210 protein-coding genes, 5 tRNA genes, 2 pseudogenes and 1 riboswitch (1 of these 218 only partly in view) are annotated in these 221600 nt (G+C 33.6%); of the genes and pseudogenes, 94 read left to right on the forward strand and 123 right to left on the reverse strand.

What is annotated here, in order from left to right:
• Both DMB68_RS17055 and DMB68_RS17060 read left to right on the forward strand, forming a co-directional pair.
• Positions 1-1497, forward strand: the 3' portion of a protein-coding gene (locus DMB68_RS17055) for an ATP-binding protein (protein ID WP_110347843.1). It extends 240 nt beyond the left edge of the window; 1497 of the gene's 1737 nt are visible here — the last part of the coding sequence; its start codon lies off the left edge, out of view; the stop codon is at positions 1495-1497.
• Complete coding sequence (locus DMB68_RS17060; protein WP_110347844.1) at positions 1490-2236, forward strand: LytR/AlgR family response regulator transcription factor; 747 nt, start codon at positions 1490-1492, stop codon at positions 2234-2236. Before DMB68_RS17055 ends, DMB68_RS17060 begins: the two co-directional genes overlap by 8 nt.
• A gap of 73 nt (positions 2237-2309) precedes the next feature.
• Here DMB68_RS17060 and rluF read toward each other — a convergent pair whose 3' ends face one another.
• The 5 genes from rluF to DMB68_RS17085 form a co-directional block, all read right to left on the reverse strand.
• A complete protein-coding gene (gene rluF, locus DMB68_RS17065) occupies positions 2310-3122 on the reverse strand; it encodes a 23S rRNA pseudouridine(2604) synthase RluF (protein WP_110347845.1) in 813 nt (270 codons plus the stop codon).
• A 166-nt stretch (positions 3123-3288) separates the two neighbouring features.
• Positions 3289-3636, reverse strand: coding sequence for an antibiotic biosynthesis monooxygenase family protein (locus DMB68_RS17070; RefSeq protein WP_110347846.1), 348 nt, complete (start codon positions 3634-3636; stop codon positions 3289-3291).
• A gap of 82 nt (positions 3637-3718) precedes the next feature.
• Positions 3719-4570, reverse strand: coding sequence for an alpha/beta fold hydrolase (locus DMB68_RS17075; RefSeq protein ID WP_110347847.1), 852 nt, complete (start codon positions 4568-4570; stop codon positions 3719-3721).
• A gap of 54 nt (positions 4571-4624) precedes the next feature.
• Positions 4625-5404 (reverse strand): zinc ribbon domain-containing protein, encoded by a 780-nt coding sequence (locus DMB68_RS17080; protein WP_110347848.1) that lies wholly within the window; start codon positions 5402-5404, stop codon positions 4625-4627.
• 3 nt (positions 5405-5407) lie between these two features.
• Positions 5408-6502 (reverse strand): Nif3-like dinuclear metal center hexameric protein, encoded by a 1095-nt coding sequence (locus tag DMB68_RS17085; RefSeq protein WP_110347849.1) that lies wholly within the window; start codon positions 6500-6502, stop codon positions 5408-5410.
• 88 nt (positions 6503-6590) lie between these two features.
• On the opposite strand from DMB68_RS17085, the gene lpxK reads away from it, so the two are divergent.
• Positions 6591-7628 (forward strand): tetraacyldisaccharide 4'-kinase, encoded by a 1038-nt coding sequence (gene lpxK, locus DMB68_RS17090; RefSeq protein ID WP_110347850.1) that lies wholly within the window; start codon positions 6591-6593, stop codon positions 7626-7628.
• On the opposite strand, the gene DMB68_RS17095 is transcribed toward lpxK, so the two are convergent.
• From DMB68_RS17095 to lipA, 3 genes are all read right to left on the reverse strand, one after another.
• A complete protein-coding gene (locus DMB68_RS17095) occupies positions 7606-9492 on the reverse strand; it encodes a tetratricopeptide repeat-containing hybrid sensor histidine kinase/response regulator (protein ID WP_110347851.1) in 1887 nt (628 codons plus the stop codon). The genes lpxK and DMB68_RS17095 overlap by 23 nt on opposite strands.
• A 26-nt stretch (positions 9493-9518) precedes the next feature.
• Positions 9519-10517 carry a type I glyceraldehyde-3-phosphate dehydrogenase gene (gap, locus tag DMB68_RS17100; RefSeq protein WP_110347852.1) on the reverse strand — a complete coding sequence of 333 codons (999 nt, stop codon included), beginning with the start codon at positions 10515-10517 and terminating at the stop codon, positions 9519-9521.
• Positions 10518-10579: 62 nt separating this feature from the next.
• Complete coding sequence (gene lipA / locus DMB68_RS17105) at positions 10580-11446, reverse strand: lipoyl synthase (RefSeq protein WP_110347853.1); 867 nt, start codon at positions 11444-11446, stop codon at positions 10580-10582.
• Positions 11447-11676: 230 nt separating this feature from the next.
• Between lipA and DMB68_RS17110 the strand changes: the two genes are divergently transcribed.
• On the forward strand, positions 11677-12558 hold the full coding sequence (locus DMB68_RS17110; protein ID WP_110347854.1) for a M48 family metalloprotease: 882 nt from the start codon (positions 11677-11679) through the stop codon (positions 12556-12558).
• 61 nt (positions 12559-12619) lie between these two features.
• Here DMB68_RS17110 and DMB68_RS17115 read toward each other — a convergent pair whose 3' ends face one another.
• The 10 genes from DMB68_RS17115 to recF all read right to left on the reverse strand — a co-directional run bounded on the left by DMB68_RS17115 (position 12620) and on the right by recF (position 21241).
• Positions 12620-13000, reverse strand: coding sequence for a PH domain-containing protein (locus tag DMB68_RS17115; RefSeq protein WP_110347855.1), 381 nt, complete (start codon positions 12998-13000; stop codon positions 12620-12622).
• A 182-nt stretch (positions 13001-13182) separates the two neighbouring features.
• On the reverse strand, positions 13183-14025 hold the full coding sequence (locus DMB68_RS17120) for an energy transducer TonB (RefSeq protein ID WP_110347856.1): 843 nt from the start codon (positions 14023-14025) through the stop codon (positions 13183-13185).
• A 158-nt stretch (positions 14026-14183) separates the two neighbouring features.
• Positions 14184-14735 (reverse strand): RNA polymerase sigma factor, encoded by a 552-nt coding sequence (locus tag DMB68_RS17125; protein ID WP_110347857.1) that lies wholly within the window; start codon positions 14733-14735, stop codon positions 14184-14186.
• Complete coding sequence (locus DMB68_RS17130; RefSeq protein WP_110347858.1) at positions 14726-15832, reverse strand: glycosyltransferase; 1107 nt, start codon at positions 15830-15832, stop codon at positions 14726-14728. The genes DMB68_RS17125 and DMB68_RS17130 overlap by 10 nt, the downstream gene beginning before the upstream one ends.
• A gap of 82 nt (positions 15833-15914) precedes the next feature.
• A complete protein-coding gene (locus DMB68_RS17135; RefSeq protein ID WP_110347859.1) occupies positions 15915-16529 on the reverse strand; it encodes an FMN-binding negative transcriptional regulator in 615 nt (204 codons plus the stop codon).
• A 20-nt stretch (positions 16530-16549) separates the two neighbouring features.
• Complete coding sequence (locus DMB68_RS17140) at positions 16550-17047, reverse strand: hypothetical protein (protein WP_110347860.1); 498 nt, start codon at positions 17045-17047, stop codon at positions 16550-16552.
• A gap of 28 nt (positions 17048-17075) precedes the next feature.
• The gene (gene murB, locus DMB68_RS17145; protein WP_110347861.1) at positions 17076-18089 is read right to left on the reverse strand and encodes a UDP-N-acetylmuramate dehydrogenase; all 1014 of its coding nucleotides are present in this window, start codon (positions 18087-18089) and stop codon (positions 17076-17078) included.
• 132 nt (positions 18090-18221) lie between these two features.
• Complete coding sequence (locus DMB68_RS17150) at positions 18222-19280, reverse strand: glycosyltransferase (RefSeq protein ID WP_110347862.1); 1059 nt, start codon at positions 19278-19280, stop codon at positions 18222-18224.
• Between the two features lie 158 nt (positions 19281-19438).
• On the reverse strand, positions 19439-20116 hold the full coding sequence (locus tag DMB68_RS17155; RefSeq protein WP_110347863.1) for a DUF2461 domain-containing protein: 678 nt from the start codon (positions 20114-20116) through the stop codon (positions 19439-19441).
• Between the two features lie 45 nt (positions 20117-20161).
• Positions 20162-21241: a DNA replication/repair protein RecF gene (gene recF, locus DMB68_RS17160; protein ID WP_110347864.1), complete on the reverse strand. Its 1080-nt coding sequence runs from the start codon at positions 21239-21241 to the stop codon at positions 20162-20164.
• 241 nt (positions 21242-21482) lie between these two features.
• On the opposite strand from recF, the gene DMB68_RS17170 reads away from it, so the two are divergent.
• The 6 genes from DMB68_RS17170 to DMB68_RS17195 all read left to right on the forward strand — a co-directional run bounded on the left by DMB68_RS17170 (position 21483) and on the right by DMB68_RS17195 (position 27732).
• Positions 21483-22262, forward strand: coding sequence for a tetratricopeptide repeat protein (locus DMB68_RS17170; protein WP_110347866.1), 780 nt, complete (start codon positions 21483-21485; stop codon positions 22260-22262).
• A gap of 84 nt (positions 22263-22346) precedes the next feature.
• Positions 22347-22919, forward strand: a complete 573-nt coding sequence (ribH, locus tag DMB68_RS17175; RefSeq protein WP_110347867.1) for a 6,7-dimethyl-8-ribityllumazine synthase — start codon at positions 22347-22349, stop codon at positions 22917-22919.
• Positions 22920-23083: 164 nt separating this feature from the next.
• The gene (mutL, locus tag DMB68_RS17180) at positions 23084-25012 is read left to right on the forward strand and encodes a DNA mismatch repair endonuclease MutL (protein WP_110347868.1); all 1929 of its coding nucleotides are present in this window, start codon (positions 23084-23086) and stop codon (positions 25010-25012) included.
• Positions 25009-25758, forward strand: coding sequence for a rhomboid family intramembrane serine protease (locus DMB68_RS17185; RefSeq protein ID WP_110347869.1), 750 nt, complete (start codon positions 25009-25011; stop codon positions 25756-25758). The genes mutL and DMB68_RS17185 overlap by 4 nt, the downstream gene beginning before the upstream one ends.
• Positions 25759-25804: 46 nt before the next feature.
• A complete protein-coding gene (locus DMB68_RS17190; protein ID WP_110347870.1) occupies positions 25805-26668 on the forward strand; it encodes a rhomboid family intramembrane serine protease in 864 nt (287 codons plus the stop codon).
• Between the two features lie 17 nt (positions 26669-26685).
• Positions 26686-27732 (forward strand): endonuclease/exonuclease/phosphatase family protein, encoded by a 1047-nt coding sequence (locus DMB68_RS17195; RefSeq protein ID WP_165830160.1) that lies wholly within the window; start codon positions 26686-26688, stop codon positions 27730-27732.
• Between the two features lie 52 nt (positions 27733-27784).
• Here DMB68_RS17195 and DMB68_RS17200 read toward each other — a convergent pair whose 3' ends face one another.
• The 6 genes from DMB68_RS17200 to DMB68_RS17225 all read right to left on the reverse strand — a co-directional run bounded on the left by DMB68_RS17200 (position 27785) and on the right by DMB68_RS17225 (position 33120).
• Positions 27785-28399 (reverse strand): WbqC family protein, encoded by a 615-nt coding sequence (locus tag DMB68_RS17200; RefSeq protein ID WP_110347871.1) that lies wholly within the window; start codon positions 28397-28399, stop codon positions 27785-27787.
• A 121-nt stretch (positions 28400-28520) separates the two neighbouring features.
• Positions 28521-30083 carry a signal peptidase I gene (lepB, locus tag DMB68_RS17205; protein WP_110347872.1) on the reverse strand — a complete coding sequence of 521 codons (1563 nt, stop codon included), beginning with the start codon at positions 30081-30083 and terminating at the stop codon, positions 28521-28523.
• Between the two features lie 45 nt (positions 30084-30128).
• A complete protein-coding gene (gene dapB / locus DMB68_RS17210; RefSeq protein WP_110347873.1) occupies positions 30129-30836 on the reverse strand; it encodes a 4-hydroxy-tetrahydrodipicolinate reductase in 708 nt (235 codons plus the stop codon).
• Positions 30837-30878: 42 nt separating this feature from the next.
• Positions 30879-31445 (reverse strand): DUF5683 domain-containing protein, encoded by a 567-nt coding sequence (locus tag DMB68_RS17215; protein WP_110347874.1) that lies wholly within the window; start codon positions 31443-31445, stop codon positions 30879-30881.
• A complete protein-coding gene (locus tag DMB68_RS17220) occupies positions 31445-32347 on the reverse strand; it encodes a ParB/RepB/Spo0J family partition protein (protein WP_110347875.1) in 903 nt (300 codons plus the stop codon). The genes DMB68_RS17215 and DMB68_RS17220 overlap by 1 nt, the downstream gene beginning before the upstream one ends.
• A 5-nt stretch (positions 32348-32352) precedes the next feature.
• Positions 32353-33120 (reverse strand): ParA family protein, encoded by a 768-nt coding sequence (locus tag DMB68_RS17225; RefSeq protein WP_110347876.1) that lies wholly within the window; start codon positions 33118-33120, stop codon positions 32353-32355.
• A 299-nt stretch (positions 33121-33419) separates the two neighbouring features.
• Between DMB68_RS17225 and DMB68_RS17230 the strand changes: the two genes are divergently transcribed.
• Positions 33420-33494 (forward strand) — tRNA-Pro (locus DMB68_RS17230).
• Positions 33495-33647: 153 nt separating this feature from the next.
• Positions 33648-34595: a thioredoxin-disulfide reductase gene (trxB, locus tag DMB68_RS17235; protein ID WP_110347877.1), complete on the forward strand. Its 948-nt coding sequence runs from the start codon at positions 33648-33650 to the stop codon at positions 34593-34595.
• A 126-nt stretch (positions 34596-34721) separates the two neighbouring features.
• Here trxB and DMB68_RS17240 read toward each other — a convergent pair whose 3' ends face one another.
• From DMB68_RS17240 to DMB68_RS17260, 5 genes are all read right to left on the reverse strand, one after another.
• Complete coding sequence (locus tag DMB68_RS17240; protein ID WP_110347878.1) at positions 34722-35555, reverse strand: GIN domain-containing protein; 834 nt, start codon at positions 35553-35555, stop codon at positions 34722-34724.
• Positions 35556-35641: 86 nt separating this feature from the next.
• Positions 35642-36373 (reverse strand): head GIN domain-containing protein, encoded by a 732-nt coding sequence (locus tag DMB68_RS17245; RefSeq protein ID WP_110347879.1) that lies wholly within the window; start codon positions 36371-36373, stop codon positions 35642-35644.
• 5 nt (positions 36374-36378) lie between these two features.
• A complete protein-coding gene (locus DMB68_RS17250) occupies positions 36379-38097 on the reverse strand; it encodes a PspC domain-containing protein (protein WP_110347880.1) in 1719 nt (572 codons plus the stop codon).
• A gap of 2 nt (positions 38098-38099) precedes the next feature.
• Complete coding sequence (locus tag DMB68_RS17255; RefSeq protein ID WP_007804050.1) at positions 38100-38432, reverse strand: PadR family transcriptional regulator; 333 nt, start codon at positions 38430-38432, stop codon at positions 38100-38102.
• 191 nt (positions 38433-38623) lie between these two features.
• The gene (locus DMB68_RS17260; protein WP_110348050.1) at positions 38624-39079 is read right to left on the reverse strand and encodes a DUF4870 domain-containing protein; all 456 of its coding nucleotides are present in this window, start codon (positions 39077-39079) and stop codon (positions 38624-38626) included.
• 254 nt (positions 39080-39333) lie between these two features.
• Here DMB68_RS17260 and DMB68_RS17265 point away from each other — a divergent pair, with 254 nt between their 5' ends.
• Entirely contained in the window at positions 39334-39786 is a 453-nt protein-coding gene (locus DMB68_RS17265; protein WP_110347881.1) for a DUF4442 domain-containing protein, read from the forward strand.
• 66 nt (positions 39787-39852) lie between these two features.
• Here DMB68_RS17265 and DMB68_RS23405 read toward each other — a convergent pair whose 3' ends face one another.
• From DMB68_RS23405 to DMB68_RS17280, 4 genes are all read right to left on the reverse strand, one after another.
• Positions 39853-40011 (reverse strand): hypothetical protein, encoded by a 159-nt coding sequence (locus DMB68_RS23405; protein ID WP_165830161.1) that lies wholly within the window; start codon positions 40009-40011, stop codon positions 39853-39855.
• Between the two features lie 98 nt (positions 40012-40109).
• Positions 40110-40820: a heavy-metal-associated domain-containing protein gene (locus DMB68_RS17270; RefSeq protein WP_110347882.1), complete on the reverse strand. Its 711-nt coding sequence runs from the start codon at positions 40818-40820 to the stop codon at positions 40110-40112.
• Positions 40821-40903: 83 nt separating this feature from the next.
• On the reverse strand, positions 40904-41464 hold the full coding sequence (locus tag DMB68_RS17275; RefSeq protein ID WP_110347883.1) for a helix-turn-helix domain-containing protein: 561 nt from the start codon (positions 41462-41464) through the stop codon (positions 40904-40906).
• An 18-nt stretch (positions 41465-41482) separates the two neighbouring features.
• On the reverse strand, positions 41483-42316 hold the full coding sequence (locus tag DMB68_RS17280) for an AraC family transcriptional regulator (protein WP_110347884.1): 834 nt from the start codon (positions 42314-42316) through the stop codon (positions 41483-41485).
• Between the two features lie 101 nt (positions 42317-42417).
• On the opposite strand from DMB68_RS17280, the gene DMB68_RS17285 reads away from it, so the two are divergent.
• The 6 genes from DMB68_RS17285 to DMB68_RS17310 all read left to right on the forward strand — a co-directional run bounded on the left by DMB68_RS17285 (position 42418) and on the right by DMB68_RS17310 (position 56085).
• Positions 42418-43584: an MFS transporter gene (locus DMB68_RS17285; protein ID WP_110347885.1), complete on the forward strand. Its 1167-nt coding sequence runs from the start codon at positions 42418-42420 to the stop codon at positions 43582-43584.
• A 672-nt stretch (positions 43585-44256) separates the two neighbouring features.
• Complete coding sequence (locus DMB68_RS17290) at positions 44257-47544, forward strand: SusC/RagA family TonB-linked outer membrane protein (RefSeq protein WP_110347886.1); 3288 nt, start codon at positions 44257-44259, stop codon at positions 47542-47544.
• Positions 47545-47563: 19 nt separating this feature from the next.
• Complete coding sequence (locus tag DMB68_RS17295; RefSeq protein ID WP_110347887.1) at positions 47564-49399, forward strand: RagB/SusD family nutrient uptake outer membrane protein; 1836 nt, start codon at positions 47564-47566, stop codon at positions 49397-49399.
• Between the two features lie 37 nt (positions 49400-49436).
• Positions 49437-51038: a DUF5123 domain-containing protein gene (locus tag DMB68_RS17300; RefSeq protein WP_110347888.1), complete on the forward strand. Its 1602-nt coding sequence runs from the start codon at positions 49437-49439 to the stop codon at positions 51036-51038.
• 328 nt (positions 51039-51366) lie between these two features.
• Positions 51367-54615, forward strand: coding sequence for a pectinesterase family protein (locus DMB68_RS17305; RefSeq protein ID WP_110347889.1), 3249 nt, complete (start codon positions 51367-51369; stop codon positions 54613-54615).
• 234 nt (positions 54616-54849) lie between these two features.
• Positions 54850-56085, forward strand: a complete 1236-nt coding sequence (locus DMB68_RS17310; protein ID WP_110347890.1) for a T9SS sorting signal type C domain-containing protein — start codon at positions 54850-54852, stop codon at positions 56083-56085.
• A gap of 254 nt (positions 56086-56339) precedes the next feature.
• Here DMB68_RS17310 and DMB68_RS17315 read toward each other — a convergent pair whose 3' ends face one another.
• The 6 genes from DMB68_RS17315 to DMB68_RS17340 form a co-directional block, all read right to left on the reverse strand.
• A complete protein-coding gene (locus DMB68_RS17315) occupies positions 56340-57713 on the reverse strand; it encodes an MFS transporter (protein ID WP_110347891.1) in 1374 nt (457 codons plus the stop codon).
• Between the two features lie 21 nt (positions 57714-57734).
• Positions 57735-59174: a glucuronate isomerase gene (gene uxaC / locus DMB68_RS17320; RefSeq protein WP_110347892.1), complete on the reverse strand. Its 1440-nt coding sequence runs from the start codon at positions 59172-59174 to the stop codon at positions 57735-57737.
• A gap of 62 nt (positions 59175-59236) precedes the next feature.
• On the reverse strand, positions 59237-60394 hold the full coding sequence (gene uxuA, locus DMB68_RS17325) for a mannonate dehydratase (RefSeq protein WP_110347893.1): 1158 nt from the start codon (positions 60392-60394) through the stop codon (positions 59237-59239).
• A 22-nt stretch (positions 60395-60416) separates the two neighbouring features.
• Positions 60417-61229: an SDR family oxidoreductase gene (locus DMB68_RS17330; RefSeq protein ID WP_110347894.1), complete on the reverse strand. Its 813-nt coding sequence runs from the start codon at positions 61227-61229 to the stop codon at positions 60417-60419.
• Between the two features lie 11 nt (positions 61230-61240).
• Entirely contained in the window at positions 61241-61900 is a 660-nt protein-coding gene (locus tag DMB68_RS17335; RefSeq protein ID WP_110347895.1) for a beta/alpha barrel domain-containing protein, read from the reverse strand.
• A gap of 23 nt (positions 61901-61923) precedes the next feature.
• A complete protein-coding gene (locus DMB68_RS17340) occupies positions 61924-62931 on the reverse strand; it encodes a sugar kinase (protein WP_110347896.1) in 1008 nt (335 codons plus the stop codon).
• Positions 62932-63145: 214 nt separating this feature from the next.
• On the opposite strand from DMB68_RS17340, the gene DMB68_RS17345 reads away from it, so the two are divergent.
• A complete protein-coding gene (locus tag DMB68_RS17345; RefSeq protein ID WP_110347897.1) occupies positions 63146-64141 on the forward strand; it encodes a substrate-binding domain-containing protein in 996 nt (331 codons plus the stop codon).
• A 65-nt stretch (positions 64142-64206) separates the two neighbouring features.
• Here DMB68_RS17345 and DMB68_RS17350 read toward each other — a convergent pair whose 3' ends face one another.
• Entirely contained in the window at positions 64207-64464 is a 258-nt protein-coding gene (locus DMB68_RS17350; protein WP_110347898.1) for a hypothetical protein, read from the reverse strand.
• A 533-nt stretch (positions 64465-64997) separates the two neighbouring features.
• On the opposite strand from DMB68_RS17350, the gene DMB68_RS17355 reads away from it, so the two are divergent.
• The gene (locus tag DMB68_RS17355) at positions 64998-65345 is read left to right on the forward strand and encodes a ribonuclease E inhibitor RraB (RefSeq protein WP_165830162.1); all 348 of its coding nucleotides are present in this window, start codon (positions 64998-65000) and stop codon (positions 65343-65345) included.
• A gap of 426 nt (positions 65346-65771) precedes the next feature.
• Here DMB68_RS17355 and DMB68_RS17360 read toward each other — a convergent pair.
• Positions 65772-65845: transfer RNA gene (locus tag DMB68_RS17360), tRNA-Met, on the reverse strand.
• Positions 65846-65998: 153 nt separating this feature from the next.
• Between DMB68_RS17360 and DMB68_RS17365 the strand changes: the two genes are divergently transcribed.
• Both DMB68_RS17365 and DMB68_RS17370 read left to right on the forward strand, forming a co-directional pair.
• On the forward strand, positions 65999-66391 hold the full coding sequence (locus tag DMB68_RS17365) for an START-like domain-containing protein (RefSeq protein WP_110348051.1): 393 nt from the start codon (positions 65999-66001) through the stop codon (positions 66389-66391).
• 54 nt (positions 66392-66445) lie between these two features.
• Complete coding sequence (locus DMB68_RS17370) at positions 66446-67285, forward strand: aminotransferase class IV (RefSeq protein WP_110347900.1); 840 nt, start codon at positions 66446-66448, stop codon at positions 67283-67285.
• On the opposite strand, the gene DMB68_RS17375 is transcribed toward DMB68_RS17370, so the two are convergent.
• The 5 genes from DMB68_RS17375 to DMB68_RS17395 all read right to left on the reverse strand — a co-directional run bounded on the left by DMB68_RS17375 (position 67282) and on the right by DMB68_RS17395 (position 71866).
• The gene (locus DMB68_RS17375) at positions 67282-67842 is read right to left on the reverse strand and encodes a YqgE/AlgH family protein (RefSeq protein WP_110347901.1); all 561 of its coding nucleotides are present in this window, start codon (positions 67840-67842) and stop codon (positions 67282-67284) included. The genes DMB68_RS17370 and DMB68_RS17375 overlap by 4 nt on opposite strands.
• Before the next feature lie 128 nt (positions 67843-67970).
• Positions 67971-68243 carry an HU family DNA-binding protein gene (locus DMB68_RS17380; protein ID WP_012022249.1) on the reverse strand — a complete coding sequence of 91 codons (273 nt, stop codon included), beginning with the start codon at positions 68241-68243 and terminating at the stop codon, positions 67971-67973.
• Between the two features lie 181 nt (positions 68244-68424).
• Positions 68425-69372, reverse strand: coding sequence for a methionyl-tRNA formyltransferase (gene fmt, locus DMB68_RS17385; protein WP_110347902.1), 948 nt, complete (start codon positions 69370-69372; stop codon positions 68425-68427).
• Positions 69372-71267 carry a RecQ family ATP-dependent DNA helicase gene (locus tag DMB68_RS17390; RefSeq protein WP_110347903.1) on the reverse strand — a complete coding sequence of 632 codons (1896 nt, stop codon included), beginning with the start codon at positions 71265-71267 and terminating at the stop codon, positions 69372-69374. The genes fmt and DMB68_RS17390 overlap by 1 nt, the downstream gene beginning before the upstream one ends.
• A 65-nt stretch (positions 71268-71332) precedes the next feature.
• Positions 71333-71866, reverse strand: a complete 534-nt coding sequence (locus DMB68_RS17395) for an AAA family ATPase (protein WP_110347904.1) — start codon at positions 71864-71866, stop codon at positions 71333-71335.
• 387 nt (positions 71867-72253) lie between these two features.
• On the opposite strand from DMB68_RS17395, the gene DMB68_RS17400 reads away from it, so the two are divergent.
• The 4 genes from DMB68_RS17400 (at position 72254) to DMB68_RS17415 (ending at position 75587) form a co-directional block, all read left to right on the forward strand.
• Positions 72254-72550, forward strand: coding sequence for a DUF493 family protein (locus DMB68_RS17400; RefSeq protein WP_110347905.1), 297 nt, complete (start codon positions 72254-72256; stop codon positions 72548-72550).
• 2 nt (positions 72551-72552) lie between these two features.
• Complete coding sequence (locus tag DMB68_RS17405; RefSeq protein WP_110347906.1) at positions 72553-73281, forward strand: DUF4290 domain-containing protein; 729 nt, start codon at positions 72553-72555, stop codon at positions 73279-73281.
• 102 nt (positions 73282-73383) lie between these two features.
• Complete coding sequence (gene murA, locus DMB68_RS17410; protein ID WP_110347907.1) at positions 73384-74697, forward strand: UDP-N-acetylglucosamine 1-carboxyvinyltransferase; 1314 nt, start codon at positions 73384-73386, stop codon at positions 74695-74697.
• A 14-nt stretch (positions 74698-74711) separates the two neighbouring features.
• Positions 74712-75587 carry a cation diffusion facilitator family transporter gene (locus tag DMB68_RS17415; protein ID WP_110347908.1) on the forward strand — a complete coding sequence of 292 codons (876 nt, stop codon included), beginning with the start codon at positions 74712-74714 and terminating at the stop codon, positions 75585-75587.
• Between the two features lie 269 nt (positions 75588-75856).
• Here DMB68_RS17415 and DMB68_RS17420 read toward each other — a convergent pair whose 3' ends face one another.
• The 3 genes from DMB68_RS17420 to DMB68_RS17430 form a co-directional block, all read right to left on the reverse strand.
• Positions 75857-78346 (reverse strand): DUF5686 and carboxypeptidase regulatory-like domain-containing protein, encoded by a 2490-nt coding sequence (locus tag DMB68_RS17420; RefSeq protein WP_110347909.1) that lies wholly within the window; start codon positions 78344-78346, stop codon positions 75857-75859.
• Positions 78347-78416: 70 nt separating this feature from the next.
• On the reverse strand, positions 78417-78830 hold the full coding sequence (gene aroQ / locus DMB68_RS17425; RefSeq protein WP_110347910.1) for a type II 3-dehydroquinate dehydratase: 414 nt from the start codon (positions 78828-78830) through the stop codon (positions 78417-78419).
• A 128-nt stretch (positions 78831-78958) separates the two neighbouring features.
• Positions 78959-79516 carry a porin family protein gene (locus tag DMB68_RS17430; protein ID WP_110347911.1) on the reverse strand — a complete coding sequence of 186 codons (558 nt, stop codon included), beginning with the start codon at positions 79514-79516 and terminating at the stop codon, positions 78959-78961.
• A gap of 355 nt (positions 79517-79871) precedes the next feature.
• Here DMB68_RS17430 and DMB68_RS17435 point away from each other — a divergent pair, with 355 nt between their 5' ends.
• From DMB68_RS17435 to DMB68_RS17455, 5 genes are all read left to right on the forward strand, one after another.
• The gene (locus DMB68_RS17435) at positions 79872-80393 is read left to right on the forward strand and encodes a porin family protein (protein ID WP_110347912.1); all 522 of its coding nucleotides are present in this window, start codon (positions 79872-79874) and stop codon (positions 80391-80393) included.
• Positions 80394-80474: 81 nt separating this feature from the next.
• Positions 80475-81095 carry a porin family protein gene (locus tag DMB68_RS17440; RefSeq protein WP_110347913.1) on the forward strand — a complete coding sequence of 207 codons (621 nt, stop codon included), beginning with the start codon at positions 80475-80477 and terminating at the stop codon, positions 81093-81095.
• A gap of 199 nt (positions 81096-81294) precedes the next feature.
• On the forward strand, positions 81295-81882 hold the full coding sequence (locus DMB68_RS17445; protein ID WP_110347914.1) for an outer membrane beta-barrel protein: 588 nt from the start codon (positions 81295-81297) through the stop codon (positions 81880-81882).
• Between the two features lie 80 nt (positions 81883-81962).
• Positions 81963-82859 (forward strand): site-specific tyrosine recombinase XerD, encoded by an 897-nt coding sequence (xerD, locus tag DMB68_RS17450; protein WP_110347915.1) that lies wholly within the window; start codon positions 81963-81965, stop codon positions 82857-82859.
• 133 nt (positions 82860-82992) lie between these two features.
• A complete protein-coding gene (locus DMB68_RS17455) occupies positions 82993-84516 on the forward strand; it encodes a PAS domain-containing sensor histidine kinase (RefSeq protein ID WP_110347916.1) in 1524 nt (507 codons plus the stop codon).
• Positions 84517-84589: 73 nt separating this feature from the next.
• Here the strand turns inward: DMB68_RS17455 and rny are convergent, their stop codons facing one another.
• The 3 genes from rny to DMB68_RS17470 form a co-directional block, all read right to left on the reverse strand.
• The gene (rny, locus tag DMB68_RS17460; RefSeq protein WP_110347917.1) at positions 84590-86152 is read right to left on the reverse strand and encodes a ribonuclease Y; all 1563 of its coding nucleotides are present in this window, start codon (positions 86150-86152) and stop codon (positions 84590-84592) included.
• 207 nt (positions 86153-86359) lie between these two features.
• Positions 86360-86653: a cell division protein ZapA gene (locus DMB68_RS17465; protein WP_007804502.1), complete on the reverse strand. Its 294-nt coding sequence runs from the start codon at positions 86651-86653 to the stop codon at positions 86360-86362.
• 5 nt (positions 86654-86658) lie between these two features.
• Positions 86659-86949, reverse strand: a complete 291-nt coding sequence (locus tag DMB68_RS17470; RefSeq protein WP_110347918.1) for a hypothetical protein — start codon at positions 86947-86949, stop codon at positions 86659-86661.
• 179 nt (positions 86950-87128) lie between these two features.
• On the opposite strand from DMB68_RS17470, the gene DMB68_RS17475 reads away from it, so the two are divergent.
• From DMB68_RS17475 to DMB68_RS17485, 3 genes are all read left to right on the forward strand, one after another.
• Positions 87129-88823: a M23 family metallopeptidase gene (locus DMB68_RS17475; protein ID WP_110348052.1), complete on the forward strand. Its 1695-nt coding sequence runs from the start codon at positions 87129-87131 to the stop codon at positions 88821-88823.
• An 11-nt stretch (positions 88824-88834) separates the two neighbouring features.
• The gene (locus DMB68_RS17480) at positions 88835-91300 is read left to right on the forward strand and encodes a TonB-dependent receptor (protein WP_110347919.1); all 2466 of its coding nucleotides are present in this window, start codon (positions 88835-88837) and stop codon (positions 91298-91300) included.
• Positions 91301-91429: 129 nt separating this feature from the next.
• Positions 91430-92152: a CREC-EF hand family protein gene (locus DMB68_RS17485; RefSeq protein WP_110348053.1), complete on the forward strand. Its 723-nt coding sequence runs from the start codon at positions 91430-91432 to the stop codon at positions 92150-92152.
• 143 nt (positions 92153-92295) lie between these two features.
• Here the strand turns inward: DMB68_RS17485 and DMB68_RS17490 are convergent, their stop codons facing one another.
• The 5 genes from DMB68_RS17490 to DMB68_RS17510 all read right to left on the reverse strand — a co-directional run bounded on the left by DMB68_RS17490 (position 92296) and on the right by DMB68_RS17510 (position 98561).
• Positions 92296-92997 carry a DUF2971 domain-containing protein gene (locus DMB68_RS17490; protein ID WP_110347920.1) on the reverse strand — a complete coding sequence of 234 codons (702 nt, stop codon included), beginning with the start codon at positions 92995-92997 and terminating at the stop codon, positions 92296-92298.
• A gap of 131 nt (positions 92998-93128) precedes the next feature.
• Positions 93129-94958 carry an ABC transporter ATP-binding protein gene (locus DMB68_RS17495; RefSeq protein ID WP_110347921.1) on the reverse strand — a complete coding sequence of 610 codons (1830 nt, stop codon included), beginning with the start codon at positions 94956-94958 and terminating at the stop codon, positions 93129-93131.
• A 250-nt stretch (positions 94959-95208) separates the two neighbouring features.
• Complete coding sequence (locus DMB68_RS17500; protein ID WP_110347922.1) at positions 95209-96936, reverse strand: phospho-sugar mutase; 1728 nt, start codon at positions 96934-96936, stop codon at positions 95209-95211.
• 129 nt (positions 96937-97065) lie between these two features.
• Positions 97066-98022, reverse strand: coding sequence for a glycosyltransferase family 2 protein (locus DMB68_RS17505; protein WP_110347923.1), 957 nt, complete (start codon positions 98020-98022; stop codon positions 97066-97068).
• Positions 98023-98030: 8 nt separating this feature from the next.
• The gene (locus DMB68_RS17510; protein WP_110348054.1) at positions 98031-98561 is read right to left on the reverse strand and encodes a DUF4199 domain-containing protein; all 531 of its coding nucleotides are present in this window, start codon (positions 98559-98561) and stop codon (positions 98031-98033) included.
• A gap of 246 nt (positions 98562-98807) precedes the next feature.
• Between DMB68_RS17510 and DMB68_RS17515 the strand changes: the two genes are divergently transcribed.
• The 6 genes from DMB68_RS17515 to DMB68_RS17540 all read left to right on the forward strand — a co-directional run bounded on the left by DMB68_RS17515 (position 98808) and on the right by DMB68_RS17540 (position 103987).
• Positions 98808-99062: a type B 50S ribosomal protein L31 gene (locus tag DMB68_RS17515; protein ID WP_008464817.1), complete on the forward strand. Its 255-nt coding sequence runs from the start codon at positions 98808-98810 to the stop codon at positions 99060-99062.
• 142 nt (positions 99063-99204) lie between these two features.
• On the forward strand, positions 99205-99780 hold the full coding sequence (locus tag DMB68_RS17520; protein ID WP_110347924.1) for a Crp/Fnr family transcriptional regulator: 576 nt from the start codon (positions 99205-99207) through the stop codon (positions 99778-99780).
• Positions 99781-99832: 52 nt separating this feature from the next.
• Positions 99833-100204: a tautomerase family protein gene (locus DMB68_RS17525; protein WP_196783708.1), complete on the forward strand. Its 372-nt coding sequence runs from the start codon at positions 99833-99835 to the stop codon at positions 100202-100204.
• Between the two features lie 65 nt (positions 100205-100269).
• Positions 100270-100797: a Cif family virulence factor gene (locus DMB68_RS17530; RefSeq protein WP_110347925.1), complete on the forward strand. Its 528-nt coding sequence runs from the start codon at positions 100270-100272 to the stop codon at positions 100795-100797.
• Between the two features lie 136 nt (positions 100798-100933).
• Positions 100934-102109: a GlmU family protein gene (locus DMB68_RS17535; RefSeq protein ID WP_110347926.1), complete on the forward strand. Its 1176-nt coding sequence runs from the start codon at positions 100934-100936 to the stop codon at positions 102107-102109.
• Positions 102110-102352: 243 nt separating this feature from the next.
• Positions 102353-103987, forward strand: coding sequence for an ABC-F family ATP-binding cassette domain-containing protein (locus DMB68_RS17540; RefSeq protein WP_110347927.1), 1635 nt, complete (start codon positions 102353-102355; stop codon positions 103985-103987).
• An 85-nt stretch (positions 103988-104072) separates the two neighbouring features.
• On the opposite strand, the gene DMB68_RS17545 is transcribed toward DMB68_RS17540, so the two are convergent.
• On the reverse strand, positions 104073-105545 hold the full coding sequence (locus tag DMB68_RS17545; RefSeq protein ID WP_110347928.1) for a S41 family peptidase: 1473 nt from the start codon (positions 105543-105545) through the stop codon (positions 104073-104075).
• 251 nt (positions 105546-105796) lie between these two features.
• Here DMB68_RS17545 and DMB68_RS17550 point away from each other — a divergent pair, with 251 nt between their 5' ends.
• The 6 genes from DMB68_RS17550 to DMB68_RS17575 all read left to right on the forward strand — a co-directional run bounded on the left by DMB68_RS17550 (position 105797) and on the right by DMB68_RS17575 (position 109062).
• Positions 105797-106306: an RNA polymerase sigma factor gene (locus tag DMB68_RS17550; RefSeq protein WP_110347929.1), complete on the forward strand. Its 510-nt coding sequence runs from the start codon at positions 105797-105799 to the stop codon at positions 106304-106306.
• On the forward strand, positions 106293-106751 hold the full coding sequence (locus tag DMB68_RS17555; protein WP_110347930.1) for a hypothetical protein: 459 nt from the start codon (positions 106293-106295) through the stop codon (positions 106749-106751). Before DMB68_RS17550 ends, DMB68_RS17555 begins: the two co-directional genes overlap by 14 nt.
• A gap of 17 nt (positions 106752-106768) precedes the next feature.
• Positions 106769-107296, forward strand: coding sequence for a DUF4252 domain-containing protein (locus DMB68_RS17560; RefSeq protein WP_110347931.1), 528 nt, complete (start codon positions 106769-106771; stop codon positions 107294-107296).
• 1 nt (position 107297) lies between these two features.
• Positions 107298-107834: a DUF4252 domain-containing protein gene (locus tag DMB68_RS17565; RefSeq protein WP_110347932.1), complete on the forward strand. Its 537-nt coding sequence runs from the start codon at positions 107298-107300 to the stop codon at positions 107832-107834.
• Positions 107835-107977: 143 nt separating this feature from the next.
• Positions 107978-108373, forward strand: a complete 396-nt coding sequence (gene yiaA, locus DMB68_RS17570) for an inner membrane protein YiaA (RefSeq protein WP_110347933.1) — start codon at positions 107978-107980, stop codon at positions 108371-108373.
• Between the two features lie 158 nt (positions 108374-108531).
• Positions 108532-109062, forward strand: a complete 531-nt coding sequence (locus DMB68_RS17575) for a hypothetical protein (RefSeq protein WP_110347934.1) — start codon at positions 108532-108534, stop codon at positions 109060-109062.
• A gap of 92 nt (positions 109063-109154) precedes the next feature.
• Here the strand turns inward: DMB68_RS17575 and carB are convergent, their stop codons facing one another.
• Both carB and rpmH read right to left on the reverse strand, forming a co-directional pair.
• Positions 109155-112010 carry a carbamoyl-phosphate synthase large subunit gene (carB, locus tag DMB68_RS17580; RefSeq protein ID WP_110347935.1) on the reverse strand — a complete coding sequence of 952 codons (2856 nt, stop codon included), beginning with the start codon at positions 112008-112010 and terminating at the stop codon, positions 109155-109157.
• Between the two features lie 143 nt (positions 112011-112153).
• Positions 112154-112315 (reverse strand): 50S ribosomal protein L34, encoded by a 162-nt coding sequence (gene rpmH, locus DMB68_RS17585; RefSeq protein WP_008464848.1) that lies wholly within the window; start codon positions 112313-112315, stop codon positions 112154-112156.
• A 165-nt stretch (positions 112316-112480) separates the two neighbouring features.
• Between rpmH and DMB68_RS17590 the strand changes: the two genes are divergently transcribed.
• From DMB68_RS17590 to DMB68_RS17595, 3 genes are all read left to right on the forward strand, one after another.
• Positions 112481-112996: a DUF2892 domain-containing protein gene (locus DMB68_RS17590; RefSeq protein WP_110347936.1), complete on the forward strand. Its 516-nt coding sequence runs from the start codon at positions 112481-112483 to the stop codon at positions 112994-112996.
• Between the two features lie 378 nt (positions 112997-113374).
• Positions 113375-113584: a transposase gene (locus DMB68_RS23680; RefSeq protein WP_231131672.1), complete on the forward strand. Its 210-nt coding sequence runs from the start codon at positions 113375-113377 to the stop codon at positions 113582-113584.
• Between the two features lie 75 nt (positions 113585-113659).
• Positions 113660-114376: a transposase gene (locus tag DMB68_RS17595; RefSeq protein ID WP_231131674.1), complete on the forward strand. Its 717-nt coding sequence runs from the start codon at positions 113660-113662 to the stop codon at positions 114374-114376.
• 193 nt (positions 114377-114569) lie between these two features.
• Here DMB68_RS17595 and DMB68_RS17600 read toward each other — a convergent pair whose 3' ends face one another.
• On the reverse strand, positions 114570-114797 hold the full coding sequence (locus DMB68_RS17600; RefSeq protein ID WP_110347937.1) for a hypothetical protein: 228 nt from the start codon (positions 114795-114797) through the stop codon (positions 114570-114572).
• Positions 114798-115020: 223 nt separating this feature from the next.
• A complete protein-coding gene (locus DMB68_RS17610) occupies positions 115021-115680 on the reverse strand; it encodes an alpha/beta hydrolase family protein (RefSeq protein WP_110347939.1) in 660 nt (219 codons plus the stop codon).
• A 293-nt stretch (positions 115681-115973) separates the two neighbouring features.
• Here DMB68_RS17610 and DMB68_RS17615 point away from each other — a divergent pair, with 293 nt between their 5' ends.
• On the forward strand, positions 115974-116270 hold the full coding sequence (locus DMB68_RS17615; RefSeq protein WP_231131675.1) for a GNAT family N-acetyltransferase: 297 nt from the start codon (positions 115974-115976) through the stop codon (positions 116268-116270).
• Positions 116271-116397: 127 nt separating this feature from the next.
• Here the strand turns inward: DMB68_RS17615 and DMB68_RS17620 are convergent, their stop codons facing one another.
• The 9 genes and pseudogenes from DMB68_RS17620 to DMB68_RS17660 form a co-directional block, all read right to left on the reverse strand.
• A complete protein-coding gene (locus DMB68_RS17620) occupies positions 116398-117447 on the reverse strand; it encodes a YncE family protein (protein WP_110347940.1) in 1050 nt (349 codons plus the stop codon).
• 3 nt (positions 117448-117450) lie between these two features.
• On the reverse strand, positions 117451-119304 hold the full coding sequence (locus DMB68_RS17625; RefSeq protein WP_110348056.1) for a TonB-dependent receptor plug domain-containing protein: 1854 nt from the start codon (positions 119302-119304) through the stop codon (positions 117451-117453).
• A gap of 28 nt (positions 119305-119332) precedes the next feature.
• Positions 119333-119567, reverse strand: a riboswitch (cobalamin riboswitch).
• Positions 119568-119632: 65 nt separating this feature from the next.
• Entirely contained in the window at positions 119633-120169 is a 537-nt protein-coding gene (gene cobC / locus DMB68_RS17630) for an alpha-ribazole phosphatase (protein ID WP_110347941.1), read from the reverse strand.
• Entirely contained in the window at positions 120154-120939 is a 786-nt protein-coding gene (locus DMB68_RS17635; protein ID WP_110347942.1) for an adenosylcobinamide-GDP ribazoletransferase, read from the reverse strand. The genes cobC and DMB68_RS17635 overlap by 16 nt, the downstream gene beginning before the upstream one ends.
• 197 nt (positions 120940-121136) lie before the next feature.
• Positions 121137-121575 (reverse strand): annotated as a pseudogene (gene tnpA, locus DMB68_RS17640) (IS200/IS605 family transposase).
• Between the two features lie 28 nt (positions 121576-121603).
• On the reverse strand, positions 121604-123283 hold the full coding sequence (gene cobT / locus DMB68_RS17645) for a nicotinate-nucleotide--dimethylbenzimidazole phosphoribosyltransferase (RefSeq protein WP_110347943.1): 1680 nt from the start codon (positions 123281-123283) through the stop codon (positions 121604-121606).
• Positions 123284-123493: 210 nt separating this feature from the next.
• Positions 123494-124003 (reverse strand): bifunctional adenosylcobinamide kinase/adenosylcobinamide-phosphate guanylyltransferase, encoded by a 510-nt coding sequence (gene cobU, locus DMB68_RS17650; RefSeq protein WP_110347944.1) that lies wholly within the window; start codon positions 124001-124003, stop codon positions 123494-123496.
• Positions 124004-124039: 36 nt separating this feature from the next.
• Positions 124040-124413: pseudogene (locus tag DMB68_RS17655) on the reverse strand (four helix bundle protein).
• A gap of 27 nt (positions 124414-124440) precedes the next feature.
• Positions 124441-124803 (reverse strand): DUF5522 domain-containing protein, encoded by a 363-nt coding sequence (locus DMB68_RS17660; RefSeq protein ID WP_110347945.1) that lies wholly within the window; start codon positions 124801-124803, stop codon positions 124441-124443.
• A gap of 147 nt (positions 124804-124950) precedes the next feature.
• Between DMB68_RS17660 and DMB68_RS17665 the strand changes: the two genes are divergently transcribed.
• Genes DMB68_RS17665 through DMB68_RS17675 form a run of 3 tightly spaced genes read left to right on the forward strand, consistent with a single transcriptional unit; the run spans position 124951 to position 127936 of the window.
• A complete protein-coding gene (locus tag DMB68_RS17665; RefSeq protein WP_110347946.1) occupies positions 124951-126093 on the forward strand; it encodes an ABC transporter substrate-binding protein in 1143 nt (380 codons plus the stop codon).
• Position 126094: 1 nt separating this feature from the next.
• The gene (locus DMB68_RS17670; protein ID WP_110347947.1) at positions 126095-127123 is read left to right on the forward strand and encodes an iron ABC transporter permease; all 1029 of its coding nucleotides are present in this window, start codon (positions 126095-126097) and stop codon (positions 127121-127123) included.
• Positions 127124-127159: 36 nt separating this feature from the next.
• On the forward strand, positions 127160-127936 hold the full coding sequence (locus tag DMB68_RS17675) for an ABC transporter ATP-binding protein (RefSeq protein WP_110347948.1): 777 nt from the start codon (positions 127160-127162) through the stop codon (positions 127934-127936).
• Here the strand turns inward: DMB68_RS17675 and DMB68_RS17680 are convergent.
• The 3 genes from DMB68_RS17680 to DMB68_RS17690 all read right to left on the reverse strand — a co-directional run bounded on the left by DMB68_RS17680 (position 127933) and on the right by DMB68_RS17690 (position 129511).
• Entirely contained in the window at positions 127933-128409 is a 477-nt protein-coding gene (locus tag DMB68_RS17680) for a hypothetical protein (RefSeq protein ID WP_110347949.1), read from the reverse strand. The two genes, DMB68_RS17675 and DMB68_RS17680, sit on opposite strands and share 4 nt — an antisense overlap.
• A gap of 2 nt (positions 128410-128411) precedes the next feature.
• On the reverse strand, positions 128412-128867 hold the full coding sequence (locus DMB68_RS17685; protein WP_110347950.1) for a tRNA (cytidine(34)-2'-O)-methyltransferase: 456 nt from the start codon (positions 128865-128867) through the stop codon (positions 128412-128414).
• A gap of 77 nt (positions 128868-128944) precedes the next feature.
• A complete protein-coding gene (locus DMB68_RS17690) occupies positions 128945-129511 on the reverse strand; it encodes a pseudouridine synthase (protein ID WP_110347951.1) in 567 nt (188 codons plus the stop codon).
• A gap of 142 nt (positions 129512-129653) precedes the next feature.
• On the opposite strand from DMB68_RS17690, the gene DMB68_RS17695 reads away from it, so the two are divergent.
• From DMB68_RS17695 to DMB68_RS17705, 3 genes are all read left to right on the forward strand, one after another.
• Positions 129654-130031 carry a hypothetical protein gene (locus DMB68_RS17695; RefSeq protein ID WP_165830163.1) on the forward strand — a complete coding sequence of 126 codons (378 nt, stop codon included), beginning with the start codon at positions 129654-129656 and terminating at the stop codon, positions 130029-130031.
• A gap of 145 nt (positions 130032-130176) precedes the next feature.
• Positions 130177-130929, forward strand: a complete 753-nt coding sequence (locus tag DMB68_RS17700; protein ID WP_110347953.1) for an SDR family NAD(P)-dependent oxidoreductase — start codon at positions 130177-130179, stop codon at positions 130927-130929.
• 297 nt (positions 130930-131226) lie between these two features.
• Positions 131227-134658 carry a T9SS-dependent choice-of-anchor J family protein gene (locus DMB68_RS17705; RefSeq protein ID WP_110347954.1) on the forward strand — a complete coding sequence of 1144 codons (3432 nt, stop codon included), beginning with the start codon at positions 131227-131229 and terminating at the stop codon, positions 134656-134658.
• Between the two features lie 68 nt (positions 134659-134726).
• Here DMB68_RS17705 and DMB68_RS17710 read toward each other — a convergent pair whose 3' ends face one another.
• Genes DMB68_RS17710 through DMB68_RS17730 form a run of 5 tightly spaced genes read right to left on the reverse strand, consistent with a single transcriptional unit; the run spans position 134727 to position 139070 of the window.
• Positions 134727-135260, reverse strand: a complete 534-nt coding sequence (locus DMB68_RS17710; RefSeq protein WP_110347955.1) for a MepB family protein — start codon at positions 135258-135260, stop codon at positions 134727-134729.
• A 12-nt stretch (positions 135261-135272) separates the two neighbouring features.
• A complete protein-coding gene (locus DMB68_RS17715; RefSeq protein ID WP_110347956.1) occupies positions 135273-137204 on the reverse strand; it encodes a hypothetical protein in 1932 nt (643 codons plus the stop codon).
• Positions 137201-137752, reverse strand: a complete 552-nt coding sequence (locus DMB68_RS17720; protein ID WP_110347957.1) for an RNA polymerase sigma factor — start codon at positions 137750-137752, stop codon at positions 137201-137203. The genes DMB68_RS17715 and DMB68_RS17720 overlap by 4 nt, the downstream gene beginning before the upstream one ends.
• Positions 137753-137802: 50 nt before the next feature.
• Entirely contained in the window at positions 137803-138201 is a 399-nt protein-coding gene (locus DMB68_RS17725) for a hypothetical protein (RefSeq protein WP_110347958.1), read from the reverse strand.
• 8 nt (positions 138202-138209) lie between these two features.
• A complete protein-coding gene (locus DMB68_RS17730; protein WP_110348057.1) occupies positions 138210-139070 on the reverse strand; it encodes a protease complex subunit PrcB family protein in 861 nt (286 codons plus the stop codon).
• Positions 139071-139257: 187 nt separating this feature from the next.
• Between DMB68_RS17730 and rmuC the strand changes: the two genes are divergently transcribed.
• The 4 genes from rmuC to DMB68_RS17750 all read left to right on the forward strand — a co-directional run bounded on the left by rmuC (position 139258) and on the right by DMB68_RS17750 (position 142439).
• Positions 139258-140631 (forward strand): DNA recombination protein RmuC, encoded by a 1374-nt coding sequence (rmuC, locus tag DMB68_RS17735; protein ID WP_110347959.1) that lies wholly within the window; start codon positions 139258-139260, stop codon positions 140629-140631.
• Between the two features lie 48 nt (positions 140632-140679).
• On the forward strand, positions 140680-141228 hold the full coding sequence (locus DMB68_RS17740; protein ID WP_110347960.1) for an acyl-CoA thioesterase: 549 nt from the start codon (positions 140680-140682) through the stop codon (positions 141226-141228).
• 40 nt (positions 141229-141268) lie between these two features.
• Positions 141269-141664: a VOC family protein gene (locus DMB68_RS17745; protein ID WP_110347961.1), complete on the forward strand. Its 396-nt coding sequence runs from the start codon at positions 141269-141271 to the stop codon at positions 141662-141664.
• Between the two features lie 205 nt (positions 141665-141869).
• Positions 141870-142439 (forward strand): YceI family protein, encoded by a 570-nt coding sequence (locus DMB68_RS17750; RefSeq protein ID WP_110347962.1) that lies wholly within the window; start codon positions 141870-141872, stop codon positions 142437-142439.
• 8 nt (positions 142440-142447) lie between these two features.
• On the opposite strand, the gene DMB68_RS17755 is transcribed toward DMB68_RS17750, so the two are convergent.
• On the reverse strand, positions 142448-143359 hold the full coding sequence (locus DMB68_RS17755) for a TIGR01777 family oxidoreductase (protein WP_110347963.1): 912 nt from the start codon (positions 143357-143359) through the stop codon (positions 142448-142450).
• 97 nt (positions 143360-143456) lie between these two features.
• Between DMB68_RS17755 and DMB68_RS17760 the strand changes: the two genes are divergently transcribed.
• From DMB68_RS17760 to DMB68_RS17795, 8 genes are all read left to right on the forward strand, one after another.
• Positions 143457-144119 carry a TetR family transcriptional regulator C-terminal domain-containing protein gene (locus tag DMB68_RS17760; RefSeq protein ID WP_110347964.1) on the forward strand — a complete coding sequence of 221 codons (663 nt, stop codon included), beginning with the start codon at positions 143457-143459 and terminating at the stop codon, positions 144117-144119.
• A complete protein-coding gene (locus DMB68_RS17765) occupies positions 144116-145423 on the forward strand; it encodes an ABC1 kinase family protein (RefSeq protein ID WP_110347965.1) in 1308 nt (435 codons plus the stop codon). Before DMB68_RS17760 ends, DMB68_RS17765 begins: the two co-directional genes overlap by 4 nt.
• The gene (locus tag DMB68_RS17770) at positions 145420-145701 is read left to right on the forward strand and encodes a TIGR03643 family protein (protein WP_110347966.1); all 282 of its coding nucleotides are present in this window, start codon (positions 145420-145422) and stop codon (positions 145699-145701) included. The genes DMB68_RS17765 and DMB68_RS17770 overlap by 4 nt, the downstream gene beginning before the upstream one ends.
• Positions 145698-146381: an SDR family NAD(P)-dependent oxidoreductase gene (locus tag DMB68_RS17775; protein ID WP_110347967.1), complete on the forward strand. Its 684-nt coding sequence runs from the start codon at positions 145698-145700 to the stop codon at positions 146379-146381. The genes DMB68_RS17770 and DMB68_RS17775 overlap by 4 nt, the downstream gene beginning before the upstream one ends.
• A gap of 3 nt (positions 146382-146384) precedes the next feature.
• Positions 146385-147803, forward strand: a complete 1419-nt coding sequence (locus DMB68_RS17780; RefSeq protein WP_110347968.1) for an SDR family oxidoreductase — start codon at positions 146385-146387, stop codon at positions 147801-147803.
• A 306-nt stretch (positions 147804-148109) separates the two neighbouring features.
• Positions 148110-148832, forward strand: a complete 723-nt coding sequence (locus DMB68_RS17785) for a hypothetical protein (protein WP_124019447.1) — start codon at positions 148110-148112, stop codon at positions 148830-148832.
• A gap of 284 nt (positions 148833-149116) precedes the next feature.
• Positions 149117-150037: a S41 family peptidase gene (locus DMB68_RS17790; RefSeq protein ID WP_110347970.1), complete on the forward strand. Its 921-nt coding sequence runs from the start codon at positions 149117-149119 to the stop codon at positions 150035-150037.
• A 238-nt stretch (positions 150038-150275) separates the two neighbouring features.
• A complete protein-coding gene (locus tag DMB68_RS17795; RefSeq protein WP_124019448.1) occupies positions 150276-150566 on the forward strand; it encodes a hypothetical protein in 291 nt (96 codons plus the stop codon).
• 381 nt (positions 150567-150947) lie between these two features.
• On the opposite strand, the gene DMB68_RS17805 is transcribed toward DMB68_RS17795, so the two are convergent.
• Positions 150948-151502 (reverse strand): REP-associated tyrosine transposase, encoded by a 555-nt coding sequence (locus tag DMB68_RS17805; RefSeq protein ID WP_110347972.1) that lies wholly within the window; start codon positions 151500-151502, stop codon positions 150948-150950.
• Positions 151503-151746: 244 nt separating this feature from the next.
• On the opposite strand from DMB68_RS17805, the gene DMB68_RS17810 reads away from it, so the two are divergent.
• Entirely contained in the window at positions 151747-152439 is a 693-nt protein-coding gene (locus DMB68_RS17810) for a hypothetical protein (protein WP_110347973.1), read from the forward strand.
• A 192-nt stretch (positions 152440-152631) separates the two neighbouring features.
• Entirely contained in the window at positions 152632-154002 is a 1371-nt protein-coding gene (locus tag DMB68_RS17815; protein ID WP_110347974.1) for a KAP family P-loop NTPase fold protein, read from the forward strand.
• Positions 154003-154136: 134 nt separating this feature from the next.
• Here the strand turns inward: DMB68_RS17815 and DMB68_RS17820 are convergent, their stop codons facing one another.
• The 8 genes from DMB68_RS17820 to DMB68_RS17855 form a co-directional block, all read right to left on the reverse strand.
• Positions 154137-155432 carry a cryptochrome/photolyase family protein gene (locus tag DMB68_RS17820; RefSeq protein WP_110347975.1) on the reverse strand — a complete coding sequence of 432 codons (1296 nt, stop codon included), beginning with the start codon at positions 155430-155432 and terminating at the stop codon, positions 154137-154139.
• Positions 155429-155896, reverse strand: coding sequence for an SRPBCC family protein (locus tag DMB68_RS17825; protein WP_110347976.1), 468 nt, complete (start codon positions 155894-155896; stop codon positions 155429-155431). The genes DMB68_RS17820 and DMB68_RS17825 overlap by 4 nt, the downstream gene beginning before the upstream one ends.
• 170 nt (positions 155897-156066) lie before the next feature.
• A complete protein-coding gene (locus DMB68_RS17830) occupies positions 156067-156507 on the reverse strand; it encodes a sterol desaturase family protein (RefSeq protein ID WP_110347977.1) in 441 nt (146 codons plus the stop codon).
• 25 nt (positions 156508-156532) lie between these two features.
• Complete coding sequence (locus DMB68_RS17835) at positions 156533-157372, reverse strand: phytoene/squalene synthase family protein (RefSeq protein WP_110347978.1); 840 nt, start codon at positions 157370-157372, stop codon at positions 156533-156535.
• A gap of 3 nt (positions 157373-157375) precedes the next feature.
• On the reverse strand, positions 157376-158842 hold the full coding sequence (locus DMB68_RS17840) for a phytoene desaturase family protein (protein WP_110347979.1): 1467 nt from the start codon (positions 158840-158842) through the stop codon (positions 157376-157378).
• A 35-nt stretch (positions 158843-158877) separates the two neighbouring features.
• Positions 158878-159777: a MerR family transcriptional regulator gene (locus DMB68_RS17845; RefSeq protein ID WP_110347980.1), complete on the reverse strand. Its 900-nt coding sequence runs from the start codon at positions 159775-159777 to the stop codon at positions 158878-158880.
• Positions 159778-159850: 73 nt separating this feature from the next.
• Positions 159851-160810, reverse strand: a complete 960-nt coding sequence (locus DMB68_RS17850; RefSeq protein WP_110347981.1) for an ion channel — start codon at positions 160808-160810, stop codon at positions 159851-159853.
• A 122-nt stretch (positions 160811-160932) separates the two neighbouring features.
• Positions 160933-161433: a tetratricopeptide repeat protein gene (locus tag DMB68_RS17855; protein ID WP_110347982.1), complete on the reverse strand. Its 501-nt coding sequence runs from the start codon at positions 161431-161433 to the stop codon at positions 160933-160935.
• 324 nt (positions 161434-161757) lie between these two features.
• Between DMB68_RS17855 and DMB68_RS17860 the strand changes: the two genes are divergently transcribed.
• The 9 genes from DMB68_RS17860 to DMB68_RS17905 all read left to right on the forward strand — a co-directional run bounded on the left by DMB68_RS17860 (position 161758) and on the right by DMB68_RS17905 (position 171627).
• Positions 161758-162138: a hypothetical protein gene (locus DMB68_RS17860; protein WP_110347983.1), complete on the forward strand. Its 381-nt coding sequence runs from the start codon at positions 161758-161760 to the stop codon at positions 162136-162138.
• A 172-nt stretch (positions 162139-162310) separates the two neighbouring features.
• On the forward strand, positions 162311-163390 hold the full coding sequence (locus DMB68_RS17865) for an efflux RND transporter periplasmic adaptor subunit (protein ID WP_196783709.1): 1080 nt from the start codon (positions 162311-162313) through the stop codon (positions 163388-163390).
• A gap of 147 nt (positions 163391-163537) precedes the next feature.
• A complete protein-coding gene (locus DMB68_RS17870) occupies positions 163538-166705 on the forward strand; it encodes an efflux RND transporter permease subunit (protein ID WP_110347985.1) in 3168 nt (1055 codons plus the stop codon).
• The gene (locus DMB68_RS17875) at positions 166698-168137 is read left to right on the forward strand and encodes a TolC family protein (protein ID WP_110347986.1); all 1440 of its coding nucleotides are present in this window, start codon (positions 166698-166700) and stop codon (positions 168135-168137) included. The genes DMB68_RS17870 and DMB68_RS17875 overlap by 8 nt, the downstream gene beginning before the upstream one ends.
• 172 nt (positions 168138-168309) lie before the next feature.
• On the forward strand, positions 168310-169005 hold the full coding sequence (locus DMB68_RS17880; RefSeq protein WP_110347987.1) for a hypothetical protein: 696 nt from the start codon (positions 168310-168312) through the stop codon (positions 169003-169005).
• A gap of 128 nt (positions 169006-169133) precedes the next feature.
• Positions 169134-169574, forward strand: coding sequence for a hypothetical protein (locus DMB68_RS17885; RefSeq protein WP_110347988.1), 441 nt, complete (start codon positions 169134-169136; stop codon positions 169572-169574).
• A gap of 193 nt (positions 169575-169767) precedes the next feature.
• Complete coding sequence (locus DMB68_RS17895) at positions 169768-170538, forward strand: T9SS type A sorting domain-containing protein (RefSeq protein ID WP_110347989.1); 771 nt, start codon at positions 169768-169770, stop codon at positions 170536-170538.
• A 225-nt stretch (positions 170539-170763) separates the two neighbouring features.
• Positions 170764-171117, forward strand: a complete 354-nt coding sequence (locus tag DMB68_RS17900) for a nuclear transport factor 2 family protein (RefSeq protein ID WP_110347990.1) — start codon at positions 170764-170766, stop codon at positions 171115-171117.
• Between the two features lie 54 nt (positions 171118-171171).
• On the forward strand, positions 171172-171627 hold the full coding sequence (locus DMB68_RS17905) for a hypothetical protein (RefSeq protein ID WP_110347991.1): 456 nt from the start codon (positions 171172-171174) through the stop codon (positions 171625-171627).
• A 79-nt stretch (positions 171628-171706) separates the two neighbouring features.
• Here the strand turns inward: DMB68_RS17905 and DMB68_RS17910 are convergent, their stop codons facing one another.
• The 12 genes from DMB68_RS17910 to DMB68_RS23410 form a co-directional block, all read right to left on the reverse strand.
• The gene (locus DMB68_RS17910; RefSeq protein ID WP_110347992.1) at positions 171707-171922 is read right to left on the reverse strand and encodes a hypothetical protein; all 216 of its coding nucleotides are present in this window, start codon (positions 171920-171922) and stop codon (positions 171707-171709) included.
• 12 nt (positions 171923-171934) lie between these two features.
• Positions 171935-172345, reverse strand: a complete 411-nt coding sequence (locus DMB68_RS17915) for a single stranded DNA-binding domain-containing protein (protein WP_110347993.1) — start codon at positions 172343-172345, stop codon at positions 171935-171937.
• A 57-nt stretch (positions 172346-172402) separates the two neighbouring features.
• Entirely contained in the window at positions 172403-173458 is a 1056-nt protein-coding gene (locus tag DMB68_RS17920) for a type I restriction endonuclease (protein ID WP_110347994.1), read from the reverse strand.
• Positions 173459-173559: 101 nt separating this feature from the next.
• Positions 173560-174459 carry a hypothetical protein gene (locus DMB68_RS17925; protein ID WP_110347995.1) on the reverse strand — a complete coding sequence of 300 codons (900 nt, stop codon included), beginning with the start codon at positions 174457-174459 and terminating at the stop codon, positions 173560-173562.
• Positions 174460-174463: 4 nt separating this feature from the next.
• The gene (locus DMB68_RS17930) at positions 174464-175732 is read right to left on the reverse strand and encodes an ABC transporter permease (protein WP_110347996.1); all 1269 of its coding nucleotides are present in this window, start codon (positions 175730-175732) and stop codon (positions 174464-174466) included.
• A 3-nt stretch (positions 175733-175735) separates the two neighbouring features.
• A complete protein-coding gene (locus DMB68_RS17935; RefSeq protein WP_110347997.1) occupies positions 175736-176131 on the reverse strand; it encodes a tellurite resistance TerB family protein in 396 nt (131 codons plus the stop codon).
• A 2-nt stretch (positions 176132-176133) separates the two neighbouring features.
• Complete coding sequence (locus DMB68_RS17940) at positions 176134-176355, reverse strand: excalibur calcium-binding domain-containing protein (protein ID WP_031457373.1); 222 nt, start codon at positions 176353-176355, stop codon at positions 176134-176136.
• Positions 176352-176576 (reverse strand): DUF4236 domain-containing protein, encoded by a 225-nt coding sequence (locus DMB68_RS23805; RefSeq protein ID WP_110347998.1) that lies wholly within the window; start codon positions 176574-176576, stop codon positions 176352-176354. The genes DMB68_RS17940 and DMB68_RS23805 overlap by 4 nt, the downstream gene beginning before the upstream one ends.
• Positions 176577-176582: 6 nt before the next feature.
• Complete coding sequence (locus tag DMB68_RS17950; protein WP_110347999.1) at positions 176583-176783, reverse strand: hypothetical protein; 201 nt, start codon at positions 176781-176783, stop codon at positions 176583-176585.
• A gap of 143 nt (positions 176784-176926) precedes the next feature.
• Positions 176927-177595 carry a response regulator gene (locus tag DMB68_RS17955; protein ID WP_110348000.1) on the reverse strand — a complete coding sequence of 223 codons (669 nt, stop codon included), beginning with the start codon at positions 177593-177595 and terminating at the stop codon, positions 176927-176929.
• Positions 177596-177601: 6 nt separating this feature from the next.
• Positions 177602-179071, reverse strand: coding sequence for a tetratricopeptide repeat-containing sensor histidine kinase (locus tag DMB68_RS17960; RefSeq protein WP_110348001.1), 1470 nt, complete (start codon positions 179069-179071; stop codon positions 177602-177604).
• 296 nt (positions 179072-179367) lie between these two features.
• The gene (locus tag DMB68_RS23410) at positions 179368-179526 is read right to left on the reverse strand and encodes a hypothetical protein (RefSeq protein ID WP_165830165.1); all 159 of its coding nucleotides are present in this window, start codon (positions 179524-179526) and stop codon (positions 179368-179370) included.
• 364 nt (positions 179527-179890) lie between these two features.
• Between DMB68_RS23410 and DMB68_RS17970 the strand changes: the two genes are divergently transcribed.
• The 3 genes from DMB68_RS17970 (at position 179891) to DMB68_RS17980 (ending at position 182050) form a co-directional block, all read left to right on the forward strand.
• On the forward strand, positions 179891-180844 hold the full coding sequence (locus DMB68_RS17970; RefSeq protein WP_124019449.1) for a hypothetical protein: 954 nt from the start codon (positions 179891-179893) through the stop codon (positions 180842-180844).
• Between the two features lie 160 nt (positions 180845-181004).
• Positions 181005-181430: a lipocalin family protein gene (locus DMB68_RS17975; RefSeq protein WP_110348004.1), complete on the forward strand. Its 426-nt coding sequence runs from the start codon at positions 181005-181007 to the stop codon at positions 181428-181430.
• 209 nt (positions 181431-181639) lie between these two features.
• A complete protein-coding gene (locus DMB68_RS17980) occupies positions 181640-182050 on the forward strand; it encodes a VOC family protein (protein ID WP_110348005.1) in 411 nt (136 codons plus the stop codon).
• Between the two features lie 110 nt (positions 182051-182160).
• Here the strand turns inward: DMB68_RS17980 and DMB68_RS17985 are convergent, their stop codons facing one another.
• Positions 182161-183162 (reverse strand): PorP/SprF family type IX secretion system membrane protein, encoded by a 1002-nt coding sequence (locus tag DMB68_RS17985; protein WP_110348006.1) that lies wholly within the window; start codon positions 183160-183162, stop codon positions 182161-182163.
• A gap of 17 nt (positions 183163-183179) precedes the next feature.
• The gene (locus DMB68_RS17990) at positions 183180-187574 is read right to left on the reverse strand and encodes a PKD domain-containing protein (protein ID WP_110348007.1); all 4395 of its coding nucleotides are present in this window, start codon (positions 187572-187574) and stop codon (positions 183180-183182) included.
• A gap of 298 nt (positions 187575-187872) precedes the next feature.
• Between DMB68_RS17990 and DMB68_RS17995 the strand changes: the two genes are divergently transcribed.
• From DMB68_RS17995 to DMB68_RS18005, 3 genes are read left to right on the forward strand one after another with little or no spacing between them, the layout of a single operon-like run.
• A complete protein-coding gene (locus DMB68_RS17995) occupies positions 187873-189804 on the forward strand; it encodes a tetratricopeptide repeat-containing sensor histidine kinase (RefSeq protein WP_165830166.1) in 1932 nt (643 codons plus the stop codon).
• Between the two features lie 10 nt (positions 189805-189814).
• Positions 189815-190576, forward strand: coding sequence for a LytR/AlgR family response regulator transcription factor (locus tag DMB68_RS18000; RefSeq protein WP_110348009.1), 762 nt, complete (start codon positions 189815-189817; stop codon positions 190574-190576).
• A 46-nt stretch (positions 190577-190622) separates the two neighbouring features.
• A complete protein-coding gene (locus tag DMB68_RS18005) occupies positions 190623-194612 on the forward strand; it encodes a T9SS type A sorting domain-containing protein (RefSeq protein ID WP_110348010.1) in 3990 nt (1329 codons plus the stop codon).
• Between the two features lie 144 nt (positions 194613-194756).
• Here the strand turns inward: DMB68_RS18005 and DMB68_RS18010 are convergent, their stop codons facing one another.
• From DMB68_RS18010 to DMB68_RS18060, 11 genes are all read right to left on the reverse strand, one after another.
• Complete coding sequence (locus DMB68_RS18010; RefSeq protein WP_110348011.1) at positions 194757-195905, reverse strand: DUF6438 domain-containing protein; 1149 nt, start codon at positions 195903-195905, stop codon at positions 194757-194759.
• Between the two features lie 184 nt (positions 195906-196089).
• Positions 196090-196962, reverse strand: coding sequence for a sugar phosphate isomerase/epimerase family protein (locus DMB68_RS18015; protein ID WP_110348012.1), 873 nt, complete (start codon positions 196960-196962; stop codon positions 196090-196092).
• 17 nt (positions 196963-196979) lie between these two features.
• A complete protein-coding gene (locus DMB68_RS18020) occupies positions 196980-197870 on the reverse strand; it encodes a hydroxypyruvate isomerase family protein (RefSeq protein ID WP_110348013.1) in 891 nt (296 codons plus the stop codon).
• Positions 197871-197893: 23 nt separating this feature from the next.
• Positions 197894-199123, reverse strand: coding sequence for a nucleoside permease (locus tag DMB68_RS18025; RefSeq protein ID WP_110348014.1), 1230 nt, complete (start codon positions 199121-199123; stop codon positions 197894-197896).
• A 40-nt stretch (positions 199124-199163) separates the two neighbouring features.
• Positions 199164-199874: a 3-keto-disaccharide hydrolase gene (locus DMB68_RS18030; protein WP_110348015.1), complete on the reverse strand. Its 711-nt coding sequence runs from the start codon at positions 199872-199874 to the stop codon at positions 199164-199166.
• A gap of 23 nt (positions 199875-199897) precedes the next feature.
• Positions 199898-201361 carry a Gfo/Idh/MocA family protein gene (locus DMB68_RS18035; protein WP_110348016.1) on the reverse strand — a complete coding sequence of 488 codons (1464 nt, stop codon included), beginning with the start codon at positions 201359-201361 and terminating at the stop codon, positions 199898-199900.
• An 11-nt stretch (positions 201362-201372) separates the two neighbouring features.
• Positions 201373-201735: a c-type cytochrome gene (locus DMB68_RS18040; protein ID WP_110348017.1), complete on the reverse strand. Its 363-nt coding sequence runs from the start codon at positions 201733-201735 to the stop codon at positions 201373-201375.
• A 20-nt stretch (positions 201736-201755) separates the two neighbouring features.
• Positions 201756-202808, reverse strand: coding sequence for a sugar phosphate isomerase/epimerase family protein (locus DMB68_RS18045; RefSeq protein ID WP_110348018.1), 1053 nt, complete (start codon positions 202806-202808; stop codon positions 201756-201758).
• Between the two features lie 10 nt (positions 202809-202818).
• On the reverse strand, positions 202819-203973 hold the full coding sequence (locus DMB68_RS18050) for a Gfo/Idh/MocA family protein (RefSeq protein WP_231131679.1): 1155 nt from the start codon (positions 203971-203973) through the stop codon (positions 202819-202821).
• 18 nt (positions 203974-203991) lie between these two features.
• A complete protein-coding gene (locus DMB68_RS18055; RefSeq protein WP_196783710.1) occupies positions 203992-205695 on the reverse strand; it encodes a GMC oxidoreductase in 1704 nt (567 codons plus the stop codon).
• A 47-nt stretch (positions 205696-205742) separates the two neighbouring features.
• Positions 205743-206306: a gluconate 2-dehydrogenase subunit 3 family protein gene (locus DMB68_RS18060; RefSeq protein WP_110348020.1), complete on the reverse strand. Its 564-nt coding sequence runs from the start codon at positions 206304-206306 to the stop codon at positions 205743-205745.
• 546 nt (positions 206307-206852) lie between these two features.
• On the opposite strand from DMB68_RS18060, the gene DMB68_RS18065 reads away from it, so the two are divergent.
• Positions 206853-208121: a hypothetical protein gene (locus tag DMB68_RS18065; RefSeq protein WP_110348021.1), complete on the forward strand. Its 1269-nt coding sequence runs from the start codon at positions 206853-206855 to the stop codon at positions 208119-208121.
• 138 nt (positions 208122-208259) lie between these two features.
• Here DMB68_RS18065 and DMB68_RS18070 read toward each other — a convergent pair.
• The 3 genes from DMB68_RS18070 to DMB68_RS18080 form a co-directional block, all read right to left on the reverse strand.
• Positions 208260-208342: transfer RNA gene (locus DMB68_RS18070), tRNA-Leu, on the reverse strand.
• 42 nt (positions 208343-208384) lie between these two features.
• Positions 208385-208457 (reverse strand) — tRNA-Lys (locus DMB68_RS18075).
• Positions 208458-208496: 39 nt separating this feature from the next.
• Positions 208497-208569 (reverse strand) — tRNA-Lys (locus tag DMB68_RS18080).
• A gap of 126 nt (positions 208570-208695) precedes the next feature.
• Here DMB68_RS18080 and DMB68_RS18085 point away from each other — a divergent pair.
• Positions 208696-209214, forward strand: a complete 519-nt coding sequence (locus DMB68_RS18085; RefSeq protein ID WP_110348022.1) for a shikimate kinase — start codon at positions 208696-208698, stop codon at positions 209212-209214.
• Here DMB68_RS18085 and DMB68_RS18090 read toward each other — a convergent pair.
• Together DMB68_RS18090 and DMB68_RS18095 are read right to left on the reverse strand one after the other, a co-directional pair.
• The gene (locus tag DMB68_RS18090; protein ID WP_110348023.1) at positions 209206-209706 is read right to left on the reverse strand and encodes a phosphoribosyltransferase domain-containing protein; all 501 of its coding nucleotides are present in this window, start codon (positions 209704-209706) and stop codon (positions 209206-209208) included. The genes DMB68_RS18085 and DMB68_RS18090 overlap by 9 nt on opposite strands.
• 69 nt (positions 209707-209775) lie before the next feature.
• Positions 209776-210165, reverse strand: coding sequence for an RNA-binding S4 domain-containing protein (locus DMB68_RS18095; RefSeq protein ID WP_110348024.1), 390 nt, complete (start codon positions 210163-210165; stop codon positions 209776-209778).
• A gap of 79 nt (positions 210166-210244) precedes the next feature.
• Between DMB68_RS18095 and DMB68_RS18100 the strand changes: the two genes are divergently transcribed.
• The gene (locus DMB68_RS18100) at positions 210245-211384 is read left to right on the forward strand and encodes an FKBP-type peptidyl-prolyl cis-trans isomerase (protein WP_110348025.1); all 1140 of its coding nucleotides are present in this window, start codon (positions 210245-210247) and stop codon (positions 211382-211384) included.
• 71 nt (positions 211385-211455) lie between these two features.
• Here DMB68_RS18100 and DMB68_RS18105 read toward each other — a convergent pair whose 3' ends face one another.
• From DMB68_RS18105 to DMB68_RS18115, 3 genes are all read right to left on the reverse strand, one after another.
• On the reverse strand, positions 211456-212409 hold the full coding sequence (locus tag DMB68_RS18105; protein ID WP_110348026.1) for a transketolase family protein: 954 nt from the start codon (positions 212407-212409) through the stop codon (positions 211456-211458).
• A gap of 72 nt (positions 212410-212481) precedes the next feature.
• Positions 212482-213336, reverse strand: a complete 855-nt coding sequence (locus DMB68_RS18110) for a transketolase (RefSeq protein ID WP_110348027.1) — start codon at positions 213334-213336, stop codon at positions 212482-212484.
• Positions 213337-213578: 242 nt separating this feature from the next.
• Positions 213579-213896, reverse strand: coding sequence for a hypothetical protein (locus tag DMB68_RS18115; RefSeq protein WP_110348028.1), 318 nt, complete (start codon positions 213894-213896; stop codon positions 213579-213581).
• Positions 213897-214291: 395 nt separating this feature from the next.
• On the opposite strand from DMB68_RS18115, the gene tgt reads away from it, so the two are divergent.
• From tgt to dnaB, 5 genes are all read left to right on the forward strand, one after another.
• A complete protein-coding gene (gene tgt, locus DMB68_RS18120; RefSeq protein ID WP_035679831.1) occupies positions 214292-215422 on the forward strand; it encodes a tRNA guanosine(34) transglycosylase Tgt in 1131 nt (376 codons plus the stop codon).
• Positions 215423-215524: 102 nt separating this feature from the next.
• Entirely contained in the window at positions 215525-216613 is a 1089-nt protein-coding gene (locus tag DMB68_RS18125; protein ID WP_110348029.1) for an LptF/LptG family permease, read from the forward strand.
• Entirely contained in the window at positions 216600-217487 is an 888-nt protein-coding gene (locus tag DMB68_RS18130) for a DMT family transporter (RefSeq protein WP_110348030.1), read from the forward strand. Before DMB68_RS18125 ends, DMB68_RS18130 begins: the two co-directional genes overlap by 14 nt.
• Positions 217488-217598: 111 nt before the next feature.
• Positions 217599-218552 (forward strand): acetyl-CoA carboxylase carboxyltransferase subunit alpha, encoded by a 954-nt coding sequence (locus DMB68_RS18135; RefSeq protein WP_110348031.1) that lies wholly within the window; start codon positions 217599-217601, stop codon positions 218550-218552.
• A gap of 139 nt (positions 218553-218691) precedes the next feature.
• Positions 218692-220236 carry a replicative DNA helicase gene (gene dnaB, locus DMB68_RS18140; RefSeq protein WP_110348032.1) on the forward strand — a complete coding sequence of 515 codons (1545 nt, stop codon included), beginning with the start codon at positions 218692-218694 and terminating at the stop codon, positions 220234-220236.
• Between the two features lie 94 nt (positions 220237-220330).
• On the opposite strand, the gene DMB68_RS18145 is transcribed toward dnaB, so the two are convergent.
• A partial coding sequence (locus DMB68_RS18145; protein ID WP_124019450.1) for a T9SS type A sorting domain-containing protein occupies positions 220331-221600 on the reverse strand: 1270 nt, incomplete at its 5' end.

Genomic DNA, 221600 nt, shown 5'->3' on the forward strand with positions numbered 1-221600 from the left:
TGCCATTATTTTAGAGCAACAAGTTTCAACAAAAAAAAACTATTTAATGAAGCTAAAAAAGAATTTGATTTAATTTCATCGAAGTTTAGATTTTACTACAAAGTTAAATTAACCCTAGGTGAAATTGCATTAAAGCAAAATGAGTTTCAAAAAGGACTAGAATATTTTGAAGAAATTGAGAATCTCCCCAATTCATTTGAATATGATTTAAAAAGTAGCACAGTCTTGCATAATATAGGTTTATGTTATTTACATCTTAAAAAAAATGATGAAGCAGAAAAATATCTATTCAAGGCCTCTACTTTGCAAGAAATGGATAAAGACACTTTGTTGCTTATTGGTTCGTATATAGATATAGCCAATTTATACTATGAACAATATAAGGATAATCAGGCAATTCCTTACTTTAAAAAAGCATATGAGTTATCAAAAAAAGTAAAATCATTTGATTTAAAAATTGCGGCAGTACTTAATATGGCTGTAGTAGAAGAAAACAGAAAAAACTTCCCATTAGCCTTAACGTACAGAAAAGAATACGAAATCTGGAAAGATTCTCTAAACGACCAAAATAAAGTTTGGGCAATTGCAGATCTGGAAAAGAAGTTTGCCATTAAGCAAAAACAAAAAGAAGTAGACGTTCTCGCTGCAGAGAATAAAGCAAAAATAGCCGAAAGAAATGGGTTTCTCATTTCTTCGGTTTTATTGTTTGTACTGTTGGGTACCGGAGTTTATTTTTACCGGCAGAAAATCAGGAACAATAAAATCATCTTAGCGCAGAAAAACGAACTGGATGAACTGAACGCAACAAAAGACAAATTGTTTTCGATTGTGAGTCATGATTTGCGTTCTTCGGTAAATGCATTGAAAGTGAGTAATAGTAAACTTTTAGACAATCTGGAAAGTAAAAACTATACGGAACTTGATGTTTTACTGCACAAAAACAGTTCAATTGCAAGCGGAGCATACAATTTATTAGACAACCTGCTTAATTGGGCTTTATTGCAGACCAAACAAGCTTATTTTTATCAGGAATCTTTACATCTCGCTTCAATTGTACAGCATGTAGAATACAATTACAAACCGTTGATGTTAAACAAAAACATCAATTTCAAAAACAATGTTGCTACAGCAGATCATGTATTTGCAGATCTCGATTCGCTTAAAATAATAATCAGGAATTTTTTAGACAATGCTATTAAATTCTCCAAAGAAAACGGAACGATTTCAATCTATTCACGTCCTTCATCAGAAGAGTTTTGTTATTTAGTGATTGAAGACACCGGATTAGGAATGAACGAATCAACGAGGAAGGAATTATTAAAAGAAACTATTTTGCTTTCTAAAAAGCAAAACGATGATATAATAGGAACGGGATTAGGAATGCAGTTATGTAAAAGCCTGATTCGAAAAAATGAAGGAAAACTCGATATAGAGAGTGAAGAAAATGTTGGAACCAGGATCATCATAGCGTTACCAAAGTTTAAAAATCATGGATAATATAAATGTTCTTATTGTCGAAGACACACCCGAAGAAAGCGACGCACTGGTAAAAGTGCTTTCTGAAAATAATTATAATATTGTTGGCGTTGCCCGGACTCATCAGGAGGCACTGACCCTATTTTACCAAAACACAATCGACATCGTGGTTATCGATGTTTTTCTGGACGGCAAACCGGACGGAATCACCTTTGCCGAAACCATTAATATTGTGCCTAACGGACAAAAACCATTTGTTTTTTTAACCAGTTCTAAGGATCGTCAGATTTTCGAGAGAGCAAAACTTACTAAACCTTTTAGTTTCTTATTAAAACCTTTTAATGAACTTGAAATTTTGTATGCACTGGAAATGGCTGTAGAGAAATTTTACGAGCAAACGAATGTTTTTCACAGCGAAGATCAAAATACGGTCATAAGCAGTGATTCACTTTTTATTAAAAAAAACAAAGTTTTAAAGAAAGTTCAAATCAAGGATATTTTATACATTGAAGTTGAAGACCGTTATTGCAATATTATTACGGACGCAGAGAAATTTGTTATTTTAATATCCTTAACCAAAATTATTCAACTGCTGGATGCCGCTAAGTTTTGCCAAACGCACCGAAATTATATAGTAAACCTTAGTAAAATTGAGCAGATAAATGTAAATGACAATCTGATCATTCTGAAAGGAAATCATAAAGTTACTTTGAGTGACAAGTATAAAGACTTCGTAAAAAACTTTCGTATTTTAAAATAAGATAACTGCTTTCGAAAATATTTAAAATTAAAAATCCTTCAGATTTCTGAAGGATTTTTGTTTATGATAAAAATCAATAATCACCTTTTTTCTTAAATCGGGGATCGTGTTTCGAAATAAATTCGGTTCTTCTTTTTGGAGTTTCCGGTTTTGGAAAACTTGCTTCTTCAGTTTTGCTTGAAGGTTCAATTAACTGATTTAATTCTTTGATTTCAGCATCTGTCAAATCTCTGTAACGGCCAACGGGAACATCCAGTGAAATATTGATAATACGGATACGTTTTAGTGCCGTAACTTCATAGCCTAAATACTCAGACATTCTTCGGATTTGGCGGTTTAAACCTTGTGTCAGAATGATTTTGAAAGTGTATTTGCTAATCTGCTCTACTTTACATTTTTTGGTAACAGTATCTAAGATCGGAATACCATTTCCCATACGTTGTATAAAACGTTCCGTGATTGGTTTGTTTACCGTTACGGTATATTCTTTTTCGTGATTGTTTCTGGCACGTAAAATCTTGTTTACAATATCACCGTCATTCGTCATGAAAATTAATCCTTCACTGGCTTTGTCCAATCTCCCAATCGGAAAAATACGTTTTGGATAATTGATATAATCGACAATGTTATTTCTAACTTCTAAATTAGTGGTGCATTCAATTCCGGTTGGTTTGTTGAAAGCCAGATAGATCATTTTTTCGTGTTTTTCAACGATTAGTTTTCCGTCTATGCGCACTTCGTCATCCGGTGAAACTTTGGTTCCCATTTCAGGCACTGCTCCGTTTATGGTTACACGTCCTTCTTCAATGAGTTTATCCGCTTCCCGACGAGAACAATAACCTGTTTCTCCAATGAATTTATTAAGGCGTTTTAGATTTTCTTCCATAATGCAAAAGTAGTCAAAAATTAGACTTCTTAGATTTTTAGATTGTTAGACTTTTAGATTGTTAGACTTTTAGATTTTTAAAACTAAAAATGAATTTTTAATTTTAACCTCAGAAACTCAGAAAAAAAATCTTTGTTTCTTTGGGTCTTTGCAACTTTGAACCTTTTTATTTATCATGAAAGCCTGAGCTGTCTTTTGGAGTTTCCTTGCGGTCAAACATCCCATAATCACGAACTACAGAGGCAATTCTTAAATGATAGTCTTTAAAAATTTCATTTCTGCCTTTGGACTGAGCATGACGGTGCATTTCGAGATTTCTCCATTGCTGAATGCTTTCTTCGTCTTTCCAGAAAGACAAGGACAAGACTTTTTCGGGATTGCTAAAACTCTGGAATCTTTCTATCGATATGAATCCTTCAATATGATCTAATTCAGGTCGCAAGCTTGCGGCAATATCAAGATATTCTTCTTTTTTTCCTTCGTTCGGAATAACTTCAAAAATTACGGCTATCATAATTATTTAGATATCTTAGATTATTAGATTATTGGACTATTAGATTTTTTTAGAAAATAGTAAAAGAACTTAGATTTTTAACTTAAGATGAAAATAAAAATTCAATCACTTTCTGATATAATTCATCATCGTGCATTCCGTGACCTAATCCTTTAGTTTCGACAAACTGACTGTTCTTCCAATTACTGGCGATTTTTTTACCTTCTTCAAAAGCAACAATCTTGTCCGAAGTATCGTGTGCAATCAGCCCCGAAACATTAAATTCTGAAGCAAATTTTTGTCCGGAGAAATCTTCTAGTTTAAAATTGAAATGGGTTAAAAAACGGTTTTCTAATAACGAATACATTTTAGTATTTAAACTCAGCATGGAAACGTAATTGTCAATCAACGTTTTTAAATCTGATGGTGCTCCTAAAATAACCATTTTATTGATACTGGTATTAGGAAATAGATATTGATGATAAACGCAGGCAGCACCGCCAATAGAATGACCAATAATAATATTGGGTTGATATTTTTCTACTGCCTTATTGATGAACTCGGCATAAAGCGGTACATTAAATTCTTTCCCGCTGCTTTGTCCGTGGGCAGGTCCATCAATAGCAATAATCGTGCTTCCTGATTTCTGAAGATAAGGCAGCGTTTTTTTCCAGCGTGAAGAATTGCTCTCCCAGCCATGAACGAGTAAAATTTTGGTTTCATTCCCTTTCCATATGTAGGTTTGAAAATGATGTTCGTTATGGTGAAACGTTTCTGTTTCCGTGTTTCTTAAAATTTTGGGCAAACTTTCTTTTAGTAATCTGCCATCTCTTGGCTGACTGAAAAGTGCGTATGAAAGTTCGACAGCTTTTTGCGGACGCACATAACTCAGGAAGTTAATGTATTGGCCAACCGATTTTAATGTAATAAAACGAATTCCTTTTTTGAGTCCCAAAACCAGCAAATTTTATTGTAAAAAAAAGTCCCGATGTTGATCGGGACAATTTATTTAGATTTTAGCGAACAATTGTTCCATTTTTTCTTTCTCTTCATCAGCCAGTACGCTGTCGACTAAGATTCTTCCTGAATGCTCATCAGTGATGATTTTCTTTCTGGAAGCAATTTCTACCTGAGTCTGTGGCGGAATCGTGAAGAATGATCCTGCAGAAGCTCCTCTTTCGATAGATACTACTGCTAAACCATTACGAACACTACTTCTGATTCTGTTGTAAGCAGCTAATAATCTAGCTTCAATTTGCTCAGAAAACTCCGCAGATTTCTCCGTTAAGAAGATTTCCTCTTTTTGAGTTTCAGACATAATAGCATCCAATTCAGATTTTTTATGCTTCAAATGGTTGCTTTTAGCTTCTAATTTTTCTTTTAAATTAGAGATAACTTCTTTCTTATGCTCGATAGAAGCTTTCATTTCTTTGATTTGCTTTTCAGCCAATTGAATTTCTAATTCCTGAAATTCAACTTCTTTGGTCAAAGAATTAAATTCTCTGTTATTGCGAACTGATTCTTGTTGTTTTGTGTATTTTTTGATAACCTCTTTGTGCTCTTCAATAGCGTTTTTCTTAGTTTTGATAAGATCCTCAACTACTTCAAGTTCACTTTTAAGTTTTTCTGAACGAGTGCTTAAACCTGCAACTTCATCTTCTAAATCTTCAACCTCTAATGGAAGTTCCCCTCTTACGTTTCTGATTTCGTCAATTCTCGAGTCAATAAGCTGTAAATCGTATATTGCTCTTAACTTGTCCTCAACACTTAATTCTTTCGTATTCGCCATATTCTATAAGTACTTAACTGGATTTGTATTTTCTTCTGATAAAATGATTGCAAAATTAAGGATTTTTTTCCTAAGATAATCAACAATATAATTTTTTGTATAGCGTTCGCTCTCAAAATGACCAATATCGGCTAAAAGTAGACGATTTTCGGCTTCATAAAACTGATGGTATTTTAAATCAGCGGTTAAAAAAACATCAGCGCCAGACTGAATTGCATTTTTGATGGCAAAACTTCCTGATCCTCCCAAAACAGCAACCTTCTTTATTTTTTTTCCTGTAAAGGCTGAATGACGAATACCATCGGCAATCATTTTGTCTTTTACGAAATATAAAAAGTCTTTTTCATTCATTTCAGAATCCAATTCACCAATCATCCCTAAACCAATATTTTGATGAGAATTTTGAAGATCATAAATTTCATAAGCTACTTCTTCATAAATATGATTTGCAAAAAGTGCTTTTAAGATTCTGGATTGTAAATGTTTTTCAAAAGTAACTTCGATTTTTATTTCTTCAGTTTGGGTTAATTCATCACGTTCTCCAATTACGGGATTGCTTTCAGAATTGCCTTTGTAAGTTCCAATTCCGTTCGAATTAAAACTGCAATTATCATAATTGCCAATAGTTCCTGCACCGGCATCAAATATCGCCTGACGTACTTTTTGCGCATTCTCAGGAACTGTATAAGTCACTAATTTTTGAATGAAATTTTGCTTCGGAATCAAAACCTTAATATTGATTAAACCTAAAGCATCACAAAATATTTTGTTTACGCCTTGCGAATGATTGTCTAAAGCAGTGTGAACGGCATAAATAGCAATGTCGTTTTTGATGGCTTTTAAAATGGCGCGCTCAACATAATTCTTGCCTGTAATTTTTTTGATTCCGGAGAATAATATCGGATGAAAACAAACTACGAAGTTGCAGTTTTTAGTGATTGCTTCTTCAATTACATTTTCCAAAGCATCGTGGCAGACCAAAACTCCGGAACTTTCTGTTTCTTCATCACCCACTAAAAGTCCAACGTTGTCAAAATCTTCGGCATAAGCCAAAGGAGCCATTTCTTCGAGAACTTCTATTATATTTTTGATTTTCATTTTCTACTTTTGTTTCAGATTTTAGGTTTCATGTCCTGTATACTTGAAACCTGAAACAAATTAACGAAAAAAATTATACTTTCGTAAAATGAATGTACTTCGAAAAATACTTTTCCCATTTGCCATTTTATACGGATTCATTACTACAATTCGGAATTTTCTTTTTGATAAAGGGATTCTGAAATCTACTTCATTTGATGTTCCGGTTATAGCTGTAGGAAATCTAAGTGTTGGTGGAACCGGTAAAACTCCTCAAATTGAATATTTAATACGGTTATTGTCGGATAATTACAGAATAGCAACATTAAGTCGTGGTTACAAGCGTAAGTCTGAAGGTTTTGTTTTGGCAGATACAACTTCTAATGCCGATATTTTAGGTGATGAGCCTTTTCAGTTTTATCAAAAATTTACAAATATTCAGGTTGCTGTAGATGCTAATCGAACTAACGGAATTACACAATTGCTTTCGCAGGCAATAAAACCTGAAATTATTTTATTGGATGATGCTTATCAACATCGAAAAGTAAAAGCAGGGTTTTATATTTTACTGACTGCGTTCGGTGATTTGTATGCGGATGATTTTATGCTTCCAACAGGAAATTTACGGGAGAGCAGGAGTGGAGCTGAAAGAGCAAATATTGTTGTAGTTACAAAATGTCCTAAAAATTTGTCTGATGAAAAGCAGGAAGAAATTCGTTTGAAATTAAAGTTAAACTGTTCACAGCAAATTTATTTTACTTTTATAGATTATGATAATACAGTTTATGGTCAGGATGAAAAAATCGATGTAAAAGATATTAAATCAGAAGCTAAAATACTTTTGGCCGGGATTGCAAAACCCAAACCTTTTTTTGATTTCCTAAAAAATGAAAAGGATGAATGTTTGACTTTTCCTGATCATCATCATTTTTCTGACAATGATTTAAATGAAATTCAAAACAAGGCTCAAGATAAAAAAATCATTACAACCGAAAAAGATTATGTTCGTTTAAAAGATACTGAGATCACTTCGAAATTGTTTTTTTTACCTATAAAAAGTACTTTCATCAATCATCATAAAAATTTTGATTCCACTATTTTGGAATATGTGAAAGGAAATTCATTTAATCAAAAAACTGAGCAATAGTGTTGTAGAATATTTCAGGAACAAAAGGTTTTGTAATGACATCATTCATTCCAAAAGATAAAAGCTGTTCTCTGTTTTCGTCTAACGAAATGGCGGTAAGGGCAATTATTGGTGTCGTTTTATTGAATTCCCGAATGAGCTGTGTAGCTGTTGTACCATTTATACCTGGTAAATGAACATCCATTAAAATCAAATCAAAACTTTTTGTTTTTAATAATTCGATTGCTTCTTCACCATTGTCAAGTATTTCGCAAAAAATGGATTTATTTTCGAGCATTTTTCGGGTAATCATCTGATTGATTTTATTGTCTTCGATCAATAATATGAGTTTGTTTTTTAATTGGTCGTCATTATAAGGTTGAGTTTCCTCAGTATTTTTAGAAATGTTTTTACTAATGTCGAAGTTTAATTTAAAACTGAAAGTAGAACCTTTACCAACTTCACTTTCTAAGTGGATTTTGCCTCCTAATAAGTGAATGAGTTTTTTTACAATCGTAAGTCCTAAACCTGTACCTCCATATTTCCGATTTACTTCTACAGAACCTTGTGAAAAACTTTCAAAAACTTTTTTCTGCTTGTCTTTTGCAATTCCGATTCCGGTGTCAGTAATCTCAAAATAAACTATTGCCTGTTCATTTTCCAGAGCGTACAGTTTGGCAGTAACAGTAACTTTTCCGTTCTGGGTAAACTTTAATGCATTGTTAATTAAGTTCAGGATTATTTGTGAAAGCTTAGTGGTGTCGCCAATTAAATTATCAGGGATAGCATCATCTATTTCCAACAGAAAATGATTATTGTTTGCTGCGGCTAATTCTTTTAAAGAATTCTGAATATTGTTAAGTAAAGCTTTTAAGTCGAAACTGATTTTTTCTATTTCAATTTTACTGGAATCGATTTTATTTATTTCAAGTATTTCATTGATAAATGTAGTGAGGTAATTTCCTGAGAATTTCAATGAATCTAAATATTTTAGTTGAGATTCTTTTGGGTTTTCTTCAAGTAATAAATGTGCAATGCCGTTAATCGCATTTAACGGGGTCCGGAGTTCATGGCTTACTGTAGATAAAAACTCGGTTCTGGCTCTTGAAGCTTCTTCCGCTTTGTTTTTTGCTAAAATAAGCTCTTTATTTTTCTCTTTTAGAACTAAATTATTTTGATTCCTAATAACATTGTTTTTGTAGAGAGCCAGACTCAATAAGGATAAAATAGAAATAAGTGCAATAGCTAAAATGCTGATTAATTTTGAATATCGATAGGTTTTAACCTGGGCTTTTTCTTCACTTTTTCTTCTTTCTTCATTTAAAAGATGAGTTTCATTGATTTTTTTATATTTATCAGAATTGAATTTACTGTTTTTTAATTTGAGAATATTATGTTCTATTTGATGATGTTCATTGAGATAACTGTAAGCGCGTTCGTATTCTTTGTTGTTTTTATAATATTGGCTTATTGCTAATATTATATTGGCTTTTTGGTTTAAATTTTGAATTTTTGCATTCGAATCAAGAGCATTATTAAAGTGTAAAATAGCAGAATCATTTCTCTTTAATTGTGTTTCTATTAATCCAAGCTGATAATAGGATTCTGATTTGATAGCTAGAGTTTTGGTGTTGTCTGGCCGTTGAATTATTTTTTTTAGTGTTTGGGAAGCTAAATCGTAATTTTTTAGGGATTTTAATTTCATCGCTTTCTGAAAATTCAAATATTCATAAGAATTTCTAAAATTCGTTTTGTCAATAACCCTAAGAGCTTTTTTATTGGTGCTGGCTAATTTGTTATAATACAAAAGACTATCTGTATCCGGCTTAGTTTGCGAATACAAAAAGGTGGAAAAAAAACTGATAAAAATAAAAAGATATTTCATGCTGTAATACTTTTTATAATGGAATCCTATGTTTTTTTCATCAGCAAAATTAAATCGATAAGCCTTGATGAGTAGCCTATCTCGTTATCATACCAGCCAACCACTTTTACCATTTTATCAATGACAGAAGTCAGTTGAGAGTCGAATAGGCATGAATTTGTATTGCCTATTACATCTACTGAAACGATTGGGTCTTCTGTGTAATCTAATATGTTTTTTAAATATGTTTTTGATGCATTCTCAAAAGCATCATTAATTTCTTCAATAGTCACAGCACGTTTTACATTGAACGTAATGTCTGTTAAAGATCCATCCGGAACCGGGACACGAATACCACAGCCTCCAATTTTTTGATGCAGATTAGGGAAGATTTTTGTGAGTGCTTTTGCTGCTCCGGTTGTTGTTGGAACAATTGATTGGCTGGCTCCTCTTGCTCTTCTTAAATCTTTATGTGGCTGATCGTGTAAGCTCTGATCAGTCGTATAAGAGTGAATTGTTGTGATGTAAGCTTGTTCAATACCACACAATTCATCAATTATTTTGATCATCGGAGCCGCATTGTTTGTTGTACAGCTTGCATTGGAAACAATTTTTTCGCTTCCGTCTAAAATCCCTTCATTTACTCCTAAAACAACAGTTTTTATGGTGTCTACTTCAGAAGGAGCAGAAAGAATTACTCTTTTGGCTCCTGCTTCAATATGTGCATTTAACTCTTCGTGGGTTTTATATTTCCCCGTTGATTCAATTACAAAATCTATATTCTGGCTTTTCCAGTCTAAATTGGAAATCTTATTTTCGTGAAAAAACAAATAATGTTTTCCATCAACTATTATGCTTTCCTTATCATGAGACACTGCAAAAGGCAAAACTCCATGAATGCTGTCGTATTTTATTAAATGCGACATTGTTTTGTTATCTGCAATATCATTAATTGCGACTACTTCAATTTCAGGATGGTTTAAAAGTAGTCGAAATAAATTTCTTCCAATTCTTCCAAAACCATTTATAGCAATTCTAGTTTTCAATTTTTTAGTCTGTTAATTCATTTAATCGGTTAAACAAATTAACGATTAACCGAATAAGCTTTTTATAATATATGTTTTTGTGCTTTGTAAGAGGAACGAACAAGTGGGCCGCTCTCTACATGACGGAATCCCAGTTCAAGTCCAAATTTTTCATATCTGGCAAATTGATCCGGAGTGATAAACTCTTTTACAGGTAAATGTTTTTTACTTGGCTGTAAATATTGACCAATAGTTACTACATCAACATTTGCATTGCGTAAATCAGTCATGGTTTGAAAAACTTCTTCTTCTGTTTCTCCAAGTCCTAACATGATTCCTGATTTGGTTCTGTTGATTCCTTTTTCTTTTAAATAGCGTAACACTTCTAAACTGCGGTCATATTTTGCCTGGATGCGAACTTCACGGGTCAGTCTGCGAACAGTTTCCATGTTGTGGGAAACAACTTCCGGATTTGCTTCTACAATTCGGTCAAGGTTTCTTTCTATTCCCTGAAAATCAGGGATTAAGGTTTCAAGAGTAGTATTAGGATTCATTCTTCGGATTGCTTTTACAGTTTCAATCCAGATAATAGAACCGCCATCTTTTAAATCATCTCTGTCTACACTGGTAATTACGGCATGCTTGATATTCATTATTTTAATAGAACGGGCCACTTTTTCAGGTTCGTCCCAGTCTACAGTTTCGGGTCTTCCGGTTTTTACACCGCAAAAGCCACAAGAACGGGTACATACATTTCCTAAGATCATAAAAGTTGCCGTTCCTTCACCCCAACATTCCCCCATGTTAGGGCAACTTCCTGAGGTACAGATGGTATTTAGACTATATTTATCGACCAAACCACGAAGTTCAGTATATTTTTGACCAATAGGAAGCTTCACTTTCAACCATTTAGGCTTCCCGGTTGGTATGTTTTCTATTGCGGTTTCCATACATTAAAATTGAACTACAAATATACGTAAAGTTGTAGAAGTTAAGGTACTGTCTAATTACTATCTTGTCGAGTTTATTGGTTAATTATCGATAATTTGTTAATTTTATATGATAAAACTGATGTCAATTTGAATAATAGAACAAAGATGTTGTTTTTTAACGCTTAAATAGGATAAAAAATAACCGTTTATATAAGTATATTTGTCTTGTTATTTTAAATTAAAAAAGGATGAAAAATAAATTTATAGTTTTAGGAATTCTATTTGCTTCTTTGAGCTTTACAAAAGTGCAGGCACAAATTAATTTTGGAGAAAAAGCGATAGGAGCAGTTCAAAAAGGTGTGGCTAGTTTTACTCTGACAAATGCAGATGCAGCTAAATTATCTAAAGAAGCTGTAGATAAATTAGATGCTGAACACGAAGTTGCCGGGCCAAATGATCCTTACACTCTAAGATTGAACAGGCTTTTTGGAAAACATACTTCTGGTGAAGGTTATACTTTAAACTATAAAGTGTATAAGATAAAAGAAGTAAATGCGTTTGCAACGGCAGATGGCAGTGTTCGGGTATATTCCGGATTAATGGATATTATGGATGATAATGAATTACTGGCTGTTATTGGTCATGAAATTGGTCACGTTGCTAATAATGATTCCAGAGATGCTATGCGTGCTGCTTATCAAAAAGAGGCTTTGCTTGATGGAGTTTCCTCACAATCTGCAACCATTACAAGTATCACGGATAGTCAGTTAGGGAAAATTGGAAGTGCTATGATTGACAGTAAACATAGTCGTAAACAAGAAGCCGAAGCTGATTTGTTTGCTTATGATTTTATGAAGAAAAATGGTTATAATGTTAATGCTGAGGAATCTGCATTCCGAATTTTAGCCAAAATGAGCGAAGGTGCACAAGCTTCTTTTTTAGATAAGATGATGAGTTCGCATCCGGATTCAAAACAAAGAGCTGAAGATGCAAAAAAGAGAGCTGAAAAAGACGGTGTGTATAAAGCATATGTTCAACAAAAAATAGACAATACAGCGCCAGTAGTTAAGAAAACAACAGCTACAAAAAAAACGACCACAAAAAAAACAACTACTACTAAAAAGAAATAATTGTTTTTAAATTAAAACAATGCCCGACAAGTTTTAAACTTGTCGGGTTTTTTATTTGAAATTAACCCAAAACGTGATGTGCCAATACTTTTTGTACATCATATACGTTTACTGATTTATTAAATTGTTTAACAATACTCGGTTGTTGTTCACTTGAAATCCAGATTTTTAATTCGGCGTCAAGTTCAAAAGTTCCTGCAGTTTCAACACTAAATCGGGTAATACTTTTGTACGAAATTGATTTGTATTCCGTTTTACTGCCTGTTAAGCCTTGTACATCAACTAAAATCAATCTTTTATTAGTGAAGATAAAAGTGTCACGAATTAATTTAAAACCCATTTCGATTTCTTCATTATCGGTTAAAAGCTGTCCGTATTTTTTAATTAAATCTTCCTGACTTACTGAACCGGCATTGCCAAGAATAGCTGAAAATATTCCCATTTTTTATTTTTTAATATTGTTACAATTAATTTGTTTTTATAAACAGTTGTAAAAGTAATTAAAATATGAAAGAATGTATTTTTTTAATGATTAAGAAGTTAATTTAAGTGTGATTTTATTATAAATAATTTAAATAAAAGGTATAAAAAAAAGCAGAACCTAAATTCTGCTTTTTCGTTTAATTATTCCATTTCTGTTTTTATCGTTATCGGGAGATTGTAGGCTGTTCGTACAGCTTTTCCGTCTAATATCCCGGGAGTCCATTTCGTTTTTAGTGATTTCAGAACGCGTATCGCTTCTTTTCCTAATCCGTAACCAGGATCGTTTTTTACTGTAATATCAGTCATAGAACCATCTTTTTCGATTACAAAGGAAACATATACTTTTAATGTTTTTTCAGTATCCAGTTCAGGTCTGTTGAAGTTGTTTCCTACGTAAGTGTAAAATTTGCTCATTCCTCCTGGAAATTCAGGCATTTTGTCTAATATAGCACTGTTTACTATGGTACTTCCAGTTCCGCTGTCAACTCCTGAGCCAGTGCCTTCTCCAGTCCCGCTACCCCCGCTTGTTGGTAATGCATTAACGGCAGTTCCTGTTCCATCTGAGGTATTGTCTGAAGTAGGAACGTTGTGTGAATTAGGAGCAATAATCTCAGGTGTAGCTTCATGAGTCGATGCTACTACAGGATTTGTTAATTGTACTTCAGTTGTTGCCGGAGCACTTTCCTGCATAGGTGGAGCAATTGGTTCTTCTGTTCTCGGCTGCACAATTTCCTGATCTATATTTACCGGAACTATTGGATCATCAAAAATTGTTGGTGGTGCTATTACTGTATTCGCAGATCTGAATTTGTTGATTACAACAGATGCAGTTCCTAATGTAGCGATTATTAGCAACGCTGTAAAAAGTGCGGTAATTGAATTTTTGGAACTTTCCTGACGTAATTGGTACGCGCCGTACTCTTTGTTTTTGTTCTCGAAAACAAGATCAGTCCATTTGGTTTCGTAAAGGCTTAATTTAGACATAGTAATTAGATTTAAAAGGTTAAGTAACATTAAATCATAAGCATGACAGATTTTTAGTTTTAACTAACAACGAAAACAAAGAACTTTTGGTATGTGGGATGTTTATTTTTTTAAGAATAAAACTGTAGATATCTTATTCTTATTCTAAAGATAGTGAATTATCTATTCCGTTCGATAATTTCTGCCAATAATTTTTTAGCACGAAGTAATTTTACTTTTACATTGCTTAAAGGCTCATCTATCTTGAGTGCAATTTCCTGATACGTCATTTCCTGAAAATAACGAAGCTGAATCACTTCCTGATAGTGGGGTTTTAATTCTTTGATGCACAAAAGCAAACGGGATAAATTTTGCTCCTTAATCAATGCATCTTCAGCAGATGGAGTAGGGTCGGCAATGTTGTATGCCTGTTGATCTTCGTTGTCTGTGATTTCTATAAAAAGATTTGTTTTCTTTTTGCGCAGCAGATCAATATAAACGTTTTTTGCAATACTTATTAACCAGGTATTAAATTGAAATTCCGGGTTATAAGTTGCAATTTTGTCGAAAGCTTTTGAGAAAGTTTCGATAGTAATGTCTTCGGCTACAGTTTCATTTTCAGTACGTTTTAGCATAAACCCGTACACTTCGTTCCAGTAAAAATCTAATAAAAAAGTAAAGGCGATTTGATCGCCTTCTTTTGCTTTTTCTATTTTAGAATTTATTTCCAATTTACTGGTTTTGAAAAAATATTAGTAATAAAGATATTAATTTGTGTGAATATGACAACGATTTCAATAACAGGAAACCAAATTTTTAAATCATTTTCTTTTAATTTACCTGCTGAGAATCCAATTACAATCCAGGCAATCGTATAACGGGTTGCTAATAATGCCAATACAGCAATCCATTGGAATTGGAAAGCCAATAAAAGGATAACTAATAAAAAAAATAATAATTGTGAGCTGTAAAAAAGTCCTAATTGAATTTTGTCAAAAAACTTATAGTAATTTGCTGTAGCGACGTGTCTTCTTTTTTGAGTAAACCATTCTCTGTAGGTTTCTTTTGGTTTTGAATAAGTGAAACTTTCAGGGCTATATGCAATTGTAGTGTTTGCCTTGTTTGCCGCCTGATTTACAAATAGGTCATCATCACCGGAACGAATCTGAATGTGATCTATAAAACCATTTACATTAAAAAATTCTTCTTTTTTATAAGCTAAATTTCTTCCAACACCCATGTATGGAAGTCCGGTTTTTGCCCATGAAAAATATTGCATAGCGGTAAGAACAGTTTCAAAACGAATAATTTTATTCAATAAAGAACGCTCTATTTTTTCATAACCTCCATAGCCTAATACAATAGTTTTATTGAGTGTAAATTGCGAAGTCATGGCAGTAATCCATTCTTTTGAATTTGGATAGCAATCAGCGTCTGTAAACAACAAATAGTCTTTTGTTGAAGCTTTTATACCTAATGTTAAAGCATATTTTTTATTTCCCCAAAATGCTTCGTTATTTTTTACTTTTACTAATCGGATGTTTGAATATTTTTCTTCAAATTCTTCAAAAACTTCTAATGTCTCATCACTTGAAGCATCATCAATTAAGACAATTTCAAAATCAGGATAATTTTGCTCTGCTAATAGTGGGATGTATTTTTTTACGTTTTCTTGTTCGTTTTTTGCACAGACAATTACAGAAACCGGAAGTTTTTTTGGCGTAATAGTTTGAGGTTTACCGAAAGCGAACTTTCCAAAAATCCCTAAGTAGTAAAAAATTTGTATGAATACAACGGCAATAAAAAAGTAAAGTAAAAGTATAAGCATTTGATTTTAATGTCTTTTAATTTTTGAATCTTGCGAGTGCAAATGTACTTATGAATTCCTAATTTTCAATAGTAAAACCGATTTACTTTCGGCATTTTGACATTTCTTTTGCAACGGCAATAGACTGAGGGTTTTCGGTTTTCTCTAATTCCGAAATTATGTTTTTATAGTTATGGTCGTCACGGTTTTGGGACAGTTTTTTCGTGGACTGAATTTCATCTATTTCGATCTCAAAACCAAAAATTCCTCTTGCTTCACGCATTGTTTTTGAAGATAAATTCTCTACTCGAACAGGATTTTCTGAATTTGCTTCATATTTATCAACTAATTTTTTAAGCTGTTCTATTGAAGTTGCTTCATCTACAATTTTAATTCTTCCGTAAACATGCACAGCTATATAATTCCAGGTTGGTACATTTTCATGATCGTACCATGACGAAGAAATATAGGAATGCGGACCGGTAAATACAGCTAAAACCTGATCATTTTCAGTAAAACCTTCTGCTTGCGGGTTTAGTTTTGAAATATGGCCCTGTAAAATTTCTTTTCCGTCAGCATTTACTTCAAGTTCTATTGGGATATGTGTTGCACATAGTTTTCCATTAGTCTGATTGATCAGGATTCCAAAACTGTTCTTTTTCAAAAAAGCTCTGATTTCTTCAGGATTTTCGTTTTTATAGATGTCTGGTGTGTACATATTAATGAATTAGTTCGTAACTAATGTTTTTTAAAATTAAATAAATTTTGATTAACACTGATCCATAAGATAAGAATTCCAATAAAAGTAAAACTAATTCCTCCAATTAAACATTGTGTTTTAAAATTATCAGAAAATAAACCTCCAAAAGAAGATAATAAATGTGATATCCTGCCCTCCCTGAAAAATTTGAATCTTAAAAGAATGTATAGTATGGCTGAAATTAAAATTGTATTTAAGGGAGAAAGTTTGTTTTTCCAATTTAAAAAAGTGATTATAATGATTCCTGCGAACAGACCCAAAAAGATCCATATATAAACCCCAGGCCAAAAACTCAAATTACTTTCCATCGTTGGGAACAATCTGTTCCAGCATTCTGATTTTTGATCCTGAAAATGATTTGCAGCACAAATAATCTCTTCGGCTACAGTATAAAATTTCAACTGCAGTATACCGTGAATTAGTAAAATTATTCCGAGTAACTGAAGTAAAATCACTCTGATATTGAGTTTTTTCATTTAGCCATTTAATTAATGAAATCTAATTTTAAATTACATTCACTTCAGCTTCAATATGAATGCCGAAAGTTTCAAAAACTGTTTTCTGAACTTCTTTTGAAACGGCTAGAATTTCCTGGCCAGTTGCATTTCCATAATTCACTAAAACCAAAGCCTGATTTTTGTGAACTCCGGCATCGCCAAAACGTTTTCCTTTAAAACCGGCTTGTTCAATTAGCCAGCCGGCAGGGACTTTTACTTCGGTTTCTGAAACTTCATAGTATTTCATCTCGGGAAACTTTTGATGGATTTTTTCGAAATCAGATTTTAATACAATCGGATTTTTAAAGAAACTTCCGCTGTTTCCTAATTCTTTCGGATCAGGTAATTTGCTTTGTCTAATAGCAATTACAGCGTTGCTGACATCTTTTAAAGTTGGTTTTGTAATGTTGTTTTTTGACAATTCAGCCAAAATATCTCCGTATGAAGTATTGATCTTATGATTGCGTCTGGTCAGTTTAAAAATAACCGAAGTAATGATATATTGATCTTTTACCTCATTTTTGAAGATACTTTCGCGGTAGCCGAAATTACATTCGGCATTAGTAAAAGTTTTCACTTCTTGTGTGGTAATATTCATCGCTTCACAGGAGACAAAAGTGTCTTTTATTTCGGTTCCGTAAGCACCAATATTCTGAACGGGAGTTGTGCCAACATTACCCGGAATCAGAGACATATTTTCTAAGCCTCCAAAATTGTTTTCGATAGTATAAAGAACAAAATTATGCCACACTTCGCCTGCCTGACTTTCAACCCATACAAAATCATCATCTTCTTTAATAATGTTTTTGCCTTTTAAATCGATGTGAATAACTAAAGCATCAATATCTTTAGTTAAAAGCATATTGCTTCCGCCTCCTAAAATGAATTTTTTTTCGTTTTTGTTTTCTTCTAAAACCCTTTTCAATTCCTCAACAGAATGAACGGCAACAAATTGTCTGGCTTTAGCTTCAATGCCAAAAGTATTATAGTTTTTTAAAGAAAAATTGGATTGGATTTCCATGTGTAAAAGGCTTTTTGATATGAGTCCAAAAGTATGAATTATAATTTTTGGTTTAACAGCAGGACACAAAGTTTTATGCTATGAATGCAAAGCATAGCGGACTTTGCGAAAATTAATATTGTGAACTTGCGGTTAAGAAATTTGCAAGTCTAGTAGTTCATGATATTTCTCAGCAATAACCTTCATGTTTACATCATAATTAGCATTTTCTTCTACAAATTTCCTGTTACGGATGATTGCCTGATTGCGTAATTCCAAATTTTCAAAAGACCAAATTAATTCGTTTGCAAGCATTTCAACATTGTCAATTTCAATGAGCTGTCCGTTATCACGATGTGTGATCCAGCTTTGATTTCCGGGAATATCTGAAACAACGGGGTAGCAATTGCAAGCTATAGCTTCAAATAAAGAAGCAGAGACTCCTTCTGTAATCGGCATGCTGATATAAATATTTGATTGCTGTAAAAGTTTTGGAAGTTCTGTATTTGGAATTCTTCCTGTAAAAATCACTTTATTCTCAATCTGAAGTGCTGTAGCTAAATCTTTCAAAAATTGCAGTCTTGTTCCGTCGCCCACAATAGTAAGAGAAAAATCAATCCCTTTTTGGTTCAGAATTCCGAAAGCTTTTAAAATCGAATCATGTCGGTATTCCGGTTGAAGCGAACGGGTAACGATTGCTTCAATTTTATTCGAATTATTGGTTAAAGGGTTAAAAAGCGATAAGTCAATTCCCTTTGGTAAAACCAAAACTTTATTCATGTCAACACCAATTTCTTTCATCGAAATTGTCATTACGGGTCCCCAGGCATGAATTAAATGTGCTTTTTTGAAAGCATATTTCTGAATGAATTTTTTATAAGGATATAAAAAAGAATTTTCCGGCCACAAATCGGTTCTTCCCTGTTGTGCAATTGCAATAGTATTAGATCCGGATAAAGCGGCAAGAAAACCATAACTGGTCGTTCTTTCGGCAATTACCATGTCCGGTTTTTCTTTCCTGATGATTTTACGAATGGCAATAGGAGAGAAGAGATACTCTGCTATACGTTTGAAACGATTAAGTTTAGAATTATTTGGTGTTTTAAGTTCCCAGGTGATAATTTCAAAATCACCAAATTCTTTCAGGCCTTTCATCCACGTAATAGCATCAGCGCGATATGATTCTCCCAGAAAAAGTATTTTTCTTTTCATTCGATGATTTAAATTTATTTCGTCACGAATTTCACGAATTTCCACGAATTAAGTTGTTTGAATCTGAAGAATATTTTTGCCACAGATTAAAAAGATTAAAATTGATTTTACTGTAAAAAAGTAATCTGTGAGAATCTCCGAATTTGTGGCAAATAAAATTAAAATTCGTCAGTGTCTAAAGCACGGTTGATGAATTCGTTTAATGGTTTTAGAGTAATTAGCTTTTTACTCATTTTAGAAACGAAGTCTTTTTGAGTTACTTCTGTAATATCAAATTTTTGAGAGGTTGTAAAACTCTTCAGTTTCAAGAACTCGATTGCCGGATGATCTTTTTCATAACCCCGCGGCATGCTTTTAAGGGAGTTACTTTCATTAATATCAAAACCTCCAAATTCTTTTTTGAAGTTTTTATCTGCTAAAATGGCTTCTAAATCTTCATAAAAAAATGCAATTTCTTTACGTACTTTTTTTAACTGATCAGCATCAGGCGAATAAAATCCACCTGCAATAAAACTGGCTCCTTTTTCAATGTGTACATAATAACCGGAACGATTGGCGCCTTTCGCACCAGAAGAGAGCCATACACCTAAATGGGCTTTATACGGAGACTTGTCTTTTGAAAACCGAATGTCGCGATTGATTCTGAAAGTACAGTTTTTAACTTCTAGTAATTCTAATGAAGGATCAAGCGGCTTCATTGCATCCAAAAAATCACTTACCAGTTGATGATAGTCTTTTTTGAAGATTTCATAGCGTTTTTTATTATCCTGAAACCAGTCTCTGTTATTGTTCTTTTTTAAATCGTCTAAAAATTGCAATGATTCTTTTGTTAGCATAATCCGTTTTTTATTGCAGTTGTTTTTGTTGAATTATTTATAAAATTACAAATTAAATATCTTATAACTCTGATGTGTCGATTTTACAATCGCTTCGGTACGTTCCGGATGCGTATCAGAAATAAAAAGCTGACCAAAAGTTTCGCTGTTTACCATTTCGATAATTTTAGCTACACGTGTTTCATCCAGTTTGTCAAAAATATCATCAAAAAGTAAAATAGGTTTCACGCCGCTTTGGTTTTTCAAAAACTCAAATTGAGCCAGTTTTAAAGCAATCAAAAATGATTTCTGCTGTCCTTGTGATCCGAATTTTTTTATAGGATGTGAATCAATTTCAAAAGACAAATCATCTTTATGAGTTCCGACAGTTGTATAATGTAGGGCACGATCTTTATTGATGTTTTCTTGTAAAAGCGTCAATAAGTCTTTTTCGAATAAATGACTTTCATAAACCAATTGCACCGATTCTTCAGAACCTGTAATGGCCTGATGGTGTACATTAAATATAGGTATAAATTGCTCCAGGAAATCTTTTCGTTTTTCAAAAATCGATTTTCCGTATTCATTTAATTGCTCATTATATATAGATAAGGTATCATTGTCAAAAGTATGATTGAGGGCAAAATATTTTAAAAGCGCATTTCGCTGAACAATTACTTTTTGATACTGAATAAGCTGATGGAGATAAGTCGAATCTAACTGCGAAATAACACTGTCCATAAACTTACGGCGTGTTTCGCTTCCTTCGACAATTAAATCGCGGTCGGCCGGAGAAATAATAACCAGCGGAATAAATCCAATATGATCTGAGAATTTATCGTACGCTTTGCCGTTTCTTTTTAAAACCTTTTTTTGTCCTTTTTTTAAACTGCAGACAATTTGTTCTGTTCTGTCATTTTTTTCTAATTCGGCATCAATTACAAAAAACTCTTCTCCGTGTTTTATATTTTGAACAGCCAGAGGATTAAAATAGCTTTTTCCGTAGGCCAAATGATAAATAGCATCTAGCACATTAGTTTTGCCAATTCCGTTTTTGCCGACCAAACAATTGATTTTGTGGTCAAAATCGAAATTGATTTCGGAGAAATTTTTATAATTGAATAAAGAAATTTTGTTTAAATGCATTTTTAAGTAGCTGTAAGCTAAATTTTGGTGTTTTGAAACAGCAGAAATTCAAGGGTGCAAATTATCGAAAATTATCGATATAAAAGGCTTTTGAAGCTTTTCAGAATTATTTATTTTGCGACTTATGCGGAAGAAGTTGCAATCGTTAAAATTATTTTTTTTAAAATAGTGATAAAATTGATTTTTTTGACGTCAATTTCAATAAAAATTTTATTTTTGCCGTTCACTAAATTATTTTTAAATGGCAACTTACAATAAAAGAGGATATAAGACACCAAAAGAGAAAGAAGTAAAAGAAGTTAATGAAGAACAAGAGGTAATTATTGACGAAAAAGACAGTACAACTGCCGGTGTTTTTTCAAAATTAGATGAAACTGCTTCAAGAACTGAGGACTGGGTGGCTAAAAATCAAAAAATCATTCTTGGTTTAGTTGCTGGTATCGCTGTTCTGACTATTGGATATTTGGCTTACCAAAAATTTATTGAAGCTCCAAAACAAGATGAGGCTGCAAACGAAATGTTTGTTGCACAGCAAAATTTCCAAAAAGCGACTGATGGTGTAGCAAGCGATTCATTATACAAATTAGCATTGAATGGTTCTGAAGGTAAATTCGGATTCATTAAAATTGCTGATGAATATTCTGGGACTGATGCAGGAAACTTAGCAAACTATTATGCTGGTATGGCTTCATTGAATATTGGTAAATTTGATGATGCAATTAAATATTTAGGAGAATTCAAATCAGATGATATGATCTTAAGCGCTTTGGCAAAGGGTGCTATTGGAGATGCTTATTCTCAAAAAAACAATCAAAAAGAAGCGTTGGATTATTATGTGAAAGCTGCTGAATCTAACAAAAACGATTTTACAACACCTCGTTTCTTGTTAAAAGCTGGTAAAACAGCTTTGGCTTTAGGTCAAAAAGAAGATGCTTTGAAATACTTTACAGATATTAAAGAAAACTTCGATGCAACTCCGGAAGCTGGTTCTGTTGATGTATTGATTGGATTAGCACAATAATTTTATTTTTAGAGTTCAGATTTAGTTTTTAGATTTGTATTTTTACAGTCTAAATTAAAAAAACTAAAATCTTAAATATAAAAGATGGCTACCGAAAATAAAAATTTATCAGAATACGATAAAAACACAATCCCAAATGCGAAAGACTTTCGATTTGGGATTGTTGTTTCTGAATGGAACGACACTATTACAGAAGGGCTTTATAATGGTGCATTTGAGGCATTGACAGATTGCGAAGTCCCTGCTCAACAAATTATCCGTTGGAATGTTCCGGGAAGTTTTGAACTGATTTATGGCGCAAAGAAAATGCTGCAAACGCAAAATGTTGATGCGGTTATTGTAATTGGATGTGTTATTCAGGGGCAAACCAAGCATTTTGATTTTGTATGCGAAGGGGTAACACAAGGAATTAAAGATTTGAATGTTCAAACCGATATTCCGGTTATATTTTGTGTTTTAACAGATAATACGATGCAGCAGTCGATTGACAGAAGCGGAGGAGTTCATGGAAATAAAGGGACTGAGGCGGCAATAGCGGCAATTAAAATGGCCTATATTCGCCAACAGGCTTCAATAGCGCATACTTTTAATCAGCCTTTATTAGCTTCAGGCGCAATTCAGATTGAAGAAACTCCTATAAAAATAGAGAACGAATAAAACACAATTGTTTTTAAAATAGTAAAACCTGTACTGTGTGAAAATAGTACAGGTTTTTTGTTTTTTTTATGACTGATGAAATTCTAAAACCGAGTATAAATTCATTAAATTTGTACACCTTGGTTTGAAAATTTAAACCTTAACCTTAAAATTATTTTTTCTTAATGTCTAGTATTATTCAATTGCTTCCAGATCACGTTGCTAATCAGATTGCTGCCGGAGAGGTGGTTCAAAGACCAGCTTCAGTAGTAAAAGAATTACTGGAAAATGCTGTTGATGCAAATGCAACTGATATTAAATTGATTATTAAAGATGCCGGAAAATCATTAGTTCAGGTTATTGATAATGGTAAGGGGATGAGTGTTACTGATGCACGTTTATGTTTTGAGCGTCACGCAACTTCAAAAATTCGCCAGGCAGAAGATTTGTTTTCTCTTGCTACAAAAGGTTTTAGAGGAGAGGCTTTGGCTTCTATTGCGGCGATTGCACATATGGAGATGAAAACAAAACAAGATCAGGACGAGCTTGGAACTCATATTATAATCGAGGGAAGTAAATTTGTTTCACAGGAAGTAGCAGTTTTGCCAAAAGGAACATCATTCGCGGTTAAAAATTTGTTTTTTAATATTCCTGCCAGACGTAATTTCCTGAAATCTGATACGGTAGAATTTCGCCATGTAATGGATGAATTTCAGCGAGTGGCTTTGGCACATCCAAATATTCATTTTACTTTTTATCACAACGGAAGCGAAATGTATAACTTACCTGCAGCAGGTTATCGTCAACGTATAGTTGGAATAATGTCTGGTAAAACTAATGAGAAGTTAGTTCCGGTAAATGAAGATACTGAAATTATAAACGTTCAGGGATTTGTTTGTAAACCTGAATTTGCCAAGAAAAACAGAGGAGAACAGTTCTTTTTTGTAAACGATCGCTTTATAAAAAGCGGATATCTGCATCATGCTGTAATGGCGGCTTATGACGGACTTTTGAAAGACGGTTCACAACCGAGTTATTTTTTGTACTTGCAAGTTCCGCCAAACACAATTGATATAAACATTCATCCAACAAAAACAGAAATTAAATTTGATGATGAACAGGCTTTGTATGCTATTTTAAGGGCCTCTATAAAACACAGTTTAGGTCAGTTTAATGTGGCGCCGGTTCTTGATTTTGATCGTGATGCCAATTTAGATACGCCATACCACTATAAAGACTTAGAAGCCGAAACGCCAACGATCCAGGTTGATGGGACATTTAATCCGTTTACAGACGACAAAACAAATCAGCATTATTCAAAAGCAAGTTCAGGATCCGGCTCAGGTTCGGGTTTTAGCTCAGGATCGTCCTCATCTTCAGTATCCTCATATTCCGGATATTCTAAAAGAGTAGAACCAACAGCAAGCTGGGAAAGTTTATACGTTGGGTTGGATTTAGATAATGCTGAAAGTATAGAAAGCTCGCCTTTTACATTCGAAAACGAGGAAGTTACTTCATCTTTATTTAATGATGATGAGGTAGAGCAGGCGGGTCAGAAAACCTATCAGATTCATAAAAAATACATTGTTTCCCCAATTAAATCAGGAATGGTAATCGTAGATCAGCAACGGGCTCATCAGCGTATTTTATACGAACAGTTTCTGCTTAATATGACAGTGAATCAGGCTTCAAGCCAGCAATTGCTTTTTCCGTTGGATTTGTTTTATTCTTCTGCGGAAATGGAATTAATCGAAGAATTAAAACCTTCACTTGAAACAACCGGCTTTATTTTTGAAGCTGCAAAGTCAGATCATATTGTAATTTCGGGAATTCCGGTTAATATTACCGAAAGTGAAGTTTCTCTTGTAATCGAACAATTATTAAGTGATTTGCAGGACGGAATTCCGGCCAGCAGTTACAGTCAGAATGATACAATAGCCAAATCAATGGCTAAAAGTTTAGCGGTTAAAACAGGATCTTACTTAACCGAAAAAGAACAGGATAATCTTGTAAACGGGTTGTTTGCCTGCAAAGACCCAAATATTTCACCTTTTCAAAAACCTACTTTCATTACCATGCGTGTGGAAGATATAGATAAAAAGTTTGCCTTATGATGAATATGACTCCGGTTGTCAAACAACTGCTTATTATTAATATTATCTTTTTTATAGGCTCACAGCTTGTGCCTATTTCTTATGAGTATCTGGCTATGTTTTTTCCTGAAAATTCAAGTTTTCAGGTTTGGCAGCCAATAACGCATATGTTTATGCACGGTGGAATCATGCATATTGCTTTTAATATGTTTGCAATGGTTTCATTTGGTTCTGCCTTGGAGCATTTTTGGGGCGGTAAGAAATTTTTGTTCTTTTATATTTCATGTGGTTTAGGATCAGCTTTATTACATACAGCAGTAAACTATTATTTCTTTCAGGATACTATTAATGTGTTGACTAGTCACGGTTTTCAAAAAGAAGAAATTTTAAAACTTTTAGGAGAAGGAAAAATAGATACAAGATGGCAGGATTTGGTTTCTGTAGCGCAATTTAACGGTTTTACAGATGCTTACATCGGAACAATTGTTGGAGCTTCAGGTGCTATTTATGGTTTATTGACTGCTTTTGCCTTTATGTTTCCAAATGCTGAATTGGCATTAATGTTCATTCCTGTTCCAATTAAAGCAAAATATTTTGTTCCTGGTATTTTGGCTGTAGATTTATTCCTGGGATTTAAGGGCGGATCTTTGTTTGGAAGCGGAGGAACTGGTATAGCACATTTTGCGCATATTGGAGGTGCAATAACCGGTTTTTTAATGATGTTATACTGGAAAAAAAATCAGTTTAATAACAATCGTTGGAATTAATTTTTAACTTTAAATTATTAATTTTAGAAACCAAAAAGAAGCTTTTATGAATATTCTGGATGATTTGAAATTGCAATATAAAATAGGTGGTATTTCACTACGCTTAATTTATTGGAATATAGCTTGTTTCTTGATTTCATTAGTATTTTTTTATCAATATTCAGGTGGCGGATTTGATTATCCGGAGTGGCTGGCGCTTTCTTCAGACCCAAATATTTTTTTATTTAAGCCGTGGACATTTTTAACGTATGCATTTTTTCATTCTTCATTTTTGCATTTGTTGTTTAATATGATGGTTTTGAACTTTGCAAGCCAGTTATTTTTGACGTTTTTTACTCAGAAGCAATATTTGGGATTGTATATTTTAGGTGCTGTTTTTGCAGGGGTAATTTTTGCGCTAAGTTATTATTTTTTAAATATATCTGCTCCCATTGTTGGGGCTTCAGCTGCAATTATGGCGATTCTCGTGGGAGCAACAACATACCAGCCATTAATGAATGTTCGTTTGCTACTGATTGGAAATGTAAAATTATGGCATATTACAGGTGTAATACTGATCTTAGATTTGATGCAATTGCGTTTGGATAATACCGGCGGTCATATTTCGCATCTAGCCGGAGCCTTTTTCGGATTCGCCTATATTAAATTACTTCAAAGTGGAACTGATTTAAGTATTATTATTTCCAAAACATTAGATTTTTTTGCTAATCTTTTTAGAAAATCCTCAACGACCCCATTTAAAAAAGTTCATAAAAATTATCAAAAACCTACAGAAAAAGTGACATCAAGAATTGTTACGAAAGACAAAACGCAACAGCAAATTGATGAAATTTTAGATAAGATTAGCCAGTCCGGTTATGATTGTCTGACAAAAGAAGAAAAAGAGTTTCTATTTAAAGCTGGAAAATAATCTTTTAGCAAAATAATATGAAAAACCTTTCCTGGTTTAATAAAATAATGTTCTTTTTAAATATAGTACTGACTGTTCTTACATTTAGTGTCTATGTTTTGCCATTTTTAGCACCTAAAAGTTTTCCGCTTTTATCGGTGCTTACACTTTTTATGCCGGCTTTTTTTGTTGCAAATGGATTGTTCTTTATCTATTGGGCTATTCAGTTTAAAAAACGCCTTATTTTGTCTGGTTTGGTTTTGCTGACCGGAATTACATTTATTAGTAAATTTTATAAAATATCGGGCAAAGAATATATAAAAGATGAAAAGGATTTTTCTGTAATGAGTTATAATGTTCGCCTTTTTAATGTTTTTAAATGGCTGGATCGCGATGATATACCGTCTAACATAAAAGCTTTTATCGATGAGAAAGATCCTGATATTTTATGTATTCAGGAATATTCAAATTCTGCACATCTGGATTTAAAAGTGTATCCGCATCGTTATATTTTTATTGATGGAAATCAAATTAAAACCGGACAGGCTATTTTTTCAAAATTTCCTATTATAAGTGAAGGAAATATTGTTTTTCCGAAATCAGATAATAATGTGATTTATGCTGATATAAAAAGAGGTAAAGATGTTATTCGTGTCTATAATATGCACTTGCAGTCTATTAAAATATCACCCGATGTTGATAAGATTTCGAATGATATTGATAATGTAAACCAGCGTAAATCACAACAAATTTATGCCAGAATCAGTAAAGGATTCAGACAGCAGCAAGAGCAGGCAGAAATTTTTAAAGAGAATATCAAGCAATGTAAAAATCCGATTATTATTTGCGGAGATATGAATAATAGTCCTTTTTCGTATGTTTACAGAAACATAAAAGGAAAATTAAAAGATGCTTTTGAAGAAGCCGGAGAAGGTTTTGGAGCTACCTATAAATTTCGTTACTATCCGGCTAGAATTGATTATATTTTTACAGACCCTAAAATGAAGGTCAAGCAATTTGAAAGTTATTCTGATTTTGAAAACTCAGATCATTATCCAATAATGACAAGGCTTTCAATGGAATAAATAATGTAAGATTCAATCTGGAAAATCCAATTCCAAATTTCAAAAAATGATATTATATTATTTTTTGAGTCTTTAAATAATCCATTGCAAATTTGCCTTCATTGAAAAGTAAATCCAATACACTTAGATTGTTAATGAAACCATGTTTGTCATCAAAAACCTGAGGGTATTTTTCAAATGAATTCTGGTCCTTCTTTCCATTTGCCAAATATCTGAAATCAGAGATGTTTTCTGTTTCATGAAAATATTCGGTTGTTTTGCTAAACTCCAATTTTGTACGTAAACATTTGGCTGTTATATCCAGAACTTTCAGATTTAAATCCATTAAATACGTGTGTTTTTTTTCAAATACAGGAAGAATGTCGTCTTCAAAAAATTCAAAAAAAGGAGAGCTTCTGTAAGCAGCTTCCAGTGATTTAAAGTGTTGTTTTTGCCAGTCAAATTCATTCTCAATTAAAACATCTTTAGTTTTTTGATGTGCCGTTTTAGAATGTTTTACAGGAATATTTAAAAGTTGAATTCCGTTTGGACTGTAGATATACGTACGGTTTCTGTTAGTCTGTTTCTGAAAATTATCTTCCATTTCAAAAGTGATATTTTCAGATTGTGCCATAACTGCAAAATGACTGATCGATGGAAAATAAGTAGGAAGTAATAAGGAATTCATTTCTTTGATTTTAGGTTAAAAGTTTCAGGTTTCAAGTTTCAGGTTCGCAAAGAACTTAAAACTTGAAACCTGACTCAAGAGCTTGCTCGAACAGGCGAAGCAAACAAAAATAACTTTTTATTTATGCTTTGTTTTCTTTTCTTTTTTTCCAAAAATATTCTCCAATAAAAAATGCTGCTAACGCAATAAGGAAATATTTGAAATACGATTGTGGCTGTCCTTCGCCATCAACAGTGGTGAAAACTCTGTCCCAACGAACTTTATTGATCCCTTTTCCGTTAGTGTCCCAACTCATCCATATAAAAACCGGTTTTCCTACAATGTGGTTTTCAGGAACATATCCCCAATAACGGCTGTCTTCAGAGTTATGACGGTTATCACCCATCATCCAATAGTAGTTTTGCTTGAAAGTATATGTAGTTGCAGGCTTTCCGTTTATTAAAAATTTTGAGCCATCAAGTTGTAGTGTATTGCCTTCATAGGTAGTTATGATGTCTTTGTAAAAAGGCAGTGATTCGTTTGTAAGTGCAACCGTTTTTCCAGCTTCAGGAATATAAATCGGACCAAAATTATCCTGATTCCATTTGTTGATATGAGGAAAAATTGCATTTTCATTTCCTTTAGAAATTTGTCTTTTAACGTTTGTTACTCCCGGGGTATTTTTTAAACGTTCAGCACTTGCTTCTGTTAAAGCTGCAAAATACAAAGTATCTCTTTTGACATCGTCTCTGAAACCCATAACGTCAACAAGATTGACATTAAGTTCTTTTAGAAGAGATTCAAAATCGATTGGCGTTTTTCCATCTAATGCTACAGCATAAGAGTATTGAGGTTTTGCTCTTTCAGGAAGGATTAGTTTTTTATTATTGATATAAACAAAACCGTCTTTTATAGATAAACTGTCGCCGGGAACACCTACGCAACGTTTTACGTAATTTGATTTCTTGTCAATTGGCTTTATTACACCGGGTCTTCCTTTTGGTTCAAAAAAGTAATGTACAGTATCTACGGGCCAGTTAAAAACCACAATGTCATTTCGTTTTATTTTTTCCAGAGCAGGAAGTCTCAAGTAAGGTAGTTGTGGCCAGCTTAAGTAAGATTTCTTTTTTGTTAAAGGAATAGAGTCATGAACCATTGGTAAGGCAACAGTAGTCATAGGAACGCGAGGGCCATAATTTACTTTGCTTACAAATAAAAAGTCTCCAATTAGAAGCGATTTCTCTAAGGAAGAAGTTGGAATTGTAAAGGGCTGTACAACATAAGTGTGTACCAGTGTCGCTACGATTATGGCAAAAAGTAAGGAGCTTACTGTGTCGGCTGTTCTGTTTTCAGGAGTTAATTTTCTGTCGGCATTATACTCTAATTTCTGAGTATAGCTGATATAATAAATGTAAAATCCTAAAGTAAAAATTCCTAAAACGGTATCTAAAGTCGATTTTTTTCCAAACGTTCTCAAGGTTTCAACCCAAACAACAGGAAACATAATCAGATTGATAATCGGAATGAAAAGTAGTATGGTCCACCATGTTGGTCGGCCAATAATTTTCATTAAAACAATCGAATTATAAACAGGGATTGCTGCTTCCCATGATTTTCTGCCTGCAGCCTGATATAATTTCCAGGTTCCCAGAAAATGAATTATTTGTACCGCTAAGAAAAAAACAAACCAAAGATAAAGAGTCATAGTTTTATATTTTAGTTCTGAAATTTCAGAATATTATTTTTTGAATTATTTGGATTCCAGATTCAAAACGTCTTTCATAGTATAGATTCCTTTTTTGCCGGCTAACCATTCAGCGGCAATAACAGCTCCTAAAGCAAAACCCTCACGATTATGTGCTGTATGCTTCAATTCGATGCTGTCAACTGTAGAATCGTAGGTTACAGTGTGGGTTCCGGGCACATCCCCAATTCTTTTGGCTTCGATATAAATTTCTTTCGGTTTTGGATCTTCCATTGTCCATTTCGAGTAGGCGCTATTTTCAATAACTCCTTTTGCTAAAGAAATTGCTGTTCCGCTTGGGGCATCTAATTTTTGAGTATGATGAATTTCTTCCATTGATACTTTATAAGAATCAAACTGAGCCATGATTTTGGCTAAATATTCATTTAGTTCAAAGAAGATATTTACGCCTAAGCTGAAGTTTGAACTTGAGATAAAGCCTCCCTGTTTTTCATTGCAAAGCGCTTCCATTTCGTCATAATGTTCTAACCAGCCTGTCGTTCCTGAAACTACAGGGACATTTGCATGAAAGCAACTGGAAATATTTGATACGGCAGCAGTGGGAACGCTGAAATCAATAGCGACATCAGCTGTTGAAAGTCCATCATAGGTGTTGAATTCATCTTTTTTTAAGACAATTTCATGGCCTCTTTCAAGAGCAATTCTTTCGATTACCTGACCCATTTTTCCGTATCCTAAAAGTGCAATTTTCATTTTCTTGTATATTTTTTAATTTAAATAGAAGAGTAAAGCTATTTAAAAGTTGTAATTAAAAGTTAGTCCAACATTTGGTTTAAAAGTTACATCTGAAGGGTAAATTTCCGGACGAAGAGATAATCTTTCATTAACGTTAAACTGAATTAGAGCAGCATCAACATTCGCATCAATGATATTTAAGACATAAAATCCAACAACAAATAACGCGGATAAATCACGATTACGCTGATAGAATTTTTGACCGGCAATAAGTCTGTCGTCGCTCAGATAATCGAAATCCCCACTTTCCGGGCTGTAGCCTTCGAGTCTTCGTTTGTACTCGTCACGATACTGATGATATTTTTTGTTGCTGTCAAGATAAAAATACAAACTGGTACCAATTGCACCATAAACCAAAGGGATTTTCCAGTATTTTTTGTTGTATGCTTGTCCTAAACCGGGTAAAATGGCCGAATAAAAGGCTGCTTTTGCCGGTGTGAGCGGATCTATTTCCTGCAACTTAGTAGTGTCTTTAGCGACTAAAACCGTTTCTTCCTTTGCCTGGGCAAAAAGAGAGACGGTTCCTAAGAGAAAGAACAATAGAGTTATGGGGACAATTTTATTCACTATCCGTTTATTAATTTTATAATTCTGTTAAAGTCGGCTTCTGAATTAAATGGAATAGTAATTTTTCCTTTTCCGTTACCAGCCACCTTTACATCAACTTTCGCACCAAAATAATCATTGAAACTATTTTTTTGTGTTTCTCTGACAACAAATGAAGAATCTGCTTTTGCTTTTCCTTCCGCCTTTGGCTTTAAGCTTTCATGATAGTTTTTTACCAAAGTTTCTGTTTCGCGAACAGATAAATTTTGACTTACTATTTTCTGATAAATATCAGTCTGGATGTCTAAATCTTCGATATTGATGATTGCCCTTCCGTGACCCATACTAATAAAACCATCACGAATACCGGTTTGAATAATCGGATCTAATTTTAAAAGACGTAAATAATTGGCAATAGTAGAACGTTTTTTTCCAACACGCTCGCTCATTTGCTCCTGAGTTAGCTGGATTTCATCAATCAGACGCTGGTAAGAAAGAGCTATCTCGATAGGGTCTAAGTCATGACGCTGAATGTTTTCAACCAAAGCCATTACTAATGATTCGTTATCATTAGCAATACGAATGTAAGCAGGAACATGCGTTAAGCCAACTAAAGTCGAAGCACGTAAACGACGCTCTCCGGAAATTAACTGGTATTTATTGAAGTCTAATTTTCGAACAGTAATAGGTTGAATAACGCCAAGTTCTTTTATAGAAGTGGCTAATTCGCGTAATGATTCCTCATTGAAATTACTTCTTGGCTGAAACGGATTTATTTCTATAGCACTAATTTCAAGCTCAATGATGTTTCCAACAACCTTGTCAGCATTTTTATCGTCTACTGATGTAATATCGTTTTCCGGATCCTTTAATAATGCTGATAATCCTCTTCCTAAGGCTTGTTTTTTAATTGCTTTTGTCATAAAAACTATTTGCTGTTTTTCTTTATAATTTCCTGGGCTAAATTAATGTAATTCACCGCTCCTTTGCTTGTTGCGTCATAATTTATGATGCTTTCTCCAAAACTTGGCGCTTCACTTAATTTTACATTTCTTTGAATAACGGTTTCAAAAACCATATCGTTAAAGTGTTTTTGAACTTCTTCAACAACCTGATTTGATAAGCGTAATCTTGAATCGTACATGGTTAGCAATAGCCCTTCAATATCTAAATCAGGATTGTGGATTTTTTGAATACTTTTTATAGTGTTCAATAATTTTCCTAATCCTTCAAGAGCAAAATATTCGCACTGAATCGGAATAACTACAGAATCTGCAGCTGTCAAAGCATTTAAAGTTAACAAGCCAAGAGATGGTGCGCAGTCGATAATGATAAAATCATATTCTTCTTTAGCCTCTTCTAATGCTTTTTTTAGCATGTACTCACGGTTTTCTTTGTCAACCAGTTCAATTTCGATGGCCACAAGGTCAATATGAGCCGGTATCACGTCAACGTTTGGAGCTGTACATTTTAAAATGGCTTCCTTTGGTGTTGCAGTATGCTCAAGAATTTGATAAGTTCCTAATTCTACAGATTCTACGTCAATTCCAAGGCCAGATGTTGCATTGGCCTGAGGATCAGCGTCGATTAATAATACTTTTTTCTCTAAAACACCTAATGAGGCAGCAAGATTTACTGATGTAGTAGTCTTTCCAACGCCTCCTTTTTGATTAGCAATAGCAATGATTTTGCCCATTTATTTTCTGAATTTTGAACCGTAAAAATACAATTATTTATGGTTTTTGAAAATCTATTTTGTTAACATTTGCTAAACGTTCCGTAGCCTTTGTTTGGTGGGTGTTTTATAGAATTTAAACTAAATTAACTAACGTAGTTTCTTTCATTTTAATTGTTCATTTTGTAAAAAAACGTTCGGATTTTAAATTTTCTCAGCAATCTTCCATAATGCAGTTATTCTTTTTTTGGATTAAATTTTTCTTATTTCTTAAATTGTTTTGGATAAGCAAAAAATAGTTATATATTTGCACCCGCTTACGGGGTGTAGCGTAGCCCGGTTATCGCGCCTGCTTTGGGAGCAGGAGGCCGCAGGTTCGAATCCTGCCACCCCGACAAAAATCCTTTCTGTATTTTGCAGAAAGGATTTTTTATTTTAATTAGTTTATTATTCTCTATTTTCGAATAGCAAAAACTGATTAGCAGAGTTCCTTTTTCCAACAATAATGAATTACTTTTGCACCATTAATATTAACACAACCATATATTATGTCAGATACAATCGAAAAAATTAAATGCCTTATTATAGGTTCTGGACCTGCAGGTTATACTGCTGCTATTTATGCTGCCAGAGCAAATATGAATCCGGTTTTATATCAGGGAATGCAGCCTGGTGGTCAGTTGACAACTACAAATGAAGTTGAAAATTTTCCGGGTTATGTTGATGGAGTTACAGGACCTGAAATGATGATTCAATTACAGGAACAATCAAAACGTTTTGGAGCGGATATCCGTGACGGGTGGGCTACAAAAGTTGATTTTTCAGGAGATATTCATAAAGTTTGGATTAACGATAAAATAGAATTGCACTGTGAAACGGTTATTATTTCTACGGGAGCTTCAGCTAAATATTTAGGATTGCCGTCAGAACAGCATTATCTGCAAATGGGTGGTGGAGTTTCTGCCTGTGCGGTTTGCGACGGATTTTTCTACCGTAATCAGGAAGTAGTGATTGTAGGAGCAGGGGATTCAGCCTGTGAAGAGGCGCATTACTTATCAAAACTTTGTAAAAAAGTAAGCATGTTGGTAAGAAGTGAAAAATTCAGAGCTTCGAAAATCATGGAAGAACGTGTTCGTAAAACTGAAAACATAGAGATTTTATTGAATCACGATACTGTTGAAGTTCTTGGTGATGGAAATGTAGTGCATGCCATTAAAGCTTTAAACAAAACTACAGCAGAAGTTATTGAAATTCCTGCAACAGGATTTTTCGTAGCTATTGGTCACAAACCAAATACTGATATTTTTAAAGATTATATCACACTTGATGAAACAGGATATATCATTAATGTTCCGGGAACATCTAAAACAAATGTGGGAGGTGTTTTTGTAGCCGGAGATGCTGCTGATCATGTATATCGTCAGGCGATTACTGCTGCGGGGACTGGGTGTATGGCAGCACTTGATGCAGAACGCTATTTAGCTGCAAAAGAATAAAGAAATTTGTTTCAGGTTTTCTTTGTTTAAAGTTTCAAGTTGTTGGAGCGTTATCTAGAATTCCACAAATAAAAAATTCCATTCGCATCACGAATGGAATTTTTTATTTGTGGAAACCTGAAACTACTATTTGATCTTCTTAAATAGTTTAGCTTCTTCACTAAAACGAGTAAGCTCAATTTTTGGTTTTCCTAAAAGTGAAACTTCAGCTTTGTCACCAATTGCCAATGAAATGGATATTTCTGCAAACACTGTTCCTGAAGCATTGTTTTCAGCCGTAAAATTTGCTTCTTTTATGTTAAACTTTGTTCCGGTGAAAGTAGAATTGTTATCTATACGAATGCTTCCTTTTTCAGCAGCACCTTCAATGGCAGCGTTTGCTTTTTGGTATAAATCACATTTGAATTTAATTGCTGATACCAGAGATTTTATAGAAGAACTTTTACTTAATTGCAAAGTTGCGTCATCCGATTTTAAATTTATTTCCGATTTTGATTTATCATCTGCAATTAAACTGAATTTCTTAGCATTAACATTCAAAAGCAATTTAGAATAATCAAAACTATTAAATGTGATATCATCCAATTGAAGCTCCTGAATAGCATAAATTACAGCATCATTTTTGGAAATAACCTTTGTGAACGACTTTGTATAAGTAACACGAACGCTTAGTTTTTTGAAAATTGAAGACTCTTTTGAAGTATACAAGCGGAGCGTTTTTTCTCTTAAATCCATCCCGATAATGTCGTGTAAATTATCATCAGCCTCGATTTTTATTTCGTTTTTTTCGCCTCTTTCCAAATAGACTTCAATATTATCATCTACTTCCAGGGCATCAAAATCACCAACTTCTTTTATGGATGTTGTAACGATTTTAGAACCTTTTATTTTTTCTCTCTTTTGAGCAAAAGTTAATGTTGTAACTAATAATAAGAAGAATAGGATTTTATTTTTTTTCATTATTCCAGATTTTGATTTTCACAAATATAAAAAAATCATCCACTTTTGATGAATGATTTCTTTTATATTTAACACTTAAAATAATGTTATCCCTGGCTGACACTTCCTCCTGAATTTTCGGTTTTCTCAATATTTTTAGGAGATGAGTCATAATTAATGCTTGATCCGCTTGATGCATCTGCTTTCAATTTTACAATAGGATGTACATTTATACTTGCTCCGCTTGAGGCTTCTGCTTCAACTTCATTTGCTAATAATTGTTCTGCATTAATACTGGAACCGCTTGTAGCTGATGTTTTTATTTTTAAAGCTTTGCCTTGAATATTTATAGTGCTTCCGCTTCCAGAATCACATGATATATGATCAGATTCTATATTAACATCTATTGTAGAAGCGCTTGATGCTTCCAGATTTATATTTTGTCCTTCAATTACATTTTTGCTGTGTACGGATGAAGCACTCGACGCTTCGAGTTTGTCAATAACAGGCATTTTTACAGTAACTTTTTTAGTAACATTGTTAAACGAACTGAATTTACATGAAATTACCAAAGTTCCGTTTATAACTTTAGTGGTGATCTCTTTTTGTATATTATCGTCTGCTTCAACAATAATTTCTGTAGAATCAGATTGTTCAATGACTAAATCAATAGCGTTGCTAACAGATACATTTTTAAAATCACCCTGAACAATTCTTTTTTCGGTAGTAACGTTTCCGCTGCCTTCAATTGAGTTCATGTTAAAGTTACATGAAGCAAACAATAATGCAGTAATAGTTGCAATAATGAATTTCGTAATATGAATGATTATTTTTATCATGGTTTTTAGTTAATTTTGATTATAACTCCGTTTTTATCAGTGGTTAGCTTTCCTTTCCCTTTTTTTGCATTTAAAATTTCTTCCCCGTTAATTTTAATCGAAACTTCTTTTACAGTATCATTTACAATAGTGTCTTGTTCTACATCATCGTGTTCATCTTCATCAGCAGGACAGTTCAGACATTTTATTTTAGAACCTTCTACTTTATAGTTATAGTTGCCGCTAAAGTGTAAGTTAAAAAAGTCATCTTCTGAGTCGTCATAATCCTGTATCGAAGCATCCGGCTTAAATAATTGTCCTTGTGGTAAGTACAAATACACATCAACTTCCTGGCCTCTGAATTTATTTTTAACATCTGTAAGAAAATAATTATCCAAAATTAAATAATTTCCTTTAACCTCAATATTATAATTGATTTTTTCTGCTCTTTTTTTAGCATTCGTAAACGAGTTGCCTCTGGCACTTTTTTCAATTTGCAAATAAGGAGCAGCTTCGTCTGTATGAAGGACATGTAAACGAACATCATTTGAATAAATCAACTCATTGTTGGCAGAATCCTGTACAAATTCAAAGTCTCTATGATGATGATCTAAGTCCTTTGCGTAATAATCATTATATCTGAATTTTACATAAAGAGTGTCTTTCGGAGTAATATTGATTGCTTTTTTCTCTACTGCTTTATTGTCATAGGATATTTCAGTGGCTTGTTTGATCCCAATGCTGATAGCAATTGTAATTGCAATAATCCAAATCGCTAATAAAGTATATTTGGCAATATTCCCAATTGTTTTTGTATTTGGCGCTAATAATTTAAAACCTAAAAGCGTCAAAAAGAAAAACGGAATTCCAACAGCAAGAAACATTAATAAACCAAACGACCAGATAGGATATTCTGTAAAGTTTCCGGCTTCAACAAAATTCTGCCATGGAAAATCAACAAAGACATTTGTTCCTAAAGTAAACACTCCAATTAATAACATAATCAAAGTTGAAATACCGGCCATAATCAGGATAACACCTAAAAATTTAGCGAAGATTTTAAAAAGGGTCATGATAAAGTCTCCAAATGAACTACTTATTCTCTCAGCTCCCGACTTTACCTGGTTTCCCATTTTATCATAATCAGCATTTTTAAATTTATCTGATAAAGAATCAATTTCTTCACGAACTTTTTTTTCGATGTTCGAAATGGTAACCGGCTCACCGGTCATTTCGAGTTTCTCTGAGGTTGTAACCGCTTCCGGAGTAACAACCCAAAGAACAAAATATGCTAAGATTCCGGTTCCAAAACCTGCAAAAACAAATATTAAGAACACAATTTTAATCCAGACAGCTTCAATTCCAAAATAATGTCCTAAACCAGTAGCAACACCACCAATCATACCTTTTTCTTTATCGCGGTATAATTTTTTGCTTCTTATAGTACTATTGTTAAACGATTGATTTGATTTTTCTTCGTCTTCAATAATGTAGTCTTCTGGCTGTCCCATTACTGCAATCACCTCGTCAACATCTTTCAGTCCCACAACATGTTTCTCGCTTTTTTGTTTTTCTGTTAAAAGTTCAGAAACACGCATTTCAATATCTTTAATAATTTCATCTTGTCCGGATGAGTTATTTAACGATCGTTTTATTGCGTCAAAATAGCGTGTTAATTTTAAGTATGCATCTTCATCGATGTGAAAAAACATCCCGCCTAAGTTAATATTTACTGTTTTGTTCATGATTATTGATTTTGATTGGTGATTAGTTTTACAGCATCTGATAATTCTGTCCAGGTACCGTTTAATTCGTTTAAAAATGTTTGCCCTATTTCGGTTAATCCATAATATTTTCGTGGCGGACCTGAGGTCGATTCTTCCCAGCGATAATTAAGTAAACCGTCATTTTTCAGTCTGGTTAAGAGCGGATAAACTGTTCCCTCAACAACTAATAATTTTGCGTTTTTTAAAGTGTCTAATATTTCAGAGGTATAGGCATCTTTTTCTTTTAATACAGATAAGATGCAAAACTCAAGAACACCTTTGCGCATCTGTGCTTTTGTGTTTTCAATGTTCATAATTTCATTTTGTTTTTTTTAGATTGAACAATTCGTTTTTTGATTGATGATGATTGATTGATGATTGATTTTTTCAGGAGCTGTTTCCTGCCATCCGCTGTATCTTTTCCTGGTTAAAGAAGCCAGAAAAAGGATGCCGCTTCTGTCAGGGCTATGGCTTCCGGAAATCTATAAACTTTTATCGTTCGCGATTACTTAATAAAAGGAATCGTTAGCGGATATTTGTACAATTCTCCGTTTGAAGTTTTTATCGAAGCATAAATGATTAGAAAGAATTCAACAAATTTTAAAACCCCAAAAAGCACTACCGCCGTTGCTCCAATACTCAAAAGCCCACTATTTCCCTGAAAATCAAAGTTTCTGATAACAAAATCTTCATCGTTAAAAACTGCCTCCATCGGAAGATTTTGAAGAAAAACAGTAATGAAAATTGGAATTGCAATCAAGGCTAAAATTAAGGTATAAAGCAATAAACTCAATTGAAAATTCAATGTCTGTTTTCCGTGGTGATCAACAAATTCTGATTTGTCTTTGTAACTCGTCCAGATTAATATTGGAAAAATATAATTTCCAAATGGAATAAAGTATTGGGTCAAAGTACTTAAATGTGTGAACGTTGCAGTGTTCTTGTCTGATGTATTTTCCATGATGAGTGGTGTTGATGTTTCCATGATTAAAAGTATATAGTAATTTCTTATGCAAATATATATCTAAAAAACAGTATCTTGTTTTACATAGTACCAAATGTTAACAAAAATTTAACAAGTGTAAGTTTTGATTTGTACTTATAGGTATGTAAAATGGCTTTTATATTAGTAAATATGAGGGTTTTATCAAAATCAGTACAATTTATTGTGCGTGCATAGTTTTTTTGTATTTTTACATAAAAAAATAAAATATCATGGCAGTTACAGTTTCAAAACTCAATAAATTTGTATTATTCAAATTACCGTCAGCATTTATTTGTGGTGTACGTGTTAAAGCTATTGACGAGAATAGCTGTACTGTGACTGTAAAACACAGATGGATTAATCAAAACCCGTTTAACTCAATGTACTTTGCTGTTCAGGCGATGGCTGCCGAATTAACAACCGGGGCTTTGGTAATTTCACAAATTCAGGAAAGTGGAAAGAAAATTTCTATGCTGGTTGCCAATAATAAAGGAAACTTCACTAAAAAAGCAACAGGCAGAATTACATTTGTCTGCAACGACGGACATTTAATTGCCGAAGCTATTAAACAAACAATTGCAACAGGGGAGGGTCAGACTTTCTGGATGAAATCTATTGGAACAAATGAAGAAGGTGTTCAGGTTTCTGAAATGGATTTTGAATGGAGTGTTCGATTGAAATAGTTTTTCATAATCCCAATAATAAAAAAGACCTCATTGAGGTCTTTTTTTATATAACATAGTATTTAATTATTTCTTAGCACAACACGATTTTTTTTCTGTTGCAGATTTTTTAGTGCAACAAGATTCTTTTTTAGCTTTTTCTTTTTTGGCAGCTGGTTTTGTTTCCTGTGCCTGAAGGCTAATTGTAAACAATGCGATTGCTAATACGGTAAATAGTTTTTTCATTTTTTAGGGTTTAATTGTTGTTTTGTTACTGATTTAATGATTCTATTTTGTCAAATATAATAAGATTAAGTTTTGGTGATTCTCAAGAATTAGTTAAATTATAGTATTGTTATTAGCATCACCAAACTCATTACAATCATCAAACCATCTTCTATAATCGTTACAGTGCTCATGGGTAAATTGAAAACGGCTCCCAAACAGGCACATTGAATCTTCTTTTTGTTTAAAACCGATTGCAAGACACCAATAATACTAATGCTCATTACAATAAAAGTAACTGAATTTGTAAATATATGATTGAAATTCAGTAGGTAAGAAATTCCTAATCCAAGTTCTACAAAAGCGTAAACATATCCCCAGACCGGAATTTTCTTTGCCAAAACATCATACATGGCATAACTTTCTGCAAAGCCTTTTAAGTTGAGTAATTTAAAAAATGAAAAAACGATAAAGAATCCAGCCATAAAATGCTGCATGGCCTGCATCAAATCAAAATGATGATTCGTTAACTGAGTCAGAATCGTAACTAAACTAATGTAAAAGAAAATCAATAAAATGGGTTTGTAAGTTTCAAACCAGGATCTTGTTTCTTCAGTAACTTCATGATGAATTTCTGAAATTTGATATTTACTTTCTAATGAATGCTGTAAATCTGCTAACGGAACATGTTTTGTCATCGTTACAGTTGCTGAATTATCATTTTTAGAAACAGCAACATTGGTTATATTTTGTACTTGCTCAAGTGCTTTTTTGACTTTTTCCTCACAACTTGTGCAAGTCATTCCGGTGATTTTATACGTGTGTGTCATGATATTTAATTTAGTATTACAAAACAAATTTCCGAACTAAAATACACTTATGATTGCAAAATTTTGGGAATGATTTGCAAGATTTACAAATTCTCAATCTGAATACGTTTCTTGTTTTTCAATTGCTTAAAATAAGTGGGGGTAAAACCGGTTACTTTCTTAAACTGATTGCTTAAATGTGCTACATTACTGTAATTTAAGATATCGGCAATTTCACTCAATGAAAGTTCATTGTAAATAATTAACTCTTTTACCTTTTCTATTTTTTGACTGATAAAATATTTTTCAATTGTGGTGTTTTCAACTTCAGAGAAAAGATTGCTCAATGAATTATAATCTTGATTAAGATTTTCTGCTAAATAATCAGATAAATTGGTTTTGAGTTCATTGTTTTTATGGTGAACCAAGTCAATAATAAGCGTTTTGATTTTCTCGATTGATTTACTTTTTTTATCATCAATTAAATCAAAACCTAAAGTATGAAGATGATTTAAAAGTTCTTTTTTTTGATCTTCGCTAATGGTATTCTGAAGTTCAACTTCACCCAATTCAACTGAAATGGGTTGCAGTCCAAGCTTTTCTAACTCAGATTTCACAACCATTTTGCATCTGCCGCAAACCATATTTTTGATATATAATTTCATGTTTTCGTTTTGATAAGACTACAGTTTTTTATAATCTGTCGGTTTCATGTTTTTTCGCTTCTTAAAGTAATTTGATAAATGACTTTCGTCAGTAAAACCAAATTCGTGCGCAATTTGCTTTATGGGCAATTGATTATTGTGAAAACGTTTTTCAATTAACGTCGTTCTTAAATTATGAATATAATCACGGTAACTGATCGCAAAAGTTCTTTTAAAATAAGCACTGAAATAAGTCTGGGCAATATTAAAATGATCTGCGATTACTTTGATCTGAACCAGTTTAGGCTGATAAATATTCTGATGGATATAAGACGTTATTTGTTCATTATCAATCGAATTTCCTTTAACAATAAGGTTCATTCCTCGCAAAGTTTCTTTGATTAACCCAAAAATCGAAAGAATCTGATAAAATACGATTGGTGAATTTGAAACATCCGTTTTACAATTGTATGCAGATATGTTGTCAATAGTATTTTTTAAAATCGTTTTACACGGATCATCTAATTTTAAAACGGTTTCTTTTAAGGTTTTGTCACGCATGAAACTTTCCGGAGTATGAACTAAAAATTCATCGCAGGTTAAATTTTGTTTAGAATTAAAATAATTATCCGTGAATTTGATATAAAAAAAACGAGTACTTTTCTTTATATCAAAATAGTGCTCATCATCTGGAGAAATTACAAATAAATCACCGGATTTATAAGGTAATAAATTGTTGTTTAGATGATGAATGCCGCTTCCTTTTTTGATGTAAATGATTTCATAATAGGTATGTGTATGTGGCGGAAGATGAAATTTTTCATCCTCAAACTCATCAATCATCAGCGTTTTAAATTGATTTAATTTTGGCATAACTCAAATTTACAAGTTTATGTTGTAAATATACAACTTATTTCTTGTGCTTCTGGCGTAAATTTGCATCATAGAAAACCTATTCTTTTCTTATAGAAAAAATGAAAAAAAGTCTTATTGCACTCTCATTAGGAGGGTTAACAATTGGTATAACCGAATTTGTAATGATGGGCCTACTGCCCGATATTGCTTCAGATATGGAAGTTTCTATTCCAGTTGCCGGATATTTAATTTCGGCTTATGCTTTGGGAGTTGTTATTGGTGCCCCATTATTGGTTATCCTCGGAAGAAATTTTCCTCCTAAAAAAATGCTTTTAATTTTAGCCTTGATGTTAACCCTTTTTAATGCGCTTTCGATCATAGCTCCCAATTATAACTTTTTATTCGTTTCCAGATTTCTTTCAGGATTACCACATGGTGCTTTTTTTGGAGTTGGGGCGGTAGTCGCAAGCCGATTGGCAGATAAAGGAAAAGAAGCTCAGGCGATTTCAATAATGTTTTCGGGTTTAACGTTGGCGAATCTTATAGGTGTGCCAATTGGTACCTATATAGGTCATCATTTTATATGGAGGTATACCTTTATACTAATAGCAATTGTTGGGTTACTGACTTTTCTATTTATCTCCTTATGGATGCCTAATTTAGAAAAAAGTGGTGATGTAAATATGAAGACACAACTGTTGTTTTTCAAAAAAACTGAGGCATGGTTAATTATTGGAATAACGGCAATTGGTTTTGGGGGACTGTTTGCCTGGATCAGTTACATTGCTCCTTTATTAATTAATGTTTCCGGGTTCTCTCCAGAGGATGTTTCCTATATATTGATTTTAGCAGGTTTAGGAATGGTCGTTGGAAATTTTGTCGGAGGTAAACTGGCTGATAAATATTCGCCTGCGCCAACTGTACTTGCTTTACTTTTTGTGATGGTTATCGATTTGATTATGGTTTATCTTTTCTCTTTTAATCAATATGTATCCTTGTTTTTTACTTTTTTAACGGGAGCAATTTCTTTTTCGGTTATAGCGCCAATTCAAATGTTAATGATTAAAACCGCCAAAGATGCCGAGATGATTGCTTCGGCAGCGCTTCAGGGAAGTTTTAATATTGGAAATGCTTTAGGAGCCTTTTTAGGCGGATTGCCTTTGGCAGCCGGTTATAGTTATGCATCGCCAAATCTTATAGGTGTTGGTATGGCAATTATAGGGATGATTATAACTTTTGTTTTAATGCAAAAGCATAAAACGGTTTTAAAATTGCAAACACGGTAATAATTGAATTACATTATATAAACCCTTAAATTCTGTTTAAGGGTTTTTTTATACCTAATTACATAAATGGATGTGTAAATGTTGGTTGCGATTATAAGAATGTTTTTTTATTGCATGCTTTTTTAATATAAATCATTTCAGTGAGTATCTGTCTTTTTTTGATGCTAATGAATTGTGTTGATTTTTAATCTTTTTTAACTTCAAATATTAATTGAAGTTTTTGGAAAAAAAAATTATGGAAAAAATTCTTAAAAATATCTTTATTTATTGCGATTATCAAAATATTCGCAGATTATGTAATCGATTGAATTTTGTGCAATAATATTATCGCATTAAAAATATAAAAGAGTATTTCTTATTTTTAGAGTAATTAAATTGAATATATGACATTTTAAAACAGAATATTTTTTTATATGCAATTTTTTTTATGATTTTTTTGTGAAATTTAATTTTTTATATAGAATTTTTTTTTATGTTTGTGTAATCGATTACACTTTGTTTTTCGGTATTTTAAAATATTCACTTTTTGTTTGTTTTCAGGGGTTGCGGAAATAAACTGTAAATTGGATTTTAACTAAAAATTATATTTTTAAAATACCTAAAGAGTAAAATGTGATTTAAAAACCATAAATAAACTTTATAAACAATTAATAACAAACTAAACAGTAAACTATGAATTTTAAAGAGTTATTTAATAAAAGAACAAATTGTTGTCTGGCAATTGTTTTCTTATTGTGCTTGTTTACCAGTAATAAGGTAAGTGCACAGGACTTAACAGTTGAAGGGGTTGTAAAAGATGCATCGGGATTAACCTTGCCTGGTGTAAATGTTTTAGAAAAAGGTACAAAAAATGGGGTTTCTACAGATTTTGACGGAAAATACAAATTGAAACTTTCGAGTTCAAAAGCAATTGTAGAATTTTCTTTTATTGGTTTTACAACGCAGTCAGTTCCTGCTGCCGGTAAAAAAACAATTAATATTGTTTTGGCTGAAGAAGCTAATTCTTTAAATGAAGTTATTGTTGTTGGATATGGAACTGTTAAGAAATCAGATTTGACAGGTGCAGTATCCAGTATTTCGGGTAACGATTTGAAAAAAGTGCCTGTAGCTAATGTTGCTGAAGCTTTAACAGGTCGTATTGCAGGAGTACAGGTAACGAGTTCTGAAGGTTCTCCAGACGCGGAGATTAGTATTAGAGTTCGTGGAGGAGGGTCTTTAACGCAATCTGCAGCACCTTTGTATATAGTGGATGGTTTTCCAATAAATAGCATGAGTGATATTTCGTCTTCTGATATTGAAACAATGACAGTATTAAAAGATGCTTCAGCTACAGCTATTTATGGTTCTCGTGGAGCTAATGGTGTAATTTTGATTACAACAAGAAGTGGTAAAGATGGTAAAATAGCCGTTAGTTTCAATACGTTTTATGGGATGAAAACCAGAGCGAAAGATTTTGATGTTTTGCCGGTAGATGATTATGTAAAATGGCAATATGAGTACGCTTTGCTAAATCAAGGAACAGGTACAAAAGTAACTTCTAATCCTACTTCATATACAAATTATTTTGGTAATTGGCAAGATTATGATATGTATGAAGGGATGAAAAGTAATGATTGGCAAAAACAAATTTTTGGTCGTACAGGAGAGGTTCAAAGCCGCGATTTAAGTATTAGAGGAGGAAATGAGAAGTTGAATTACAATTTCAATTATGCTAATTATGATGAAAAAGCGATTATGCTAGGTTCTAATTATAAGCGTAATAACTTGTCGTTGGCATTAAAGAGTAAAGTGAATGATAAAATTGATTTAACTTATACAATGCGTTATTCAGATACTCAAATTAATGGTGGAGGAGTAAATGAACAAAATGAAAAATCAACGTCTGACTCCCGTATCAGAAATACAATTGCTTATGCACCACTGCCAATTCCGGGTATTTCAACAGATGATACAAATGAAGATAATGCTAGTAGTTTAATTAATCCAATTGTTTCAGTTTGGGATAATGACCGCGAACAATTACGTAAAAACTTTAACATGTTAGGAAGTTTTTCATGGGAACTGATCGATAATTTGAAATTTAAAACTGAATTAGGTTTGGATAATTATAATTATCAGGATGCTCGTTTTTATGGAACATCAACCTATTATGTTAATAGTTCCCCTGATGTTAACGCTCCTTTTAAAGGAATGCCAGCCTTGATAATGTCGGATAAAAAAGATGTAAGATTTAGAAATGCTAATACCTTAAATTACGATTTTAAAAAAATATTGGGTAAAGATCACCATATAGATTTATTAGTAGGAGAAGAAACTCTTAGGACATCTTCAACTAATTTAACAAATACGCTTCATGGTTTTCCTGAATTTTTCGATTTTAACTTAGCAAAAAAATTAACAACACAATCAGGTAGTATCAATCCGGCTTATTCAGGCACGCCTTCAAATACTAACCAGGCTCGTTTTGTTGATAATTATTTAGCTCCAGATGATAAATTGTTATCTTTCTTTGGTAGAGCTAATTACAGTTTTAAAGATCGTTATTTGTTAACAGCGACTTTCCGTGCTGATGGTTCAAGCAAGTTTATAGGAAATAATGTATGGGGGTACTTTCCAGCTTTTGCTGCTGCCTGGAAAATTTCAGAAGAGGAATTTTTAAAAGATAAAAGTTGGTTAAGTCAGCTGAAAGTTCGTGCTAGTTATGGAGAAGCAGGTAATAATAATATTCCTACAGGACAAACAGTTCAAAACTTCGAATCTAAACCTATAACTACAGTAAATGGAGTTTCAAGTGGTTGGGCTACAAGTAGTAAATATATGGCAAACCCTGATTTGAAATGGGAAACCACAGTTACACAAAATATAGGTTTGGATTTTGGTTTCTTTAATAACCGTCTTAGTGGAACATTAGATTTTTACAATAATAAAACGAGTGACTTATTAATTGAATTTCCTGTAGCTGGTACTGGTTATGAAAGTCAATATCGTAATATGGGACAAACTCAAAATACTGGTTTTGAGGCTAGTTTAAATATTGTTGCAATTGAGGCTAAAAATTATGGTTTGAACTTTTCATTTAATATGGGGATAAATAAAAACAAAATCAATTCATTAGGTGTCTTAGGAGATTTCCCATACTCATCAGGTTGGGCATCAAATCAAATCACTAATGATTACCAGGTAATGGTTGGTTCTGCTTTAGGACAAATGTACGGTTACAGAAATGACGGTCGTTATGAGGTTTCTGATTTTGACTGGAATGGAACCACATATACTTTAAAAGATGGTTTGGTTGATAATGGACCTGTAGGTTCAGTGCAGCCTGGTTCTATGAAAATCAAAGATTTAAATGGTGATAATATAATTGATAGTAAAGATCAAACGATTATTGGTAGTGCGCTTCCAAAAAATACTGGGGGTATGGTAATCAATGCCAATGCTTATGGATTTGATTTGTCTGCAGCTTTTAACTGGGCTCTTGATTATGATGTTTACAATGCGGATAAAGTTGAATTTTCTACTGCTAGTCAAACTAATGGGGAATATAGAAATTTAAGTAATGTAATGGCTGATGGAAAACGTTGGACGAATTTGAACCCAACGACAGGAGAACTAGTTACAAATCCTACAGATTTAGCGGCTTTGAATGCTAATACTACTATGTGGTCACCTTATATGGGGCGTTTTGTATTGAGTGACTGGGCTGTAGAGGATGCTTCTTTCTTACGTTTAAATACTTTAACTCTTGGTTATTCTGCTCCCGAAAGTTTTATCTCTCATTTAGGTTTAACAAAATTAAGAGGTTATTGTACGGCTAGTAATGTATTTGTATGGACAAATTATTCAGGTTCTGATCCTGAAGTTTCAACAAGAAGAAAAACGACTTTGACTCCGGGTGTTGATTCATCAGCATATCCACGTAGCAGACAGTTGATTTTCGGTCTAAATCTTAATTTCTAATTTTAAAGTAGTACAAAAAATGAAACATAAAATAATAATTGCAGGATTAGCTTTGGCTACATTTTTTACAGCTTGTCAAGAGCTTGGAGATGATTATTTAGAAGCTCCGGCCCAATCAACATTAGATGAATCTGTAATTTTTTCTACTCCTGGTTTAGCTAAAGGTGCTATTGATGCAATTAAAGTGCCTTTTGGAGAAACTAATTCCTATCGTGGTCGTTTTATACCATTTTATGGGATGAATACAGATGCAGAATGGTATAATAATTCTCAATCCGTTACCGCACAATCTGATTTGGCTACTTATGATGCAAGAATAGATAACATTCAAATGAATACTAATGATAATGCATGGGCTTCGATGTACGGAGGTATAGAACGTGCTAATATTGCTGTTAAGGGTCTTCGCCAATATGGAAATCCATTACCGGGAACAGAAATGGGCCAGCTTTTAGGTGAAGCATTAACATTACGTGCTATTTATTATGCTGATTTAATGAAAGCGTGGGGTGATGTGCCGTATCGTTTCGAACCAATCAACAACGAAACTTTATATCTTCCTAAAACGAATCGTGATATAATTTATAAACAATTGATTGCTGACTTAGGAGAAGCTTCAAACTTGGTAGCCTGGCCTAATGAATCATCTGAAACTTCAACAGTTGAGCGTGTTAATAAAGCTTTTGTAAAAGGATTAAGAGCACGTTTGGCTTTAGCAGCTTCAGGATTTCAGCAATACCCAGATGGAATTCGTAGAAGTAATGACCCTGATTTATCTGTTGCGAAGATGTATGCTTTAGCTTTAAGCGAAGCACGTTCTGTAATTCAAAGTGGTAAAGCACAGTTAAATGCTACTTTTGAAGGATTTTGGAAAAATGTAAACCAGGATTATATAGCAGCTGGAGGAGAATCTCTTTGGGAGATCCCGTTTGCAGAAGGTCGTGGACGTGTGTTGTATAGTTTTGCGGTTAAAAATCAGTCACCAAATCAATTTCAGGCAAATGGTACGGGACCAGGTGGAACAGCTGGACCATTACCTACTGTTTTTTATGACTATGATGAAAAAGATACCCGTAGAGATGTTACTTGCGTACCTTATCGCTGGGGTACTGCTGTAAGTGGTATTGCTAAACAGGAACTGGTAGCTTTAAATACATGGTATTTTGGTAAATATCGTTATGAATGGATGAAACGAAGAGTTACTGCTGCTAGTGATGATGGAATAAATAAAGTATATATGCGTTATGCTGAAGTATTGTTAATTGCAGCAGAAACAGCTAATGAATTAGAAGGGTTTGGTGCAGCTGCGCCGTATTTGAAAGAAATTAGAAAAAGAGCTTTTGCTGCTGCTGATCAGGCCACTAAAGTGGATGCTTATGTAAATGCATTATCTTCAAAAGAAGCTATGTTTGATGCTATTGTAAAAGAGCATAAATTTGAGTTTACCGGTGAAATGGAACGTAAACAAGCCTTAATTCGTTGGAACCTGTTAAAAGCTAAATTGGATGAGTCAAAAACAAAAATGACCAATTTGCGTGATAGAGCTAATGAATATATAGATGTGCCTGCTACATTATATTATAAATATGTAAAAGATGTGGCTAATGAATCTAAATATGCAGGACAAGATAATACTACTATTTTATTGATTTATGGATTAAATCGCGGTGAATCTACAAATCCAGGTGCTGATTACACAGCTTTTACATGGAATAATTTGAATGACGCTAAAATTAATTCGGTGTATAAAACAGGTGCTAATCCGGATAATCGTCAGTTCTGGCCTATTTGGCTATACTTTATTAGTAACAGTAATGGAAAATTAGTGAATGATTATGGGTATCCAAACCAATAATAGGTTTGTCTGATTATTTAATGTAGAAAAAGAAATTATGAAAAAAAGAAATATATTTAAAGGAATAATCGTCGCTTCAATGGCGGTTATACTTGCTGGAAGCTGCGATAGTTATACAGAAGATATTATTACGGAATTAAATATTGATCGTGAATTTTCCCCAACTGGTTTAAAAGCTACTGTGCGTAATCAAACTTCTGTTGAATTAGTTTGGAATACTAAAGAATCAGTAGATCATTATGTGGTTCAGTTTAGTGGAGATGATCCTAATTTTGGTACGATATTTAAAGAATTAAGTGTAACGGCTGATCAATTGCCGGTGACTGTAGCTTTAGAGGGTGAAACACTTTATTCAATAAGAGTTAAAGCTGTTAGTGCAGATGAATTAGGAGAGTCTAAATGGACTGTGACTACAGCTAACACATTATCAGAACAAATTTTCTTACCAATTCAGGAAACTGATATAGCTGCTAAAACTGCTATTTTAAGATGGACAGCCGGTAGTAGTGTAACAACAATTGTCCTTAATCCCGGTAATATTACACATACAATTACTGCAGAAGAAAAAGCAGCTGGTATTGCCACAATCACAGGATTAAGCCCTGAAGCATCTTATCAGGCAAATTTGTTTAATGGTACTAAAAAAAGAGGTGCTACAACATTCACAACTGGTATTGATGTAGGAGATGGTATTTTGGTAAAAAATACAGAAGATTTATTGGTTGCTATTGCTAATGCAGATTCAGGAGCAAAATTATTTTTAGAGCCTGGTGATTACAAAAGTTATGATGTTGATGGTGTAACTTTGAAAACTGATATTGCATTAGCAAAATCAATTACGATTAGTGGTATCCCAGGAAAAGCAAGACCAGTATTACATTATAAAGTAACTCTTAATTCTGGAGTAAGTAATCTTTCGTTATTGAATTTAGAATTGGACGGAACTGGTATTGAAAGTGGAAGTGTAGTTACGGTTTCAGTTACAGCACCTACAGAATTTCAGGATATTCTAATTAGCGCATGTAATATTCATAATTATGATAAATCTTTAGTCTCAAATTCAGGTAGTGCAAATACGAAAGTGAACTCAATTACTGTTGAAAATTCAATCCTTACGGATGTATGTACAAATACTGGATCAGGTGATTTTATTGATTTCAGGTTTTCATTTGTAAAATCAATTGAACTTAAAACAAGTACTTTTAATAGATGTGCTACACAAAGAGCCTTCATTCGTGAAGATGCTGGTGCAGGATCCGGAACAGGTACTACTCTTAAAACTAATGTTTTAATTGATAGCTGTACATTTTATGGAGTTACAAATACAATAGCAAATAGTGTATATAACATAATAGCTGTTCGTTTTGTTTCAAATGCTTCGACAATAACTAATTCCATTTTCGCTGAAACTATTGCCAGATTTACTAATAATGCCGCAACAGCTACACCCACTTTTGGAAATAATAATTATTTTAATGCTGTTACTCTTAATACAGGACCAGTTACAAGTGCCGTAAGAGCTGATACAGCAGGTACAGCTTTAAATCCAGGTTTTGCAAATGCAGCAACAGGTGATTTTACTATAAGTAATCAAACCTTAAAAGACAATAAAGTAGGAGATCCACGTTGGATTAAATAACTTTTTTAAAATTGTTAATATTAGAAGGCATGCTGAATTTAAACGTTTACGCATGCCTTTTTTTCTTCAGTTATATAATTAGAATAATGAAAATAAGAACGTGGTGCTAATATTAATAGTGCTATTTGCATTATTTTCATGTAAAAAAGATGATGATAGTTCTGGAGTTTCAAATGTTTGTTCAAAAAATTGAAATTATCGGAACAGATATGTAATAATAAATTAAATAAAGATAATTCGTTGGATTATTTAGGTTATTAATGACATCCAACGAATTATAAAAATAAAGATTATAAATTAAAATTTTACTAAACAATTAATACCACTTATGAAAACAAAACTACGATTACTCTTTTTTACGATATTGCTTTCAGTATCGTATATCCATGCTCAAAAAACAGATGTTTGGGATTTTGGAGGCGCAACATTGGATGTCAATTTGTATAATAATAAATTGACTGCCACTGATATTAACACTTGGTACACCTATAGTCCAACAATTGTGCAAGGGACAGCAAGTTCTGCTAACGTTCTAAGTGGTTCAACAGCTTTGACACTTACTTCTGGAGCACTAACACTTAAAACAGGTAATAATGACAGATTGTATACAACGAATACAGCTATTACAAGATATGCAACAGGTAATTTAGGTACAACAGATGCTAATTATACTGCAAGATATTATTGTAATGGTAGTGCGAGTGCTACAACACGTTTTTTTACTCTAACATTAAATGAAGATGATGAAGTAACTGTTGTTGCAAGTATAGAATCAGCTGCTTCAAGTAATAACTTAACAGTTGTTAATACTACAACAAATACCCAAACAGAGTTGATTCCATTAGTAACATCAGGTACTAGTGTTACACTTGCAAAATTTCAGGCAAAACAAGCTGGAAATTTTACAATAACTTGTTTGGGAGGTAAAGGGAATTATTACCGAATTTATAGAAAACCAGCTTCTTATGCTGCAATAACAGGAAATCTAGATGTTTCACAAGCAGCAGGCATTCCTAATGGATATTCTGTAGTATTTACAAATACCGCAGGAAAATCATGGACAGCTCCTGTTACTAATGGTACTTATAATGTGAGCCTTCCTAAAGGTTTTACTTATAAAATGACTTTGCTTAATGCCAATGGTTATATTATTAGTAATGGCGAATACTTAGCTGTTTCAGATGCAACTACGACTTATGATATTGCGCTTTTAAAAGTAGATTTATATACAGTAAGTGGTTCAATCACAGGATTGGGAACAGATATTTCAAAATTAAGTTTAACATATACTCCAGATGCTTCTGCTAATAAAGTGTATATTCCTAAACCCGTAATTAATACCGCTAATGCTACTTATAGCGTAGATTTGGAAGCAAATACACAATATGTTGTTTCAGGTCAGGGAGTTAATGATTATGAAATTTTATCAAACGTTGTAAATATTACTGGTGCTACTTCAGTAAATGTTGCCTTTACGGCAAAACCGGTTTATGGTGTAACCATAAATGCCACGGGTTTAGATGTTACGCAATTAAGTAATCTAAAATTAACTTTTACCAACTTAAACGAAAGTGGATATGTTTATAATTTTAACTCAACAACCGGTATTTCTTTGCGTAATGGTACATATGCAGTTAGCTATACTGGCTTAGATGCTTATTCAGTTGAGCTTGGTTTGGTTTCTAATTTAACAGTGAATGGTTCAGCAGTTACAAAAGTTTTAGCATTCAAACCGGTTTCTGTTTGGTCTTTTGATGATAAAACAATAACAACTTCTACTACTGCATACAAAGGAATGGTGTTTGGAGGAACTGCTGCGACTATTTCTAACAGTGTTTCTTCAGGTCATTTATTAGCAAAAACCGGTGGTACTATTCAGGTTCCGGTAAATGTTGGAGATAAAATTACAGTTTCATATTACTATACGGCTAATTTTTCTATTGATGGAGGTACAGCAATTACAACTGCAACTAACAGTACAGCAAATGTAGAAAAAGTAGAATATACATACCCGGGAAGCACATCTGGATATGTAACCATTACTATGGGCGGTTCAGCATTAACAACTTATATTACTGAAGTTAAAATTGGTGGCACTATACCTTATGTTTCTACAATTACTGTAGGAACTGACAAAACATACAAAACCATAAATGCAGCATTAGATGCTATTGCGAAAATGCCGCGTACCGCTTCAGATCGTGTTACAGTTATGATTGATCCGGGGAACTATGAAGAAATGTTAGTAATAAATCAGGCGAATGTAACATTAAAAAATGCGGCATCTAATCCAACGATAGAATTATTAAATAAAGGGGTTGATATTGGAAGTTCTGCGGTTAGGATTACTTCATATTATGGTCATGGATATAGCTATTACAGTATGTCATCAGATCAAAAATGGCATGAAGATGTTTTAAAAGTAAACAAAGAAAATGGTTATTTATCTTATGCGAATGCCGGTTCCGGAACTACTAATGGATCTTATTGGAATGCGACTATAGTAATAAATGCTAACGGTTTTGAAGCAAATGATATTATTTTTGAGAACTCTTTTAATCAGTACATTTCTAAAAAAGAATCCGAAGATGTGGTTGAAATGTGGGCAGTAGGAAATAAAGGACTTCGTCCAACAGATATTGGAAATACTGCTGTTCAGAACAGAAGCTTTGTAGAAAGAGCAGCTGCTATCTCAATTCTTAACAATGTTGATAAAGTAATATTGAATAAATGTAGAGTGATAGGACGTCAGGATTCATTTTATGGAGGAACCGGTGCCAGAGTAGTAGTGTATAAAGGCGCTATGATGGGGGCTGTAGATTATATTTTTGGTGGAATGAATGCTGTTTTTTATAAAACTGATTTGTCAATGAATACAAGTGATGTAAGTAGTGATCAGGCTTATATTACAGCTCCTCAGCAAAGTACCGGAAGAGGGTATTTAATGTATGAATGTAAAGTTACAACAGCCACCCCTGGAATAGAAACAGCTTCGGCTTATCGTGCAAAACCAGGTTATTTTGGTCGTCCTTGGGCTGCTAATACAAGTGAAGTTGTTTTTTATAATACTACGATTGAAACATCTAATTATCCGGGTAGTGAAAATCTTTCTTTAATTGTACCTGCAGGCTGGAATAATTCATTGAGCGGAGAATCTGTAAAAATGTATGAATACGGAACTACCGAAAACTCAGGGGTAAACAATAGTACAAGTCGTGCTGCATGGTCTACTAAATTAGCAACACCTACCTTAAACGATGGTACAGCCATTACAACTTTTAATTTCACAAAAGGAAGTGATAACTGGGATCCGTTACCACAATTAATTTCTAACGAAAGTTTAGGGGTAAAAGACAATACGCCAACTTCCGCGGTTAATGTTTCCGGATATAAAAACCGAATTGCAATTTCAAATGTAAAATCAGAAACTGCGGTAGCTATTTACAGTATTACAGGAGCAAAAGTAAAAACATTTAAAACAAGTCAGGATATTGATTTTGAATTCCAAAACGGGGTTTGGATCGTAGTAATTAAAGCGGCAGATGGTCAAAAATCTGTAAAAGTTATTACACATTAAAATCTATTAATTTAAATTATTCTTAAAGCAAGCCTCTAAACTATTTTTAGGCTTGCTTTTTTTTTGCAATTTACTATTGTGTTTTCGATGTTTTATAATGAAAAAGCTAAGGTGTTAATTATTAGTTTAATGTGTGAAATAAAGAGACTGAAATTTTAGTTTTAATAAAAAAATAACTTATTTTTATACAATCGATTACAATTTTATATATCAACTAACCTAAAATTTTATACTATGGAAAAAAATTACTCAAAGTTATTTTTAAGCAAAAATAAAAGAGCAATTAAGGGATTGTCGATTTTTGCTTTATTGTTTATTGGGACTCAAACGAGTTGGGGACAGCAGCCTATCGGAACTGGTCAATTTGACGGAGGGTTTGAGGGGGCTGTTTTGCATACTGCTGCTCTTACCCAAACTACTCCAGATGCTACTAAGTGGGCATATGACAGTGGTAATTTATCTACTTCAGCAATTGTTGACGATGCAAGTAAAGCTCGTTCAGGTTCTAAATCAGTAGCTTTTAATTTTATTGGAACGACTGCTGGTAAATATATTATGAGTCCTCAATTATCTCCTGCTTTAGTTGGAGGGGATGGTATTAGTATTGTTGGATCAAGTTATACAGTTCAATATTTTGTTAAAACAGCTAACTTAGCTAACATAAAAGGAGCTCTATATGTATCTGGAAGAACATCATCTATCACAACTACTGGTGCAGTGGATGCTAATGGTTGGGCAAAAATCACTTACACATATCTTCCGGCAGCTACCAATTTTACACCTGCAGCAAATAAAACATGGGCAGGATTTGGAAACAATGTTAATTCAAATTTCACAGGTTCTGTTGATGATTTTGTAGTTTATCAAGGAGCTGTTGATATTACTGCCCCGGCTTCGGCATCAACTCCGGTTGTAAGTGGTTTGAATGTGAGCTGGACAGCTTCAGCTGATGTTGACGGAGGCGGATATGTAGTGGTTCGTTATTCGACAAATCCTAATGCTGACAATGACCCTAACCAAAATGGAGTTTATGCGGTAAATAATATAATTACGAATGGTACAGGTTCGTTATCAGGAACTGTTGTTTATGTTGGTACAGCAACTTCATTTACTGATGCTGTTGCGGGATCGGTTTCTGGTTCGGATTACTATAAAATATATACTGTTGACAAGGCTTTTAATTTTTCTGATGAAATCGTGGCATCGGCTCTGTTGAAAGTGAATTCTGTTGCTTTTAATGATGACAGTGTTACCATTTATAAAAATAATGAGGCCTTTTATGTAAACTCTGGAGAAGGAGTTATAAATAACATAAAAGTATTTGATGTTCAAGGGAAATTAATTGCAGAGCAAAAAGATGTAAATTCAAATTCAGCTGCAATTAAAAACATACACAAAACAAATCAGCTATTAATTGTAAAAATAAGCTCTGAAGACAATAAAGTAGTAACTAAGAAAATTATTAATTAATATTATGGTTCAGATTATTTTCTTATCAATTAAAGAATAAATTACTATTTCAGAATTATAATTTATACACCAAGACAGGTTGCCTAAACAAATGGGCAGCCTATTTTTTTTACTTAATTCCTCTTCTGTTGAGTTCTCTAATTTGAAAGTTTATTTTTCTCTTTTGTAATTCTGAAAATTAAATGGTAATTATTTCTGTAAAGACAAAAAGTGCCCGGTAATCGAAACACTTTTTGTTTAGCTTATAGTATTTTTTATAAATCTTTAATCTCCGCATACCTTGGAACCAGAGTTTTCATTACAATCCATGCGGTCAGATAAGCTACAGCACAAAGAACAAACATAATAGTGTAACCTGTCTGAATATGGCCTTGTGCTTCACAATAATCAAAAAGGGCACCGCCTAATTTTGAAACTAATACACCTCCAATTCCCCCGGCCATTCCACCAATACCAATAATAGATCCAACAGCTTTTTTAGGGAACATATCTGACACGGTAGTAAAAATATTAGCAGACCACGCCTGATGTGCAGATGCACCCACACCAATCAATAGTACCGGAATCCAGTAACTTATATAGCCTAATGGCTGTGCAAGTAACACTACCAATGGAAACAAGGCAATAATAAGCATCGCTTTCATTCTGCCCTCATAAGCGTTATATCCTTTATTGATGAAATACATTGGGAAATAACCACCATAAATACTTCCAAACATAGTCATGGTGTACAATACGGAAAGAGGGAAAGCAATATCTGTTTTTACAAGACCAAATTGCGCTTCTAAATATTTTGGGAGCCAGAACAAAAAGAACCACCAGATACCGTCTGTCAGGAATTTACCTGATACAAAAGCCCAGGTCTGTTTGTATTTTAAAAGCTTAATCCATGATATTTTTTCTTTTGCAGCATCAGTTTTCATTTCTTTTTCTACAACCTCGCCTTCAAGAATGTAATTTAATTCAGATGGTGAAAGTCTTTTTTGTTTTTCAGGTTTATCATATAAAATGTACCAAAAAAACATCCAGATAAAGCCAATGGCCCCAATAATAATAAAGGCACTTTCCCAACCCCAGTTAACCGCAATCCATGGCACTGTCAATGGAGCTAAAATGGCACCAACATTTGAACCGGAGTTAAATATCCCGGTAGCAAGTGAGCGCTCTTTCTTTGGGAAATATTCTGCGACAGCTTTAATTGCCGCCGGAAAATTCCCGGCTTCTCCAATTGCCAAAAAGGATCTTGAAATCATGAAACCCAAAATGGAAACCGGTACAGCTGCGATACCTGCCCAAACAAAAATGCTGTTGGCTGCAGTACCTATCGGAATAGAATAAGCATGCATAATGGCTCCAAGGGACCACACTATAATGGCTATAATATAACCAGCCTTAGTTCCAACTTTATCAATGAATCTTCCTGCAAAAAGCATCGAGATGGCATAAACAAACTGAAAAATTGCCGTAATATTAGCATAATCACTATTACTCCAGTTGAATTCTTCCGAAAGGCTTGGGGCTAATAAACTTAGAACCTGCCTGTCAAGGTAGTTTACCGTTGTGGCAAAAAAGAGTAAACCGCAGATGGTCCATCGGTACTTTCCTATGACTTCGTTTTTATTGTACATTCGTTTTTTGGTTATTATAGTTTAGTAATTTATTTTTTCGAAAGTTTCTTTTTTCTGATGAAACCCAAAATACGCTACAGCATTCTCGCTGCATATTTTGCGTACTAAATCACCAATCATTTCGATGTCATTAGGTAATTCCTGTTTTTCTACTTCTTCACCTAAAACATTACAAAGAATACGTCTGAAATACTCATGACGTGGAAAAGAAAGAAAACTTCTCGAATCCGTAAGCATTCCAACAAAACGGCTTAATAACCCAAAATTAGAAAGTACATCGAGTTGTTTCTGCATTCCGTCCTTTTGGTCTAAAAACCACCAGGCAGCTCCGTATTGCATTTTTCCTGGAGTTGAACCGTCGTTGAAATTTGCCGCCATTGAAGCTATCATTTCACTATCACGAGGGTTTAGGTTATAAACGATTGTCTTTGCCAATGCATTTTCTTTACTCAAGCGGCCAAAAAAACGGCTCATATTCTGAGCCATAATCTGATCACCAATAGAATCGAATCCCTGATCAGGGCCTAATAACTGCATCATTTTGGCGTTGTTGTTTCGAATAGCGCCTACGTGAAATTGTTGTACCCAGGATTTTTTTGCGTTCATTACAGCAATTTTATGCAGAACAGCCGATTTGTACAGATGAATTTCTCGCGGAAGTAAAACTTCATTATTTAAACCTTTTTGAAATATTTGATTTACATCAGCATCAGTATAGTCAGCGGCATAATAATTTTCGTGTCCGTGATCCGATATTCTACAGCCGGCTTGATGAAAAAAGTCATGGCGGTCTTCCAGCGCTTTTAGTAAATCAGGAAAGACATTTACAGGATAATCAACAACTGCTTCTAACTTTTTAATCCATTCAATAAATACCGAACCTTTTTCAATTTCAGTCGCTTTATCAGGACGAAAGGTAGGCAACACAGCAATTTCAAATTCTTCGTCTTTTAATTGTTTATGATACTGTAAATCATCTGTAGGATCATCTGTAGTTCCTATCATTTTCACATTCATTTTGTGCAATAAATTCCGGACACTAAATTCCGGTTTCTTCAATAATTCATTGCAGGTATCATAAATTCTTTGGGCTGATTGTGCATTCAATAATTCGGTAATTCCAAAGTAGCGCTGCAATTCCATGTGTGTCCAATGATACAAAGGATTTCTTAAGGTGTTTGGAAGCGTTTCAGCATATTTTTGAAACTTTTCAAAGTCAGAAGCATCTCCAGTAATATATTTTTCAGGAATTCCATTGGCACGCATGGCTCTCCATTTGTAATGATCGCCTTCAATCCAAAGCTGGGTAATGTTTTCAAATTTTCGGTCTTCAGCAATATCCTTTGGAGAAAGATGTGAATGGTAATCGTAAATAGGCTGCACTTTTGCAAAGTCGTGATAGAGCTTCTTCGCTGTATCATTGTGTAATAAAAAGTCTTTGGTTATAAAGCTTAGTTGCATGATATGACTCTTGAAAAAATTCCACCTTGCAAAATTCTGTTGTGCAAGGTGGAATGGTATTATTATAAACTTCTTTTAATTCCTAATTCCAAACCGCGTAATTCGGCTAAACCTCTTAAGCGGCCAATTCCGGAATATCCAGGGTTTGTTTTTTTCTTCAAATCATCCAGCATCTGGTGTCCGTGATCCGGACGCATTGGAATGATTCTTCCGGTTTGTTTTTCCATCTTTACGATAGATTTCACTACTTCGTACATATCCACATTTCCTTCCAGGTGATTGGCTTCGTAGAAATTTCCTTCTTCATCGCGTTGTGTACTTCTCAAATGGATGAAATTCATTTTTTCGCCATTGCGATCAATCATTCCTGATAAATCATTTTGAGCAATTACGCCATAAGAACCCGTACACATACAGAATCCGTTTGAAGGCGAATCAATAGCATTTAGCAGCTGTACTAAATCAGCTTCTGTACTCACAACTCTTGGTAATCCTAAAATTGGATAAGGAGGATCATCAGGGTGAATAGCCATTTTTACACCAACGCTTTCGGCTACCGGCACAATTTCACGTAAGAAATAATATAAATTTTCTTTTAATCTGTTAGCATCGATTCCATCATAACCCCGAAGTACTTTCAGGAAATCTTCTACAGAATATGATTCTTCTGCACCTGGTAAACCAGCGATGATATTTTGCTGTAATTTTAATTTATCAGCATCAGATAATTTTTCAAAAGTCGCTTTGGCTTTCGCTTTTTGAGCTTTTGTATACGTGTCTTCTGCTCCCGGACGTTTTAAAATGAATAATTCAAAAGCTGCAAATTCATTGATATCAAAGCGTAAAGCTTTAGAACCATCCGGCATTTCATATGACAAATCGGTTCTTGACCAGTCTAAAACAGGCATGAAATTGTAACACACAATGTGAACACCGCAAGCTGCCAGATTTTTAATGCTTTGCTTGTAGTTTTCAATGTATTTTAAATAATCGCCTGATTGTTTTTTGATGTCCTCGTGTACCGGAATACTCTCTACAACTGAAAAAGTTAATCCTGCTGACTCCACTTCATTTTTTCTTTTCATGATTTCATCCACTTCCCACACCTGTCCATTTTTAATGTGGTGTAAGGCAGTTACGATTCCGGTTGCACCGGCTTGTCTTGCATCTGATAATTGTACCGGGTCATTTGGACCGTACCATCTCCATGTTTGTTCCATAATTTTATATTTTTAATTGTAATTAAATACTTTTCGCCCCGAAACCTCCATCAACTTTGATAATCGTTCCTGTAACGAATTTTGACATATCGCTGCACAAGAAAAGCAATACACCATCCAAGTCTTCAGGAACACCAAAACGCCCCATTGGAGTATGCTCCATAATTGTGATACCTCTTGGCGTTAATTCGCCTTCTGGAGTCAATAATAAAGCTCTGTTTTGTTCCCCGATAAAAAATCCAGGAGCAATAGCATTCACACGAATTCCTTCTCCATATTTAGAAGCTAATTCTACAGACATCCATTTTGTAAAGTTTTCAATTGCCGCTTTTGATGCTGAATACCCGACAACTCTTGTTAAAGGACGCTCAGCAGATGCTGAAGAAATATTGATAATTATACCGCTTTTTTGTTTTGCAAAAAGCTCAGAGAATACCTGAGACGGCAAAATAGTTCCGATAATATTTAGATCAAGAACTTTTTGTAAATGATCTTTCTTTAAATCATAAATAGCCTGATCTGGTCCAATTGTAGCACCTGGCATGTTTCCGCCTGCAGCATTAATTAAAATATCCAGACGACCGTATTTTTCAACAATGGTATCGCGAATGGATTCCATTTCTTCCTGATTTAAAACATTTCCTTTTACGGCAAATGCTTTTCCGCTCTTGCTTTCTATTCTGTCTACGGCTACTTGTGCTTCTTCAAGAGAAAGTCCAACAATTCCGGTTGTTACACCCTGTTTGGCTAATACTTCGGCCATATTACTGCCTAAAACTCCTGCACCACCTGTAATAAGGGCTATTTTACCTTCTAAATTAAATATTGAATTCATTTTATTGTTGTTTATTTTATGGTTTGTATAATAGTTAGAACATTTTTAGTTTGATTTTCAATAGTTTGATAGTCTTTGGTTTCCATCAAATTTTTACTGATTAATTTGCTGCCCATTCCAACAGCAGAAACTCCTGCGTTAAACCAGGCCTGAATGTTTTCTTTGGTGGTGTCCACTCCGCCGGTTGGCATAAAAACTAAGTACGGGAAGATGTCTTTTATACTGGAAAGAAAATCAGGCTGTATTTTATCTCCGGGAAATAATTTGATAAAGCGAACACCATAATTCTCAGCAGCGATTATTTCAGTTGGAGTCATGCAACCCGGGATGTATAAAATTTTCTGATTGATTAGTTTTACTGCAACTTCAGGAACAAAGCCGGGACTTATAAAAAAATCCGCTCCCAGATCAAGATACATTTCAGCCTGAACAAGATTTTTAATTGTGCCAATACCTAATAACAAATCGGGCATTTCAGCATTCCGAATTGCGATCATTTTTTTAAAGTTTTCTGTAGCTTCGTCTCCACGATGCGTATATTCTACTGCCCTTATTCCGGCACGATACAGTGCACGCAATATTTCTAAACTGACAGTTTCATCGGCGTTAAAATACAAAGGCAAAATACCTTGAGTCACAATAGTATCGATAACATGTTCTGTCTTATCCACTTTTTTATTTTTTAATTTATTGATTATCGAACAACTCTTCCGCCATCAGCACCTTGCATCAGGGCCAGAATATCGTTTACTCCCGAAAGGTTTATGTCGCCGGCAATAGAATGCTTCAGACAAGAAGCAGCGAGTGCATATTCGGATGCTTTTTCAAGATTTTCAGGCCAGGTCAGTATTCCGTATATAAGTCCGGCCATGAAAGCGTCGCCAGCTCCAATTCGGTCAATGATGTGTGATATTTTGTATTCTTTACTGCGATATAATTTAGCTTCTGACCATAAAACAGCAGCAATGGTATTAGAAGAAGCATTTGCATCATATCGTAGTGTTGATACAATAGTCTTTAACTTTGAAAATTTTTCCTGCCATTTTTTATAGACATTTTCAAAATCATCTTTTCCTGTTGTATTTATAGCTAAACAGTTTTCAGAATCGTCAATACCACCTAAAAGCACATCGCAGTATTTTATCAGATCAGGCATTATTTCGTTTGCTTTTTTGCCGTAGTTCCATAAACTGGGTCTGTAATTCAAATCGACAGAAATTGTCAGTCCCATTTCTGAAGCAATTATTAAGGCTTCTTCACAAACTTCGGCTAAATCCTGAGAAAGGGCAGGAGTAATTCCGGACCAATGAAACCATTTTGCATCTTTAAAAATAGTTTTCCAGTCAATTGTGCCTTTTTTTAATGTTGAGAATGAAGAACTGTTTCGGTCATAAATTACTCTGCCCGGCCTTTCTGAAGCACCCTGCTCAAAATAATAGATTCCGATTCGTTCTCCTTGCTTTATGATATTGGTTTTCATTCCGTAAGAAAGCATTTCACTTTCAGCTGAAGTTCCCAGTTCGTTTTGAGGTAATGCCGATACTAAATTTACATTGCATCCCATCAATGCAAGAGATGCTCCGGCATTAGCTTCTGCACCTCCATAATGTGCATCAAATGTTTTTGATTTAAATATTTTTAAATTGTTTGGAGGCGACAGGCGAAGGAGTACTTCTCCAAACACAATGATTTTTTTTGACATAATTTAATTACGTGTGCGCACACGTTTTTTATTAAAAGGTTGCTTTTAAATAGTTGTTAAAGATGTAATTTATCAAAACGTGTGCGAACACGTACTTTGCAAATATATATAAAAACTTAAATAAAAAAAGCGACTTTTGAAATAAAAAAATTAATTTTACAACTTTCATTAAATATTTAACTTAAAACTCAAGAATATCATAACAATCAAGAAAATTGCAGAGTTAGCCAATGTTTCTCCTGGAACAGTTGACAGGATTATTCATAAGCGTGGGCAGGTATCGCAGGAGAATATAGATAAGGTAAATGCTATAATTAAAAAACACGGATTTAAACGAAATATTTTTGCAAGTAATTTGGCTTCGAAGAAGAAGTGCAAAATTGCTGTTTTTTTGCCAAAGTTTGAGAAGCTGGAATATTGGGAATATCAGCTAAATGGAGTAAAAAAGGCAGCCGAAGATTTTAGGAAATTTGGTATTGAATTGCATTATTTTCTTTATGACTTTGATAGTATATCGTTTCAGGAAATGATTTCTAAGGTGCTTGACTTTGAGTGCGACGGATTGCTTTTTTCTCCTATTTTTCATGAAGAATCTATTGTATTTCTTGATGAATATAAAAAGAAAAATAAACCGGTAGTGATGATCGACTCTGATATTAAAGACAAAATAAATCATTATTATATTGGTCAGGATGCTTTTAAAAGTGGTTATTTGGCAGGACGTCTCATTAGTTTTGCAGTAAAAAATGAGCGTAATGTACTTATCGTTAAGATAGCCAAGGAAATAGACAGTACCTCGGTTTACTTACAGCGTATTAAAGGATTTTATACTTTTTTTGAAGAACATTCCGAACTCACTAATTTTAACTTTTCTGAAATTACTATCAAAGATCCTGATGTAAATCTGCTTAATTTGGAAATGTTTGAAAACGTCAGTAGTATATTTGTACCTAATTCAAGGGCATATATTGTGGCCCAATTTTTAGAAAAGCAAAACATAAGAGGAATAAGAATAATAGGTTATGACCTCTTAAAAGAAAATATAACATACTTAAATTCTGGAATAATTGATTTTTTAATTAATCAAAAACCTGAAGAACAAGGATATATGGGGATAAATTACCTCTATAAAAAAATTATTTTACAGGAAAGTTTAGAGGCGAATCATTTTATACCACTGGATATAATTGTAAAAGAAAATTACATGTAAGTTTAAAATAAGACCTCCTGTAGTGTTTACTTCAGTTTCGTACTATTTTTTATCTAATATATTATTTATTTCTCTTGCTCTAAATTATCAGCAGCAGAAATCTGGTCGAGGATATTGGTTTGGTTGGGCGAAATGTAGTTTTTTACTTCGCTGGTATTTTCTTTCTTAAAAAGAAGATCTAATGCATTGTATAGCTTTAATAAAACATCCTTATCTTCTTTTTGAATCTCTAAAGCAGTATTGAAATTAAAAACATAATTATTTGAATTACGTACTTCTACTTTTATCGTTTTTGATGTGATTTTGAATTTAACTATATCCATATTGTTTGTAATTGCTTTGTGAGATTGCAAAGTTATTGTAATTATAATTAATTCTATAAATAGATCAGTTGAAATTTAGAAACACCGGCAAACATAGTAGTAATTATCAAAAGGCAATGGAGTTCCCTAATCAAGAACTGCTTTTTTTAGGACCCCTCACGAATCCATTGCGCAGAATGTTCATCTTTAAGATAATAATCAAAACATTGACCGATATGGTCAGTTAAATCAGCATGCTAAGCCGAGTCATTAATTACATGTCTGCCAAATTGATATAAGATCAGCTTATTATAGAGATTATAAAGTGTAGTCTTCCAGAATACTTTTAGGGTAAGAATGAGGCATTATTCTAAATAAGTATTAAGTTGGGATTGTATGTTAAGTTTGTATTACTCTTAAAGGTAGCGCTTGATAGTTACTGAGCTTTTCTTTTAATTTATGGTATAAAACTACAACCCAAAATTAAAATGGAAATCTTACGTTTTTTAAAGCCTAAACAAAAAAAACAATTTATATCTGAAACTGATTTTATTATGAATCAGCATAAACAATTTCGACTTGCAACAGAATCGCTGGTAAGTTTGCGTGATGCTGCAGTTGAAGAGGAAGATGAATTAAAAATTGATTACTTTTTTTATACGGATACTTTGGAAAAATCACAAAAAATAGAAAAAGAAATTCGAAAAATGAATTATGTTGTCAATCAGGAAATTGCTTTCAATAACAAAAATCTTTTTATAATTTCCGGTAGAACTACAGAAATCAGGATGATGCACGAAGCTTTAAGAAAATGGGTTGAAGAAATGTGTGCATTGGGGTATAAATATGACTGTAGTTTTGACAGTTGGAAAATTGTGCATGAAGAGAAAATCCAAATTTAATGTGCTGTTCGAACGTTTCTGACTTCGTATTCTATCACGTGGATTGAAATCCATGCAGGTGATCTAAGTCAGGTATCAGTATTAAATATAAAAATATCATTTTTGTGCCAAACTTATATTGAAATATAGATAAGGCATGGGATAAAATATGAATAGTGCATGAAAATAAAAGCATAAGGGTTCTTGTGCATTTCGTAGAAAATTGGAAGTGTATAGTAAAAATAATAGTGGGGCTGGATTTAATTATTGAGGGGTTAAAATCTGAATAAAGAAGGTTGTAGGCTCATTTCGATCGAAGACTCAGTGAATATGAAAGTACTTATAATCGATTTCGAACCGTAAAAAGCAGAAATAGAGAACTGTTTTTTCTGGTCTGTTTAAAATAAAAAACCCTTAAACATTTATTGTTTAAGGGTTTGCCTTTTGTAGCGAGGACGGGAGTTGAACCCGTGACCTCAGGGTTATGAATCCTGCGCTCTAACCAACTGAGCTACCTCGCCTGGACTGCATGTGAAATGAATTCCTCATTGCGGGTGCAAATATAAAAATTATATTAAAGCGAACAAGCATAAAATGAAGAAAAAAAAATATTTTTAAAAATGCATTGTTTTTGGACAGATATTCTTATATTTCCAAAAAATTAAATGCAACACATGGATTCAAAAATACGTTACGAAATAGAGTTTCCAATTAATTCTTCGCCACAGCTATTGTATCAATATATATCAACACCTTCAGGTCTGTCAGAATGGTTTGCAGACAATGTAAATTCAAGAGGTGAATTTTTTACTTTTATTTGGAATGATTCGCAGGAAAAGGCACGTCTGGCATCTAAAAAAACAGGCGAAAAAGTAAAATTTAAGTGGGTTGATGATGCAAGCAAAGACACAGATTATTTCTTTGAACTGCATATATTGGTTGATGAATTAACCAAAGATGTATCATTAATGGTTATTGATTTTGCCGAAAAAGAAGAAGTAGGGGAGGCTAAACAATTGTGGGAGAACCAAATCTCAGATCTGAAACATCTTATAGGATCTGTTTAGTAAAAGTCTATTTTATGCTTTATATTTGCCCTGAACAAAATTCAGGGTTTTTTTATGATCAATTTTAACGGAAACATAGTTGGGCAAGAGGAAAATATATTAACTCAAAATCGTGCTTTTTTGTATGGCGATGGCGTTTTTGAAACACTAAAAATAATCAACGGTAAAATTTTGTTTCTGGAAGATCATTATTTTAGATTAATGGCTTCAATGCGTGTGGTAAGAATGGAAATTCCAATGAATTTCACCATGGAGTATTTTGAAGAGCAGGTTTTAAATCTTATAGAACAAAAAGGAATTTCAGCTTCTGCAAGAGCAAGAATAACTGTTTTTAGAAACGATGGCGGATTGTATTTACCCAAAACGAATTTTGTTTCTTATTTAATTAATGCCTCACCTCTTGAAGATGCCTTTTATGCTTTAAATAAAGCGCAGTATGAAGTTGATTTGTATAAAGACTTCTATGTGACAAAACAGTTGTTATCGTCGATTAAAACGACTAATAAATTGATAAATGTTACCGGAAGTATTTTTGCACACGAAAATGGCTTAGAAAACTGTATTTTGCTTAATGATACTAAGAATGTAGTTGAGGTGTTACAAGGGAATTTATTTATGGTTACCGGCAAAAAACTAATCACCCCGCCCATTTCTGAAGGTTGTCTAAATGGTGTTATGCGTAAGCAAATTTTAGCTTTAGCAAAGAAAATAGAAGGAATAGAAGTGGTCGAAGAGATAATTTCACCATTTGATCTTCAAAAAGCAGATGAATTATTCCTGACAAATGTAATCACAGGGATACAATCGATAACAAAATACCGAAAAAAGGAGTTTAAAGATAATCTGGCTCATTTATTAGTACAAAAACTGAATGAATCCATATCTGAAAATTAATTCAGATATGGATTTTCAGGTGCATTTGACCAGATAAGATAATCACCTCCCAGTTCTATAATTTGTTCTTTCCAAAAATGAGTGGTAGATTTTCCGATAATTTTGTTTTTATAACTGTTATCAGTGATAATCCACGAATTTCCCTGCATTTCATTTTCAAGTTGATTTTCTTCCCAACCTGTATAGCCTAAGAAAAAACGAATATTATTTTTGTGAATAGATCCGTCATTTATTAAGTCCTTAGTCGATTCAAAATCACCTCCCCAATAAATTCCATTTGAAATCTCAACACTGTTTGGGATTAAATCAGGAATGTTGTGAATGAAATAAAGATTGTCCTGTTCTACAGGACCCCCATTGTATATTTTGAAATTGGCATCAATTTCAGGAATTAAGTCATTAATAGTGTATTTTAATGGTTTATTAATGATAAAACCTATTGATCCTTCTTTGTTATGGTCTGCTAATAAAATTACCGATCTGTTAAAAGATAAATCTCCAATTATTGAAGGCTCGGCAATAAGCAGGTGTCCTTTTTTTAATTTTTCTGAAATCATACGGCTACAATTTTTATTAAATTTAATCATAAAATAATTAAAAACCCAAATAAAATCGTTAAACCGTATAAAAAAACCCTCAAAAATGAGGGTTTCAATTATATTATAAGTTTAGAGAACTTTCTTACTTAGTTCACTGCACCTTCTAATTCAGCTCCAGCTTTGAATTTTACAACATTCTTAGCAGCGATTTTGATAGTTTTTCCAGTTTGTGGGTTTCTTCCATCTCTTGCAGCTCTTGCAGATACTGACCAAGATCCAAATCCTACTAATGAAATTCTTCCACCTTTTTTCAAAGTAGTACCTACATTACCTAAAAATGACTCTAAAGCTAATTTTGCCGCAGCTTTTGTAATTCCTGCATCAGCAGCGATAGCATCGATTAATTCTGATTTGTTCATAATAATTAGTTATTAATTGTTGGTTAAAAAAAATTGTTAATACACAAATTTAGTAGGAAATCCGTTCCTTGCAAGTGTTTTCTTTAAATTTAGCAAAAATTGTTAATAACTTGCTTTTTTTGTTCATAAAACAAAGAATTTTATCACTAAATATAGTTAGAAACCCTTGTTTTATTGGTGTTTAATAAACTTTTACATCGTCAGAAAAAGTGATACCATTTAATAATTCGGCGACCTTCATTCTCTTTTTTCCCGGTAATTGTAAACTCAATAATTCTAAAAAGCCGTCCTGAACTGCAACTTTTAATTCTTTTTTACCAGAAATTAGTTTTCCAATTTCGTATGGATGAGCTTCCAATATTAGTTTTGCTTCGTATATTTTGATGCTTACTTCCTCATTTTTATCTTTTAAAAAACACCAGGAAGCAGGATATGGACTCAGGCCACGAATCAAATTATTAATTTCTGTCCCGGATTTTGTCCAGTCAATTTTGCAGTTTTCCTTGTTTAGTTTGTATGCTGTTTTAATTTCTTCATTGTCTTCCTGTGTAGTTGTTGTTACATTTCCTTTTTCAATCACTTTCAAAGTGTCAATTACAGTTTGGCTTCCTAACAACATCAATCGGTCGTGCAGTTGTCCTGCATTTTCTTCCGGAGCAATAACAATTTCAGAATTTAAAATCATAGCTCCCGTGTCAATCTTATCATCTATAAAAAAAGTAGTAACACCAGTTTTGCTTTCGCCATTAATGATAGCCCAGTTAATAGGAGCTGCTCCGCGGTAATTAGGCAATAATGAGGCATGTAGGTTAAAGGTGCCCAGACTAGGCATTTCCCAAACTACTTTTGGCAGCATTCTAAAGGCAACTACAATTTGTAAATTGGCGTTCAAAGCTTTTAACTCTGCTAAAAAAGCTTCATCTTTTAAATTGGTTGGCTGTAATAAATTAAGACTGTTTGCAAGAGCATATTCTTTTACGGCCGAATATTTTATTTTTTGTCCGCGTCCTGCCGGTTTGTCTGCAGCAGTAATTACGCCAACTACCTCGTAATCGTTTTTAATAATGGTATCCAGAATGCCAACAGCAAATTCCGGAGTTCCCATGAATATAATTCTCAATTTTTCCATTATAATTTTAAAGTGTATTTATTGTTCGCTAGTATGGTAATATGATTGTTTTCTAATAATTCCTGAAGCACCAAAATGATATCGTTGGCATCTAATTGTATTTGAGTCTGAATTTCTCTCGAAGTCAACGCGGCTGATTTTAATAAATGCAGAATTTTATCAGCTATCGAATCGGCTTCGGTGATTTTTCCTTTTTGTGTGATGCAGTAAGAGCAGATTCCGCAATTCTCCATCGTTTCTTCTCCAAAATAATCTAAAACCAATCTGTTTTTGCAGGTTTTGCTTTCCTTTATATAATACAGGACAGACATCAATTGTTCTTTTTTTAGCTGATTTTGTTTTTCCAGGTATTTTGAAACTCTATTTATAGTTAATTCATCTTCGCGAACTTCATTAAATAATATAGTTGCATCGTTATTTTTTGACTTATATTCGATGATTTCCTTTTCTCTCAGTTTTTCTAAAACAGCCGAAACCTGTTCTTCTGTATGATGTGATTTTTTGGCTATCAGTGAAAGATTAAAAGGTGTTTTCATTTCATAAACACCGGGATAAGTTCTCAAAATTGCCAGAATAATTTCTTCATCATTAGGATTCAGGCTTATGTAACGAATCACTTCTTTCGACTCGATTAAAAATTGCATGGTAATCTTTTCTGAAAATTCCTGTGACATGGTAATGATTCCCTGCTGATTCAAAAACTGCAAAGAATTATAGGTTTTTAAAGTAGGGAAGTCGTATTTATTGCAAAAATGATTGAGTTTAAAGGAAAAAGAATCATCTAAACCTTCGCCATAGGCAATCTGAAAATAATTGCAAAGTTTTACATACATCGTTTTTAGAAACTTTTTGTCTGGCAGAACACTCAAAAACTGCTGTTCTGTCTGATTGGCATCTGAATTATTAAAAAGCAAAACCGAAAAAGCTTTTTCTCCATTTCGTCCGGCTCTTCCGGATTCCTGATAATAATTTTCAAGGTTTTCAGGCAATTGTGTATGAATTACGGTTTTTACGTTGTCCTTGTCAATTCCCATCCCAAAAGCATTTGTGGCAACAATGACCTGTGCTTGTTCAGACATCCACAATTGCATGTTCTTGTCTTTTTCTTTAGCCGAAAGTCCACCGTGATAATATGTTGCCCGAAATCCTAAAGATTGTAGCTGAGTCGACATATTTAAACACGATTTTCTATTTCGTACATATATAATAGAAGGCTGTGGGTTTTTCTTTAAAATTTGTTCAGTGCGATACAATTTGTCTTCGACTTCAAAAACCATGTAGGCAATATTTTTTCTTTCGAATGATTGTTGAAAAAGTACAGGATTTTTCAAGTCCAATTCGGTTTTTATATCTTCAATAACTCTCGGAGTTGCCGTAGCGGTCAAAGCCAAAAACGGAATCTTCGGAAAGTATTTCTTAAGTTCTGAGATCTTCAGATAAGCCGGACGAAAATCGTGTCCCCATTGCGAAACACAATGTGCCTCGTCAATTGCAATTAAATTTATAGGAAGATTTTTGATGCGTTCCAAAATCCAGTCAGACTGTAAACGCTCAGGCGAGAGGTATAAAAACTTATAATTTCCGTATTGACAATTATCCAGAAGATCGATGATTTCTTCTGTATGGATTCCACCTGTAAGAGCGATGGCTTTAATTTGTCGTTTTTCCAAATTCGCGACCTGGTCTTTCATCAGCGCAATCAAAGGTGAAATTACCAGACAGATTCCTTCGAGCATCATGGCCGGAACCTGAAAACAAATCGACTTTCCTCCTCCGGTAGGCAGCAGTGCAAAAGTGTCCTGACCTTCTAAAACCGAATCAATAATTTCTTTTTGCAGCGGTCGGAAACTGGTATGTTTCCAGTATTTTAAAAGAATATCCTGTGCTTCCTGCATGGCCAAAGTATTAAAGTTAAAAATTTAGAAATCAGTTTCTAGTTTTGCAACTTTAAAACCGGCTGCTAAATTTTGTCTAAGATATAAAGAATTCTGTTTTCAACTGTGTCTTTCGGAACCTCAATTAAATCGTAACCGTATTTTTTATACGTCTCAATAAGATGTTTTTGTATTTCCAGTGCCTGTTCAAAATTTTCGTAACGTTCTGTGTCGCTCTGGTAAATTTCTTCCCACGGCGGTAAAATAAAAGTCTTAGAATATTTGTAATCCTCACAGGCTTTTGTGAAAAACTCGGGATATTCGTCTCCAATATAATCCATGTAAGCCACCACATCAGGAATTCCACGGTCAATAAAAACAACACTGTCAGGCTCTTGCGAAGCATTTTTAAATTGCTGAATGCGTCCTTCAAGCAACATTTCGCTAAACAATAAAGGCTGTTCCAAAAACAATTGCTCGACACCTCTTTTTTGGGCTTCGAGTGTAACTTCTCTTGAAATTTCAGGGTAACAGCAATAGCCACGAGCTACTAATTCGTTTATAAGCGTAGATTTTCCTGTGCCAGGACCACCAAGGAGAACTATGATTTCTTTTTGCACTTTCGTAAAATAAAGCGCAAATTTACCTAAAGTTATTTATAATTAAAAAGAATATTTGTCAGAAGCGAAAGATTTGGCATTTTAATAAACATGGTTCCTGCTGTTCGCTTTAATCTTTTACTTTTTAAAGAAAAAAGCAAAAGGATTTCCGCTTCCATCAGGGCTAATTAGGAAGCATGTTTTATCTATAGAATTAATCTTCTGAAAATGTTTCTTGTAGCATTTCATGAGTTCCCGCATTTTGTTTGCAAAGTATTAATTTTTTATATTGTATTCCATCTCTTCTAAATCAAAAATGATAAGTTGTCTGCCATTTAAAAAAATCTAAAATCTAAAATCTAAAATCAGAAATCAAAACCGTATATTTGCGTTTATTTTTAATTACGAATGGAGAACGACAAAGAAAAAAACACCGCCGAATTTTACGAAAGACTAAAGGTTGAGCTGGATAACTCAAACACCTGGCCTGCAGAATATTTGTATAAATTTATAGTGCCTTCGGTAGCCGATAATGTTGAGCGGGTTGAAAAAGCCTTTGACAGAATGGGTGCGGTTATCAAAACAACAAAATCTAAAACAGGTAAATTTACCAGTGTTTCTATAGATGTAACGATGAATAGTGCTGACGAAGTGATTGGCAAATACAAGGAAGTTTCTACGATAGAAGGTATAGTCTCATTATAATTATGGTCGAAAAATATAAAAAAGAAAACGCAAACGACGTTGTTTTCAACTTAGAATATAATTCTGAAAGGCAGCGTTTACTTATTCCGGAATATGGTCGTCATTTGCAAAAACTGATTGATCAGGCCACTCATATTGAGGATGATGAAACACGCAATAAAGCTGCGAAATATATCATTCAGGTAATGGGAAGCTTAAATCCGCATTTGCGTGATGTGCCGGATTTTCAACATAAATTATGGGATCAGCTTTTTATAATGTCTGATTTTAAATTAAATGTAGAATCTCCATATCCAATTCCGTCACGTGATGTTTTGCAGTTAAAACCGGATGTTTTACAGTATCCGCAAAATTTTCCTAAATACAGATTTTACGGAAACAACATCAAATACATGATTGATGTTGCCAACAAATGGGAAGAGGGCGAAATGAAAAATGCACTGGTAATGGTTATTGCGAATCACATGAAAAAATCTTTTTTGAGCTGGAACAAAGACACGGTAAAAGATGATGTGATTTTTGAACATTTATATGAGCTTTCAGGAAGTAAAATTAATTTATTGCAAAGTACTGAAGAGCTTTTAAACACGACAGATTTAATGCGTACCAATAAACGTATGTCTAATAAAATTTCTCCTGCCGGACAGCCAAAAATTCAAAGCAATAAAAACAATAAGGGGCAGGGAAAACCGAAACCCTTTCAAAAAAATAACAATCAAAAGAATCAATAAAAGTTAGTAAATGTCTAAGCTACTAAGTTGCTAAGCTTTTCTTTGAGGGAGAAAAAACTTAGAGCCTTAGAATCTCAGTAACTCAGAACCTAAAAAAAAGATATGGGAATTTTTAAAATCGAAGGAGGAACTCCTTTAAAAGGAGAAATCACTCCGCAAGGAGCAAAAAATGAGGCACTACAAATTTTATGCGCCGTGCTTCTAACGGGGGATAAAGTAACAATTAATAATATTCCCGATATTATAGACATCAATAAATTAATCACTTTGTTGGGTAATTTAGGAGTTAAAATTCAACGAAATGAACCAGGTTCGATTACGTTTCAGGCCGATGAGGTGAATGTTGGATATTTAGAAACCGAGGCTTTCAAAAAAGAAGGTGGAGCACTTCGTGGTTCTATTATGATTGTTGGACCGCTTTTGGCTCGTTTCGGAAAAGGATATATTCCAAAACCGGGTGGGGACAAAATTGGCCGTCGCAGATTAGATACACACTTTGAAGGTTTTATTAATCTTGGAGCAAAATTCAGATACAACAGAGAAGATCACTTTTACGGAGTAGAATCTCCTGAAGAAGGATTACAGGGAACAGATATGCTTTTAGACGAGGCATCTGTAACGGGAACAGCAAATATCGTAATGGCTGCTGTTTTAGCAAAAGGACAAACTACAGTTTACAATGCTGCATGTGAACCTTACTTACAGCAATTGTGCAAAATGCTGAACTCAATGGGAGCTAAAATCACAGGGGTTGGATCTAACTTGTTGACTATCGAAGGTGTTGAAAGCCTTGGTGGATGCGAGCACAGAATTCTTCCGGACATGATTGAAATTGGCTCATGGATTGGTCTTGCAGCGATGACAAAAAGCGAAATCACAATCAAAAATGTAAGTTGGGACAATTTAGGTTTGATTCCAAATACATTTAGAAAACTAGGAATTACAATAGAAAAACGCAACGATGATATTTACATTCCTGCTCACACAAACGGGTACGAAGTAAAAACAGATATTGACGGTTCAATATTAACCATTGCCGATGCACCATGGCCAGGATTTACGCCTGACTTATTGAGTATCGTTTTGGTTGTAGCAACACAGGCAAAAGGAGACGTTTTAATTCACCAGAAAATGTTCGAAAGCCGTTTGTTTTTCGTAGATAAATTAATCGATATGGGTGCAAAAATTATGTTGTGTGACCCGCACAGAGCTGTGGTTATGGGGCATAATTTCGAATCTCAGTTAAAAGCAACCACAATGTCATCTCCGGATATTCGTGCCGGGATTTCATTATTAATTGCCGCACTTTCAGCAAAAGGTACAAGTACTATTCAAAATATCGAACAAATTGACCGTGGATACGAACGTATCGATGAGCGTTTGAGAGCTATTGGAGCTAAAATTGTAAGAGAGTAGATAAAAATTCTCAAATGACAAATGAACAAAAAGCTATAAAAGCTACATACTTTAGTATAGCCGGAAACACCTGCTTAGCCCTTACAAAAGGCTTAGCAGGTTTTTTTGGCAATTCTTATGCCCTGATTGCAGATGCGATCGAATCGACTACGGATATATTTTCGTCTTGTCTTGTCTTGTTCGGAATCAAATATTCGAATAAACCGGCAGATGAGAACCATCCTTATGGTCACGGTCGGGCAGAGCCTCTAATTACCTTTTTAGTTGTAGGTTTTTTAATTACTTCGGCGACAATTATTGGATACGAAAGTATTGCCAATATTAATACTCCACACGATTTACCAAAATCGTGGACATTGTATATTTTAGGAGCAATCATTATCTGGAAAGAATATTCGTTCCGACTGGTAATGAAACGCAGTAAACAAACTAATAGTTCTTCATTAGCGGCCGATGCATGGCACCATCGCAGTGATGCAATTACATCTGTGGCAGCATTCATCGGAATTTCGATTGCACTGTTTATGGGAAAAGGCTACGAATCAGCAGATGACTGGGCGGCACTTTTTGCTGCTTTTTTTATCTTATACAACAGCTATAAAATTTTCAGACCCGCACTTGGTGAAATCATGGATGAAAACCTAAATGATGATTTGGTTGAAGAAATACGTGTAAAAGCTTTAAAAGTTGAAGGAATTCTGGGCACTGAGAAATGTTTTATACGTAAAGCCGGAATGCGGTATCATGTAGATCTTCACGCAATTGTTTCAGCTAAAATTTCGGTAAAAGAAGGACATGATTTGTCACATAAACTACAGGATACTTTAAAAGAAAAAATACCTCAATTAGGAAATGTTTTGATTCACATAGAACCAGATGATTATCATTGAGAAAAACGTTCTGAGATACTAAGGTTTAATATAAAAATCCGTTTGTTCTTTTTAAAAAAGTTAGCGGATTTTTTTATGGGCGTTGCCTCCGGCCGGGCTATCCGCTATATCTTTTTATTTTTAAAAGAAAAATAAAAAGGATATCGCTTCTATCCCTAACACACTCTCGCGTAAGTTGAAGGTTTATGGTTTTAAATGTTTCTACTATATTTTGTCAGTTAGAGCGGAGTCGAGAACCCAGAAAGTATTTCTACTTAATAACTTTTTCTCTAATCCAACACATTCAAAATCTTCAAGCCAAATACAACTCCATTCTGCTGAATTCCGCCTTGATAAGAATGAACATAATCAACTCTAAACAATTTAAATTTCCCAAAGCCTAAATTGTCTAACCCAATTGTAAATTCTGTATAAGGTTTTCTGTCCGGAATTGACAACGAGTGAAATCCAATATTCATGGTTGATTTTAAAAGATTGATCAGCGGAATTTTATTGGTTACAAATCCCATGTCGTTGTGTTCCAAATGCATTTCGAAATAACTGTCGTTTGTACTGTTGGAATAATAAGGCATTAAATTGAAAACATTCAAATAACGTTCTGTTGTACCGATATGTGTCTGGTTTCCGTTAAAATGCCTGTAATCTATAAAAGCAATATTTTCGGCATTGAAGAATTTTCCGGCTCTGAAATTTGTTCCCAAAATCCCTTTATTTCCCAATGATAAATCATATTGAACGGAAGCACCAACTCTTTCGAATTCATATTTTTTCTCATTCGCAGCAAAGGCTTTCTCAAATGCTAAAAATACAGTTGGGTATTTTTCGTTTTTAACATTGAATCTTCCATCAGGTCTTGAAATGTATTTATTTCCAAAGTTGATTCGTGCGCTCACTGTGGTTTTGAATAAGTGATGTAGATCAAAAGCGGGAGTTATAAAGTCATTTGGTGCCAACGGATTATTAGACGAATAAACATCATCTTTTTTAAAGAAAGCATAATCAGTTGTGTTGAAAAGTGGTTTTCGCTGTTCGTAAGCAATTTTGGCGTTGAGGTTTATTCCGTTTGCAACATCCTGACCGTAGTTAATTTGGGCGAACTCCAAATTGTACAATTTTATGTAATTGTCTTTAAAAAACAAAGAACTTATAGAGTTGATAAATTTTGTAATAGGTTCGGCTCCGTTAACCTGAGCAGTTTTTGTTCCTCCTGAAGCCCAGATTGACGCATAATTGATGTTGTTGAAACGATGGCTGAATTCTCCGGTTACACGCAGGCGTTCGTCTGAAAAACCATAATTGAAGGTTGTACTTATTGATGTACTTTTTCCTTTTTCTTCATTCCATTTTTTAAATGAAAAACCAGAATCTAAGTTGAAACCCTGAACAGTATTAAAACTTAAAGAACTTAGATTTAACAGACCTTTATAGTCAAATGAATATTTTTTGAAAGTGTTTTTGTAATCGTACCCCATTAAAATATCCCAAATTTTGAATTTGTTGTTTTTAGCATCAATTGAATCCATGTATTTTCTGGATTTTCTAATGATTTGCAGACTGTCTTTTTTGGTGTAATCTGTACTTTCTTCAATAGTCAAAGGAATCGGACGTATTTCATTCCAAAACGCATTATCTTTTTTGTTGGCATTGGTTTCAAAAGCTACAATTTCATTTCCAAAAGTTTTCTTTTCGAAGGAAGCAGGGAATTCATAATTAGAATAAACATAATTGAAGTTTCCGGAGAACTTTATTCCAAAAAATCCGGCGTTAAACGAAAGTGTCTGAGCATTTTTCGACCAGATTTTATTGGCAGAATTATAACTGAAGCTCTGTTTTAAGCTCATTATTTCGGTAAATTCATTTTTCATTCGATAGCCTTTAATGTCTAAGTCTATGGCATAAATGGCAAAACTATCGTCAACTATATAAATGTAACCTTCAAAAACAGGTTCTTTATCACGTTTAGGGGTTACTTTAATTTTATTAATCTGTTGTTTGTTATCATTAAAAAAAGTGCCTTCCAGTTTGTATTTGTAGTAACTGAAAGCATTGTCAGCAATAGGTGAGATGAGTTTTACGTCGAAATCTAGTGTGTTGTCATAAAAATCATAAGTAGATAAAGCAGCGGTATTGTAGCTGTAGCCTCTATTGTTTCCTGAGATTTTAGAGGCTATTATTTTCTCCTTTAGCTTATCTGGTTTTTCAAAAGTGATTTTCGAAATGGTTTCAGAAAGATATAAGATCCCGGTTCCGGTTGAATCTAAATTAGATGCCATATCTTCGCCAAGATCTACTTTTTGACCCAGAATTTTTTTAGGAAGATCTTTTACTTTAAACATTCCTTTCGAATAAAAGTCGGCAGTATAACGTCCTGTTTTGTCTGAGTTTTCCTTTTTGTTTGCTATAGCGCTTTTTATGATTGCATCTGCAGGATTGTTTTTTGAATCAATAATGACTTCATTTAAAGTAAAACTTTCTTCTGACATTTTCACGTCGAGAGTTACTGTTTTTGAATCTGAAGCTACAGAAAGCTTTTGAGTTTTGAAGCCCAGGTACTGAAAAATGATTTTGTTTTTGCCCGGTTCTTTTACATTCAGTTGATATTTTCCCTGCTCATTTGATGTTGTTCCGAAATACGTGTTTTCTTCAAAGACAGAAACAAACGGTAAAGGATTTCCTTTTTCATCGGTTATGGTTCCTTTGATTTGGGCGAAATTTGAAAGTGAAAAAAATAAAAAGGCGAATAAAGTATAGTTTTTCATGAAAGTAGTTTCTCTCACAAAAATAAAATAAGTTAAAAACGAGCTTATTAATAATTTGTTAAATAACGTTTTACAGGAATGACTGAATCGCCAATTCATAGCTTTTTAATCCAAAACCTAAAATAACACCTTTTGCATTTCCAGATAAATAGGATTGATGTCTGAAACTTTCACGAGCATAAGTATTCGAAATATGAACTTCAATAACCGGAGTTGTTACAGCTTTCATAGCATCTCCCAATCCAATTGAAGTATGCGTATAAGCACCTGCATTCAAAATAATTCCGTCAAATGTAAAACCAACTTCCTGAATTTTTCCAATCAGTTCGCCTTCAATATTGCTTTGGTAGTAAGAAAGTTCAACGTTTGGGAATTTTTGTTTCAGTATCTCAAAATAATCTTCAAAGGTTTGGCTTCCGTAAACTTCAGGTTCACGTTTTCCTAATAAATTTAAATTTGGGCCGTTGATAATACAGATTTTCATAATGCAATTTTAATTAAGTACATAGGATTTCATTTTACATTTCACTGAAATCATTTTACAAACAGTGTAAAAATAAAAAAACCGTTCTAATTAACAGAACGGTTTTTATAAAACTATGTGATATTATTTTAAAATAGGAATCCGGCAGACAATTGTATAGTTGAATTTTTAACATCAGCATTTTTTGTAGCATCTGTCAATCCTAAGCCATAACGGCCCTGGATAAAAAAGTTTTCCGTAATTTTAAATCCTAACCCGGCATTAACACCAAATTCGAAAGTTTCTGCGTCCTCAAAATCAACGTTATCTTTTTCACTTAATAAAAATGAAGCTTGTGGTCCAACTTCAAGACTAAAAGAATCAGTTAAGTAAAACTTAGCCATTACTGGTATAGACAAATACCCTAATTCATTTTTAAACTCGTCAACAGCATTTTTGTATGTAGCACCTTGAGTCGAATACAACAGCTCTGGCTGAACAGCAAATCGATCCAGTAATTTAATTTCTGCTACTAAACCAGCATGATAACTGGTAATACCTTCTTTATCAATTCCAGGTGCATCTGTGGCATCTCCTGTTTGATTTGCAAAGTTAACCCCTGCTTTAACCCCGATTTTTAATAACTGTGCCTGAATTGATGCTGATGTGGCGATGAATAAAACCACCGCTAAAAATACTTTTTTCATAATGTTAATATTTAAGATTCGATTATTGCAAATTAACATAAAATAAAACTCATTTTATTTATAATTATTGTTGTTGAAGTTTCATGATTTCCATTTTTTTGATACGAATTTTAACAAGAAACACATCTAGTTTATTATGCAACGAAAGAATTTTACTAATAATTGTAGTTTCTGTTTACTCACTGTTTTTAGTGATATTTAAAAATGTAATCATTTGATTTTTAGTTTTTTGATAAATTTAACAGGATTTTTTTAACGTTTTTTTTGAATTATTTTAGAATATTATTTGGTTTGTTAGTGTGAAATAATATAGATTTGTCCTACTAAATAATCTATTAATTTATCAAAAAAAAAAATGAAAAAAATTATTTTATCAATGATTGCGATTTTAGCATTTGGTTTTGCAAATGCACAAGGAGTTAAATTTGGTGTTAAAGCTGGTCTTAACAACACAAACTTGACAGGAGATGTTGATACTGACGCAAAAACTAGCTTTTATGTTGGTGGTTTAGTTGATTTTGCAGTATCTGAAAAATTCCACGTTCAACCTGAGCTTTTGTACTCTAATGAAGGTGCTGATGATGATGCAGGAATTAGCTACTTAAGATTACCAGTAATGGCTAAATATTATGTTGCTGAAGGATTTTCTTTGCAAGCAGGTCCTGAATTAGCTTTTAAAGTTGGAACAGAAGAAGATGAAGTAGATGAGGTAACAAAATCTATTGACTTTGCTTTAGGATTTGGAGCTGGTTATGAATTGACTAATGGTCTTTTCTTTGATGCTAGGTATAATTTAGGTTTAGGTAACATCAGTGATGCTGACGGTTTTGATCTTGGTAACACAGGATTCCAAGTTGGTTTAGGATACAGATTCTAATATCTTCTTAATATATTTTATAAAAACCTTCCCTAATCGGAAGGTTTTTTTTAGTTCAATTATTAATTAAATATAACATAAATGAAAAAAAATATTTTACTTATTGCAATAGTTTTTGTGTTTGGATTGGCAAATGCACAAAAAGCTAAATTTGGAATAAAAGCAGGAATGAATATTTCTAATTGGGCGGGTGATACAGACGGAATGGATGTAAAATCTAAAATAGGTTTTAATGTCGGTGGTTTTGCAGAAATTAAACTATCTGATAAATTTGCTATTCAGCCTGAACTTTTATATTCTGCTCAGGGTATGAAACTGGATAATATACCATTGGAAATAGAGGGAAGTGATTATTCAGTAGATTCTACATTTAAATTGGATTATATCAATATACCTGTAATGTTTAAGTTTTATGTTGCTGAAAAATTTAATCTCGAAGCAGGTCCGCAAGTTGGCTTTTTAACATCAGCAAAGGTAAAAGTAACTGTTGATGGGCTTGGCTCCTCAACTGAAAGTGTAAAAGAAAATTTTGAATCTGTTGATTTTGGTTTGAACTTTGGAGCAGGATATTATTTTACAGAACATTTTTTTGCTAGCGCCAGATATAATTTAGGTTTGTCTAATATTGCAAAAACAGAAGAAGGAGAAAATGCAACAATTAATAATAGCGTTTTCTCATTGAATGTTGGATATAAATTTTAATGTTTTCTTTTGATAGATTTAGTAAAACCTTCCATAATCAGGAAGGTTTTTTTATAAATATTTTCTTAATTATTTGAAAGATAGTGTATTGGCTATTGCTTAATGTTTTATCGTATTTTTTTTACAAATTTATTTGGTTTGTAAAAGCTAAATAGCATATTTTTGCGCCATTAATTTAATATTATAATTTAAAAAAAAAATGAAAAAAATTGTTTTATCAATGGTTGCTGTTTTAGCATTTGGATTTGCTAATGCACAAGAGTCTACAGGATCAAAAGGATTTTCTAAAGGAGACGTTTTTATTTCTGGTTCAGTTGGGATTGCTTCTGAAAAAACTGGAGATGAGAAAACTTCAGGATTTACAATTGAACCAAAAGTTGGTTTCTTTGTGACGGAAAATATTGCAATTGGTGGAAAATTAGGTTTTGGTTCTTTGAAAGCTGAAAACGGTGGTGGAGATACTGAGGATTTAGCAACATTAACTGTTGGAGCTTTTGGTAGATATTACTTTACTCCAGCTTCTGATTTTTCTTTATTTGGAGAACTTGGTGTTGATTACAGCTCAATAGATGATAAATTAGATGATTTTAAAGCAAATGAAATTGGTGCTAACTTAGGTTTAGGTTTAAGCTATTTTGTATCTAGTAATTTTGCTATCGAAGCTACTTGGGCTGGATTAGGTTACACTACAAATGATAATGGAGGGGACGGAGCAGAAAAAACGAATTCTTTTGGTTTAAATGCTGATTTAAGTTCAATAAACTTTGGTCTTCTATACAAATTCTAATTTGTAATTAAATTTATATTTAAAACCTTCCCTAATCAGGAAGGTTTTTTTATGCTCAAAAAATATGTTACTTTGTAAATATGAATTGGAAAACTTACATAAAACATTATCAGTCGTATTTGCGGATTGAAAGAGGTCTTTCTAAAAATACAATCGAAAATTACAGTTTCGATATTGAACGTTTGTGTCTTTTTTTAGAAGCTAATCAAATAGAGGTGTCTCCAATAAAAATATCAGATGAAACGGTTCAGCAATTTATTTATTCAGTTTCAAAAGAAGTTAATCCACGTTCTCAGGCTCGGATTATTTCCGGACTAAAAAGTTTTTTTAATTATTTAGTTTTTGAAGATTACCGAACAGATACACCACTGGAATTAATTGAAGCTCCCAAAACGGGGCGAAAATTGCCGGATACATTGTCAGTTGAAGAAATTGATAATCTGATTGGGGCTATTGATTTAAGTTCAAACGAAGGCGAGAGAAACAGGGCCATGTTGGAAACTTTATACGGCTGTGGTCTTCGTGTTTCGGAGTTAGTGACTTTAAAGATTTCAGACCTGTTTTTTGACGAAGGATTTATAAAAATTACCGGAAAGGGAAATAAAGAGCGTTTTGTTCCTATTGGTAAGTATACCCAAAAATATATCGCTATTTATCAAAAGGAAGTCCGTATCCATTTAAAAATAAAAAAAGGTCATGAAGATACCTTATTTTTAAACCGTCGGGGAAATCAGCTTACACGTGCCATGATTTTTACTATCATTAAGGATTTAGCTGTCAGGATAAATTTGAACAAAAATATAAGTCCGCATACTTTAAGGCATTCTTTTGCTACTCATTTACTGGAAAACGGTGCCGATTTGCGTTCCATTCAATTGATGCTTGGGCACGAGTCAATAACAACCACCGAAATCTACGTTCACTTAGATAGAAGTTACTTAAAAGAGGTAATGCATTCTTTTCATCCCAGAAGATAATTTTTTTCAGAAAAGTTAGTTATTAGTAGTAACTTTCTTTAAAAAAGAATACCTTGTAATAAGGGATAATTCTTTTGAAAGAAAGTTCCCTGCGCCCAAATTTAAGTGACTGCTCAAACTTACACAAGGAATTATGGTTTTTGATTTGTATAAAAATGAAGACTGCAATAATGTAAATGATTTTTATAAAAAATTGTTTGCAGAAATTCCTGATTTGATTTTTCAGATTATCATCGATGTTGATAATAATTATTCGTTTCCATTATTTAGTAAATCAATTGAAGAAATATTTGAATTAAATTCGGATGATTTTTCAAATGATATTAAATCTGCTATTACTGAAAGAGTTCATCCTTTAGATCGCGATTTGTTTTTTCAGTCATTTGTAAAGGCAAAAAAACAAGTTTCCGGATGGGAGGTCGAATTTAGGGGAATATTGCCTGAAAAAGGATTAAGATGGTTTAAAATTTCAGCTAAATCTGAATTGTCTTATGATAGTAAAGTGAGTTTTTTTGGACATCTTTCAGATATTACAGATTTAAAAGATAAAGAATTGAAGCTGCGAATTTCCGAAGAACGATTTCAATTTGCCTTAGAAGCTTCTATAACCGGTATTTGGGATTGGGATATGCTTACAAATAAAGTCTTTTATTCTTCTTTGTCTTTGAAAATTTTAGAACTTGAATCGGCTGATGTATTTGATGATCCTGAACGCTGGGACCAGATTGTTCATCCCGATGACTTGCCGAAGTATTATTCAGATATCCAGGATCATTTTGATAATAAAATTCCTTATTACGAAAATTATCATCGTGTAATGACTTCCAGTGGAAATTATAAGTGGATTTTAGACAGGGGAAAAGTAATTGAGCGCGATGAAGATGGAAAGCCTTTGAGGGTTACAGGAACTCATACTGATGTTTCTGCACAGAAAGAAAGGGAATTGGAACTTATAAAAACGATGAAATTATACAGTGAGCAAAATAGCCGATTGCTTAATTTTTCTCATATTGTTTCTCATAATTTAAGCACCCAGGCAGGTAATATAAAGTCAATTCTTGATTTTATAGATATTGATGAGAAAAAAGAAACGATTAAAGAAATGTTGGTGCATCTTAGAACAGTTTCTAATGATTTGAATGATACAATTTTAAACTTAAATCAAATTGTTCAGATTCAGGACAATATCAATATAATTATCAAGCCATTAAATTTGGCCAATTACATCAATAAAACGATTTCGACTATTAAAGATTTTAATTTCGAAACAACAGCAAATATTATAAACAATGTGCCGGAATATGTTACAGTAAATTTCAATCCGGCCTATCTGGAAAGTGTTCTGCTGAATTTTGTAACAAATACGATCAGGTATGCACATCCGGACAGGGATCCTGTAGTGTTTTTTGATTATGGTTTAGAACAAGATGGACATAAAGCTCTAAAAATTAAAGACAATGGTCTGGGAATTGATTTAGCTGCATATGGTGATTTGTTATTCGGGATGTATAAAACTTTTCATAAACATAAAGATGCAAGAGGTATTGGTTTGTACATTACCAAAAATCAAATAGAAGCGATGAATGGAAAAGTTTTTGTAGAAAGTGAGGTTGGAGTAGGAACTACTTTTAAAATTGTTTTTAGCGACGAATTGTAATTTGGGCTAAATCAGAAATAAAAAAAACTTCTCAGCAATGAGAAGTTTTTTTTAGGAGTATATTTTTGTGAATTTATTTAGCAATATTTACTGCTCTGGTTTCACGAATAACGGTTACTTTTACCTGACCTGGATACGTCATTTCAGTTTGAATTTTCTGTGAGATCTCGAAAGATAAATTAGCTGCATTATCATCAGAAACTTTTTCGCTTTCTACAATTACACGAAGTTCTCTACCTGCCTGAATAGCATAAGCATTTTTTACACCGCTGAAACCATAAGCTACATCTTCAAGATCTTTCAAACGTTGGATGTAAGAATCTAAAACCTGACGTCTTGCGCCTGGTCTTGCTCCTGAAATCGCATCACAAACCTGAATAATTGGAGACAATAATGATTTCATTTCAATCTCGTCATGGTGAGCTCCAATAGCGTTGCAAACTTCTTCTTTTTCACCATACTTTTCGGCCCATTGCATACCTAACAATGCGTGAGGGAGATCGCTTTCTGTGTCAGGAACTTTACCAATATCATGAAGTAAACCTGCTCTTTTGGCTAGTTTTACATTTAAGCCCAATTCAGCAGCCATGATACCGCAAAGTTTAGAAACTTCTCTGGAGTGCTGTAATAAGTTTTGTCCGTAAGAAGAACGGTATTTCATTCTACCAACTACTTTTATCAATTCAGGGTGTAAACCGTGAATTCCTAAGTCGATAACCGTACGCTTACCGACTTCGATAATCTCGTCATCGATTTGCTTAGCTGTTTTAGCAACAACTTCTTCAATTCTTGCCGGGTGAATACGTCCGTCAGTAACTAATTTGTGTAAAGCCAAGCGTGCAATTTCTCTGCGGACAGGATCAAAACAGGAAAGAATAATAGCTTCCGGTGTATCATCAACAATGATTTCAACTCCTGTTGCAGCTTCAAGTGCTCTAATATTACGTCCTTCACGACCGATAATTCTACCTTTTACATCATCAGATTCAATGTTGAAGACAGAAACGCAATTTTCAACCGCTTCTTCTGTTCCAACTCTTTGAATGGTGTTGATAATAATTTTCTTCGCTTCTTGTTGAGCAGTAAGTTTTGCTTCTTCAATTGTATCCTGAATATGTGACATGGCATTACTCTTAGCTTCAGCTTTTAAGCCTTCTACTAATTGCTCTTTCGCTTCTTCGGCAGAAAGTCCTGAAATAACTTCCAGTTGCTGTAATTGACTTTTGTGTAATTTGTCAACTTCAGCTTGTTTTTTGTCCAGAATTTCAATTTTATTATTGTATTCTTCTGTTTTAGCTTCAAAATCATCATTTACTTTTTTAGCTTTTGATAATTCATTTGAAATCTGAGATTCTTTATCACGAACTCTTTTTTCAACTTCAGCTACTTTTTTGTCTCTGGTTAAAATTACTTGTTCATGCTCTGCTTTTAATTCAATAAATTTTTCTTTTGCCTGAAGAATTTTATCTTTTTTGATGTTTTCTGCTTCTAAATTTGCGTCTTTTAAAATAGATGCAGCCTCTTTTTTAGCGTTTTTGATTAAGTTTGAAATATTGCTTTTTTCGATAATTTTAGCTATTGCAAAACCAGCTGCAATGCCTACAATACCTGAAATAATGATCGTTATGATGTCCATGTTTGTTAAAATTTATATATAAAAAGCCTACATTAATTGCTTGAATAAACTCGTAAAGACAAGTTTTGAGCTAACTCACTGTTCAAGTTTCCAAGCCGAAGCATGGCATGCTATAGTAGCGACGATTTGCTCATTCTAAATTGTTAGTGTTGAGTTTACCAATTGTGAACTAATGTAGGCAGTATCTTAGTTTCGTGTAAAGAACGTTTAATTTTCGAGATATTGATCTAAAAGCGAATTTAATCTTTTAATTCTTTCGATGGTTTCTTCGCCATCAATAGCGTTGTCAATTTGTTTTTGTTCTACTTGTGATGCAAATTGCAGGGCACACATAGCCAGTACATCTTGTTTATCGCGAACTGCATAATTTTCTTCGAATTGCTTAATCATAGCATCAATTTTTTTAGAAGCACTTCTAAGTCCTTCTTCCTGAGCAGGCTCAACCGTTAATGGATAAACCCTGTCTGCAACTGATATTTTAATTTTAAGCTTTCCGTCCATATTTACTAATCTGATAGTTGTGCAATACAGTAATCAATTTCGCGAATTAATGAATTTATTTTAAGCTTTGTCTCTCTCTTGTTATTGTCGCTGCCGAGCAACGAATTGGCTATCTTAAGTGTTTCATATTGCTTCTTCAGAGCTTCAATTTCTTCAGATTGTTTCTGGATAATTTGAACAGCTTTGTTTAGTTCTAATCGTAAATCCTGATTGTTTTTTTCTAAAGCTTTTGATTTTGTAAAAAGCTTTTCGACTTTATATTCAAGAGTATCAATTATTTCAGCAATTACACTCATTATAAATCCTTTTCATTACTTAATCCTACAAAGTTAATATTCCTTTTTATTAATGCAATTTTTTATCGATTTTTTTACATTAAAAATAAACAAACATATGAAATTCAATGAATTGTATTTTTGCCCTTTTATCTTCGGTTTTCGCTTGTTAATTTTTTATCTTAGCAAAAATGTTACCTATGAGATTTTCTTATTTTTTTTTATTCTTTTGCAATTTTATTTTTGCCCAGACCCAATATCCTAAAGATTATTTTCGGACGCCGCTTGATATTCCGATGCAGCTTTCAGGCAATTTTGGGGAGTTGAGACCTAATCATTTCCATGCCGGATTCGATTTAAAAACGAACCAAAGAGAAGGGCTGAATGTTTATGCTGTTGCTGATGGCTATGTTTCCCGAATAAAAATTTCGACTTTTGGAAACGGAAAATGTATTTATATCACGCATCCAAATGGTTATACTACAGTTTATGGGCATTTGCAAACAGCAGTTGGGCCGATTCAGGAATATGTTCATAAAACTCACTATAATGAAAAATCCTTTGAAATTGAAATGTTTCCAAAGCCGGATGAACTCCCTGTTACCAAAGGGCAAATAATAGCCCTTTCAGGAAACACAGGCTCTTCAGAAGGGCCGCATCTGCATTTTGAATTTCGTGATACAAAAACGGAATTCGTCATAAATCCTATGTTTTTTGGATTTGATCAGCATATAAAAGATAATAAAAAGCCAACAATCTCCAGTTTATTCGTTTATCCAATAGACAATACTACGGTAAATCAGTCTAAGCAACCTTTATTACTGAATCTTTCCCTTCAAAAAGATGGAACCTATCTTGCAGGTAAAGTGAAAGCAAACGGAAAAATAGGTTTTGGAATTAATGCTGTCGATTTTGATGATGTTTCGAACAACAGAAACGGAGTTTTTAATGTTACAGGTTTTTTAAACGGTGATCCTAAGTATAATTATCAGTTTAACACCTATTCTTTTGATGAAATGCGTTTTATTAATGCTTTTATAGATTATCCGAGATATAAAAAAACGGGGCAGCGTATACAAAAGTTATTTATGAAAACGCCTTTTGCCTTGAGTATCATAAAAACGGATTCGCTTAACGGAATTATTCCTGTTGAACCAAATCTTGCTTCATCTTACAGAATTGAAGTTTCAGACTATTTTGGAAATTTAAATTCGGTTACCGTTCCTGTTGAATATGATTCTGAAACTCCTGTTATAAATTCAGAATCCATAATTTCAAACTATTTTGTACGTTATAATAAAGATTCGAATTTTGAGAAAGATAATATGTCTGTATTTTTTCCTGCGGGGACTTTTTACGAAGATTTTAATTTGAATTTTGATGTAAAAAACAATCGGATTTACATCCATGAAGATGTTGTTCCAGTACATTCGAATTTTACGATTACCATAAAAGACAGTACCTATTCTGAAAATTTAAGAGATAAACTCTTTATTGCAAGACTAAGTGGAAATAGCAAAAGTTATAATGCGACAACAAGAAAAGATAATGTCTTTACTGCGAAATCAAAAATCTTAGGACAATACGGCTTGGTTTTAGATACTATTGCTCCGGTTATAAAAATCAATAAAGTTATTCAGGATAAATGGATTACCGGTGTTAAAAATGTTCAGTTTACAATTGGTGATGCTTTATCAGGAATTAAATCTTATAATGGATATTTGAACGGAAATTGGATTTTGTTTGAATATGACAATAAAACGAGAAAGATAACGCATACTTTTGATGACACGATGATTGCTGAGGGTGCTAATGATTTAAAAATTGAAGTAGTTGATAATGTGGGGAATTCTGCTATCTTTGAAACTCATTTTTTTAGAAGTCAACAAAAATAAAATCTAAGCGTTTGAATAATTTTAAATTAGTAATTGTTTTCCTTTTTTTATGTGTTGGTTATGTGTCATCTGCCCAAAGCGCTCGTGTTAAAGGAATTATTTTAGATAGTGAAAATCATCCGGTTGCTGATGTGAATATTACTTCAGGTGATAAAGTTTCGAAATCGGATGCTAAAGGTCGTTTTGATATTTTTGTTCCATCAAACAAAAAGGTAGTTTTAGTCTTTACGCACATTTCGTTAAAAATGATGACCTTAACGGTAAATCTGAAGCCTTATGAAACCTTTGTTTTTAATCCGGTGATGAATAACTCGGAGGAGCAGATGGGAGAAGTTTTTGTTTCTTCCAAAAATAAAAAACGTGTTCAGGGAATTACAGTTATTGATCCAACTACCATAAAAAAAATACCCGGGGCAAATGCAGGAATAGAAAATATTCTTAAGACATTGCCGGGAGTAAACTCGAACAACGAATTGAGTACCCAATATGCAGTTCGCGGGGGTAATTATGATGAAAATTTGGTATATGTGAACGAAGTTGAAGTCTATCGCCCTTTTTTGATTCGTTCCGGACAGCAGGAAGGACTGAGTTTTACCAACACCGATTTAGTACAAAACGTAGATTTTTCTGCAGGTGGATTTCAGGCTAAATTTGGCGATAAATTATCCTCTGTTTTAGATATCACTTATAGAAAACCAACTCAATTTGGAGCTTCGCTGGAAGCCAGTTTTCTTGGCGGAAGCATTTCTGTTGATGCCGTTTCTAAAAATAAAAAATGGTCTGCCGTAACCGGTGTTCGTTATCGAAATAATAGTTTACTGGTTAATAGTCAGGATACACAAACTAATTACACACCAACATTTGCAGATATTCAGACGAATATTAATTATGATATTTCTCAAAAATGGCAATTGAGTTTTTTAGGCAATATTTCGCAAAATAAATATTTATATCGTCCATTAACACGCGAAACAAAATTCGGTACGATTGATCAGCCAATGGCACTTGCTGTTTTTTATGAAGGCCAGGAAAAAGATCAATACGATACTTATTTTGGAGCTATAAAAACAACTTATAAAGCCACCCCAACTCTTACTTTCAAATTGATAGGATCCTTATTTCATACTATTGAGCAGGAACATTTTGATATTTTAGCCCAATACCGTTTAGGAAATATAGATGAAGAAGGAAATATAAATCCTGATGATGTCGATTTTACAAGAGGAATTGGAACCCAGCTTAATCATGCACGAAATGATCTGGATGCCTTGATCGCGAATATTGAAATTAAAGGCTTCAAAGAATGGAAAAATAATAATCAGTTGGAGTTTGGTTTGAAATATACAAGAGAATCCATACGTGACCGAATTGTAGAGTGGGAGATGATTGATTCTGCAGGATTTTCATTAAATCCTCCTATCTTAAATCTTCCTAAAAATAATCAGCCATACCAACCTTATACAGGACCGCTTTTACCGTATCAAAATATCCGTGCAACTAATTTCAACGATATAAACAGATTTTCAGGTTATGCGCAATGGAACAACAAAACAGAGTTGGGATCAAATCAATTTTGGTATACTGTTGGTGCACGTTTTCAAAGCTGGCAGGTTTCCGGAACTGCTGTAGAAGGAAAAAACCAAGTTGTTTTTAGTCCGCGTGTGCAATTTGCTTTAAAGCCGGATTGGAATATGGATATGATTTTTCGACTTTCAGGAGGTTTGTATCATCAGCCGCCATTTTATCGGGAGCTTCGTGATTTGAATGGAGAAGTTGACCCAAATGTAAAAGCACAGCAATCAATCCATTTTGTTTTAAGTAATGATTATAATTTTAAAATGTGGAATCGTCCTTTTAAATGGGTTACGGAGGTTTATTATAAGTCACTTTCAGATGTAAACACCTACTCAATAGATAATGTTAGGATTCGTTATGTTGCTGATAACAATGCAAAAGCTTATGCGCAAGGATTGGATTTCAGATTAAATGGAGAATTTGTTCCGGGGACAGAATCCTGGATAAGCTTCGGTTATCTGAAAACGGAAGAAAATTATGAAAATAAAGGCTTTATCGCCAGACCAACTGATCAACGATTGAAATTTGCGATGTTGTTTCAGGATTATATGCCAAACATCCCAAGTATAAAATTGTATTTGAATTTAGTTTACAATACCGGTTTGCCTGGAGGTTCTCCTTCTTATTCAGATCCTTATTTGTACCAAAACAGATTAAATGATTACAGAAGGGCAGATGTTGGTTTTGCAAAAGTTTTTATAGACCAGAACAATATTGCAAAAACAGGCTGGCTTAAGACCTTTAAAGAATTGTCATTAGGATTAGAAATATTCAATCTTTTCAATAATCAAAATGCCATTACCAATACCTGGGTTAGAGATGCTTATTCAAAAAATCAATATGCAATCCCAAATTATATGACATCGCGCGTTTTTAATATAAAGCTGAATGCGAGATTGTAATAAAATAATTGGATAAAATAAAGGCATTTTTAATATACTATATAAATATTTTTGCCTTAGTAATATTCAATAAAAATAAATATTATCACCAAAAACGCTATATTTGATAATCGAATATAATTGATGCAGATGAAAAATCATTTAAAATATATAGCCTTAGCAATTATTGGATCTTTAGCAAGTTGTAAAGATGAAGCTCAGAAACCTAAAGTGACTTATGATGCTTCAAATAAAAAAAGTGTTGTGACTAAAACAGATTCAACACAAATTGAAATCGCTGATCTGCCTATCCAAATCGAAGGTACCGATTATCTGATTCATCCGGTTGGAGATTTGAGAGTTTTTGAAAAAGGTACAAAAGCACGCTATGGCTCATCAAGTGTAAATGATGTAAGTTTTACAATTTCTAATTTAGGCGATTTTGAAATTACAGGTTATCTGCAAAATTTGAAATTTCAAAAAACAGATTCAGATTCTATCAGACCTTTATCGGATAAGCCAGTTTTAATTTTAACAGCTACATATTTAAAAACAATTGCAGATAAAACCCAAAAGAAAATCATGGCGTATACCCTGACAGATTCAGATACGAATAAGGATGGAAAAATTGATACAGGGGATATTAAAACGCTTTATTTAAGTGACATCAGCGGAGAAAATTTCACAAAAGTCTCAGCAGATTTACAAGAGTTGGTAGACTGGAGTGTCATTGAATCAAAAAACCGAATTTATTTCAGAACAATTGAAGACACTAACCAAAATGGACAGTTTGATAAAAATGATGTTTTGCATTACAACTATATAGATTTAGCTTCAAAAAATTGGGAAGTGAAAAATTATAAGCCAATATAGTTTTATTTTCTAAGATACTAAGGTTTTTAAAGTGCTTTTTATTTTTTATCAAGATAAAAAATGATTTTATTCTTTTTATCTATTTTGAGAAAAAGAACTCATTAGCTTCGTCTCTTAGATAGAACCTGAGCATCTCAAAAAACTCAAATCAAAATGTCGCTTTCCAAATCTGACTTTTCGATTTCTAATCCGAAACCTAAACGTTCTACCAACTCAATTACAAGTTTTTTATACCAGTTCTCTGACTTGGGATGAATGTATATCTTTTCGATTAATTCATTAATGTCAACATTGATTTTTAATCCTTCATTCAGTTTTAAATTGCTTTGAGAAGTATCCGTAATAATTCGAACCTCACGCTCGTACTGAAAACTTTTTCGTTTGAACAAAAACGGAAAAAATAAATCATCAAACGGAATGTATTCTTTTTTATAGTCTATATAATTAACTTCTCCAATATACTGATCAAAATTATTCTCAGGGTTTACAGCCTTTTGGAGTCTTCCAATTGTGGACTGAATCGCTAATCCCTCACTATTTTGAGTAAAAATCTGCCACATTGCATACGATTCATATTCGTTAATGTGCCAGCTGCTTACGGCTACTTTTTCACGATGTATTTTGTAATAATTTAAAAATTCAGGATTGTCAATAGCCAGTTTTTTGATTTCTTCAAATGTGGGCTCGCTAAAAGTACCTTCATACTGATCTTCAAATTTATCAGAGCGGGACATGAATAGTTTTTTCGAAAGTAATAAATCAAGAAACTTGGATAAGTCAAGATATTTCCAAACGATAGTGTCGGGATCATCCGGGAGTTTAATGTTTGGGTTGTTAAGATACATTTTAAGAGAGTTAAATGATTTATTCTTTAACTGACCTAAAGTTATAAAAATAAACACAGATTAAGGAAAGTAAACTCAGTTTTAATGTTTCCTTAATCTGTGTGAATTAATATGGTTATTGTACGTGAATTTTAAGATTCGAATGACTGCATTGTTACCAGTTTGTGATAGGTGCCGTTGTGAGAAATTAACTCATCGTGAGTTCCCTGTTCTACAATTTTTCCTTTTTGCATCACAACAATTATATCAGCTTTTTGAATCGTAGAAAGTCGGTGAGCGATAACAATCGAAGTTCTGTTTTGCATCATATTTTCAAGTGCAACCTGAACAAATTTTTCGCTCTCAGTATCCAGTGCTGATGTGGCTTCGTCCAAAATCATGATTGGAGGATTTTTTAATACCGCACGGGCAATAGATAAACGTTGTTTCTGCCCTCCGGAAATTTTGCTTCCGCTGTCTCCAATATTAGTGTAAATTCCTTTCGGAAGATCTTTTACGAATTCGTAAGCGTTTGCAATTTTCAACGCTTCAATAATTTCGTCATCTGTTGCATCTAATTTTCCTAAAGAGACATTCGCTTTAATTGTGTCATTAAATAAAGTGATTTCTTGTGTAACCAATCCCATTAAGCTTCTAAGTGAATGCAGACTCATGTCTTTGATGTTAATTCCGTCAATAGAAATTGTTCCTTCGTTTACATCATAAAAACGAGTTAATAAATTCGCAATTGTACTTTTTCCGCTTCCGGATTGTCCAACCAGAGCAACAGTTTGTCCTTTCTTAATTTGAAGAGAAAAATCTTTTAGAACGTCTGTTTCTTCATATTTAAAGTTGATGTTTTCAATATTTATAGCATCTTCAAAAGTTTCTTTTTCAAAAGCTTTAGGCTTGGATGTAATTGGGTTTTCCTGATCTAAAATTTCTAAAACACGTTCAGCTGCGGCATTTCCTCTTTTTACGGCGTAAGAAGCTTTAGATATTGATTTTGCTGGTGTCAGGATGTTGTATGCTAATCCCATGTAAGTAATGAATTCAGCCCCCTTTAAAGTGTGTTCGATTAAAACCATTTGACCTCCATACCAAAGTAAAATGGCAATAACCATAATTCCCATAAATTCGCTCGCAGGAGAAGCCAGATTTTGACGATTTCCAATACTGTTTGATAATTTAAAAAAGCGATCAGTTGAATTTTGGAATACACGATTGAAATAATTTTCAGAGTTATATCCTTTTACAACTTTCAGTCCCCCAAGTGTTTCCTCAATAGTGGATAAAAAGGTGCCTTGTTCTTGTTGTGCTTTGGTAGATTTTCTTTTTAATTGTTTTCCAATTAAAGAGATAATATATCCTGAAATAGGAATAAAAACAAATACAAAAAGGGTAAGTTTTACGCTTATCGTAAACATAGCGACAATAGTAAAAATAATAGTTAGAGGTTCTTTTACAATAAGTTCAAGAATGGCTAAAAAAGAGGATTGTACCTCGTTTACATCTGCAGAAATTCTCGAAATTACATCACCTTTTCTCTTTTCTGAGAAAAAAGCCAATGGTAATTCTAATGTTTTTTTATACATCGCATTTCGAATGTCTCTGAGGATACCATTTCTTAAATAGGTAATAAAAAACATGGCAAGATAGTCAGAGATGTTTTTTAATAGAAAGATCGTAATAATTCCCGTTACCAAAATTGATAATGTATATCCAATGCCGTTTGTATCGGTTATTGAAGTTAAATAATAACTTAGATAATTCGATAAATATTTTTTTAATTCCCAGATTCCTTTGTAAGCCGGAATGGTATAAATTTTTTTTGCTTGCCCAAACAATACATCCATCATAGGCATTAAAGAAAGAAACGAAAGTGTTCCAAATAAGGCGTACAGAACATTAAAAAAGACATTTAAGTATGCGTATCTTTTATACGGATATACAAAGGGTAGTATTTTTTTGAAATTACTCATTTATATTTTTTGATATTGATTTCTTTTATCATCATGACCAATAAGCCGCTTGGTCATGTATTTTTTACCGGACAAAATTAATCCAATTAAGGTGTTTTCAATTTCTTTTTGCTTTTTTTTATAAAAAAAGTTCTGATTTGTATTGAGAAAATACAAATCAGAACTTAAGTTTTGAGTTTGTCAATTGCACAATCATTGTGTATACAATTGGAAGCATTCTTAGAAAGAATCTTATATCTGGTTCGTTGTATTAATTCAATTGCATATCTGCAATGATATTCTGTATTTTTTGGTCTAAGAAACTTTCGGCAGCATCAAAATCCAAAACTGATTCAATTTCAGCATTTACACTGATGTAGAATTTGATTTTGGGTTCAGTACCGCTTGGTCTTGCACAAATTTTAGAACCGTCTTCAGTATAATAAATCAAAACGTTTGATTTTGGCATATCCATCACTGATTCTTCACTTGTCAATAAATTTAAAGCAACAGATGACTGATAATCTTCAACCATGATTACTCTTTGACCGTTGATTTCTTTCAATGGATTTTCTCTTAAATTAATCATCATCTGATTGATTTCTTCTAAGCCTTCAATTCCTTTTTTAGTTAATGAAACCAAATATTCTTTATAAAAACCATTTTCAACATACAGTTGCAAAAGTTCTTTGTAAACAGAACTTCCGGCAGCTTTTGCCTGAGCTGCAACTTCGCATATTAATAAAGTAGCTGCAACAGCATCTTTATCTCTTACTGCATCACCAACCATAAAGCCAAAACTTTCTTCTCCGCCACCAATAAACTGAAGTTCAGGAAAATCTTTGATCATTTTGGCAATCCATTTAAAGCCTGTCAGACCAACTTTGCATTCTACACCATAACTTGTTGCCAGTTCCATTATCATCGGAGTAGAAACAATAGTTGAGCCCACAAATTGTTTTCCGTTAATCTTGCCTGCTTTTTTCCATTGTTTCAAAAGGAAAGAAGTCATCAAAACCATGGTCTGGTTTCCGTTAAGCAAAATCATTTTGCCTTCGTTATTTCTAACAGCAACACCTAAACGGTCACAATCAGGATCAGTTCCTACCACGATATCCGAATTGGTTTTGTCTGCCAAAGCCAAAGCCATAGTCAATGCTTCCGGTTCTTCCGGATTTGGAGATTTTACAGTTGGAAAATTTCCATCTGGAATCGCTTGTTCAGGAACAATATGTACATTTTTATATCCAGCCTCAGATAAAGTATCCGGAACTGATTTTATCGAAGTTCCGTGCAATGAAGTAAAAACAATATGCAGATTGTCTTTGGCTTCAGCCGGAGTATTAAAACTCGCATTTTCGATAGATGATTTTACAAAAGCCTTGTCGATTTCTGTATCAATATATTGAATCAGGCTTTCGTCAGCATTAAATTTAATTTTATCGTAGCTTAAACTTTCAATCACATTAATAATGGCGGTATCTTCCGGCGGAACAATTTGCCCACCATCTTCCCAGTATACTTTGTATCCGTTGTATTCCGGTGGATTATGAGAAGCAGTTAGTACAATTCCGCATTGACATCCTAAATATTTAAGTGCAAATGATAATTCCGGAGTTGGGCGTAAATCTGAAAACAAATAAACCTGAATTCCATTAGCAGAAAAAACATCAGCAACCACTTTTGCTAAAGTATTACTGTTGTGACGGCAATCATAAGCAATAACTACTTTTATAGGCTGATTTGGAAACACTTCGTGCAGATAATCAGAAAGTCCCTGAGTGTTTTTTCCAAGCGTATATTTATTAATTCGGTTATTACCGATACCCATAACGCCACGCATTCCTCCTGTACCAAATTCGAGGTTTTTATAAAAACTTTCTTCAAGTTCTTTAGGCGATGTAGTCATTAATTCCTTAACGGCAGCTTGTGTTTCGTTATCAAATGTTGGTGTTAACCATTCGTTTACGGCGCTTAAAATATTAGGAGCGATATTCATGTAAATGTTTTTTTAATGTTTAAATTAAAGATAGGAATTTTTCAGGAGCTAATCCTGCTGTTCACTATATCTTTTGTGGCGAAACCCGCCACAAAAGGATGCCGCTCCCATCAGGGCTAGGACATTGCGTTAAAAATTAACTTCCCGGGCAACTTTATATCGGGCTTCATTGCTTTTAGTGCGTAAAATAATTTCACCTAAAAAACCTGCTAAAAAGAGCTGAGTTCCCAAAATCATGGTTGTTAAAGCAATATAAAACCACGGATTGTTAGTAACCAGGGTGTATTTCATTCCGGTATACATATGGTATAGTTTTGAAACTCCAATGTATCCTGCAGCTAAAAATCCAATGATGAACATAAAAGAGCCAATGGCGCCAAATAAATGCATAGGTCTTTTTCCGAATCGTGATAAAAACCAAATCGTAATCAAATCAAGAAATCCGTTAATAAAACGTTCCATTCCAAATTTGGTTTCACCATATTTACGGGCCTGATGTATCACTACTTTTTCGCCAATTTTTCCAAATCCGGCATTTTTAGCCAAAACCGGAATATATCGGTGCATTTCACCGGAAACTTCTATGTTTTTTACAACAACATTTTTATAGGCTTTCAGACCACAGTTAAAATCATTCAACTCAACACCGGAAGTTTTTCTGGCGGCCCAGTTAAATAATTTTGAGGGCAGGTTTTTGGCCACAACAGAATCGTAACGTTTCTTTTTCCAGCCTGAAACCAAATCATATTTTTGGGCTGTAATCATTTCGTACAACCCCGGAATTTCATCAGGGCTGTCCTGCAAATCGGCATCCATCGTAATGATGACATCGCCCTGAGACTTTGCAAAACCAGCATGTAAAGCTTGTGATTTTCCAAAGTTTTTCATGAAACGAATTCCTTTTACATTCGGATTTTCATTAGAAAAACTTTCGATGATATTCCACGAATCATCTGTACTTCCATCATCTACAAAAATGATTTCATAAGAGTAATTGTTGGATTGCATCACTTTAATAATCCACGAATAGAGTTCTTTTAGTGATTCCTCTTCGTTCAGAAGCGGTATAAGTATAGATAAATTCATTTATATTTTTATTCTTGTGTAGTTTTGCTTTTAAAAAATGCAGCGAAAATTAATCCGAAAATGCAGCTGATTACAATCGCAAAAACAGATCCTTTTAGTAATTCAATAGTCGAATACGGATTACTTAGCTTCATTTTTTCAATAGTTTCATTAATAACTGAAGCTGGCGATCCAAATTTTTGCATCATGTTTACCGTATATTTAATCATTAATTCGCTTAAAGTATCTTTTGCAGAAGGATCAATAATATTAAATAATAGAATGTTGAAAGAAGTAGAAATTAAAATCCCAATTACTGCTGCTATAAAATAAGTAGTAAAAGCATCCTTAAAAGGAAAAACGCCCTTTAATTCTTTCTTTGTTTTAGAAAGCAGGATGATAGAGATTGTCAGGCTTATGGCTATACCTAATAGTCCCATCCACCAGGCAGTAAATAAATTTAAATCAATCGCATATATTGTTGCAGTAATTAATGTGGATGCAATTCCAATCATTACACCATAAGTAATCCCGTTTTTCTTTATAACTTCATTAATCATATTTTCTATATGTTTTAAAATTAATCCACAAATATAGCAATTCCCAATATATTCAGTATAAAAAAGCTTTTTGAATTTATCTAAAAAAAAGTGTGTTAAAGATTTGATTATTAAAAAAGAATTGTAAATTTGCACACTCAAAAATAATTAAATTTTTAAACAAAAAGAGTATTGGTTGTTTACACCTTTTTCTAACCATGAAAAAGCTTCAAAATGAAAATGCTCCAAACAATAAATAAAAACAAGATGAAAAAAGGAATCCACCCAGAAAATTACAGATTAGTTGCGTTTAAAGACATGTCAAATGACGAAGTTTTTATTACTAAATCTACTGCAGATACAAAAGAAACAATTGAAGTTGACGGAGTTGAGTATCCAGTTGTAAAAATGGAGATTTCCAGAACATCTCACCCTTTTTATACTGGTAAATCTAAACTTATTGATACTGCAGGACGTATTGACAAGTTCAAAACTAAATATGCAAAACACGCTAAAAAATAATAGCTGTTTTTATTTTATACAAAGCCTTCCAGTTTGGGAGGCTTTTTTTGTGCACTGATTTTTAAATTCCTGTACTGCAGATGATTTTTAACTAAATAATTAATCTTTATCTTTGAAAAATAATTTATCTTAATCAAATGCAATGGATTTTCTAAAAGATATTTTTATTGATAAACTGGGGCTGGAAATGCATCATTTGGAAAAGTTCATTAGTTTAAGCCGGGCAAAGAGCTTAAAGAAAAAAGAACATCTGATTCAGGAAGGTGCTGTCTGTGAATTTGTAGGATTTGTTATCTCCGGGAAACTCAGGTCGTATGTGCAAAATGATAATCAGGAGTTTAATAATGATTTTTATCTTCAAAACAGTCTGGTAACGGCTTACACAAGTTATCTAACCCAAAGCCAAACCAATTGCAATATTGAAGCTTTGTCTGATACGCAGATCGTTTACATTACTCATAAACAATTTAATACATTAATTGAGGAAGATGTTCATTTTCTAAAATTGGCAAAATACATTTCTGATGTTTTCTTCATTAAAAAATGCAAACGCGAAACTTCATTTCTGAAAAACTCTGCGACAGAAAGATATGAATTACTTTGTAAAACCTACCCCGGAATCGAGCAGGAAATTTCGCAATATCACATTGCTTCTTATTTAGGAATAAAACCAGAATCTCTAAGCCGCATTAAACTCTTAACATACATCAATAAATAAGTGTGTGTTTAGACTGAATTTTGTACTTCAATAATCTATAAAAATTTGAAGTATGCCAGCAATTCATCTTAAAGTCAGCGGTAAAGAAAATCCTGCTTTAGCAAAAGAACTCGTAAAAACTATTAGAACTCTCACAAATCAGATTCTGCATAAAAAGCCTGAAGTTACAGTAGTAATCGTAAGTTTTATTCCGGATTATCTGTGGTTTGTAAATTCAGAATCTTTAGCTGAATTAAAAAAGAATAGTTTCTTTTTGACGATCAAAATTTCAGACTCAACAAATCTAAAAGACGACAAGGCAAAATATATAGAAGCTTTGCATGGTGAACTGTCGGATATATTAGGGAATGTTCATCCGGTAAGTTATACCGCAATTGAGGAAATGAAAGCAGATGCTTACGGCTATGAAGGACTTACAATATGAATATAGAATCATCAATAATAAGATTTCAAATTTTAAATCACAAAATAACCTTAAATAAAGCAAAAATGGAAAAATTTAAAATAATGTTGATTTTACTTTTAACAATCTTACCATTTTATGGACAGCAAAAAACCGATAATAAAAATATAATACTGGCAATAATTGATGATTATTCAAAAAGTGTCATAACAAAAGATTCCATTGCGTTTTATAATTTGTTTAACGATGGAAATGTGACTTGGTGCGCAGGCTATAAAGATCGTACTCAAACTAAAGAAATTGAAGCAAAAGGAAAGACAAATGCAGGGAGTAATTATTTTTCCGGATCGTACAAAGGATTCATGAGAGGATTGTTCAGATATAAATCTAGTGAAGATAAGTTTGATAATATTAAAATTATCGAAGACGGTACTGTAGCTTCTGTAACAATGGATTATAGTTTTTGGGCAGATGATAAAATGACAAATTGGGGCAGTAAATATTTGAATCTTATAAAAAGAGACGGCAAATGGAAGATTACAAGTGTAATTTATTCATTAGAATTGATTCAATATTTTAAACAACCCGAGTTTAAAGAGCGGCAAAGGAAATAAATTTGGTTCTGAATTTTGAATTGGAAGTGCTGTGTTTCCTGCAGAGAAAAACATGTTTATTGACACAAATAAAATATTTGTAACTTTGATCCTGATAACCAAATCACAATTTTAACAAGTTCCAAATTTATTATTTATGAATTACATTCTTTTTGACGGTCCCGTTCGGAATGCTTTATTACCTTTTACTTTTACCAGGCCCGTGGCTGATATTTTAATCGGAATCATGACGATTCGTCAAAAATGGGAAGCGCGTTTGGGTTCAACCATTACTACTATTACCGAAGAATATTTGTCTGCTAAATTTCCGATGGTGGAAATGGAGGAAAATGTTATGATAAATGCTGCGTATTTACCAAATGATACGCTTGTAGATATGATTTCTAATTTAAAGGAAAATCAGGCAATCTTTAAAGGCGATGATGTTGTTGCTTTTTTTGCAACTGAAAATCAGGAAGAAGTTGATTTTGATTCGTATGAAATTCTCCAATACAACGATGATTGTTTGACAGTGGAGCATACCTGGGATATTTTTTCTAAAAATGATGCTGCCATTCGTGCCGATTTTGATTATTTGACAGAAGATAGAAAATCACAGTCAATTCCGAAAAGTGTAAATGTTATTGCACCGGAAAATATATTTATTGAAGAAGGAGCAAAATTAGAATTTGTAACTCTTAATGCTTCAACAGGTCCTATATATATAGGTAAGAATACCGAAATTATGGAAGGAACCGTGATTCGTGGTCCTTTTGCTTTATGCGAAAATGCGCAGGTAAAACTGAATGCAAAGATTTATGGAGCGACAACCGTTGGTCCGGGATCAAGAATAGGAGGAGAGGTTAAAAATTCGGTTCTTTTTGCGAATTCAAACAAAGGTCACGACGGGTTTTTAGGAGATTCTGTTTTGGGTGAATGGTGTAATATTGGTGCTGACAGTAATAATTCCAATCTAAAAAACAATTACGAAGAAGTAAAATTGTGGAGTTATGAAACAGAGGGTTTTGCTAAAACCGGGCTCCAGTTTTGTGGTTTGATGATGGGGGATCACAGTAAATGCGGAATCAATACGATGTTTAATACCGGAACAGTGGTAGGAGTGAGCACTAATATTTTTGGAAGCGGTTTTCCCCGAAATTTTGTTCCGAGTTTTTCATGGGGCGGTGCTGCCGGCTTTACTACTTATATTACCAAAAAAGCTTTTGAAACAGCAAAATTAGTAATGGGAAGAAGAAATATTGAGTTTGATGAAACAGAAGCAGCTATCTTAGAACATGTTTTTGAAGAAACCAAAAAATGGAGAAAGGATTAATGTGATAATTAGTTAATGTGCCAATTAGATAATTTATGGAGAACCGATATTTGCATTTTGTAAGTATTGGTTTTTTTTTGTTTGAAATAAGATTTTTTGTTAGGGAAATTATCTAATTATCTAATTGACAAATTGCCACATTTAGAATTGGCACATTATCTAATTAAAATCTATCTTTGCACCTTCAAAAAATACATGTTTAGGAATTAAGAGATCTAAGCATTCTAAAATCTAAAAGTCTAAATGATTACAGTCAACGATATTTCGGTTCAGTTTGGTGGAACTACACTTTTTAGCGATGTTTCTTTTGCTATAAATGAAAATGATAAAATTGCCCTTATGGGTAAAAATGGTGCGGGAAAATCGACACTTCTAAAAATAATTGCAGGGCAAAGCAAGCCTTCTACCGGAAATATTTCAGCTCCAAAAGAAGCGATTATTGCATATCTTCCTCAGCACTTACTAACAGAAGACGGTGCAACTGTTATGGAAGAAGCATCAAAAGCTTTTGGTGAAATTTTTAGCATGAAAGCAGAAATCGATGAAATAAACGAACAGTTAACTATTCGTACCGATTATGAAAGTGATGCTTACATGAAACTAATTGAAAGGGTTTCTGATTTAAGCGAAAAATTCTACGCAATTGAAGAAGTTAATTACGAAGCTGAAGTAGAAAAAATATTAGTTGGTTTAGGATTTGAAAGAGAAGATTTTACACGTCAGACTTCAGAATTTTCAGGAGGGTGGAGAATGCGTATCGAACTGGCTAAGATTTTATTAAGAAAACCGGATTTGATTCTTTTAGATGAGCCTACCAACCACATGGATATCGAAAGTATTCAATGGCTGGAAGAGTTTCTTTTAAATCAGGCAAAAGCAGTTGTGGTAATTTCGCACGACAGGGCGTTTGTTGATAATATAACCAATCGTACCATTGAAGTAACGATGGGAAGAATTTACGATTACAAAGCTAAATATTCTCATTATTTAGAATTAAGAAAAGACCGTCGTATCCATCAGCAAAAAGCATATGATGAACAGCAAAAAATGATTGCAGATAATCGTGCTTTTATTGATCGTTTTAAAGGAACTTTCTCTAAAACAGATGCTGTTCAGTCTCGTGTGAAAATGCTTGAAAAATTAGAAATTGTTCAGGTTGATGAAGTAGATACTTCTGCATTAAGATTGAAATTCCCCCCAGCAGCACGTTCCGGGCAATATCCGGTTGTAGTAAAAGAAATGTCTAAATCTTACGGTGATCATGTAGTCTTTAAAGATGCAAACATTGTAATCGAACGTGGTCAGAAAGTAGCTTTTGTTGGAAAAAATGGTGAAGGAAAATCAACTATGATCAAAGCGATTATGAAAGAAATTGGAGTTGATTCCGGAAGTGTAGAAATTGGACACAATTCTCAAATTGGATATTTTGCTCAAAATCAGGCAGCATTATTGGATGAAAACGCTACCATTTTTGAAACTATAGATGGTATTGCTGTTGGAGACATCAGAACGCAGATCAAAAATATTTTGGGAGCATTTATGTTTCAGGGTGATGATATTACCAAAAAAGTAAAAGTACTTTCTGGTGGAGAAAAAACACGTCTGGCAATGATTAAATTATTGTTGGAGCCAGTGAATTTGCTGATCCTGGATGAGCCTTCGAATCACCTTGATATGAAGACTAAAGATATTATCAAAGATGCTTTGCGTGATTTTGACGGAACATTAATCCTGGTTTCTCACGACCGTGATTTCCTTGACGGATTAGCTACTAAAGTGTTTGAGTTTGGAAACAAAAGAGTAAAAGAACATTTTGAAGATGTAGCCGGTTTCTTAGCACATAAAAAAATGGATTCTATGCGGGAAATTGAAAAGTAGTAAGTATTTCTTTTAAAATAAAAAATGCCCCAATAGTATTTGACTTTTGGGGCATTTTATTTTTGCAGTTTTAGTATTTTGAAAACTATTTAGTATTGTTTTCTATATACATTTCCTTTCCAAAACGGCGCATTGATTTTGAATCTGTAAAATAAGGGAGATTTAGTCCTTTATCAGCTTGTATTCTTTTTGCAGTTGAACCTGTAATTTTTGATATAGCAAGGTTCAGTAGTGGTTCGGATGGATCTCCTAAAATACCGTAAGTACTAACTTTTTCCTCTAGTGCAAAAGTGGGGGCTAATCCTCCTGTGTAATCTCCAAAATTATCCTTATTTGTGATTTTAAAAGTCAGGGGTTGCATCGCATATTTATGAGCAGGATTTATTTGTGCTTTCGATAATAAAGAAGGTGAATCGTAAATGGTATTAGATCCAACATTTTTACCTACAGTTGTTCCTCCAATTTGAACTACATTGACGTATGGTTTTAATCCATTGATGACCAATTCGCTGGCAGAAGCTGTATTGTCTGTTGTTATAATGTATACTGTGTTTAAATTTAAACTGTTTAATGCTGTTCCTGAATTTGTTTTGTCTGTAAATCTTTCCTTTAATGATTCTAAATCCTCATCATCCATAAGGGCCATTTGTTTTGGGTTGTATTGTCTTTGAGAGAATACTTGGCCTTTAAACTGACCTGTAATCATACTTGCCAGTAACGTTGATGAATGAACAACTCCTCCGCCATTATATCTTAAATCCAAAACCAGATCTGTAACACCGCCTGATTTTAATTCAGCGAAAGCCTGATTCAAAGCATTGTCATATTCATTATAGAAGCCATTATACATTAAATAACCTATTTTATGGCTTCCGGATGATATTATCTTGTTGATTAATATTGGATTTTCTTCTAAAGTAGTTTTAGTAAGTTTTACGGATTTTCCAGTTAGAACAAGAGTGTTGTTATTAATTACAGCCAAACTCAAAGTATAGCTGTTTGATTTTAGTAGCAGTTTTTCATAATTTGAAACTGTAAGTTGTGTGCCGTTAACCTTTGTAAATAAATCTCCGCGTTTTATATCTTTTTTCGAAGCGTCTGAATTAGGGATTATATAACGTACGTAACCTGCCAAATTGTCTGACCCATCTCCTATATAGCTTAATTTGAAGTCAATACCTGAGTTTTTTGTAATTCCGCTTAATTCTTGTTCAAGAACGGTATAGTCCTCTACAATCCAGCTAAAACGGTCAATAGCATCATTAGGATATTTGCTCTCCGGTTTATTTAATAGATCTTCAAATAAATCTTCCGGCTCTGAATATCCTTTTAAAAAAGAATTAAAATCTTCCTGACTTGCAAAACGGTTATCGGCTAAATTTGGAACATCAGCTTGCCATAAATAAGCTTCATTCAGGCCTCTCCAGATAAAATCCTTTATTTCTAAAGCTGTTGCGGCATTGTATGTTTCTTTATCGACATCATCCTTGTCATCACAAGATTGCAAACTAAACGCAATTAAAAAAAAGTAAAAGAGACTTCGTAGTATATTTTTCATAAAATAGGGGTTTCAATATAGAATAAACGTAAAAATAGTACCTTTAGTTTTAACTATAATAAATGTGCAGTTTTTTTTACAACATTTTTTAAGCTTACCTGTAACAAAAATAATAGTGACTCGTCTTGACTATATAAGCTAACCAAATATTTTTGATTTATAAAATGAATATGGCTTTGAAGCTGTCAAAAAAAACATTAATCAAAATATGTAAATTACATGTGACTGATCAAACCAATAACTAACCAAATATGAACCAGGTTGTATTTATAGAATTAATAAATCCTTTTAAAGACAAAGTTTTTCGTCTCGCAAAAAGATTATTAACAAGCACCGAAGAAGCTGAAGATGCAACTCAGGAAGTAATGGTAAAATTATGGAATAAAAAGGACAATTTAGATGCTTATAATAATATCGAAGCTGTGGCTATGACCATGACAAAAAATTATTGTCTGGATCAATTGAAATCTAAAAGAGCAGATAATCTTAAAATTGTGCACAATAATTTTACAGACAGACAGCCTCAGTTAGATAAAAAAATAGAAGATGCTGACAGTCTGGAATGGGTAGAGAAGATAATCGGTCAATTGCCTGAACAATTACAAATATTAATTCAGTTACGCGATGTTGAGCAATATGAATTTGAGGAAATTGCAAAAATTGTCAACATGAATGAAACGGCTATCAGAGTAGCACTTTCCAGAGCAAGAAAAAAAATACGGGAATCAATGGTTAATACACACAGTTATGGAATTAAATAAAATAGAAAATATATTAGAAAAATACTTTCAGGGAGAAACTTCTATTGCTGAAGAAAACGAATTAAAAGAATACTTTTCTTCGCCAAATGTTGCGCAGCATTTAAAGCAATATCAGCCAATTTTTGGATATTTCTCTCAGGTAAAAGAGCAAAAAATGACGCAGGAAATTCCACTACAAACTAAAAAACGAAAAGTGGCGTGGTTATCGATTGCGGCTTCGATTGTAATTTTACTGGGAATTGGGGCCTTTTATTATGTGAGTGACAATAGTACAGATAATGTTGTGGCAAAATCAGAATTAGGGACTTATGATAATCCTGAAGAGGCTCTTGCTGCAACGCAAAAAGCTTTAGCTTTATTATCAAACAATGTGAATGTAGGTATAGAAAGTGTACACTATATTAAAGAATACGAGCAATCAAAAAATAAAATTTTTAAACAATAAACTTAATTTAATATAACATGAAAAATTTCATCATAACAGTAATTTTGGCCCTTTTTACTCATGCTTTTTATGCACAAAATGCCTTTGATAAATTTGATGGGCAGGATGATGTAACATCGGTAATTGTCAATAAAAAAATGTTTGACATAATGAGTAAGGTAAAAGTAGATGCTTCTGATAAAGAAACCCAGCAATACATGAATCTTATTAAAAAGCTGGATAATTTAAAAGTGTTTACTACAAAAAATCCAAAAATTGAAGCAGACATGAAGCTCTCTGCTGATAAGTACATTAAAACTGCCAGTTTGGAAGAATTGATGCGTATTAATGATAGTGGGAAAAACGTGAAAATATACGTTAAATCAGGTGCGACTGACACTAAAATAAAAGAATTGTTTATGTTTATTGATGGTGCTAAAAATGAAGATACAGTTTTATTGTCTTTAACCGGGAACTTTGATTTAAATGAAATATCTGTACTGACAGATAAAATGCAGCTTCCTGGTGGGGCTGATTTGAAAAAAGCTTCAAAAACTAAAAAATAAAATGAAAACCAATATTTTTATTTCGGCCCTTTTGGTGTTGATGACTTTAGTAAGTTGCAATTCTGAGCCTTCACTGCAAAAGTATTTTGTGGAAAATACGGAGAAAAAAGATTTTATTTCACTTGATGTTTCACCCAGTATTTTAAATGTAGATAAGGCAAAATTATCTGCAGAACAATCCGAAGCGTTGCATTCTTTTGATAAAATGAACATTCTGGCTTTCAAGGCAAATGATAAAAATCAAGCACAATTTGAAACAGAAAGAACTAAAATAAAAGCAATTTTAAAAAATCCTAAATATCAGGAATTGATGAAGGTTGGTTCCGGTAAAGATGGGGCTTCAGTAAGTTTTGTCGGCACTGATGATGACATAGAAGAATTTGTAATTTTTGCAAACAGAAAAGAAAATGGTTTTGCAGTGGTAAGGGTTTTAGGGAAAAACATGAATCCGAATAACATTATGACTTTGATGACTGTTTTAAAAGAATCAAAAATTGATATGGAACAACTTAAGCCTTTACAGCAATTAGTTAAATAGTTATGTTTTCATAAATTAAATGCAGAAAGCTCCAATTTGGGGCTTTTTGTGTATTTGAAAGATTATGCTGAATAATACTTGTACTTTTTTATTCTAAAAACGGAGCTACTTGATTATATTTGTGACTTACCAAAATAATAAATATGATACAAAAAACATCGAATGCCTTTGTAGCGGCATCATGGGTAGCTCTTGGAGCTGGAACAGTTGGATTTATAGTTGGACTTGCAAGAGCTGAAATGCTGTTAAACGAAAAAGGATATTACTTTACCGTTTTAATGTTCGGACTTTTCGCTGTAGTTTCATTGCAAAAAAGTGTTAGGGACAGGCTGGAAAATCTTCCAGTAACAGATATCTATTACGGAATATGTTGGTTCGGAACTCTTTTGTCTATTGTTTTATTGATCGTTGGACTTTGGAATGCGACTATTTTGCCAAGTGAAAAGGGATTCTATGCTTTTGCTTTTTTATTGGCACTGTTTGGAGCTATTTCTGTGCAGAAAAATACCAGAGATAATATGTCTTTTACTAATGAATAAATATCTTGAAATTCAAAAATAATTTCAAAATTATCAAACTAAAAAGCTTCATTATTGGAGCTTTTTTTTATGTTTTTAATAGTGATATTTTTCATTAAATAGTAAAATATTTTAATAACTATTTGATTACATTTGACGCTAAATTTAAAAATCAAATAATGAAAACACCAAAAATCTTACTCCTTTTTTTACTTCTGGCTTTAAACAGCTGTTCAAGTGATAATGATTCTTCAGATGATAAAACATCTAAGTTCCCAATGACTGCAAAGGTTGATGGAACTTTATGGGAAATGAAAAATCCTTATGGTTCAGATTATGCTACAAATACATTATTTGAAATGTACCCCGAAGAAGAATATATTCTTTTGGCGGGAAGAATTAATTTCATGGACGAGATTAGACTTTATATTAAAAGAAGTGATCTAAAAGTTGGAACATATCCTATAACAAAAAACACGTTCGATGCATCTAAGACACAAATTGAAATATCATTCAATACTAAAGGAAAAAGCCAATATCCTGTTGCCGGTTCATTATCCGTTACGGAAATTGATTTAAAAGCTAAAAGAGTAAAAGGAACATTTTCGTTTGATTGCGTGGATGATGATGACGAACCAATTAGTGTTTCTAATCCGGTTACAACAAAAGTAACTGAGGGTACTTTTAATTACAGATATGATGTTGAGTAATTCTATTTAACTGTATATTAAAAAGCTCCAATTATAAAAAATGCCCCAAAAAGTAATATTATTTGGGGCATTTTTATTATCAGGATCTGAGATTATTTACTCAAATACATTTTTCTTCTTGAATACAATTCGTAGAATTGGTCATCTTTTAGGTCGTCAATAAATAAGATGCTTTCTCCTGTAGATTTCATTTCAGGTCCTAATGCTTTGTTTACGTTTTGGAATTTACTGAAAGAGAAAACAGGCTGCTTAATTGCGTATCCTTTTAATTGTGGATTGAAATCAAAATCAGTTACTTTCTTCTCGCCTAACATTACTTTAGTCGCATAGTTTACATAAGGCTCTCCGTAAGCTTTGGCAATAAACGGAACAGTACGTGATGCTCTTGGATTTGCCTCGATAATATAAACGGTATCGTCTTTTATTGCAAATTGAATATTGATTAAGCCTACTGTTTTTAAAGCTCTTGCTATTTTTTCGGTATGGTCTTTAATTTGCTGCATCACAAATTCTCCTAAGTTGAAAGGAGGTAAAGTTGCGTTACTATCCCCTGAGTGAACTCCACAAGGCTCAATATGTTCCATAATTCCGATGATGTAAACATTTCCATCAGCATCACAGATTGCATCAGCTTCCGCTTCGATTGCTCCAGCCAAATAATGGTCTAAAAGCAATTTATTACCAGGAATCGATTTCAATAAGTTGATAACGTGTTCTTCCAGTTCTTTTTTATTGATTACGATTTTCATTCCCTGACCACCTAATACATATGAAGGACGAATCAATAATGGAAAGTCTAAAGTATCTGCAAGGGCAGAAGCCTCATCAGCTGTTTCTGCAATTCCAAATTTAGGGAAAGGAATGTGTAATTCTGTTAATAAATCGGAGAAACGACCTCTGTCTTCTGCTAAATCAAGGGCGTCAAAGCTGGTTCCGATGATTTTTACTCCGTATTTAGATAATTTTTCAGCTAGTTTTAAAGCTGTTTGCCCGCCTAACTGTACAATTACACCTTCAGGTTTTTCATGCTTAATGATGTCGTAAATATGCTCCCAGAAAACAGGCTCAAAGTATAATTTATCCGCTGTGTCAAAATCTGTAGAAACCGTTTCAGGATTACAGTTGATCATGATCGTTTCGTAACCGCATTCTTTTGCAGCAAGTACACCGTGTACACAAGAGTAATCAAACTCAATTCCTTGTCCGATTCTGTTTGGTCCGGAACCTAAAACGATGATTTTCTTTTTCTCAGTTACAATGCTTTCGTTGTCTACATAGCGCTCACCGTTTGCTTTTTCGATTTCGGCTTCAAAAGTCGAATAGTAATAAGGTGTTTGTGCCTTAAATTCAGCTGCACAAGTATCAACTAATTTGAATACACGGTTAATGTTTTGCTCCATACGCAAAGTATGTACTTCGCTTTCCAGGCAATTCATCATGTGTGCTATTTGTCTGTCGGCAAAACCTTTTTGTTTTGCTTCAAGTAAAATCTCTTTAGGAAGATTTGAAACTTTATAGTTCGAAATTTCTTTCTCCAAAGTATAAAGTTCTTCATATTGCTTTAAGAACCACATATCGATCTTTGTGATTTCATGAATGCGGCTCAACGGAATTCCCATTGCGATTGCATCATAAATTACAAAAACACGATCCCAGCTTGCAAAAGTCAGTTTCTCGATAATTTGTTCGTAGTTGGTATATCCTTTTCCGTCAGCTCCCAGACCATTTCTCTTAATTTCTAATGATTGGGTTGCCTTATGCAGAGCTTCCTGGAAAGAACGCCCAATTCCCATAACTTCACCAACAGATTTCATCTGAAGTCCTAAAGTTCTGTCGGCACCTTCAAATTTATCGAAGTTCCAACGTGGTATTTTTACAATTACATAATCCAAAGTCGGCTCGAATAAAGCTGAAGTCGATTTTGTAATTTGGTTTTGCAATTCGTCTAAGTTATATCCTAAAGCCAGTTTAGACGCAATTTTCGCAATCGGATAACCAGTTGCTTTTGAAGCTAAAGCAGATGAACGAGACACGCGAGGGTTAATTTCGATGGCTACAATATCTTCTTTTTCGTCTGGTGAAACTGCAAATTGTACATTACATCCTCCGGCAAAATTTCCGATGCTTCTCATCATTAAGATGGCATAGTCACGTAATTTTTGGAATGTTGTATCAGATAAAGTCATTGCAGGAGCAACTGTAATCGAATCTCCGGTGTGGATTCCCATTGGATCCATGTTTTCAATTGAACAGATAATTACAACATTGTCGTTTTTATCTCTCAATAATTCCAATTCATATTCTTTCCAGCCTATTAAAGCTTTGTCGATCAAAACTTCATGAATAGGCGACATTTCTAATCCGTAGGTTAGTTTTTCGTCAAACTCTTCTTTGGTATGTACGAACGCTGCTCCGGTTCCTCCTAATGTAAATGAAGGACGAATTACTAATGGAAACCCGAATTCCTGTGCAATTTCTTTTCCTTCAAGGAAAGAAGTAGCTGTTTTAGCCGGTGCAGTAGGAACATTTATTTTTTGAAGCAATTGTTTGAATTGTTCTCTGTCTTCAGTAATATTGATGGCATTTACATCAACACCAATCATCCTTACTCCGAAATCCTGCCAGATTCCTTTTTCATCAGCTTCAAGGCACAAGTTCAAAGCCGTTTGTCCACCCATTGTAGGTAAAACAGCATCAATTTGTGGGTGTTCCTTTAGAATTTCAATAATCGATTTTGTAGTTAGTGGTTTCAAATAAATATGATCGGCCATACTTGGGTCGGTCATAATTGTCGCTGGATTTGAGTTTATCAAGATAACTTCAATTCCTTCTTCACGAATTGAGCGTGCAGATTGAGATCCTGCATAGTCGAATTCGCAAGCTTGACCAATAACTATAGGTCCTGAACCTATTATTAAAACTGATTTTATTGATGTGTCTTTAGGCATTTTGTATGTATTGTGTAGTTATTTTTGGTATTCAAAAACATTCTTAGTGCTTTAAAAACTAGAATGTTAAAATTTTTTACTGACAAGGTATAAAAAAAGGCGATACTAAAAAAGTAATCGCCTTATGTATGTTTATACAAACATTATTTTTTGTGTCTAGGCTCGCTAGAAACAGTTAATTTATGTCTTCCTTTAGCTCTTCTACGCGCTAGAACTTTTCTTCCATTCGCAGAAGCCATTCTGTCCATAAATCCGTGCTTATTTCTTCTTTTTCTTTTCGATGGTTGAAATGTTCTTTTGCTCATTGCTTTGTATCTTTAAATGGTATCTAAATATCTCTTTTGTTTTTTGAATATCGTTATTCAAAAACCGAGTGCAAATATACAAAGACTTTTTTTTCTGGCAAGTACTTTAATAAAAATATTTTTAATTCATTTTACTATATTTGCAATCACAAATATACATCTATTATGTTTAATAAAATTATCAAACTTATTCTGGCCGGACTTCTTGTCGTTGCTGGTATTTACGAAATTGTTGATGACTCTGTCGGAAATGGAATTTTCCTTATATTATTATCTGCAATTCCTGTTTTCCTTTACTTTAAAAACGAATTTATTCTTTTAGCTTTCCTAAAATTAAGAAAACAAGACTTTGAAGGTGCTAAAAAATGGCTGGCATACATCAAAAATCCAGAAACTGCATTAGTAAGAAAACAGCAGGGATACTTTAATTACCTGCACGGGATCATGTTGTCTCAAACTAATATCAACCAGGCAGAGAAGCATTTCAAAAAAGCAATCGAACTTGGTTTATCTATGGATATGGATTTAGCTGTAGCAAAATTAAACCTTGCGGGAGTTGCCATGTCACGCAGAAGAAAATTAGAAGCAACTAATTTACTAAATGAAGCTAAGAAATTAGATAAACAAGGCATGCTGAAAGAGCAGATCGCAATGATGAAAGAACAAATGAAGAAAATCTAAATTTTTTCATTTATAAAATAACAAAAGCCTTTGAAGTATCAATTTCAAAGGCTTTTATTTTAGAAGCTATTTACTCCGTCAGTTCGTTATCGCTCGTGTCCTGCTATCTGCTATAATCTTTTATTTCGCTAAAGCTTCATAAAATGATTTTCACTACTATCCTTTAGATTTGTTAGGAAGATTTAAAGTAATTTTAATCAACAACCAAACTGACAAAGTGAACCTTCTCTTCTATCAAAGTTTGCTACTTATGCCCTGATTAGGACTTTGTCAGTTTTATTGAATAAGATTCAGAATAGTAATTAAGGATTTAATGCCTATTATCAAGGATATGAATGTATTCAATAAGTTGGTTGCTAATTTTTAAAACATTTTCTTATGAACAAATTTAAACATTTTCTAGGCATCGATGTATCCAAGGAATATTTTGATGCAGTTTTAATTCTGAATGGAGCAAAAGAAAAACCAATTCACAATCAATTTGCAAATGATTCCAAAGGAGTAAAAACATTAAATCAATGGCTTAAAAAACAAGGTGCTACAAATCAGCAAACTCTTGTTTGCTTAGAACATACGGGTATGTATTGAAAATTAATCATTAAATATTTAATGGGTTTTAATTATTCTCTTTGGGTAGAAATGTCTTTGAAAATCATAAGGAGTATGGGACTTCAAAGAGGTAAAAATGATAAAATTCATGCAGAAAGAATTGCTATTTATGCAATGAAAAATCAGCAGGAAGCTATCATTTATCAAGCTCCCAGCCGAACCGTTGAAAAGATCAGAAATCTAATGTCATTAAGGGAAAAACTAATTCTTACCAAAGCTTCTTTGATACGCAATTCAAAAGAAATGAAATCGTTAGACCCGGAAGTATCTAAACTTTCTGATAAATTTCAAAAGCAAACTATAAAAGGAATTACTTCTGATTTAAAGCAAATAGAAAAACAATTAGATTTATTTATAAAAGAAGATGAAAACTTAAGCAAGATTTATTCACAAGCCATTTCAGTTCCTGGAGTTGGTGAAGTAACTACTCTATATCTAATCTGTTTTACAAATGAATTCACAACCTATTCAATGCCAAGACAATTGGCTTGTTACGCAGGAGTCGTGCCTTTTGAACATACTTCAGGCAAAAGCATAAGGTTAAGGCCGAAAGTTCATCATATGGCTAACAAAAAGCTTAAAAAGCAATTACATATGTGCGCCTTGTCGGCAGTTAATCACGACCCAGAAATGAAAGAATACTTTAAAAGAAAAGTACAAGAAGGAAAAAATAAAATGCTCGTAATTAACAATGTCAGAAATAAAATAGTACATCGTATATGTGCATGTATTAGAGATAACAAAACATTTGAGGTTAGAAAATCAGCATAAATCCTATCAGGGATAAATAGTATCAACGAGTAAGATATAAAACCTTTTGTGAAATTCTTATTTGCAGACTTGCTGTGTCTTAAAATAAAACTAATTTGAATTTAAAAAAAAAGATTTATTAACTTGTTTATGTCATAGTAATCAGGGCTAAAAAAACAGGTCTCATAAGTTGTTTAAGGAGAATATTATATTATTATTTTTCATTAATAAAAAGAACTATATGGTTTGAATCAATCTTAGATATAATTGTGTCTCCTTTATTGTAATCAATTTTATGTTTTTCAGAATTAAAAAACAAATACTCTTTTGTTTTTTCTAAATTCAAAAATTTATAATCTTCTTGTTCTTTACTGTATCTATTTCCATTCAAACCTAATTTTTCAACAGCAAAACCTTCACTGCCTAAAAAACCAGTATTCATTTAGAATTCCATTTTTATACTTGTAGACTTCTCTTATTAAGTATTTTTTGCTTTGAAGATTTATATAACAATCTTGTGGATACAACTCATTTTTATACTCATAAAATTCAGCTTTAACAACATTCGTTTTTGGTTGCGTAAAAAATAAGAACACAAAAGTTCCCATTGTTAGTGATAATATAAATACACTGGTTTTTAAAAGAGTTTTGACTTTCATAAAACACTAATCTTCTAATATTATCGAAGGTAAATTCTCATTTAGCCATTTGTATTTATTCAAAATCATAATATGAGTGCCTCCTTTTACAACAATACATTTATTGATATACTTTATAGGAAAAACATCATCCTGATCGCCATGAATGTGTATTACATTTTCATCAATTTCACTTCTGTTCCAACAAATCACAGATTCTACTGCCCATTGTAAATAATTTAGGTCGCGAACTGCTAAGAACTTCTCATATAACTTTATACGTTTGTTGACCTTTTCTCCAAAAGAATATTTTGCAAGATTCTCGATGTTTAAAATAAGTTTCATCGGAATCAGTTTGTAGGCTTTTGTAGTTTTTCCGATTTTCATTCTTCTTGGGAAATCTACATTGCTTCTTACACTCGAAATAATAATTACTTTTCGGGTTTTGATGTGTCTTGCCATTTCCTGAACTAAAATTCCACCAAAGGAAACTCCAATTAAGACAGGATTTTCATGTTTGATATTTTTTGTGATTCGAAGTGCATAATCAGATAATGATTCTTTGGGTTTTGGAATTTCCCATTCAAGTAAACATGTTTCAAAAACAGTTTCGTCTAATTTAATTCTTTCAAAAATGGCCGGACTTGCCGCGAGGCCAGGCATAAAATATACAGGAATTTTGCTCATCTGTTCAAAAAGGAATTATAATTACACATTGTAATTTCAATCTAAAATTACTTTTTTTAACAATATGCACAGCAAATCTTACACCTTAAATTTTGTATTCAAAGAAATAAAATAGAAAAAGAGGGATGACTAATTTGAAAATGTGTTTTTAAAAATAAGTTTATATTGGAAATCAAATGATTATCTTTGTATTCCAAATCATTCGTGTTTTAAAAAAAATGTTTAAATATTTTAAACCGAGCAATAGCCCCAAGTTCTATATTTTATTTAACCTATTACAAATACTACAAATTATGGAATCTATTATTGAAATCAAAGACAATAGTTTTGCAAGACAATTTGAAGCCAGCGTCCCTGAAGGATTGCTTTCTGTTGAATATTCATTTCAGGAAAAGAAAATTTTTCTAACCAAAATCAATACGCCGGAAGGATACAACAATCAGGCTGTAATTGATGTTTTACTCAAAAATATTATGGAACTTAATACCGAGAAAAAATTCAAAGTTGTTCCAATTCACCCGAAAATTGCTTCTTTCTTCAAAAAGAACCCAAAATACAAAGAATTGCTTCCGCCGGGAATCAGGATTTAAAAAGTTCATTAAGCGGAATGATAAAATGTTAATCGATAAATAAACGTAAAAAAGGCTTTCAGTTATGAAAGCCTTTTTTCCAAAAAACAATTTTAAAAAACAAAATTAACTAATTGATAATTATTTTTTAATCGTTAAAGTAGAATCCGTTTGGACCTATACCAACTGCAATTTCTTTTTCTAATGTACCAGTAAGATTGTATATAAAAGCTTTACTGTCTGAACCAAAGTTACCACTGTCTGCTATATAAATACGATTGTCATTTACAGCAAAACCATAAAAATAACCTTCAGTTGTAGCTGTTAAAATAGGCGTAGTAGATGCAGTTGTAGCATTAGCATTGATCGCATAAACGGAGTTTCCTACTGTATAATATACTTTGTCGTCTTCAATATCCATATATACGGCTCCGTCTAAAGATTCCGGGAAAGTAATTTTAGAAACCGATTTGTCTGATAATTTTACTTTTACAATTTCACTTCTATTGCCAGATGGGCGTCTTAAAATATATAAAAAGCCATTTTCTTCTTCGATACAATCAGCTTTTGATCCAATTTCAACTGGTGCTTCCAGTTTTTTAGTAGCAATATTTACGACCAATAGTTTCGTACTGTCGAAAGGTTCTGTAATATATAGTTTTCCATTTTCTAAAACCAAACGATTAGCAGTTGCATTCAAATCAATTTTCGACTCATACTTATTGGTCTTTAAATTAATGATGGCAACATAATCGTCCGTATTACCTGTCTCAGGATTCATGTATGAATAGGTGTTTGCATTGGTTACATATGCCTTTCCGTCTTTTACAACTCCATATCTTGGGTTTTTAAGGCCGGTTTCTATTTTATCTACTAGTTTAAAAGTGTATCTGTTAACAACATTAATTACATTAGAGCCACCTGAGATAATGTAAGCATTATCACCATTAAAGAAAATGTTCTGCAAATAACCACCCGGGTTATCGTTGTTGTTATTTGGTCCATATACGTCTTTTGTAAATGTAACTAAGTCATTATTTAAAAAAGAGACTGTACCTTTGACATCACTTCCTTCATTTAAGATTAAAAAACCATTATCATAAACTCCTTGTGGTTCGTTTGAATCTTCATCATCGTTTGAACACGAAACGAACATAGATGCACTAAGTGCTATTAAAAATAATTTACTAAACTTCATATATTAAAATTTTAAGATTAAATACATATTAAAATTGCGACCGGCCATAGGTCTGTTTTCGAGACTTTCATAAGCTTCATTAAACAAATTCAACACCTGAAGACCTAATTTGAAAGTTTCTAAAAATTTGAAATCATAATCAATTCCGATGTTGGATATCATATAATCGTTTATAATTTCATCCGGATCGTTATCGGCTCTGGTATAAACAAAACCATTATACAAAAACTGATAATTTGCTGAAATTCTATTTCTGGAATAAACAACAGCAGCAGTAGCTTTGTCAAAAGGAACAAAAAAGAGCTGTTTTTTAGTGTCAATATTTTCAGAAATGGTATGTGCATACGCAGCATTGACCGCAAGAATATTTTTTCCAAATTGTTTTTTCCAGCTTAGTAAAGTTTCTGCTCCGTAACTGTTTACCTTATCTGTGTTTTGAGGAGTCCAAATGCCATTTTTGCCCGGCACCCATTGTAACAAGTCTTTTATTTTGATGTAATAAAAAGTCTGAGTCAGTGTAATGTTGCTAAATGTAAATACATTTCCAACTTCTGCCTGATAGGAACTTTCAGGTTTTAAATTGCGATTTCCGCCTGGTTCCCAATACAAGTCATTAAACGTAGGAATTCTGAAATTGCGTGATAAATTCAGTTTTAAATTGTATAATTTTCCAAATTGATAAGAAGAACCTAAAGAGAATAAAACCGGCGATTTGTAATTATCTGTAAACTCTTTTCGTACGCCAAATTCGTTTTTCCAGCTGGCAGAAATATCTTGTTTTACTAATAAAGATGCAGAACTGATTTCTCTGGTATTGGTTCCAAAACCGCTTCCTGTTCCGGTGGTTTTATTGTAATCTATTATTCCGTTTACTTGTGTAGACTTAAAAAGAGTATAACCCAAATCTGCTTTTGCAATTAAGCTTTCAGTTTTTCCGTATGTATAATTATTGATAGCGTTGTCAGCGTAATATTGATAGTTTTCAAAAATATATGCTGTTTTGAAATTTGTAGTGAACGTGCCAAAATCACCATTATATTCTAATAAGTTGCGATTAAAACCATTGATGTATTTGCTTGGTGTTTCAGTTTCAGTTATCAGAGAAGTGTTTCTGTCTGTGTTGGATGTCTGACTGTATAATTTAAGAGTGTTTTTTGCATTTAGTTTATAACCTAAATTTGCGCTCATTGTAAAAATATTATATTCACCATTTCTATTCCAGCGCTGTTCGCCTTTCCAGGTGTATTTATTAATGTATTTGTAATCGTTTGCTGAACTGTTGTTAGAAAATCCAATTTGAGCACTCCATTTTTTGTTGGAAATATTGGTTTTGTAATTGATTCCAATCGTATTGAAACTTCCATAATCCAGTTTTAAATCACTCTCAAACCGATTGTAAAAGCTTAAATCGTTATTTAAATGTATAGTTCCGCCAATTGCTCCACTGCCGTAAATTACACCTCCGCCTCCGGCTTTAACACTTACAGAATTGTAATCGGAACCTGAAATCGTATTAAAATCAGTGCTGCCGTTCATTTGCGAATTGATGTTGATTCCGTTCCAGATTACGGCTGTCTGAGATGAGGTTGTTCCTCTAAATGAAACTGTAGAAAGCATGCCACGCCCGTATTCTTTGAAATAAAGTGTAGAATTGAATTTTAATAAGTCAGTAAGTAAAGCCTCATTTTTATTGATAATAGAATCACTGAGTTTTAAAACGGACTGGGAATCGGAGTATTTTTTAAGATTATTGTCTGAAACAACAACCTCTTTTAATTTTGTAATAGAGTCATGCTGCGCTAAAATAATTTGGCACAAAAGCAAGAAACAAAAAGTAAAACGTATTTTTAAAGTCATAATTTCTACACTCTTTTTCCCGAGAGTTCGATATTTGTTTGTAAAGGCAGGTCTCCTGGCTTGCGTCTTATTGTTTACCTTCCCATCACGCAGGGCGTAACAGTGGTTTGTAGTTAACAACAAGCATTCTTTTTACAGAACTAAGCTTACAGTTGCGGGTACAGCTCAAGATTTATGATTTTTAAATTATTTAAAATCAGTGACTTGATTCCCTTTTAATGTGTTTATGTAATTAAAACACAACCTTAATTGGGTGCAAAGATAAAGTTAAAAAAAGGTAAAATTCAAATTTGTTTTACTTTTAAAATAAAATCTAAACAAAAGAAGTTTAAAAATTGATTTTGATGACTTCACCAAAATCGGCTTTATTTTGAAAAGCATCTTTCAAAGGCAACAAAGTGTGATGGCATAAAAAGCTTCTGATAATACCGGCATGGGCTACAATAATAAGCGGAAAGTTTATGTTTTTTGATTTTATTTCGGTTAAGAAATCCCCAACTCTTTCGTGTAATTCAACAAAAGATTCTCCGTTTGCAACCCGGATATTTACAAAATCTTCCATCCACGGATTGAGTTGTTCTGACGGAATCTCATTCCATGTTTTCAATTCCCAATCACCAAAATTCATTTCTTTTAAGCGATTATCTTCCTGATAAGAAATGGTTTTGATATTATTCTGAATGTATTTTGCCAAAGTAACGCATCGTTTCAACGGGCTTGAAAAAATTATTGCTTCAGAGGGCAAATGCGAGAGTATATTTTCAAAAATTGTATCAAAAGGTTCAGCAATTTCCACATCAGATTGTCCGTAGCAAATTCCTTTTTCGCAGATCGTTTCGGTATGACGAATTAGATAAATTTCCATATAAAAAGAAGGCTTAAATAATAAACAACTTCGCAAACCTGCTGTGTAGCGCCCAGGCAATCCCCGGTGTAACCATCAATCCATTTTTGAAAATAACGAGCTAAGAAATAACGGGTGAGGAAAACCGGAATTAAGGCAAAAAGTATTTTATATTCAAAACAGGAGATAAGTATTAAAGGAAGGAGTCCAAAGAAAAACGAACCGAAAACTTCTTTCCAGCTGTGATTTTTTGCAATTGGTTTGCTTTTACTCGTTGCATCATCCCGTGAATATTCATGTGTAAAAATAATGCTGATGGCTGCCAAACGACTTAAAGAATGTGCAGAAATAAACAGAAGAAAAATGAAAAGCTTATGATTTGTAAAAAGCAAAATTGATTCAGAAAGTAATTTGAATTTTAATAAAAAAAGCAACACCAGACCAATTGCACCATAAGCACCAATAGCACTGTCCTTCATAATCATCAGGATTTTTTCTTTGGTCCAGCCTCCGCCAAAACCATCGCAGACATCTGCAAAACCATCTTCATGGAAAGCTCCGGTTGTGAGTATAGAAGTTATAATTGCTAAAATTACAGCTATTTCTGTTGATAGGAAAAGAGAAAAAAGATAGAAAGCAATAAATGAAATGCTACCCACAATCCAGCCAATTAAAGGGAAATAACGAGTGGCTTTGTTTAAATATTCAGGATTGTGACTGATGTTTTTAGGACAAGGAATCCGGGTATAAAACATCAGACAGGTAAAAAAAATATGAAGTTCTTTTTTCATTTAGGGATCAATTTTTATTCGGCTAAAGCCATTTTGATTTTAAAATATGTATTACAACATCTAAAGATGTTGGCAATTCAAATTCTATATTATTTATGAATTTTGTTTATTAATTATTGATTATCTTATTGAATTGCCTCCAGATTTATCTGGAGGTTATAAGATTGAAATTAAAAATGGCTTTAACCAAAATCTATTTACTTAGATGTCTTATGAAAACCAAATTTGCTAATGATTTCATCATACTCTTCCTGAAAAGTTTTTGTTGCATGATGAGTTTCTTGATTTTTAATGTAATCTCTTACTTTGTCAATTATGGATTCTGAAACTGAAACCGCAAAATATTCATCTTGCCATTCAAATTTTTCTTTGGTTAATTGATTTTTATTTATCCAAAAAGAAGATTCTCCTTTGATCAGTTGCATAATTTTTTGAATATGTTGATCAGCACCTAAAGAAATAAGGCAATGACAATGATCTGAATAGCCATTTATGAAATCAACATAAATTCCTTTTTCTTTAGCATATTTCTTTAATATGATTCCAAACTTTTTGGCGTAAATCAAATGTGTCTAAAAACGGAATTCTATTTTTTGTACTCCATACAAAATGGATATAAACTTTTATTAACGGCATATAATTCAATATAAATAAAACTATACAATTATTCTCTACTTATCCCAGCACTTTCAAAACTGGCCATTTCATTCAAAAAAGCCTCAGCGGATTTCAAAATAGGAAAAGCAATTGCACAGCCGGTACCTTCGCCAAGACGCAAATCTAAATTTAAAATTGGTTTGGCCTGTAAATAATTCAATAATTTTTGATGTGCATTTTCTGCAGAGCAATGGCAGAAAACAGTATTTTTATAAATGTCAGGATTTATTTTTGAAGCAACTAAAAAGGCAACGCTGCAAATAAAACCATCAACCAGAATAATCATTTTATTTTCAAAAGCGGTTAACATTCCGCTTGCCATTTGTATGATTTCAAAACCTCCAAAGTAGGAGAGTTGCTGCATTAATTCGGCCGGACCAGAATAATTTTCAATAGCACTTTTAAGCAGATTTTGTTTTTTAAGCAATTTTTCGTCGTCAACACCTGTTCCTTTTCCAACACATTCTTCAATTGGAAAACCAGTTAAAATGCTCATAAGGGCGGAAGCTGTAGAAGTATTCCCGATTCCCATTTCGCCAAAACCAATGCAATTTGAACCTGCTTTGGCAATAGTTTCGACAATTATTTTTCCTTTTTCAAAGCACAATTGCAATTCGGTTTTGCTCATTGCGGGTGCGTGTAAAAATGATTGTGTCCCTTTAGCAATTTTCGCATTGATTAATTTTGCATTCGTTGGGAAATCATAATTGACACCCGAATCTACAATTGAAAGTTTGATATCATGCTGATTGCAAAAAACATTAATCGCAGCACCGCCTTCCAGAAAATTAGTAACCATTTGCCTGGTTACATCCTGCGGATAAGCACTCACACCATGATTTGCAATTCCGTGATCAGCAGCAAAAACGACAATGTTCGGGTTATTTATTTTGGGTTCTAAAGTTTCAAAAACAGTTCCCAGCTGTAAACCTAGTGTTTCTAAAGTTCCCAAAGCGCCAATTGGTTTGGTTTTCGAATCTATTTTTTCCTGCAAAAGCCTGCTGAAATCTGTTTTGTTTTCAACGTCAGATTGTGGTTTTGAAACAAAATCTGAAACAGAATTTCCAATCACATTTTTAATTTCGGTACAATCCGGTGCTTCCGATTTTTGTTTCCAGTGCAATTGCTGTAACATCGGTTGGTTATCATAATTGGTGGCCGGCTTTCCAATACAGAAATAACCCAAAGGCTCAATATTTTCAGGTAAATCGAGTATTTTTTTAAACTGATAATAATTTAAAATGGATACCCATCCCATTCCGTAACCTTGTTCTGTCAGCGAAAGCCAAATGTTTTGAGCCGCACAAACCGAACTGAATTTTACCGCTTCATTGCTTCCAACAGTTCCAATCGTAAATTGATTCAGCACAGATCGGTCGTAAGCAATAATAAGCCCAATTGGTGCTTCTTCAATTGCTTCCAGTTTCAGGGATTTGTAATGTTCTTTTTGCTCAGGATTATCTGTTAACTCCTCGGCCTTTTTATTATAATCCAAAAACAAATTTTTGACAGCCTTTTTTACTTCAGCAGATTTGATGATATAATATTTTGTAGCATCCGTTAATCCTACAGAAGGCGCCCAATGTCCAGCCCGTAAAGCTTTTTCAATCACTTCATCAGGAACAGAATCGGCAGTAAAATGCCGTGTATCACGTCGTGATTTTAATATATCGTCCAGATTACTCATTTTTCAAAAATCAATTACAAAATACAATATCAATGGTAAATTCAAAAATCAAACTCAAAAATCAATTGCAATAACAATTTCAAATTTCAATTTTTGATGCTTATGTAAAGATACTTCAGCATATTGGAATTTGAAATTTAATATTTAATATTTAGAATTTATTTTTATTGACTTTTGCAATTGCCATTGATTTTTGATATTGATTTTTGTCTATCCTTTTATTTTGACTGGGATTCCGGAAACCATCAACACCACTTCGTCAGCTTTTGAGGCAAGAAACTGATTCATCCAGCCTTGGAGTTCAGTAAATTTTCTGCCAATGTGAGTATCGGCATGAACACCCATTCCAATTTCGTTGGTCACAATGATCAAAGTTACATCTTGTTGACTAGCGATTTTTTCAAATTCAGCTTTAGCCTCTTCAAGTGATAATGCAACATCATTTTTAGTATCCACAAAAAAGTTAGTCAGCCAAAGCGTTACGCAGTCAATCAAAGCAACTCTTCCTGAAAAATCAATTTCACTTAGATGTTTTTCTTTCTCAATATTGGTCCATCGTTCGTCGCGTTCCTGTTGGTGACGGTCGATTCTGCTCTGGAAATCATCGTCCCATTTTCTGGCGGTAGCAACATAAATTGGTGAATCTGAAAGCTGTAAAGCCAGATTTTGAGCATAGCTGCTTTTTCCGGACCTTTCGCCACCGGTAATTAGGTAGATCATTATTTAAATTGTTGGTTATAAATTGTTAGTTATTAATTAAGAAAGAACTTGCTTAGCAATAACTTGGTTTTTAGTAGTTTTAATTATGCTGGTTATTAATTTTAATATTGTAATTGCATCATTGTGAATGTTGCCGAATTCTTTTTCATTTAAATAGTCTGTTGCTTTGAGGAGTTCCAGCCAATAAATTGTTTCATTGGCTTCTTTCTGAGCTATTGCAAATTTATGAATAAAATCATTTTTACTTTCAGCGTGCTCTGCTTCTCTTATCATTGCGCCAATACTGGTTCCGGATCGCAGGAGCTGTTTGGAGAGAGTGAATTCTTTTTTTCAATGCATAGATATTGATATAATTTGACTATTCGAATAGCAAAATCAAAACTTTTATCTTTTACAATGTTATTTTTCATTAACAACTAACAATTTATAATTAACAATTAATAAGGGCAATGTCTGCATGCATTCCCACAGCAAGTGCCTCTTTTTAGATGGAACCAGGTTTTGAAAACATAATTGCCGTTTTCGATATAATAATCAATATCTTCAATCAGCATTTCGGTTTTGGGTAAAGATACGGCTTTGTTTTTAACGGCTTTTTTTGGGGTAATAGTTTCTACATAGGCATCGATTTTGTCCATACATGCTTCTTTAAAGCATTCGGGACAAAGACAGTCTCCTGCTTCTGAAAGATTGAAAATAGGAGGGAAATCATTGCACCAGCATCTGTTTTCTGTAGAAATATTTCCACAGTTAAAAGAAGATTCACACCCTGAACAAACTTTTATTTTTATAGTATTCATAAAATATGTAAAAAAATGGCTTGTTTAAATTTGTAAGAATAAAGATAAACAAAAAAATATAAATTAAATTACCTTTGTCATTATCGATAAGGTCAGGAAATCACAAACAATAACAATGCCACACCCTTTAAAATCTATAACCTTTCTATGAGACATTTATTTTCTAAATTTATTTTTATTGTATCTTTTTTTCTTCTTACCGGATGTAAAAAAAATGAAAATGCAGAAGTTGTAACCACCACAATTCCCCAAAACAGTATTGAATATGCTTCAGGGCTTTCAATTGTAAAACACGATGGATATTCTGTGGTAACTGTTTCAAACCCATGGCCTGAAGCCAATAAAAATTTTACCTATATCTTAAAAGAAAAAGAGGCAAAAGTACCGGATAGTCTTCAGGATTATACTACAATAAAAGTACCGCTGGAATCTGTTGTGGTAACTTCAACAACCAATATTCCGTTTCTTGAAATGCTGGATGTTGAAAATAAACTAACTGGTTTTCCTCATACGGATTATATTTCTTCTGAAAAAACAAGAGCTTTAATTGACAAAGGTTCCGTTAAAAATGTTGGGCAAAACGAAAAATTGAATATAGAACAATTAATAGATTTAGCACCGGATTTAATTGTAACCTTTGGAGTAGACAATAATAACCCAATGCTGGATAATCTGAAAAAAAGCGGCTTAAATGTATTGATTCAGGCCGATTGGATGGAGCAGTCACCACTTGGAAAAGCCGAATGGATTAAACTTTACGGAGCTTTATTTGGAAAAGAAGACAAGGCAAAAGAATTGTTTGATAAAATTGTGACAAGTTACAATCAGGCGCTGAAATTAGTAGCTGAAAAACCGGCAGCTTCAACAGTTTTATACGGTTCTATGTACGAAGATGTCTGGTATGTTGCCAAAGGGAACAGTTGGGTTGCCCAATTTATGAAAGATGCCCGGTCCAATTATTTATGGTCCGATTTGAAAGGGACAGGAAGTGAAGGACTATCTTATGAAAAAGTATTAGACAAAGCAAAAGCGGCAAATGTATGGATTGTTTCAGGTTCATTTAAAACCTTAGAAGAATTACAGAAAGCGAACCCGCATTACAGCGAATTTGATGCTTTTAAAAATAAATCGGTTTATTGTTTAGAAAGTAAATTAGGCGCTACCGGCGGAACAATTTATTATGAATTATCGCCAAGCCGCCCGGATTTGGTGCTGAAAGATTATATTAAAATTTTTCATCCGGATTTATTGCCTGGTTATGAGTTTACATTTGCATTAAAACTGAATTAAATTGGCAAACAAAAAACGAAATACTATTTTATTTGTCCTTTTGGCTTTAGGACTTTTACTGATGTTTTTTATGAGTCTTAGCTTAGGCTCTGTGAATATTCCGTTTAAAGATGTCTATTTAAGTTTAACAGGCGGGCAGGCCAGTAAATCGACATGGGAATATATCATTATCAATTACCGTTTGCCAAAAGCAATTACCGCAGTTTTAGTAGGAACCGGACTTTCAATAAGCGGTTTATTGATGCAGACTTTATTTAGAAATCCACTTGCGGGGCCTTATGTTTTGGGATTAAGTTCCGGGGCAAGTTTAGGAGTGGCATTTGTTATTTTGGGTGCGGGATTTTTACCTTACTTTTTAAAAATCATTGCCTTATCATCTTACGGAATTGTTTTGGCCTCCACTTTAGGAAGTACGCTTGTTTTACTATTGGTGTTGTTGGTTTCGCAAAAGTTGAGAGATACAATGGCTATTTTAATCGTCGGTTTAATGTTTGGAAGCTTTACAACCGCGATTGTTAGTGTTTTAACTTATTTTAGCACTGCTGAACAGCTTCAGAAATTTACATTCTGGTCATTGGGAAATCTTGGAAATCTTTCATGGAAATCCATTTGTGTTTTGGCCTTTTCCGTATGTTTTGGTTTGGTTTTAAGTGCAGGCAGCATCAAGCCTTTAAATGCTTTGTTATTGGGAGAGAACTATGCAAAGAGTATGGGATTGAATTTAAAGAAAGCAAGATTGATTATCATTTTTGCGACAAGTATTTTGTCAGGAAGCATAACAGCCTTTGCAGGTCCAATAGCCTTCATTGGATTAGCCGTGCCACATATTGCAAAATTGACATTTCAAACCAGTAATCATACGGTTTTGTTTTGGAGTACTTTGCTTTTTGGAGCTATTATTGTGCTATTTTGTGATGTAGTTTCGCAAATGCCAGGCTTTGATGTGACATTGCCTATAAATGCAATCACATCTATTATTGGAGCACCGGTTGTGATTTGGCTGTTGGTACGAAAAAGAAATTTTCAGTAAATATTCAGGAAAGGAAAACTCAGAATCTTTAAAAAAATGAAAGCTATTCTATCAACTTCGAATTTAAATATTGGCTATAAATCCAAAAAGGGTGTAACAACTATTGCCGAGAATTTGAATTTGAATCTAACCTCAGGGAAACTCATTTCTTTAATTGGAGCAAACGGAATTGGAAAATCGACTTTACTGCGAACCATTACAGGTATTCAAAAACCATTATCAGGCAAAGTATTTTTGAATGATAAAAGTATTTCAGAATATAAACCGTTAGAATTAGCTCAAAACCTGAGTCTGGTTTTAACCGAAAAACTGCCTCCAAGCAATCTTTCTGTTTTTGAACTTGTTGCTTTAGGACGTCAGCCCTATACAAATTGGGTGGGAACTTTAACTCAGACAGATATCGAAAAAGTGCATGAAGCAATGCAATTGACACAAATAGAACATTTGGCTTCAAAAAGGCATTTTGAAATCAGTGACGGACAGTTGCAAAAAGTTTTAATCGCAAGGGCTTTGGCGCAGGATACACCACTGATTATTTTAGATGAACCTACAACGCATCTCGATTTACTGCATAAAGTTTCACTATTCAAATTGCTGAAAAAGCTAACGCAGGAAACCCAAAAATGTATTTTATTTTCGACGCATGACATTGATTTGGCCATTCAGTTAAGCGATGAAATGATTATTATGACACCGGAAATGGTGGTGCAGGATGAACCTTGTCATTTAATTTCAAAAGGAAGTTTTGCGACATTATTCAAAGATGAAAACATTGTTTTTGATGCTGAAAAAGGGAAATTTATTGTGAGTTAGAGAATGTTTTCTCTGGGATATCGGTTTCTATTAATTTTAAGGGTCAGTTGTAATTCTTCTCTGTCGATGTTTAAATTACTTATGTTGTATTTTATAATTTTATTTTGATCGATAATGTAATAAATGAAAAAATCGGTGCTCGACCTGCCGGAGATTTTAGTATCGACTCTTTCGTTTTCAATATTACACCAAGAAACAAGCTCTTCATTTCTGTACTGAATTCCTTTAGAGTTTATTCGAAACTGAACTTCATCGATTCTCTTTAATAATTTGGATGCGTGGTATGTTAAAAATAAAATAACAGGCAATAATAAAAAGAATGCTATGAAACCATTTTTATTTGTCAGCGAATAAATTGCAAAGATTAAAAGTCCAAATGCAGCTAAAAACCAAGTGAAAACTGTAGTTTGAGAATAATAAATTAATTTTTCTTTCGAATGACTTAGATTATTAGCATCAATTAAAGGCCTCATAATTATTCTTTTAGTGCAATCTGTCTCTTTGCTTCACCAACCACAAAGGCAACAGAATTCGCAATATTGAAACTACGAATTAATTTCGACATTGGAATCGTTAAATGGTTTTCAAATAAAGCCAGAACTTCTTTGCTCAAACCAACACTTTCTTTCCCAAAAACCAGCCAGTCCCCATCCTGAAATTCTGTTTCCAAATATGACTTTTCAGCATGTGAACTCATTAAAAAGACACGTGATTTGTCCTGAATCTGCTGCATCCATTCTTCCACATTTTGATATTCTGTGACATCAAGATGTGTCCAATAATCTAACCCAGAGCGTTTTAAGTTTTTATCATTAATTACAAATCCAAACGGATGAATTAAATGCAGTCTGCTTTCTGTGCCAACGCACAAGCGGCCTATGTTTCCGGTATTATTTGGTATTTCAGGTTCTACAAGAACAACGTTTAGCATCTTTTTGAGTTATAAAAGTTATGGGTTATAAGTTATGAGTTTTTTGGAATTATCTAATGGACTAATTGCCACATTATCTAATTCTCAAATTGATCTACCTCTCGGACTTCTCCGGCTTTTAAGTCTTGCAAATATACATTTCCTATCCGAACACGCACTAAACGTAAAGTTGGAAAACCAACTGCTGCTGTCATTTTTCGAACCTGGCGGAACTTTCCTTCGTTAACGGTAATCGAAGCCCATGATGTTGGGCCATGACGTTCATCCCTGATTTTTTTAGCTCTTGGACCAAAATCCGGAATTTCACTAACTATAAATGCAGAGCAGGGTTTTGTTTTATATTTTCCTCCTTCAAAACCAATTTCAACCCCTTTTTGCAGTTGTTCAATTGCTTCCGGAGTAATAATGCCGTCAACCTGAACGTAATATTCCTTGTCTACTTTTTTGCTTCTGATCTGTTCGCTCACTTTTCCGTCAGTTGTCAGTAAAAGCAAGCCTTCAGAATCTTCGTCAAGTCTTCCGATTGCCATTGTACCTTCTGGAAAATTATGTAGTTCGCCCAAAAGCTTTTTCTTTCTTTTCAATTCATAAATAAATTGACTGAGATAGCCGTAAGGTTTAAAAAGAAGGAAGTGACGATGCATGTTTTTATTTTCTTGCAAAGATAGTTTTGTTTCATCTTCATTAAAAAAATAATCGAAGAATAAACTAAAAGCAATGTTAAACCATTTAGTTTTAAAATTTAGAATTCGTAATATTATAAGAAGAATATTAAATGAAAAAGATATGGAAACGAATAACTTAGGTTCTAAAAAAATAAACGGAGTACAAAAAGATATAGACGAATCGAAAGGGAAAAATATTTCGCACGATGGAAAATCAGAGGATGCAAATTTAAAAAAAGAAGTTGTTACTGATAAGGAAGGAAATAAAACGATTGTAGAAAGAGCCCGAAATGAAAATGAGGAAATTAGAAAAGATAAAGGTAATGTGAGCCTGAATAATGCCAATTCAAATCGTGGCGTTTCATCTGAAGATGAAGCAAAAAAAACGGTCCAAAACAAAGATCGAAATTCGGACATCACGCCAAACCGTTACCCAAATTCTCATCCGGAAAGTCATAAAAACAGAGGGAACATGAAATTAGATGAAGATGATAAATAAGGAAAAATCTCCTGATAAATTTGATCCTAATGTGAAATAACATTTGATTATGATAAAGTCTTAATCTTATTGTAAAAGCTGTTTTTGCTAAGGCTAACTGAATATGTCTTCGTAAATTTAGGAAACAAATTTAAAATTTAAGAATATGGCACTTTTAGAAAACAAAGTAGCTTTTGTATCAGGTGGCGGTTCAGGTATTGGACGTGCAGTCGCAGAAGCTTATGCCCGTGAAGGAGCAAAAGTTGTAGTTTCAGATATTAATGTGGAACATGGAGAAGAAACTATAAAGATTATAAAAGAAAATGGCGGAGAAGCCTTTTTTGTAAAAGGTGATTCATCAAGTGCACTCGACAACAAACATATGGTCGAAGTAACAGTATCCAAATACGGTCGGCTTGATATAGCGTGTAATAATGCCGGCATGGGCGGACCTGCAAAACCAACAGGTGAATACGAACCGGATGCCTGGGATAAAGTTATAGCACTAAATTTAAGCGGTGTTTTCTATGCCTGTCGGTATCAATTGGAACAAATGGAGAAAAACGGAGGAGGAAATATCGTTAACGTAGCATCAATTCACGGACAGGTTGCAGCCCCACTAAGTCCCGCATATACAGCTTCAAAACATGGAGTAGTGGGATTGACAAAAAATATTGCCGCTGAATATGCCCAGAAAAATATTCGTTGTAATGCTGTAGGTCCAGGTTACATCGAGACAGCATTATTAAAAGACAACTTAAATACAGATGCCATGAGTGCCATAGCTGCAAAAGCACCCATGAATCGATTAGGAACCTCAGAAGAAGTGGCAGAGTTGGTGTTGTTTTTAAGTACTGAAAAATCTTCATTCACAACCGGAAGCTACATTATTGCGGATGGAGGTTATACGGCTGTTTAGATTTTTTTTTCATAAAAAATGCCCCCAAATAGTGTCTGACTTTTTGGGGGCAGTGCATTCAGATGGTCTTTTTTTATATTTAAGCAATACTTTTTTTGTTAACAAAACTTATGTGTAAGAATGTTAATTTAATGATTTACGATTCGTTTTGTTAACGATATTTAATATAAATTATTCTAAAAATGCTTTTTGTTGTCGAATTTTTATAAATAATTGGTTTTTAAGTTTAGAGTTTTATAATAATCCCTTAACTTTAAGATACATAAATTTGTAGTCTTAAACTTAATTTTAAAACTCATGAAAAACATTTACTTCTTCAGACATTTAATGGGTCTTTTATATTTGTTTTACTTTTCAGGCAGTCTTTTTGCCCAGACTATGCCAACTGCTAAATCACTGCCATATAATCAAAACTTTAATGATTTAGCGGTAACTTCAACCTCTTATCCGGATGGATTTCAAGGTTGGAATACAGCCATTAGGCCTGGCTCATCATTTAATACCAATGCAATTCCTGTTGAAAATAAAAGTTTGACTACCGGAACAAGTTCAAGCAGTACAGCAGCAACAAGTAGCGGCAATATTCATAATTATAATGGGAAAATAGGATTTTTAAATAACGGAGATTTAGATTTAACAATTGCTTTTGCTTTTGATGCTACAGAACAAAAAGCGATCCAGGTTCAGTATGATGCAATGACAATTCGTAATCCATACAGCGTACCGCCAGCTACGACCAATAGTCGAATTAATGAAATGATTTTACAATATAGGGTTGGAACCACCAGTCCATTTGTTTCGTTGTTACCAACGGCTTATGTTAACACTTCCGAAAATCAGACAGGCGCTACAACTGATCCTCAGAATTTAAAAAACATAAAAATAACGCTGCCTGCAGAATGTGATAATCAACCTGTAGTTCAGATCAGATGGATTTCCAGACAAGTTTCAGGATCAGGTTCCCGACCTTCTTTTGCAATTGATAATATTGATATTCGCAGCGATATTGTTGCTCCAATCAGTGAAGCAGGTTATCCAAAAGCAGATAATATTTTGTCTGAGAGTTTTGATTTTTCGAATAAAATTGATGAAATCGGAAAAACCTTTTATGTTCTGTTACCGGGAGGAAGTGCACAACCTTCAGTTAGTCAGATAAAAGCGGGTCAGGATGCAACAGGAACAGCAGCCTTACAATCCGGTTTTTTTGATATTACTGATGCTTCTCAGGTATATGTGAAAAATTTTACGGGACTAAATCTGAATACTGCTTATTCTGTTTTTTCTGTATCAGAAGATTCTCATGGAAATGTTCAGGCAGTTGTCAATAAGGTTGATGTTACAACTTCAAATGTAATTAGTCCTTCAATATCAACTTCAATTGCGATATTAAATTTAGGTTTTTCTGAACCAAATTATGATTCTGAAAGTTTAACTTACCAAATTCAGGCAAAAAATCTTGTTGAAGCTGTAACGGTAACAGCGCCGGCTAATTTTACAATTTCTAAAGATAATGTCACATTTGTTTCTGCTTTGATATATCCTGCAGCTGATTTTGATTCAAATGCAGCAGTAACTGTTTATGTTCGTTTTACGCCAACTGTCACAGGCAATTTTTCCGGAGATATTACGCATGAGACTAAGGGGGCCGCGATGAAAAATGTCTCTTTATCAGGTGTTGGAATTAATCCATATGTTCAGGGATTTAATGATGTGAATGTTTTAGCCAACAGTGGCTGGACACAATATAATTCAGCAGGCCCTGTAAATGCATGGGTCAATACAACAATTGCCAGAAATGTAAATTCAGGAACCGGAGCAGTTCTCATGAATGGGTATTCAGACGGCGGAGCTAGTAAAGACTGGTTGATTTCGCCTAGATTACGTTTGGATAATTTTACTCAATTTGTATTGCTGTCTTTTTACTCTCGCAAATTTTACGCAGGCCCTGAATTAAAATTAATGGTTTCAACTGATTATGATGGAAAAAGCAATCCTGAGACAGCAACCTGGGTAGTGATAGATGGTAAATTTCCAACTACAACAGGAACCTATACCCAATCACAATATATAGATTTAAGTGGCCATAAAAGCAATAAAACTTATTTAGCCTGGGTTTATGAAACTACAGCAGGAGGAAATAATAATGCTGCAGAGTGGTCGATAGATGATATTGCCATTACTGACAATGTAGGTTATATAGCTTCAAATCCTGTTTTAGATTTTGGTGATGTAAATGTAAATGCGGTGTCTGTAAGTCAGTCTTTTATTTTTAAAGCAGAAGGATATGGCGATATCACGCTTACAGCTCCGGCAGATTACCAATTGTCACTAGATAATATTTTATTTCAATCCAGTGTTATAATTGATGCAACGGATGCTGCAAATAACAAAACGGTCTATGCAAGATTTACACCTTCTGTAAAAGCATTGACTATTTCAGCAACATTAGCGGCTACAGGAACTTCATTAAACAGACAAATAGGATTATTCACAGGTTCTTCAATTCCAAAAGCAGATACTTTTGATGTGGTATCCTATAATCTGGAGTTCTTTGGTACTGATGTAAAAGGTACTGATGGAGTGGAGTTTGGTCCAACAGATGATGCTCTTCAAATTGATAATGTGGCAAAGGTTATGAATAAATTAAATGCAGATGTTTATGTAGTACAGGAAGTATCAGATGATCCGTCAATTGATCAATTAATTCAAAAAATAAGTATAAACGGAAAAATATTCGATAAAAGAATTTCAACATCATGGTCGTATTCATTTAATGCACCTGATCCAAATTTTCCTCCTCAAAAATTGGTGGTGCTTTATAATACTAAAACTACAAGTGTTAAAAAGACCCGTGTCATGTTTAAGGATTTATATGATGAGGTTCGTGCTGGAACTACAACTTTGCCAAATTATCCGGGTGGTAATGGTGCCAGCTTTTTCTCATCAGGACGTTTACCTTATATGGTGCAAATTGAAACTAATATTGGAGGGATTAAAAAAGAAATCAATCTGATTGATCTTCACGCCCGCGCAAATAGCGGAACAGACATTTCGAGATACAATATGCGTAAATATGATGCCGAATTGTTAAAAGATAGTTTGGATGTTCATTATCCAAATGCCAATTTCATGATTTTAGGAGATTTTAATGATGATGTTAAAGCATCAGTTATTACCCCAAATCCTTCTTCTTATGAGGCTTTTGTAACCGATACAAATAGATACAATGCGCTTACTTTGGGTATTAGTCAGGCAGGTGTTTACAGCTTTTTAAGTTCCGGAGGATTTTTGGATCATATTGTTGTTTCTAATGAGTTGGGAGACGAATACATAGCAAATTCAATATCAGTTTACGATCCTCGTACAGATATTGCTAATTATATAACTACAACCTCAGATCATGGACCTGTAATTGCCCGTTTTGAACTGAAAGATGATAATCTGGGTACAATTGATTTTGAAACCAATAAGGCATTTGCTGTAAAAGCATTTCCTAACCCGGCCACAGATGTTGTGAATTTTGAGGTAAAAAGCAGTACAGACAAAAAACTAAAATTGAGACTTTATGACAGCAACGGACGTTTAGTAGGTAACTCTGTTAAGATCAATGCGAGTCAGGATATCAGTACTACAGCAGTTCCTGTAAATTATTTACAAAGTGGACTTTATATTTACACCGTGACAGAAAATAATAAAGTTGTCTTTAAAGGAAAAATCATAAAAAAATAAGCAGAAATAATCAATTACAAAAAAGGCAGTTCAATTTTGAACTGCCTTTTTATTATTTTCTAAAGTTCTTATTGGACATCAAATAATTTTTTTGCTCTTGAAACAATAGATTCATTTTCTGCTATTTCTAAAAAATAATCCAACTGCCATTGTTGTGTTTTTTGAGCCTGTCTGCTGGTAGTAATATCCCATGGCGGGTAAACTCTTGTAGCCCTTTTGCCTTCCTTTGCTGAAGTAGAAAAAATTCCTTTCTCTAATAAAACAGCTTTTGGAAAGATAAATTGACCAAATTTCTTTTCTTTTCTAACCCTAATGATGACAAAATCTATTAGATCTGAAAAATCAAAAGGTTCAATGGTTCCGGATGTATTACGTTTCCATAAAGTGACAAATTGCCCTGTTTTTGTTGGCGTAATTTTAGATTCCCTGTAACAGACTTTTTTGCAGTTGATCTCAAAACGATAAGCGCTATATTCTGCACTTTCATCTTCTGGTTCAGGCTGAGTGCATTCTAAATCACAACGGTCAAAAATTAATTCTCTCGCAAGAATTAAATCATTTGGTATGGATTTGGAGTTACTCCACTGTGTTTTATCAGCCATTTTAGTTACAACTTAAAACGAAACATTCAAACCAAAATTGAACGACCATTGAAATTGATTAAAGGTTTGGTTCGTTAATGGATTGATGTAATAGTTCATGCCCGGCTCAACGAAAACATGTGTCTTTTTGTATAAACGATATTGAAAAGTGCTGCTTAGCAAAGAACCATAAACAAAGTCACTGGCGTTTGAATTATCACCTATTGAATTGCCATTTAAAGTCACATTGTTTGAAATCAATTTCCCTACAAAACCACCGGTATTCAAACTAATATTGGTTTTGTTTTTACTGAAAAGAGCATAAGAAACCTCAAGTGGCATCTCAATATATTTTAAACTCTGTTCCATGTTTCCACTTTCAAGGTTGTCACTTTTTAAAGCATTGCTGGTGTTTTTTGAAACAAAAACATAGCTCGAATTGTTTGTTATTTTTGGTGTAGCTCCACTAGCAAATGAATTTGGGCTAAAATAATCACTCATTACCGGTGATGATGATAAATTATGGTTGTTATAATAAGAAACATTAGCAATGCTTTGTCCTAACTCGTTAATTTTTAAACCAGAACTTACAGCCCATTTTTTATTGAGTTTATAATTGGTTTTTACTCCGTATGAATTGGTTTGTTTTGATTCATTAACATTGCCCAGCGTTTTTTGGTTATTGTAATTTTCTGAATTTGCAATCCCTGCAAAAACTTCCAAAGACCATTTTTCAGAATTAGCATCCGGTTTAATTTCTTTGTCTTTTTCGGTTTTAATTTCTACAATACCTTTTTCTAAATTTTGCAATTCTACTAATTGAAGAGAATCTTGTTTGTTCAGTGAATGGGCTGTTATTGAGTTGTTTTTTTGAACATTCTCAGCAACGATTGTTTTATTTGAAACTGTTTGATCTGAACCTTCTTTTTTAATATTCGGTTTATTATCTGAAACTAAATTTGAAGTACTCATAGTAACGGCAACCGTGTTTTTTGAAGTCAATTTATCTTCGAAAATAGAATTTGGTAACTGGTTATCAGAAAAAGAATTGACTGAGTTTTGTTTTCCTGCACTGAATGTTTTTTCAGCCAGACCCTGATTTTCATTTCTTTTTTCAGCTGGGATTTGATTATTAGAAAAAGAATTGAACGAATTCTGTTTTCCTGCGTCAAATGTTTTTTCAGCCAGACCCTGATTTTCATTTCTTTTTTCAGCCGGGATTTGATTATTAGAAAAAGAATTGAATGAATTTTGTTTTCCTGCGGCAAATGTTTTTTCAGCTACAGCCTGATTCTCATTTCTTTTTTCAGCCGGGATTTGATTATTAGAAAAAGAATTGAATGAATTTTGTTTTCCTGCGGCAAATGTTTTTTCAGCTAAAGCCTGATTTTCATTTCTTTTTTCAGCTGGGATTTGATTATTAGAAAAAGAATTGAATGAATTTTGTTTTCCTGCAGTATATGTTTTTTCAGCTACAGCCTCATTCATGTTTTTTGTTCCAATTTTTGAATTTTCATTAGAAATTCCGGAATTGATTTTATTATTAGAATCGGTATGAGTAATTGTTGTTCTATAAGTATTCCTGTTTTGAGAATTGTTTGATTGATTTTTTATGTCTTCTAAAGATGAATTTTCAACAATATCAGATTTTTTTTCGATATTATTTTTTTCAATAGACGCTTTTTCAGTGTTATTTAAGTCTTTTTTGTTTTCGTCAAGAACAACGCTTTTTTCTATCGATACGTTATTGATCGTTTCAATTCCTGAATCAGAATTCAAATGTAGTACGGAAGGGAGTAATAGTCCTAATAAAAGGCATGCAGCAGCAGACCACCAAAGAATTACTTTCTTTTTCTTTTTAGGTTTATCAAGTTCTTCCTCAATTTTACTCCACAATTCGGGTGGTGGAACACTCGAAAAGTTTTCAATCGATGAAAAAATATCTTCTATTTTTTGCTTTTTCATGCTGTTTTAAAATTTTTAATACTCAAAATTCTTTTTTGTAAAATTCGTTTGGCTCTGTTTAAATTGGATTTAGAAGTACCTTCTGAAATTTTGAGTTGGTCCGCAATTTCCCTATGTTTCATTTTTTCAAAAACATATAAGTTAAAAACCATGCGGTACTGATCTGGTAAGTCTCTGATATATTCGAGTAATTTTTCTTGTGCTATCGGGATAATTTCTAATTCCTCTTCTTCTATGAAATCGGTATCAGGATCAAAAACATCCAAAAAGAAACTTTCTTTTTTTTTCTTATTTAGTGTTTCGATTAGTTTATTGATGAAAATTCGCTTTAGCCATCCTTCAAAACTGCCTTCAAACTTGTATTGATGGATTTTTTGAAAAACAATAACAAATGCCTCCTGAAAAACATCTTTGGCATCGTCTTCATTTTTCATATATTTTAAGCAAATACCATACAAAACAGGAGAGAACAACTGATAAATTTTCAGTTGTCCTGCTCTGTCGTTTTGTATACATTGTTTAATATATATGTCTAAATCGTCTTTCAAAAATAGGGTAGTTTTGTTGTTGCAAAAATAATTTTTTTTATACTCTTAACCTATTTTTTATAGATAGTACGTGTACCCTCAGAGTCATTACTTATGATTGTTAAGTTTTGATTATCAAGGATTTCAATGATGTATGTTTTGCCTTCAAAAGAAATCAGGTCTTTTTCTGACTGGTCAAAGACACTGATTCCTTTTTTGATTTCATACGTGCTGTTACGAATTTCGACATCATCTTTGTAGGTGATGATTTTTCCTTCAGGAGTAAAAACTATTTTTTTATTAAATCCTATTGTTTTGGGAGTAGAAATGTAAGGATTGCTTTCTCCTCCTATCGTTTTTTCCCATACCCAGGTGTTAATAATCTGATTGGTTTTGGCTTTGTTAGCCTTTAATGAATAGGCAGTTGTGAAAATGCTAAATACAATAAAAAGAAATAGTTTTTTTGTCATGATTCGTTTTAAATTTTTAAGAGTACAATTTTATCTTTAATTGCCTTCTTGAACGCTTTCACTTCTGTACTTTGATCTGCTGTATCTGTATTGTCGATATAGATTTTTGTTGTACTGGCACCTTGGCGTAATTCAAAATAAACACCACCCTGATTCGCCGGGTCTGGAGATCCATAGGTTTTGGTTTGGCCTTTTAAGTTTAAGATTTCAGTTGGGACACTTTTCAGAAACAACGTATATTCACCCCTTTTTATTGTAGCAGTATTTTTATACTGACCAAATTCGTAATTTCCGGCACTTACATTTAAGAATTTAAGAGTATTATAATCGTTTAGTTGGAAAAAGTCATTAACGGTTCCAAAAGTTCCAATTACAATGTTGTCTTTATTCTCTGTAGTTTTGTTATAATAGATAGGTTTTGTCGTTTTAGGAATCAAAACATAATCAGCAGGATAGTTTGCACCAGGAGTAGTTGTTTCGCCGCTTTGTGGACCATACTCGTAAAAATTAACAACAATCTGACAACCGTTTTCTACTATCGAAGAAATCTTTATTCCATAACCGCTGGTTGCTTTTTGACCTGCAAAAAGTGCAACCAAAAAGTTATTGCTGAAATTAATATTTGGATCACTTGCAATAGTACATGTATTTGCGTGTTGTGTAAAATATTGATTCAATTTTTCTTGTGTATTTATAACTATAGCTGCTGGGTTAGGCAGTTGTTCTTTAATACTATAGTTACAAGTAAGAGGAAAGCCACTAAAAGGAACAATCGTATATTCTCCACAATTATTCTGTGGCAAATCATCATTCAGTGAACAGGCACTGAATCCAAAAGCTATAAATAAGCTTAGCATTAACTTTTTCATGATATCATTATTAGGTTTATATTTAGTAGATGTAATCATTTTAAAATGGTTGCGTTGAAAAATATTTTTTTTTAAATGGAGTGAATTGTTTGTTTAATTTAGAATGATTACTAATTCGTGAAATTTTAATTGTAAAGATTAACAACTACGTATTATTGCGTACTTTTACTTAAAAATAAACGTAGTTATGCTCGATTTACTTCCGTTTTTAATCATTTTCCTTATTGCCTTGTTTTTGGGGTTCTACTTAGGCAAAATAGTATCTTCAGCGAAATTAGAATCAGAAAAAGTAAGCCTGAACGAAAAGCTAAATGCAGCCAATACCCAGCTTCAATTGCAGAAAGAACAATTTCAAAGTGAAAAAAACAATTTTGATAAACAGGTCCATCTAATCAATTCGGAGAAAGAGAATATTCGTAACGAAAAAGACAGTCTGGCCATTCAGCTTTCTAAAAAAGAAGTCGATTTTGAAAATTTATGGGAGCGTCATAAAGAACAGAAAGCTGAAATAACAGCATTACAGGAAAAATTTACCAAAGAATTTGAAAATCTGGCCAATAAAATTCTCGAAGAAAAATCAGCAAAATTCACCGAGCAAAATTCCGTAAATATGAAAAATATTCTGTTGCCTTTACAGGATAAAATTCAGGGTTTTGAGCAAAAAGTAGAGCAGACGCATAAAGAAAGTATTGATTATCATGCAGCCCTGCGTCAGCAAATTTTAGGGTTGAGCGAAATGAATGTTCAGATGAGCAAAGAGACTTTAAATTTGACAAAAGCGCTAAAAGGTGACAGTAAAATGCAGGGTAATTGGGGCGAACTGGTTCTGGAACGTGTGCTCGAAAAATCAGGTCTTGAAAAAGGGAGGGAGTATGAAGTGCAGCAAAGTTTTACCAATGCTGACGGTAATCGTGTATTTCCGGACGTAGTGATTAATTTGCCTGATGGTAAAAAAATGATTGTTGATTCAAAAGTTTCCCTTACTGCTTATGAAAAATGGGTAAATGAAGAAGAGGAAATCCTAAAAAGTGACTATCTGAAAGAACATGTCAATTCCTTAAAAAGGCACGTTGAACAGCTTGGAAGCAAAAATTATCACGATTTATATCAAATTGAAAGCCCGGATTTTGTTTTGCTTTTTATTCCGATAGAACCTGCTTTTGCCATTGCCTTAAACGAAGATTCTGCTTTGTATAATAAAGCTTTTGCCCGAAATATTGTAATCGTTACACCAACGACTTTACTGGCTACTTTAAGAACTATTGACAGTATGTGGGCCAATCAGAAACAACAGGAAAATGCTTTTGAAATTGCACGTCAGGCAGGAGCATTGTATGATAAATTTGAAGGTTTTGTATCGGATTTGCTGAAAATCGGAAACAAAATAAAAGATACCAAAACCGAATATGAAAATGCCATGAATAAATTGGTTGACGGAAGAGGAAACCTAATTTCTAGTGTTGAAAAATTAAGAAAAATGGGCGCTAAGGCAAAAAAAGCACTTCCGGAAAATATTGTTGCAAGAGCTTCAAATGCCGATGAAAACCAATTATTGAATTAAATTTTTCATTTAAAATACAACTAAACAAAACCATAAATTACAAGATTAATGACTACAGATTTTAAACCCGTTTCTTCATCAAAAATTAGCATTTCAGAGTTAATGCTTCCGTCGCATACTAACTTTAGCGGTAAAATTCACGGAGGTTATATTTTACAGCTTCTGGATCAGATTGCTTTTGCATGTGCTTCAAAATTTTGCGGTAATTATTGCGTAACAGCTTCTGTTGATACGGTGAACTTTTTAAAACCTATTGAAGTTGGTGAACTCGTAACAATGAAAGCTTCCGTAAATTATGTTGGACGTAGCTCAATGATTGTGGGTATCCGTGTTGAGGCAGAGCACATTCAGACAGGCGTGATTAAACATTGCAACTCGTCTTACTTTACAATGGTAGCAAAAGATAAAGAAGGCAAAAGTGTTCAGGTTCCGGGATTAATTTTAACCAATCTGGATGAAGTACGCCGCTTTAGAAAGTGTATTAAACAAATTGAAACCAAAAAAGAAATAGAAGAGCACGCCAGAGAAGCCAAGGTAAATTCAATCGAAGATCTGGCAAGTTTGGATAAGTATAATGTGTTGCTTGAAATAGGATAATTTTCTACCTTGTAATAGTAATATTATAAATAAAAACAAGATGGTAAAGTTTGGTTATACAATTTTATATGTAGAAGATGTAGAAAAGGCAATTACATTTTATGAAAATGCATTTGGCTTTTCAAGAAAATTTGTGACACCGGAAAATGATTATGGGGAATTAAGCACAGGAGAAACGACAATTTCATTTGCTTCAAAAAAACTGGCTTCACAAAATTTATCCGATGGTTTTATCGAAAGCAGTTTAGAAGATAAACCTTTTGCAATAGAATTAGGTTTTATAACAGATAATGTTGGCGAACTGGTGCAAATGGCGACTTCTTTCGGGGCTGTTTTAGTTTCAGAACCTAAACAGAAACCCTGGGGACAAATAGTTGCTTACATTAGGGATTTGAATGGGTTTTTAATTGAAATTTGTACAGCAATTCCGGAATAATTTATTTTAAAATATTCACAAATATTTAGCACAAAATCGACATCCTTATTACCAGAAATTCCGTAACTTTAAGTGTAATCATTTATTAGGTTACGGAATTTTTCACGGAGTCGCCATTCGATTTTTTGAATCTGATCAATTTTAGTTTTTATCTTCTTCTTAAATCTAAAAACCGAATGACATAATTGTTTAATTGCTGACGATTATGAAAAGAACTATTTTTTTTATTTTATTATTTACCGCATGCTCTATTATTGCTCAGGAAAAAATTACTACAAATAAGGCAATAATAAATTTTGAAGCTTCTGTGCCATTTTTTGAAGAGATTAAAGCGGTAAACAATTCGGTTATGATTATTTTAGACCCTAAAACAAGTACCTTATTATGTACTGTTGTAATGAGAGATTTTCGTTTCAGGCTGGATTTGATGGAAGAACATTTTAACGAAAATTATATAGAAAGCAATCGGTATCCCAAAGCTGTATTTAAAGGTAAAATTGCAAAATTTGACCTGAAAGATATGGATGAAATCGAAAAAGAATATATAATCAAGGGAAAGTTAACGATACGTGGAAAATCGAAAGATATTTTGGTAAAGGCTTTGTTGAAAAAAGTGAATGGCGGAATACAGATTAAGTCTGATTTTCCAATTTCAATTTCTGATTTTGATATTGAAATTCCCAACAGAATAGCGTCTAAAATTGCAAAAACAGTTAACACTGAATTAAACGGTGTTATTGGAAATGACGAAAAGATTCTTTTAACTTTAAAGTAAAATTGAATTTAAGAGATGCAATTTGAAAGCGCTCTTTCCAAATCTTCAAACTGAAATTTGAAACCTTCGTTTTTAATTTTTTCAGATGAAACCCTTTTTCCGGTCAGTACAGCAATACTCATTTCGCCCAAAACTATTTTAAGTACAAAAGCCGGAACTTTAGGCAGCCAAATAGAATATTTGAATAAATTGGCAAGTGTTTTAGACAATATTTCGTTTGTAGTATTGTCTAAGACAGTTGCATTATAAGCACCTTTCATCTGTTCGTCCTCAATAGCTTTCAGGTAAATAGCACATAAGTCTTCAATATGAATCCAGGGTAAAAATTGATTCCCGGATCCTAATATGGTTCCAAAACCCATTTTAAAACCAGGTAAAAGTTTTTTTAGAAAACCTTCATTTCTTCCTAAAACAATTCCGGTTCTGATTTTTATAGTTTTGATGCCCAGTGATTCAATTTTTGTAACAGCATCTTCCCAAATTTGGCAGGTAGTTCCTAAAAAATCATTTGCGACAGGAGTACTTTCTGTACAAATTTCATCAGAAGTTTCAGCACCGTAAATTCCAATTGCTGAAGCAGAAACAAATGCATTCAATGATTTATTATTTTTTTGTAAAACCGAATGAATAAGGTCAATAGGTTTAGTACGGCTTTCTAAAATGGCTTTTTTGCGTTTGGCTGTCCAACGCTTTTCTACAATTCCTTCGCCTGCCAGATGAATAACAAAATCAGCATTCAAAACTGCTTTTTCGTCAATATAATTACGGTCTAAATCCCATTTGTAATAGGTAACAGAATCAGTATTATTTCTGTTTGATCTGCTTAAAACAGATACCGAAAAACCATTATCAATAAGCATCTTGGTAAGATATTTTCCAATGAATCCTGTTCCTCCGGTTAGCAATACGTTTTTAGTCATAATAGTTTATCATATATTTAACAGTGCCTGCTGTTTAAGCTTTTATAAAGATACTTAAACATTGCTTACCTTTAAGGCGAATTCTAAATTAAAAAAAATGGCTGCTAAAAAGAAGGTAATCAGTAAAGAAGATATCGTTTCAATATACATGAATGAAGTTTTGGAAAAAGGTCAAAAGCCAAAATCGGTTTATCATTTTGCCAAAGATAATGATTTTACAGAGGCTGAATTTTATGCCTTTTTTGGAACGCTCGAAGGTTTGGAAAAAGAAATTTTCAGGTTGTTTTTTGTCAATACCGTTGATCTGTTACATAAAAACAGCGATTATTTAGAATACGACATGAAAAACAAAATGCTGAGTTTTTATTTTACTTTCTTCGAAATTCTGACAGCCAATAGAAGCTACGTTTTACAATCACTCAAAATTGACAGAAACCCGTTAAAAAATCTTGTCCAGCTTACTTCTCTCAGAGATAGTTTTAAAGAATACGTTTCTCAAATCCTGACGGATGATTACAGACTTGAAGTTGAAAAACTGCAAAAGTTCCAGGAGAAAGCCATCCAGGAAAGCGCCTGGTTGCAATTGATGTTAACGATAAAATTCTGGAAAGACGATGAATCTGCAGCTTTTGAAAAAACAGATATTTTTATAGAAAAATCAGTAAATGCTTCCTTCGAATTAATGAATGTAGCACCAATGAACCATCTGATAGATTTAGGGAAATTTCTCTTCAAAGAAAAAATATACAGCAAATCATGAAAACAATCGATTATATCCCAACTTCAAAAATAGAGAGAGCCGGAAAACTCGTTCAGACCGGAGCTAAAATTGGAGTGAATTATGTTAAACATTATGCCGAAAAAATAGTCAATCCAGATTTGACCCGTGATAAACTCAATGAAAACAATGCCGAAGATATTTACGACGGACTAAAAAGCTTAAAGGGAAGTGCCTTAAAAGTTGCCCAGATGCTGAGCATGGACAAGAATTTTCTTCCTCAGGCGTATGTTGAGAAATTTTCGTTATCACAATTTTCTGTTCCGCCGCTTTCAGCTCCATTGGTTTTAAAAACATTCAAAAGTAATTTTGGAAAAACACCTTATGAAATCTTTGACGAATTCAATGCAAATTCCGTAAATGCGGCTAGTATTGGTCAGGTACATTTGGCTGTAAAAAATGGTAAAAAACTGGCAGTTAAAATTCAGTATCCGGGTGTTGCGAATAGTATTTCGTCAGATTTGGCTTTGGTGAAACCTATTGCGATAAGAATGTTTAATCTGCAGGGAAAAGATTCTGATAAATATTTCAAAGAAGTTGAAGATAAACTGATTGAAGAAACTAATTATCTACTTGAATTAAAACAAAGTCAGGAAGTTGTTAAAGCCTGCAGTAAGATCGAAAACATCCTTTTTCCGAACTATTATCCGGAATTCTCCTCAGAGAAAATTATCACAATGGACTGGATGACCGGAATTCATCTTTCAGAGTTCACGGCAAAAGATTTTGATCGTGAAACCGGAAATAAAATCGGTCAGGCACTTTGGGATTTTTATATGTACCAAATCCACGTTTTACGAAAAGTCCACGCCGATCCGCATCCGGGAAATTTTTTGGTTAACGAACAAAACCAGTTAATTGCGCTGGATTTTGGCTGTATGAAACAAATTCCGAATGAGTTTTATATTCCGTATTTCGAACTCATTAATAAAAATGTCATTACCGATAAAGACCGTTTCAATGATAAATTATTCGAATTAGAAATTCTTCGCCCAGACGATTCGCCTGCAGAAATCGAATATTTTACAGAGATGTTTCATGATTTATTGTCGCTTTTCACAAAACCGTTTCAGGACGAAACCTTCGATTTTGCCGATGAGACTTTTTTCGAAAGCATTGCCAAATTAGGCGAGCGTTTCTCGAACGATACCAATCTTAAAAAAATGAACGGAAATCGTGGTTCCAAACATTTTATTTACATGAACAGAACTTTCTTTGGGCTGTATAATTTAATGTTTGATTTGAAAGCAAAAATTGTGGTTGACCAATTTCAAAAATACCAATGATAAAAGAAGAAATGACCGATCTGGAAAAAGACAGAATCATAGAAATGGCATGGGAAGACAGAACAACTTTTGAGGCTATCTTTATGCAATTTGGATTGAAAGAACAGGAAGTTATCGATTTAATGCGAATCGAAATGAAAGCGTCAAGTTTTAAAATGTGGCGGGAACGTGTTCAGGGGCGGAAAACCAAGCATGAAAAATTGAGGGACTTTAAAGAGGGTCGTTTCAAATGTTCCAGACAAAGACAAATAAGTCATAATAAAATTTCGAAAAGATGAGGAATATTCTAATCATCGGAGGAAGCAAAGGTATTGGGAATGCAGTTTTGCAGCAACAGTTAGAACGTAATAACGTTTTTAATATCAGTCGAACCGAGCCAAATCTTACACATTCAAACCTGACGCATTTTAGTTTGGATGTTTTGCAGGATGAACTTCCTGAAATCGAAAATATAGACACTTTAGTTTATTGCCCGGGATCGATTACTTTAAAACCTATTTCGGGTTTAAGTGTTGATGATTTCAGAACTGACTTTGAAATCAATGTCATTGGTGCCGTAAAAGTGATTCAGAAATACTTGCCTCTTTTGAAAAAAGGTAATCAGCCTTCCATTGTTTTGTTCAGTACCGTTGCTGTAAAATTAGGAATGCCTTTTCACGCCAGTATTGCAACTGCAAAAGCAGGAGTTGAAGGTCTGGTAAAATCACTCGGAGCAGAATTGGCTCCCACAATACGTGTCAATGCAATAGCACCCACAATCACCGAAACTTCACTTTCAGCTTCCATACTGCGAAACGATCGTATGAAAGAAAATATGATGGAACGCCATCCCATGAAAAGTTATTTAAAACCTGATGAAGTGGCTAATATGGTTGATTTCCTAATTTCTGAAAAGGCAAATTCTATTTCAGGTCAGATTTTCGAAATGGATTATGGCCTGGTGAGTTTTAAAATATAAATCATGAAAATTCTCTTAACAGGCGCTACAGGTTATATTGGAAAACGTACTTTGCCTATTTTAGTAGCAAAAGGGCATGATGTAATTTGCTGTGTAAGAGATAAAAACCGATTTTATATTCCGGAAGATTTTCAACAAAAAGTACAGGTTGTCGAAGTTGATTTTTTAGATAAGGAAACTTTAGTAAATATTCCGACAGATATTGATGCCGCTTTCTATCTTATCCACTCCATGTCTGGTTCTGATACGAATTATGATGAATTGGAAAGTATTTCGGCAACGAATTTCTCAGAAAGGATCAATCAAACACAGGCACAGCAAATCTTATATTTAAGCGGAATCGTAAATGATAAATCACTTTCTAAACATCTGTCTTCAAGAAAAAATGTCGAAAGCATTTTAGCTAAATCAAAAGTGCCTTTGACCACTTTAAGAGCAGGAATTATAGTAGGTTCCGGAAGTGCTTCTTTCGAAATTATCCGTGATCTGGTCAATAAACTTCCTGTCATGATTACGCCCAAATGGCTCAATACAAAATGCCAGCCTATTGCAATCAATGATGTATTGGAATTCCTTTCAAAATCGCTTTTAAATCCGCTTACTTATAACCAGAGTTTTGATATTGGAGGCCCGGATATTCTAACCTACAAAGAAATGTTACTGGCTTTCGCCGAAGCAAAAAATCTAAAAAGATATATTTTTACCATTCCGGTCATGACACCTAAACTGTCATCGTACTGGCTGTATTTTGTAACCTCGACCTCTTATAAACTCGCAACAGCCTTAGTTAGCAGCATGAAAGTTGAGGTCATTTGCAGTGATCATCGCATTAACGAACTTTTAGTCGTTCAGCCCATTCCTTACAAAGAAGCACTTTCGAGGGCTTTATCAAAAGTTGGGGAAGACAAAGTAGTATCAAGCTGGAAAGATTCCCTGATCAGCGGAAGGTTTAGCCAAAGCATTTCCAATCATTTAAAGGTGCCTAAAAAAGGCTGTTACATTGACCGAAGAAAAAAAGAAGTTCTGGATCGCGACTATACGATTAATCAAATCTGGTCGATAGGAGGGGAAACCGGCTGGTATTATGGCGATTGGCTCTGGAGTTTCAGAGGTTTTATCGATAAGTTATTTGGTGGTGTAGGCTCACGTCGTGGACGAACCAATAAACATACTATTTATGCCGGCGATGCACTCGATTTTTGGCGGGTTCTGTATGCCAATAAAAAAGAAGGAAAACTGATTTTATACGCCGAGATGAAACTGCCCGGCGAAGCATGGCTAGAATTTAAAATCATTCACAATACTTTATATCAGGCGGCGACTTTTAAGCCAAAAGGAATCTTAGGAAAATTATATTGGTATTCCGTACTGCCTTTTCACGGCTTTATCTTCAACGGAATGCTCAATAAACTCATTAAGTAGTTTCAGGAGCTAATTCCAGCTGTACACTCTATCTTTTGTGGCGAACCCCGCCACAAAAGGATGCCGTTTCCATCTGGGCTAGGGCTTTAGTTTTCATAAGAGCTTTTTTTATTACAGGGCATCCAATAAAAATTACATATCATGATTTGTAAATATTTATTTATACATTCGTAAATAACTATTGTATGTACTATCAGATATATACCCACAATATGATGGCTTTGTATGATTTCATCAGACATATATACAAGTTATGCCTAACCTTACCGCATAGAACGCAGAAAACAGCAAAAACAAACATTCAGAATGTATAAAATACTAAAAGCTTTTCGTCAAGATCTTTTCATATTATTTATAATTAGCATCTCGCTAATTTTTATAATGGAATTTTTTTTAACAAACATTCCTGAATTTTTTGACGGAGGAGCAACATTAGGAATAATAATTTTAAAAATATGCTATTCCATAATGGCATCAATTATATTTTATTTTTTTGCAGTACATTTAAAAGATTATAAAAAACGTAACCAAATTTCACCTCTTTTAAATAAATATTTTAAAAAATTAAAATCAATTAAAAACGTATGGCTATCAGAATTATATTTTATTGCAACATTTCAAAGTAAAGGTAAATTAGATTGGCCTGGATTGGAAGCTCTAATTACGGATTATTTTCCTAGCTCAGAAGAAATAGAAAAATTAGCTAAATATACTCCACTTAATGAGACCAGATCCTCAATAGATAAAAATTGGATTTATAGAACTTATAGGCTGAAAAATCAGATTGAAACTCTTTGTGAAGAAATTTTACGATTAGACATTTACTTGAAACCAAATGAAATATCTCTAATTATGGAATTAAAAACTTGCGATTTGTTCTCAAAAATTGCAGTTCATAAATTTTCTTTAGATAATGGCAATAATATAGCAAATGAAAATATTAGTTTTTTATCCCCTGAATTAGAAAGCTTTTTAAATTTGTTTGAGAAAATTGAAACAGAAATAATATTGGAAACTAAAAAAGGCTAGGCATAACATACGCTACAAGCAATTTGGGTATTAGGCTTAATTTGAAATTCGTTTTGTATTTGGAAGATTTGGCAAATCCGAAGACAAGGTTTAATTTAGTCCCAAACTGCTTGTAGCGCGAGAACGTCAGTCTGTGAAAAAACCTCTTCAAATTTAGAAAGTATTCGGAGAGCCACCGGAGAAAAATCTCAAATATGAGATTCTCAAGACGTTGATTTTAGTTTTTTCACAGACTGACGTTGTAGACAATTTTGGACACCACATAAATTTAAAATCATAATCGTATGAAGTATATATTTACACTATTCTTTGTAATTATCCTTGGGACTAATTGTTATAGTCAAAATAAAGATAGAGAGGAGTTAAAAAAAGTATCCAAAGAGATATTGACATACATTAAAGCATACTCAATAGTTGCTGACTCCATAAACTGGAAAGAATTCCGTAGAGATATTTTGACAAAAATTACAAAATTGGATGATGTTGATTCAAATAAAATTATTTTTTCTTCAATTCTGGATAAACTACGACAGTACGGAGATTTTCATTCTTCTTATTATGATAAGTCTAATTTTAAAAAAATAGTATCAAACGATACAACTTTAAATTATCCATCATCAAAAATTATCGATGATTCAATTGGCTATATTTTTCTACCTGCACATTTGTCGATGAATGAAAAAGATAATTTTATCTATGCCGATACATTAAGAAAACAAATTCAATTATTGGATGAAAAATATTCCATAAAAGGCTGGATTGTAGATTTAAGAGGAAATGGGGGCGGAAATATGTGGCCAATGTTAGCAGGGCTAAACCCAATTACTGAAGATGGAACTGTCGGATATTTCGTATCAAAAGGAAAAAGAATAAAATGGCAAAGTACTTCTAAAAACAACTATAAATGCAAAAACCTACATAACAAGATAGCAATATTAATTGATTCACTAACAGGTAGCAGTGGAGAAATGGCAGCAATATCATTGTTAGGCAGGGAAAATTCAAAATCTTTTGGAACAAAAACAAGTGGCTATACTACAGCAAATCAGAATTTTAAATTATCAAATGGAGCAATGCTTTTTTTAGCGACTGCCTATTGCGAAGATAGAACAAAGAAAAAATACATAGGAAAGATAACTCCTGATGTTGAAGTTTCAGATAACACAAAAACCATAACAAAATCTAAAGAATGGTTACTCGAATAACAATAAACTGCCTACAACAAGGTATTGCCAAAAGCGGGGCTGAATGGCTTCGATTGGAGATTTGTCTAAGGTGAAACATTTGTTCAACGGTTGAATTTTAGTGCTAAAAATACCCGGCTTCGGCAATACCCAACCGTTAGCAGGGATAACCGCGACATCCCGACTAATGACAGACGAATTAAAAAAATATCTCCTTGAGCAATGCAGACAATGGATGTTGCCCGAAGAAATTAGGGCATTGAGTCGTGGTGGACTGACTGAGCATGGAGAAAAAACGACAAGAGAAATTGCGGAAAAGGAGAAGAAAGAAACGTTGACAGATTTTAAAATTGAGCGCATGTATGGGTTTAATGACCCAAAGACAAATGAACTGGTAAATTTGGGACACGAAAAAATGCTGTCGACAATTGCACAGCGCCTTCTTGAGCGACAAGGCGACAGCATCGTAAATAAATGTACTAAGTGTAACAAGCTGACCCGAACTCCAAATGCAAAACAATGTAGACATTGCGGACACGACTGGCATTAGACGAAATCCCGTCTGGTGCTCGTTTGCAACGAGTACCTACTTCCTTATTAACGAAAATAAAGCGTTTGCAACGCGGCTAATTAAGACAGACCCCGTCTGGTGCTCGTTTGCAACGAGTACCTACTTCCTTATTAACGAAAATAAAGCGTTTGCAACGCGGCTAATTAAGACAGACTACCATAAAGGCTCAACCTCTACGTTGCAAAACATTGTATTATCCTGCTCGTAATTTCTATAGCTGCTATTTACATAATCTCTTTCATGAAAAACGATTTCTGACTCAACAGGATTATAATGCCCCTCTGGTGCTCGTTTGCAACGAGTACCTACTTCCTTTATTAACGAAAATAAAGCGTTTGCAACGCGGCTTATTAAGACAGACTACCATAACTGCTCAACCTCTACGTTGCAAAACATTGTATTATCCTGCTCGTAATTTCTATAGCTGCTATTTACATAATCTCTTTCATGAAAAACGATTTCGGCCTCAACAGGATTATAATGTATGTAGTTTACACGTTGTTCCATTTTTTCTAAATTGTCTAATATAACAGGATGAAAACCATCTTGCCATAATTTGTAATTCTTGGCTCTTCCTGTTTTCTGAGCTTCAAAACTAAATTTCCGTAATAGCCATTCACGTCTGCTTTCAGGATGCTCTTTTATGGCTTCTATTAATTTTTTGGAAGTATATTTTTTAAAATCACGAACAACATTTTGCAGCTCCCCATCAAAAGCGGTAACAATTAAATGGATATGGCTGCTCATATATACATAAGCGTGTACAGTCAATGCTTTTTCTTTGATACAATAATTTAGCGACTCATCTAAGATATTACAATAGATGGGTCGCACAAACAAATCTACCCAATCTACAATTGTAATGGTAATAAAAGTTGGAACAGTACTATCAATAACTTTATATTTCTCAGACATTTTTTTTCTCCAAATATATAATTTATAAGAAAATTACGAAATAAAAAAGCAGAAGTATTTGTTTTAAGAATGCTTCTGTTTAGTGATACGCGTTGCAAACGCTATGTTTTGTTTTCATAATTTAAGTAGGTACTCGTTGCAAACGAGCACCAGAGTGAATGATTTGGCAAATCCGAATATTGATCTTAATTTAATCCCAAACCCGCTGGTAGTGCCAAGACGTTAGCCGTAATTATACAGAAATATGTTGCAAATTGAAGAATATAAAATCGTAAGAGAATTTATAAAGCAGAAGTCTGTTTTATTAATGGACCACGAAAAGAAAAATCACGCAAAAGTTGGCATAGCAATAAATAATTATGAAATTATTGAGATTGGCGGAAAACGGTTTTATGTGATACCTACAAATATGTTTAAAGCGATAATTGAAAGAAATATTAGAATTGCTTGTATAAAATATCCAGAACGATTTGGTACAGGTAATGCTAAAGATGTTATCAAAGCAATTTATGATTTAGAACCTTGGTTTAGTTTAGAAAGATTTATTGAAACTTTACAAACAGAACAATTTTGTTATGTTGTTGAAGTTATTGAAGGAAAACTTCAAGAAAAACTTTTAAGAATTGATTTATATCGTGATATTAAAGAAAATAAAAAAGGAGGATTTGATTTTATTGGAGGAATATTTCATTGTTACAAACATTTTAGCTTTCAGGGCTTACCTCTTTCAACAAGTAAAGAAATTAACGATATAAAACATCCTAAAGAATTAGTTTATAATATAATTAACGCATTCTTTTCAGGAGATGTAAAAGAAGTAGAAGAAAACACATTTGTTTCTGAAGTTAAAATAAATGATGATGAAAATTTGCGATTAGTTTTTTACTATGAAAAGAACACTGAAGTGTATTTTGTAAAAACTACTCATAAAGTTTAGTATTAAATAAATACGGCTAACACACACAAGCGATTTGGGGATTTGGCCAAATGGAAAAATTGGTTTGTATTTGGAAGATTAGGCAAGGAAGATTAGGCAAATCCGAATAATGAGCTTAATCTAGTTCCAAACTGCTTATAGCGCGGGAAAGTTACCAGAAATGACAAGAAAATCATAAATTGATAAGCAAAAATGAAACACGAAATAGGAATTGAAAAAGAATCGCCGTTTAAAAATTGTAAACTAAATCGTAAAATTTACGCTGAAGTATTAACTGAAGTTGTTATAAATAATAATCAAGGTTTTGTAATGTCTTTAAATAATAAATGGGGAACAGGAAAAACTACATTTGTAAAAATGTGGCAATACCATTTAGAAAATCAAGACTTTCAAACAATCAATTTTAATGCTTGGGAAAATGATTTTGAAGATAACGCCTTAACAGCTCTGTTAGGTGAATTAAAACCTATTGTAAAACCGCACACTGAATCTGTATTTAATAATGTTCTTGAAAAAGGATTAATTATTAGTAAACATATCTTACCTATATTGGTAAAATCATTAATTGAAAAATACATCGATACTAAAAATTTAAAAGAAAGCTTAATTAATATAACTGATCAAGTAAAGGATATTTTTAAAAATGAAGTTGATGAATATTTACATAGAAAAGAAAGCATCATAGAATTTAAAACTTATTTGTCACAGTTTGTAGCAAATACAGTCAATGATGACAAACCATTAGTCTTTATAATTGATGAACTTGATAGATGTCGCCCAAATTATGCTGTTTCACTTTTAGAACAAATAAAACATTTTTTCTCTGTTCCAAATATTGTATTTGTTTTGTCAATTGATAAAGAACAATTAGAGTTTGCGATAAAAGGAGTTTATGGTAATGACAATATTGATTCGGAAGAATATCTCCGTAGATTTATTGACATTGAATATTCTTTACCTGCGCCAGATGGTAAAACGTTTTCGGAATATTTATATCAATATTATAACTTTGCCGAGTTTTTTGAAGAAAAACACTCACAGATGATTGGTAACGATAAAGACACTTTTTTAAGAATATGCTATTATCTGTTTAATAATGAGTCTGTAACTCTTCGCCAACAAGAAAAAATATTTGCACACGTTTCAGCTGTATTGAAAACTTGTCGAGATAATCGACAATTATTCCCGTTGCTTTTTGTAACGCTTATATATTTAAAAGTTTTGCATCAAAAATTTTATAATTCAATTAAAACTAAATCTTTATCAATTGATAACTTACAAGCAAATCTAACTAAAATTTTTACTTATAATAAAGATAGTTTACGTATAATAGTAGGTATTGAAGCAAATCTCATATTTTTTTACAATAATTTTCTTTCCCCAAATAATAATCTTTTTGAATATAATCAAACTAGTCATAAAGATGAACTAATTATTAATTCTTATTATGATGCTAACCTATTACTCCAAAATCTTAATAGTTTAGAAAATAGTCATTATGATTTACAAGTTAATTCAATTGAAAAAATAATTGCAAGAATTGATTTAATTAGCCGAGATTAGTGCTAAAGCAACTTTAGGTAACACACGTTTGTGGCTATTGCGGAATTTAGTGGAATTATCGTTTTCAATTCGTATTTCCGTTCAGCCGAAAATACCCGTCTTCGAAGTCCGCAACAGCGACAAGTGCGGCAATGTTACTTAATAATCCCCGCTTTATAAGTAGCAATAGCCCGATCTCTCGCAAAAGCATGATCAACCATCGGCTCATTATAGCCCAAATCGAATTCAGGAATCCATTTGCGGATGTAGATTCCTTTTTCGTCGAATTTCTTCAGTTGAATTTCCGGATTAAAAACCCTGAAATATGGTGCAGCATCACAGCCAGTTCCGGCAGCCCATTGCCAGTTGCCTACATTAGAGGCCAATTCAAAATCTAATAATTTTTCTGCAAAATACGCTTCTCCCCATTGCCAGTTAATCAGTAGATGTTTGCATAAAAAACTCGCCACCACCATACGCACACGATTGTGCATGTAACCGGTTTCATTGAGTTGTCTCATTCCTGCATCAACCATTGGATATCCGGTAGTCCCGGAACACCAGCGCTTGAAATCATCTTCATTATTACGCCATTGGATTCCATCATAAGCCGGCTTGAAATTATGATTGACACATTTCGGAAAGCTGAACAAAATCTGAATAAAAAATTCTCTCCAGATCAGTTCGCTTAAAAAAGTCTGGTTTTTACGATTCGCCCAGTTCACCAATTTTCGGATACTTACCGTTCCAAAACGCAAATGCGGAGACAAATAAGAAGTTCCATCCAAAGCAGGAAAATCCCGAATTTCCTTATAATTCCCAATCTGCGTTAAGTTATGAGGAAGTACTTTTATGGTATTTCTCTCAAAACCAATTTTGGACAATTCAGGAAATGGAAATTGTGTTTTTGCAAGATTGCTAAAGAATGGTTTTGTGTCATATTCAGGTGCTTGCCCGGAAAGATGATATTTCTCCAGCCATTTGTTTTTGTAGGGCGTGTAAATCGTGTACGGAAGTCCGTCCGCTTTTGTGATTTCTTTTTCTTCAAAAATTACATGATCTTTGAAAGAAAACGATTCGATATTATTTTGCTTTAATATTTTACTAATGGCCAGATCCCGTTTGATGGCATACGGTTCGTAATCTTTATTAAAAAAAACATTTTGAATGTCGAATTCGGCAATAAGCGAATTCCATACTTCAAATGTTTTTCCTTTTTTGATTAAAAGTGAGGAATCAATTGTTTTAAGTTCCTTGTTTATTTTTTCAAGTGAATCATAAATAAAATTGACTCTGGGATCCTCTTTAGGAAGATTGTCCAGAATATCCTCATCAAAAATGAAAAGCGGAATCACAGGAAAATCAGATTGCAAGGCGTGAAACAAACCTGTATTGTCTTCTAAACGCAAATCACGTCGGAACCAGAAAAAGGAAATTTTTTGCTTCATTATACTTTTGAATTGAACAATTCCTCGATTTTGGTACGACGAAAATCAAAGATGCCATTGATCTTTTTATTTACAACTAATTTATTCATAATTCGTCCCAGAAATCCAAAAGGGATGGCATAATGAACAATGTCTGTCATTTTTGTTCCGCCATTTTCTGCCGGCTCAAAAAAGTGTTTGTGGTGCCATAAAGCGTAAGGTCCAAAACGCTGTTCGTCTATGAAATATTGGTTTTCCTGAGAAACGGTAATGATGGTTACCCAATTGATTTTAATTCCGAACAAAGGTTTCAAAGTGTAGGTTATAATTTGTCCGGGATACATGCGCTTTCCATCAAAATCCTGAATTTCGAAACTCATATCATTGGGTGTAATTGTCTGAAGGTTTTTTGGACTTGAAAAAAAGTCCCAGCATTCTTCAATAGTAGCGTTAAGATGTTGAACGGTTTCTATTTTATATATTTTCATGAAATATTTATTGCGAATAGTTCTTGGTTACGTTTGCGTTAGGGATTACTTCACTGGCTAATAATTAATTCAAAGGAGTTCAGTGAACTTCGTTTGCAGTGGAGCTCTCCCGATTTTTTATCGGGAAGCGGGAACGGAAAGCCCGACCCTTGGGTAACGCCCAAATCATTTTACATTTTATAATACTTGAAAGGGACGAATAACATTCCGAAACATTCTCCGTGTTCTTTTCCTAAATGTTTGTGGTGAATTTTATGGGCTTTTCGAAGGCCGATAAGATATCTGTTTTTGGTGTTTTTGAACCATTTAAAACGCTGATGAATTAAAACGTCATGGATCATGAAATAACAAAAGCCATACGTTGTAATACCACAAGCGACAAAAAACAAATAATTGAAACCGCCCTGAACGCCAAAATAAAACAGCACAATACTCGGAATGGCGAAAATGACAAAAAAGATATCGTTGCGTTCAAAAGTATGTTCGTATTTTGGCTGGTGATGGTCTGCGTGAAAGTACCACATTAGCCCATGCATGATGTACTTGTGCGTAAGCCAGGTAACACATTCCATGAACAGAAAGACACCTAAAAAGATTAGAAAAGAAATCATTTTACTTTATATTTTGAAATAAATTTTAGACTAATTTTAGTTTGTAGGTTACAAAAGATTGAGCCAGAAGCCCCGCTTTAGTGTAATTTGAAACCCGGATTCTTGCATTTCCAATTTCGGAGCAGGGTGTGTTTTTAAGCTTTTTTAATAGTTTTTTGTAATAGACAAAAGCAGTGTAAACACCAAATTTTGCTTCGATAGGCAGTTTTACGATTCCCTGATACGCCACTCTGAAATCTTCTTCGATTTCGTTTATGATGGTGGTTTTTGTGTTTTCATCGAATGAATTCAAATCTACACCGGGAAAATAATTTCGGTTTAAAACCAAATTATCGTCCTTTAGATCCCGTAGGAAATTTACTTTCTGGAAAGCCGATCCTAAGCGCATGGCTTCAGTTTTTAGCTGTTCATATTTTTGATTATTGCCTTTTACAAAAACTTTAAGACACATTAAACCTACCACATCTGCGGATCCGTAAATGTAATCTTCGTATTCGCCTTGTGTATTGTAAGTTGATTTGATCAGATCGAGTTTCATACTTTTTAAAAAAGCCTGAATTAAATCGTCTGTTATGTTGTATTGTTTTACCGTATGCTGAAAAGAATTAAGAATAGGGTTGAGACTAATTCCTAACTGCATTGCTTTGTAATATTCTTTTTCGAAATCTTCGATAAGGTATTCCTTTTCGTAGTCATGAAAAGAATCGACGATTTCATCAGCAAAGCGTACAAAACCGTAAATGCTGTAAATAGCATCGCGAATACTTGGTGCCAGCATGTGTACGGCAAGCGAAAAAGAGGTGCTGTAATTTTTGGTGACCAGCTTACTGCATTTGAAAGAAACGGTATCGAATAGTGATTTCATTTTTTAAGATCTAAGTGATTTTTGAATTAACTCAGCAACCAGTTTTCCTGAAATTAAAGCAGGCGGAACCCCTGGGCCAGGAACAGTTAGTTGTCCTGTAAAATATAAGTTACGAACTTTTTTGCTTTTTAGTTTTGGCCTTAAAAAAGCGGTTTGTAACAAAGTATTAGCCATTCCGTAAGCATTTCCTTTGTACGCATTGTAATCAGTTACAAAATCGTTTTTACAGAATGATCTCTTAAAGATAATATTATTTTTAATTTTTTGTTGTGTAAGCTGCTCAAAACGAGTGATAATTTTTTCAAAATATTCTTCTCTAAGTGCTTCACTGTCATTTATTCCGGGTGCTAACGGAATTAAAAAAAAGCCGGTTTCCATTCCTTCAGGTGCAGCAGTTTTATCTGTTTTTGATGGAAAATTAGCATAAAATAATGGTGCTTCAGGCCATTTTGGAATGTCATAAATATCTTTTGCATGCTGATCAAAATCGACATCAAAAAATAAAGCATGATGTGTAATGTTTTCTATTTTTTTATCAAAACCTATAAAAAAGAGGAGGGAAGAAGGTGCAAAAACACGGTTCTCCCAATATTTATTTGAATAAGCACGATGTTTTTTTTCGAGTAAAGTTTCGGTATGCTGGTAATCCGCACCGCTCAAAACGATATCAGACTGAATTATTTTTCCGTCAATTATAATTCCTGTTGCCGTTTTGTTTTCTACAATTATTTTTTCAATCGGGGAGTTGGTTTTGATTGTCACTCCTAATTCTAAAGCTAATTTTTCGATCCCGAGGACCACATCAAACATTCCGGTTTTGGGATGCCAGGTGCCTAAACCAAAATCGGCGTAATTCATAAAATTATAGAAAGAAGGTGTCTTAGAAGGTTTAGCACCTAAAAAAAGGACCGGGAATTCCAGAATTTGAATTAATCTTTCGTTTTTGAATTCTTTTCGGATATCCGAACTGACATTGCTGAGAAACTGATTGAGTTTTAAAATCGTTTTTGGTGTAATTAGTTCCAAAGGCGAAACTCCGGGGCGATATACCAAATCTTTTATGGCAATATCATAATTACTTTTGGCCTGATTGATAAAACTCTGGAGCTTTTGTCCACTTCCTTTTTCAAGGTTTTCGAAAGTAGATTTAATTGCTTCAAGATTGTCATGAATATTGATGAAATCATTCATTCCGAAGTAAACCCGATAAGCCGGATTTAGCTTTACGAGCTCATAATAATCCGATTGTTTTTTATCGAAATCCTGAAAAAAGCGTTCGAAAACATCGGGCATCCAATACCAGCTTGGTCCCATGTCAAAGGTAAAACCATTACTTTTAAATTGTCTTGCCCTGCCTCCAATTGAATCGTTTTTTTCATAAACAGTTACCGCATGTCCTTGTTGCGCCAGATAGCATGAAGCAGCTAAGGCAGAGAATCCGGAACCTAATATGGAGATTGTTTTTTTCATTTGTTTAACAAATGTACAAAAACTTTAAACAAAACTTATATTCTTTGAATGGTTTCTTCCATTGAGTCGAATACCAGTGTTCTTTCAGATAAGTTTTTTCGGTCAATATGTTCTGTCATTTTTCCAATTAGCCAGATTTCATTGCTTTTTAAAAGTAATTTTTGTTCCATTGTTTTTACATACTGATTGACAACGCTGCGGTCAGGTTGTACTGTCATAAAGGTAACAAAAGTGATCCTGTTGAAATGTTTGGTAAGGTCTTCCAGGTTTTCAATAGGCATACTCTCACCTAAATAAATAGTTTTGTATCCTTGAAGTAAAATTTCATATTGAAGATACAGTAACCCTATTTGATGAATCTCATTTAACGGTAACGAGAGTACAAAAACTTTATCTGTTTTGGTAGGTTTCAGAATTTGAAGCCCTTCTGTATAAATTAATATTTTTTGTTTGATCAAATGACTCATGAAATGTTCATTTGCCGGACTTATGGTTTGTGATTGCCATAAAAGTCCTAATTCTTTCAACAGAGGCAGAAAATGTTCCTTAAAAACCTGCTGAAATGATTTTTCAGAAATTAACCAGTCAAACGTGTTGAAAAAAATTTCCTGATCAAAATTCATCATAGACATCTTGAAGGAATTGATGGAGAAGTTCTGTGAATTTTTAATGGAAATAATTTCACGAACCAACTGTGGAATTTTTTCTTCGGGAAAAGTAGCTATTTTAGATATTTTGTACCCGTATTCATGAAGCAATGTAATATTTAGCAATTTTTGCAGACTGGCTAAATTGTAAAGACGAATATTGGTATCAGTTCGCATAGGTTCAAGTACATTATATCTTTTTTCCCATATGCGAATAGTATGTGCTTTTATTCCGGATAAGTTTTCCAGGTCTTTTATGCTGAAAACGGTCTTTATATTGTTTATCATTTTTTGTATTTGGATGAACAAATGTAGAATAAAATCTGAGATAACATTTAAAACCTAATTAAAATGATAAGTATTAAAAAGTTATTCGTTCGAAGCTGTTTAATAAATCTAAATGTAAAATTGTTTTTGAGCCGTCTTTGCTTCGGTTGTACATGGTTTTGAATTTGGCTCCATATGTAATTTCATTAAACGTATACGAAGTCCTGGCAGCAACGGTATTGCTGAACATATCATCAAAAGTGGTAATGAATACGAGAATTTCACCATGAATTTTTCTAAAATCTTCTTCGGTAAAATTATACATCGGACTATTTTCTGTAATGGGATGAACTAATGTCCAGCTTAGCGAAAGGGCATTAATCCTGTCCAGTTCTAAGTCCAGATTGTAAAATTTATTGGTCATTATTCCGTTTTCTTCTACCGTCATTCCTAGTGTTACTTTTGCTTTAGCATCTGTAAAATTGGTGTTTTTAAAAGGAACAAGCCGAATCATCAAACCTTTGCCGTTCCTGTAAGGAGAAATTAAAGCATTGTGAGAAAATTTTAAAAAAGCAGTTGGTTTACTGAATCTTCCAAAAAACAAACCGGTAGCAATAGCAAAACTCAAAAGTCCGATTAAGGCTTCTGCAGAAGAAAGGGCACTGGTAACAAATCCTGTTGGACTAATATGTCCGTAACCAACCGTTGTAAAAGTTTGAGCACTAAAGAAATAAGCCTGACCAAACTGCGTCCATATACTTTGCGATTGTTCAATTCCGTCAAGATGTTCAATTCCGATAGCATAATAGGCAACTGCAAAAACAAAATTGATAACGATATAAAATGTAAACAGAATCAGCATGAATTTCCAGTTGGGCATATCGATCATGGTATGGTACCAGCTGATTCTACGTAACAAATGCATGCCTCTTTTTTCGATATTCGGAGTTCCGTTCTTGTTTACGAATCTTCCGCCGTAACTGTTTGCATTGGTGCCAAAACCGGAATTTTGATCGGTTTGGGCGTTGTTATTTATTTTTCTTAAAAGAGCCATTTATCATTATTTTGTGCAAATGTAATAATATCTTTTAGCTTGAATATAGACTCTTTTTAACAAAAAAAACAATCTGTAAAACCTAAATTCTACAGATTGCTTATGACTTGTTTAATTTTATTTTATTTACAGAAAGTAGCTTTGTTTTTGATAGCGCTCTGGCTGCCTAACTCTATTGCTTTAGAGAAATCTTTACAGCAATTTTTCTTGTCGCCGGATTTGTTATAGGCCAAAGCTCTAAGGTTGTAAGCAACGTAATCTTTAGGATTTAACATAATAGAATAAGAGCAATCTTTTATTACATCTGGATAATTTAATAATTTGTAATTCACATTGGCTCTGCCGGTAAAAGCATCAGCATTCATGTTGTCTAATTCGATGGTTTTGCTAAAATCGGCTAAAGCTCCCTGTAAATCGTTCAGTTTGAATTTGGCAACACCTCTGTTTTGATAAGCTTCTACAAATTTTGAATTCATGCTGATTGCTTTTGTGTAGTCTGCAATAGCTCCTTTTGTGTTTCCTGCTTCAGCTTTTTTCATAGCCTTATCAAAATAAGCAGTTGCAGATTGTGACCATACTGAACTGGCCGCCATAAAAAATAAAGTAAGTAAAATGTTTTTCATAAAAACTAATTTGGGGTTAATTGATATTTGTGTAAACGAATATAGAAATATTTCTTTTGTAAGAGAACTTGTTTGGCTCAAAAATAGGGTGAAAAGAAGAAATAAATTTTTGATCCAGGTTATTTAAATGATAACCAGTCATTAAAAAATGACAACGAATTTATTTTGAAATAAAAAGTCTTCTATTTTTTACAAATTAAATCTGAAAATCGAATTGTTAAATTTGTAATGAGCCATTGAAAACGTTTTCGTTTGGTTTTAGTTGTTAAACCTTATTAAAATTTATTTTTTTCTTTCAATTCTTTGCTTACTTTCGCAACCAATATGAGAAGAATAATTGTATTTCTGGTCTTCATGAATTTCCTTCTGCTTGGCGGAGGGCAATATAGTAGTGCCGGAACACATCAAAATTCTTCAGCTCAGAGATATGAGCACAAACATCGCATAAAGTATATCACTCATGAGCAGGGAACTTCTATAATTGAAGAAGCCGACCTGGATTTAGATGAAGAATATTCAGGCGATGCCGTTAAAAATGGTGTAATAAATAAAGTTTTTACTCCAAATTACAGTCTGCTTGATAATTGGTATCTGACATTCTCAGATCAGATTACGGTTAATTATCACAGTCATTTCAAATTCTTTGTGCCATTTTGTGGCTATTCAAATCCTATTTATATTACGCAACGCGTTTTAAGAATCTGATAAATCCTATACATCAGTTGCCTGGGTTATGATCTTTCATATCTCATAGATGTATATTTTTTTTACTTCTTACATGGGACAGTTCTGTTCTGACTATGGTTACTGGTGCTTTTACTTTTAAGGGAATCTATGTATTCCCGGCATTCAATCGCTTAATTTCCATACTTAAATCATGAAAAGAATTGTTCTCACAGGCTTAATTGCCCTGGTGTGCCTAACCAGTTGTACATCTAAAAAAGAAGAAAAAGAGGAAGCAGAAAAATTTACAGTAACCAATCCTGTAAAAATTGACACTTCGTTTACCAAAGAGTATGTTTCGCAGATCCGTTCTGTACGAAACATCGAAATCCGTGCCCAGGAAAAAGGGTTTTTACAAAATATTTATGTTGATGAAGGTCAGTTCGTAAAAGCCGGCCAGTTATTGTTCAGAATTATGCCGAACATGTATCAGGCAGAATTACTGAAAGCGCAGGCAGAACAAAAATCTGCAGAAATAGAAGTTCTAAACGCTAAAACACTTGCAGATAAAAACATTGTTTCCAGAAACGAATTAAGTGTTGCACAGGCAAAATTACAATCTGCAAAAGCTGAGGTTGCACTGGCAAAACTGCATTTATCATTTACAGAAATCAGAGCTCCGTTTGACGGAACGATTGACCGTATTCCGCTAAAATTAGGAAGTCTTATTGATGAAGGCGAATTGATGACAAGTCTTTCAGACAACTCTCAGATGTTTGCTTATTTTAATGTTTCTGAACCGGAATATCTTCAATATCAGACTAATGTAAAAGATCGTGCCGGGAATAATGTAAACCTACTTCTGGCTAATGGCGAATCTTTTAAATACAAAGGAAAAGTAGAACTTATTGAAAGTGAATTTGATAATGAAACTGGAAATATTGCTTTCAGAGCAAGGTTTGCCAATAACGGAAAATTACTTAGAAACGGTGAAACCGGAAAAATTCAGATGCTGGTTCCGTTGAAAAATGCTATTGTGATTCCGCAAAAAGCGACCTATGAAATTCAGGATAAAAAATATGTTTTTATTGTAGGTAAAAACAATAAGGTTAGTTCAAAAGAAATTACGATTACAGGTGAAATCCCCGATTTATATGTGATAAACAGCGGGCTTTCTGAAAATGATAAAATTTTGCTTGAAGGTGTTCAGAAAGTAAAAGAAGATGATAAAATCAATTATGGTTATATCGCTCCGCAAAAGGTAATCAACAATTTACGATTAAAAGCGGAGTAGCTTTTTCGTTTCAGGTTTCAGGTTTCAAGTTTTATACGGAAACCTGACACGAGGCTTTTAGGTGAATTAGCGGAGCAAACCTGAAACTTGAAACCTGAAACAAATTTTAAACTTTCTCTTTAGTCCAATCATTAAAAAAAGAAACAGATGTTTAATAAATTTATACAAAGACCTGTACTGTCGATTGTAATATCGCTTGTCATTGTCTTTTTAGGGATATTGTCGGTAATAAGTTTACCGATTACCCAATTCCCTTCGATTTCTCCTCCGATGGTTAACATTACAGCAGATTATCCGGGATCGAATGGAGAGTTGATGATCAAATCGGTTATTATTCCGCTGGAAAGAGCCTTAAACGGTGTTCCGGGAATGAAATATATGACTTCTGATGCCGGAAATGACGGAGAAGCGAGTATTCAGGTGGTATTCAATTTAGGTACAGATCCGAATCAGGCAGCTATTAACGTTCAGAATCGTGTAGCCTCTGTTACGAATAAATTACCACCGCTGGTAGTTAGAGAAGGTGTTAAAATTACCCGTGAAGTGCCAAGTATGTTGATGTATGTAAACCTTTACAGCAACGATAAAAATACCGACATGAAGTTCCTTTACAATTATGCAGATATCAATATACTGTCAGAATTGAAAAGGGTTAACGGTGTAGGATCGGGAGATATTTTAGGAACACGTGAATATGCCATGCGTATCTGGCTGAAACCGGACCGAATGCTGGCGTATAAAATTTCTGCTGAAGAGGTGATGGAAGCATTATCAAGTCAGAGTCTTGAAGCTTCTCCAGGTAAAACAGGTGAAAGTTCCGGTAAACGCTCTCAGGCTTTCGAATATGTATTAAAGTATTCCGGACGTTTTACAACCAAGGAGCAATACGGTAATATTGTAGTAAGATCTAATCCTAATGGAGAACTTTTACGTTTAAAAGATATTGCCACTGTAGAATTTGGAAGCTCGATGTATGATATTTATTCCAATTTGAACGGAAAACCATCTGCAGCCATTGTATTGAAACAATCTTTTGGAAGTAACGCCAATCAGGTTATTGAAGATGTAAAAGCCAAACTGGAAAAAATCAAAACCAAATTTCCAAAAGGAATGGATTATGAAATCTCGTATGACGTTTCTAAATTCCTCGATGCTTCTATCGAAAAAGTAATTCACACTTTGGTTGAAGCCTTTATTCTGGTAGGATTAGTGGTATTCCTTTTCTTAGGTGACTGGCGTTCTACGGTAATTCCGGCAATTGCGGTACCGGTTTCGCTGATTGGAACATTTGTGTTCATGACTTTCTTCGATATTTCACTAAACTTAATTACGTTATTCGCATTGGTATTAGCGATTGGAGTCGTCGTCGATGATGCGATTGTAGTGATCGAAGCCGTTCACGCCAAGATGGAAGAAGAACATCTGTCGCCATTTAAAGCAACAAAGAAAGCGATGCATGAAATTGCGGGGGCCATTGTTGCAATCACTTTCTTAATGGCGGCAGTATTTATTCCGGTAGCGTTTATGTCCGGACCTGTGGGGGTTTTCTACCGACAGTTCTCGATTACGATGGCAACCGCTATTATACTTTCGGGTATTGTGGCTTTGACTTTAACGCCGGCGCTTTGTGCGATGATGCTGAAAAATAATCACGGTAAACCGAAGAAGAAAACACCGGTGAACAGATTCATTGATGGTTTCAACAACAAGTTTAATCTGGCTCAGGGCAAATATCAAAATGTACTGGCAAAAATTGTAAACAGAAGAGTCGTTACGGTTGTGGCACTTTTAGGTTTTTGTGCTGGAACCTGGTTAATCAGCAGCACTGTTCCTTCCGGATTTATTCCGAATGAGGATCAGGGAATGTTTTATGCTATTATTCAGACTCCACCAGGTTCCTCTTTGGAAAGAACCAATAATATTGCGGAGAAATTACAGAAAATTGCTGAAGGAATAGAAGGAGTAAAATCAGTTTCTTCACTGGCAGGATATGAAATTTTGACGGAAGGTACGGGAGCAAACGCAGGAACCTGTCTGATCAACCTGAAAGACTGGAACGACAGAAAGCAGTCTGTACAGGAAATTATGATTGAACTGGAAGAAAAGTCGAAAGACATTCCGGGTGCTAATATCGAATTTTTCCAGCCGCCGGCAGTTCCCGGATATGGAGCAGCGGGAGGATTTGAGCTTCGTTTACTGGACAAAACAGGTACAAGTGATTTTAAAAAACTGGAAGAAGTCAATAAAGAATTTGTTGAGGAGCTGAACAAACGTCCAGAATTAACCAACGTCTTCAGTTTCTTTAGTGCGAGTTTCCCTCAGTACATGATGAAAGTCGATAATGATCTGGCACAGCAAAAGGGAGTTTCTATCGAAAATGCGATGAACACGTTGTCAACGCTTGTGGGAAGTAACTACGAAATTAGTTTCATTAAATACGGAATCAACTATAAAGTAATCGTTCAGGCCGCACCTGAATATCGAGCGCAGCCGGATGATATTTTAAAACTGTATGTAAAAAATGACCGTGACGAAATGGTACCTTTTTCTGCCTTTATGAAACTGGAAAAAGTGTACGGTCTTTCAGAAATTACAAGACACAATATGTACACTTCTACAGAAATCAGTGGTGGTCCGGCTATGGGATATAGTTCCGGAACGGCGATTAAGGTGATTCAGGAAGTGGCTGCCAAAAAACTGCCAAGAGGGTATGATATTGACTGGGCAGGTATTTCTGCCGATGAGGTAGCGCAGGGGAATCAGGCGATTTGGGTATTCCTGATCTGTTTAGGATTCGTGTATTTGGTTTTAGCAGCGCAATACGAAAGTTTTATTCTGCCATTATCAGTAATTCTTTCGTTGCCTGCGGGTATTTTTGGCGCTTTCCTTCTGTTGAAACTAACCGGATTAGAAAACAACATTTATGCTCAGGTTGCCATGGTAATGCTTATTGGTCTATTAGGTAAAAATGCTGTACTGATTGTAGAGTTTGCTATTCAAAGACATGCTGCTGGGAAATCGGTTCTGGAAGCTGCTATGGAAGGCTCAAAAGCACGTTTCCGTCCTATTTTGATGACTTCGTTTGCTTTTATCGCCGGATTATTGCCGCTTGCTTTTGCCACCGGTCCGGGTAAAATTGGAAACAGAACCATTGGTACCGCTGCAGCAGGAGGAATGCTTATCGGAACCATTTGCGGGGTATTTGTGATCCCGGGACTGTATTACATTTTTGGAAGAATTGCCGAGAAGTATAAACTGGTGAAACATGAAGAAGAAAATCCATTAACTGAAGAAATTGACAATAATCATGTATAAATTCAAAGCATATCAATATAGTATTGCGTTAAGTCTTTGTCTTGCTGCAGTGGGCTGTAAAGCCCCTGTAGCCGAGACTGCAACTGTAAGCACGCCTGTTCCGGAATCTTTTGGAACAGTTAAAACACTGGATACAGTCAATACGGCTTCCATGAAATGGAGAACATTTTTTAAGGATCAAAATCTGATTGACTTAATTGATGCAGCCTTAAAAAACAATCAGGAGTTAAATATTACACTGCAGGAAATCGAAATTGCAAAAAATGATATCCGTGTTAAAAAAGGCCTTTTACTGCCGTCTGCTGGTATACGTGCAGGAGCGGGAGTAGAAAAAGTAGGACGTTACACCAGTCAGGGTGCGGGTGATGCTACAACAGAAATAAAACCGGGTATAGAAACTCCGGATCCGCTGGGTGATTTTACTATTGCTGCTTACGCCAACTGGGAAGTAGACATTTGGAAAAAACTACGCAATTCTAAAAAAGCGGCAGTAAACCGTTATCTGGCAACTGTAGAAGGCAAAAACTTTGTGATTACCAACCTGATTGCTGAGGTAGCCGATTCCTATTACGAATTATTGGCTTTAGACAGTCAGCTGGATATTGTAAAACAAACAATCGAATTGCAGACAAATGCTTTAGAAATCGTAAAAATTCAAAAACAGGCTGCCAGAGCAACGGAACTTGGTGTTCAGAAGTTTCAGGCTGAGGTTTTGACTTCAAAAAGTTTAGAGTTTGATATTCTTCAGAAAATTAAGGAGAACGAGAATAAAATCAATTTCTTATTGGGAAGATATCCGCAGGAAGTGAAGAGAACCAACAGTAACTTTTTGACCTTATTGCCTGCAGAAGTAAACTCCGGAATTCCGTCTCAGTTACTGATGAACCGTCCTGATGTCAAACAAGCCGAATTAGAATTGGTTGCTGCCAAATTAGATGTAAAAGTAGCCCGTGCCGAATTCTATCCTTCGCTTGATATTTCGGCAGCTTTTGGTGTGCAGGCCTTTAAACCATCTTATTTATTTACGTTTCCGGAATCTATTTTGTACTCGCTGGCAGGAGATTTAGCGGCACCGCTGATTAACAGAAACGCTATCAAAGCAGAGTTTTCAAGTGCTAATGCGAGACAGCTTCAGGCATTGTACAATTACGACCGTACGATTTTGAATGCGTATCTGGAAGTTTCGAATCAGCTTTCTAAAATTGATAATTTACAGAAAAGTTACGATTTAAAATCACAACAGGTTGATGCCTTAAATAAATCGATCGAAGTTTCGAATGACTTGTTTAAATCAGCAAGAGTAGATTATTTTGAAGTTTTGATGACACAGCGTGACGCTTTAGAATCAAAATTAGAATTGATAGATACCAAAAAAGAACAGCTCAACGCAGCAGTTTATGTCTACAAAGACTTAGGCGGCGGCTGGAAATAATATCATTTTTTTTATTAATAGTTGTAGGATTGAACCTCCCGGAAAGTAAGTTTTCGGGAGGTTTTTTTGTTTGTGATTTGGGAGTGAGATGATTTTGTAATAATAAGATTGTTATATTAGCTGAAATAATATTTGGTATGTTTTAAATGACAGACCTCACTTAAATTGTGGATTGGAGCCATTTTATGGCTGGTATAACAAATTAGAGTTAATTGCAAATCAAAAGAACAAAATGGGACAATCGAAGTTAGAAGTAGTAAATAAATCATTTGACAAATTAGTTAATAAATTAACCGAAAACTCAAGCGATAATTCAATATGGAATGTTTTAATTCCACTTCTAATTGGAGCCGGATTGACTTTACTAACCCAGTTTTTAATTGAGCTGTGGAAATCCAAAAAAGAAAGTAAGCTCAAAAAGCAAGAGCTCATTTCAAAAGCAAAAGCCAAAACTTATTTAATTGCTCAAATTATTAAAGATTTGGCAATGTTTAAAACACAAAAACAATATTACATACGAGCATACAGATTAGCGAAACAAAGGAATGATACTGAAGAGTACAAAGATAATTATCAGAAACATTATGATAAAGCTAATAATCTAAGATCTGTTGAAACAAAACTTGACGAATCAATTGCAGAATATATTCAAATAGTGTCCGAGTATATTATTCTTACAAAAAGTAAAGAGAATTTTGAAGAATATTTTCAATTTCTCTTTAATTATAATCATCCAAAAGCATTAAAATTTGAAAATTGTAATAATGAAGATGAATTAATTGCCGAACATAGTATTGAGGAAAAGAGATTGAATGGGGAATATTTAAATTTAAACCAAGCTCTTCATAATATTCAAGATTTAATGTAATAGGTAACGCCATTAACTTAATCGGATGCTAGTTTGCAACGAGTACCTGCATAAATTAAAAGAATGTTGGTAGCGTTTGCAACACGGCTAACTAAGACAAGTAGTCATCATAAACATAAAATATAATTATGACAAGAATAGAAATTAGATATTCAAAAACTTTCCTGAAAGGAATCATTTTGGTTCTTTTCGTTACACTTATAATTACAAATTATTTCGTTTACTTTTCAGATAAGTTTGACGATAAACCATTCTTGAAGTACGCATACATACTCATAAATCTTTATCTTATTTATGTTTTGTATAAAAACTCATTTCAACTAATCAAAAATAAACCAATTATCATTTTAACAAATGAATCTATTGAAATTAGTGAAGGCAAAAACCTTACAACATATAACTGGACAGAAATAAATAGTTTCAGAATTGAGAACGATAAAAATGATACGAAAGGAAACTATCTTATTTTAGAAACCAGTTCATTAACAAAAACGATAAATTTAAATTGGCTTGAAAAATCTCCCAAACAAATTATTGAACTTATTAATAATTACAAAAAACAGATTTAATTAAGTTCCTGTTGAGGCTCAAATTGTTTTCACGAATTTGATTATATTAACAGCAGTTATAGAAATTACGAAGAAGATAATACTTGTAATGTTTCATTTGAGCCATTGTGGTAAATGAACCGCGTTGCAAACGAGCACCAGATTATAAATATAAATATTACCAATAACTTAATAAATAATTAAAACTAAATCAATGATTAAAAACTTTACTATTACAGCTTTGCTTTTAATGAGCAGTGTTTCCTTTTCACAAGTAACTTTCGAACAATCCTACACAATTGCCCAAGACGAAGGTGGGGATCAAACCTATTTTTTTAATACAGAAACAGGTTCTTATCATTATGCGTTTGATGAAAATAATGTTTTGAAAATATATACTGATAGTCATACCGTTTTTGCGACCATAAATCTGCCTGTCGATGCAGGATATTCAGTAAACAACCTTTATTTATTCAGTGATAAGTTATTTAATTCTGATAATCTTATTGAATTCTTACTTGTAACCAGTTCAAATTCATCTGGAACCTATAAAATGAGACTCTTAAATCAAAACGGAACTGTTCTGCAAGAATTAGGAGATAAAAATGAAGCCTTAATAGTGAAAACAGTATCCAATAATTATAAATTAATAACTGAAAAGGGGTATTCAGTTTCCAATTCCTATTTTACTGCAAAAGATGTTTACGCATTGACAGGGACTTTAGGAACAAATCAGGCAAATATGCTTTCAAAAAAATCTATTGCTTATCCTAATCCTGTAAAAGATATATTAAACGTTACAAATCCTTCAAATAAAACGGAAAATACTGACATAAAGATTTATTCTACTACTGGGAAATTAGTTTTAGAAAAAAATATCTCTAATGAAAAAGAAGATTTTATAAAATTAGATGTTTCGGCTCTGCAATCTGGAGTGTATGTTTACAGAATCAACGAACTAAACAGTAAATTCATAAAGGAATAGTGAAAATTGATCATACTTATCTTTACTGATTTGAATCTGTTTTTTTTAAATGAATAAGATAAAGATTTTTAAATTTTTCAAAAAATAATATTGAAAAAATAACGATAAAAACAGCCTCATTTGAAGAATTTAAATGAGGCTGTTTTTATTTAAAAAACCGGTGTATAAATAAAAAACATAATTTAGTGTCAGTAATGTGTTGACAATAAAATAAAAACTAAAAATATGGACCATCAGATTCAAAATTTAATAAAAAAAGCATATTCAGCTTTTAATACCAGAGATATTGATACGGCACTTTCGACTTTCCATCCGGATGTAGAATGGCCAAAAGCTTTTGAAGGTGGTTACATTCAAGGTCATGAGGAAATTCGAAAATACTGGACAAGACAATGGGCGGAAATAAATCCAAATGTTGAGCCTGTTGAAATAATTGAGAGAGCAAACGGAACAGTTGAGGTTGCAATTCTTCAAATTGTACTTGATTTGCAGGGAAATGAAATGTTTAATGGTGTTGTAAAACATATTTTTGTTGTTCAGGATGGTTTGTTGCGAAGAATGGATATTGAGCTGAATTAAATTTATTATTTCAGTGAATATTGATTCATAGATAAATGATTGAAAAGCCAGAAAATGAAATACCTAATTATTCCTTATATAGCTTTAGGACTCGTTTTGTCACTAGCAATTGGTATTGAATACCATTGTGAAGGTCCCGAAATGTTTCCGGATTATTATGGCAGCCCATTTGTATTTAAACAAAAATCATTAGGAAGTTCTATGGAATATTTTTACAGCATTTCAGGAGTTTTACTAAATGTTGTGATTTGGAGTTTAGCTCTTTTTATCATCCACGCAGGTGTAAAAAACCTCATCAGAAAAATGAGCAGACCAAAATGGATTCGTTTCTCATACAATATACTAATTGGCTTTCTGATTGTCTTTACTACTTTGAATATCTGGATAGACTCCGTAATGATTGGACGCGGATTTGAAGAGGGACAAAATTATTGGTATTGGAACATAGATAAAGAAGCGCAGGACTGGGGAATGTCCTGTGAAGGTAAAGTAATACTTTTTAGAGAATAGAATTAGTAATCAGATTTGGTTGGCAGGTTGAAAAAAGATTTAAGAAGTGCAAAAGCATAGATATAAAAACAGCACAAATTTAATCTTCCCAACCACAAAGTGTAAGACCATAAGCTTGTGCCTGTTTAATAGTGACTTTTGTAATTTCATGCCTGCAGGCAGTTAATCCCCGGCAGTTTTCCTTATAATGATATTTTTTTGCACCGGTTGGACCACATATATACACATTGTTCTCTAAAGGCTGAAAAGAAGAAAGCGAAACAAACAGCAGGAGTAATAATAAACGATATTTCATTCGAGGCGTTATTTATTTGACAATTAAATGATATTCATTTCTTTTTTTATCAATGGCTTTTAATTTTCCATAAGCAATCCATTCAGTATTGATTTCAATTTCTCCAAGGCTGTCGTTGATTAAAATTCCGGCACCGTATTTTCCTTCAACATTTATATTACCAAAAACCGAATCACCTTTTGCGTTTATTCCTTTTACATCATAATTGTATTCATAATGTTGGGAATATCCTGTTCTGTATTCATATTGATAGGTTTTATCAACATGATACGTTTTGGCTTCTTCGGGTGTAATTGTTTTGCGGTCGTCAGCGGTAATTACTTTTTTGTAAAAGGAATTAATTTGTGGTGGAGGCGGAGCAGATGCTTTTTTACAGGAAAGTGTTGCAAGTACAATAAATAATATTAAGTAGTTTTTTAGCATAAGCAATACATTTTAGAAGATCAAACTTAAATTATTATTTAATGTTAAATGAATAATTTATTCAGTTTCGTAAAGTGCTGCTGTTTCTAATAATTCCTTTTCAAATTCATAAATATCGTCAATGCATGAGATTGATAATTTGGTTTCGCTTTTATTTTGATTGAATAAACTAATATACTTTTTCCCTCCATTTAAATGTAATCTGCATAAAGGTTTACGATTGTTATCATCCAGGAGGATTCCAAAATAAGATTGTGTATCACGGTGAACAATTCTGTTTGTTGGAAGTTTTCGTCTTAAGATTGCAACCACAATTCTGAAACCTTCAAGTTCTTCTTCAGTTGTAATGATTTTATTTTCTTCTTCAATAGTTACAATTTCTTCGTCCTGTTGTTTGATTGTTTCCTTTGTAAGTGCCGCATTAAGACGGTCATTAATTTTTTCGCTGATAAATTGATTTAGTGATTTCTGAACTAAGTCTTTAAATTCATCGACTACCTTTTCAGTCAGTCTTCCTGTATATACTTTATTGGCAAAAAACCGGGTAAAATCATTCGAAGGATTTTCAAGTTCAGCATTGATTTGTTTCTTAATTTCTTTAATGTATTTTAAAGAGCTGGCATTACTTACAATGTTATCTACATTGAAATTAGATTTGTGGAATTTGGTAATTTCATTAATCGTATTTTCTTTAAGATTGGTGATGTCAAATTCCAAAAATGGTTTTTCATCCATTTTATTCGGAGCATCCAAATCAGTAAAAAACTGATAATTGATTCCGTTTGTTAAAAGCGCAAATCGGGTCTTGGTAACATGAAAGTAACGGAATAACTGCGAATTATGAATGGTTAGTTTTTCTTTCCAGCTTTTACATTCTACAATAATGATTGGTTCTCCGTTCTGAAAAATAGCATAATCTACCTTTTCTCCTTTTTTCAAACCTAAATCTGCCGTGAATTCAGGGACTACTTCAAGCGGATTAAAAGCGTCATATCCGAGAACGTGTATAAACGGCAAAACAAAAGCATGTTTGGTAGATTCTTCTGTTTCAATTTTGTTTTTTAGCTGATTGATTTTATCGGCTAATGATTTTAGTTGAATATTGATTTCCATGGTTGTTGGTTTAAATTAATGATTCAAATGTAGAGGCAATTAAAATCAGTATTTTATGGAAATCCGTAAAAGCTGATTGTAAAATTTTAATTAAAATCGATTCAGGATTTCTTTTCTAATATGAAATCCTTGATAATTTTTTCCATGTTTGAAGGCAGATCAGCATTTTTAATTTCAAAATGTTTGATTTTCATTTCGGTAAACCATTTTGTCCAATAGGCTTTTATTACTTTTTCTTCATAAGGATTATTTTGGTTCGGATTAATTCCTAAAACCAAAACTTCCAGATTAGATAAATCATCGCTGGCTTTAATAAAACCAAAATTCTTTTCATTGAAATTTTTCTCCCAGTCTTTGGTATTTAAATTATTTTTTCGAATCCATTCGGGAGTAATGTAGGATGTCCGGTTTTCTTCTTTCATTATCGTATTGTCATAAAACAGGTAGCCATCCGTCAGTATAACAAGAATATTTCGATCATCGTTTTCTATGCATTGATCTTTTACTTTAGTATCAAAAAAACTCCAGATGTCAGAGCCGACAAAGTTGTTATCCTTTATAGCAGATTCATATATTTTTGAAGTCTGTGAAGCATAATTTGCATTGATGGAATTCAGTAAATCCTTTGAAGCGTTATTTTTATCAATAACAATTTTTAACTTCTGTGAAATTGAATTGACATCAGGATCTTTGGGTTCAGGATTAAAAAATAATTGCATTTTATCATCAATCTGCCTTATCCTTTTTGATTTTAAATGCTCTGTAAAAGCTTCTGAAACCGATTTTATATATCCTAAATCTCTTTGATAGTATTCCATAGTTGGGTTAGGATTTTTCTGGATGCTAATTCTGTCTGATAAATCAAGTAGTATACTAATATTATAATTTTCGGATTTAGTATTTTTAGAGCTAACTTCTTCTTTGCCTTCAGGTTCTTGTTTGCATGAAAATGTCAAAATGAGTAATGATGATATGGTAAATATTTTTAGAATAGTATTCATAAGATTAGTTTTTAGAATATACCAAATGCTGAAAGTCAGGATCAACTAAGTTTAATTTGCTAAGATGTTCTTCGGAGTGAAGCTCACAGCTTTCCAAAAGTTCTGTTTTTTCTTTATGTGCCAAAGCAATTTCGGTATTTATGGCCTGAAACCATCCTTCTTTGTATTGATGATGATAATGCAGGTATTCTTTTACAGGAAATACAAATCCATCAATTTTAGACTGGAGTTCTGAAATCCTTCCGTTTGCAGTCACAATCTGCTGTTTGAAATCATTAATCTTATTGATATATTCTGCTTTCAGTTTCTCTAAATCAGTCAAATTTTCTTTTTTTCCTCTTATAAAGGCTCTGATTTTATCAATGTTTTCAAACTCTTTCATTACGAAATCAAAAACAAGTCCCCAAATAATATAGACTACAAAACCTGCAAAAATGATCATCCAGAATTCGGCTTCACCCAAGGCAATATTTAAGTTGTAAGGAGCAGAATCTGTGGTTTTATTGAATTCATAAATCTTTTTTTCGATTTGATACGCTAATAGCGCATCAAATAAAAAGGTGGTGACAAAAAGGGCAATCATTCTGAAAACATTTTTGATACCTTTTCCTTTTTGTACCATATGGATTACATAGCCTAATCCCATAAAAACAAACGGAATTGTTACGACTAAAACTCCTTCAAGCCAGCTCGCTTTAAAAGAGTTTGTTAAGGCATCGGCATCAAAAATGGCAGCCGTTAGACTATCATTTGAGAATTCTTTGAAAAATGCAGAATAAGATGCCGAAATGTAAAATACTAAAACATAAAGTGTAATAGGGAGGAGCAAAAACAAGCCGATATAAAACTGTGCTTTCAAACCTTTGCCATCCTCAATTCCAAATTTATCAGGATTGCGTTTTACTTCGATAATTTCATTTTTTATCTGATCTGCAGATTCATTGATATCCTGCTCCTTCTTTTCGTAAATTCCAATTGCAGCTTCACACTTTTTGAGCTCTGTGCGATTCTTTTCCTGTTCTTCCCTGTAAGGCTGTTTTAGCCTGTCCTGCTCTAATTTTTGCTTTCGGCATTGATCTTCAAAGCTCATATATAAGTTTTGTAAACATGCTTTTAGTACAATTGGTTTGCCTGTTGCTTTTATTGAAGCAGCGAAACCGCTCTGATAATACGTAATTCTGATTTGTTCTCTGTCTTCTTCATTTTCTTCGAAAAGGTTAGAAGAAGAATCTGTGGATTTTTTTAAACTAAATAATTGTGAAAGTGTTTTCATAACTTAAGCGTTTAGTTGACTAATAATTTCTTCTTTACCAATGTTTTTCTGGACGCAATCGATCAGATAGTCAGACAAATCATTGATGTTTTCTTCAACGAAATCGAATTTTCTGCAATATTTTCTAAGCATATTCAATTCGTCATCCGTTACTTTTCCGTCAGCCCAGATAATTCTTGCCAGATCATACAGATACTCAATTTTTGTAGCTAAGGCTTCCGGAACTATAAAATCGGCATTGACTGGATTTAAAAAGAGCTTGTCAAGTTCTTCTTTTGGAATTCCTCTTTCATCTGCAAAATGATACAGCATTTGAAGTTCCAAAACATCAAAGTGATCATCTGATAGTGCCATTTGATATAATCTTAAAAAATGGCTTTTAAGTTCTAGTGTTATCATGTTTATTTCTTTAAGTTTTCACAGGCAATACCATCACCGTCAGAATCTAAGTTTTTGTAGCAGCTTTTATTATTGTCATATGCGGATTGTGCTTGTTCCTGATTTGCGAAATCACCACAAGTTTTTGTTGGACAATCTGAATTTGAATCTGATGAACAAGAAATTGAAAATGCTATTACTGTAAAAACTGCAAGTAGAATTATTATAAGTTTATTATGTTTCATTTTATTTGATAAATTAAAAATGTTAAAAGTCCTGTGAATATGAATAGTACAAAACATCCGCTATTTTGGTATTTTAATCCAGGGATGCCTGTTTTTACAGAATAGCCGGATTTGCTAAATGTTCCCATCTTTGTTCTTAAACTTGGAGAAATCCCGGATTTACTAACATTTAATCCGAGTCCGCCTCCAAGCTTAATTCTTTTTTGAAATCGAAAGCCCATGACAGATTAGCTTGTATGACAGGCACTGCAACAAGTTTTGCAGCCGTTTGATTTGGAATACGTTTTTTTTGCTTCTGTAACAGCTGGTTTACAATCTGAAAATTGCCCCAGAGATTTTCTGTTTGATGGTAAATAGATACAGTCTGAAGTATGAACTTCATGATCTCCATTTAATTGGGCATTGTTGTTTACATAATAATTTTTCATGGTGTTAAATTTTAATTGATTTGATATTTCAAACTTAAACCTATTTTAAATCAGTGTTTTACGGAAAACCATAATCCGTAAATTTTAAATTTAGGAAATAAAAAAAGCCCCCGAAGGAGCTTAAAAAGTAAAATAATGAAGAATTAAATAATCCCCATATCTTTTGTAATCGAAACCAAATGAACGGTATTATTTGCTTTAAAAAAGTCCTTGAGTTTAGAGAGTCTTTTTTCGATGGCGCTTTTGCTGTTGGGTTTGATATCGGTACTTTTAAAAATTTCTATGATTTCATCCTGCGAGGTACCGGCAGATAAATATTTTAAAATTTTAATATCGACATCATCCATTTCGTAGTTGTTTTTTTCCTGTAGTGCAGAAGCCACTTCCGGAGAAATAAATTTTTGATCCGATGTCGAAATGAGATGAATCGCTTTCTTTAGTTCTTCAATACTGTTTAGGCCTTTGAGCACAAAACCATCAATTTGAGCATCATCAAAAAGAGATTTTATACGATAGTTTTTATCTTCGACAGAATACGCTATGATTTTAATGGCGGGCTGTAATTCACGAACTTTTTGAATGAGTTCGTCGCCACTGGTAATTTTTACTTCTCTGTGATCTGTTTTAAATGAAAGATCGCTGATCAATAAATCATACGGTTCATTTTGATGGATTGCAGCACGCATTTTTAGAAACGCTTCATCACAATATTTAGAATGTTGAAAATTGACAATCTCCAAATCTTTCAGGACTTGCTGAATTCCTAAATTCATAGCATCAAGGTCTTCGGCTATTATTACTTTTTTAAACATAGGCTTTTATTTGGGCAGTGTTATTTTTGCTTTAAAACCTTTATCAGGCTGAGTGTCAAAAGTAATAGTTCCTTTTGTGGCCAGAATACGGTTTTCCATATTTTGTAAACCATTTTTTATAATTTTTGATTTGTCACAGCCTTTTCCGTTATCTGTATAATCTATAATTACGGAATTTAATTTACTGTCAAATTTTATAACGACCAAACGAGCCTCGCTATGTTTTTTCATGTTGACCATTAATTCCTGCAATACTCGGTAGATAGTAACCTTTTTTTCGTATTCAATGCTATCCCAGTTTACCTTTTCAATATTTGTAATAATGACATTTGTAATGCTGCTATTATAAGTCGAAAGCATTTCTTTTAAATTAACAGAATAATTGGATCCCGTGTCTACGTTGCTATTCTCTCTCGAAATACCGCGAACCCGGGAATAAATATGATTAAGTTTTTGCAATAGGGTTTCTTTACTGTTTTCAGAAGTTAAAGGCTGGGTTTGTGTGTAAGTAATAGCATGAAAAACATCATTTGCCAGTTCGTCGTGAATATCTTTGGCAATTCTGGTTTCAGTGGCATAAGCTGTTTTGAATTCTACAAGCCGGGTTTTGTTTTGATGCCGCTTTATTAAATAAGCGATTAAACAGAAAAGAGAAGCGATGCCTATTGTCAAAAAGATTCTTTGATATTCAGCTTTTTGAAGTGCCAATGAATCTTCTGCTTTTTCTAAGCGCAGTTTTTGATTTTCATCTTTTTCTTTTTTAGAATCGTATTTTATTTTGGCAAATTTGTTCTTATAATTATTGCGAATTTTAATAATACTGTCATTGAGGAAAACATATTTTTGGGCATATTCTCCAGTTTTTGTTCCAGAATCATTAGAAATTATAAAAGACAGTGCCTTTAAGCGTTCATCTATACTATTAAATTTTGTAGCAATTTGATAAGCAGATTCGGCATATTGATTCGAATTTTCAGGTTCTGTATTTGAATAATATTCGGCTAAATGTAAATTGCTTTCAATACTTCCATAAAGATCTTCATTTTGTTCTCTCATTTTGTAACCTTCATTCATTAATAAAAGTCCTTTTTTATTCAGTCCTTTTTTGAAATAAGCATAACCTAAATTGTCTAAAACTCTTGCTTTGTTACTTTTAAGAAATTTATTGTCTAATGTTTTTGTGTGAATGATACGCTCTAAAAGACTAATTGCTTTGTCATATTTCTTTTGAAGAATATATACAACTGCAATATTATTTAGGGCACCTAATTTTGAAACGGGATCGGAACAATCTTTTAAGGCTTGTTCATAATAATAAATGGCATCGGTGTAGATTGAAAGTTCTTTGTCAGCAATACCAAAAAAATTATTGATGGAAGCACTGTAAATGTCTTTCTTTTTAATCAGAGGTAAGGCTTCAGTGAGGGTTTCTTTGCTTCCATAATAATCACCATTTATTTGCTGAATGGTAGCCATTTGAATAAGAATGTAAATAACGTTGGCGGTGTCTTTTAAGGTTTCATATGCTATTTTAGATTTATTAAAATGATAAAAAGCAAAATTGAATTTTTTTTTCTCAAAATTTTCTATTGCTTTTTCTTTGAAACTTATAGCTTCTTTTTTTATAGGTGATTTATTAACAGTAATAATTGTCTCTTCCTTACAAGAAAAAAGAAAAAGAAAAATAATGAAACAAAAAAACGGGGACCGTAGCATAAAACTTACTTTCCCCGAATTTAACAATAAATTATAGATTAATGATTATTTGAATACTATTTTGGTGGAGGTACCACAATAACCTGATCACCTGGGCCTTCGGCATAAGTTGCCATTTCTTTTTTGATAATCTGAGTTTCAAATGTATCTGTAATCGAGGAAAACAGATTAGTAGACAATAGCGCAAACGCTCCCAATAAAAATAAATTTTTCATGTTTTTGGATTTAAAAAATTGACATGGGTATTGCTGTCCGGAACTTTTCCGGATCTTGTTTTCAATACCAAATTGTGTTTGGGAAGTGAAGTGCGCAGAACAGTAAGATTTTATCTATACTTCCCGGATAAATTCCGTCTTACGGTTTTCCGCACTTTTAATTGAACTAGTTTTGTACATTTGTTTTGACCTGCAGATCAAAACGTTAACTGATTCTGATGAGGCAAAGTAACAACCATTGAAAAGCTAAATTGATATGGAATTCCGGGACGTCCTGAAAAGTCTTTTTGAATCCAATAAATACCTGAGAAGTCCCGAGAAATCCTAAGTTGGCCTGAAAAAAAAAATATAAAAAGAGATGCCTATGCTTAACAATACTTTAAATGAAGATGATTATAAAGAAGCAGTTAGAAGTAAATATGAGAAAGAAAAGGACGGTATTTATTCTAATTATTTAGGTACTCCTTCACAAGCAAATCTGAGGGATTTATGTTGGAAAATTTTTAAATCTGGTAATACATCAGAAGATGATTTAGCAGTATATAATGACTTTTTTAAATTTGAGTTTGATGGGAAAAATGAAAATACTTCTCCCAGTTATACCAATAGTTTTAAAAAACTGGGAAAATTTTTTAGAAGAGAAACGAAACCAGCAAAAATTGATACTATAAATTTTGCCGCAGTTTTAGTTGATTTTGAATTTAGACCTTTTGGGAAGTTTAAAAAATATTACAATAATGATCAAAAAAATAGCGAAGAAGAAAATTTGATGGATGAACCAAAAGCTGTTGTTGAACCTGAACTAGAAAGAAGTGTTATAAATGATGTTGATAGGTCACAGCCAAATAATTTGAATGATGAAATAGGTTTTATAAAAAATCCTGAATCATTAAATTTTGTCGGTAATGTTAAGAGTAAATTTTTTGAAAAACTATTTAAAAAATCAAAGTCTACTATAATAATTACTTTGGTTATGTTTTTTCTAATAGGCGGAGTAATCTATTTCGCCTTTATCAAGAAACATTGTATGCAATGGTCAGGCGATCATTATGAAGAAGTCAGCTGTGATTTGGAAGTTCAGGGAATAGGAACGTACATTTCTGTTGAACCTTTGGATGAAAGAGTAATTCATCTTAAAAAAATTAAGGTTTCGGATACAACTACTTTTTTTAAAAATGGAGAAGCAATCATATGGTATGCAAAAGTGGGTGATCGTGTAGAATTTTTTACCACACATGGCAGGCATCCTGAGAATAATAAACCCTTAAAGCCGGTAACTCAGTATATTATTGATAAATATGTTAAACAGAAGGAATAGTGTTTTGTTGGTTTATTCTCTGATAATTTAACATAAAATTACGATTTAATCAGATAAACGGCAATTATGTAAGTTATTTTTGAAATTATGAAACTGATTTGAGTGTCATGAATGTAAATTCGTAATTATAAAATCAAATTTAATTTTAAAAACAACAAACATGAAAACGAGAAATTTTTTATACGTATTAACACTAAGTTTTGGATTATTAGCAGCTACATCTTGTAGCAATGAAGATAATGAAGGAGAAACAGTCGTGCCAATCCAGGGAACATATGAGCTAAGCAAGGTAGGAACAGCAGATGCTAATGGAAATAATGAGGTATTAGTTGATGCTCCGCAAAATGCAGCAGGATGTAGTAAAGATTATTTAGAACTAAAATTGAGCAATGTTGCAGTTATGGGAGATTATAGCGGTGAGAGCTGTAACAAAACAGAAACAACGGGAACTTATGTAAGATCTCATAATGATTTAACCATTACTGTTGGTACTACAGCTACAACAAGCGATATCATGAATCTTACTAACAAAGAACTAAAATTAAAAGATAAAGTTACTGGTATAATTACAGTTTATACAAGATAATAATATCTAATTAAATATCTGATTCTGCCTGAATTGGATTTGAAAACGGAAATGACTAATATGAGTTATTTCCGTTTTTTTATTCATAAAACTATGCATACTAAAATTATCGGATGGTGAGAATATTTTTATGCGAGAAATGAGTGATTTAAAATAAACGGATTTTGATTATATTTAGTCAAGGTTTTGATAACTAAAAACAGTAAATCATGGAACATCAAAAAAATAAAACAGAAAGTTTAGAACCAAAAGTAACAGGCATTGGCGGAATTTTCTTTTTCTCAGACAATCCAAAGGACACGAAAGACTGGTATGCTAAAAATTTAGGTTTTGAAATCAGTGAGTGGGGTACTTCGAGTTTTGAATCCAGAAATATACTCAAGCCGGATGAAGTAGAATCTCTTCAGTGGAGTCCTTTCCAAAGAGGAGATGAGTATTTTTCTCCGTCCAAAAAAGATTTTATGATCAATTACCGTGTCCAGAATATTGAAGGTTTGTTGACTCAACTGAAAGAAAACGGAGTCACCATACTTGATGACATTGTAACTTATGATTATGGTAAATTTGTGCACATTATGGATGCTGAAGGCAATAAACTTGAACTATGGGAACCTGCATAGTAAAAAAGTATCATTAAATTAATGGAGCTATTTGCCTCATATAAAAAATTTAAAAACCTCTCAAAATTTATTCTGAGAGGTTTTTTATATCCAAACAGATCGTTTGGTAATTAATTATCGCCGTAATTTGGGCATCCAAAACATTTACGGCTCAGATCAAACTGATAGGTTAATGAAAGTTCATAAACACCTCCTGTTCTTCCTATTTTAGTAGTATTGAGGTCATATGAAAGCCCTAGTCGTAAATGCTCGTATTGTAATCCTGTAAAAAAGTTGACAGAAGTAAGTAATTCATTGTTCATTCCGTTTTTAGCAGGATTTGTAACGAAAGTTGTCCCAAAAAACATTTTTTCGAATAAGATCGAAGCGCCTAAATCAAATCGGTTATATCGCCCTTGCTGCATGTAGTTTGAAGTAAAAAACATTTTAGTTTCATATGGAAAAAATAATACATCAATATAATCAGCTACCAGAAATTCATATCCGCTGGTTAGCGAGAAAAACGTGTTTAAAGGCAGGTTACCGTTTGCACTCAGGGCAATATTTGGTCGGTTGAGGTGTTTCATCGAAAGGCCAATCCAAAGATCATCGGTATTGAAAACCATACCGGCAGATACATCAAAAAAAGTAACCCTGTCATTGGCCAGCAAAGGATCAACCGAAGTTGGATTATTCGGACCGTTTAAGTTAATCTGATCTTCCAGTAATAAATTACCAAAGGCAAATGATTTTAAGCCAAAACCGGCTTCAATACCCGGTCTGAATGTCCAGGTATCATTTATCCTTACCCTGTAGGCGTAATTGGCATTGACTTGAGTATAATTATATTTGGAAGCGTTTTCTCTCTGGTTTAAAATATTTACACCAATACCACTATTAAGCTTATCGCTCCAGGTATTTACAAAGGCATAATCTGTATCGACGCTTAAGTCTAATTCAGGCCATTGTTCACGATGGATAATTCCGGCATAGGTAGTTTCCATAAAACCGGTAAAACCTGGGTTTAACGTTTCGGGAACTAAAAAATATTGTGTAAAAATAGGATCCTGTGCTCTTGTTTTGGTATAAAAACAACATGTTATCAGTATAACAACTAGTAATTTTAATCTCATTTTTTAATCTGTTGCTTTTATTTAATTAATGTTAGTGATCCTTTTTCGGTTATGGTATGGTTGTAGAAAGTTTTGGCCGTTATCCTAAAATAGTAATTGCCGTTTTCAGCATCCAGATCTTTAATTTTTCCTCTCCAGCCATGAATGTTTACTCCGGTTTCCGTATAAATAATACCTCCCCATGTGTCATAAATATCCAGGGTTACATTGTTCAGTCCTTTAAATACCGGTGCAAAGGAATCGTTTGTTCCGTCATTATTCGGCGTAAAGGCATTTGGCATAATCAGGGTGTATCCTTTTTCCACAAGAATACTTGTTTCATAAGAATACTGGCATCCAAAAGGATAATTCACAACTTGTTTGATTGTATAGGTACCTTCTCTGGTATAAATATGTTCGGGACTTGTTTCTGTAGAAAAATTACCGTCTCCAAAATCCCATGATGTACTTGTAAAATCACCCGTAGCTAAATTTGTAAATTTAACCGGGTCGTAAATAGCATAAAGGTCAAACATCTCTTTTCCGTAAGAAGTGGTAGAAAAGTTGGCTACACCCAAAACAGGTTTGTTGACATTGTGTGACACATCCATAGTACAACCAAAACTATCGGTAACGGTAAAAATGATTAATCCTTTATTATCGGTTTTCATTATTTCACCATTAACACCGGAAACAACTCCGTCTGACCATTTTAAAGTATATGGCGGAATCCCCCCTTTAACATGTCCTACGAATGTCTGATCCACAAATCGGGTTTCACAGTTAAAATCAGTTAAAACTTCGATTGTAGGAGTAAGCTGTTCAAATCGGATAATTTTAAAGGTATCTGATTTTTTACAACCCCTTGAATCGGTTACCGTAACAGTATAATTGTCGGGAGTAAGCTGGTTTAAGTCTTCAGTTCGTGCACCATTAGACCAGGAATAAGTATAAGGGGCCGTACCTCCTGTAACAATAAGATCTATAACGCCGGTATTTGCTTTAACACAATCAAGTGGGTTTGAAACATCTCCTCTTATTTTTAATTCAAGTGGATCAGTAACGATATATTCGGCCTTTATAAAACATAATTTTGCATCGGTAATTTTTACTTCATAGCGGCCTGGACCAAGGTTATTTCGTTCAATTCCGGCTGTTGAGCCATCACTCCATTCTAATTTAAGAGGAGCCTGACCACCAACAAGATTGAGTCGGATGTGCGCATCATTTGCCCCGTGGCAGGAAATGTCTTTAAAATCCGGATTAATTTCAAAAACCGGCGCATTGTTAACCGTTATAGGAAAATCTTTCGGACATCCCAAGGCATCAGTAATGGTAATTAAATAGTTTCCGGCAGACAAATTAGATTGTTCCATTCCGGTTCCTAAATTGCTCCATTTTATAATATACGGATCGCCGGTTGCAAAAGGAACACCACCGGTAATACCATTAATTTTGATTACTCCGTCCCTAATGCTGTAACAAGTTAAGTGAGTAACGGAATAATCTAATTTAATTTCAGGGTTTTGAAGTATTTCAACTCTCAGTGGAACTGTACAGCCTGAATTATCCGTAACCGTTAAATTATAAGTTCCGGCATACAGGTCTCTTGGATTTTGAAGATTACTTCTAAAATTGTTTGGACCTGTCCAGTTATAACGATGAGGAAGTCTTCCCCCTGATGAACTTACTTTAATTTCACCAGTATTATATCCGTAGCATAAAACATCAACCTGGCTTTCCCATTTTACTTCCAGCAATGGTGGTTCGATAATGGTAAAACTGGTTCCTGTAAGTTCGCCACAATTATTGGCTTCTGTTATTTTTACCTGATAAACCCCTTTTTCCAAATTGTTTAGGTTTCCGGAATTAACAGGATATGAACTTCCATCTTTTGTCCAGACAAAATTATAAGGAGGTGTCCCGCCTGCTACAGAGGTATTAATGGTTCCGTTTTTTGATTCAAAACAGGTTATGTCATTTTTGCTTTCTCCTGTAATTCTGAATTCTCCAGGCTCTGGAACATAATAAGTTCTTATGAAAGGACATTTGGCACCATCATCGATAACTTTCAGGGTATAGGATCCAAATTTTAAATTAGAGATGTTTTTATCCGTGCTTGTAAAATTATTAGGGCCAGTCCATGAAAACTTGTACAGATCTCCGGTTGAGAATGGAATACCGCCACTCACACTATTTAACGTAATAGAACCATCCCCATATCCAAAACAAGTAGCACCTTTAATAGTTTCAACTACATTTATGAGTGGGTTAACAGTAACCGTAACTGTAAAATCAGGTCCAGGACAGGATGAGGATAAGGGTGATACAGTATAGGTTACCGTTGCAGGACTGGCAGTATTATTTATCAGGGTCTGACTAATACTCGTTCTGGGACTCGATTGTGCACTTGCACCGCTTACAGCACCGGGAGGAGAAACTACAGGAGTTGACCATACATAAGTAGTTCCCGATGGGACATTATCTGTTGTCCCGTTGCTGGCAGGTACAACTTGAAAAGAATTACCACTGCATATTTCTGTTGTTTTTGGAGTGATTACTGGTGAAAGCACCATATCGACAGAAAACCTTTGTGGAGGTGTTGTTGTTGTACCACAGCTATTCGTAACACTAAAAGTAACTTCGTAGTTGCCAGTTTTAGTATAATTAATTGCTCCCGGATTTAGAGATGTAGAAGTTGCTGGCGTACCTCCCGGAAAACTCCATAAGTATGTAATTTCTGAAGCAGGAGAGCAAGTTTCTTCGACTATTCCTACTGGATAAATCGTTGCCGTTTTACAAAAATCTGAAATTGGTTTTAAGGTAATAACTGGTTTCTTTTTTACCTGTATTATTTTTTGAATAGATCTTGGAGGATATATTCCACACGAGTTCCAAGCCGCTAGCGTTACATAATAAGTACCCGGTGTGACAAAATTGAAAACCGGATTTTTTGATGATGAGTTAGAGCCAGGAGCATAATCCCATTGTCCTCTTTGTGATCCGGGATATGTTTCTTTACCACAGAATCCTGGCGTATAAAAATCAACTGACCAGCTGTAATTTTCTGCACCACAACTTAAACTCGTGTCAGTCATATTGGTCATTTGAATATTATTGTTAGCACAAGCATTACCAAAAGTAAAGTCAGGGCGTAATATTGGTTCTACACATATTTGTTGTGAAGGAGGAGTGATTCCAACACCACAAGGTGTTGTTGCCTTTAGAGTGACGTTATATTTTCCAGGTGTTCTATAGACGTGATAAGGATTAACATCTCTGGATACTGGTGTTCCGTCTCCAAAATCCCAGGTATAAACATTCTGGGGATCACATCCATTATTATAACCGGCAATGGTAGTATTGTAGAATTGCACACCTGTATCAACGCATGCTACACGCTGAACATTGAAACTTATTACCGGAACATCTAAAATAATAATGCGTTCGGCAGTAAGTTCAGTTTGTCCACAACTTGTCTCTATAATCAGGGTTACTTTACTTCCACCCGTGTCACAATTAGCTCTAGCGTATTTATGAGGAATAGGGAAGTTTTGTGAAGCCTGAGGATTTGCAGCATTATAGTAAACAGAACCTTCTAGTTGTGCCTGAGTATATGTGTCAGTTGGACTACCATCTCCATAATTAACACGATACTTAGTGTCAGAAGGGTTAAGTGCCCACGATCCAATTGCAAAAGGTAATGGTTCAACTGGAATACATAAATTAGTTGTATTTCCCGGAGCGATAAGTGCACCAATCGGGTTATTGGAGTTTTTAACTACATAAGTGACAGAGTTATTACAGTTATTATTTCCTATTGCTGTAATCACCATATTATAGGAACCTAATTTTTGATATTCATGACTTGCTGGGAAAGTTACACCTGTCTGCGTGCTGCCATCTCCCCAGTTAACATTATAAGATGTTACACAGGAAGCAGAAGCAGAACTGTTTCCTACATTAATAGTGTATTTTGGATTCGAGTTATTATCCCCGCATCTTTCAAAAGGTTTATTAGAACCCGGAGCATTACGGTCAGTAAATTTTAAATCGGGTTTTTCTTTTACAGAAACATCTTTCATAATCGAATTTTCCTGACCAGTACCATCTGTAACAGTTAGTTTTACCTTAAAAATTTTATTTCCGCAGCCAACCGCTGTAAAGCTATGACTTGGATTCATTTCAGTAGAAATTGTTCCGTCTCCAAAATCCCATTTATAAGAAAAAGGAGCACTGCCGGTTACTATTGGTGTAAACGTTACAGGAGTTCCTGAGCAGGCACCATCATTAGTAAAACTAAAATCTACGCCTGGAGCTATAAAATTGCTGAAATTTTTATAAGTAAAATTATTTCTATCGTTATGGTTAAAACTATAGGCTGTAGAAATGATTAAAACAAAAAGTAATGTTAAGAAGTAAAGTTTCTTCATGTAGTATAATTCGGTTATTTTCGGCGGTAAAAGTATGTGTTTTTTTTTAATCAAAGAAAGATTACGAATAATGATTTTGTTTGATTTGTAAGTTTTATAATAAACTAAATAACAGGTAAGATTTTTTTCTTATTAGGATAAATCAACCAATCATTTAAACATAATTATAATTCGTTTTAAATCTTTCACGATAAGTCAAAAGAATCAAATAATAATCAGAACCATGTAAATAATAATCGGTGTTATGATACTAAAAAACATATTATACATTTGTCAGACAACAACCAAAACAAAAAAAGTGAATTCCAAATCTCATCAGATAATTTCTTTTTTCTTCTTTCTCATTTGTGCAACATTCTATGCGCAAAATGTTCAAATAGATAGTTTAAAAAGGATTTTGGGAGGTACCAAAATTGATACGGTAAAAGTTAATCAGTACAATAAAATTGCCGATTTATATAAAGAAATTGATCCGGATCAGACCTTTTTTTATGCTCAGAGGGCAATTGTTGTTAGTTTAAAAAAAGAATATCATTTTGGACTTGCAACTGCGTATGTAAATAAGGGGAATGCTTCTATCATACTTGGAAATTATCCGGATGCCCTGAAATTCTTTAAAGATGCACAAACAGAATTTAAAACTGCTTTAGAAAAAGAAACCAATAAAAAGCGAATAAAGAGCGGACTTGCCCGTGCTTATGCAAGTTCAGGAGTTGTGTATTCGGAACAAAGTGATTATACTTCGTCACTGAAAAACTATGAAAAAGCATTAAAAATTTATCAGGAGATTAAAGAACAAACCGGCGTTTCAAAAACGCTGAATAATATTGGAATCCTCTATAAATCGCAGCAAAAATATCCCAAAGCATTACAATATCTTAAAGAGGCTTATAAAATTCAAACCGCTATAGGAGAACAAAATGCTCCTATGACGCTGACTAATATTGGTGTTATATATTTTGAACTTGGTGAATATCAAAATGCAATTGAGTATTATGAGAAAGCTAAAGCAGGTTTTTCGAAAAATAATAATAAAAGAGGCTTTGCGTTGCTCAACAATTATTTAGGAGATTATTATAAAGAGCAAAATAATTTTGATTTAGCCAATGAAAGTTATCAGGAATCATTGGCCTTGTATGAAGAAATTCAAAATAAATTCGGGGCTTCTCTCGCTTTGTACAATATAGGGTTATTACTTCAGGAACAGAAAAAATACAATGAGGCAATACATTATGCCACAAAATCATTGGAGTATGCTCATGAAATTGGAGTTTTGGATCAGACTTTCCATTCAGAAGAATTATTGAGTGAATTGTATCAATCAACAAAGAATCCGGAAGCAGCACTGCTTCATTATAAAAATTTCATTATTGCCCGGGACAGCATCAACAATCAGGAAATGACCAAAAAGTTTGCTGAGGCGGAAATGAATTATGAATACAAGAAAAAAGAAGCTCTGCTTTCTGAAAAACACAAAAGGGAGATTCAATTCGTTATTTTCTCTATTTTGGGAGGTTTATTATTAATTGTTTTAGGACTTGTGGTTTATAACCGAATGCAGGTTAAAAGACAATTGACACTAAAAAAAGACCTTGCCGAATACGAACAGAAAGCCCTGCATTTACAAATGAACCCACATTTTGTATTCAACTGCCTGAGTTCGATTTCGAGTTTTATTGTACAAAACGGAACCGATTCGGCTTTAAAATATTTGTCAAAATTTTCGAAATTGATGCGTCTGACTCTTGAGTATTCTAAAGGTTCTCTTATTCCGATTGATAAAGAAATCGAAAGCCTTCGGAATTATCTGGAACTGGAACAGCTTCGTTTTGAGAATAAGTTTGAATTTGAAATTCATTCAAGTGAAAATGTTGAATTCAATGTGGGATTGCCTCCTTTGCTGATTCAGCCTTTTGTTGAAAATGCGATTCTTCACGGCTTGGTTCCCAAAGAAGGAAAAGGAAAAATAAATGTCGATTTTGATGTGCAAAACGAACAGCTGATCTGTACCATTACCGATGACGGTATTGGACTATCAGAATCAAAACTTTTAAAAGAAAATTCGGTTACGGCGCATCAGTCAATGGCGTTGGATATTACAAAAAAACGCCTTAAGATTATGGAATCTATTACATCCAAATCAGCAAGAATTGAAATTCTGGAATTAAATTCAAACAAACAAGCAGGTACAAAAGCAATATTGTATTTGCCTGTTCAATACATATCATAATACAAAGCCCATGATAACAGCATTACTAATTGATGATGATAAACATTTACGAACCGGTTTAAAAGCGCTTTTAGAACGTTATACCAATGATATTTTTATTATTGGTGAAGCCGAAAGTGTCAAAACAGGAATAGCTGCTATTGAAAAATTGCGCCCTCAGGTTATTTTTCTTGATATTCATCTCACTGACGGGACAGGTTTTGATATTTTGGAAAACCTTTCGAAAGTAAACGGAAAACTAAAGGCACATGTTGTTTTTATTACGGCCCATGAACAATATGCCTTGAAAGCGTTTAAATTCAGTGCTTTGGATTTTATTCTGAAACCCGTAGATCCGGAAGAATTACAGGATACAATAGTAAAAATAAAAGATGCTGCAGGTAAAAAGAATTCCTTTGAAAACATCGATTTGCTGCTCGAAAACATTCGGAAAAAAGTAGATAATTTCAAGCGAATCGCTTTATCAACAAGTGACGGAATTCATTTGTTTGAAGTAGCTGATATTATTCGGTGTGAGGCTAAAGCCAATTATACTGAATTTTTTATAAAAAATCACAAACCGGTTTTAATTTCAAAAACATTAAAAGAATATGAAGAAATGCTCGCAGAACATGGTTTTGAGCGTATTCATCAATCGCATTTAATTAACCTTTCTTATTTGAAATCCTATATAAAATCAGACGGCGGTTATGTAATTATGGCTGATAACAGCAACATTCCAATTGCCCAAAGCAAAAAGGAAAAATTACAGGAACTGATCAAATCCTTATAAGATATATCTCCAAACTATAAACTAATCCCAAATAAACCTTTTAATTATGCAAAGAAAAATACTTTTATTTGTGCTGTTACTAACCACGATAGTAAAGGCACAAAATGTTGCTGTCCCCGATGCAAATTTCAAAGCCAAATTGCTGGAAGCTGATGTTACAAATTCCATAGCACTAAATGCTGCCGGAATCTCAATTAAAATCGACGCCAACAATAATGGTGAAATTGATACAAATGAAGCCTTAACAGTATATCAGCTGAAAGTTTCGAATTCAGGAATTCTTAATTTAACCGGAATTAGCAGTTTTACAAATCTTAAAAATTTAGACTGTTCCAATAATATCCTTTTAAACCTTGATGTTACAGCTTTGACCAATCTGACGAACTTAAATTGTTCAGTCAATTATCTGACTACATTCAATGTTAGTACATTAACCAATCTTGTCAATCTTTTTCTTGATCAAAATCAGCTAACTAGTCTGAATGTTAGTGGTTTAAATAATCTTAAAATTTTATTTTGCAGCAATAATAAATTAATAAACCTTAATGTCAATGGTTCAACCAGTCTTAAGACTTTATTTTGCAGCAACAATCAACTTACAAGCCTTGATCTTAACGGGTTAACCAGTCTTGATATACTGCTCTGTGAAACTAATAAACTCGCCAGTCTTAATGTAAGCGGATTAACAAATCTTAAATCATTGCTTTGCAGCTATAATAATTTGGCTAACCTTAACTTAAATAGCTTAACAAATCTTGATAAACTGGAATGCAATTACAACCTGCTTACAAGTCTGGATGTTAGTACTCTGACTAAACTTACTTATCTTTCCTGTTTTTACAATCAAATTACAAGTTTAGATTTAAGTAATACAACTCTTTTAACCGAATTAAGTTGCGGCGAAAATCATATTACAACTTTAAATCTGAATGGCCTAAGCAGTCTTAAGACTTTGGCATGTTCATATCTGCCCAATAATTTAGTTATTAATGGATTTGATTTAACAGCTTTAAAAACTTTTCAATACACGGGAGCTAACTCGGTTTTAACTTTAAACGGTTTTCCTAATATTGAAAACCTCAATTTAAATTTAAGTCCTGCAAGTATCACATTAAATGTATCAGGGTTTAACAATCTTGCTAATATTTATATGTTTAATAATCAGACTACCAGTTTGACTGTAAACGGTTCAGGAACGACTAATATCAAATCTATCAACTGTTCTAATGGTCTATTGACAAGTTTAAATTTAAATGGTTTAAGTAATCTTGCTTCGCTAAACTGCAACAACAATAAACTGACAAGCCTAAATTTAACTAATTTAACTAATTTGACTTCCTTAAATTTTGGCATAAACAAAATCACTAATATCAATTTAAGCAGTGTTCCGAATTTGAAACATTTGGATTGCAATAATAACGTTTTGGGAAGTTTAGATATAAGCGGATTGTCAAATCTGGAATATTTAGATTGCTCGAATCATATTTCGATAAACGCAATAGGCAACCAAATTACTTCTTTAGCTGTTGGGGGATTAACAAAACTTAAATATTTAGATTGTTCCAATTATGGTTATAATGGGGTATTGGGAGCATTAGGAAACGTAATTACTTCTTTGGATTTGAATAATTTGACGTTGCTGGAACAATTAAAATGTTCCAAAAACCGCCTTCCTGCTTTAACTGTAAACGGATTGACTAATCTTACTACTTTAGATTGCTCTTATAATTTATTGACGAGTTTAGATTTGATTGGCCTGACTCAGATGACAAATTTGAATTATGGTCACAATCAATTGTCTAATCTTAATATGATTGGTTTAGTTAATATCAAAGAATTAGATTGTTCCTACAACACTATTAGCACTTTGAATGTTTCGACTATGCCGAATCTAACAACATTGAATTGTAGTTATAACACACTTACAACATTAGATTTAAGCGGATTAAACCAGCTTACTAAACTGCATTGTGGTAATAATTTACTAACCAATCTGGATGTAAATACCTTTACAAATCTGAACGAATTTAGTTGCAACAACAACAAATTGACAACTCTTGATGTTAATAATTTAACCAACTTGGTTTATTTACAATGTGGTTCTAATAAGCTTTCGAGTCTTAATTTAAATGGTCTTACTAAACTTCAGAGCCTATATTGCAGTGGTAATGAACTGATAAATCTTGATCTCAGCACTTTAATATTATTGAACTCTTTAGGCTGTAGTGTTAATCAGCTTACAGCTCTTGATCTTAGTAGTCTGACAAATCTTTTGGATATCGAATGCAGAAATAATCAGTTGACCAATATTGATATTAGTACTTTACCAAATCTAAAATTTATTGATTGCAGATTTAATCAGCTTACGAATCTTAACACAAGTAATTCTCCAAATCTTCATACTGTATCTTGTAGTAACAATCAAATTGCATCATTGGATTTAAGTGCATCAACCCGTCTTACTGGTTTGTGGTGCGAAAATAATTTACTTACTACTTTATTGATGAAAAATGGCAGTAATGAAACAAATCTAATATTTTCAGGCAATCCGGGTCTGGCTTATATTTGTGCAGATGATTCTCAAATCGCAAATGTACAATCACAATTGAATTCGTTGGGAATGACAACAACAGTGGCTAATTCTTACTGTAGTTTCACTCCTGGAGGACAACATAATACGGTGGTAGGAACTACAATATTTGACGGAAATAACAATGGCTGTAATCTCAACGATCCTTTGCATCCGAACATCAGAATTGATATAAACGATGGAACTACTACAGGTTCTGCTTTTACCAATACTGATGGAACTTCTACATTCTATACGCAGGCCGGAAATTACAGTATCTTTCCAAACATAGAAAACGCAGGAGCTTTCAATATCTCACCTGCATCAGCAACAATTAACTTTACAGATAATAATTACAATACGAATTACCAAAGCTTTTGTTTGTCAGCAAATGGCGTACATCCGGATGTAGAAATAGTAATCAGCCCAATCACGCCTGCAAGACCGGGCTTTGATTCAGTATACAGAATTGTCTATAAAAACAAAGGGAATCAGGTACTTTCAGGTAATATTACGTTAGCTTTTGATGATTCAAAAATGGATTTACTTTCTGCTACTCCTGTGGTTGATACCGAAACAACGAATAATTTAGAGTGGGCGTATAATGGTTTGCTGCCTTTTGAAAGCCGTACGATTGATTTGGAATTCAATGTAAATACACCATTAGAATCACCAGCGGTAAATAATGGAGATATATTCCACTTTATAGTTGCCATAACGCCTGTTGCCGGAGATGAATCACCTGCTGATAATAGTTTTACGTATCATCAAACTGTTGTAGGTTCATTTGACCCTAATGATATTACATGCCTGGAAGGTGAAAGCGTTTCTCCAAGCACCATTGGTGATTATTTGCATTATATCGTCAATTTTGAAAATACCGGAACGTATGAAGCTGAAAATATAGTTGTGAAAATTGCTGTTGATGAAACTAAATATGATCTTAGTTCTTTGCAGCTATTAAATTCATCACATTCTTCTAAGACTGTTATTCACGGGAATATTGTTGAATTTGTTTTTGAACAAATCCATTTGGCTGCTTCTTCTACTTCCAAGAAGAAAGATCCTGTAGGTGGTCACGGAAATATTTTGTTTAAAATAAAAAGCGTAGATGATCTTCTTAAAGGTGATTACGTAGACAAAACGGCTAATATCTTCTTTGATTACAATGCACCAATTGAAACCAATAAAGCTGAAACCGTTTTTGAATCATTAGGAAATAAGGATTTTGAAGTTGATAAAAGTGTTTCATTATATCCAAATCCTACTAAAGGTAATGTAAATATCAGCAGTGATACTATTATAAAATATATTGAACTGTTTGATGTTCAGGGAAGATTGCTTCAAACTGCAATTGAAAATGATACTACAGCTAAGTTTGATATTTCGAATAAACCAAATGGTCTTTACTTTGTCAGAATCACTACTCAAAAAGGAAGCAAAGTAGAAAAATTAATTAAGGAATAAATTTAGGTACATTATTTATTCTGTTTAAAAGCCTTTCAAAGTCATTGATTTTGAAAGGCTTTTTTGATGTGATTCTTTTTTTAGACTATTCTAACCTTTGATAGGATTTGAAGATTTAAGTAAGGAAATTATCTTTTTTAAAATTTATTCGTCGTATTTGTCTTTTGGTGTAAATTTATCAATCAAATTGTTTACTGTCAAAAAATTATAACCAATGTCAATAGTTTTATCTTTACATTTAAAGTATCTGCCGTCTGTATATATTATTTCCCTTTTATTTTCATCATTCCAAAATTGAATTTGGTAACTATTTTCAAATTTATAATTGGTTTCTTTTCCCTTAAGTATTTCTGTTAAAAGATAAAAACTTTCAGATTTGGTTAGATCGTAAATTTGATTTCCTTTTGTAAAACTTATTCTCCATATTGATAGTAAAGGTTTCTTCGTTTTCAATGGAATCAATCTTACTTGTTGGTATAAGTATCTAACAGGTGTATAAGCCCAGATTAGAGCAGTAGGCGATTGTCTTCCATAATCGCTAATAGATTTTACTATTTGATTGTTTTTGATAAATGTTATAGTAACTGTCTCGTCATCGGTCCAATTTCCTCTATAATTACCTTCAAGATTCTTTATATCGGCTTTTTTAAAACTAGTTTGAATTTTTTGATATTCATTTTTGGTAATCTTGGATTTAAAAAAACCGTTTTGAGTATTGTAATATTGGCCATTATATAAGATATTGCCATTCTTGTCAATACTTATGTTTAATACCGGGCACGAACCGTAACATCCTGAAGAAGAAACTATGATTTTGTCATAATTTTCATTTGGGTTCATTTTGTATTTTGTTCTCGCATATTTTGCAAAGATACTGTCACTTATTTTTGTTGTTAATGTATCTCCAATAATCGAATGTATTTTTTGATTCTCCCAAGTTTTAGTCACTAAATCTAATATTTGTAGGCTGTCGTTTTCAATCTTATATTTAGTTTCTATTCCTAAAAAAAATGTCTTTCTCTCTTCTCTTTCCTTTGCGTCAATTCTTTTAAAATAACCAGATTTGTTTTCGCATAAATTATTTTCTAAAAATATATATCCTGGTATATGGTTGCCAAAAGGAGAAGGTGGTGGAAATTTAATATCCTTATTTTTTTGCGGTTTTCTTTGGTCTTCTGTTTTAATGTAAATCCACTCACCAAGTATATCTTTACTTAGTTGCTTGTCATTATTTTTTTGACAAGAGTATAAAAAGAAAACGGTTAAAGCGCAGAGTATGATTTTTGAATTCATAAATATATTTTAGTCTTACAGTTTTGTAAATATAATTGATTTTTGAGGCAATATTTAGAAAATATATTTAGCGTGGTAATTTGAAATCAAAAAGCGGAAACCTTTATAAATAAAGATTTCCGCTTTGATGTGATCATGGAGGGATTTGAACTTACGGATGCCAGCCTCTACAGAATTATTCTGCTCAAATTAAATTCTTAGAAACAAAATCCCAGCTTGTTTTAACAGATTCCAGTGGATTTGGAGAGTAATTCGTTTCCTGCTCTACAAAAAAGTGCTTCATTCCGGATAGTTTAGCCTGTGCGAATATGTCTTTAAAGTTGATGCTTCCTTCGCCAACTTCGGTATTCCATTCTGCTTTGGATTTGTCCATGTCTTTTACGTGCCACATAGTAAATCGGCCCGGATTCGCTTTGAACATTTGCAAAGGATCATTTCCTGAACGGACTACCCAGTATAAATCCAGTTCAAAATCAACTAACTTTTTATCGGTTTCCTGTAGTAAAATATCATATCCTGTTTGATTTCCATACTTTTTAAATTCAAAATCATGGTTGTGATACGCTAATTTTAATCCTGATTGTTTGCATAAAACGGCTGCTTCATTTATTTTCTGCGCAATTCGTTTGTAATTGTCTAAGTCACTTCTTAATTGTTCATCTAAATACGGAACCGTTATGTATTCACTTCCTAATTGATTAGCTCCTTCGATACAGGCTTTTAGGAAATCAGCATTATTGTCTTTTATAAAAGAATTAAAATCATAATGTCCGCTTGGTGCTTTTAGGCCATTGTCAACTAATATTTTTTTGAAATCTTTTGCAGCAGTACCAAAAAAGCCTTTATCAGCTGAGAATCCATACGTTTCTACTTCTTTGTAACCCGATTTAGCCACATGTTCCAGAACTCCTTTTACATTTTTAGAAAAATCTTCTCTCAAAGTATACAGCTGAAGTCCGATATTTTTTGGCTTAGCCGAAAACGCTAGGGAAGGAGCGATTGCCAATGCACCTAAAGCCAGACCACTATTAATTATAAAATCTCTTCTCTTTATCATTGTTTTACTTTATTAAATTAGATATCACAAATTGCAATTGCCTTTTTCAAAGAGGCTATTTTATCTTTTTGTTTTGGAATAAATTCTTGTCCCACAAAACCTGTAAAACCAGTATTTGCAATAGCTTTCATTATTGCACTATAATTGAGTTCCTGCGTTTCATCGATTTCATTTCGACCCGGAACACCGCCTGTATGGTAGTGAACAATGTATTTGTGGTTTTCCTGAATGGTTCTGATAACATCGCCTTCATCAATTTGCATATGGTAAATATCATAGAGCAGCTTGAAATTTTCAGAGTTGATTCGTTTCGCCAGTTCAACTCCCCAGGATGTTTTGCTGCATTGATAATCTTTGTGGTTGATCTTGCTGTTCAATAGTTCCATAACCAGGATTACGTTATGTTTCTCTGCTAATGGAATCAATTTCTGTAACCCAAGCATGCAATTATTCCAGCCTTCTTCATCTGTTTTTCCTCTTGTGTTTCCACTAAAGCAAATCAGGTTTTTGTAGCCCGCCTCAGCAACCAGCGGAATCATTTCGGTATAATTTTTAATCAGCTGTTCATGAAATTTCTGATCGTTGAAACCGTCGACAAGATTTAATTCGGCTCCATTGCACATAGTCGAGACAAGATTGTGTTTTTTCAGTACCGGCCAGTCTTTTGGACCCACCAGATCAATACCGGTAATTCCAATTTTTTTCGCTTCTGAACAAAGCGTTTCAATATCAAAATCATTAAAGCACCAACGCGCTACCGAATGATTAATTTTTCCTTTCAGCATTGCATCTGATTTAGATTCTTCTTCAGGCTTAGCCAAAGCAAATAAATCCGTCGGCACACCTAAGCTCACAGTTCCGGCAAGAATACCTTTTATAGCAGTTCTTCTGTCAAAAGTTGTACTCATTAATTTTTTTACTTTAAAAATACTCAAATTTCATTTGCCAGTTTATTTTTTTCCTGAAATAAAAGCGCAAAAATCAAAAATACGGCAAAAGCGATTCCGGCAGGGATAATCCATACCATTAACCAGTTAACTGTTCCTTCAACAGTTTTATAATTATCCGTAATCCATCCTGCAACAGCAAATCCAATCAACATTCCGATACCGTAAGTAGCCAATGTAATCAAGCCCTGAGCGGCACTTTTGTATTTTTCGCCTGCTTTAGAATTGGTATAAATTTGCCCGGATACAAAGAAAAAATCGTAACAAATTCCGTGTAAAGCGATTCCGGTAATTAGCATGAAACTCAAATCACCGCCATTTCCATAAGCAAATAAAACGTAGCGGATAGCCCAGGCTAACATTCCAACCAGAATTGTCTTTTTAAAACCAAAACGTGCAAAAAATACAGGAATTAACAATAAAAACAACGCTTCGGATATCTGGCCGATAGCCATTTTTCCTGTTGGATTTTCAACCCCGGCAGCCGTAAGGAAAGGGTGTGCATTTTGATAATAAAAAGCTAAAGGAATACAAATCAGTATCGATGAAATAAAGAATATCAGGAAATTTTTGTCTTTCAAAAGCTTTAATGCATCAAGGCCAATAATATCACCAATTCTAATTTTTCCTTCACTAACTTTTGGAGGTGTTTTTGGCAAAGTAAAACTCAATAAGCCTAAAACCAAAGCTGCAATTCCGGCCAATAGAAATGTATTTTTAAGCAATCCGTTAGAAACAGCTTCTGCTGAATCCCAATGAAAGAAGAAACTAATAGACAATCCGGCTAAAATCCATCCAATTGTACCCCAAACCCTGATATTTGCAAATTCCTTCTCCGCATCTCTCATCTGATTAAATGCTACAGAATTTACTAAAGCCAGTGTTGGCATATACAAAACCATATAACTCAATACATATACATAAAACATTCCAACATCTGTCGATTGATACATTTGGTACATTAAAAAAGCACCTGCTAAATGTAAAATACCTAAGATTTTCTCCGCATTAAAATAACGATCTGCAATCAAACCTATAATAAAAGGAGCAATGATGGCTCCCCAGGATTGGGTAGAAAAAATGGCTGCTGTTTCTGAACCGGAAGCTTTCAGGTTGCTTCCTAAAAAAGTGCCAAGAGTCACAAACCATGCTCCCCAGATAAAAAATTCCAGAAACATCATTACAGATAATTTAATTCGGATAGTTGTATTCATATATAGTGGTTAATTTGGTTAGATAGGTTTTGAACTAATATTATTTACAGCCGGTTGTAGTTTCCATAGTATTCCATTCTTTAATAGAAATATTGCGGTACCATACATTATTACCGTGGTCCTGCAAAGCAATTTTTCCTTTTTTGAATGTTCCGAAAGCCGGCCATGCTGTAAATTTACTTCCGGCAACCAAGGCTTTAAAATTGTCGTCCCAAAGTACCGTTTCAACAACGATTACTCCGTTTAAAACTAAGCTCAGTTTTCCGTTTTTACATACCACTTCTGCTGTATTCCATTCTCCAACAGGCTTAACCGGTTCTGATTTGCTTTTAATTAAATCATATAAATCTCCGGCGCGGTGTTTCGTTATTTTTCCATCAGGATGGCCATCATTATCCAAAACCTGCATTTCTAAACCAGTTTCATAAGTATTTGCATATTTTTGCGGGTTTTCATTCACATAAAAAATAATTCCGCTATTCGCATTTGGAGAAACTTTCCATTCTAATTTTAAATGGAAATTTTCGTATTCGACATCTGTTACTAAATCTCCACCCTGACCGTTTTTGGCTGCTTCCGGGTCAAAATGCAATACGCCATCTTCCACTTTCCATCCGGCACTTGCTGTGGTTTTTCCATAAGTATGCCAGCCTGTTGTCGTTTTTCCGTCAAAAATAGGTTTAAACCCTTTTTGAGCCTGCAGGGTTTGTAATAAAGTGAGTGCTAATACTGCTGTGATAATCTTTTTCATGGTTTTAATTTTAATTTAATATTTTAAAAAGTCAGGTTTTTCCAGCCTTCTCTATAATCGCGTTTTACAAATTGGTTTACATCATCTACATTGGTTACTTTCTTGGCATCATTATCCCAAAGTAATTTAACGGAACGACCCGGGTACACATCTTCACCAAGTACTTCTTTGTGTAAATCATAACCTCTTACGGCAAGATTAGCCATCAATAAAGCCTCTGTTAAAGGTCCTGCAATTTCAAAAGGAGAACTTAGTTCTTTTTTACCATATCCTGCAATACATCCTTCAATCCATTGTTTTTGATGGCCATTCGCACCGTCTTTTACACGAGGATATTTCTCTTTTATTTTTAGATTTTCATTACGGCTTAAAGGCAATAATCTTGGATTTTCACTATAGGTATCACAAAGCATTTTTCCTTTTGTTCCAATGAATAAAGTACCGTTTCCTCCATCACCAAATATTTCGTTAGCACCTAATTCTTCAGGGCGGTCAGGCTGGATACCACCATCCATCCAGTGAATTTTGATGTCGCCTTTCGTTTTATTAGTTTTTGGAAAAGTTAATGTTACATGACTTGATGGTGGACAGCTGTCCGGAAAATAACCTCTTCTGAATTCATCAACATAAACAGAGCCAACGCTGCACTGTACATCTTTGGCATATTTTAGATTCAATACAGAAAACGGTGCTTCCATCAAATGGCATCCCATATCTCCTAATGCACCAGTTCCATAGTCCCACCAGCCACGCCAGTTGAACGGTACTAATTTGTCTACGTAATTTTTATAGGGTGCAGTACCAAGCCATAAATCCCAGTCTAGTTCTTTAGGAATTTCGGTTTTTGCTGTTGACCACGGAATTCCCTGTGGCCAGACAGGTCTGTCTGTCCAGGCGTAAACCGTATGTACATCACCAATTAAACCAGCTTCGTACCATTCTTTTAAAATTCGGGTACCATCATTAGATGATCCCTGATTTCCCATTTGTGTGACTACTTTATAACGTGCAGCTGCCTGAGTCATCATATGTGCTTCGTAAATGTCATGCGCTATTGGCTTTTGTACATAGACATGTTTGCCTAACTGCATGGCTGAAAAGGCCTGAATGGCATGATTGTGATCGGGTGTAGAAACGGAAACTGCGTCAAAATTTTTATGCTCTTTGTCCAGCATTTCACGCCAGTCCTTGTAGAATTTTGCTTTCGGAAAAGCTTTTACGCTATCTGCGGCTTTTCTTGTATCAACATCACATAAGTAAGCAATATTGGCGATGCCGCTTTTTTCAAAAGATGCAATATCTGATCTTCCTTTTCCACCAATTCCAATACTGGCAATTGTTAATTTGTCACTGGGAGCCACAAATCCTCTACCCATTACATGTCTTGGAATAATCATAAATGCGGCAGTCGCCAGCACTCCTTTTTTTAAAAAATCCCTGCGTATATTCGATTCTGGTTCTTTGCTTTTATTGAAGTCCTGATCCATTAGGCTTTAATTTATTTGTTTAATGATAGAATGTATATTGCAATTTTCTTTGCATCGTCTTTTTTTAATGCAGAATGAGCCGACATAGGTATTGGTCCCCAAACTCCGGAACCTCCCTTTATAATTTTCTCCGATATATATTTGATGTTTTTATCATTCATGGGATATTTTTTTGCAATATCCAAATAGGAGGGACCCACTACTTTTTTGTCTACTTTGTGACAGGTTGCGCAATCTTGCTTCTTAATGATTGCTTCTCCGTCTGAAGCCTGGAATTTTCCTATTGCATTATATCTTGTTGAAATCGATTCATAATTTGAAAAAGAGCACAAACCACCCAAGGCTATTATTGCAACTAAAATTTTAATTTTCATATTCTATTAATTAAACAAATTTATATTCCTAAATTTTTCCTGTTAAGCTGTGTATTGGTTTCGACTGCAGCAAAATCATCAAAAGCCTTATCTGTCACTTTGATAATGTGTTTCTTTATAAATTCGGCTCCTTCACGGGCACCATCTTCCTGATTTTTTAAACAGCATTCCCATTCCATTACGGCCCATCCTTTGTAATCGTATTGTGCCAGTTTGCTAAAAATAGTTTTAAAATCAATCTGACCATCACCAGGTGAGCGATAACGGCCTGCACGGTTCAGCCAATTTTGATAACCTCCAAAAGTGCCTTGTTTTCCTGTTGGATTAAACTCAGCATCCTTAACATGGAAAGCTTTGATTCGTTCATGGTAAAAATCGATGTACTGAATATAATCCAGTTGTTGGAGTACAAAATGTGAAGGATCATATAGTATGCAGGCGCGCTCATGATTATTTACGGCTTTAAGAAACATTTCGTAAGTCTCACCATCAAATAAATCTTCTCCCGGATGAATTTCATAGCAAACATCTACACCATTTTTATCGAATTCGTTAAGAATTGGTAACCAGCGATTTGCCAGTTCTTTGAATCCATCTTCGATTAAACCTGGCGGACGTTGTGGCCAGGGATGAAAATACTGCCATAATAAAGAACCGCTAAAAGTTGCATGCGCATTAAGGCCTAAATTTTGAGATGCTTTTGCTGCATAATGCAATTGCCGGACCGCCCATTCCTGTCTTGCTTTTGGATTTCCCCGAAAAGACTGTGGAGCAAATCCGTCAAAAAAGTCATCATAGGCAGGATGTACAGCAACCAGCTGACCTTGTAAATGAGTAGAAAGTTCAGATATTTTTAATCCGTATGAACCCACTATTCCGGTAAGTTCATCAGCATATGTTTTGCTTTCGGCTGCTTTTTGCAGATCAATAAACCGGGAGTCTAAAGTAGGAATCTGTATTCCTTTAAAATCAAGATTTGCGGCCCATTGGCAAATGCCTTCCAAAGAATTAAACGGAGCTTCATCAGATATAAACTGGGCTAAAAAAACCGCAGGTCCTTGCATTGTGGTCATTAGTAGTAATTTAAATTATAAATTCAGTCCATTTTTGTGATGATTTTCCGGAAGCGATTACATTTTCTATAAAAGCCATTCCACGTACACCATCTGCTGCTGTTGGAAAATCCAGCATGTTTTCTGTTGGTTCTTTGCCTTCTGATTTTGCTTGTAAAGTCAGCGCAAAATTCTTGTATAAATTCCCAAAAGCTTCCAGATACCCTTCCGGATGTCCACTTGGAATTCGGGTATTAAATGCTGCAATTGGGGATAGATATCCGTTTCCGGTACGATATAATTGAGCAGGGGCGTTCTGCCATTTTACAATTAAAGTGTTCGGCTCCATTTGATGCCATTCAAGACCTCCTTTTTCTCCGTAAACTTTAATTTTTAAGCTGTTTTCTTCACCGGCAGCAATTTGGGTAGCTACCAAAATTCCATTGGCACCATTATTAAATTTAAGCAGTACATTTCCGTCATCATCCAGTCTTCGGTTGGCAACGACTGTATTGATATCGGCACAAATTTGGGTAATTTTTAATCCTGAAATATATTCTGCCAAATGTGCGGCATGAGTTCCAATATCACCCATACAACCGCTGACTCCGCTTTTGGATGGATCTGTTCTCCAGGCTGCCTGCTTGTTGCCTGCGTTTTCAAAGTCGGTACTCAACCAGCCCTGTGGATATTCAACCATTATTTTTCGAATCGCTCCAAAGTCATTTTCGGCTACCATTTTTCGGGCTTGTTTTACCATCGGATAACCTGCGTAAGTATGGGTTAAACAGAGATAAAGCCCTGTTTGTTTTACTTTTTGTTCTAATAATTTGGCTTCCGCTAAAGTCAGTGTCATCGGTTTATCCAAAACAACATGGAAACCATTTTCTAATGCCAGCATAGCAGGAGCAAAGTGGGCATGATTTGGGGTTACTATCGAAACAAAATCCATTCTTTCCTTAGGAGATAATTTTGCTTCGGTTTCAATCATTTGAGTATAGGATTCGTAACATTTGTCCTGAGATAAACCTAATTCTTTACCCGATTCAAGGGATACATCAGGATTAGAGCTAAAAGCGCCACAGTGCAATTCAATTAGCCCATCCATGTTGGCTGCAATACGATGAACTGCTCCAATAAAAGCATTTTTACCACCGCCAATCATTCCCATTTTTAACTTTCTCATATTTGAATAATCCTATATTTAAATGTTCTTTTTCTTTAATTCTTTTACAGCGTAATCCACAGCTCTGGCAGTTAAGGCCATGTAGGTCAGCGAAGGATTTTGGCAAGCGCTGGAAGGCATGCATGAACCATCTGTAACAAAAACATTGCTTACTTCGTGCATCTGGTTCCATTTGTTAAGTACAGATTCTTTTGGATCATTCCCCATTCGGGCTGTTCCCATTTCGTGAATAGTCATTCCCGGATAGCAGCCATTATCGTAAGCTTTTACGTTTTTGGCACCTGCAGCTTCAAGCATTTCTGCGGCATCATACATCATGTCTTCGCGCATTTTAGCTTCATTCTCCTTGTATTCGCAGTCAATTGCCAATACAGGCTGTCCCCATTTATCTTTTTTAGAATGGTCGATGTATACTTTGTTTTCGTAATAAGGAAGCATTTCTCCAAAACCGCCTAATCCCATTGTCCATGATTCAGCCGGCCTTGATAAAATTTCTTTGAAATCCCCGCCAAAGTCTAATTCGGCCACTTCTTTGTGCCAATGCCCTCTGCTTGCTGCACCCTGATAACCAAAACCACGTAAATAATCTCTTTTGTCATCTTTAAAATTTTGGTATCTTGGAATGTAAATACCGTTGGCTCTTCGTCCATATGTGTATTTATCCTCAAAACCTTCAACAGTTCCTTCTGCGCCACATCTAAAGTGGTGATCCATTAAATTATGTCCAAGGTGTCCGCTGCCATTACCCAACCCATTTGGATGGGCTTCAGAAGTCGAATTCAGTAAAACAAAAGTGGAGCCTAAAGTTGATCCGTTTACAAAAACAATTTTGGCATAAAATTCCATACTTTCATTAGTCTGACTATCGATGACCATTACCCCTTTTGCTTTTTTGGTCTCCTTATCATAAATAATATGATTGACAATCGAATAGGGACGAACTGTTAGTTTTTTTGTCGCCATTGCTGCCGGCAAAGTAGAAGACTGCGTACTGAAGTAAGCCCCAAAAGGACAGCCTCTGCTGCATAAATTTCTATACTGGCAGCTGCCTCTTCCTAAATGAGGTACGGTTAGATTGGCTGTACGACCAATAGTCAATATTCTGGATTTATTGTAATGTTTTTCGATGCGTTCTTTTACGGATTTTTCAACGCAGTTCATATCCATTGGAGGTAAAAACTGGCCATCAGGCAACAAAGGCCAACCTTCATTTTGGCCACTTATACCGGCAAATTTTTCTACGTAATCGTACCATGGAGCAATATCTTTGTATCGGATTGGCCAGTCATTTCCGTGACCATCTTTTTTATTGTCTTCGAAATTGATATCACTGAAACGATAGCTTTGACGCCCCCACATTAAGGACTTACCACCAACGTGAAAGCCTCTGTACCAATCAAAACGTTTGTCCTCTGTGTATGGGCATTCCAAATCATTCACCCACCAGCTTTCATTAGCTTGTTGATAGGGATAATCTCTGGTCTGCACCGGATGTGTTCTCTTCTGTTCCTGGGTTAATTGTCCGCAATAGGCTATTTCCCAAGGCGCCTTCATTGCCGAATCATAATCTTTAATATGTTCGATATTTTCACCGCGTTCTAACATCAGGACTTTTAATCCTTTTTGCGTTAATTCTTTGGCTGCCCATCCGCCACTTATTCCTGAACCTATAACAATTGCGTCATAAGTATTTTGTTTTTTTAAATCGGTATTGATATTCACGATGTCTTTTTAATAAATTAGTAAAATGAGTTGAAGGTGCTTTGACTTTATATGGCCCAGGCTTTCTGTCCGGGTATATAATCTACATTTCCATCGTATTTTCCCGGTATCGGCAAATATTCTCTTGCAATTGTACAGCCGATTTCTGAAGAAAAATAACCTAATAAAGTTAAGTCTCTGGCAATCAAAAAGAATGATGGTTCTTTGTTGTTGTCTATTGTCTGTTGTTTTAATTCATTCATAAGAAGTTTCTTTTCTTCAGCATTAAGGCTTAGAAATTCTTTATTGAATTTAGTTTTGCTTAAAGTCAGCATATCCTCATAGCCTTTCTTAAAGACTTGCTGAAGATTGGGAGGGTAGCAATCTTTTATGATTAATGGTATTAAAGTGCCAAGACCAGCCGCTTTTGCTCCGGGAGAATTTGTGGTTGTCGGCAAAATAATTTCGGCAAACTCGGCAAGGATTTCTTCATCCGTGGCTAAAAATGAATAGGCATAATTCTGTTCGGGATTATAAATAGTAAAACTTTCAAATAAAACACCCATTGTTGTGGCAGAGATTGCTCCACCCATCAAATAAGCAATCTTTTTTAGTGCGTCTCTTCTCTCCATTGCAAAATATTAAAAATACTGTGTAAATATTACGGATAATTTAATTATCAATACTTTACAATAATAATAAAAAAAGACTTGTATTTTTATTTTAAAACTTAATTAATTGTGTAAAATTAATAATCCTCATATAATAAAACGTTTTAGTAGTTATTTTTAAAAACATATGACGTCAGTTAGGAAGAAGTAAGAAAAAATGTAAAATTTTAAGAGCGTGTTTTTTGACAAAATAGATGAATAGGTTTGATTTGGTAATCTTATTCTTGTTATTAATAATATAATTAGGGGAGTTCGCTATTGGAAATGCTAAAATGAGATATTAAATTAGTGGGTTTATCTAATATAAATTTGAATTACTTGTTTGTAGATTTCGGAATCAAATAATAATGTTTTGAAGCCTGAAAAATTTATACCTAAAAGCAGTTTGTTTAGAAAATTAAATTAGTTTTATGCCTGAGATTGCATAGATTTTTGAAAAAATAAGGTTAAAAACATCAGAAGAACTGAAGTCGAATAATAATTCTAAAAATTAAGTTTAAACAATATATGAGAAATAACATAATTAATATTTTCATTGGAGTAGTGCTTCTAATTTCTGGTCTTTGTTTGCATAACTCAAATAATGGGGTAGCTTCATCAGTATTTTTGAAATATTTAGGTGTTGTATTGGTAATCTATGGAACATTCGTTATTCTTACTAAGGCCATAAAAATTATTATTTCTTTAAATACTAAATATAAAAAATTGACCACTTTTGAAAAAAACAACAAAAGAGTTATTCCTGATTTTGTTAGAAAAATACTTGAATATCGATTAGAAAACAATAAAGACATTAATTTTGAGATACCAAACTACGGAAAATTTCAAATCATTAATTATAATGTTGATAAAGGAAATGATTTTAACAATCCCTACCATATTCTGAAAGAAATTGATGAGCATATTGGAAGATATTTTTTTCCGGTAATAAGTTATTCTAAAATTATTCCATTCGCAGTCAATAATAATTATAAATTTCTATTTGTAGAAGAAGGTAAAAAAGATGTGGTTTTGATTGATTTGGATTCTGAGGATACAAGGCCATTAATTTTAAAAAGCAAAATTGACTACTATATAGATATAAATAAACTTGAATTAAGAAAAGAAGGATACTATTATAACGGCTTGAAAAAAATAGAAGATATAATAGATAAAAACAATTACTTTTTTGATGTTTCGGATTGTATTTTTGAGGGTAAAGATTATTTTGAATTTTTTGCTAAAAGCTTTAATTTATTAGAAAAGAATTTAGTTTTTTCTTTTTCATCCGTTGAAGAGACCGAACAAAGCTATATTTTGAATTTAAACATTGAAGATAAATCAAAAAAAATAAAACTAGAAAAATCCAGTCATTATATAGACAGTGAGAATTTTATTGGCATTTTGAACGAAATACTATCGTTGTTAAATTACAATCAAAAGCAATACTACTTGATTTCAAATAATATCTGTGATTTTGGAGTTGTATTGGCAGACGAAAAAACTTTTCAGGTTTTATCTGACAACGGCTGTATTGAGCTTAATGAAGTAAAGCTGAATTCTGATGAGTTAATTTATATCCGGAAATATAATGATTTAATAAGAGAAATTGAGAATATAGAATTTCATCTAAATATAGTTAAAAAGGATAATGAAATTGAAAAGGAATTACTGTATAATTTCTTCTATAAAACAGATTATGAATTTGATAGCTCTGGAATGAATGTGCTGCAGCAGAGACTGAAAGTTTATCTGAAAAAAGCTGATTCTGGTTATGATGTTTATTTTACAAAATAAACTATTAACTCCTAATTGAGTTTATTGAAGGCTATACGGGTCAAACTGAAAAGCGACATTGTCGGGATATTGAATTAGTGTATAAAAGAAAAACACCTGTATTTACAGGTGTTTTTGCTTAAATAAAAGATTGAAACGTGACCATGGAGGGATTTGAACCCTCACGCCCTTGCGAGCACCACCCCCTCAAGATGGCGAGTCTACCGTTTCTCCACATGGCCGAAAAAGAAAAAAGGTCAAGTAAATGAATACTCGACCTTTTGTGACCCGACTGGGGCTCGAACCCAGGACCCCATCATTAAAAGTGATGTGCTCTACCGACTGAGCTATCGAGTCATTGCTTCAAGAAACTTAATTTGTTAATCACAAAATTTGTGACCCGACTGGGGCTCGAACCCAGGACCCCATCATTAAAAGTGATGTGCTCTACCGACTGAGCTATCGAGTCATTATGTCTCTTGAACGCGGGTGCAAATATAAGGAGTTTATTTTATTATTTCCAAGCAAAATTATTATAAATTTGTCTTTTTTTAACCAAATCTCACAATGCCTTAGTTTATAAGGTTTTATTAAAATGAAAAAAATCATATTATTAGGTTATATGGGTTGCGGAAAGTCTACAATTGCCCAAAATTTATCAAAAACTACCAATATCCCGTTTTTGGATTTAGATAATTGCATCGAAAAAAAGGCAAATTTGTCTATAAAAGAGATTTTCGAGAAGCATGGAGAAATCTATTTTAGAAAATTAGAGCATGAAATGTTTGTGGAATTACTTCAATCTTCAGAAAACAGCATAATCGGTCTGGGAGGCGGAACACCATGTTACGCTAATAATCATGAATTATTAAAAAGAGATGATGTTGTCTCGATTTATTTAAAAGCTTCAATAGATACTTTATATAATAGGTTGGTGTATAATAAAAGTAAGCGTCCGTTAATTGCGAATATGGATGAGGAAGAAATGAGAGAGTTTATTGCGAAACATTTGTTCGACAGAAGCTTTTATTACAACCATGCGCAACATAAAGTTTCTGTCGATGATAAAACCGTTGAGGAAACAGTTCAGGATATTTTGGAGATATTAGCTTAAAGAGGCGTAATTGCCTCCGTTTTCATCAAAAACAACCTTTACATGTTCTAATAAAGAGGTGGAGAGTGAAATTCCTTTGAAATCGGCTTTTACAGGATATTTTTTGTGGTTTCTGTCTACAAGTACTGCAGTTTTGAATTTCTTTAACGGAACGTCAAGAAAATGGCGAACAGCATAGATTAATGTAGTTCCCGAATTCAGGACATCATCAACCAGTACTAAGCCTTTGTTTTCGTATTCTGTAACAGCCAAAGATGTTTTTATTGGTAATTGAGGGTTTTGTTTGTCGACGATAACTTCGCACAAAGAAATTTTAAGGGTAGATATGTTGCTTAAGGCTAAAGCAATTTTTTCTGCAAAAATAGATCCATTGGAAGCAATTCCGGCAATCACAACTTCATCTTCATCAACAAAAGTCTCGTAAATTTGATAGGCTATACGTTTTATTTTATGTTCAATTTCCTGATTGGTTAAGATGATGTTTTGGCTCATGATTTATTTTTTTGCTAAAGTACAAATTTTAGCTATTTAGAATTTAGATTATTGGGATTTTAGATTTAGTTAGACATCTTCTTCTTCATCGAAAATTTCATTCCCATACTCGTCAATATCCCTGCGGTCTTTTTTGGTTGGTCTGCCTGTTCCACTTTTACGGTAATGTTCTTTTGAAAGTTTTAATAGTTCTAAATGAGCGTAAGCTTCAGGAGGTGTCTCGTTTTTTCTGTAAATATCGACAAGTTTTGCGCCCACACGGCTTTCAGGAATGTCAAGAACGGTTATGATTTGTGTAATCTGATCTTTTCTAAACGTAATTCTGTCTGTAGGAAAAACTTCTTTGGATGGTTTTGCTACCTGGCCATTTACCGTAACATGGTTCTTTTTACAGGCTTCTGTAACCATATTTCGGGTCTTGTAATATCGTACGCACCAGAGGTATTTATCTATTCGCATAATTTTTCTAAAATCGGAGTTAAATTCTTTACAAAAATAAATCAATATTGTATCTTGCGCACCTAAAAAATTAACAATAATGAATAAATTTAAATATTTTTTTATTTTACTGATTACTGCAACTGCTTTGATTTCTTGTAATAAAGATGATGATGATAAGGTAGAAACTGTTCCTTTGAGAGATTATCAAGAGCAATACTTAAAAGATAATGATTCAATTTTAAAATATTTAAAAACCAACTATATTGAAGAGGTTACTGCTGATTTTGATGTGAAAATAACTAAAATTCCTGCAGGTGGGACGCAAAAGTCTATATTCGATCAAACCCAATATCCTTTACTCACAAGGAAGGTTTATAATGATAATATTTATTACACCGTATATTATTTAGTATTAAATGAAGGTGTTGGAGAGGCTCCGTGTAATTATGATAATATCTATACGTCTTATGTAGGTACTTTATTGGATGGGACTGTTTTTGATACATCAAATAATTTTGGAAGATCTTTTTCTTTAGATGGTTTAGGTTCAAATGGAGTTTTTGTGGATGGCTGGAAGGAAATTTTTCCTAAATTCAAATCAGGAAAAGCGAATCCTGTAAATGCTGATGGTACAATAACTTATAGTAATTTTGGCGCAGGAATGATGTTTTTGCCTTCCGGTTTGGCTTATTATGGTGGAGGTTCAGGGGCAATTAAGTCTTATACTCCTATAGCTTTTAGTTTTAAATTGTTTGATATCCAAAGATTAGATCATGATGGGGATGGTATTTTTGATATTAATGAAGATATTAATGGGGATGGCTATGTATATGATTTTCGTAATAAAGAATTATATGCTAATCCTCCTGCTGAATTAATTGATGATACTGATGGGGATGGTCTTGCTAATTTTATTGATATTGATGATGATGGTGACGGGTATACAACGTATCTGGAAATTACAAAGCCAACCGCTGAGGTAGGGGGTACTTTTGGACCAAGTAAATATTATCCTTTTGAGGCATTTGTTGTTGTGGATGATCCGGCAACACCAAATACAAATGAAGCCTTAAACAGTGAGCCAAAAGGAATTCCTGCATTTTTGAGTGTAGGTACAGATCCTGTGACAGGCAAGCCAATAAATGTTTATGATTATACTACGTCGGGCAGATTAAAGATTCATCTTGATAAAGATCATAATACGACTAAAGTTTCTACGGTAACTGCAAAAAAATAAAAATAATAGAAAAGATAAAAAAACCTCGAAATTCAAATTTCGAGGTTTTTTTATGATTAAGAAAATTGAATTTATTTTCTTTTAATAACTCTTTCTACAGCTTCAACAATCGCCTGATTGTTCAATTTGTATTTCTCCATTAATTGTTCCGGAGTTCCAGATTCACCAAAACTATCGTTTACAGCTACAAATTCTTGCGGAGCTGGAGTGTTTAAAGTTAATACTCTTGATACGCTTTCTCCAAGACCTCCAAGAATGTTGTGCTCTTCTGCAGTTACAACGCATCCGGTTTTAGCTAATGATTTAAGAATAGCTTCTTCGTCAAGAGGTTTAATGGTGTGAATATTGATTACTTCAGCAGAGATTCCTTTTGCTTCAAGAGCTTCGGCAGCAATAAGCGCTTCCCAAACTAAATGTCCTGTTGCAACGATCGTAACATCAGTTCCTTCGTTTAATAAAATGGCTTTTCCAATTACGAATGGCTCGTCAGCAGGAGTAAAGTTAGGTACTACCGGACGCCCAAAACGTAAGTAAGCAGGTCCGTGGTGGTCTGCAAGTGCTAAAGTAGCTGCTTTTGTCTGATTGTAATCACAAGTGTTGATTACGGTCATTCCAGGCAACATTTTCATTAAACCAATATCTTCAAGGATTTGGTGAGTTGCTCCGTCTTCTCCTAATGTTAAACCAGCGTGAGAAGCACAGATTTTTACATTTTTGTCAGAGTAAGCAACAGACTGACGAATTTGATCGTAAACTCTTCCTGTAGAGAAGTTAGCGAAAGTTCCAGTAAAAGGAATTTTTCCTCCAATAGTTAAACCTGCAGCGATTCCGATCATGTTAGCTTCTGCAATTCCAATCTGGAAAAAACGCTCCGGGTGATTTTTTTTAAACTCATCAAATTTCAATGATCCAATTAAATCAGCACATAATGCTACAACTTTTTCGTTTTTCTGACCTAGTTCAGTCATTCCCGCTCCAAAACCTGAACGGGTATCTTTACTTCCTGTATTTGTATATTTTTTCATTTTATATTTTGCTATATGCAATACGCTGTATGCAATAGGCTTAAAGCTTATTGCTTACTGCTTAAAGCTATTTTAGTAATCTGAATTGCCTCCAGTGTTATAATTTTGTTCTAAAGCAGTTGCAAGCTGTGCATCATTTGGTGCTTTACCATGCCATGCATGACTGTACATCATATAATCTACGCCGTTACCCATTTCAGTATGAAGCAATACACAAACCGGTTTTCCTTTTCCTGTTCTTGCTTTTGCTTCATTCATTCCGCCAATGATAGATTCGATGTCATTTCCTTTTGTGATTTCGATAACTTCCCAGTCAAAAGCCTCAAATTTAGCACGCAGGCTTCCCATTGCTAAAACTTCGTCAGTTGTTCCGTCGATTTGTTTTCCGTTAAGGTCAACAGTTGCGATAAGGTTATCTACTTTTTTTGCAGAAGCATACATGATCGCTTCCCAGTTTTGACCTTCCTGTAATTCGCCGTCTCCGTGTAAAGTGTAAATTAAGTGATTGTCTCCATTTAATTTTTTAGCCTGTGCAGCACCAAGAGCTACAGATAAACCTTGTCCTAATGAACCAGAAGCTATACGGACACCAGGTAAATCTTCGTGAGTTGTAGGATGTCCTTGTAAACGAGAATTTAATAATCTAAACGTAGCTAATTCTGAAACAGGGAAATAACCGCTACGAGCTAAAACGCTATAAAAAACTGGAGAAATATGACCGTTTGAAAGGAAAAATAAATCTTCTCCAATTCCGTCCATATCAAAACCTTCTTTACGGTCCATAATATTTTGATATAAGGCTACCAAAAATTCTGTACAACCTAATGACCCACCTGGGTGGCCTGAATTGACAGCATGTACCATACGAAGAATATCTCTTCTTACTTGGATAGTTAAATCGCTTAATTGTTGTGTGTTAGGCTTCATTTTATATGTAAAAGTTAAACTGGTGCAAAAGTAAATTTTATTTTGCGGTATGACAAATGATTTTATGCTTTAGTTTACTGTAATTGTTAAATTCAGATTGTTTTTTTATTGATCTTTAAAAAAATACTGAATTGTTTTGGATTTTTTGAATAACAGATCTTTGCTTTATTGGTTTTTGATGAAAATTTAAAAACAAAAAGCTCCAAATGGAGCTTTTTGTTTCGGTTGTAATTGATATGTTATTATTCCGTATCGCCTTCACTATAAAAATTGTTTTCTTCATCTTCGGATCCAATTTCTTCTTGTTCGTCATCTAGTTCAGATCCCGGAATGTCCAAATCGTTTCCAAGTTTATCACTGTTTTGCTTCCATTCGTGATCGTTATTATTGATGACGATTCTTTCTCCTGAAATTCCTTCGGGATCAATATCTTCAAGTTTTTCTTCCTGATTGTAGATGTCTTCGTTAGCCGGATATTCTAAGTTTTCCAGATTTTTTTCTATTTGAGCATCTTTAATCTGATCTAAATCTGCAGGATTTCTTTCTTCTGAGTTTATCATGATTTCTATGATTTAAAATTGATATAATTTCGTTTTTATATACAATTAAAATTAAGAAATCAATACAGTTATTATGTTATACTATAATAATGTGATGTTGTAATTTTTACATTTGATCTTTTGAGAACGTTGTTCGCGTTAGGGATTGTAGCGGCATCCTTTTGTGACAAAAGTCTAGTCTTGATTAACAAAAATATTTCATGGAGCAAAAGATATAGCGAAAAGCCCGACCCTTGGGGAACGCCCAAAACATTTTGAAACTCCAAATGCAAAATTCTAAATTCCAATTTTTTTAGGTTGAGGCTTCAGGTTGTTAATCATTATCTAATTTTCTAATTGCCAAATTATCTAATTCTCCAAATTAGACTATCTTTGCACCCTGAAAAAAGAAACAGATGAAGTTTGATTTATTACAAAAAGATCCGCAATCGAAAGCAAGAGCGGGGAGTATTACTACAGATCATGGCGTAATTGAAACGCCTATTTTTATGCCTGTCGGAACGGTGGCTTCAGTAAAAGGAGTGCATCAGCGTGAATTGAAAGACGATATTAATCCGGATATTATTCTTGGGAATACCTATCATTTATATTTACGTCCGCAGACTGAGATTTTGGAGAAAGCCGGAGGTTTGCATAAATTCATGAACTGGGATCGTAATATTTTGACAGATTCTGGCGGATATCAGGTGTATTCTCTTTCGAATAACAGAAAAATTAAGGAAGAAGGAGTAAAGTTCAAGTCGCATATTGACGGTTCTTATCACTTTTTTACGCCTGAGAATGTAATGGAAATTCAGCGTACGATTGGAGCCGATATTATTATGGCTTTTGATGAATGTACGCCTTATCCTTGCGATTACAGATATGCGCAACGTTCGATGCACATGACGCACCGTTGGCTGGACCGTTGTATTAATCATTTGGATAAAGTGCCTTATAAATATGGATACGAGCAAACTTTTTTTCCAATTGTTCAGGGAAGTACTTATAAAGATCTGCGTCGTCAGTCGGCTGAATATATTGCCAATTCAGGTCAGCAGGGAAATGCTATCGGAGGATTGTCAGTAGGGGAACCTGCTGAAGAAATGTACGCCATGACCGAAGTGGTTTGCGAAATTCTTCCGGAAGATAAGCCTCGTTATTTAATGGGTGTTGGAACTCCAATTAATATTTTGGAAAATATTGCGTTAGGAATTGATATGTTTGACTGCGTAATGCCAACGCGTAATGCGAGAAACGGAATGTTGTTTACAGCGAACGGAACCATTAATATTAAAAATAAAAAGTGGGAAGCTGATTTTTCTCCAATTGACGAAATGGGGCATACTTTTGTAGATACTGAATATACAAAAGCGTATTTACGTCACTTATTTGCTGCCAACGAATATTTAGGAAAACAAATTGCTACTATTCATAATCTTGGATTTTATATGTGGTTGGTTCGTGAGGCAAGAAAACATATCTTAGCAGGAGATTTCAGACCATGGAAAGAAATGATGGTTAAAAATATGAGTCAAAGACTATAAAATTGTTTCAGGTTTTTTTTGTTTCAGGTTTCAGGTTTCTGTAAAGAACTTGAAACTTTTGAACTTGAAACTTGAAACTTTTGAACTTGAAACAAAAGTTTTATGCTGACAATAATAGATAAGTATATTTTAAAAAGATATTTGGCCACTTTTTCGGTGATGATACTTTTATTTATTCCAATTGGGATTGTAATCGATGTTTCTGAAAAGGTGAATAAAATGCTGGAGAACAAAATTCCTTTTACCCAAATTGCGATTTACTATTACAACTTTACGGTTTATTTTGCCAATTCGCTGTTTCCGATATTTTTGTTTTTGTCGGTAATATGGTTTACCTCTAAACTGGCTAATAATACCGAGATTATTGCTATTTTAAGTTCCGGAATTTCATTTACACGTTTTTTACGTCCTTATATTATTGGTGCTTCAATCGTTTCGGTTTTTGTGCTTTTAATGGGGTTTTTTATTGTTCCTGCTGCCAGTGAAGGGTTTAATAATTTTAGGTATACCTATTTAAAAGGAAATGGTAAACAGCTGATGCGGGGTGAAAACACAAATGTTTACCGACAACTTAATGATCATGACTTTATTTTTGTAAATAGTTTTAATGAAGAATCCAAGACTGCTTTTAATTTTTCACTGGAACATTTTGAAAAAGATAAACTGACTTATAAAATTACAGCCAGTCGTATTAAATGGGATCCTAAATTGAAGACTTACATTTTATATGATTATACTAAAAGGACTCTTGGGGAATTGAATGATAAAATTGAAAAAGTTCCGGAAAAAAAAGTTCATTTCAAGTTTGAGCTGGCAGATTTAACTCCCGTAGTTTATATTGCTGAAACTCTTTCTTTAGGAAAATTAATTGATTTTATCGAAAAAGAAAGAAAAAGAGGCTCCGGAAATATTAATACTTATTTAGTGGTGCTTTATAAAAAATACAGTGTACCTGTTTCTGCTTTTATTCTGACGATTATTGCCGTGGCAGTTTCATCAATGAAACGTCGTGGTGGAATGGGAGTCAATCTGGCGATAGGAATTGCGATTGCTTTTTCATTTGTTTTTTTTGATAAAATATTTGGTACTCTTGCCGAAAAATCTACTTTTTCACCTTTATTAGCTGTTTGGTTCCCGAATATTGTTTTCGGAATCTTAGCGGTTTATTTATTACGAAATGCGAAACGATAATTTAAAAAGTTATTTAAATCTTCATTTAATTGTTTTTATCTGGGGGTTTACAGCTATTTTAGGTGCTTTAATTACCATTGATGCTGAAAATTTAGTTTGGTACAGAATGCTGTTTGCAGGAGTTTTTCTGGCTGCTTTTATAGTTTATAAAAAGCAATCTTTTGTAATATCAGCTCAGTCTTTTGCTAAATTAATTTTTGTTGGATTACTGATCGCTCTGCATTGGGTTTTCTTTTTTAAGGCGATTCATGTTTCCAATGTGTCTATAACGCTTTCTATATTTTCCCTTGGTGCTTTTTTTGCCTCTTTGCTGGAGCCGCTTTTTTACGGAAGAAAGATATTGTGGTACGAAGTTTTCTTCGGGTTAATAATTATTGCCGGACTAGCTTTGATATTGCAGGTTGAAATTAAATATCTTACAGGAGTATATTATGCTTTGGCCTCAATAATTTTGGGTGTTTTATTTACTTTAATGAATGGAAAATTAATTTCTGATCATGAACCTTCTGTTATTACATTTTATGAATTTGGCGCAGGAGTTTTCTTTATATCTATTTATTTTTTGGTGCAGGGAAAATTCACAGCTGATTTTTTTACCATGTCATTAAAGAATTGGGGATTACTATTTATTTTAGCTTCGGTTTGTACGGCTTACGCTTTTACGGCTTCAGTAAAAGTAATGCAGAAATTAACACCTTATACAGTAATGTTAACTACTAATTTAGAGCCTGTTTATGGAATTATGCTGGCCTATTTTATTCTGGGAGGAAAAGAAAAAATGAGTACAGAATTTTATATTGGCGCTTTAATAATTGTAATTACAGTTATTTTAAATGGTGTTTTCAAACATTATAAAAACAAAGAAAATTTGTAGTATTTACCTTATGCTTGTTTTGTGTTATTCTATTTAAATACAAATTATTTATACCAATGATATAATATTTTTATATTTGCGGTTCGATTTAAAAACAAAATTCAAAAATCCATGGAATATTTAGATTTTGAGCTTCCAATCAAAGAACTTGAAGAACAGTTAGAAAAGTGCGTTATAATTGGAAAAGAATCTGATGTTGATGTAACACCAACATGTAAGGAAATCAATAAAAAATTAGAACAAACTAAAAAAGATATATACAAAAACCTTACGGCCTGGCAACGAGTACAATTGTCAAGACACCCAAACCGACCTTACACTTTAGATTATATCAGGGCAATTTGTGGAGATACATTTTTAGAGCTTCATGGAGACAGAGGTTTTAAAGATGATAAAGCAATGGTTGGCGGATTAGGAAAAGTAAACGGTCAGTCGTTTATGATTGTTGGTCAGCAAAAGGGATTTAATACAAAAACCCGTCAATACCGTAATTTTGGTATGGCTAATCCTGAAGGATATCGTAAAGCTTTGCGTTTGATGAAAATGGCAGAGAAATTTGGAATCCCGGTTTTAACTTTAGTAGATACTCCGGGTGCATATCCTGGATTAGAAGCTGAAGAAAGAGGGCAGGGAGAGGCGATTGCAAGAAATATTTTTGAAATGGTTCGTCTTAAAGTGCCAATTATTACTATTATTGTTGGTGAAGGTGCTTCTGGAGGTGCTTTAGGAATTGGTGTTGGAGATAAAGTTTATATGTTAGAGAATACTTGGTATTCTGTAATTTCTCCCGAATCCTGTTCTTCTATTTTATGGAAAAGCTGGGAGTACAAAGAACGTGCTGCTGATGCATTGAAACTGACTTCATCAGACATGAAAAAGCAAAAATTAGTAGATGATGTTATTCCTGAACCACTTGGCGGAGCGCATTATGACAGAGAAACTACTTTTAAAACAGTAGCAGAATATATTACAAAAGGATACAATGAATTGAAAGATTTATCAACAGCCGATTTAATTGCACAAAGAATGGACAAATACAGTAATATGGGCGAGTATAAAGAATAAATTCATACAAAATGATTCAAAATCCGAAGCCTTACAGTTTCGGATTTTTTTTGGTTATGAACAAAAAACACTTATTTATAAACAATTATTACTTATAACTAGATAGTAATATTTTTTTAAATTTTGCTAATTTCGCTAAATGGAAAATTTCAAAAATATAAACCCTGTAAAGGTAGATAAAACCACTATTATTAATCTGGAAAAAGGAAAACTGCCTCCTCAAGTGCTTGATTTAGAAGAGGCTGTTCTTGGAGCGATGATGATTGATAAAAAAGGGGTTGATGATGTGATTGATATTTTGCAGGCAGATGCATTTTATAAAGAGGCACACAAACATATTTTTGAAGCCATTATACAGCTTTTTACCGAAACGCAGCCAATTGATTTACTTACGGTCTCAAGTCAGTTAAAAAAGAATGGAAAATTAGAATTAGCCGGTGGTGATTTTTACCTGATTCAGCTTACTCAAAAAATTGCGTCTTCTGCGCACATCGAATTTCACTCTCGTATCATTCTTCAAAAGTTTATTCAACGAAGTTTAATTAGAATTTCATCTGAAATTATCGAAGCATCGTATGATGAAACTACAGATGTTTTTGATTTATTAGACCAAGCCGAATCTAAACTATATGAAGTAACTCAGGGAAATATCAAACGTAGTTCTGAAACTGCACAGAGTTTGGTTTTACAAGCTAAAAAGAAAATTGAAGAAATTTCTAAAAAAGAAGGATTAAGCGGTGTAGAAACAGGTTTTACTAATTTGGATAAACTAACTTCGGGATGGCAGCCGAGTGATTTAATTATTATCGCAGCAAGACCTGCAATGGGAAAAACCGCGTTTGTACTTTCTATGGCCAGAAATATCGCCATCCAATTCGGACATGCAGTGGCTTTGTTCTCTCTGGAGATGGCATCTGTTCAGTTAATTACAAGGCTAATTTCGTCTGAAACAGGATTGTCATCAGAAAAACTGCGTACAGGGAAATTAGAACCCCATGAATGGACCATGTTGAGTACCAAAGTAAAGGATTTAGAGAAAGCTCCATTGTTTATTGATGATACGCCATCACTTTCTATTTTTGATTTAAGGGCAAAATGCCGTCGTTTAGCTTCGCAGCATGGTATCAAGATTATTATTGTCGATTATTTGCAGTTGATGACCGCCGGAGGAAATGCTAAAGGTGGAGGAAATCGTGAGCAGGAAATCTCTACCATTTCCCGAAACTTAAAAGCTTTGGCAAAAGAACTTAACGTTCCGGTAATTGCTCTTTCTCAGTTATCGCGTGCTGTAGAAACACGTGGATCCAGTAAACGTCCTTTATTATCAGATCTTCGTGAATCTGGAGCAATTGAGCAGGATGCAGATATCGTTTCGTTTTTATACCGCCCAGAATATTACAAAATTGACGAATGGGATGATGATGAAGCTTCTCCAACAGCTGGTCAGGCAGAAATTATGATTGCAAAACACCGTAATGGGGGTATCGAAAATGTGCGTTTAAAATTTATTGGACACCTGGGAAAGTTTGATAATCTTGATGATTTTTCAGGAAGTTATGATGATTTACCATCAAAAATGAATCACGATGATAACCCGTTTATCACTAAAAATCTTCCTTCTGCGAATGAAGCTTTTGGAAGTAATCTGAATGATGACGATGATGATAGCGATGTACCGTTTTAAGTTTGATTAAAATTAAATTTACTATAAAAAGAAAGGGAAAAATCATATGATTTTTCCCTTTCTGATTTTAAAGAATTTATAAAATCTTTTTGAATTATTTTTTCAGAATCAATTTGTGAGTAATTAATTTACTGCCTTTCTTTTCTGTAATAAAATAAACTCCATCTGAATAACTTTCAAGATTAATTGTGTTAACTATATCAGATGTAACTTTTGCTGTTTTGATAGTTTGTCCTAATTGATTTGTAATATTTAGATCAGCATCATGGTCAGATTGAATGTTTACAATACCCTTACTTGGATTAGGGTATATTACAAATTTAGATTTTTCTTCAAAATCAGTATTGGCTAAAGATGTTACAGGTATGCATGATGATAAAGTACTACATGCTCCAATTGTTATAACAACTGCATACGAACCAATAGCTGTTGGTGTGTAGGATTGCCCGTTTTCTCCAACTAATATAGTAGCAGGACACTGAATCCATTGGTATGAAGCGCCAGTTTGTGTTGCTGTAATGACACCAGATGTCAGAGTAGCTCCATTGTCTAATTCGCATACATTATTAATAGTAATCGTAAACTGTTTTTCAAAACTTAAACCAGCCTGATCTGTTGTTCTTATTCTAATGGAGTAAGAAGATTTGGTTTCAAAATCGGGGCTTGCTACGATTTGCAGGTTCGCACCACTGATGATGAAAGCGCTGTTGTCTGTACTTCCTGCACCAGCGACCAAAGTGTAAGTGAAAGTATTTGCAGCATCAACATCAACAGAAGATAAAACTCCTACTGTTGTTCCGCCCGCTACATTTTCGTTGATTGCCGTAGCAGAAAGTGCCAGGTCTGTAGGTACTTCGTTAAGGTTGTTTACATTGATAGTAAATGTTTTTTCAAAAGAAAGCCCACCCTGATCGGCAGTTCTTAGACGTATAGCATAAGAAGATTTGGTTTCAAAATCGGGGCTTGCTACGATTTGCAGGTTCGCACCACTGATGATGAAAGCGCTGTTGTCTGTACTTCCTGCACCAGCGACCAAAGTGTAAGTGAAAGTATTTGCAGCATCAGCATCAACAGAAGATAAAACGCCTACTGTTGTTCCGCCCGCTACATTTTCGTTGATTGCCGTAGCAGAAAGTGCCAGGTCTGTAGGTACTTCGTTAAGGTTGTTTACATTGATAGTAAATGTTTTTTCAAAAGAAAGCCCACCCTGATCGGCAGTTCTTAGACGTATAGCATAAGAAGATTTGGTTTCAAAATCGGGGCTTGCTACGATTTGCAGGTTCGCACCACTGATGATGAAAGCGCTGTTGTCTGTACTTCCTGCACCAGCGACCAAAGTGTAAGTGAAAGTATTTGCAGCATCA

The organism is Flavobacterium hydrophilum, from assembly GCF_003202405.1.
Taxonomy (GTDB): Bacteria; Bacteroidota; Bacteroidia; order Flavobacteriales; family Flavobacteriaceae; genus Flavobacterium; species Flavobacterium hydrophilum.

Excerpts from the sequence above, each read along its gene's own strand:
- DMB68_RS17990 (WP_110348007.1), bottom strand. The coding sequence starts at position 187,574 with ATGAAGAAACTTTACTTCTTAACATTACTTTTTGTTTTAATCATTTCT.
- rny (WP_110347917.1), bottom strand. The coding sequence starts at position 86,152 with ATGGACATCATAACGATCATTATTTCAGGTATTGTAGGCATTGCAGCT.
- DMB68_RS23805 (WP_110347998.1), bottom strand. The coding sequence starts at position 176,576 with ATGGGCTTTCGATTTCAAAAAAGAATTAAGCTTGGAGGCGGACTCGGA.
- rpmH (WP_008464848.1), bottom strand. The coding sequence starts at position 112,315 with ATGAGCAAAAGAACATTTCAACCATCGAAAAGAAAAAGAAGAAATAAG.
- DMB68_RS17390 (WP_110347903.1), bottom strand. The coding sequence starts at position 71,267 with ATGCAGGAAGCACAGGATATTCTTTTAAAATACTGGAAACATACCAGT.
- DMB68_RS17730 (WP_110348057.1), bottom strand. The coding sequence starts at position 139,070 with ATGAAAAAGTTAATGCTAAGCTTATTTATAGCTTTTGGATTCAGTGCC.
- DMB68_RS17855 (WP_110347982.1), bottom strand. The coding sequence starts at position 161,433 with ATGAAAAACATTTTACTTACTTTATTTTTTATGGCGGCCAGTTCAGTA.
- DMB68_RS17195 (WP_165830160.1), top strand. The coding sequence starts at position 26,686 with ATGAAAAACCTTTCCTGGTTTAATAAAATAATGTTCTTTTTAAATATA.
- murA (WP_110347907.1), top strand. The coding sequence starts at position 73,384 with ATGGGAATTTTTAAAATCGAAGGAGGAACTCCTTTAAAAGGAGAAATC.
- xerD (WP_110347915.1), top strand. The coding sequence starts at position 81,963 with ATGAATTGGAAAACTTACATAAAACATTATCAGTCGTATTTGCGGATT.
- DMB68_RS17080 (WP_110347848.1), bottom strand. The coding sequence starts at position 5,404 with ATGGCGAATACGAAAGAATTAAGTGTTGAGGACAAGTTAAGAGCAATA.
- DMB68_RS17275 (WP_110347883.1), bottom strand. The coding sequence starts at position 41,464 with ATGAAATTATATATCAAAAATATGGTTTGCGGCAGATGCAAAATGGTT.
- DMB68_RS17255 (WP_007804050.1), bottom strand. The coding sequence starts at position 38,432 with ATGAACATTGAAAACACAAAAGCACAGATGCGCAAAGGTGTTCTTGAG.
- DMB68_RS18110 (WP_110348027.1), bottom strand. The coding sequence starts at position 213,336 with ATGAAGCCTAACACACAACAATTAAGCGATTTAACTATCCAAGTAAGA.
- DMB68_RS17875 (WP_110347986.1), top strand. The coding sequence starts at position 166,698 with ATGTATAAATTCAAAGCATATCAATATAGTATTGCGTTAAGTCTTTGT.
- rluF (WP_110347845.1), bottom strand. The coding sequence starts at position 3,122 with ATGGAAGAAAATCTAAAACGCCTTAATAAATTCATTGGAGAAACAGGT.
- cobU (WP_110347944.1), bottom strand. The coding sequence starts at position 124,003 with ATGATCTACCTAATTACCGGTGGCGAAAGGTCCGGAAAAAGCAGCTAT.
- DMB68_RS17600 (WP_110347937.1), bottom strand. The coding sequence starts at position 114,797 with ATGAATACTGGTTTTTTAGGCAGTGAAGGTTTTGCTGTTGAAAAATTA.
- DMB68_RS17200 (WP_110347871.1), bottom strand. The coding sequence starts at position 28,399 with ATGAATTCCTTATTACTTCCTACTTATTTTCCATCGATCAGTCATTTT.
- DMB68_RS17690 (WP_110347951.1), bottom strand. The coding sequence starts at position 129,511 with ATGCATCGTCACTTCCTTCTTTTTAAACCTTACGGCTATCTCAGTCAA.
- DMB68_RS17780 (WP_110347968.1), top strand. The coding sequence starts at position 146,385 with ATGAAAATTCTCTTAACAGGCGCTACAGGTTATATTGGAAAACGTACT.
- DMB68_RS17500 (WP_110347922.1), bottom strand. The coding sequence starts at position 96,936 with ATGAATATCGCTCCTAATATTTTAAGCGCCGTAAACGAATGGTTAACA.
- DMB68_RS17765 (WP_110347965.1), top strand. The coding sequence starts at position 144,116 with ATGAAAACAATCGATTATATCCCAACTTCAAAAATAGAGAGAGCCGGA.
- lepB (WP_110347872.1), bottom strand. The coding sequence starts at position 30,083 with ATGACTCTTTATCTTTGGTTTGTTTTTTTCTTAGCGGTACAAATAATT.
- recF (WP_110347864.1), bottom strand. The coding sequence starts at position 21,241 with ATGCATTTAAACAAAATTTCTTTATTCAATTATAAAAATTTCTCCGAA.
- DMB68_RS17095 (WP_110347851.1), bottom strand. The coding sequence starts at position 9,492 with ATGAAATATCTTTTTATTTTTATCAGTTTTTTTTCCACCTTTTTGTAT.
- aroQ (WP_110347910.1), bottom strand. The coding sequence starts at position 78,830 with ATGAAAATCTGTATTATCAACGGCCCAAATTTAAATTTATTAGGAAAA.
- DMB68_RS17970 (WP_124019449.1), top strand. The coding sequence starts at position 179,891 with ATGCTTAACAATACTTTAAATGAAGATGATTATAAAGAAGCAGTTAGA.
- DMB68_RS18010 (WP_110348011.1), bottom strand. The coding sequence starts at position 195,905 with ATGAATTCAAAAATCATACTCTGCGCTTTAACCGTTTTCTTTTTATAC.
- DMB68_RS18035 (WP_110348016.1), bottom strand. The coding sequence starts at position 201,361 with ATGGATCAGGACTTCAATAAAAGCAAAGAACCAGAATCGAATATACGC.
- DMB68_RS17370 (WP_110347900.1), top strand. The coding sequence starts at position 66,446 with ATGATCAATTTTAACGGAAACATAGTTGGGCAAGAGGAAAATATATTA.
- fmt (WP_110347902.1), bottom strand. The coding sequence starts at position 69,372 with ATGGAAAAATTGAGAATTATATTCATGGGAACTCCGGAATTTGCTGTT.
- murB (WP_110347861.1), bottom strand. The coding sequence starts at position 18,089 with ATGGAAATCCAATCCAATTTTTCTTTAAAAAACTATAATACTTTTGGC.
- DMB68_RS17610 (WP_110347939.1), bottom strand. The coding sequence starts at position 115,680 with ATGAGCAAAATTCCTGTATATTTTATGCCTGGCCTCGCGGCAAGTCCG.
- DMB68_RS17115 (WP_110347855.1), bottom strand. The coding sequence starts at position 13,000 with ATGGGAATATTTTCAGCTATTCTTGGCAATGCCGGTTCAGTAAGTCAG.
- DMB68_RS17830 (WP_110347977.1), bottom strand. The coding sequence starts at position 156,507 with ATGATTTCTTTTCTAATCTTTTTAGGTGTCTTTCTGTTCATGGAATGT.
- DMB68_RS17835 (WP_110347978.1), bottom strand. The coding sequence starts at position 157,372 with ATGAAATCACTATTCGATACCGTTTCTTTCAAATGCAGTAAGCTGGTC.
- DMB68_RS18095 (WP_110348024.1), bottom strand. The coding sequence starts at position 210,165 with ATGCGAATAGATAAATACCTCTGGTGCGTACGATATTACAAGACCCGA.
- DMB68_RS17620 (WP_110347940.1), bottom strand. The coding sequence starts at position 117,447 with ATGAAGTTTAGTAAATTATTTTTAATAGCACTTAGTGCATCTATGTTC.
- DMB68_RS17925 (WP_110347995.1), bottom strand. The coding sequence starts at position 174,459 with ATGAATACTATTCTAAAAATATTTACCATATCATCATTACTCATTTTG.
- DMB68_RS17545 (WP_110347928.1), bottom strand. The coding sequence starts at position 105,545 with ATGAAAAATATACTACGAAGTCTCTTTTACTTTTTTTTAATTGCGTTT.
- DMB68_RS18015 (WP_110348012.1), bottom strand. The coding sequence starts at position 196,962 with ATGATAAAGAGAAGAGATTTTATAATTAATAGTGGTCTGGCTTTAGGT.
- DMB68_RS17260 (WP_110348050.1), bottom strand. The coding sequence starts at position 39,079 with ATGGAAAATACATCAGACAAGAACACTGCAACGTTCACACATTTAAGT.
- DMB68_RS17840 (WP_110347979.1), bottom strand. The coding sequence starts at position 158,842 with ATGAAAAAAACAATCTCCATATTAGGTTCCGGATTCTCTGCCTTAGCT.
- DMB68_RS18135 (WP_110348031.1), top strand. The coding sequence starts at position 217,599 with ATGGAATATTTAGATTTTGAGCTTCCAATCAAAGAACTTGAAGAACAG.
- DMB68_RS17510 (WP_110348054.1), bottom strand. The coding sequence starts at position 98,561 with ATGATTAATGAAGTTATAAAGAAAAACGGGATTACTTATGGTGTAATG.
- DMB68_RS17760 (WP_110347964.1), top strand. The coding sequence starts at position 143,457 with ATGGCTGCTAAAAAGAAGGTAATCAGTAAAGAAGATATCGTTTCAATA.
- DMB68_RS17340 (WP_110347896.1), bottom strand. The coding sequence starts at position 62,931 with ATGTCAAAAAAAATCATTGTGTTTGGAGAAGTACTCCTTCGCCTGTCG.
- DMB68_RS17815 (WP_110347974.1), top strand. The coding sequence starts at position 152,632 with ATGAAACACGAAATAGGAATTGAAAAAGAATCGCCGTTTAAAAATTGT.
- DMB68_RS17615 (WP_231131675.1), top strand. The coding sequence starts at position 115,974 with ATGGAATCTATTATTGAAATCAAAGACAATAGTTTTGCAAGACAATTT.
- DMB68_RS17150 (WP_110347862.1), bottom strand. The coding sequence starts at position 19,280 with ATGAAAAGAAAAATACTTTTTCTGGGAGAATCATATCGCGCTGATGCT.
- DMB68_RS17440 (WP_110347913.1), top strand. The coding sequence starts at position 80,475 with ATGAAAAAAAATATTTTACTTATTGCAATAGTTTTTGTGTTTGGATTG.
- DMB68_RS17865 (WP_196783709.1), top strand. The coding sequence starts at position 162,311 with ATGAAAAGAATTGTTCTCACAGGCTTAATTGCCCTGGTGTGCCTAACC.
- DMB68_RS17775 (WP_110347967.1), top strand. The coding sequence starts at position 145,698 with ATGAGGAATATTCTAATCATCGGAGGAAGCAAAGGTATTGGGAATGCA.
- DMB68_RS17595 (WP_231131674.1), top strand. The coding sequence starts at position 113,660 with ATGGGACTTCAAAGAGGTAAAAATGATAAAATTCATGCAGAAAGAATT.
- DMB68_RS17330 (WP_110347894.1), bottom strand. The coding sequence starts at position 61,229 with ATGAATTCAATATTTAATTTAGAAGGTAAAATAGCCCTTATTACAGGT.
- DMB68_RS17740 (WP_110347960.1), top strand. The coding sequence starts at position 140,680 with ATGACTACAGATTTTAAACCCGTTTCTTCATCAAAAATTAGCATTTCA.
- DMB68_RS17955 (WP_110348000.1), bottom strand. The coding sequence starts at position 177,595 with ATGTTTAAAAAAGTAATAATAGCCGAAGACCTTGATGCTATGAATTTA.
- DMB68_RS17785 (WP_124019447.1), top strand. The coding sequence starts at position 148,110 with ATGTATAAAATACTAAAAGCTTTTCGTCAAGATCTTTTCATATTATTT.
- DMB68_RS17220 (WP_110347875.1), bottom strand. The coding sequence starts at position 32,347 with ATGACAAAAGCAATTAAAAAACAAGCCTTAGGAAGAGGATTATCAGCA.
- DMB68_RS17750 (WP_110347962.1), top strand. The coding sequence starts at position 141,870 with ATGAAAAGAACTATTTTTTTTATTTTATTATTTACCGCATGCTCTATT.
- DMB68_RS17755 (WP_110347963.1), bottom strand. The coding sequence starts at position 143,359 with ATGACTAAAAACGTATTGCTAACCGGAGGAACAGGATTCATTGGAAAA.
- DMB68_RS17885 (WP_110347988.1), top strand. The coding sequence starts at position 169,134 with ATGACAAGAATAGAAATTAGATATTCAAAAACTTTCCTGAAAGGAATC.
- DMB68_RS17185 (WP_110347869.1), top strand. The coding sequence starts at position 25,009 with ATGATGAATATGACTCCGGTTGTCAAACAACTGCTTATTATTAATATT.
- DMB68_RS17705 (WP_110347954.1), top strand. The coding sequence starts at position 131,227 with ATGAAAAACATTTACTTCTTCAGACATTTAATGGGTCTTTTATATTTG.
- DMB68_RS18040 (WP_110348017.1), bottom strand. The coding sequence starts at position 201,735 with ATGAAAATTAAAATTTTAGTTGCAATAATAGCCTTGGGTGGTTTGTGC.
- DMB68_RS17505 (WP_110347923.1), bottom strand. The coding sequence starts at position 98,022 with ATGAATTTATCTATACTTATACCGCTTCTGAACGAAGAGGAATCACTA.
- DMB68_RS17415 (WP_110347908.1), top strand. The coding sequence starts at position 74,712 with ATGACAAATGAACAAAAAGCTATAAAAGCTACATACTTTAGTATAGCC.
- DMB68_RS17950 (WP_110347999.1), bottom strand. The coding sequence starts at position 176,783 with ATGAAAAATTATTATGTAAACAACAATGCCCAATTAAATGGAGATCAT.
- DMB68_RS17725 (WP_110347958.1), bottom strand. The coding sequence starts at position 138,201 with ATGACAAAAAAACTATTTCTTTTTATTGTATTTAGCATTTTCACAACT.
- DMB68_RS17805 (WP_110347972.1), bottom strand. The coding sequence starts at position 151,502 with ATGTCTGAGAAATATAAAGTTATTGATAGTACTGTTCCAACTTTTATT.
- DMB68_RS17870 (WP_110347985.1), top strand. The coding sequence starts at position 163,538 with ATGTTTAATAAATTTATACAAAGACCTGTACTGTCGATTGTAATATCG.
- DMB68_RS17520 (WP_110347924.1), top strand. The coding sequence starts at position 99,205 with ATGGATTTTCTAAAAGATATTTTTATTGATAAACTGGGGCTGGAAATG.
- DMB68_RS17315 (WP_110347891.1), bottom strand. The coding sequence starts at position 57,713 with ATGTACAATAAAAACGAAGTCATAGGAAAGTACCGATGGACCATCTGC.
- lpxK (WP_110347850.1), top strand. The coding sequence starts at position 6,591 with ATGAATGTACTTCGAAAAATACTTTTCCCATTTGCCATTTTATACGGA.
- DMB68_RS17420 (WP_110347909.1), bottom strand. The coding sequence starts at position 78,346 with ATGAAAAACTATACTTTATTCGCCTTTTTATTTTTTTCACTTTCAAAT.
- DMB68_RS17365 (WP_110348051.1), top strand. The coding sequence starts at position 65,999 with ATGGATTCAAAAATACGTTACGAAATAGAGTTTCCAATTAATTCTTCG.
- DMB68_RS23405 (WP_165830161.1), bottom strand. The coding sequence starts at position 40,011 with ATGAAAAAACTATTTACCGTATTAGCAATCGCATTGTTTACAATTAGC.
- DMB68_RS17860 (WP_110347983.1), top strand. The coding sequence starts at position 161,758 with ATGAGAAGAATAATTGTATTTCTGGTCTTCATGAATTTCCTTCTGCTT.
- DMB68_RS17980 (WP_110348005.1), top strand. The coding sequence starts at position 181,640 with ATGGAACATCAAAAAAATAAAACAGAAAGTTTAGAACCAAAAGTAACA.
- DMB68_RS18050 (WP_231131679.1), bottom strand. The coding sequence starts at position 203,973 with ATGAGAAAGTTAAAAATGGGAATGATTGGCGGTGGTAAAAATGCTTTT.
- DMB68_RS17895 (WP_110347989.1), top strand. The coding sequence starts at position 169,768 with ATGATTAAAAACTTTACTATTACAGCTTTGCTTTTAATGAGCAGTGTT.
- DMB68_RS17375 (WP_110347901.1), bottom strand. The coding sequence starts at position 67,842 with ATGATTTCAGAAAAATTAAAAAAAGGACACCTGCTTATTGCCGAGCCT.
- DMB68_RS17430 (WP_110347911.1), bottom strand. The coding sequence starts at position 79,516 with ATGAAAAAAGTATTTTTAGCGGTGGTTTTATTCATCGCCACATCAGCA.
- DMB68_RS18085 (WP_110348022.1), top strand. The coding sequence starts at position 208,696 with ATGAAAAAAATCATATTATTAGGTTATATGGGTTGCGGAAAGTCTACA.
- DMB68_RS18060 (WP_110348020.1), bottom strand. The coding sequence starts at position 206,306 with ATGGAGAGAAGAGACGCACTAAAAAAGATTGCTTATTTGATGGGTGGA.
- DMB68_RS17270 (WP_110347882.1), bottom strand. The coding sequence starts at position 40,820 with ATGACACACACGTATAAAATCACCGGAATGACTTGCACAAGTTGTGAG.
- DMB68_RS17455 (WP_110347916.1), top strand. The coding sequence starts at position 82,993 with ATGGTTTTTGATTTGTATAAAAATGAAGACTGCAATAATGTAAATGAT.
- DMB68_RS17465 (WP_007804502.1), bottom strand. The coding sequence starts at position 86,653 with ATGGACGGAAAGCTTAAAATTAAAATATCAGTTGCAGACAGGGTTTAT.
- DMB68_RS17295 (WP_110347887.1), top strand. The coding sequence starts at position 47,564 with ATGAAACATAAAATAATAATTGCAGGATTAGCTTTGGCTACATTTTTT.
- DMB68_RS17400 (WP_110347905.1), top strand. The coding sequence starts at position 72,254 with ATGGAGAACGACAAAGAAAAAAACACCGCCGAATTTTACGAAAGACTA.
- DMB68_RS17575 (WP_110347934.1), top strand. The coding sequence starts at position 108,532 with ATGAAAACACCAAAAATCTTACTCCTTTTTTTACTTCTGGCTTTAAAC.
- DMB68_RS17590 (WP_110347936.1), top strand. The coding sequence starts at position 112,481 with ATGTTTAATAAAATTATCAAACTTATTCTGGCCGGACTTCTTGTCGTT.
- DMB68_RS18090 (WP_110348023.1), bottom strand. The coding sequence starts at position 209,706 with ATGAGCCAAAACATCATCTTAACCAATCAGGAAATTGAACATAAAATA.
- DMB68_RS17680 (WP_110347949.1), bottom strand. The coding sequence starts at position 128,409 with ATGAGGCCTTTAATTGATGCTAATAATCTAAGTCATTCGAAAGAAAAA.
- DMB68_RS17710 (WP_110347955.1), bottom strand. The coding sequence starts at position 135,260 with ATGGCTGATAAAACACAGTGGAGTAACTCCAAATCCATACCAAATGAT.
- DMB68_RS17930 (WP_110347996.1), bottom strand. The coding sequence starts at position 175,732 with ATGAAAACACTTTCACAATTATTTAGTTTAAAAAAATCCACAGATTCT.
- cobC (WP_110347941.1), bottom strand. The coding sequence starts at position 120,169 with ATGGAAATTTATCTAATTCGTCATACCGAAACGATCTGCGAAAAAGGA.
- rmuC (WP_110347959.1), top strand. The coding sequence starts at position 139,258 with ATGCTCGATTTACTTCCGTTTTTAATCATTTTCCTTATTGCCTTGTTT.
- DMB68_RS17555 (WP_110347930.1), top strand. The coding sequence starts at position 106,293 with ATGGAATTAAATAAAATAGAAAATATATTAGAAAAATACTTTCAGGGA.
- DMB68_RS17305 (WP_110347889.1), top strand. The coding sequence starts at position 51,367 with ATGAAAACAAAACTACGATTACTCTTTTTTACGATATTGCTTTCAGTA.
- uxaC (WP_110347892.1), bottom strand. The coding sequence starts at position 59,174 with ATGCAACTAAGCTTTATAACCAAAGACTTTTTATTACACAATGATACA.
- DMB68_RS17290 (WP_110347886.1), top strand. The coding sequence starts at position 44,257 with ATGAATTTTAAAGAGTTATTTAATAAAAGAACAAATTGTTGTCTGGCA.
- DMB68_RS17940 (WP_031457373.1), bottom strand. The coding sequence starts at position 176,355 with ATGAAACATAATAAACTTATAATAATTCTACTTGCAGTTTTTACAGTA.
- uxuA (WP_110347893.1), bottom strand. The coding sequence starts at position 60,394 with ATGGAACAAACATGGAGATGGTACGGTCCAAATGACCCGGTACAATTA.
- DMB68_RS17490 (WP_110347920.1), bottom strand. The coding sequence starts at position 92,997 with ATGTATCTTAACAACCCAAACATTAAACTCCCGGATGATCCCGACACT.
- DMB68_RS17285 (WP_110347885.1), top strand. The coding sequence starts at position 42,418 with ATGAAAAAAAGTCTTATTGCACTCTCATTAGGAGGGTTAACAATTGGT.
- DMB68_RS17745 (WP_110347961.1), top strand. The coding sequence starts at position 141,269 with ATGGTAAAGTTTGGTTATACAATTTTATATGTAGAAGATGTAGAAAAG.
- DMB68_RS17850 (WP_110347981.1), bottom strand. The coding sequence starts at position 160,810 with ATGGCTCTTTTAAGAAAAATAAATAACAACGCCCAAACCGATCAAAAT.
- DMB68_RS17245 (WP_110347879.1), bottom strand. The coding sequence starts at position 36,373 with ATGATAAAAATAATCATTCATATTACGAAATTCATTATTGCAACTATT.
- ribH (WP_110347867.1), top strand. The coding sequence starts at position 22,347 with ATGGCTACCGAAAATAAAAATTTATCAGAATACGATAAAAACACAATC.
- DMB68_RS17475 (WP_110348052.1), top strand. The coding sequence starts at position 87,129 with ATGAGATTTTCTTATTTTTTTTTATTCTTTTGCAATTTTATTTTTGCC.
- yiaA (WP_110347933.1), top strand. The coding sequence starts at position 107,978 with ATGATACAAAAAACATCGAATGCCTTTGTAGCGGCATCATGGGTAGCT.
- DMB68_RS17905 (WP_110347991.1), top strand. The coding sequence starts at position 171,172 with ATGAAATACCTAATTATTCCTTATATAGCTTTAGGACTCGTTTTGTCA.
- DMB68_RS17190 (WP_110347870.1), top strand. The coding sequence starts at position 25,805 with ATGAATATTCTGGATGATTTGAAATTGCAATATAAAATAGGTGGTATT.
- DMB68_RS17525 (WP_196783708.1), top strand. The coding sequence starts at position 99,833 with ATGCCAGCAATTCATCTTAAAGTCAGCGGTAAAGAAAATCCTGCTTTA.
- DMB68_RS17985 (WP_110348006.1), bottom strand. The coding sequence starts at position 183,162 with ATGAGATTAAAATTACTAGTTGTTATACTGATAACATGTTGTTTTTAT.
- DMB68_RS17130 (WP_110347858.1), bottom strand. The coding sequence starts at position 15,832 with ATGCTTATACTTTTACTTTACTTTTTTATTGCCGTTGTATTCATACAA.
- DMB68_RS18025 (WP_110348014.1), bottom strand. The coding sequence starts at position 199,123 with ATGAATACAACTATCCGAATTAAATTATCTGTAATGATGTTTCTGGAA.
- DMB68_RS18065 (WP_110348021.1), top strand. The coding sequence starts at position 206,853 with ATGAGAAATAACATAATTAATATTTTCATTGGAGTAGTGCTTCTAATT.
- DMB68_RS18125 (WP_110348029.1), top strand. The coding sequence starts at position 215,525 with ATGCTGACAATAATAGATAAGTATATTTTAAAAAGATATTTGGCCACT.
- DMB68_RS17405 (WP_110347906.1), top strand. The coding sequence starts at position 72,553 with ATGGTCGAAAAATATAAAAAAGAAAACGCAAACGACGTTGTTTTCAAC.
- DMB68_RS17140 (WP_110347860.1), bottom strand. The coding sequence starts at position 17,047 with ATGAAAAAACTCAATATCAGAGTGATTTTACTTCAGTTACTCGGAATA.
- DMB68_RS17910 (WP_110347992.1), bottom strand. The coding sequence starts at position 171,922 with ATGAAATATCGTTTATTATTACTCCTGCTGTTTGTTTCGCTTTCTTCT.
- DMB68_RS17915 (WP_110347993.1), bottom strand. The coding sequence starts at position 172,345 with ATGCTAAAAAACTACTTAATATTATTTATTGTACTTGCAACACTTTCC.
- DMB68_RS23410 (WP_165830165.1), bottom strand. The coding sequence starts at position 179,526 with ATGAAAAATTTATTTTTATTGGGAGCGTTTGCGCTATTGTCTACTAAT.
- dnaB (WP_110348032.1), top strand. The coding sequence starts at position 218,692 with ATGGAAAATTTCAAAAATATAAACCCTGTAAAGGTAGATAAAACCACT.
- DMB68_RS17250 (WP_110347880.1), bottom strand. The coding sequence starts at position 38,097 with ATGAACAAAACAGTAAATATTAACTTAGGCGGGATGTTTTTTCACATC.
- DMB68_RS17625 (WP_110348056.1), bottom strand. The coding sequence starts at position 119,304 with ATGACTTTAAAAATACGTTTTACTTTTTGTTTCTTGCTTTTGTGCCAA.
- DMB68_RS17155 (WP_110347863.1), bottom strand. The coding sequence starts at position 20,116 with ATGCTAACAAAAGAATCATTGCAATTTTTAGACGATTTAAAAAAGAAC.
- DMB68_RS17810 (WP_110347973.1), top strand. The coding sequence starts at position 151,747 with ATGTTGCAAATTGAAGAATATAAAATCGTAAGAGAATTTATAAAGCAG.
- DMB68_RS17715 (WP_110347956.1), bottom strand. The coding sequence starts at position 137,204 with ATGAAAAAGCAAAAAATAGAAGATATTTTTTCATCGATTGAAAACTTT.
- DMB68_RS17120 (WP_110347856.1), bottom strand. The coding sequence starts at position 14,025 with ATGTCTAAATTAAGCCTTTACGAAACCAAATGGACTGATCTTGTTTTC.
- DMB68_RS18020 (WP_110348013.1), bottom strand. The coding sequence starts at position 197,870 with ATGAGTACAACTTTTGACAGAAGAACTGCTATAAAAGGTATTCTTGCC.
- DMB68_RS18045 (WP_110348018.1), bottom strand. The coding sequence starts at position 202,808 with ATGACCACAATGCAAGGACCTGCGGTTTTTTTAGCCCAGTTTATATCT.
- DMB68_RS17560 (WP_110347931.1), top strand. The coding sequence starts at position 106,769 with ATGAAAAATTTCATCATAACAGTAATTTTGGCCCTTTTTACTCATGCT.
- DMB68_RS17135 (WP_110347859.1), bottom strand. The coding sequence starts at position 16,529 with ATGTACACACCAGACATCTATAAAAACGAAAATCCTGAAGAAATCAGA.
- DMB68_RS18100 (WP_110348025.1), top strand. The coding sequence starts at position 210,245 with ATGAATAAATTTAAATATTTTTTTATTTTACTGATTACTGCAACTGCT.
- DMB68_RS17920 (WP_110347994.1), bottom strand. The coding sequence starts at position 173,458 with ATGGAAATCAATATTCAACTAAAATCATTAGCCGATAAAATCAATCAG.
- DMB68_RS17110 (WP_110347854.1), top strand. The coding sequence starts at position 11,677 with ATGAAAAATAAATTTATAGTTTTAGGAATTCTATTTGCTTCTTTGAGC.
- DMB68_RS17960 (WP_110348001.1), bottom strand. The coding sequence starts at position 179,071 with ATGGCTACCATTCAGCAAATAAATGGTGATTATTATGGAAGCAAAGAA.
- DMB68_RS17265 (WP_110347881.1), top strand. The coding sequence starts at position 39,334 with ATGGCAGTTACAGTTTCAAAACTCAATAAATTTGTATTATTCAAATTA.
- DMB68_RS18115 (WP_110348028.1), bottom strand. The coding sequence starts at position 213,896 with ATGATAAACTCAGAAGAAAGAAATCCTGCAGATTTAGATCAGATTAAA.
- DMB68_RS18005 (WP_110348010.1), top strand. The coding sequence starts at position 190,623 with ATGCAAAGAAAAATACTTTTATTTGTGCTGTTACTAACCACGATAGTA.
- DMB68_RS17240 (WP_110347878.1), bottom strand. The coding sequence starts at position 35,555 with ATGAAAAAAAATAAAATCCTATTCTTCTTATTATTAGTTACAACATTA.
- DMB68_RS17975 (WP_110348004.1), top strand. The coding sequence starts at position 181,005 with ATGAAAACGAGAAATTTTTTATACGTATTAACACTAAGTTTTGGATTA.
- DMB68_RS18105 (WP_110348026.1), bottom strand. The coding sequence starts at position 212,409 with ATGAAAAAATATACAAATACAGGAAGTAAAGATACCCGTTCAGGTTTT.
- DMB68_RS17825 (WP_110347976.1), bottom strand. The coding sequence starts at position 155,896 with ATGAAAATATATAAAATAGAAACCGTTCAACATCTTAACGCTACTATT.
- DMB68_RS17530 (WP_110347925.1), top strand. The coding sequence starts at position 100,270 with ATGGAAAAATTTAAAATAATGTTGATTTTACTTTTAACAATCTTACCA.
- mutL (WP_110347868.1), top strand. The coding sequence starts at position 23,084 with ATGTCTAGTATTATTCAATTGCTTCCAGATCACGTTGCTAATCAGATT.
- dapB (WP_110347873.1), bottom strand. The coding sequence starts at position 30,836 with ATGAAAATTGCACTTTTAGGATACGGAAAAATGGGTCAGGTAATCGAA.
- DMB68_RS17085 (WP_110347849.1), bottom strand. The coding sequence starts at position 6,502 with ATGAAAATCAAAAATATAATAGAAGTTCTCGAAGAAATGGCTCCTTTG.
- DMB68_RS17665 (WP_110347946.1), top strand. The coding sequence starts at position 124,951 with ATGAGACATTTATTTTCTAAATTTATTTTTATTGTATCTTTTTTTCTT.
- DMB68_RS17535 (WP_110347926.1), top strand. The coding sequence starts at position 100,934 with ATGAATTACATTCTTTTTGACGGTCCCGTTCGGAATGCTTTATTACCT.
- DMB68_RS18030 (WP_110348015.1), bottom strand. The coding sequence starts at position 199,874 with ATGAAAAAGATTATCACAGCAGTATTAGCACTCACTTTATTACAAACC.
- DMB68_RS17845 (WP_110347980.1), bottom strand. The coding sequence starts at position 159,777 with ATGATAAACAATATAAAGACCGTTTTCAGCATAAAAGACCTGGAAAAC.
- DMB68_RS17540 (WP_110347927.1), top strand. The coding sequence starts at position 102,353 with ATGATTACAGTCAACGATATTTCGGTTCAGTTTGGTGGAACTACACTT.
- DMB68_RS18000 (WP_110348009.1), top strand. The coding sequence starts at position 189,815 with ATGATAACAGCATTACTAATTGATGATGATAAACATTTACGAACCGGT.
- DMB68_RS17695 (WP_165830163.1), top strand. The coding sequence starts at position 129,654 with ATGGAAACGAATAACTTAGGTTCTAAAAAAATAAACGGAGTACAAAAA.
- DMB68_RS17495 (WP_110347921.1), bottom strand. The coding sequence starts at position 94,958 with ATGAGTAATTTCAAAAAAATACTACCCTTTGTATATCCGTATAAAAGA.
- carB (WP_110347935.1), bottom strand. The coding sequence starts at position 112,010 with ATGCCTAAAGACACATCAATAAAATCAGTTTTAATAATAGGTTCAGGA.
- DMB68_RS23680 (WP_231131672.1), top strand. The coding sequence starts at position 113,375 with ATGAACAAATTTAAACATTTTCTAGGCATCGATGTATCCAAGGAATAT.
- DMB68_RS17350 (WP_110347898.1), bottom strand. The coding sequence starts at position 64,464 with ATGGATATAGTTAAATTCAAAATCACATCAAAAACGATAAAAGTAGAA.
- DMB68_RS17310 (WP_110347890.1), top strand. The coding sequence starts at position 54,850 with ATGGAAAAAAATTACTCAAAGTTATTTTTAAGCAAAAATAAAAGAGCA.
- DMB68_RS17225 (WP_110347876.1), bottom strand. The coding sequence starts at position 33,120 with ATGGGCAAAATCATTGCTATTGCTAATCAAAAAGGAGGCGTTGGAAAG.
- DMB68_RS17445 (WP_110347914.1), top strand. The coding sequence starts at position 81,295 with ATGAAAAAAATTGTTTTATCAATGGTTGCTGTTTTAGCATTTGGATTT.
- DMB68_RS17300 (WP_110347888.1), top strand. The coding sequence starts at position 49,437 with ATGAAAAAAAGAAATATATTTAAAGGAATAATCGTCGCTTCAATGGCG.
- DMB68_RS17435 (WP_110347912.1), top strand. The coding sequence starts at position 79,872 with ATGAAAAAAATTATTTTATCAATGATTGCGATTTTAGCATTTGGTTTT.
- DMB68_RS17060 (WP_110347844.1), top strand. The coding sequence starts at position 1,490 with ATGGATAATATAAATGTTCTTATTGTCGAAGACACACCCGAAGAAAGC.
- DMB68_RS17565 (WP_110347932.1), top strand. The coding sequence starts at position 107,298 with ATGAAAACCAATATTTTTATTTCGGCCCTTTTGGTGTTGATGACTTTA.
- DMB68_RS17660 (WP_110347945.1), bottom strand. The coding sequence starts at position 124,803 with ATGAATACTATAAAAATAAAAGTTTGTTCAGGGTGTGAATCTTCTTTT.
- DMB68_RS17070 (WP_110347846.1), bottom strand. The coding sequence starts at position 3,636 with ATGATAGCCGTAATTTTTGAAGTTATTCCGAACGAAGGAAAAAAAGAA.
- DMB68_RS17770 (WP_110347966.1), top strand. The coding sequence starts at position 145,420 with ATGATAAAAGAAGAAATGACCGATCTGGAAAAAGACAGAATCATAGAA.
- DMB68_RS17355 (WP_165830162.1), top strand. The coding sequence starts at position 64,998 with ATGAATCAGCATAAACAATTTCGACTTGCAACAGAATCGCTGGTAAGT.
- tgt (WP_035679831.1), top strand. The coding sequence starts at position 214,292 with ATGAAGTTTGATTTATTACAAAAAGATCCGCAATCGAAAGCAAGAGCG.
- DMB68_RS17380 (WP_012022249.1), bottom strand. The coding sequence starts at position 68,243 with ATGAACAAATCAGAATTAATCGATGCTATCGCTGCTGATGCAGGAATT.
- trxB (WP_110347877.1), top strand. The coding sequence starts at position 33,648 with ATGTCAGATACAATCGAAAAAATTAAATGCCTTATTATAGGTTCTGGA.
- DMB68_RS17790 (WP_110347970.1), top strand. The coding sequence starts at position 149,117 with ATGAAGTATATATTTACACTATTCTTTGTAATTATCCTTGGGACTAAT.
- DMB68_RS17515 (WP_008464817.1), top strand. The coding sequence starts at position 98,808 with ATGAAAAAAGGAATCCACCCAGAAAATTACAGATTAGTTGCGTTTAAA.
- DMB68_RS17635 (WP_110347942.1), bottom strand. The coding sequence starts at position 120,939 with ATGAAAAAAGAACTTCATATTTTTTTTACCTGTCTGATGTTTTATACC.
- lipA (WP_110347853.1), bottom strand. The coding sequence starts at position 11,446 with ATGGAAACCGCAATAGAAAACATACCAACCGGGAAGCCTAAATGGTTG.
- DMB68_RS17700 (WP_110347953.1), top strand. The coding sequence starts at position 130,177 with ATGGCACTTTTAGAAAACAAAGTAGCTTTTGTATCAGGTGGCGGTTCA.
- DMB68_RS17935 (WP_110347997.1), bottom strand. The coding sequence starts at position 176,131 with ATGATAACACTAGAACTTAAAAGCCATTTTTTAAGATTATATCAAATG.
- DMB68_RS17550 (WP_110347929.1), top strand. The coding sequence starts at position 105,797 with ATGAACCAGGTTGTATTTATAGAATTAATAAATCCTTTTAAAGACAAA.
- DMB68_RS17170 (WP_110347866.1), top strand. The coding sequence starts at position 21,483 with ATGGCAACTTACAATAAAAGAGGATATAAGACACCAAAAGAGAAAGAA.
- DMB68_RS17900 (WP_110347990.1), top strand. The coding sequence starts at position 170,764 with ATGGACCATCAGATTCAAAATTTAATAAAAAAAGCATATTCAGCTTTT.
- DMB68_RS17470 (WP_110347918.1), bottom strand. The coding sequence starts at position 86,949 with ATGAGTGTAATTGCTGAAATAATTGATACTCTTGAATATAAAGTCGAA.
- DMB68_RS17675 (WP_110347948.1), top strand. The coding sequence starts at position 127,160 with ATGAAAGCTATTCTATCAACTTCGAATTTAAATATTGGCTATAAATCC.
- DMB68_RS17280 (WP_110347884.1), bottom strand. The coding sequence starts at position 42,316 with ATGCCAAAATTAAATCAATTTAAAACGCTGATGATTGATGAGTTTGAG.
- DMB68_RS17485 (WP_110348053.1), top strand. The coding sequence starts at position 91,430 with ATGAAAAATCATTTAAAATATATAGCCTTAGCAATTATTGGATCTTTA.
- DMB68_RS17685 (WP_110347950.1), bottom strand. The coding sequence starts at position 128,867 with ATGCTAAACGTTGTTCTTGTAGAACCTGAAATACCAAATAATACCGGA.
- DMB68_RS18130 (WP_110348030.1), top strand. The coding sequence starts at position 216,600 with ATGCGAAACGATAATTTAAAAAGTTATTTAAATCTTCATTTAATTGTT.
- cobT (WP_110347943.1), bottom strand. The coding sequence starts at position 123,283 with ATGAGTAATCTGGACGATATATTAAAATCACGACGTGATACACGGCAT.